Below are 226622 nucleotides of genomic sequence, written 5' to 3'. Positions count from 1 at the left end.
GAGCTCCACCATCACCTACTCGCTGGCCGTCCCGCAGTCCCTGGTCTCCGGGCTCTCCTTCGCCGACAGCTACGCCTATCTGGACGACTGGGTCCTCGAAGCCCTCGCGGACATGGGCATCAAGGCCTGGTACCAGCCGCTCAACGACATCGCCACCGAGGTCGGCAAGATCGCCGGGGCGGCGCAGAAGCGGGTGGTCGGGCCGGACGGCGGGCCGGGAGCCGTACTGCACCACGTGACCATGGCGTACGACATCGACGCCGACAAGATGCTGGAGGTGCTCCGCATCGGCAAGGAGAAGATGTCGGACAAGGGCACCCGGTCGGCGAAGAAGCGCGTGGACCCGCTGCGGCGGCAGACCGGACTGCCGCGCCAGGTGGTGATCGAGCGGATGATCGACTCGTTCCGCAGGCGTCACGGCCTGACCGCCGGACGCGTGACCGACGCCGAGCTCGCCCGCGCCGAGGAGCTCGTCCGGACCAAGTTCGCCACGCCGGAGTGGACGGCACGGGTGCCGTAAGGCTCCCCGGGCGGGCGGGCGCCGCCGCATACTGGGTCGTATGGACAGGACGGCGCCAGGCTCCGGGGTACGGGAACGGCTCGGCAGGAGCCTGTTCTCGCGGGTCGCGGGCCCCTCCGGGCCGCAGAACCGGGCCCGGATCCACGGCACCCCGGGCCCCCGCTGGTTCGGTGAGGACCGGCCGGTGCGGCGGGTGCACGGGGACGCGTCCATGTTCATCGGCGGGCTGCGGGCCCTGCTCCTCCAGTCGCTGCACCCCCTCGCCATGGCGGCCGTCGCGGGGCACTCGGGGTTCCGGGGCGACCCGTGGGGGCGGCTCCAGCGGACCAGCACGTTCCTGGCGGTGACCACGTTCGGTACGGCGGAGCACGCCCAGGAGGCGGTCGACCGCGTACGGTCCGTGCACGAGGGGGTGCGCGGCATCGCGTCCTCCGGTGAGCCGTACCACGCCGCCGACCCGCACCTGCTGTGCTGGGTGCACATCGCCGAGGTGGACAGCTTCCTGCGCGCCCACCAGCGGTACGGGGCACGGCCGTTGGACGGCGCAGGATGCGACGGGTACATCGACGACATGGCGACGGTGGCCCGGGCCCTCGGTGTCCCCGACCCGCCGCGCGACCGGGCGGAGCTGGCGGCCCGCATCGCCGCCTACCGCCCCGAACTGCGCGCCACCCCGGAGGCGCTGGACGCGGCCCGCTTCGTTCTTCTGCGCCCGCCGCTGCCCTGGCCGGCCCGTCCCCTGTACGCCGTGCTCGCCGCGAACGCCGTGGCCGCCCTGCCACCGTGGGCCGCGAAGGAGCTGCGGCTGCCCCGGGCGCCGGGGGTCGAGAAGGCCTGCGTGCGGCCCGCGGGGAGGGCCCTGACCAGGACGATCCGGTGGGCGATGGCCCCGCCCGCGGGAGGCTGAGCGCCGCCCGGGTGCCGATGGCCGCCGGGGGCAGGACGATGGAGGGGACCGTACGCGGGGGGCCCACGACGGGAGACCCCGGTGGCACGCAGCGAATCGACCGACGTCCTCGTGGTGGGCGCGGGCCCGGTCGGCCTGACGCTCGCCGCCGAGCTGCGGCGGGCAGGGGTGGCCTGCCGGATCGTGGACCGGCTCCCCGCCCGGCTGCCGTACGCCAAGGCGGTCGGCGTCCAGCCGCGCACCCTGGAGATCTTCGACCGGATGGGCCTGGTGCGGGAGGTGCTGGACGCGGCGGTCCCGATGCGCGGGCAGCTGACGTACGAGAACGGGGCCGAGCGGGGCCGGGTCGAGCTGGTCCTGCCGCCCGAGGTGCCGTACGGCTTCGCCGCGCTGCCGCAGTGCGACACCGAGCGCCTGCTGGAGGAGTTCCTCGGGCGCTTCGGCACCGGGGTCGAGCGGTCGACCGCGCTGGTGGGGTTCGCCCAGGATCCCGCCGGGGTGACCAGCCGGCTGACGACCGCGTCCGGGGAAGAGGTGGAGGTCCGCTCCCGGTTCCTGGTGGGGTGCGACGGGGCGCACTCGGCGGTGCGCAAGGGACTCGGGCTCACCTTCGAGGGCGGCGCGTTCCCCGAGGAGTACATGCTCGCCGATGTGGAGGTGGGGTGGGATCTGCCGGCCGGGTACGGGGTGCGCTCGACGCACCGCGGCGAGGACGGGGCGATCGACGATCTGCTGGTCTGCATCCCGCTGCCGGGAAACGGCCGCTACCGGATGTCGATGCTCGTGCCGCCGGAACTGTCCGCCGCGCGGCAGGCGGAGGCGGCCGGGACGGCGGGCGGCGGTGACGGGGTGGCGCACGGCCTGGAAGGCGGTACGGCCCCCGCGCTCCCCGACATCCAGAAGGTCCTGGACCGGCTGGCGCCGGAGCCGGTCACCGCGTCCGCGCTGCGCTGGTCGTCGGTGTTCCGCATCAGCCACCGGCTGGTGGACCGGTACGGGGAGGGCCGGGTGTTCGTCGCCGGGGACGCGGCGCACATCCATCCGCCGACCGGCGCCCAGGGCATGAACACCGGGATCCAGGACGCCTGCAACCTGGCGTGGAAACTGGCGCTCGCCGTCGGGGGCGCGGCGGGGCCGCGGGTGCTGGCCGGTTACGACGCGGAGCGGCACCCGGTCGGCGAGGAGGTGGTGGGCCGGACCGTCCGGCACGCCGCCGAGGGGGTGCAGGCGGACCCGACGGACCGGGAGACATTGCTGCTGCGCGAGGCCCAGCTCCTGGTCGGCTACCGGGAGAGCCCGCTGGTGACGCCCCTCGCCCCGGACGACCCGGCCCCGCTGCGGCCGGGCGACCGGGCCCCGGACTGCGGCGGCCTCACCGGGGACATCGCCGCCCACCCGGTGCGCCTCTTCGACGTCCTGCGCGGCCGCGGGCACATGCTGCTGGTGTACGGGGACCACCCGGCCGGCGACGCTCCCCTCGATCTCGCCTCCGCCGCACGGGAGTTGACCGGCGGCCGGATGGACACACACCGGCTCCTGGCCGCCGGCGCCCGGGAACGATGGACGGGCGTCCCGCATCACCACGACAGCCGGGGCGAGTTCGCCTTCCAGTACGGGGCGGGCGAGGGCGCGGCGTATGTCGTACGCCCGGACGGATATCTGACGGCCTGTCTCCGTCGTCCGACGGTGGGCGGGTTGAGGGAGGCTCTGGGGAGGACCTTCCTCCCGTGAGGTCCGTCGCGGTCAGTCGACGCTGACGACCACCGAGTGCCATCCGCTCGCCCCATCCGGGACGGTCTTCGTGCGCTTCTCGGTCTGCGTCTCGCCCGTCCCGTCGGTGGCGCGGACGGTGAGGGTGTGGCTGCCGGGGGTCGCCTTCCAGGGGTAGGTCCACTGGCGCCAGGTGTCGACGGTGGCCTGGTCGGCGAGTTGGGCGGGCCGCCAGGGGCCGTCGTCGACCCGGATCTCGACCTTCTCGATGCCCCGGTGCTGGGCCCAGGCCACCCCGGCGACCATGACGGTGCCCGCCTCGGGGCGCCCGAAGGGCTTGGGGGTGTCGATGCGGGACTGGGTCTTGATCGGGGCCTCCCGGGCCCAGTCGCGCTTCACCCAGTACGCGTCGTAGGAGTCGAAGGTGGTGAGCTCGATGTCCTCGATCCACTTGCAGGCCGAGACGTACCCGTACAGTCCGGGGACGAGCATCCGGACGGGGAAGCCGTGGACGAACGGCAGCGGTTCGCCGTTCATGCCGACGGCGAGCATCGCGTCCCGGCCGTCCATGACGTCCTCGACGGGGGTGCCGAGCGTCATGCCGTCGACCGAGCGGGCGATGATCTGGTCCGCCTCGCCGCCCCGGGACGGGGGCTTCACCCCGGCCTCCTTGAGCAGGTCGGCCAGGCGGACGCCGATCCACCGGGCGTGGCCGATGTAGGGGCCGCCGACCTCGTTGGAGACGCAGCACAGGGTGATCTCGCGTTGGATCAGCGGCCGGTTCAGCAGGTCCTGGTAGCCGAACTCCAGGTCCCGGCGTACACCCTTGCCGTGGATGCGCAGCCGCCAGGTGTTCGCGTCGACCTTGGGGATCACGAGGGCGGTGTCGACCCGGTAGAAGTCGTCGTTGGGCGTGGTGAACGGGCTGATGCCGCGCACCCTCGGCTGGGCTCCCGCCGGGACCGGCTTCGCGGGCGAGGCCGGGGCGGGCAGCCGGACGGCGTCCCGGGAGGCGACCGCGTCCTGGGCGCTGCGGCCGTTGAGGGCCCGGCCGACGGCTCCGGCGGCGGTGGAGGCGGCAGCGGCGGCGGTGGCGGCGATCAGGAAGCCCCGCCGGTCCCAGCCGCTCTCCTCCTCCTGCCCGGCGGCGGTGCGCGCCCGGGTGAGCCTGCCGACGAGGACGTACAGCAGGATCGCCCCGGCCACCGCGCCGACCAGGGACGGCAGTCCGTCGGTGAACCCGGTGGAGTCCGGCCTGCTGACGGCGGCGGCCGTGCCGACCGCGCCGAAGACCAGGACGGCGGCGGAGCCCGTACGCCGGTGGCGCAGCGCCAGCAGGCCGACGGCGACGGCGAGGAGGGCGAGCGTGGCGACGATGCCGAGCTGGAGGACGATCTTGTCGTTCTCGCCGAAGGTCCGGATCGCCCAGTCCTTCACCCCGGTGGGCGTCCGGTCGATGGCGGCTCCACCGACCGCCGTGACGGGGCTCGCCTGGGGTCTGACCGCGGCCGAGACGAGTTCGGCGACGGTCAGCGCGGCGAAGCCGGCGAGCAGTCCGCTCAGGGCGGCGAGGGTGTTGCGGGTCAGGGCGGTGCGGTTGATCCTCACGGTCCTCATTCGGAACCGGGAGGCGGCCGGATTGCTCCGAACCTCCGTGCGGCTCCGCGATCCCACCCTTTCGGGGGGTACGCACACGCGGACCGCCCCGGCCGGCGCCAGGGCCGACCGGGGCGGTCACGGCCGGGGGCGGCTCGGCCGCCCCCGGCTCACATCACCTCAGGCGAGGGACGCGATCGCGTTGTTGAACGTGGCGGACGGGCGCATGACCGCCGCGGCCTTGGCCGGGTCGGGCTGGAAGTAGCCGCCGATCTCGGCCGGGGAGCCCTGCACCGCGATGAGCTCGGCGACGATGGTCTCCTCCTGCTCGGACAGGGTCTTGGCGAGCGGTGCGAACGCCTCGGCGAGCTTGGCGTCGTCGGTCTGCCGCGCCAGCTCCTGCGCCCAGTAGAGGGCCAGGTAGAAGTGGCTGCCGCGGTTGTCGATGCCGCCGAGGCGGCGGCTCGGGGACTTGTCCTCGTTGAGGAAGGTGCCCGTGGCCCGGTCCAGGGTGTCGGCGAGGACCTGGGCCCGCGCGTTGTCCGTGGTGGTGGCCAGGTGCTCGAAGCTGACCGCGAGGGCCAGGAACTCGCCCAGGCTGTCCCAGCGGAGGTAGTTCTCCTTGACGAGCTGCTGGACGTGCTTGGGGGCCGAGCCGCCCGCGCCGGTCTCGAAGAGGCCGCCGCCGTTCATCAGCGGGACGACGGAGAGCATCTTGGCGCTGGTGCCCAGCTCCAGGATCGGGAAGAGGTCGGTGAGGTAGTCACGGAGCACGTTGCCGGTGACGGAGATGGTGTCCTCGCCGCGGCGGATGCGCTCCAGGGAGAAGGCGGTGGCCTCGACCGGGGACTTGATCGAGATGTCCAGGCCGTCCGTGTCGTGGTCGGCGAGGTACGTCTTCACCTTGGCGATCAGGTTGGCGTCGTGCGCCCGGGTCTCGTCCAGCCAGAACACGGCCGGGTTGCCGGTGGCGCGGGCGCGGGTGACGGCGAGCTTGACCCAGTCCTGGATCGGCAGGTCCTTGGTCTGGCACATGCGGAAGATGTCGCCGGCGCCGACGGCCTGCTCCAGCACGACCGCGCCGCTCGCGTCGACGACGCGCACGGTGCCGGTGGCGGGGATCTCGAAGGTCTTGTCGTGGCTGCCGTACTCCTCGGCCTTCTGCGCCATCAGACCGACGTTGGGCACCGAGCCCATGGTCGCCGGGTCGAAGGCGCCGTTGGCGCGGCAGTCGTCGATGACGACCTGGTAGACACCGGCGTAGCTGCTGTCCGGGAGGACGGCGATGGTGTCGGCCTCGTCGCCGTCCGGGCCCCACATGTGACCCGAGGTGCGGATCATGGCGGGCATGGAGGCGTCGACGATGACGTCGCTGGGGACGTGCAGGTTGGTGATGCCCTTGTCGGAGTCGACCATCGCGAGGGCCGGGCCCTCGGCGAGCTCGGCCTCGAAGGACGCCTGGATCTCGGCGCCGACGTCCGGCAGCGAGCCGAGGCCCTTGAGGATGCCGCCCAGACCGTCGTTGGGGGTGAGGCCGGCGGCGGCGAGCTGGTCGCCGTACTTGGCGAAGGTGTTCGGGAAGAAGGCGCGGACCGCGTGGCCGAAGATGATCGGGTCGGAGACCTTCATCATGGTGGCCTTGAGGTGCAGGGAGAACAGCACGTCCTCGGCCTTGGCGCGGGCGACCTGCGCGGTGAAGAACTCGCGCAGCGCGGCGACGCGCATGACGGCCGCGTCGACGACCTCGCCCTTCAGGACGGGTACGGACTCGCGGAGCACCGTGGTGGTGCCGTCGTCGGCGCCCAGTTCGATGCGGAGCGTGCCGTCCTCGGCGACGACCGCGGACTTCTCGGTGGAGCGGAAGTCGTCGACGCCCATCGTGGCGACGTTCGTCTTCGAGTCGGCCGTCCAGGCGCCCATGCGGTGCGGGTGGGCCTTGGCGTAGTTCTTGACGGAGGCGGGGGCGCGGCGGTCGGAGTTGCCCTCGCGCAGCACCGGGTTCACGGCGCTGCCCTTGACCTTGTCGTAGCGGGCGCGGACGTCCTTGTCCGCGTCGGTCCGCGGGTCGTCCGGGTAGTCCGGAAGGGCGTAGCCCTGCTCCTGGAGCTCGGCGATGGCGGCCTTGAGCTGCGGGATCGACGCCGAGATGTTCGGCAGCTTGATGATGTTCGCGCCGGGCGTCCTGGCCAGCTCGCCCAGCTCGGCGAGTGCGTCATCGATACGCTGCTCGGCCTTGAGGTGCTCCGGGAAACTGGCGATGATCCGGCCCGCGAGCGAGATGTCACGGCGCTCGACCGTGACACCCGCGGTCGAGGCGTAGGCCTCGACGACGGGCAGGAACGAGTAGGTCGCCAGGGCAGGGGCCTCGTCGGTGTGCGTATAGATGATGGTCGAGTCAGTCACCGGGTGCTCCGCTCCACGTCTGCAACATTGCTTGACATCAAGATATCTCTTCGGCGTGCCGGGCTCCACAAGGCCCCCGCACGGCTTCGTGACCGGGACGCCGGGCGGGCGGGCGGGGCCGTGACCGCGCGCTCACGGCGCGTGAGAACCTCCCGGCGGGCCGGGCGGCAGCTCGATGCGGTGGCGCGGGTCCCGGGGCGCTACCAGCTCCAAAGCCCTCCGCAGGGAGAAGGCTGTGTTTGAGAGCACCGATCGGGGACAGACGCGGAAGCAGCGTGCTTAGGCAGATAGGCACACACTCATGGGAGCGGCATCGGCCGCCGTGAGGTGTTCCCTGTCGGTGCACTCCCGTGTTGTCCACACACATCAGTCACCGGGAGACCTTCGTGCCGACCAGAACGCAGCACCCTCAGCTCTCCACCACCCCGCGACACGACACGTCCGCCGCCCCCACCGCGCTTCCGCGCATCGATGCCCCCGGGGAGATCGCGCCGAAGGACGCACGGAAGCTGGCGGTTCTGTTCTTCGACCAGTTGCAGGTACTGGAAGAGGGCACACACGCGTACCAGTACGCGCGGAACACCCTGATCGAGATGAACCTCTCGCTGGTGCATTTCGCGGCGAAGCGCTTCCGCAACCGCGGCAGCGGCGAGATGGAGGACATCATCCAGGTCGGCACGATCGGGCTGATCAAGGCGATCGACCGGTTCGAGCTGAGCCGGGAGGTCGAGTTCACCTCGTTCGCCATCCCGTACATCGTCGGCGAGATCAAGCGGTTCTTCCGCGACTCGACGTGGGCCGTCCATGTACCCCGCCGTCTGCAGGAACTGCGCGTGACCCTCGCCAAGACGCGCGAGGCGCTCTCCACCCGTCTCGACCGCGAGCCCACGGTCGCCGAACTCGCCCACCATCTGGAACTCACCGAAGAAGAGGTCATCGAGGGGCTCATAGCCGCCAACGGTTACACGGCGGGCTCCCTCGACCTGCCCATCGGCGCCGACCAGAACAGCGCCGAGACGGTCACCTACGGCGACATCAAGGGGGACGTCGACCCGGCCATGGAACTGGTCGAGGACCTGCACACGTTGGCTCCCCTGCTGGAGCGGCTGGACGAACGGGAGCGCGAGATCGTCGCGATGCGCTTCGGCCGGGAGATGACACAGGCCCAGATCGGCGAGCACCTCGGCATCTCCCAGATGCATGTCTCCCGGCTGCTGTCCCGGCTGCTCACCAAGCTCCGCAAGGACATGCTCACCGAGAAGTGACGAGCCGGAGGGAGAGGTGACACCGGACCGCCGGGCCGGCGGTCCGGGCGTGAGCATCGCCCGTCAGACCGGTGGCCGGTGCTCGAACCAGCGCCGGTCGTCCTCCAGTTGGGCGGCGAGCGCGATCAGCCGCTCCTCGCTGCGGGAGGGGCCGAGCAGTTGGGCCCCGACCGGCAGGCCGGAGCGCGTGAAGCCGGCCGGGACGTTCACCCCGGGCCAGCCGAGGACGTTCCACGGCCAGGCGTAGGGGCAGGCGGCGGCCATCGCGACGTCGGTGCGCCAGGCGCTCAGGTCGTCGAATCTGCCGATCCGGGGCGGCGGCGCTGCCGTGGTCGGGGTGAGGAGCACGTCGAACCCGGAGGTGTCGAAGAGGGCGCCGATCCTGCGGTGCTGGCGCACCTCGCGGGCGCGGGCGGCCCGCACCACCCGCCCGCCCAGCCGCGTCCCGGTGCGCAGGGCGCTGCGGGTGCGCGGGTCGAGCAGGGCCGGTTCGGGGTGCCGGGCGGCGAACTCGGCGATGCCCACGGTGGCCCGGGGCACGAAGGAGAGGCCGATCAGTCCGTACCGGGGACGGGCCTCCTCGACGCGGTGGCCGAGCCGGGCGAGGGCCTCGGCGAGCGCGGTGACGGCCCGGCGCACCTCCGGGTCCGGTCCGGCGCCGGTGAGCGTGAGCGGGGGGCGCCAGGCGAGGGCGATACGCAGGCGGCCCGGGTCGCGGCGGGCGGCGTCGGCGGCGCGCACGGCGGGCGGGCGGTGGAGGTCCTCGGGGTGGGATCCGGCGACGGCGTCCAGGAGCAGCGCGGCGTCGGCGACCGTCCGGGCGAGGGGGCCGTTCACGGTGAGCCCCTGGAAGGAGTCGCTGTGCGGGTGGACGGAGACGCGCCCGCGCTGCGGTTTGATGCCGACGAGATGCGTCCACGCGGCGGGGATGCGCACGGACCCGGCGCCGTCCGAGCCGAGGGCGGCGGGGACGAGCCCGGCGGCGACAGCGGCGGCCGAGCCGCCGGACGAGCCGCCCGGGGTGTGCGCGGTGTTCCACGGGTTGCGGGTGGCGCCGAAGGCGGTTCCCTCGGTGAAGGGCCACTGGCCCAGTTCGCAGGAGTTGGTCTTGCCGACGACGACGGCTCCGGCGGCGCGCAGCCGGCGGACCACCTCGCTGTCGGAGACGGCCGGGGGCCGCTCACCGTCGCAGCCGAAGTGCGTGGGCAGGCCCGCCACATCGGTGTCGTCCTTGACGGCGACCGGAACGCCCAGGAGCGGCAGCCGCTCCCCCGCCGCGAGCCGGCGGTCGGCCTCGGCGGCCTCGGCGAGAGCCGCCTCGGCGCGCAGGTGGCGGAAGGCGTTGAGGGTCGGCTGCGTGGCCTCGACGCGGGCCAGGGCGTCGGCCACGAGTGCGGTGGAGGTGGTGGTGGCGTCGGCGAGCCGGCGGGCGCTCTCCGCGAGTCCGGGGAGCGGCGACGGGCCGGGGACCGCCGGACGGGGGGAGCGACCGGGCTCGCGTACGGCCGGGCCGGTCTGCTCGGTGCGTCCCGCTTCCGTCGGTTCCGCTGCGGTGGGCTCCGCTGAGGACATGGGCGTGCCGCCTCCCTCGTGTCGCGGGGCCGGCCGGTCGTCCCGGCTGCGCCCACACGTACTTACTGGAGGGTAACGAGAGGAGGCGGCACGCTCAACCGTTCGGGCCGCTCCTGCCGTTGCGGATACGGCCCGTGCGGCAGGTGGTGGTGCCGGTTCTCACCGCTCCGGCATCACGGGCGGATGTGGATCTCGCCGATACCGGTGCCGATCTTCCCGCAGTGGGCGGTGGACTGGCCGGACTCGCCGGGCCTCAGCGTGACGTGGTTGCCGTCGACGTCCGGGGCCCAGCCGCAGACCAGATGGACCCAGAAGGTCTGCGTCTGGCCGCCGTTGTTGCGACAGAGCGCGAAGCCCGTGTACGCGTCGACGGCGTGCTTGCCGGTGTCGCAGGACAGGCCGGGCGGGATCGCGGCCGGGGCCGCGGTCGCCGACGTGACCGAGACCGCCAGCGCGGACACCGTCGCCGTGGCGGCGAGCGCCCGCAGGAGGGACCGGGAGCACTTCCCCATGGCCTTGGCGCCCTTGCTCCTCGTCCCCGTGAACAGATTCATCGATGGTCTCCTCCGTGCTGCGTGCGGACGTGATCCCGGGCGGGATCACCGCAGCCTTGCCCACGCTCCGTGGCCGAAAACACCGAGGTGCTTCACCCTCCGTAGGCGCGCCGGGCGGTGCCCCCTCTCCCGGCGTACGCTCGAATGTGCCGGTCATCCTGGTTCGTACGCCCTGACCGGGGCCTTTTCGAGGAGGCGACGTGAGCGGACACCGATGGGCCGCCCGGGCGGCCGCGGGTGCGGCGGCCGTCGCTCTCACCGTGACGGGTGGCGCCCTCGCGCGGGCTGACGACGACATCGACACGCTCCCCGCCGAGGAGATCGCCGAACGCGCCCGCGACGCCCTGGTCGACGTCCGGTCCCTGCATCTGAGCGCGCGCGGCAGCATCGACGGGACCGGGGAGGACATGAGCATCGACCTCACGCTGGACCGCGAGGGGAACTGCGCGGGCGGGGTGGACATGGGCGACGACGGTTCGGTGGAGATCGTGAAACGCGGCGACGACGTCTGGCTGAAGCCGGACGCCGCCTTCTGGAACACCCATGTGCCGATCGGCGGTTCCACCTTCGACACGATCCTCGACGGCCGCTACATGAAGGCCTCGGCCGACGACCCCCGGCTGCTGGAGGTGACCGAGGTCTGCGACCTCGACACGTTCCGCGAGCTGGTCACCGACAACGTCGGCACCGACGACCTCGACACGCTGACGAAGGGCGCGAAGACCGACGTGAACGGCGCGCCGACCGTCCCGGTGACCCGGGCCGAGGGCGGTGAGCGCCTGACGGCCTTTGTGGCCGCCGAGGGCACGCCGTACCCGGTGCGGATCACCCTGCGGAACGGGGACGGGGAAGGGACCGTGGACTTCTCCGGCTTCGACCGGCCGGTGCCCGCGGCCACTCCCTCGGCGGACGAGACGGTGGACGTCACGGCGCTGCTGGGCCGCAGCGTCAAACCGGTGTGACCGGCCGGGTCGTCGACCGCCGCGTCAGCGCCACGTACAGCAGCAGCGAGGAGGCGAGCCCGACCGCCCAGCCGTAGTCGGCCAGCGGCTTCAGGAACGGGATCAGGCCGTCGGCGGGGAACGGGCCCTTCCCGGGGGCCGAGTGGGAACCGCCCACCGCGAGGACGCCGCCGGCCGCGAAGGCCACCACCGCCCGCCAGTTCCAGCCGCTCCGGTACCAGTACCGGCCGCCGGGCCGGTAGAGGTCGGCCAGGTCGAGAACCGTGCGGCGGATGATCCAGTAGTCGGCGATCAGGATGCCCGCCACCGTGCCCAGCAGTCCGCCGACCAGCCCCAGCCAGGTGAAGATGTAGAGCTCGGGCGTCTCGGTGAGCTTCCACGGCATGATCACGACCCCGAGCACGCCCGTGATCAGCGCCCCGGTGCGGAAGCTGATGAACCTCGGCGCGAGGTTCGCCAGGTCGTACGCGGGTGAGACCACGTTCGCCGCGATGTTCACCGAGACCGTCGCGATCAGCACGGTGACCAGACCGAAGACCAGGCCGAAGACGTTGTCGGTCCGGGCGACGAGCTGGACCGGGTCCCAGAGAGCCACCCCGTACACCGCCTGCGACCCGGAGGTGACGAAGACCGAGAGCAGGGCGAAGAAGGTCATCGTGGTCGGAAGCCCGAGCGACTGGCCCCGGATCTGGGCGCGTTGGCCCGCGCCGAAGCGGGTGAAGTCGGGGATGTTGAGGGAGAGCGTCGACCAGAAGGCGATCATGCCCATCAGCGAGGGGAAGAAGACCGGCCAGAAGTCGGCGCCCCAGCCGAGTGCGGAGGGCTGGTCCAGCAGCGGACCGAATCCGCCCGCCTTGGCCGCGACCCAGACGAGCAGCACGACCGCGCCGACCAGGACGAAGGGCGCCGCCCAGTTCTCGAAGCGGCGCAGGGTGTCCATCCCCCGGTGGATGATGGCCAGTTCGAGGGCCCAGAAGAGGACGAAGCAGAGCCAGAGCGTCCAGGGCTGCCCGCCGATCTCCGCCGCGCCGGCCCAGCCGCCGAAGATCTTGCCGAGCAGCGTGAAGATGCCGACGCCGCCGATCCAGGTCTGGATGCCGAACCAGGCGCAGGCGACGGCGGCCCGGATCAGCGCGGGCAGATTGGCGCCGCGCAGCCCGAAGGAGGCGCGGGCCAGCACGGGGAAGGGGATGCCGTACTTGGGTCCGGCGTGGCCGGTCAGCAGCATCGGGGCCAGCACGATCACATTGGCGAGCGCGATGGTGAACACGGCCTGTTTCCAGTCCATGCCGAGCGCCACCAGACCGGAGGCGAGCAGCCAGGACGGGATGTTGTGGGCCATCCCGATCCACAGGGCCGCGAAGTTGTACGTCGTCCAGGTGCGCCGCTCCACGGGGACGGGCAGCAGGTCGTCGTTGGCGAAGCGGGGGTCGTCGGGGACGTGTCCGTGGGCGAGTTCGACCCGGCCGGAGGCGGCCGGGCCGGATATCGCGTCACCCGGGGAGACCGGTGGGGTGGGTGGGGTGGGTGGGACGGTGGCGGTCATGGCGGACGGGCCCTTCGCTCGGGAGCGGTGCCGTGCGGGGCGGTGCGGGTGGTGCGGGCCGAGCGGGTGGTGCGGGCCGTGCGGGGTGTGCGGGCCGTGCGGGGTGTGCGGGGGTGTGCGTGCGAAGCGCGAGGGGGACGGAGCGTCAGGCGGTCACGCGGTCAGGGCCGGGATGATCTCGGCCCCGTAGGCGTCGATGGTCGCCTCGCGGGCGTCGTGCATGTTGTACAGCGCGAACTGGTCGACGCCCATGTCCCTGAGCGCCCGGAGCTTCTCGATGTGCGCCTCGGCGGGACCGAGCAGACAGAACCGGTCGACGATCTCGTCCGGGACGAAGGCGGTGTCCGGGTTGCCGGCGCGCCCGTGGTGGCTGTAGTCGTAGCCGGAGCGTCCGGCGATGTACGCGGTCAAGGCCTCCGGCACCAGGCCGGAGTGCTCGCCGTAGCGGGCGACCAGGTCCGCCACGTGGTTGCCGACCATCCCGCCGAACCAGCGGCACTGCTCGCGGGCGTGGTCGAGGTCGTCGCCGACGTAGGCGGGGGCGGCGACGCAGATGGTGACGGAGTCCGGGTCCCGTCCGGCGTCGGACGCCGCGTCCCGTACCGCCTTGATCATCCACTCGGTGAGGAAGGGGTCGGCGAGCTGGAGGATGAACCCGTCGGCCTTCTGCCCGGCCAGCGCCAGGGCCTTGGGCCCGTAGGCCGCCATCCACACCGGGAGCTTCCCGTCCTTCACCCAGGGGAGCTGCACGGGCTGCCCGTCGACGGTCGCCTCCCGGCCCTCCGCGAGGTCCCGGATGACGTCGATGGCCTCGCCGAGCCGGGCCAGGGTGTTGGGCCTGCGGCCCGCGACGCGCATCGCGGAGTCGCCGCGACCGATGCCGCAGACGGTGCGGTTGCCGTACATGTCGTTGAGGGTGGCGAAGGTCGAGGCGGTGACCTCCCAGGTTCGGGTGCCCGGGTTGGTGACCATGGGACCCACGGTCAGCTTCTCCGTGTGCTCCAGGATGCGGCTGTAGATGACGAACGGCTCCTGCCAGAGCACCGCCGAGTCGAAGGTCCAGCCGTAGCGGAAGCCGTTGCGTTCGGCGCGCCGCATCAGGCCGACGACGGCGGAGGCGGGCGGGTCCGTCTGGAGGACGAGGCCGAAGTCCATGGCGGGATCTCCTAGTCGAGGTACTGACTGGTGGCACGGGGGGTGTACCTGCCGTGTCCGGCGCGGCCGGTGAACTCCCCCTCTTCGATGACGAGTTCGCCGCGCGAGAGCACGGTCTCGACCCGGCCGGTGATGCGTTTGCCCTCGTATGCCGAGTAGTCGACGTTCATGTGGTGGGTCTCGGCGGAGAGGGTCTGCTCGGCGGCCGGGTCGTAGATGACGATGTCGGCGTCGGCCCCCGGGGCGATGGTGCCCTTCTTCGGGTAGAGGCCGAACATCCGGGCCGGGGAGGCGCAGGCGATCTCGATCCAGCGGCGGCGGGTGATGTGCCCGTCCACGACGGCCTGGTGGAGCAGGTCCATGCGGTGTTCGACACCGGGCATACCGTTGGGGATCTTGGAGAAGTCGCCGCGGCCCATCTCCTTCTGGCCCGAGAAGCAGAAGGGGCAGTGGTCGGTGGAGACGACCTGGAGTTCGTTGTTCCGCAGGCCCCGCCAGAGGGCTTCCTGGTGCTCCTTGGGGCGCAGCGGGGTGGAGCAGACGTACTTGGCGCCCTCGAAGTCGGGCTCGGCGAGGTTGTCGGTGGAGAGGAACAGGTACTGCGGGCAGGTCTCGCCGAAGACCGGGAGGCCCTGGTGGCGGGCGGCGGCGATCTCCGCCACGGCCTCGTCGGCGGAGACGTGGACGACGTAGAGGGGGGATCCGGCGACCCGGGCGAGCTGGACGGCCCGGTGGGTGGCCTCGGCCTCCAGGGCGACCTTGCGCACGTCCCCGTGGTAGCGGGGGTCGGTGCGGCCCTCGGCGAGCGCCTGCTCGACCAGGACGTCGATGGCGATGCCGTTCTCCGCGTGCATCATGATCAGTCCCCCGTTGCCGGAGGCCCTTTGCATGGCGCGCAGGATCTGGCCGTCGTCGCTGTAGAAGACCCCGGGGTAGGCCATGAACAGCTTGAAGGAGGTGACGCCCTCGGAGACGAGGAGGTCCATCTCCTTGAGCGAGGAGGGGTTCACGTCGGCGAGGATCATGTGGAAGGCGTAGTCGATGGCGCAGTTGCCGTCGGCCTTGGCGTACCAGGCGTCGAGCCCTTCGCGCAGGGAGCGGCCCACGCTCTGGATCGCGAAGTCGACGATGGTGGTGGTGCCGCCCCAGGCGGCGGCCCGGGTGCCGGTCTCGAAGGTGTCGGCGGCGTACGTTCCGCCGAACGGCATCTCCATGTGGGTGTGCCCGTCGACGCCGCCCGGGATGACGTACTTGCCCGTCGCGTCGATCCGCCGGTCGGCGCTCCAGCTCTCGGCGGCGTCGGTCCCGTGGGCGGCGAGCGCGACGATACGGCCGCCCTCGACGAGCACGTCGGCGTGGATCTCGTCGGACGCGGTGATGACCAGGCCACCGTGGATGACGGTGCGGCTCATGGGTGCTCCTCACTGCGGGGCGCCCCGGCCGGTCCGTGGGCGTACGGCCGGGGGCGGCCCCGCGCGGTTCGTATACGTACGGGCCCCGCCGGACGGGGGTCAGCCCGCCGCGTGCAGGGCGTCCGCGAGGATCGCCGCGCCTTCCTCGGCCTCGGCGACGGTCAGGGTCAGCGGTGGGGCGATGCGGAGCACGCTGGTGCTGTGGCCGCCGCCCTTGCCGATGAGGAGCCCGCCCGCGCGGGCCGCTTCGAGGACGGCCGCGGCGGCTTCGGGGTCGGCCTCGTCGGTGCCGGGCCTCACCAGCTCGATGCCGATCATCAGGCCCCGGCCGCGCACCTCGCGGACGGCGGGCGAGGCCGCGGCGACGGACCGCAGGCGTTCGATGAGGAGCCCGCCGACGCGCCGCGCGTTGCCCTGGAGGTCGCGCTCCAGGAGGTACGAGAGGTTGGCGAGCGAGGCCGCCATGGTGATCGGCGAACCGCCGAAGGTGGAGATGGAGTTGGCGTCGAGGCAGTTCATCACCTCGGCCCGGGCCACCACTCCCCCGACCGACATGCCGTTGCCGATGCCCTTGGCGAAGGTGAGGATGTCCGGCGGTCCGTTCTCGGCGTGCGCCTGCCAGCCCCAGAAGTGGTCGCCGGTCCGGCCCCAGCCGGTCTGCACCTCGTCCGAGATCCACAGCACCCCGTGCCGGTCCAGGACCTCCCGGAAGGCGGCGAACAGGCCGTCGGGCGGGGAGGTGAAACCGCCGACGCCCTGGACGGGTTCGGCGATCAGGGCCGCGGGCCGGCGGGTGTGCCCGAGGAGGTCCTCCAGGTCGGCGACGCACGCCCGGACGAACGCCTCGTCGCTCAGCTCGGCGTACGGGCCCCGGGTGCGGACGCCGCCGTGGACGTACAGGGTCTGGAGCGGGGAGAGACTCGTGGGCGACCAGGCCTGGTTGCCGGTGATGGAGACCGTGGAGAACGACCGGCCGTGGTAGCTGTTGCGCATCGCGAGGATCTGGTTGGACCTGCGGTACGCGGTGGCGAGCAGCAGGGCCGTGTCGTTGGCCTCGGTGCCGGAGGTGGTGAAGAAGACCCGGGCGTCGGGGATGCCGGAGAGGGCGGCGATCCGCTCGGCCATCTCCACCATGGGGCGGTTGAGGTAGAGGGTGGAGGAGTGGATGATCCGCCCGGCCTGTTCGGCGACCGCCTTGGTCACCTCCGGCAGGGCGTGGGCGGTCATCGTGGTGAGGATGCCGCCGAAGAAGTCCAGATAGCGGTTGCCGTCCGCGTCCCAGACGTGGCGGCCCTCGCCGTGGGTGAGTTCGAGGGGGTGGCGGTAGTAGAGGGCCAGCCACTCGGGGCTGACGGCGAGGTGGCGCTCGTACAGACCGGTCACGGCTCCACCAGCCCGTCATAGGCGTCGGGGCGTCGGTCCCGGTAGAACGCCCACTGCTGCCGGACCTCCTCGATCAGGTCGAAGTCCAGGTCGCGGACGACGAGTTCCTCCTCCTTGTCGCTGGCGACCTCCCCGACGAACTGGCCGCGCGGGTCGACGAAGTAGCTGGTGCCGTAGAAGTCGTTGTCGCCGTACTCCTCCCGGCCGACCCGGTTGATCGCCGCGACGAAGTACTCGTTGGCGACGGCGGAGGCCGGCTGCTCCAACTGCCAGAGGTGGCTGGATAGTCCACGTGAGGTGGCCGAGGGGTTGTACACCAACTGCGCTCCACCGAGTCCGAGTTGCCGCCAGCCCTCGGGGAAGTGCCGGTCGTAGCAGATGTAGACGCCGACCTTGCCGACGGCGGTGTCGAAGACCGGCCAGCCGGCGTTGCCGGGCTTGAAGTAGTACTTCTCCCAGAACCCCTTGACCTGCGGGATGTGGTGCTTGCGGTACTTGCCGAGGTAGGAGCCGTCGGCGTCGATCACGGCCGCGGTGTTGTAGTAGAAGCCGGACTGCTCGATCTCGAAGACCGGGACGACGATCACCATGCCGGTCTCCCGGGCCAGGTCCTGCATGCGCCTGACGGTCGGGCCGTCCGGGACCGGCTCGGCCCAGCGGTAGTGCTCGGGCTCCTGGACCTGGCAGAAGTAGGGGGCGTTGAACACCTCCTGGAAGCCGATGATCCCCGCCCCCTGCCGGGCGGCCTCGCGCGCGTGTTCCTCGTGCTTGGCAATCATCGATTCGGTGTCGCCGGTCCAGGTCGCCTGGACGAGTGCGGCGCGTACGACGTGGGACATGAGCTGCTCCTTCGACGCGGCGTCAGAGAGCCTGCACGCTTTCTCTACGCACGTAGATCGGTGCATGGATGGAGAACGTAAGCCCCTCCGTCCGGCGGGGCAAGACCATCGCCGTGAACCGGCGGAGTCGATCATGTTTCGCACCCGACCGGTCCACAACGGGCACGACCCCGATCCGCGGTGGTGCTCAAGCCGGTCCCGAGGGCGTCAGAACGCGCCGGAGGACCGTGCCGGGGCTCCGTACTCCCGGGCAGCACACCGTGGTCTCAGACGCCCGGTACGCCCGCCACCCGCAGCGCGTGCACCAGGTCCCATCCGCGTTCCGACGACACCTCGCGGGCCGCCGCCCGGAGGAGTGGCAGCAGCCGGGGTCCGCCGGTCCCGGCCAGTTCGGCGGCCTCCCGCGGAGTCCGTACGCGGACGAAGGCTTCGAGCAGGTCCCGCGCCTCCCGCTCCCGGTCGGCGCCGTCCAGGGCGAGCACCGCCTCGGCCACCTCGGCGGCGGGCCGGGCGACGCCCTGACGCAGCAGGAGCCCGCAGTCCGCCGCGCGCCCGGCGTCGGCCAGCGCGCCCGCGGCGGCGGCGAACCCGGCGGGCGGCAGCGAGGACACCTCCCAGAGCAGGGTGGCCCAGTCGGCGGCGAGCCCGGCCCGGCGCAGGGCCACCGCGAGCACCGGCAGCCGGGGCGCGGGCCAGGCCGCGACCTCGCAGAGGACCGCGTGCGCCTCACCGCCGAGCCCTTCGGCGCGCAGCCGGACCAGTCGGGCGACGGCCCCGGCGACGGCCCGCCCGGCGATCGGATCCGCCAGGGCGTCCTGATCCGGCGGGACGTCCGGCGCGCCGCCCGGCCCGACCGCGCCCGGGCCCTCGCGCCGCTCCTCCCCCGCGCTCGCGCCCCCGCCGAAGCGGGCACCGCGCGGGGCGGGCGGGCCCGAGCCGGCGGGCGCGGGCGGACCGGGCAGCGGCGAGTCCGCGCCGCCGGCCTCCTCCTCGACGTCCAGACCGGCGAACCGGGCTCCTCGCGGCTTCCGGCGACGGGGCGCGGGGGACTGCGCCGGGGCGGGGGCGTGTGCGGGGGTGTGCCCCGGGGCGGGGGCGTGTTGCGGGGCCGGGTCATGTGCGGGCGCACGTGCCGGGGCGGGGGCGTGTGCGGGCGCGGCGGCCCGGGGCCCGTGGCCGCTCCCGGCCGCGCCGGGGCTCGGATGCCCGGCCGCCGCGTCCGGAGTCCCGGCACGCGGCCGTGGGGCCCTGAGCGACCAGGCAGGCCCGGCGGGCGCGGCGGAGGACACGGCGGTCGCGGCGGGCGGCCCGCCGCCCACGACGGGCTGCCCGGCGGCCCCGTCCGGCTCGAAAGCCCCGTCGGCCCCCGTCCCCCGCCCGTCGGGGACCTCCGTCCGGAACCAGCCCTCGGGGACCGTCACGGCCGCCAGCCGGCCCCGCAGCTCGGCGCAGCGGGCGGTGGCGCGTTCGTGGTCGTCGCGGGCCCAGGCCCGCGCTTCCGGTTCCGCCGGGTCCGGGCCGCCGGGTCCGGCGCCGCGCAGGCGTCGGGCCGCCTGTTGCTGCTCTCGGACCATCAGCTCCAGACGGTGGACCAGCTCCTGGCGTCCACCGGGCCGCCGGTCATGGCTGGCAGCGGACGCGGAGTAGAGCGCGGCGGCCCGGACCGAGACCTGTTCGGCGTGCCGGGAGCCGTAGAGGGAGGCGAGGTCCGCGAGCAACGACTCCACCACGTCCCAGGGCGGGATCTCCACCCCGTCCAGGCAGGACCGCATACCGGCCGGGTCGCGTCGGGCGAAGACCCCGTACCAGCCGCTTCCGGGGTCCAGTCGCGCCACCAGCTCCCGCAGATATTGCGCGAACTCACCTACTTCGTCCGCCTTCTGATGCACCGTCATAGCCGCCCTCGCCGATCGCCGACCGGAGCCCCGCCCGTCCGGAGGCATTGGACCTCAGACGTGTTACGGGACGGCTACGCGCGGCTTTCGGGCACGCTGCGGCGTGAGCACACCGCTCGGCGGCGGGCCCTCCCCCTTCTCCGGGGAGGGCGCGCGGGCCTCAGAAGGTGATGGCGATCCCGGTGTGCGGGCGCTTGCCGAGCCGGGCGACGGTGGCGGGCCAGTCGACGAGCCAGAACTTCCAGGTGTACTTGCGCGCCAGCAGTTTGCGCGCCGCGCGGGTGCCGTCCTCGTCGAGGAGGGTCGCGGTGCCCTCCGCACTGGGGGCTCCCTCGGCGATTCTGCCGCGTACGTCGCAGACGGTGACGGCCACCTTGCCGTTGTTGCGCAGCCGCTTGACCTTCCATGAGTCGGAGCGGGTCCAGACGTACAGCACATCGCCCTCGGCGGCGGCCCAGACGGGCGTGGCGACGGGCGTGCCGTTCTTCCGGTACGTGGTCAGGCTGACGTACTCGCTGCGTGCGAAGTCCTGGAGAGTCACGGCGCGACCCTACGCGCCCCGGGGGCCGGCCCGCCGGTCAGGGCTCACCCGAAAGGCGCTACGCGATCAGCGGAGTGGCGGCCGGTTCGGGCGCGCAGTGGCCGAGGATCTCGTCCAGGGAGAGGCCCAGCGCACCGGCGAGGGCGGCCACGGTGAAGAAGGCGGGGGTCGGTGCGCGACCGGTCTCGATCTTCCGCAGGGTCTCCGCGGAGATTCCGGCGCTCGCGGCGACGGCGGCCATGCTGCGTTCGCCGCGCGCCGCACGGAGCAGCGCACCGAGCCGTTCGCCGCGCAGACGTTCTTCGGGTGTCAGAGGGGTACGGACCATGGGCCCATCGTACTACGGAATACCATTTCTATACCGTCATTACTATACCGCTTCTACCGGTATAGTAATGGGCATGGTGCACATCAAGACGGACACACACATCGCGGCGATGCGGGAGGCCGGCCGGGTGGTCGCGCAGATCCTGACCCGGGCGCGGGAGGTGGCGGCGGTCGGCGTGACCCCCCGCCAACTGGACGAGGCGGCCCGCGAGGTGCTCAGCGCGGCCGGGGCCTCCTCGCCGTTCCTGAACTACAGGCCGCACTTCGCGCCCACCCCGTTCCCGGCCGTCATCTGCGTCTCGGTCAACGACGCGATCGTCCACGGCATCCCGTCGGCCGATCCGCTGCGCGACGGGGACCTGGTCAGCGTGGACGCGGGAGCCCTCCTGGGCGGCTGGGCCGGAGACTCGGCGATCAGCTTCACCGTGGGCGAGGCCCGCCCCGCGGACACCCGGCTCATCGACACGGCGAACGAGGCCCTGGCGGCCGGGATCGGCGCGGCCGTGCCCGGCAACCGCATCGGCGACATCGCCCACGCGATCGGCACGGTCTGCCGGAAGGCCGGCTACGGCATCCTGGAGGGGTACGGCGGCCACGGGATCGGCAGGTCCATGCACGAGGACCCGTCCGTGCCGAACGAGGGCCGGCCGGGGCGCGGCATGCCGCTGCGGCACGGCATGGTCCTGGCGATCGAGCCCATGCTGATCGCCGGGGGCGGCGACGAGTTCCGCCACGACGAGGACGGCTGGACGCTGCGGACCACCGACGGCACCCGCGCCTCGCACGCCGAGCACACGGTGGCGATCACGAACGACGGCCCGCGCGTCCTGACCGCGCTGTAGGCGGTGCGCCCGGGACGGCTCCCGGGCGCCGCCCAGGAGGTTTCCCGTCGGAGGGGTGCGGCGCGCCGGGCGCTCGGTTCGACAACGGACGGGTTCGAGCGGCCGGCCGGGCCGGCCGCCGCCACCCGGCGTTGCCCCGGCCCGAGGTCGTTGTGGCGGGCGGTGTCCCGCGCGGGCCCCGCCCGCGTGTCAGCGCCCGACGAACTCCCGGGCCCGTTCGGCTCCCCGGCTCCGCGCCCGCGCGCGGCTCTCGATCGGGGAGACGCGGGAGTCCTTGAACGCGATGTAGGTGACCCCGGACTCGGCGCCCCCGGTCGACGGGTCGGGGTCGATGCCCAGGGTCTTCGCCATGGCGTACGACGCTTCCCCGATGATCCCCGTGGGACCGGTGTCGCCGATCACGCCGTAGCGCACCCGGTCCCGGTACACGACCGCCACGACGCTGCCGCCGGTGAGTCCCGACCTGCGGTAGTCCCACACCTTGCTCGCCCCCGGTACGACCACATGGGGGAGGACGGCGGAGTCCAGGGGTTCGCCGCGGGAGCTCGGGAACGCGGTCTCCGGGAGGAAGTACGGATCGGTCTTCCGGCTGCAGGCCTTCGTCTCGCGCCCGTCGCAGTCGATGTCCATGTCCGCCTTCCAGAAGACGGCGTCCCCGGTGCCGCAGACGGGCACCGTGGCCCTGGAGGCTCCGCTGTCCGTGCGGTAGGCGCCTTTCGAGATCCGGGAGCAGGCGCGGACCTCGGCCAGCAGTTCGGCGGCGGTCGCGGGCGCGCCCGCTTCGGCCGCCAATGGCTCCTGGCCGGCCCCGGGGCCGGTGGCGGACGCGGGCAGGGCCGCCGCTCCGAGGAGTGCGGCGCAGCAGGCGGCGGATGTGAGGGCGAGCACGCGGGTGCGCATGGTGCGGAGGACCCCTTTCCGTTCCGTGGGCCGGCGAGGGAATCCCGTACGGATCCCCTCGCCGGCACGCCAAGGCCGCGGGGCCGGCACCGCGCGCTGTCACGCGTGGTGCCGGCCCCGGGGCCCGTGCTTCGTCCGGGCGGCTCAGCGACCGCCGCCCGGATGCACCACCATGGCCGAACCGCCGCCGCGGCGCACCTTTTCCGCCGCCGCCAGCCAGCGGCCGTCGGGCAGCCGCTGCACCCCGGTGGCGGCCCCGATCTCCGGATTCTGCTTGAAGGCGTGGCCGAGCTTCTCCAACTCCGCGCGGACCGGGCTGTTCCACAGCTCCGGCTCGATCTCCGTCGTCGGCGTGTTGCGCTGGCTGGCGCGCGGCGCGGCGATCGCGTCGACCAGCGGGAGCCCCCGGTCCAGGTGACCGGTGAGCGACTGGAGCACGGTCGTGATGATCGTGGCCCCGCCCGGCGAGCCGAGCGCGAGCACCGGCTTGCCGTGCTCCAGCACGATGGTGGGCGACATCGAAGAACGCGGCCGCTTGCCCGGTCCCGGCAGGTTCGGGTCGTGGACCGCCGGGTTGGCGGGCGCGAAGGAGAAGTCGGTCAGTTCGTTGTTGAGCAGGAACCCCCGACCGGGCACGGTGATGGCGCTGCCTCCGGTGGACTCGATGGTTAGGGTGTAGGCGACGACGTTGCCCCACTTGTCGGCCGTCGTGAGGTGGGTGGTGTTCTCGCCCTCGAAGGTGGTGGGCGCGGCCGTGCCGCCGCTGCCGCACCGCTCCGGGTGCCGAGGGTCGCCCGGCGCCAGCGGGCTGGTCAGCGCCCTGTCGTCGCGGATCAGGCACTCCCGCGCGTCGGCGAACCGCTGGCTCAGCAGCCCCTTCGTGGGCACGTCCTCGAACGCGGGGTCGCCGACCCAGCGTCCCCGGTCGGCGAACGCGATCCGGCTCGCCTCGATCAGGCGGTGGAGGTAGCGCACCCGGTCCGCGCGGGAGAGGTCGGTGGACTCCAGGATGTTGAGGGCCTCGCCGACGCCGGTGCCGCCGGACGAGGAGGGGGCCATACCGTAGACGTCCAGGCCCCGGTAGTTCACCCTGGTGGGGTCCTGGCGCAGGGTCCGGTAGGCGGCGAGGTCGGCGCGGGTCAGATCGCCGGGCCGCACCACCCGGGTGGCGTCGGGATCGACGGGCGGATTGCGCACCGTACGGACGATGTCGTCGGCCAACTCACCCCGGTACAGGGCCCCGACGCCCTCGCGGCCGAGCTTCTCGTACGTACGGGCCAGGTCGGGGTTCTTGAACACGGAGCCGACCACGGGGAGTTCACCGCCCGGCAGGAACAGCTCGGCGGAGGCCGGGAAGTCGGCGAACCGGGCCTGGTTGGAGGCCGTCTGCGAGCGGAAGGTGCCGTCCACGACGAAGCCGTCCCTGGCCAGGCGCTCGGCCGGTTTCAGCAGCGTACGGAGGGACTTGCTGCCCCACGCGTCCAGGGCCCGCTCCCAGGTGGCCGGGGTGCCGGGCGTGCCGACGCCGAGACCGCTGGTCACGCCCTCCTCGAAGGGGATCGGCTTGCCGTTCTCCAGGAAGAGGGAGGCGTCCGCGCTGCGGGGCGCGGTCTCGCGGCCGTCGATGGTCCGCACCTGGCGCTTCTTCGCGTCGTAGTGGACGAAGTAGCCACCGCCGCCGACGCCCGCCGAGTACGGCTCGGTCACCCCGAGCGCGGCGGCCGTCGCCACGGCCGCGTCCACCGCGTTGCCGCCCTTGCGGAGCACCTCGATCCCGGCGGCCGACGCGTCCGGGTCGACGCTCGCCACCGCTCCCCCGTAGCCCACCGCCACCGGGGACTTGGGCGGCGCGGGACGCGGGGCGGCGGACGGCGCCGAGCCCGCCGGGGCGGCGGCTCCCACCGACGCGACCACGGCGAGTACGGCCAACAGCGACGTGTTCCGGCCGACGGAACGGCGCATACGTACCTCCAGTCAACGGATCTCCCGCCGCAGGGTAGCCCCGGGCATGCCGGATCGTCAGGACCGCCTCGGACTCGCCCGCGCCCACGAGACGAATTCCTCAGCGGGCAAGGGAGTCGAGGGAGCAGATCCTCCGCGGCCGGCCCGCCGGCGCTCTCCGTCTCGCGACGTCGCATCCGACGGAGCCGTCCGTGACCCGCTGACCGCTGGGCTACGGGGCCGCAGGCTGAGCGGCCCCCTGCCCTCACACGGGCGGAGTCACCCGGATGCGGGGAGCGCACCCGCACCGGGCAGGCAACACCGGCACCGGCACCGGCACCCATGCTCGCCGGCGCTCGGGCCCTCTTCGCGACCTCGCTTCCCGGCCCTTGGTCCGAGTGCCGCAGACCCGGTTGCGGGGGCCGGCCGGTGGCTCGACGGTGGTGCGGAGGGCCGGCCGTGCGGTGGCGCGGTCAGCGAGCGAGGAGAACCGATGCACCACAGCCCCGACGGGTCCCACGGCCGCCGTGTTCCCGGCGGCCCCCTGCACGGGCGGGTCGCGGTCGTCACCGGTGCCGCTCGCGGCGTCGGCGAAGCGCTCGCCCGCAGCCTCTCCGACGCCGGAATGCACGTCGCCCTGCTCGGCCGGGAAAGGGCGACCCTGCGGGAGACCGCCGCGTCCCTCTCCGGCCCCAGCATCTGCGTCGAGTGCGACATCACCGACCGCACGGCGCTCGCGGACGCGGCCCGCCGCGTGGAAACGGGGCTCGGGCCGGCGAGCGTGGTCGTGGCCAACGCCGGGATCGCGGTGAGCGGCCCGTTCGACCGCACCGACGCCGAGCTCTGGCAGCGCGTCATCGACGTCAATCTCACCGGCTCCGCCGACACCGCCCGCGCCTTCCTCCCCCAGCTCACCGCCACCCGCGGGTACTTCCTCCAGATCGCCTCCACCGCGGCGTTCGGAGCCGCTCCCATGATGAGCGCCTACTGCGCCTCCAAGGCGGGGGCCGAGTCGTTCGCCCTGGCGCTGCGCGGTGAGGTGGAGCCGGACGGCGTCCGGGTCGGCATCGCCTATCTGCACTGGACCGGCACCGACATGCTCACCGGCATCGACGACGATCCCGTCCTCGAAGCGCTGCGCCGCAATCAGCCCCGCCCCGCCCGCCGCGTCCACAGCTCCGCCCAGGTCGCCCAGTGGCTGACCCGGGGCATCGCCCGCCGCAGCCGCAACATCTACGCCCCGCCCTGGCTCCGCTGGTGCCAGCCCCTTCGGCCGTTGTTCCCGGTCCTCGTCGCCCGGGCGGCCCGCCGCGAACTGCGCGCCCGCCCCAGCCGGGAACTGTCCGCGCCCGTCGAGGTCCTGGGGGCCGGAGGGCGAGCCGACTGGAGCTCCTACCGGGCCTCCCGCTCCGGCCCTCCGGCAGACGGGTAGGGCGGCCCGCCCCCTCTGCCGGGTGTCCGGCGCCCCCCGCGGCGGCGGTCCCGCACGGCGTACGTGACACGACCGCTCCCAGCCGTACGGGGTCGTTCCGGGCGGCGCGTCCCCGGTCCGCGTGACCCGGGCGTCCTGGAGGGGCGGTGGTGGCGCGTACGAGCTTGGCCGAAATGTGCGCCTTGTGGCAGCGGCCACCCGTTCCCGACAATCGCAGCATCTTGACGGGTGCATGACCATGCCGTCGCGCCCCGTCGGGGTTCCCACAGCGACCCCCCACGAAAGAAGGCAATCCGTGAAGCACTTCCTGCGTGCGCTGAAGAGATGCTCCGTCGCCGTCGCCACCGTCGCCATCGCGGTCGTCGGCCTCCAGCCCGTCACCGCCTCGGCCGCCCCCAACCCCGTCGTCGGCGGAACCCGCGCCGCCCAGGGCGAGTTCCCCTTCATGGTCCGGCTCTCCATGGGCTGCGGCGGCGCCCTCTACGCCCAGGACATCGTCCTCACCGCCGCCCACTGCGTGAGCGGATCGGGCAACAACACCTCGATCACCGCCACCGGCGGCGTCGTCGACCTCCAGTCGTCCAGCGCCGTCAAGGTCCGCTCCACCAAGGTCCTCCAGGCCCCCGGCTACAACGGCACCGGCAAGGACTGGGCGCTCATCAAGCTCGCCCAGCCCATCAACCAGCCCACGCTGAAGATCGCCACCACCACCGCCTACAACCAGGGCACGTTCACCGTCGCCGGCTGGGGCGCCAACCGCGAGGGCGGCAGCCAGCAGCGCTACCTGCTCAAGGCCAACGTCCCGTTCGTCTCCGACGCCGCCTGCCGCTCCGCCTACGGCAACGAGCTCGTGGCCAACGAGGAGATCTGCGCCGGATACCCCGACACCGGTGGCGTCGACACCTGCCAGGGTGACTCCGGCGGCCCGATGTTCCGCAAGGACAACGCCGACGAGTGGATCCAGGTCGGCATCGTCAGCTGGGGCTACGGCTGCGCCCGGCCCGGCTACCCGGGTGTCTACACCGAGGTCTCGACCTTCGCTTCCGCCATCGCCTCGGCCGCCCGCACGCTCTGACGGCACGTACCGGCACCCGGCCGCTCCCGGGTGATCACCCCTGATCAGCGCCGGGGGGCGTCCGTCTTCTCGGGCGCCCCCCGGCCCTCGTGCCCGCCGCCCCCTCGGGCTCAGCCGAACAGGTCGAGGTAGTGCTGCGCGTGGACCGGGTGGTAGTCACCGAAGTCGACGGATGCCGGGTCACCACCGGTCTCGGCGACGACGAGCCGGTCGAGGTAGTAGTCCCAGCCGGGGCCGACCCCGCCCGCCATGGCCGGGTCGTCGCCGACGGACTGGCTGAACGTGAGCGTGGTGACGCCCTCGTGCTCGACGAGCGTGAGGGTCATGTGCCAGGCGAACTCCTGCCCGGGCACCCGTGACGTGAGGACGAGACGACGAGGGGCCCGGCACTCCTCGATGGTGAAAAGCTCGGCCTGGTGCTCGTCGCCCTCGTAGAGCATCCGGAAGCGCACCGATCCGGTCGACGGGTCGCCCGTCCATGCGCCGATCCACCGGGCCAGCCGCTCCGGCTCGGTGACCGCCGCCCAGACGTCCTCGATGCCGGCCCGGAAGGTGCGGTCGAAGGCGATGCTGTCCAGGCCGTCGACGGTCACGCGACGCCCGGTGGGGGTGCTGGTCATGCGGATTCCTCCTGAGGTCTTACGGCGTCGGGTGCGGCGTCGGCGCCGGCCCGGCGGTCGTGAACGGTTCTGCGGACCTCCAGGTCGAGGGCGTCGAAGGCGCTCTCGGGGATCGGGGGGCGCCGCGCGGCGAGCTCGTCGAGCAGGGCGCGGACCGGCGCGAGGCCCGCACGGGCGAGCGCGTAGTGGCGCTCGCGACCGCGATCCTCGACGGTGACCAGCCCCGCCTCGGTGAGCACACGCAGATGCTTGCTCACCGCGGGCCGGCTGATCGGATGCCGCGCCGCGAGGTCGACCACCCGGGCCGGGCCGGAGGCGAGGGCGCGCAGCAGGTCCCGACGTACGGGGTCGGCCAGGGCGTCGAACGGGTCCACCCCATATTGGTAACTCATTGGTTACCAATATGCAAGTGCTCGGCTCCACGGCCCGGCACCCGGGGGGGGCCGGGACATGGCCGTGCGGCACCCCCGCCCACCGGCCGTGGTGGGCGGGGGTGCCGTCGGAGGCCTCCCGGCCGGTGCCGTCCCGCGGGTCCTGGCGGGACGGCCCTCAGGCGCCGGTGGAGCAGGGGTCGCAGCAGGAGGGGGCCGGTTGCACGCAGATCGTGACGGTGTCGGTGTTATTCGTGATGTCGGGGTCCTTCTCCTGGCCGGTGACCGAGGCGGTGTTCGCGACCCGTCCTGGCCTGGTCGCCTTGGCCCGGACGACGAGCGTGGCGGTGGCGCCGTCGGCCAGGTCGCCCACGGCCCAGCGACCGGTCGCCGGGTCGTGGCCGCCCTGGGTTCCGTCGGCCGAAAGGAAGGCGAGGCCTTCGGGGAGCCGGTCGGTGACGGAGACCCCGGTGGCGGGGTTCGGGCCGGTGTTGCGGACCGTGACGCGGTAGGTGACCGTCTGGCCGACGGTGACCGTGGTGGCGTCGGCGGCCTTCGTCACGGTCAGGTCGGCGGCGGGCTTGACCTGGGTGATCTGCTCGTTGGACGTGGACGTCAGGGGCTGCGGTGTGTCGCCGAGACGGTTCTCGTAGGTGGCGGTCGCCGTATTGCTGATCCGTTCCCCGCCGCTCTCCCGGGAGATGACGACCCGGTACTCCACGGTGGTCCCCGCCGGCAGGGTCTCGGTGTTGGGCAGGCTTCCGCCCGCGTCCCCCGAGGCGCCGTTGCCGAGGTGGAAGACGACCTTGTCCTCCTCCGCGTCGTAGTACGCTTGGTCGTCGCCCTGCGCGTCGCTCTTGGTCCCGGCGTTCGGCCCGTCCACGACGCGCAGGGATCCGGGCAGGTAGGTCGTCCCGCGCGGGATGACGTCGGTGAGGACGAGGTCCTCGGCCGCGCCCCCGCCCTCGTTCTTGGCCGTGACCCGGTAGGTGACGGTGTCCCCGACCTCCAGCGGCCCGGCGGGAACGGCGGCCTTGGCGAGTTCCACGTAGGGGGCGGTGCCGAAGAAGATGCCGTCCAGGAAGTTCCCGATGCCCTGGTTGCCGCCGGCGGCCGAGATGGAGCGGAACGCGAACCGCGTCAGGACCTGGCCGGCCGGCACCGTGTACGTGCCCGTGTAGTAGCCCCAGGCGGTCGTGCCGTCGGTGAACCGGCGCTGCTCCACCGTGGAGCCGGGCGCCCCGATGTCCAGCGCCATGGTGTCGTCCCCCTGCCGGCCCCGGTGGTAGAGCCGCCAGTACAGCGTCGTGCCGGGGGTACTCGGCAGATCCTGGTAGAGCGTGGAGACCTGGTTCGCGTTGAGTTCGGCGAACTGGGCGCCATGGGCCGCGGGCACCCCGTTGAAGCCCGACCGCCACAGTTCGATCCGGTGGTCGGTGGCGGTGGTCAGCCAGCCCGGGACACGCTTGGCCGCCTGCGTCTGCGAGGAGTCCGGCAGGATCTCCACTCCGGTCACCGAGGGCTCTTCGAAACTGCCGTTGGCCAGGGCGACGCGCAGTGGGGCTGAAGGTGTGGACATCGGTCTTCCCCTCAAGTCGATGCTCGTGGAGCGCCCCGCCGCGCGCACGTGCCTCACGGGTCGCGGCGGGGCGGAACAGCCAGTAGCTCAACTCATGCGACGTGTCCCGTGAAGCGACCACGAGTGACCGTCGGCCAACCCCGCGCGACGCGTTTGGACGTCGGATCACGGTCCGTTCCCGGGTTCCTCCGCCGCACCGGGGACGCTCCCGCCCCACACGCCCCACGCCGCGCTCCTCTCCACTCCCGTCCTGGCCTGAAGATCGCGCGCGCTCCTCGCCCTCACCGCCGCGGAGGGTGAACCGGCCGCCGAAGGGGTTGACGCTCCGGACGGCCGCCCAGCGGTCCACCGGTGGGGCGGCGTGCCCGCAGTCGGAGCAATTCGCGGTCGGTCGCGGGCGAGGGAGCAGGGTGGCCCGGGTGAGTAACGGCAGCCCTTCACCAGCACGCCCCGACCGTTTGATCACCTTGACCGACGGCATCTTCGCGATCGCCATGACGCTCCTGGCGCTCGAGGTCCGCGTCGCACCGGACCTGGACTCCGGGCAGTTCCACGCCGCGCTGCGCGAGACCGTTCCCCAGCTCGCCGCCTACGCGCTGAGCTTCCTCATCCTGTACATCTTCTGGCGCGACCAGCGGCAGATCCTGCTGATGTCCGCGAAGACGGGCGGGCTCCCCCAGCATCTGGCCCTCGCGGTGCTCGGCGTGATCGCGCTGGTTCCGTTCCCCACGTCGCTCCTGGCCGAGTACGGGGACCGCGAGCCGTTGGCGGTGGCGATGTACGCCGCGACCATCTGCCTCATCGACCTGTTGCAGCTCGCCATGTTCGCGACGCTGAGAGGGAGGCACGGGGTGCGCGGCGTGGGCGAGTGGCGGGACACCGCCGCCGATCTGGGCGCGACGATCGTCGTGTTCGGGGCGTCCGTGCCCATCGCCTTCTTCGCACCCCAGGCGGCCATGTGGTGGTGGCTCGCCCTCTTCCCCGCGAAGGCCGTCCTCGGCAGGCGGGAGAGGCTCCGCGGCGCCCGCCGGGACGGCTGACCCCGCGGTTGCCGCGGGACGGCAATGATTCCCCCCGGGAAGAACCGGAGTTGACGTGCGTGGCCGTACGCGGTGAAGCGGCACCCTGTTCGACGGCGTGCTGTCCGCCGGCGGTGGAGAGCCTTTGCCGGGTCGCGCGGTGGAGCGTGCGCCGGACCGGGCGGCGCGGTCCCTCCCGGGCGGCGCGGTCCCTCCCGGGCGGCGGGGTCTCTCCAAGGCGGTGAGGTTTCTCCGGAGCAAGGAAGGAACCCGACATGAGGGAAATGCCTCTCCCCTGGTAGCACCCCTGCCCTGGAGGTTTTTCCGTTGAGTTCCGCACGTCCGCGCGTCCGCCGTTCCGCCGCCCCCTCCGGCCGGAGGACCCGGCTCGCCCTGACCGGGCCCGCGGCCCTGCTCGCCGCCGCGCTCACCGCGTGCTCGGGCGACCCCTCGGTCTCCGCCGAGGTGGGCGGGGAGGCCGAGGCGCCCGACACCAGCGTCTCGGTCAACCTCCGGGGGACGGCGGCGGCCCCGGGCGGGCCGGTGAAGGTGACACTGGCTCACGGCAAACTGAAGACGGTGGCGGTGACGGCAGGCGAGGACGGCACGCTGACGGGGAAGATATCCGCCGACGGCCGGACCTGGACCTCCGACCGGGTCGCCGCCCCCGGTACCGCGTACACGGTCGAGGCACGGGACACGCAGGGCGGCGGCGACCGGGCCTCCTTCACCACCGCAGAGGCGGAAAAGGTCAACAAGCTTCTCCTCGCGCCGGGAAAGAACACGACCGTGGGCATCGCCCAGCCGCTGTCCGTCGTCTTCGACCACCCCGTGAAGAACAAGGCCGCCGTCGAGCGGGCTCTGGAGGTCTCCACGTCCAACGGCACCGAGGGCTCCTGGGGCTGGCTCCGGGACCACTCGGGCAAGGACCGCGTCGACTGGCGGCCCAGGGAGTACTGGAAGCCCGGCACGAAGGTCACCCTGGACGCCCGGCTGAACGGCGTCGACACGGGCGCGGACGGCGGCTGGTTCGTCCGCGACTACACGACGACGTTCACGATCGGCGCGGCCCAGGTGGTCAAGGTCGACCTCGACCGGTCCCGGCTCGCCCTGCACCGGGACGGGAAGCCGGTCCTGGACATCCCGATGTCGGCGGGCACGCCGGGCGGCGAGAAGGCGTCCTGGCGGGGCACGGCGGTCCTGATGTCGAAGGAGGGCACGATCAACATGCGCTCCGAGACGGTGGGCCTGGGCGACGCCTACGACAAGATGGTCGACTACTCCATGCGGCTGACCTGGTCCGGGATGTACGCGCACGCGGCCCCGTGGAACGCGGGCGTCTTCGGTCGGGCCAACCGGAGTTCGGGGTGCGTCGGGATGAGCGACGCGGACGCCGCGGCCCTGTACGGACAGGTGCGGGTGGGCGACCCGTTCGAGATGACCGGCACACAGGCCAAGGGCACGGTCGCCGAGGGCAACGGGTACGGCGCGTGGAACCTGTCGTGGGAGGACTGGGCGGCGAAGAGTGCCCTGACGTGACCCGGTAGCGCCCATGGCGGACCCGGAGCACCGCGTCAGTGGCGCTCCGGGCCGACAACGCTACTGACGCCGCGTCCAACAATCGTTACCCTCACGCAACGCACCCGGTAGTTACCAGCGGTAAACAACTGGGGTTACCGTCGGGTCACTTTGCACTGACACGCGTGAGGAGTGACCCCGTGGCACGTCCGAAACCGGCACTGCGCACCACCGCCTCGATCACCACCGCAGCCGCCCTGCTCGCCGGGGCCGCGCTCGCCGCCGCCCCGGCCGCGACGGCGGCCCCCGGCACGGCGCCCGCGGGCGCGACGGCCCAGCGCCTGACGTTCCATGACATCCCCGGCTCCGGGGGCATCACCCTGAAGGGCAACGTCTTCACGCCCGCCGGTGCGGCGGCCGGGGCGAAGCATCCGCTGATCGTCCTTCCGACGAGCTGGGCCATGCCGCAGATCGAGTATCTGGCCCAGGCCCAGCAGCTCGCCGACTCCGGTTACGTCGTGGTGACTTACACCTCGCGCGGCTTCTGGCTCTCGGGCGGGAGGATCGAGGTCGCGGGCCCGCCGGACATCGCCGACGCCTCCGCCGTCATCGACTGGGCGCTGGAGCACACCTCCGCCGACCCGGACCGCGTCGGCATGGGCGGCGTCTCCTACGGGGCGGGCATCAGCCTGCTGGCCGCCGGTCACGATCCGCGCGTCAAGGCGGTCGCCGCGCTGAGCGGCTGGGCCGACCTGATCGACTCGATCTACAGCGGGCGCACCCAGCACCTCCAGGCCGCCGCCCTGCTCGGCGGCGCGGGCGTCCTCACCGGCCGCCCCGGCGACGAACTGACGCGTACCCTCAAGGACTTCCTCGGCTCCAACCTGGAGAAGGAGCCGGAGATGATCGCCTGGGGGAAGAAGCGCTCCCCCGCGACGTATCTGGACGCGATCAACGCCAACGGCGCTGCGATCATGATGGGCAACGCCTGGGGCGACACCATCTTCCCGCCCAACCAGTACGCCTCGTTCTACGACAAGCTCACCGGACCCAAGCGGCTGGAGTTCCGCCCCGGCGACCACGCCACCGCCGAGGCCACCGGACTGCTCGGGCTGCCCAACGACACCTGGACGAGCACCCGCCGCTGGTTCGACCGCTATCTCAAGGGCGAGCGCAACGGCATCGACACCGAGCAGCCGGTCCAGCTCATGTCCCGCGGCGACAAGGGCTACGAGGGCTACCCGGACTGGAAGTCGGTCGGCGCTCACAAGAAGCGGATACCGCTGGACGGCACCAAGAAGGTGTGGACCGGCGTCGACTCCGGTGCGAACGGCGGGGTCGCGATCCTGTCCAACGCTGTGGACCAGTTCCTGAAGCTGCCGCCGACGGTCTCCGTGCCCCTGCTGCCGCGCACCTTCGCGGGCGTGTGGCAGTCGGAGCGGTACGCCACCGAGCAGCGGATCCGGGGGACGTCCGCGCTGCACACGACGGTCACCAGCACGAAGCCGAGCGGCACCCTCGTCGCCTATCTCTACGACGTGGGGCCGCTCGGCATCGGCAGACTGGTCAGCAACGCCCCGTACACCTTCCACGGGCAGACGCCGGGCCGGCCGTTCCCCGTCGACCTGGAGCTGTACTCCACGGCCTACGACGTCCCGGCCGGTCACCGGCTCGCCCTGGTGATCGACACCGTCGATCCGTTGTACATCGAGCACAACCCGACCGGCGCGCAGCTGACCTTCTCCTCGCCCGGCACGGACCCGAGTCATCTCTCGGTCCCGCTGCGCGAGAAGTGATCACCGACTGCTGCCGGGCGGGCATGGCCCGGCTACTGGCCTCCCGGCAGCAGCGTCCCCGGTTCGGCCGGGGCAACCCCCACCGCCTCCGTCCTCGGATTGCGCCGCTGACGACGGGCCACCCAGGTGGCGAACCACGAGAGCAGCATGCACATCCCGATGTAGATCGGAGAGATCACCATCACGACGGGGATGAAGGGAAGATCGTAGTCGAGATTCGACGCGATCAGCTTTCCGGCGTGGAGGAATTCCTCGTAGGTGATCAGATAGCCCAGTGAGGTGTCCTTGAGCGCGACCACCAGCTGACTGATGATGGTCGGCAGCATCGCGCGCACGGCCTGGGGAGCCAGGACGAACGTGGTGACCTGTGTCTTGCGCATGCCGAGCGCGTAGGCCGCCTCGCGCTGGCCCCGGTCCACGGAGTTGATCCCGGTGCGGAACACCTCCGCGAGGACGGAGCCGTTGTAGAGCGTGAGCCCGGCGACCAGGGCGGGCAGCGGCTGGACCTTCAGCGCCACGAAGATGAAGAAGATCATCACCAGTACCGGCATGGCCCGGAAGAACTCGACCAGCAGCGTGGAGAGCCAGCGCAGCACCCGGTGTTCGGAGAGCCGGCCGACCGCGAGGACCGCGCCCAGGAGCAGCGAGAGGACCGCGGCGTACGCGAACGCCTTGAGGGTGTTGCCGAGCCCCCGCAGCAGCAGTTCCTGGATGCCCTTGTACTCGAAGGGGGTCCACTTCTCGGCGGTGAACTGGTCGGTGTCGAAGAGCAGGTAGACGATCCAGCCGAACAGCGCCACGATCACCGCCGTCGAGGCGATGCCGTACATGAGGTGCCGCCTGCGGGCCACCGGGCCGGGGATGTCGTAGAGCGCGGTGGCGGTCGGCCGGGCGGACCCGCGCTTGAGGGTCTTGGTCATCGTGCCACTCCCCAGCGCTTCTCCATCACGTTGAACACCGCGCTGATGGTCAGGGTGATGATCAGGTAGCCGACGGCGATCCAGATGAAGGACCAGATGATGCTGTAGCCCAGTTCGTTGAGCGTCTTGTAGGTGCCGAGGAGTTCGGTGACGCTGAACGCCCCGGCGATCGCGGAGTTCTTCGCCAGCGCGATGAGGGTGGAGCCGACCGGCGGGATCACCGACCGGAACGCCTGCGGCAGCACCACCGTGCTCAGGGTCTGGCCGAAGTTCATGCCGAGGCTGCGGGCGGCCTCGCCCTGGCCCCTGGGCACGGTGTTGATGCCGGAGCGCAGCACCTCGCAGATGAAGGCCGAGGTGTAGCAGCCGAGCGCCAGCACCGCGAAGACCTGGAACGGCAGGACGAGCCCGAAGCGGGGCAGGCCGAGCAGGACCGCGAAGAACAGCAGCGTCAGCGGGGTGTTGCGGAGCACGGTGACCCAGACCGTGCCCAGCACCCGGAAGGAGCCGACGGGCGCGACCCGGAAGGACGCCATCAGGAAGCCGAGGACGAGCGCCAGCGCGGAGGCGTAGACGGTCAGTTCGACGGTGCCGAGGAAGCCTTTGCCGTAGAGGGAGAAGTTCTCTGTCAGTACGTCCATGGGTGGGGCCGTCCCCTCAGTTCGCCGGGTAGCGGTCGATGGGCGGCGGGGTCGGCGCGGGCGCTCCGGAGAGCCCCAGCGTCGCTTCGTACGCCTTCTTCCAGTTGCCGTTCTTCTCGTTGGCCTCCAGCGCGTCGTTGAGCGCGTCGCGCAGGGCGTTGTCGTCGCGCGGTACGCCGATGCCGTACGGCTCCTGGGAGAAGGGTTTGCCGACGACCTTCATCTCGTCGGGCGCCTTGGCCGCGAAGCCCAGCAGGATCGCGTCGTCGGTGGTGACGGCGTCGACCTGGTAGGTGAGGAGGTTGTCGACGCAGATCGAGTACGTGTCGTACGCGACGAGGGTCGCCTTCGGGTAGTCGGCGGCGATGCGCTGGTAGGGCGTGGAGCCGGCCGCCGAGCAGACGGTCTTGCCCGCCAGGTCCTGCGGCCCGTGGATGTCGTTCTCGTCGGTGCGCACCAGCAGGCCCTGGCCCGCCATGTAGTAGGGGCCGGCGAAGCCGACGAGCTTCTTGCGCATGTCGTTGATGGTGTAGGTGCCGACGTAGTAGTCGATCTGGCCATTCTGCAGGGCCGTCTCCCGGTTGGCGGAGGCGATCGTGCGGAAGCGGATCGTCTTCGGTTCGAAGCCGAGCGAGGCGGCCATCATCCGGGCGATCTCGATGTCGAAACCGGAGTAGATCCCGCTCGCCGGGTCCTTCTCCCCCAGATAGGGCTGGTCCTCCTTGGCGCCGACCACCAGGTAGCCGCGCTTCTTCGCCTTGGTCCAGGTGCGGGATTCGGGCAGTTCGAAGCCGGTGTCGACCTGGTACACCGGGAGGGCCTCGGCCTTCGGCCCCTTGACCGGCGGGCTGCCGTCCTTGCCGCAGCCGGCGGCGAGTGCGGCGAGCAGGAGACCGGCGACGAGGGCGGCGGCCCTGCCGGTACGCGTGTTCCTCGTGCGCAACATGGAAGCCTCCCCTCAGTGCTTGAGGATCTTGGACAGGAAGTCCTTGGCGCGGTCGCTCGTGGGGTTCGTGAAGAAGTCCTCCGGGGTGCGGTCCTCGACGACGCAGCCGTCGGACATGAACACGACGCGGTTGGCGGCGGAGCGGGCGAAGCCCATCTCGTGGGTGACGACGACCATGGTCATGCCGTCCCGGGCCAGCTGCTGCATGACCTCCAGCACCTCGTTGATCATCTCCGGGTCGAGCGCCGAGGTGGGCTCGTCGAAGAGGAGCGCCTTGGGATCCATGGCCAGGGCGCGGGCGATGGCCACGCGCTGCTGCTGACCACCGGAGAGCTGGGCGGGGAACTTGTCCGCGTGGGCGGCCAGTCCGACCCGCTCCAGGAGTTCACGGGAGCGCCGGTCGGCCTCGTCCTTCTTGCGCTTGCGGACCTTGAGCTGGGCCAGCGAGACGTTGTCCAGCACGGTCTTGTGGGCGAAGAGGTTGAACGACTGGAAGACCATGCCGACTTCGGCGCGGAGACGGGCCAGGCCCTTGCCCTCCTCGGGAAGGGGTCTGCCGTCGATCGTGATGCTCCCGGACTCGATCGTCTCCAGCCGGTTGATCGCCCGGCACAGGGTGGATTTCCCGGAGCCGGAGGGGCCGATGACCACCACCACCTCCCCGCGGCCGACGGTGAGATTGATGTCCTGAAGTACGTGCAACTCCCCGAAGTGTTTGTTGACGTCCCTCAGTTCGATCAACGGATCGACGGCCATGCGCTGCCCTACCCACTTGTCGCTGTGTCGAGGTCAGCGCAAACTATCCATCGCGAAAAGGGACTTCGCACCCGACACGCGTGAATGGCGCAAAAGGCTTTTTAACTGGATTAGCTGAGGGGAGCGGGCTCCCGGCTCAGTTCTCGGCGGACTCCGCGTACACCTGGGAGAGCTCGGGGCTGCCCGCCATCGCCCAGTCGAGCCCGGCCGCGACGACGTCGATCTCCCGCCCGGACTCCAGCCGCACCACGGGCTGACCGCTCGGCCAGACGTCCCACGCCGCACCCGGGACGGTGCGCACGATCACGGTGCCGAGGTAGAGACCGGCGTCGTTGCCGAGCCAGGGAAGCTCCTCGGGGTCGTCGCGCCAGCGGGGCGGCAGCTGGTCGAGCGCGTCCAACGAAGCGGGGGTGTCGTCGAGTTCGAGTCCGTGCTGCCCCGCCCTGACGCGCAGCAGTTCGCATTCGGCGAGCAGTTCGGCCACGCCGTCGGGGTCTGCCTCGACGGCGGCGGCGAGTGCGCCTGAACGCGTACCACCCTGACGCTTACGCCAGTTGTCCAAGAAAGGGATGTTCATACCACTAGGGTCCCATCCCGGCCAGGTTCCACACCACAGGGCGCGCGGCGTTCACCGATCCCCCACCCCGCCCCGGCCGGGGATCCGAGCAGATATCTAAAGTACGCACATGAGTGCACACGCTTACGTTTCGGAACTGTTCTCGCTGGAAGGCCGGGTGGCGGTGGTCACCGGTGGCAGTTCCGGCATCGGCCGGGCGATCACCGGCGCCCTGGCCCGGGCCGGCGCGCGTGTCGTCGTGGTGGCACGCCGGGAGGCCGAGCTGAGCGCGACCGCGGCCGAGCTGACCGCCGAGGGCTGCCGGGCCGCCTGGGTGAGCGCGGACCTGAGCACCGCCGAGGGGGTGCGCGCGGGGGCGGAGGGGGCCGCGGCGGCGTTCGGGGAGCCGGACATCCTGGTGAACTGTGCCGGGATCAATCTCCGCCCGCCGATGACCGGGCTCGGCGAGGACGTCTGGGACACCACGATGGCGGTGAACCTGAAGGCGCCGTTCCTGCTGGGGCAGCGCTTCGGGCCCGGCATGGCCGAGCGCGGGTACGGGCGGATCATCCATGTGACCTCGCAGCAGGCGCACCGGGCCTTCGTGAACAGCGGCGCGTACGGGGTGTCCAAGGGCGGCCTGGAGTCTCTGGCCCGGTCGCAGGCCGAGGCGTGGTCGGCGCACGGCGTCACCGTGAACACCCTGGTGCCCGGGTTCGTGCTGACTCCGCTGAACGAGCGCCTCGCCTCGGACCCGGAGAAGGTGGCGTCGCTCGCCGCGCGGACCCTGGTCGGCCGCAACGGCCTCGCGGAGGACTTCGCGGGGGCCGCGGTGTTCCTGGCGGGGCGCTCCTCGGCGTACGTCACCGGGCAGTCGGTGTTCGTGGACGGCGGGTTCTCGGTGCACTGAGGGCCGGTGCGCCCGGGCGGCGGGCCCCCGGCGACCGGCCTTCGGTGCGCCGGGCGCCCGCCGCCCGCCGTGAGGACCCCGGGGGCCGCTACCGCCCCGGGGCCTGCGCCGCCTCCCCCACCGCCTGCTCCACCGCGGCGGACACGGCCTCCTTGCCCAGACCGAGACCGGTCAGCACACCGGAGCCGTCCTCGAACTCCAGCAAAGCCAGCAGGATGTGCTCGGTGCCCACGTAGTTGTGGCCGAGCCGGAGCGCCTCGCGGAAGGTCAGCTCCAGGACCTTCTTGGAGTCCGCGTCGTACGGGATCAGCTCGGGGGCCTCGTCCACGGCGGCGGGCAGCGCGGCGGTCGCCGCGGCCCGCAGCGCGTCCGCCGGCACGCCCTGCCCGGTGAGGACGCGGGCCGCGATGGCCTCGGGCTCGGCGAGCAGGCCGAGGATCAGGTGGGCGGGGACGATCTCGGCGTGCCGGGCGGCCTGGGCCTCGTTGTGGGAGGCGACCACCACGTTGCGGGCGCGCGGGGTGAAGCGGTTGAAGCCCTCGTTGGGCTCCGGCTCCGGAGAGCCGCCGCCCTTCTTCGGCACGAAGCGCTTCTGGGCGGCCTGGCGGGTGACCCCCATGCTCCGGCCGATGTCGGTCCAGGAGGCGCCGGAGCGCCGGGCCTGGTCCACGAAGTGGCCGATGAGGTGGTCGGCCACGTCTCCGAGGTGGTCGGCGGCGAGCACCGCGCCGGAGAGCTGCTCCAGGGCGTCGTCGTTGGTCTTCTTGATGGCCTCGATCAGATCGTCGAGGCGCACGGAAGGGGTGACGGGAAGAGGCTGCGTCATGTGACAACCGTAGGTTGACACCCCTTGAGTGTCAACCTTGAGTTGTCAGCGTGACGCGGGCCTCCGCCCCCGCGGTCCCGGGATCAGAGATCGAGGTCGACGACCACCGGGGCGTGGTCGGAGGCCCCCTTGCCCTTGCGCTCCTCACGGTCGACGTAGCTGTCCTTGACGGCGGCGGTGAAGGGGGCGTTGCCGAAGGTCAGGTCGATCCGCATGCCCTTGTTCTTGGGGAACCGCAGCTCGCGGTAGTCCCAGAAGGTGTAGGCGCGGTCGTACTTGAGGGGGCGGGGGTGGACCTCGCTCAGGCCCTCCGCCTCCAGGGCCGCGAGGGCGGCGCGCTCGGCCGGCGTCACATGCGTGGCGCCCTCGAACAGCGCCGGGTCCCAGACGTCCTCGTCGGTCGGGGCCACATTGAAGTCGCCGAGGACCGCGAAGGGCAGCGCCTTCGCGGCGTCCGCCGCCACGGCCTTCCGCAGCGCCTCCAGCCAGCGCAGCTTGTAGGCGTAGTGCGCGTGCTCGACCTCGCGGCCGTTGGGCACGTACACCGACCAGAGGCGCAGCGGACCGCAGGTCGCCGAGATCGCGCGGGGCTCCTGCACGCCCTCGTACTCCGGGCCGTCCGGCAGCCCGGTGACGACGTCCGAGAGACCGACACGGGAGAGCAGCGCGACCCCGTTCCACCGGCCGGTGGCGTTGACCGCGGATGCGTAACCCGCCTCGCGCAGGGCTTCGGCGGGGAACTGCTCCGCCGTGCACTTGGTCTCCTGGACGCACAGCACATCGGTGCCGCTGCTCTCCAGCCAGGCCAGAAGCCTCGGCAGCCGGGCGGTGATCGAATTGACGTTATAGGTGGCGATGCGCATGGCAGCCAACCTAGCGGCTCCCACTGACAGTGGCCGGTGGGCTCACAGCTCGGTGGTGCCGCCCGGGGCCAGCCGGCCGTGGTCCGCGCCGCCCAGGGCTCCGATCTGGTGGTCGTAGATCGGCCGTGCCAGATCGGTCAGCAGGGCGTCGTGGACGTCGATGGCCCGCCGCGGTTCGACCTCGCGCACGTAGTCGATGACCTCGGAGATCTTGCTCCAGGGGGCCATGACCGGCAGCAGGAGGGTGTCGACGGGGCGGTCGGGAACGGTGAGCGCGTCGCCGGGGTGGAAGACCGAACCGTCGACGAGGAAGCCGACGTTGGTGATCCTCGGGATGTCCGGGTGGATCACCGCGTGCAGCTCGCCGTGCACGGTGACGTCGAATCCGGCGGCGGAGAACGCGTCCCCGTCGCCCACGGTGTGCACCCGGCCCGGGAAGGCGGCCGAGAGCTGCTCGGCGACGCTGCGCAGCGTCCAGATCTCGGCCGCGGGGTTCGCCTCCAGACCCGCGCGGAGCCTCGCCTCGTTGAAGTGGTCCGGGTGCTCGTGCGTCACCAGGACGATGTCCGCGCCGAGCGCCGCGTCGTCCTCCGAGAAGCCCCCGGGGTCGATGACCAGGACGCGCCCCTCCTTCTCGATCCGGACGCAGGAGTGGGTCTTCTTGGTGAGGGTGAGTGCCCCGGGCGATGCGTTCATGGCCCCATCCTGCTACGCGGGCGGCGTGGTTTCCTCCTGGATCACCTTCTGCGCCACGGCGAAGGCCGCTCCGGCGGCCGGAACGCCGCAGTAGACGGCGGTCTGGAGGAGGACTTCCTTGATCTCCGCGGGCGTCAGGCCGTTGCGCAGGGCGGCCCGGGTGTGCGCGGCCAGGCCCTCCAGGTGGCCGGAGGTGACGAGCGCGGTGAGGGTGATGACGCTGCGGGTGCGGCGGTCGAGGCCGTCGCGGCTCCAGACCTCGCCCCAGGCGTACCGGGTGACCAGCTCCTGGAAGTCCTCGGTGAAGCCGTCGGCCGCAGCGTTCACCGCGTCGACATGGGCGTCACCCAGCACTTCCCGGCGCACCTTCATGCCCTGCTCGCGCCGGTCGTCCGGCGTCGGCGCGGAGGCTTCGGCCGGCGGGGCGGTCGGGGCGATCTCGGCCACCGGGACGAACGGGACGGCGGGCGCCGCCGGCCCGGGGACGAGCGGCAGTACGGGGATCGACGCCGAGGTGTCCTGCTGCCAGGCGGTGGAGAAGTGCATCAGGAGCAGGTCGCTGACGGCGGCCGGCTGCTCGACCGGTGCGAGGTGCGAGGCCCCGGGGACCAGCGCCAGACGGGCGTCCGGTATCCCGGCGACCAGTGTGCGGGCCTCGGCGGGACCGGTGACCTGGTCCTCCGCCCCGACCAGCACCAGAGTGGGGACGCCGATCCGGCCGAGGGCGCCGCGGATGTCGAACGCCGCGAGCGCCTCGCAGGCGGCGATGTAGCAGCCGGGGTCGGTGGTGCGGACCATCTGCACGGCCCATTCGACGATGGCGGGCTGCGCGGCGGCGAAACCGGGCGTGAACCAGCGCTCGGGCGAAGTACGGGCGATCGGCTCCAGACCGTTGGTCCGCACGATCACTCCGCGCTGGCGGAACTCGTCGGCCGTGCCGAAGCGGGGCGAGGAGGCGACGAGCGCCAGTGAGGCCACCCGCTGCGGATGCCTCAGCGCCAGGTCCGCGCCGATCGCCCCGCCGATCGAGCAGCCCGCGTAGCCGAAGCGCTGGACGCCGAGCCCGTCCAGCGTCGCGAGCAGCCGGTCGGCCAGATCGGCGACGGAGGCGGCGGCGTGCGCGGGCGCGCCGCCGTGGCCGGGAAGGTCGTAGCGGAAGACCCTCCAGTGCTTCGACAGCTCGGGTATCTGGCGATCCCACATGTGCCATGTAGTACCGAGACTGGGGCCGAGCACCAGCCAAGGGGCGTCCTCCGGCCCGTCCACCTGGTACTTCATCACGGGGAGCTGCGTCTCACTCATGGGTCTTAACCTCTCATCTCTCACCATCGCCCACGACTCTGCGGTATGTCCTCCGTCAGACCCGTGCAGCCCCCTCCACACTGTGGCGACTTCGCGAAGATCCTCCACCCCCGGCCCGACGCGCCGCTTCTTGGTGGTAAGGAGCGCGGTGCCGATGGGGCGGCGCTGCCGGAACAGCGGGGCTCCCGCCTCCCCTTCGTCCGTCTCGGGAGAGTCGGCTCAGCTGTTCTAGGAGAGCCGGCAGCCGTGGGAGTGCCGCAACGTTATCCAGTCGAGTGCGCAGTCGCACGACCGGTCCGCGGCCTCGGGCGGAAACGAAGGTGCGTCGGTGCTCTCCCCTGATGAGTCGTCCAGCCAGTCCCCGTGGCGGCGGGGCGTCCCCCGAGCCCGGCCGGGTCCGCGGAGCCTGGCCAGGAAGAGGTCAGGGAGCATGGGTCTTCCGTCTCCCCTGGCGCTTCGCGTGGGCGTTCCCGCGATGCCCTTGCCGACCGGGATCCTCCCGGCCCGGCAGGGGCGCGCCCCCCAGGAAGGCGCGATAGGCGTCGGCGGCGTCCGGCTCGATGTCGGGGTCCGAGGGGGCGTAGCGGGTGTCGGCGCGGTTCCGCTTGGGGCCGGAGACCCAGAACTCCTCGCCGCTCTCGATGTCGTAGAAGTTGGCGTCGGACATCCCCCTCGCACGGCGCAGGGTCCGCCCGTGGACGTAGACGGTCCCCCAGGTCTTCGAGAAGTCCACCCACCCGATCCACGAGGGCCCGCGGTCGGTGTCGTAACCCGTCTTCAACTGCACAAACATGATCCTTCGTGGCATGCGCCCAGGGTCGCAGGCTTCCCCCGGGATCTCACCGGCGTTTTCGCCGGAACGGGGCGCGGGCGGACCGTGACTCGGCGACGGGTGTGCGGCACCGGGCACGCCACCCGGCCCACCCGCGTGCGGACGCGTCGACCGGGCCGGCCCCCGACCACTCGAACGTGTGAGTTCAAAAACCTCCAGGCAGGCGGCTCTTGACCCATAGCCGGATCCGCATTGACGTTCGAGACATTCGCCCGCTCGGGGCCGTGACGGCCCCGGATTCAGCGCGTTCTTAGAGCACCAGTACCCACCAGCCGCACAGACGGAGGACACCATGAACGCGGAACCCGTGCGCCCTCATCGCCCTGGATTCGAACAGCCGCGGCGGTCCCCGAGCGCTCCCCCGGCCCGGGGGCCTCAGCCGTCCGACGCCCCCGCGCGCCGTTCGGCCCGACCGGACAGGTGGTGGGCATGAGCACCGGCGGGGAAACGGACGGCCTCCGTCGGGGAGCGGTGCCCGGCCCGCGCGGAGCGGAACTTCCGCTGCCGCCCGCAGCGGTGGCGGGCGGGCCGCACGAGGGGGACGTCACCGACGACCTGAAGGAGGCGTACTGGTCCGTCTACGACGGCGCCGCGGCCAAGGCCACGGTGGGTCAGGTCCTCGCCCGGCTGCCGCGGATCGTGCGCCAGATCGGCCGGTTGGCCTGGACCGCGGACCGGGCCGCGACCAGCGCGGTCGTGGTCCTGCAACTGGCGTCGGCCGCGATGACGGCGTTCGGGCTCATCGCCTCGGTGGCGGTGCTGCGGGAGCTGTTCGCCGAGGGTCCGACCCCGGACCGGGTGCGGGCGGCCGTCCCCCAACTGCTCGTCGTCGTCGGCTTCCTGTCGGCCCGGGCGCTCCTGGAGGCCGGGGTCGCCGTCGCGCAGGCCAGAGTGACGCCGAAGGTCCGCACCGCCCTGGAGACGGAGTTCCTCACCCTGACCGCCCATGTGCGGCTGGAGATCGTCGACAACGCGGACTGGCACGACGACGCCTACCGGGCCAACGACCGCGGACTGTTCTACGCCCGGCAGATCGTCGGCCAGGTCGTCTCCCTGGCCGCGGCGCTGCTGGGGCTCGTGGGCACGGCCGGCGTTCTGGGCGTCCTCCACCCGGCGTTGCTGCCGTTGCTCCTGCTGTCGGTGCTGCCGGTCGGCGCGGCCGCCGTGCGCAGCGCCCGGGCGCGCTTCCACTCCTTCAAGCGCTGGAACGCCCTGCAACGCAGAGTGCGGGTCTTCTCCTGGCTGCTGCTGGAGAGGGACGCCGCCGCCGAGCTCCGCTCGGACACCGCCCAGGGCGCGCTGCTGGAGGAGCACCGGGGGCTGACGGCGAGGATCGCCGAGGAGGACACCCGCCTGGGGGTGAGCTCGGCGAGGCTGGCCCTGGCGGGCCGGGCCGTCGGCGGGATCGGCACCGGCATCACCTACACCGCGCTCGGCGCCATGCTGATCGCGGGCTGGCTGCCCCTGGCCGCCGGGGCGGGCGCGGTCCTCGCCATCCAGGCCGCCCAGACCGCGCTCACCCGCCTCGTCGACGTCTCCCACCTGGTCTACGAGCACGCGATGTGGGTGGACGACCTGCTGGCCTTCGAGGAGCGCTGTCGCGGTCTCCAGCCGCGCCGCAGCGGGGTTCCCGCCCCCGAGACGGTGAAGACCATCACGCTGGACAACGTGTCCTTCACCTATCCGGGCAAGGACGTCCCGGCGCTCGACGGCGTCTCCATGACGTTGCACGCGGGTCAGACGGTGGCGTTCGTCGGCGTCAACGGCTCCGGGAAGTCCACCTGTGCGCGGCTCCTCGCCGGGCTGTTCGAGCCGCAGGGCGGTGGCACGGTCCGCTGGGACGGCGCGAACGTGCTGGAGATGGATGCCGAGTCGCTCCAGGCCCGGGTGGCCTGCGTGCTCCAGGAACCGGTCCGGTTCCCGTTCAGCGCGCTGGCCAACCTCACGGTCTCCCGGGGCACTCTCACCGAGGCCGACCCGCAGCGGGCCCTCGACGCCGCACGGGCCTCCGGGGCCGAGCAGGTGATCGCCGGGCTGCCCGGCCGGTGGGAGGCGCTGCTGTCCAAGCGGTTCCGCGGCGGTCAGGAGCTGTCCGCCGGCCAGTGGGCGAAGGTCGCCGTCGCCCGCGGTCTGTACAAGAACGCCCCCGTTCTGCTGCTGGACGAGCCGACGGCGAGCATGGACCCCCGTGCCGAGCACGCCGTGTACGAGGCGGTCCTGCGGGACAGTCCGCGCCCGGACCGGATCACGGTGCTGATCTCCCACCGGCTGGCGAGCGTCGTCGGCTGCGACCGCGTCTTCGTCTTCGACGGCGGCCGTGTCGTCGAGTCCGGCACCCATCAGGAGCTGATGGAGCTCGGCGCCGACTACGCCGCCATGTTCACCCTCCAGGCCGCCGGCTACCGCGCCGAGGCCGGCGGGGCGGCGTGATGCCCCGTCGCGCGCAGCCGCCCCCGCCCCGTCCCGCTACCTCTGGAGCTGCCTCATGACCCACGACACGACTGTGCCGGTCACCGGCGAGCCGCCTTCGGCAGAGCGCTCGTGGCCGGTCCGCGCGGCCGGCCCCTCCGACGCCGGACACATCGTCCGGCTGCGCTCCGAGCTCATCCTCTCCGAGCCCCTGGCGGAGGAGTGGACGACCTGGGGCCGTGACGGTCTCGCCCGGCGGCTGGCCCCGGGCGGTGACGCCCGGGCCGTCGTCGTGGACGGGCCGGACGGTACGCCGGTCTGCTGCGCACTCGCCTTCGTCCACCCCCTCCTGTCCGGACCCGCCCAGCCCGGGGGGACCGCCGGGAGGGTGCGGGCGGTCGCGACGCGGCCGGAGTTCCGGCGCCGCGGCCACGCCCGCCGGGCGCTCTCCGCCCTGCTGGAGCGGATGGAGGCCGAGGGGGTCACCCTGTTCGAGCTGCACGCGCGTGAGGAGGCCTCGTCGCTGTTCCGGGCGTCGGGGTTCACGACGGCCTCGTCGATGACGCGGATGACCCGGCCGGGCGGGGCCGCCGGGCCGCAGCCGGGGGCGCCATCGGCCGCGGCGTACGCCGAGACGGTCCCGAAGACGACGGGGTACGCCTGCGTCTTCTTCACCGATGTGGAGGACCGGCCCGTTCAGCTGCGCGCCACGTACTCCTCGTCCCACCCGTGGCAGTTTCCCGGCGGCACGATGGACCACGGTGAGCAGCCGCTCCAGACCGCGCTTCGGGAGTGCCGCGAGGAGACGGGGCTGGTGGTGCGGGGGCCTCTGCGGCTGCTCGCCTCCGTCTTCAGCCCGCCCGGCGGCCCGTGGCCGTACAGCACGGCGGGCTGGATCTTCGACGGCGGGCGCCTCACCCGGCAGGAGATCCGGTCGATCGCCCTCGACGCCCGTGAGCACGACGACGTGCGGGCGCTGGCCTTGGCGGACTGGAAGGAGCTGATGCCCGCCCAGGACTACGACCGGCTGGACGCGGTCATGACCGCCCGGGCCTCCGGCACCGCCGCGTACCTCACCTGGGGCTGGGGGGAGCCCTGAGCGTGATCCCGATGTCCGGCCCGCGTAGCAGCGCCCGCGGGAGCGGTGAGCCGGTCGTGGACGTGCGGACGGGCCGCCCGAGGGAGTGAGGGCGGCCGTGGCGCCGGCGGGCGTGGGGCCCCGGGGGCCGTGACCGGTTCCCCGGCGTCCGCCGCGGGCCGGAATCAGGCCAGGGAGAGGAAGAGTTTCTCCAGCCGGGCGCGCATCTCGTCCTGGGACTCGGCGGACCGCCGGCCCTCCTCCACCTCGGTCAGGCACTGCTGAAGGCCGGTGGCGATGATCGCGAACCCGGCCCGGTCCAGCGCCCGCGACGCCGCCGCCAGCTGGGTGACGACGTCCTCGCAGTCCCGCCCCTCCTCGATCATCCGGATCACCCCGGAGATCTGCCCCTGCGCCCGGCGCAGCCGGTTCAGCACCGCCTTCAGCTCCGCACCCGCCAGATCAAGCTCCATCACCACTCCTCACGAAATACCCCCAGGGGTAATGTACTCCCTGTCGGGGCACCTATGACAGCGATCAGCGGCACGCGGTGCGGGGCCGAGGGCCCCCGCACCTCTGCCGGACCCGGGTGTCCTACAGTGACGCCAAGACCTGGCGGCAACGGGAGCGGTGATGAGGCGAGCACGAGCGAGCGGACCGGTGCACACCGGTTTCCGTGCCGCTCTGTCCCTCATCATCGCCGTCGTGGCCCTGCTGTGCGTCGTCGGCCATGGGCAGCGAGACAGCCCTGCGCCCCGCTCGTCCGCGGCCGAGCTCACGCGTCTCTCCGAGTCCGTCGAGGCGCCGTCCGGGGCGGCCGCGCCCTGCGGCAAGAAGGCCGTCGCCGACCAGAGCGCGCAGCGCGCGGAGAACACCCCGGTGCTCCCCGGCTGTCCGGACTGCTCGACGGCCGACACCACGACGGCGGCGATCGCCGAACGGCGTTGCGGGTCGTATGCCGGAGGCCCGGCCCCGCCTCCCCCTCCCCTCCTCTCCTCCGTCCTGCGGATCTAGGCCGACCTTCCGGTCGTGTCCCTGAATCCTCTGGAACGGAGCCTTCTTCCATGCCGTCTTCCCCGAGCTCCTGGAGCCGGGCGGGTGCAGCACTGCGTACGTGGCGAACCAGGCAGTGGACGGTGGCGGGCCTCGGCGCCCTGGCCACGGCGGTCCTGGTCGGCGTGCCCACCGATGTCGTGCCCAGTCCGCTGTTCGACCGCGCGGTTCCCGTGCAGTGGTGGAACTACCCTGCTCTGCTCGTCACCGCCGTGCCGGCGGGCATCATCCTGAGCACCTACCTGAAGGACCCCTCCCGGCCCGAGCCCGCCACACCCCGCGGCAGCCGCCTGGGCGTGGCCGGCAGCGTTCTCTCCTTCTTCGCCGTCGGCTGCCCGGTGTGCAACAAACTCGTCCTGGTCCTCCTCGGAACCTCGGGCGCGATGAGCTACTGGGCCCCTCTGCAGCCCCTGCTGGCCGTTCTCTCCGCCGGTCTCCTGGCGGTAGCCGCGCTGCGCCGCCTGTCCTCCCTGACCGAGTGCCCGGTCACGGCTTCCGCCTGACCCGAGGCCCGGATCAGCCCCCCCTTTCTCCCTCACGACCGAGGTAGGTCATGACCGTTTCCTCCCGTTCTTCCACCCGCCGTGCCCGCAGGCGTACCATCGCCGCGAGCGGTGCGATCGCCGCCGCCGTGGCGATCACCGTCCTGGCCCTCACGCTGGACGACCCCGCCCCTCGCGACAAGCAGGGCGGCGACTCCCCGGCCACCGTCCAGTCCGTCGCCCCCGCACCCGTGGACGAGAGCCTGCTCGCCCTGGCCCGCCGCGACTCCGGTGACGCCCTCGCCGTCGGGCGGGCGGACGCCCCGGTGGTGATGATCGAGTACTCCGACTTCCAGTGCCCCTTCTGCGGGCGCTTCGCCCGTGAGACCGAGCCCGAACTGATCCGCTCCTACGTGGACAAGGGCGTACTGCGCATCGAGTGGCGCAACTTCCCCGTCTTCGGGGAGGAGTCCGAGCAGGCGGCCCGGGCCGCCTGGGCCGCCGGGCAGCAGAAGAAGTTCTGGGACTTCCACGAGGTCGCCTTCGGCGAACCGCGGGAACGCAACCAGGGGGACTTCTCCACGGACAAGCTCGTGGGGATGGCCCGCGAGGCCGGTGTCGGCGACATCGGCCGCTTCCGGTCGGACATGGCCTCCGGCGCGGCACACGACGCCGTGCGCAAGGACCGGGAAGAGGGCTACGGGCTCGGCGTGACCAGCACCCCGGCGTTCCTGATCAACGGCACGCCGGTTCTCGGAGCCCAGCCCACGGCCACGTTCGAGGAAGCCGTCGAAGCAGCGGCCGAGGCGGCGGAGAAATGAGCGAGGTCGGGCTGGCGGTGGCCTTCCTGGGCGGGCTGCTCGCCCTGCTCAGCCCGTGCAGCGCCCTGCTGCTCCCGGCGTTCTTCGCGTACTCCTTCACCAGCCGGACGCGGCTCGTGGCGCGCACGGGGCTGTTCTACGCCGGCCTGTGCACGACGCTCGTGCCGCTGGGCGTGGCGGGTTCCTTCGCGAGCCGGCTGTTCTACGGCCACCGGGACGCGCTGGTGGCCGTCGGCGGCTGGACGGTCATCGCCCTGGGCGTGGCTCAGATCGCCGGGCTGGGTTTCGGGTCGCGGCGCATCGCGCGGGCCGCCGGTGCGCGTCGTTCCGGATCGGCCGTGTCCGTGTTCGCCCTGGGCTCCGTCTACGGACTGGCGGGTTTCTGCGCGGGGCCGATCCTGGGCGGCGTCCTCACCGTCGCCGCCATGGGCGGGGATCCCCTCCACGGCGGTGCGCTGCTGGCGGTGTACGCCCTGGGCATGGCCGTGCCGATGTTCGTACTGGCCCTCCTGTGGGACCGGTTCGACCTGGGTCGCAGGCGCTGGCTCCGCGGGCGGGCCCTGCGGGTGGGGCGGCTGCGCCTGCACAGCACCTCGGTCATCGGTGGGCTGGTGTTCATCACGCTCGGCGTGGTGTTCCTGGTCTTCGACGGCACGTCCGCGCTGCCGTCGCTGATCAGCACCGATGCGGAGTTCGCCCTGGAGGAGAAGGTCTCGGGAATCGGCGCGGTGGTCTCCGACCGGTTCGTCCTGCTCGCCCTGGCCGCCGCGGTGGCGTCGGCCGCGTCGCTCGTCCTGTTCAGGTCCGCCCGGCGGCGAACGGAGACCGCCTCCGACCGGGAGGAGGAGCCGACGCTCCGGTGACGCGGCCGGGCACCGCCGGATGGGCGGGCGGCGCGGCCCGTACGGGCCCGCGTCGTCCGCCTTCCCCGGCCGTACGCCCGAAGCCCGCTCCACCCGGGTGGCCCCGGTTCACGTCCGGTGGCGCCGGCCGTGGCGGGTCACACCACGGTGAGGACGTCGGCGACCGGTCTGCGCGGGGTGGCCGCCGCCGCCGGGCCGTAGCCGAGGCGGAAGACCATGTGGACGAAGCCCAGCCCGGACGCGGGATCACGGGCCATCGACCTCAGCTCCGGCCACTCCAGCGGCTGCGACATCATCGACGTCGCCAGCCCGTCCCGCGTCGCCTCGAGGAGGATCCGTTCCATGGCCTGCCCGGCGCGGAGCCAGTCGGCCGGGGTGTCCGCCTCGGTGCCGAGCACCGCCAACTGGGGGCGCTCCTCGAAGGTGGCCGTGGCACGGCGCTCCGTGTTCCGGGGCAGCCCGAAATCCCGCACGGGCACCTTCACGTCGTGCTGGCGCGGACCGAACGCGTAGGCGGGCACCCCCTCGGTCTCCGGCCCCTCCCCCGCCCTCCCCGTGCGCGTCCAGGCGATGATCTCCGCCTGCATGAGGTCGCTGGCGGCCTCGTGGAGCTCCGCGTCGTGCACCAGGTCGACGAGGTCATCGGCGTGCCAGCCGCTCGGTACGGCGAGCCGGGCCCCCTCCAGGAGCGCGGCCGCGCACAGCTCGTCGAAGATCTCCGGCGGGATCTGCTCGTCGGTGAACGGGGCGCGGCTGGTGTGCCGGTTCTCCACGGCGGGAAAGAGGTCCGCCAGCGCCCGGTCCGAGGGGCCGGTACCGGACTCCTCCAGCATGACATCGGCCAGCCGCCACGGATCCCGGCGGTCCGGGAACGTCTCGGCCACCGCGTCCCAGCCCCGGTGCGCGGCGGCCACCCGCAGGTTGAACAGCCCGGCCCCGCACCCCAGATGCAGTCCCCGGTGCTCGGGGTCGCCGACCGGCAGCGTACGGTCCGGGTCGCCGTACAGCGAGAGGACGCCGCTCTCCGTGTGGTGGACGAATCTCCACGGCTGGGCGTTGTGCATGGACGGCGCTGCGACCGCCGCCGCGACCAGCTCCGGGACCGCTTCGGTGACTCGGTCTCTCATCACTGTTCCTTCTCGCTCCACAGGACCGTCGCGCCGCCCCGGTGAACCGCGATGCGTCCGGCCGCTTCCACCCGATCGGACCGCCTCCCTCCAAACTAACCCCGCGGCCGCGTCCCCTCATGCCGAACGCCGAGATGGCCGTGCGGCGCCGGGAGGTCCCGGCGCCGCACGGCCGTGGGCGGACTCCGTCAGACGCGGTCGGCCGCGATGAGGAGGTACTGGAAGGACCCGTCCCGGTAGGAGTTGATGAAGGCGTCCTCGATCCCCGTGACCAGTGAGGACGTGGCCCGCAGCTCCCAGTAGGGCAGGGTGTCGGGGGTGAGGTCGATGACGGCCTGCGGGACGAGGCGGTTGTCGGCCATGGCGCGCAGGTACTCCCGGCGCGAGTGGATGTTGCACTCGAAGTGCGCGTTGATCTGCGAGACCCACTTCGAGGGCTGGCCGTAGCGCGGGTTCCAGCAGCCGGTGATGGTCACGTAACGACCGCCGACCTTCAGCACCCGGGAGTGCTCGGCGAAGAGGTCGTCCAGGTCCACGTACATGCTCGACTCGTTGTTCCACGAGGCCGCGGCGGAACCGGTCGCGAAGGGCGTGGAGAGCATGTTGCAGACGCGGGCCCGGACGTGGTCCCCGATTCCCAGCTCCGCGGCGCGCCCGTTGGCGAAGTCGGCCTGCTTGGCCGACAGGGTCACGCCCTCCACCGAGCAGCCGAAGCGCTGGTGCGCCATCACCATCGACCCGCCCCGGCCGCATCCCGCGTCCACCAGGGTGTCGTCGCGCCCGATGTCCCCGAGGTGCCCCAGCAGGAAGTCGGCCTGCGCCGACTCCAGCCGGTGGAGCTCGGTGATGAGCTTCTTCTCGCTCTCGCTGTCCTCGGGGTTGCCGAGCGAGGCGGTGTCGACCTCACCGATGCCGTAGTGGTGGTGGTAGAGGCCGTCGACGTCGCCGAGGCGGAGGTTCACGGGCCGGGCCTCCCCGTCCCAGTAGCGGGCGATGTCCCCCTGGTAGGGCGTCGCGGGGCCGGGGATGCGCAGCGTCGGAGCGGTGGTGAGTTCAGCGTTGGTCACAGATGATTCCCATCTCTAGCCGGATGTCGGGGCCTACCAGAAGTCGGGCAGGCTGTAGCGGTAGGTGTTCGATCGGTGCCAGTGGTGGTTGCCGTCGACCCAGGCGGCGACGCCCCGCAGGAAGCGCTGCACGCTCGGGACGGGGCAGGCGGCGGCCAGTGCCGCGGCCTCGGACTCGAAGGCGTGCATGAGCTCGTTGTGGATCTCGACCGATTTGAGGTAGGCGTCCTGGTCGGACAGTCCCTCGCGTTCGGCGATCACGACGGGCAGGTTCAGGTGCCGGCCCGGGGCGGCCAGCTCCTTGGTGTACGAGTAGAGGTCGTTCACGATCGTCGTGGCGTTGGAGGCCAGGGCGATGACCTTCTGCATGGCGGCCTGGGCGTGCAGGTCCGCCGGGAGTTCGTAGCCGCCCACGGTGTCGGTGATGGTGGGGCAGGGCCGGAAGTTGTTGAACTGGCGCATCGCCAGGTACTCCCAGACCTCCGGGACCTGGTCCTGCTGGGCCCAGGCCGCTTCGGCCAGATATCCCAGGTGCAGTCGGGCCATGTCGTGGCGGAGCCGGTCCGCCTGGGACGGCCCGGCCGCGCGGACGAAGTAGTCCATGGCGGAGCGGTAGGCGCGCCGGGGGGCGTCCGCGTGGAGCGAGGCCGCCCACCCCGGCTGGTACTCCCGCGCGGTGTACAGCGGGTCGAGCGCGGTGTGCGCGAGCAGCAGCCGCTCGCCCAGGCCGACGGGAGAGCCGCCGTGGTCCTCGCAGTAGCAGTCGTCCACCGCGTTCTCGGCGACCATCAGACGGGTGGCGAGCATCAGGTGGTCGACGGTGGGCGCGTCCGGATGGCATCCGACCATGTAGCGGCCCACGGAGAAGCCGTCGAACTGCTCCTCCCACTCCTCGGGGTACAGGGAGACCTCGTCCAGCGCCCAGGCCTTGATCCTCCGGCTGACCTCTTCGACGCGGGCCTCGTCGGGCTCGGGGACCGGGTGGTGGTACAGCCCCGGGATCGGCCGGCCCTCCCGGGCGGTGGCCGGTACGGGGCGCTCCTTCCCGGGCGTCAGCCGCAGCCCGGCCGTGCCCAGGCCGTGAGGCCCGCACAGCAGCCGCTCCAGATCCGCTCCCCGCCCGGGCGCCTCGGGCGCCGGCACGTCGGCCGACGGAGCCGCGGGCGACGGCGGGCCGAAGGAGAGCCCGGCGGGCGGGGACGGCAGCGGACGCCCGCCGGACGGTCCGCCGACGGTCGCTTCGCTGTCGTGGGCGCGAGCCGCGACCGCGCCGAGCACGGACGCCCCGAAGCGGGTGACGGCCTCCGGCAGGCTCGACCGCGGAGGTGGCAGCTCGGGCACGGGCATGCTGGACTCCTTGATGAGGTGTGCGGGTGTTCGACGGCGTCCGGGCGCGCGGCCCGTCGCACGGGGCCGGGCCGCGCGGCCCGCGGCCCCTACCTGGGCCAGTTGGCGATCTGCACGTTCTCCAGCACGCCGACCGCGTCGGGCACGAGGATGGCGGCGGAGTAGTAGGTGCTGACGAGGTAGGAGATGATCGCCTTCTCGTCGATGTTCATGAAGCGGACCGAGAGGCCCGGTTCGTACTCGTCCGGCAGGCCGGTCTGCCGCAGACCGATGACGCCCTGGTCCTCCTCACCGGTCCGCAGGGCGAGGATCGAGCTGGTCCGCTCCGGGGTGATGGGGATCTTGCCGCAGGGCAGGATCGGCACACCGCGCCAGGCGGGAACCTGCTGGCCGCCGAGGTCGGTGTGGTCCGGGTAGAGGCCGCGTGCGTTGAACTCGCGCCCCATCGCCGCGATCGTCCGGGGGTGCGCGAGGAAGAACTTGGTGCCGCGGCGGCGGCAGAGCAGCTCGTCCAGGTCGTCCGGGGTCGGCGGGCCGGAGTGCGTCTGGATGCGCTGCTTGAAGTCGGCGTTGTGGAGCAGACCGAACTCCCGGTTGTTGATCAGCTCGTGCTCCTGGCGCTCCCGCAGCGCCTCGATGGTGAGCCTGAGCTGTTCCTCGGTCTGGTTCATCGGACCGTTGTAGAGGTCGGCGACCCTGGTGTGGACCCGCAGGATGGTCTGGGCGACCGAGAGTTCGTACTCGCGCGGCTTCAGTTCGTAGTCGGCGAACGCTCCGGGCAGTTCGTGTTCGCCGACGTGGCCGGCCGACATCGCGATCTCCGCCTCACCGCGGTGGTTCTGCCGCTGCTCGGAGCGCGCGGTGAACGCGGCGAGGTGGGACCGCAGGGCGGGCGAGTTCGCCACGACGGCGGCGAAGTCGGCGCGGGAGAGGGTGAGCAGCGTGCCCGAGGTCTCGGCGGTGGCGGTCTGCGACCACCGGGCGTCTTCGTCCAGCAGGGCGTGCTCGCCGAAGCGGTCGCCGTCCGCCAGAACGTCCAGGGTGACCTCGTCGCCGTAGCTGCCGGCGGAGGCCTGGCCGATCCGGCCGTGCGCGATCAGGTGGAGCTCGTCGGCCGCCGTGCCCCGCTCGACCAGCGTCTCGCCCGCCCGGAAGTCACGCTGGACGCACCGGTCGGCGATGGCCGACAGCACCTCGGCGTCGTCGAAGTCGCGCAGCAGGGCCAGTTCGCCCAGTTCCTGGGGGATGACCCGGACCGTGGACCCGTCCTGGACGAACTCCACCCGGCCGTCGCCCACCGTGAAGGTCAGGCGCCGGTTGACCCGGTAGGCGCCACCCTTGGTCTCGACCCAGGGAAGCATCCGCAGCAGCCAGCGGGAGGTGATCTCCTGCATCTGCGGGGCGGACTTGGTCGTGCTGGCGAGGTTGCGGGCGGCGGCCGTACCCAGGCTGGACTGCCGGGGCACTTCCAGCCGCGCTTCCGAGGTCGAGTCAACAGTCATCGGGCAGGCTCTCCTTGGTCGGGGCGAGGCATGCATAGCGGACATGACCGTCCGAAAGCATGAAATAAAGCAGCGAAAGGGTGGATATGAAGGGGAAACCCCTCCAGATCCAGGGGAACACTAAGGGCCCCTTCGCCCTGCGGACCAAGGAAATCTGCTGACATTAGCTCGATACGATGATCGCGCCCGCGGGATGTTTGCCCCCGGGCCGACGCGTTTCAGCCGTGATCGAGGAGGGCTTTCCGCGGTTCTCGGCGCTCACACGGCTGAGAGCGGCGAATGCCCGGCGAAATCCGGCCGGTCGGAGCGGGTGGGCGGGCCCGTCGACGCGCGGAACAGGGTAGAGCACCCGCGTACGGCACGGGACGTGGAGACACCTCGGCCCCGGCGGTGGCTCACCGCCGGGGCCGGCACGCGCCCGGTGCCACCGGGTTTCCGCACGCGACCGTGCGGCGCACCCGGTTGCCGGGCCGACGGGCTCAGGGCCTCCCGGTCAGGGGGTCGCCGCCGAGACGACATACACGACCGGGCTGGCCGGGTCGGTCATGTTGACCGTGATGTTCTGGGTCGGGCGCGGCTTCTTGTTCTTGTGGGTGGTGCTGGCCCAGCGCTCGCCCGGACCGAAGGACCATCCGGTGATCTTGATGTCCCGGGCGCTGATGTCGATCGTGTCGGGCTCCAGCGCCGCACGCCCGGTGCCGACCCCGGTCAGGAAGCGGTCGAGACCGGCGGAGGTGGTCCGGAACTTCGCGTACATCCGGCTGGCTTTCCAGTTGTTCGTCTCGTAGTACTGGACGCCCTGCCCGTTGCCGGGGATCGGGATCTCGAAGATCCGGCGCTGCATCTTGGAGGGCCAGCCCTCGCGCAGGCCCACGGCTGCCGCCTCGGCCTCCTTGTCCTGGCCCGAGCGGCGACTCTGCCCGGCCGAGATCAGCAGGTAGCCGGCCGGGATGCCGATCAGCAGCACGATGATCGTCGCGGTGATGAAACGCCGCTTGAACACATGCCGCCGGTCCTCGGGCGGCTTGCCCTCGCCGTCGCCCGGAGACTCCGACTGGTGCGGCACCGCGGGGTGCTCGGCTGCGATCATGATCAGGTGGTCCTCAAGGTGCTGCGGGGACGGGCGTACCGAAAGGGAGGACGCCGGAACGGGCGACGGCGGTTCAGTCAGCGGTTCGGGTGGACCGCGTGTTGCGGATGGTGCTCGCCGCCTGGTCGTAGATCTGGGCGTACCGCTCGTACCGCTCGACGCGCCGCCGGTTGGCCCGGCGGAATCGGCGGGCGACCAGCCGGGCCAGGTCCGCGGCGCCGACCATACCCGCCTCGGGGCCGAGCTGCGCCTTCGCGATCCGGGCCTCGGGGCGGTAGCCGCGTCCGGTGAGGTGGCGCTTGAAGGCGTCCCTGGCGGGGTTGATCAGCAGGTCGTCGGCGGCGCTGACGCCGCCTCCGATGACGAAGCAGGAGGGGTCGAGCGCGGCGGCCAGATTGGCGATGCCGATGCCGAGCCACTGGCCGATGTCCTGGAGCAACTCGATGCACATCGCGTCGCCCTCGCGGGCCAGTTCGGTGATGAGGGGCCCGGTGATGTCGGCGACGTTCCCCTTCACCCGGTCCAGCAGGTAGTGGGCGACCGGCGAGTCGGCCGCGGCGAGTTCCCTGGCCTCGCGGACCAGGGCGTTGCCGGAGCTGTACTGCTCCCAGCAGCCCCGGTTGCCACAGGGGCAGCGGTGGCCCGAGGGCACGACCTGCATGTGGCCGAACTCACCGGCCACGCCGTACTTGCCGCGCTTGACCTGGCCGTCCTCCAGGATCGCGCCGCCGATGCCCGTACCGAGGGTGATCATGACGAGGTGGTCCTCGCCCCGGCCCGCCCCGAAGCGCCATTCCGCCCAGGCGGCGGTGTTGGCGTCGTTGTCGACCATGACGGGGACGACGAGGCGGGAGGCGATGGCGTCGCGCAGGGGCTCGTCGCGCCAGGCGAGGTGCGGGGCGAACAGGACCTTGGAGCGGTCGGCGTCCACCCAGCCCGCCGCGCCGATGCCCACCGCGTGGACGTCGTGGCGGTCGGAGAGGTCCAGGACCAGCTCGACGATGGTGTCCTCGACGACCTTGGGGCTCTTGGACTTGTCGGGCGTCTCGGTGCGGAGCTGTTCCAGGATGTTGCCGTCCGCGTCGACGACTCCCGCCATCACCTTGGTGCCGCCGATGTCGATCCCGACCGTGGGAACCCGCGGGGCGGTGAGGTGCGAGCGGCGTTCCTTGGTGCCGACGGTCTTGAGGACGGTGGCGCGGGCTGAGCCGCGGTGTGCGAAGTCGCGGTACGTGCTCATCGTCCCTGCGGGGTCTGGGGGGCCGGGCCGCTGTCGCGGCCGGCGGCGGACGGCGCCCGCCGGGCTCGATTCTGCCACTGCCCGGCCCCGGGGGGCCGGTGGGCGGGGTCGGCCGCGCCGGGGCGGTCGCCGCTCAGGGAGTCCCGTCCTTCATGCCGTGGGCGCCCGGGAGGGTGGGGGTCGGGGTGCGTTCCAGCTCGTGGCTGAGCTCCTCCAGCTCGCTGCCGCCCGCCATCTGCCGGGTCAGCTCGTCCAGCGTGACGTCGTCCTTGGTGTGGCTGCCGGACATCGCGCCGCGCTTGAGGAGGACGAAGCGGTCGCCGACGAGGTGGGCGTGGTGCGGGTTGTGCGTGATGAGGACCACGCCGAGGCCGGCGTCGCGGGCGGCCGCCACGTACTTGAGGACCACGCCGGACTGCTTGACGCCGAGGGCGGCGGTCGGCTCGTCCAGGACCAGGACCTTCGCGCCGAAGTAGACGGCGCGGGCGATGGCCACGCACTGCCGCTCGCCGCCGGACAGGGTGCCGATGGGCTGGTCGACGTCGCGGAGGTCGATGCCCATGCGCAGCAGTTCGGTCCGGGTCGTCTCGCGCATCCCGCGGACGTCGAGACGCTTGAAGGGGCCGAAGCCGACCGTGGGCTCGGAGCCGAGGAAGAAGTTCCGCCAGACCGGCATCAGCGGGACGACGGCGAGGTCCTGGTAGACCGTGGCGATGCCCCGGTCCAGGGCGTCGCGCGGGTTGGCGAGGGTGGTCTCCTCCCCCTCGATCAGGAAGCGTCCGGCGTCGTGCCGGTGCAGCCCCGCGATGATCTTGATGAGGGTGGACTTGCCGGCGCCGTTGTCGCCGAGGACGCAGGTGATCTCGCCCGCGTGGACCTCCAGCGAGACGTGTTCCAGGGCTTTGATGTTCCCGTAGAACTTGCTGACGTCGTCCAGCTCGACCAGTGGTCCGGCGGTCGCTCCCTCGGGCGTTCCCGCGGTCTCTTCAGGGGTGGCCGTCATGACGTCGCCTCCGCGCGCTTGCGCACCCACGCGTTGAGCAGGGTGGCCAGGAGCAGCATCGCTCCCAGGAAGAATTTGAACCAGTCCGGGTTCCACTCGGCGTACACGATGCCCTTGCTGGTCATGCCGAAGATGAAGGCGCCGACGGCCGAGCCGATCGCGGAGCCGTAGCCGCCGGTGATCAGGCAGCCGCCGATGACGGCGGCGATGATGTACGTCAGCTCGTTGCCGACGCCCTCGCCGGACTGGACGACGTCGTAGCTGAACAGCAGGTGCTGTCCGGAGACCCAGGCGGCGAAGGCGACGCCCAGGTAGAGCCCGATCTTGGTGCGGACGACCGGGACACCGACCGCGCGGGCCGCGTCGGCCTCACCGCCGACGGCGAAGATCCAGTTGCCGAAGCGGGTACGCAGGAGGATCCAGGTGGCGATGCCGACGAGCGCCGCCCACCACAGGATCGTCACCTTGAACTCCACGCCGCCGAGGGTCAGCGTCGAGGCGAACAGCGCGCGGGCCGAGTCGAAGCCCTCCATGTCGCCGATGGCCTTGGTGGAGACGGTTCCGCTGATGAGCTTGGTGAAGCCGAGGTTCAGACCGGTCAGCATCAGGAACGTGCCGAGCGTGATGATGAAGCTCGGCAGTTTGGTGCGGGTCAGCATGAAGCCGTTGAACGCGCCGATGGCGAGCGTGACCAGCAGCGACACGAGGACGCCGACCCAGACGTTGGCCGTCATCTGGTAGCTGAACATCGAGGAGATCAGCGCGGAGCTGGTCACCATGACCCCGGCGGACAGGTCGAACTCGCCGCCGATCATCAGCAGCGCGACCGGTGCGGCCATGATGCCGAGGACGGAGGCCGCGTACAGCACGGTGCCGAGGCTGGAGGCCTGGAGGAAGCTGTCGGCGACGATCGCGAAGAACAGGAAGACCGCCGCCGCGCCGACGACCGAGCCGAGCTCGGGGCGGCCGAGGAGCCTGCGCAGCGGTGAGGTGCGGACGAGGCGCTCGTCCGGCCGGTCGGGGGCGGCGGTGGCGCCGCTCATCGGGTTCCCCGCTTGGTGTAGTCGGCCAGGGCGTCGGCGTCGTCCTTGGTGATGATCTGGGGTCCGGTGAGGACGGGCAGACCGCCGCCGAGGACGTTGCGGTTGTAGCGGTAGAGCCAGAGCAGGTCGACGGCCTCGTAGCCCTGGAGGTAGGGCTGCTGGTCGACGGCGAAGCCGAGCTTGTCGCTCTGGAGGCCGGTGGCGACCTTCGCGTTGAGGTCGAAGGTGTCGATCTCGGCCTTGCTGCCGGCCGTCTGCTTGGCCTGGACGGCCGCGTCGGCGAAGGGGGCCCCGAGGGTGACGACCGCGTCGATGCTCTTGTCGGACTGGAGCTTGGCCTCGATGGACGCCGTGACGTCGGGCATGTTGGTGCCGTCGACGTAGAGGTTCTGCATCGTGCCGTCGAAGGTCTTCTTCGCCCCGGCGCAGCGCTGCTCGTGGCCCACGTTGCCCTGCTCGTGCAGGACGCACAGGGCCTTCTTGCGGTCCCGGCTGTTCAGCTCGTCGCCGACGGCCTCACCGGCGATCGACTCGTCCTGCCCGATGTGGGTCAGGGCGCCGAACTCCTTCGACTCCGCGGAGCCCGAGTTCACGGTGACGACCGGGATGCCCGCCTCGACGGCCTTGGCGACGACGGCCTTCATCGCGTCCGGCTTGGCCAGCGAGACGATCAGCCCGTCGACCTTCTTGTCGATCGCGGTCTGGACGAGCTGGGCCTGCTGGTTGGCCTCGTCGTTGTGCGAGTAGAGGAAGTTGATGTTGTCCTTGAGGGCCGCCTGCTCGGCGCCCTTCTGGACGATGTCCCAGAAGGTGTCGCCGTCGCCCGAGTGGGTGACCATGGCAAAGGTCCAGCGCGGTGTGTTCACCGCGGCCCGTCCCTCGGCCGCGGCGGCCGCACGCTCCTCGGCGCGCTTGCCGCCGGTGCTGCTGCATCCCGTGAGGGAGGCGCCCAGCACCACTGCCAGCACGGCGCCCATCGCGCGTACCCCTGTCCGAACCCTTGCCACGACGCCGTGCCCTTCTACCGCTGCTCGCTGTGCTGCTTGACGGGGCCGGGGAGTGTACGGCCCCGGCCCGGCTGCCCAAGTATCCCCGAGCCCCGCCCGCTCCCGCCCGGCAGGGCCGGTGGGGCGCGTCCTTCGGTGCAGGGAGTTCTAGTCGCACAGCATGTCCACGTCAACCAGGTGTCCGGACCTACCGCCGCGGCGGTCCCCTCCGACCGCCTCCTCCGGACGCGGGCCGGGCAGGTCTCCGGACTCCCGGGGACGGGCTCAGGCGCGGACCAGCAGCTGGAACTCGAACGCGTACCGCTCCGCCCGGTAGACGTGCGAGCCGAACTCGACCGCCCGACCGGAGTCGTCGTACGTCGTGCGCTCCATCGTCAGCAGCGGCGCGCCCACGGGCTCCGCCAGCGCCCGCGCCTGCCGGTCGTCCGCGGCGCGCGCTCCGACGCTCTGGCGGGCACTGTGCAGCGTGACGCCGGAAGCCCGCATCAGCCGGTAGAGGCCGGTCGCCTCCAGCTCCTCGGTGACCAGGGGCAGCAGCCCCGGGGGCAGGTGGTTGCGCAGGAGCGCCATCGGTTCGCCGTGGGCGCTGCGCAGCCGTTCGACGAGGTGGACCTCGCTGCCCTCGGCGACGCCGAGTGCGGCGGCGACCTCCGCGGTGGCCGGTTCCGTCGTGTTGCGCAGGACGCTGGTGGCGGGGCGCTGGCCGGCCGCCTCCAGGTCGTCGTAGAGCGAGCTGAGCTCCAGCGGACGGCGGACCTTGCTGTGGACGACCTGGGTGCCGACTCCCCTGCGGCGGACCATGAGGCCCTTGTCGACGAGCGACTGGATGGCCTGGCGGACGGTCGGCCGGGACAGGCCGAGGCGGGCGGCGAGGTCGATCTCGTTCCCGAGCAGGGCGCCGGGGGCCAGCCGGCCCTGCTCCACGGCGGCCTCCAGCTGCTGTGCCAGCTGGAAGTAGAGCGGCACCGGGCTGGTGCGGTCCACGCTCAGCGGCAGCGGCCGGTCGGTTCCATGTGCGGTCACGGGGCGAGCGTAGTTCGCTTGTCCGGACAAAGCCATGGCGCACCGGGGCGGGGAGAGGCCGATCGACGCGGGGGCCATTTGTCAGGACAAACGCTTGACATGACGACCGGGCGAACGTCACCTTGGGGCCCATGCGCATCGGACTGATCGGTACGGGACGGATCGGCGCCTTCCATGCGGAGGTGCTGAGCCGTCACCCCGCCGTGGACGCCCTGTCGCTGGCGGACGCGGACCCGGAGCGAGCGGCCGCGGTCGCGGCGCGGACGGGGGCGACGGCCGTCCCGGTGGACGGCCTGTTCGCCGGGGAGGGCGCGGCCGGGGGCCCGCCCGACGCCGTGGTGATCTGCTCGGCGACCTCGGCCCATGCCGGGCTCATCGCCCGGGCCGCCCGGGCCGGGCTGCCCGTCTTCTGCGAGAAGCCGATCGCCCTGGACCTGCCGGGCACCCTCGCCGCGCTCGCGGAGGTCGAGGCGGCGGGCAGCGTGCTCCAGCTCGGCTTCATGCGGCGCTTCGACGCCGGGTACGCCGAGGCGAGGACCGCCGTACGGGAGGGGAGGCTCGGCCGGCTGCACACCGTGCGCGCGGTCACCTCCGACCCGGCCCCGCCGCCCGCCGCCTACCTCCCGCTCTCGGGCGGGCTGTACCGCGACTGCCTGGTCCACGACTTCGACATCCTGCGCTGGGTGACGGGCCGCGAGGTGGGCGAGGTGTACGCCACCGGCTCGGACGCCGGACCCGCGATGTTCCGGGAGGCCGGGGACGTGGACACGGCCGCGGCCCTGCTCACCCTCGACGACGGGACGCTCGCCACCGCCACCGCGACCCGGTGCAACGGCGCCGGCTACGACGTACGGATAGAGCTGGCCGGCGAGCTGGACCAGATCGCCGTCGGCCTGACCGACCGTACGCCGCTGACCTCGGCCGAGCCCGGTGGTCCCGGCGCACCGGCGAAGCCCTGGCCGGGGTTCCTGGAACGGTTCGCCCCGGCGTACGAGGCGGAGCTGGACGCGTTCCTGCGGGTGGCCCGGGGCGAGCTGCCCAATCCGTGCGACGGGCGGGAGGCCCTGCACGCCCTGCGCATCGCCGAGGCGTGCGAGGTCTCCCGCCGCGAACGACGGCCGGTGGCGATGGAGGAGGTCCCCGGCGGCTGAGCCCGGCCCCGGGCCTGCCGCTACCAGCCGACCGGGAGGCTCAGCGGCCCCCGCATGAGGATCCCGGTGCGCCAGGGCAGCGTCGCCGGGTCGGCGGCCGACCGCAGCTCCGGGCAGCGCTCCAGCAACGACCGGATGGCGATCCTGGCCTCGATGCGCGCCAGCGGAGCGCCCAGGCAGTAGTGGATGCCGTGCCCGAAGGCGATGTGGCCCCGGGCGTCGCGGGTGATGTCGAAGCGGGATCCGTCGGGATAGCGCGCGGGGTCCCGGTTGGCGTCCGACATGGCGACGAGAACGAGCTCGCCGCCGCCAGGGATCACCGTTCCGCCCACCTCGATCGGGTCGGTCGTGAAGCGGTAGGTGGGGGTCTCCACCGGCCCCTCGAAGCGCAGGATCTCCTCGACCGCGTTGTCGATCAGTGTGAAGTCGGCTCTCAGGGCCGCCAGTTGGTCGGGGTGGGCGAGGAGGTTGTGCACGCCGTTGGTGATGAGGTTGACGGTGGTCTCATGACCGGCGACCAGCAACAGCCATGCCATGCCGATGAGTTCGTCGCCGGAGAGGCGGTCGCCGTCCTCGTCGGAGGTGTGGATCAGCGCGCTCAGCAGGTCCTCGCCCGGCCTCTCCCGCTTGTCGGCGAGCAGTCCCGCGATGTACGCGGTCATCGCCTGCGTGGAGGAGGCGCGCAGGGACGGATCGACGGAGGAGACCGCCTGGCCGGACCACGTGCGGAACGCCTCGCGGTCCAGGGAGGGGACGCCGAGCAGCTCGCAGATGACCGCCATGGGCAGCGGGAAGGACAGCGCCTCGACCAGGTCCGCCGTACGGTCCGGGGCCGCGAGCATCGCGTCCAGCAGCCCGTCGGTCATCTCCTGCACCCGCGGGGCCAGTTGCTCCATACGGCGCGGGGTGAACTCCCGGGCCACCAGCTTGCGCATCCGGGTGTGGTCGGGGGCGTCGGAGCCGAGCATCGAGGAGCCCGCGGACACCTTGCTGACGCCGAGCGACGGCGAGGCCCGGCTCCAGTGCTTGGAGAGCCTCTGGTCGGCGAGGAGGGCGCGGCCCTGCTCGTAGCCGACGACGAGCCAGGCTTCCGCGCCCTCGGGGATCCGCACCCGGTGGACCGGGCCCTTCGCCCGCAGGGCCGCGTAGGCGGGGTAGGGGTCACGGGTGAACTGCTCGCCGAGCGCGGCGAGATCGACCAGGGGTTCGGTGGTCAACACGGTTCCCTTCGAGGAGATGCGCGGTGCGCGAGGAGCGGCGGGACGTGGAGCGGGGCGGGACCGGGCCTCACCAGCGCACCGGCAGGCCCCGCGCTCCGCGCATCAGCAGACCGGGCAGCCAGTCCAGCTCGCCGCCGGACGGGTCGCGGGCGAGGCCGGGGAAGCGTTCCAGCAGGGCGCCGATCGCGATGCGGGCCTCCATCCGGGCGAGCGGCGCGCCCAGGCAGTAGTGCACGCCGTGGCCGAAGCCCAGGTGGCCCTGGGGCTCGCGCCGGATGTCGAAGGTGTCCGGATCCCGGAAGCGGAGGGGATCGCGGTCGGCGGAGGCCAGGGCGACGAGGACCGGCTCGTCGACGTGTATCTCGGTGTCGCCGATCGTCAGCGTCTCCCGGGCGAAGCGGAAGGTCGCGGTCTCCACGGGTCCGTCGTAGCGCAGCATCTCCTCGACCGCGTTGTCGAGCAGCCCGGGGTCGGCGCGCAGCAGGGCGAGCTGGTCGGGGTGGTCGAGCAGGGCGCGGACGCCGTTGGCGATCAGATTGACCGTGGTCTCATGACCGGCGACCAGTAACAGGAAGGCCATGCCCACCAGTTCGGCGGAGGAGAGTCCCTCGCCGTCCGCCTCCCCGGTCCGGATCAGCCCGCTCAGCAGGTCGTCGCCGGGCGAACGGCGTTTGTTCTCGATGAGTCCGTCGAGGTAGGCGCCCATCGCCCCGGCCGGGTCGGCGCCCCGCTGCTCCGGGGTGGGGGTGACGATGCCGTTGGAGAGTGCCCGGAAGGCGTCCCGGTCGATGTCCGGGACGCCGAGGAGTTCGCAGATCACGGTCATCGGCAGCGGGAAGGCGAGCGCGTCCACCAGGTCCGCGGAGCCCCTGGGCGCCATGGCGTCGAGCAGTTCGCCGGTGATCTCGGTGACGCGCGGGCGCAGCGCCTCGATCCGGCGGGCGGTGAACTCGCGGCTGACGAGCCGTCGCAGCCGGGTGTGGTGCGGGGCGTCCAGCTCCAGCATGTTGGCGCTGAGCGCGGCCTCGGATTCGGTCCAGAGTCCGGTGTGGCGCCAGTCCTTGCCGAGCCGTTGGTCGGCGAGAGCGGCGCGGGCCTCCGCGTGACCGACGACCAGCCAGACCCGCTGCTCCATCTCCTCGGTGCGCACGGCGTGCACCGGCCCCTCGGCCCGCAGCTTGGCGTAGTACGGATAGGGGTTCGTGGTGAAGTCCGGCAGGTCGCGCAGGTCGAGCACAGCCATGGTGGTCAGCCCCTCTTCCGGTCCGGTCCGCTCCGCTCAGGGTAGGCCGCCCCCGTCCTCCCCGTCCGTGTCGAGGAGTCCCGCGTCGTGGACCAACAGCGCGATCTGGACACGGTTGTTCAGTTCGAGTTTGGCGAGGATCCGGGAGACGTGGGCCTTGACCGTCGCGACGCTGAGGTAGAGGGAGCCCGCGATCTCCGCGTTGGAGGCGCCGCGCCCGACGGCGACGGCGACGTCCCGCTCCCGCTCGGCGAGCCCGCCGAAGCGCCTGCGTGCGCGGTCGGCGCGGCCCGCGCGGTCGTCGTGTCCGGCGCCCGCGGCGCGCGCCATCAACTGGCGGGTGACGGCGGGCGAGAGCACCGGGTCGCCGGCGGCGACGCGGCGGACCGAGTCGACGATCAGGGCCGGCGGGGTGTCTTTCAGGACGAATCCGGCCGCCCCGGCCCGGATGGCCCGCAGGACCTGTTCGTCCGCGTGGAACGTGGTGAGGACGATGACCTCGGGGGCCCCGGGCCGGCGGCGGAGTCGCTCGGTCGCGGTCAGTCCGTCCATGACGGGCATGCGGATGTCCATCAGGACGACGTCCGGGCGCAGTCGTGCGACCAGTCCCTCGACCTCGTCTCCGTCCGTGCCCTCTCCCACGATGTCGATGCTCGCGTCGCCGCCGAGCATCAGGGTCAGTCCGGCCCGGACCAGCGGGTCGTCGTCGACGATCAGCAGCCGGACGGGCGGGGGCGTGGGTGACGCCGGGGGTGTCGGGGACGCCGGGGTGTTCATGACGGCCACCGTAGCCAGCCGGTGCGCGGGCCCCGTACGGCGGGCGACGCGGTGCCGGTCCGTCCCGCGGGCGTCACGGGGGCGCTCCTTCCCACGGGCGTCACGGGGCCGGTCCCGGTCCTCCGGCCGGGGCCCGCGCCGCCTCCGGGCTTCACGCGGCGGGCCACGGCAGACGGGCCCGGACCAGGAAGCCGCCGGCCTCCGTCGGGCCGTGCTCCAGCCCGCCGCCGGCGAGCGTGGCCCGTTCGGTGAGGCCGATGAGCCCCTGGCCCGACCCGGGGACCCGCTCGAAGGGTTCGGTGGGGGCGGGGTTCTCCACCTCGATGGTGAGTCCCTCGCCGGGGCCGCCCGTCACGGTGAGGGAGATCTCGGTGCCGGGCGCGTGCTTGCGGGCGTTGGTCAGGCACTCCTGGGCGATCCGGTAGACCGTGCGGCCGGTGGCGGCGGGGGCGTCCCGTGGTTCGGCGACCCGGTTGTGGACGACGACCTTCATACCCGCGAGCCGGGACTCGGCGATGAGGGCGTCCAGGGTGGCGAGGGTGGGCTGCGGCCGCTCGCCCTCGTCGGTGTCGCCGGGCCCGCGCAGGACGCCGATGATCTCGCGCAGGTCCTGGAGGGCCTCGTGGGCGCTGTCCCGGATGACGCCCGCGGCGCGGCCGACCTCGGCGGCGGGGGCGTCCGGCCGGAATTCGAGGGCCCCGGCGTGCACGCTGAGCAGGGTCAGCCGGTGGGCCAGGACGTCGTGCATCTCGCGGGCGATGGCCTCCCGGGCCAGGCGCTGGGCCTGTTCGGCGCGCAGCGCCGCCTCGGCCTCGGCGCGGCGGGCCCGTTCGCGGAGGGAGAGGACGAGCTGGCGCCGGGAGCGCACCACCATGCCCCAGCTGAGGACCAGCAGAATGATCAGGACCCCGAAGACGACCGAGGCGAGGAAGCTCGTCGCGGGGTCGGGGCGCAGGAGGGGTTGCAGGGGAGCCGCGAGGAGCGCGCCCGCGCCGACGATCGCCACGGGCTTGAAGGGGCGGTGCACGGCCAGACTGAACAGGGCCACCATCAACGCCCCGGCCGCCACGGGTTCGACGATGCAGACGACGGTCAGCGTGGCGGCGAGCCCCACGGGCCAGCGCCTTCGGAGCCAGAGCGCGCAGCAGGCCGCCGCACCGATCACCGAGTCGACCAGGACGAACACGTCCGCCGTGGTGTCGTCGGCGTCGATCGCGGCGAGCGCCAGCAGGCCGATGCCCGCGGCACAGAGGAAGGCCGTGATGTCGACCGCCCAGTCCCGCACGGTGCGCCGCGTCCGGTGCCGGTCGCCGGGCAGCTCGGGATCGGCCATGGCCGAGGGGAGCAGCCAGCGGTACTCGGTGCGCGTCATATCGACAAAGTTACGCAGCCGGGCGGCCGGGAGAGGCCCAGCGCGGCGAGGGAGCGACCAAAGTAGCGGGACCGGCTACTTTCGGCGCGGCGGACAGGACCGGTGGCCGACGCGGCGGGTGCGGGGCGGGCGGGAGGCTCGGCCCATGAAGAGAAGCGTCGAGACGGTCGGGTTCCTCGTTTTCGCCCAGGGCGCCGGCGGGCTGCTGTACGAGTGGACGGGATGGTTCCGGCTGTGGACGGTGGTGCGGCGGATCGACTTCCTCGCCGACCGGGGGCTGTTCGTCAACATCGTGCTGATCGTGGCGGGGGCGGCCGTGATGATCGCCGCAGACTCGATCAAGGCCTGACGCCGGTGCCGGTGCCGGGTCGCGCGCCGATCGAGCCCCGCCGACGCCGACCACGTCCCGACGCGGGCGGTCACTCCCTGACGGCGCCGCGCCGGCCCCACGCGGTGCCCGCCAGGACGAGGACCGCCCCGGCCGCGCCGAGCAGTCCGAGCCGTTCCCCGCCGAGGCTGATCCCGACGGCGGCGGCCCACAGCGGTTCCGTACCGAGCAGCAGGCTGACCCGGGACGGCGAGGTGCGGCGTACGGACCACATCTGCACGAAGAACGCGAACAGGGTGCAGAACACCGAGAGGAAGACCAGGCCCGCCCACGCGCGGACGCCGAAGTCGGCCGCCGCGCTCCACGGCGACGCGCCGGTGCCGGGGGCGGCGGCGAGCACGGCGAAGACGGCGACCGCCGCCCCGAGCTGGACGGTGGTGAGGGAGAGCGAGTCGGCGTCCCGGACGGCCTTGATCCGGGCCATGGCCAGCACGTGGACGGTCCGGGCGAGGGCGGCGAGGAGCATCAGGAGGTCGCCGCCCGAGGGGCTCGTGAACCCGCCGCCCTGGGTCAGCAGGACCACGCCGGCCACGGAGAGCCCCGCCGCCGCGACGAATCCGGCGGACGGGCGCACGCGGGTCACGGCGGCCTCGGCCAGCGGCGTGAAGATCATGGTGAGGCTGATGATCAGCCCGGCGTTGGTGGCGGAGGTGTGCACCACCCCGTACGTCTCCAGCAGGAAGATCCCGCTCAGCACCAGGCCCAGCAGCCCGGCGCCCCGCCACTGCGCGCCGGTCAGCGCCCGCAGCCTGCGCCATCCGATCGCCACGAGCACCGGCAGCACGATCGCGAAGCGCAGGACCAGGACGGCGACGACCGTGTGGGCGGTGGTGATGCCCTTGGCCGCGAGGTAGCTGGCGCCCCAGACGACGGCGACCGCCAGCACGGGCAGATCGGTGGCCCAGGCGCGGCGCGGGGGTGCGAGGGCGGGCACGGCGGCAGCGGACACCTGGGGCTCCTGGATCTCCACGGAACGTGTTGTGGAGACCTCACCGGCTCGCACGCGGAGCGATCACGCTATCCGTCGCGCCCCTGGAAAAGGAACACCTGTCTCAGCGCTCGGATCATTCCGGGGTGTCACCCGTGGTCAGCGGCGGTCGAGCCGTCCGGCCGGACGACGGAGGGTCCCCCGGCTGCGCCGCCGCTCCCTAGACTGACGCCTCGATAACTCTGAGGCACGGAGTGGTCACATGACGTCGTTGAGAGCGGACGGGCGGGTCGAGCGGGGGAACCAGACCCGGCAGTTGATCCTGGGACGGGCGGTGCAGATCGCCTCGGTCGAAGGGCTGGAGGGCCTGTCGCTGGGGCGGCTGGCCACCGAGCTCGGGCTGAGCAAGAGCGGGGTGTTCGCCCTCTTCGGCTCGAAGGAGGGACTCCAGCTGGCCACCGTGCGGGGGGCCGTGGCCATATACGTCGACCACGTCCTGCGCCCCACCCGGTCGGTGCCTCCGGGACTCGGACGGGTCTGGCGGCTGTGCGAGGCGTGGATCGCGTACTCCCGCGAACGGGTGTTCCGGGGCGGTTGCTTCTTCTACGCCGCCACGGCCGAGTTCGACGCCCGCGGCGGCAGGGTGCACGACGCCCTGGCGTCCGCGCAGACCGGCTGGGTCACCTTCGTGGAGCAGACGATCGACGATGCCAGGTCCGCCGGGGAGCTGGCCGGGGACACCGACGTGTGCCAGCTGGCCTTCGAGGTGATCGCCCTGCTGGAGCTGGCCAACGCCGAGTCGGTGCTCCAGAACAACAACCTCGGCTACGAGAAGGCGGCGCGGGCCATCCTCGTCCGGCTGCGGGCCGCGGCGACGGATCCCGCGCTGCTGCCCGCACGGTAGGCGGCCGGGGCTGCCGGACCCCGCCGCCGTGGGCGTCCGATACCCGCCGGTGCCCGGGCTCCGGTGCGCGTTTGCTGGGGGATGCCGTCGGAGCGACGGCGTCCCCCAGCGAAGGAACCGGCCATGTCCAGCACCCTGTCCGCCACCGCCCCCGCCCCCGTCACCACCGGCCGAACGACCCGGGCCGCCCTGGTCACCGGGGGCAGCAGGGGCATCGGCGCCGCGATCGCGCTGCGCCTGGCCCAGGACGGCGCGGACGTCGCCGTCACCTATGTACGGGACGAGGCGGCGGCCCGTGCGGTCGTCGCGAGGATCGAGGGCTTCGGCCGCCGGGGGGTCGCCCTGCGCGCCGACGCGGCGGACGCCGACGCGGGCGCCGACGCGGTGCACCGGGCGGCTGAAGCACTCGGCCGGCTCGACATCCTGGTCAACAACGCGGGCATCGGCGTGCTCGGACCGATCTCCGGGCTCGCCGGGCCGGACGTGGACCGGACGCTGGCCGTGAACGTGCGGGCGGTCTTCCTCGCCTGCCGGGCGGCGGCGGAGCGGCTGGCCGACGGTGGCCGGATCGTCTCCGTGGGCTCCGCCCTGACCCGGTACACGGGCGGGCCCGGCTCCACCCTCTACGGGCTCAGCAAGTCCGCCCTGGTCGGGCTGACCAAGCCGCTCGCCCGGGAGCTGGGGCCGCGCGGCATCACGGTGAACGTGATCCAGCCGGGGGCGGTGGACACCGATCTCAACCCGGCGGACGGGCCGTTGGCCGAGGGCCAGCGCGCGGCGAACGCGCTGGGCCGTTTCGGCACGTCGGAGGAGATCGCCTCGCTCGTCGCGTATCTCGTGAGTGCCGAGGCGGGGTTCATCACGGGCACGGAGCTCGTCGCGGACGGGGGCCACGCGGCCTGAGCGGTCACCCGGCCGCTCCCCCGACCAGCCGCCGGCCGGCCCGTCCCGCTCCCCCGTCGGCCCCGTCCGGCTGCCCCCGCCCCGGTCACGCCCCTACGCTGGCCGGGACGGGGGCAGCGACGGGAAGGACGGGACCAGCACATGTCCGGCACACCGGTTCAGGCGCTCAACGACGGCACGCGGCTCCCCGCGGTGGGGCTCGGCACCTACCCGCTGGACGACGCGGCGGCCGAGGAGGCCGTCGCCGGGGCCCTGGGGCTCGGCTACCGGCTGGTCGACACGGCCCTCAACTACGGCAACGAGACCGGCACGGGCCGGGGCATCGCCCGCAGCGGGGTCCCGCGCGAGGACGTCCGCCTCACCACGAAGGTGCCCGGACGGCACCACGGGTACGAGCAGACCCTCGCCTCGTTCGAGGAGTCGCGGGCCCGCCTGGGCGTCGAGTACGTCGACCTCTACCTGATCCACTGGCCCCTCCCCCGCCTCGACCTGTACGTGGACACCTGGAAGGCCATGATCCGGCTCCGCGAGGACGGTCTCGTCCGCTCCATCGGCGTCTCCAACTTCACCGCAGCGCAGTTGGAGCGGCTGGAGCGGGAGACGGGCGTGCTGCCCTCGGTGAACCAGATCGAGATGCACCCGCTCCTTCCGCAGGAGGAGTTGCGTGCGGTGCACGCGGCCAAGGGCATCGTCACGGAGAGCTGGAGTCCGCTGGCCCGGGGCCGCGAGGTGCTGGAGGATCCCTCGACCGTGGCGATCGCCGAGGACCACGGGGTGAGCCCCGGGCAGGTGGTGCTGCGCTGGCACACCCAGCTGGGCGCGGTCCCGATCCCGAAGTCGGCGGACCCGGGCCGGCAGCGCGAGAACCTCGATCTGTTCGGGTTCGAGCTGACGGCGCGGGAGCTGACGACGATCGCGTCCGGGCGGCAGCGGCGGTTCGGCGGCGACCCGGAGTCCCACGAGGAGTTCTAGGGAGTGTCCGGCGGATCCGGCCGGTCAGCGGTCGCGCGGGGTGACCTCCGCCATCCGGGACCAGCCGGTGCCCTCCACCTCGACGTTGATGATCTCCGGGACCTCGGCCACCAGCTCCGACATCGTCTCGATCGCCGCCTTGAAGTGGGCGGAGTTCACGTGCGCCTCCCCCGCCGCCGCGTCGGCGAAGGCCTCCAGCAGGACGAACTCGTTGGGGTTCTCCACGCTGTGGGACCAGTCGAAGAAGACGTTGCCGGGTTCACCGCGGGTGGCGAGGGTGAAGTCCTCCAGCCGGGGGAGCCAGTTGTCCCGCTCGGCGGCGAGGGCGGTGAACTTGACGGCGATGAAGATCATGGGGGCTCCTGGTCGAGGGGTCGGACCGTGCGGCTCGCCGGCCGTCCGGCCCCGCTCACCGCACCCCGACCAGGGTGACACACCCGCACGTAACGGGACCGGCCGGGCGCACCGCGATCCCCCTGCGACCGCGGTGCGCCCGGTGCCGGGCGTGTGCGGGGGGTCAGCCGCCCAGCTCCCGGTGACGGGCCGCCAGGGCCCGGGCGCCGTCGTCGGTGAGCGATCCGAACAGCCGGAGCCGGGAGATGCCGCCGTCCGGGTAGATGTCGATCCGTACCCGGGTGGCCAGGACGGTCCCGTCGAGCACGAAGCGGTGGTTGGTGTCGGGCTGGAGCCGGGTCCGGGGCAGGGCTTCGGTCCACTCGCCGTCCTCGCCGTCGCGTACGGAGAGGCTCGCCCAGCCGGCCGCGTTTCCCTTGAGGTAGGCGGTGTCGATCTCGACGGCCCGGATCCCGGACCGGGCGGCGAGACGGTAGCTGATCCAGTCGTTGCCCCGGTCGCGCCGGCGGCGGGTCTCCCAGCCGTCGTCCATCTTCCGCGAGCGGCCGGGCTGGATGGTGTTGGTGGCCGGGGAGTAGAAGCGGTCGGAGGCGTCCTCGACCCGGCCGCCGTTCTCCAGGGCCGCGAGGTCGAACGTACCGAGCGCGCCGAGCCAGGCGGGGTCGGGGGCGACCTCTCCGTACACGCGCAGCCGGGCGATCCCGCCGTCCGGGTGCTGGTTGACCCGCAGGTGGGTGAAGCGCTGCTCGGCGTCGACGGCGAACCCGTTGGCCGCGTGGCCGCCGACCGCCGTACGGGGGACGAGCGTCGTCCACTTCACGTCGGGGGCGAGGAGCTCCTCGGGGGACGGGGAGCCGGGCAGCGCGACCGCATCGACGGAGACCGCCTGCGGGTAGTTGCCGCGGAAGTGGGCGGTGTCCAGGACGATGCCCCGGACGACGCCGGGCGCGCCGAGCCGGACGAGGGCCCAGTCGTGGTCGTCTGCGGTGGGGTGCGGTTCGGCGGCGCTGACGCCCCGTCGGCGGCGGGTCTCCCAGCCGTCCATGACCTTGCCCTTGTGCCCGAAGTGCTCCGGGTCGAAGACGGCGGGCCCGGGCTTGAGGAGGTTCTCGCGCTCGGCGAAGAACTCGTCGTTGGCGGCGATGACCCCCGCCCCGAGACGGCGGTCGGCCAGATCGACGAGGTGGGTGAAGGGGAAGTCGGCGGTGCGGTGGTCGGCGTACGGGTCGCCGCCCGCGTAGGGGCTTGCGTCGCCGGTGAAGCGCGGTATCGCGGCGTCCGTCATGGTCGGGGCGTTCCTTTCGGGGGCGTTCGGGGAGCGTTCGGGGAGCGGACCGGTGGGCTCGTCGGTGGTCGCGTACGGGAGGAGCGGCCGGTGGGCCGGGTCAGCGGTCGCGTTCGAGGAGGCGGCCGGTGGGCTCGGCGAGTTCACCGTCGGCGGCGATGCGGACGCCGCGCAGCCAGCTGGAGCGCACCACGCCGTGCAGGGTCTTCCCGGCGTAGGCGGTGACCTGGTTGCGGTGGAACAGCTCGGCGGGGTCGACGGTGAAGGTCGCTTCGGGGGCGAGGACCGCGAAGTCGGCGTCGCGTCCCGCCTCGATGGCGCCCTTGCGGGTCAGTCCGGCCAGCGCGGCGGGGGCGGCGGACATCCAGCGGGCGACGTCGTCGAGGGAGTGGCCGCGCCTGCGGGCCTCGGTCCAGATGGCGGGCAGGCCCAGCTGGAGGGAGGAGATGCCGCCCCAGGCGGAGGCGAAGTCCGGGGTCTTCAGGTCGGTGGTGCACGGGGAGTGGTCGCTGACGATGCAGTCGATGGTGCCGTCGGCGAGTCCGGCCCAGAGCGCGTCCTGGTTGGCGGCCTCGCGGATCGGCGGGCAGCACTTGAACTCCGTCGCCCCGTCCGGCACCTCCTCGGCGGTGAGGGTGAGGAAGTGCGGGCAGGACTCGACGGTGACACGGACGCCCTCGCGCTTCGCGGCGGCGATCAGCGGCAGGGCGTCGCTGGACGAGAGGTGCAGGACGTGGACGCGGGCGTTCAGCCGCTTGGCGTGGGCGATGAGCCCCTCGATCGCGGTGTTCTCGGCGTCGCGCGGCCGGGAGGCGAGGAAGTCCGCGTAGGCGGGCCCGGGGCGCTGCGGGGCCTCCGCCAGGTGGTGCGGGTCCTCGGCGTGCACGATGAGCAGCCCGCCGAAACCGGCGATCTCCGCCATGGAGCGGGCCAGCTGCTCTTGGTCCAGCTCGGGGAACTCCTCGACGCCGGAGGGCGACAGGAAGCACTTGAAGCCGAAGACCCCGGCCTCGTACAGCGGGCGCAGGTCCTTGACGTTGGACGGGATCGCCCCGCCCCAGAAGCCGGTGTCGACGTGCGCCTTGGGGGCCGCGACCCCCTGCTTGACCCGCAGGTGCTCGACGGTGGTGGTCGGCGGGAGGGAGTTGAGGGGCATGTCCAGGAGTGTGGTGATCCCGCCCGCCGCCGCCGCGCGGGTGGCGGTCCAGAAGCCTTCCCAAGCGGTGCGGCCGGGGTCGTTCACGTGGACGTGGGTGTCGACCAGTCCGGGCAGCAGGACGTCGTCGCCGAAGCCCTCCAGGCGGGCGCCCGCGGGCACCCGGGTGTCGTACGGCAGGACCGCGTCGATCGTCCCGCCCGCGACGGCGACCGCCGCCGGGCGGGTCCCCTCGGGGGTGACGACGCGCGTCGAGCGCAGTATCAGGTTCACGTCCGGACCGGACACCTGTGCTCCTTCACTCCAGCAATGACCACAACGGGAATTCAACGAACTGTTGAAACTTCCGATGGAGTCTTCACTCGGGAATCGCCCCCGTCAAGACCCCACACTCCGCCACGGGGACCCGCCGGGCCACCCTTGAGACCCGACTGGAGGTTTCCACAAAGTAAAAGTCAAATTTCGAAGTGTGGAACGTAGCATGGGCCAGGAAGGGCGGCGCCGAGCCGTCCGCACCGACCGTCGGCACCCGGACAAAACAGCCCCTGACCGGCACGGACGCCGACCGGGGAGCAGTGGGCCGATCGGGAACCGCCCGGTAGGCTGCTGCCTTGCCTTCCGCTTCGAAAGGACCGTTGACGTGCCGCCGTCCCACGCCAGCACAGCCGACTCCAAGCCCTCCGGTTCCAGCGGTGGGGTGCAGTCCCTTGAGCGCGCCTTCGATCTGCTGGAGCGAATGGCCGACGCCGGGGGCGAGGTCGGGCTGAGCGAGCTCTCCGCGAGCAGCGGGCTGCCCCTGCCGACCATCCACCGGCTGATGCGCACGCTGGTCGGCTGCGGATACGTGCGCCAGCAGCCCAACCGCCGCTACGCGCTGGGACCCCGGCTGATCCGGCTCGGCGAGTCCGCCTCCCGGCTGCTGGGCACCTGGGCGCGCCCCTACCTCAGCCGGCTGGTGGAGGAGACCGGCGAGACGGCGAACATGGCGCTGCTGGACGGGGACGAGATCGTGTACGTCGCCCAGGTGCCGTCCAAGCACTCCATGCGGATGTTCACCGAGGTCGGCCGGCGGGTCCTGCCGCACTCCACCGGCGTGGGCAAGGCGCTCCTCGCGCACACCCCCGCCGACGAGGTCCGCGCGCTCCTGGCCCGTACCGGCATGCCGGCCGCCACGGAGAAGACCATCACCACCCCGGAGGGCTTCCTGGACGCCCTGGAGACGGTGCGCCGCGCCGGGTACGCGGTGGACGACAACGAGCAGGAGATCGGGGTGCGCTGCCTCGCGGTCTCCGTGCCGAACTCCCCCACCTCGGCCGCGATCTCCATCTCCGGCCCGGCGGGGCGGGTGACGGAGGCGGCGACGGAGCGGATCGTGCCGATCCTCCAGCAGGTCGCGGGCGAGCTGTCCGACGCGCTGGCGAGCAACGGCACGACCAGCGGCTGAGACGAGCGGCGGCGGGGCCCGTTCCCGGGACCCCGCTCACTCCCCCGCCGCTTCCCCGGCCCCGCCGCCCGGCGTCCTCAGACGCCGGCCGGGACGGTCAGCCGCCCGTCGTCCATGGTCGCCGTGCGGTCCATCCGCTCCAGGTGCGCCAGGTCGTGGGTGACCAGCACCGTGGCCGTGGCCCGCTCCCGGGTCAGGGTGACCAGCAGGTCGAGCACGGCGGCGCCGCGCTCGTGGTCGAGCGCGCTGGTCGGCTCGTCGACGAGCAGGACCGCCGGATCGTTCATCAGAGCGCGCGCGATGTTGATCCGCTGGCGCTGCCCGCCGGAGAGCTGGTGCGGCCGCCGGTCGGCGCGGTCGGCCAGACCGACCGCCTCCAGCAGCTCCAGCGCCCGGCGGCGGGCGCCGCGGGCGGTCCCCCCGGACAGGTGGCGCATCACCTGGAGCTGTTCGGCGGCGGTCAGCGAGGGCAGCAGGTTGGGCTGCTGGAAGACGATCCCGATGTGCTCCCGGCGCAGCACCGCCCGCCCGGCCCGGCCGAGGCCGGCCGTCGGCGTCCCGGCCACCACCACCTCGCCGGAGTCCGGGGTGACCAGCGTGGCGGCGGCCGCGAGGAGGCTCGACTTGCCCGAGCCGGAGGGCCCGACGACCGCGGTGAGCGTGCCCGGGGGGACGTCCAGCGAGACCCGGTCCAGGGCGGTGAGGCGCCCCTCGCCGTCCGGGTAGGTGAGGGTGACGTCGGTCAGGGTGAGTGTCATCGGGCACTCCCGAGTGCGGTGAGCGGGTCGACGGCGGTGATCCGCCGGATGGACAGGGCGGCGCCGAGCGCGCCGAGGGCGATCAGCACGGCGGCCGGGACGAGAACGGTCGACGCGTCCAGGACGAACGGCACGGCTCCCCCGCCGATCAGGGCTCCGGCCCCGGCGGCGAGGGCGGTGCCCGCTCCCGTACCGAGGGCGAGCATCACCACGGCCTGCCCCAGCGCGTCGCGCAGGAGGTAGGGGGTCGAGGCGCCGAGCGCCTTCAGCACGGCGACGTCGCCGCTGCGCTGGATCGTCCAGACGGTGAAGAACGCGCCGATGACGAGGGCGGAGATGGCGAAGAGGAAGCCGCGCATCAGTTGCAGCGAACCGTTCTCCGCCTGGTAGGAGCCGATGGCCGTGAGGGAGTCGTCCAGCGTGAGCGTGCTGGTGCCCGCCGCCGCGTCTCCCGCCGCGAGGTCGACGCCTCCGGTGGTGGTCAGGGCGATCACGGTCGCCTGTTCGACGGGGCCGGCTCCGTCGTGGCCGATCCGCTGCCAGTCGTCGAGCGAGGTCCAGACGACGGGGGTGTGACTGTACGACGCGTCCGTCGCGACGGCCGCGATCTCGTGCTCGGTCCCGCCGAGCGCGATGCCGTCGCCCGCCGAGGCACCGAGCTCCTCGGCCGCCTTCTCGGAGAGCACGACCCGCCCGGGGCCGATCCCCTCCGGTCCGAGGGTGCCGTCCGGTTCGACGCCGAAGGCCGAGATGGCGGCACTCCGTTCACCCGCGGCGGTGGCGTTCAGGGTCCGGATGCCGAGCGGCTGCGCGGCCTCGACCCCCGCCCGTCGGGCCCAGGCCCGCCAGTCGTCCTCCCGGACGGTCGAGTCGGTGAACGACTCCGCCTGCCCTTCGGGGGGCGCGGCGAAGGCCAGGTGGTCGGCGTCCAGACCGGTGACGGCCGAGATGTTCTCCCGGGCCAGTCCGGCGGTCAGACCGGACAGCAGGCCCACGAGCAGCGTGATCAGCACCACGACCGAGCCCATGAGCGCGAACCGGCCCCTGGCGAAGCGAAGGTCTCTCCATGCGACGAACATGGCTCCAGCGTCGTGCGGCCCGGGCGGGAAAACATCGCGCGGCGGACGGGCCCGGGATCAACCTTTCGATTGACCGGGTCCGGGGCGGCCGCGGCTACGCTGGACGCACCATGGATTCGCGTTCGCACACCCACGTCACGGCAGCTCTGCGGCTCTGTCTGCACGCCCTGCTGACGGGGCTGCTGGCCCTGGTGGTCGTCCGCACGGCGAGCCAGGACGCGTCGCACACCGCCGCCGTCGTGGGGGTGGCGGTGCTGATGGCGGCCGTGTACGCGGCGGGGCCGCTCGCCTCCTCCGTACAGCCGGGAAACCGGGCGGGGGCCGTGTGGCTGGCGGGGCTCGGCGCCCTGTGGGCCCCGCTGCTGGTCCTGTCGCCGGACGCCCTGTGGGTGGCCTTCCCGCTCTACTTCCTCCAGCTCCACATCCTGCCGATGCGGTGGGCGCTGCCCGCCGTCGTGGTCACCGCGGCCGCCGCGATCACCAGCTTCGTCGTGCACCGGCAGGCGATCGAGCCCGGCGCGTTCATCGGACCGCTGATCGGCGCGGCGGTCGCGGTCGCCACCGTCCTCGGGTACGACGCGCTCTTCCGGGAGAGCGAACGGCGGCGCGAACTGATCGTGGAGCTGGTCGCCACCCGTGCCGACCTGGCCGAGGCGGAACGTACGGCCGGAACCCTCGCCGAGCGCGAGCGCCTCGCCCGGGAGATCCACGACACGCTGGCCCAGGGCCTGTCCAGCATCCAGCTGCTGTTGCGTGCCGCCGAGCGGTCGCTGCCCGAGGAGGCCCCCGCCGCCGCGCATGTGCGGGCCGCCCGCGAGGCCGCGCAGGCGAATCTCGCCGAGGCCCGTTCGTTCGTCCGGGCGCTGACACCGCCGGACCTGGAGCACGGTTCGCCGGCCGCCGCGCTGGAGCGGCTCTGCGCCCGCACGACCGGACCGGAGCTGACCGTGCGGTTCACAGTGAGCGGGACCCCGGTGGAGCTGCCGACGCCGTACGGGGTGGCGCTGCTGCGGACCGCGCAGTCGGCGCTGGCCAACACGGTGCGCCATGCACGGGCCGGACGGGCGGAGATCACCCTGAGCTTCATGGACACCTCGGTGGCCCTGGACGTCGTGGACGACGGGCAGGGTTTTGACCCGTCGGGGACCCCGGTCCACGAGCGCGGCGACGGCGGCTTCGGGCTGCCGGCCATGCGGGCGCGCGCCGGGTCGCTCGGCGGTGCGCTGAGCGTGGAGTCGGCGCCCGGACAGGGCACGGCGGTGGCGCTCACGCTGCCGCTGCCCGTGCCGGAAGCGGGGCGTGCGGCGTGAACGGGAGCGGGGACGTGATCCGGCTGCTGCTGGCGGACGACCATCCGGTCGTCCGGGCGGGGCTGCGCGCGGTCCTGGACACCGAGCCGGACTTCCGGGTCGCCGGTGAGGCGGCCACCGCGGAGGAGGCCGTCGCCCTGGCGGCGGCGGGCGGCTTCGACGTGGTTCTGATGGACCTCCAGTTCGGCGCGGGTCTGCACGGCTCGGAGGCCACGGCGACGATCACCGCCGCACCGGACGGCCCCCGGGTCCTCATCCTCACCACCTACGACTCCGACGCGGACATCCTGGCCGCGGTCGAGGCGGGGGCGAGCGGCTATCTGCTCAAGGACGCGCCGCCGCAGGAGCTGGCGGCGGCGGTGCGCACGGCGGCGGCGGGCCGCTCCGCGCTGGCACCGTCGGTGGCGCACCGGCTGATGGACCGGATGCGGACGCCGGCCGAGGCGCTGACCCGGCGGGAGCTGGAGGTGCTCCAGCTGGTCGGGGAGGGCCTGTCGAACCTGCGGATCAGCAAGCGGCTGTTCCTCAGCCAGGCGACGGTGAAGTCCCATCTGGTGCACATCTACGCCAAGCTGGGCGTCGACTCCCGTACGTCGGCGGTGGCGGCGGCCACGGCCCGCAGGCTCATCCGCCGCTGAGTCCGGGCTCGCGGGCGCTCGGTCAGCGGCGCGGGGGCTCCCCGAAGAGGTCGACCGCGTTGCGCACCTCGCGCAGGGCGGCGGCGACCGCGCTCACCGAGCCGATGGCTCCCGCGATCAGCAGCAGGGAGCGGCGCATGCGGGGGATCTCCGGCACGCCGCTGACGGCCATCGCGTCCAGGGCGGCCAGCTCGTCCTCGGCGATCGGCCGGTCGGGGAATTCCGCCCGGAGCCCGGCCAGTTCGCGGCGGAGCCGGGAGACGGCCATCCGCAGCTCGGCCACCCTCGGGTCCTCGTCGCTGCCGGTCAGCCGCTTCTGCCCCACGCTTCGCAACACAGCACTCCCCCTCGCACGTCCGTGTGCCGGTGTGACCCCCGAACCCGGGCTGTGGCCAAGTCCCCGGGTGTGAGCGCAAGTTAACGCCATGACAGGCAGTGCGCGCCAGCCCACGGAAAGAAATCAGGGTTACCCCTGAGGGTGACATGCGTGTCGCGTGTGCGAAGGGCTCGGTGGTATCCAGGCCCCATGGTTACGGACACGCCTTCGGGCACGGTTACGGAGAGGACCGCGGACATGGCTTCCGCCGCGAAGAACCCCGAGGTCGCGGGGGTACTGCTGGCCGCCGGAGGAGGCCGTCGGCTCGGCGGCCGTCCGAAGGCCCTGCTGGAACACCGGGGCCGCCCGCTCGTCGAGCACGCGGTGCGCTCGCTGCGCGACGGCGGCTGCGGGCCGCTGCACGTGGTGCTGGGCGCCGCGGCGGACGAGGTGCGGGCCCGCGCGGATCTCACGGGCTGCACCGTGGCGGTGAACCCGGACTGGGAGGAGGGCATGGGTTCCTCGCTCCGGCTGGGCCTGGCCGCCCTGGGCGCGGGGGACACGGACGCGGCGCTCGTCCTGCTGGTCGATCAGCCCGGGATCGGGGCGGAGGCCGTGGCGCGGGTGCGTCTCGCGTACCGCTCGCGGGCGAGTCTGGCGGCGGCCTCGTACGGCGGGGAGCGGGGCCATCCGGTGCTGTTCGGGGCGGACCGGTGGGCGGACATCGCGGCGGGGGCGGTGGGCGACCGGGGCGCGCGGGCGTATCTGCGGGAGCACCGCGACGCGATCACGCTCGTGGAGTGTTCGGATGTGGCCGAGGCGTACGACATCGACACCTCGCGGGACCTGAGGCACCTGGAGTGATCCGGGCGGCCGGCCTCGCGGTCGCGCACCGTCCGTGGCCGCACTGGCACGCAGCGCCGTCAGCGGGCCGTTTCTGTCGACCCGGAGAATCTCGACATCAACAAACCATTGAACTTCCACCATGAGGAAACTACTATCCACTGGTCAGAAGCCCTCTGAACCTCAGACGGCACCCACGGCCGTATCTCGGAGCCATGGCACGCCGTGCCGTCTCAGGCGACCCGGCGGCCATGAGACGCCGCCGCCCGCTGAAGGAGTGACAGCTCATGTCCGCACCAGCGCCGTCCACGCTGGCCATCGTCGATGCCGAGCCCCTGCCCCGGCAGGAAGAGGTCCTGACCGACGCGGCCCTCGCGTTCGTGGCCGAACTGCACCGGCAGTTCACTCCGCGCCGCAATGAGCTGCTCGCCCGGCGCGGTGAGCGCCGCGCCGAGATCGCCCGCACCTCCACGCTGGACTTCCTGCCCGAGACGGCGGCGGTCCGCGCGGACACCTCCTGGAAGGTCGCGCCCGCCCCGGCGGCGCTGAACGACCGCCGGGTGGAGATCACCGGTCCGACCGACCGCAAGATGACCATCAACGCCCTGAACTCGGGCGCGAAGGTCTGGCTCGCCGACTTCGAGGACGCGTCCGCCCCCACCTGGGAGAACGTCGTCCTCGGCCAGCTCAACCTGACCGACGCCTACGAGCGCCGCATCGACTTCACCGACCCGAAGTCCGGCAAGTCGTACGCGCTGAAGTCCGCCGACGAACTCGCCACCGTCGTCATGCGCCCGCGCGGCTGGCACCTGGAGGAGCGCCACCTCCAGCTGGACGGCGTCTCCGTGCCCGGCGCGCTCGTCGACTTCGGCCTCTACTTCTTCCACAACGCCCAGCGCCTGATCGACCTCGGCAAGGGCCCGTACTTCTACCTGCCGAAGACGGAGTCGCACCTGGAGGCCCGCCTCTGGAACGACGTGTTCGTCTTCGCCCAGGACTACGTCGGCATCCCGCAGGGCACGGTCCGCGCGACCGTCCTGATCGAGACGATCACCGCCGCGTACGAGATGGAGGAGATCCTCTACGAGCTGCGCGACCACGCGGCCGGGCTGAACGCGGGCCGCTGGGACTACCTCTTCTCCATCGTCAAGAACTTCCGTGACGGCGGGTCGAAGTTCGTCCTGCCGGACCGCAACGCGGTGACGATGACCGCCCCGTTCATGCGGGCGTACACCGAACTCCTGGTCCGCACCTGCCACAAGCGCGGCGCGCACGCGATCGGCGGCATGGCGGCCTTCATCCCCTCGCGCCGCGACGCCGAGGTCAACAAGGTGGCCTTCGAGAAGGTCAAGGCCGACAAGGACCGCGAGGCCAACGACGGCTTCGACGGTTCCTGGGTCGCCCACCCCGACCTGGTCCCGATCGCCCTGGCCTCCTTCGACGCGGTCCTCGGCGAGAAGCCCAACCAGAAGGACCGCCTCCGCGAGGACGTCTCGGTGGCGCCGGGCGACCTCATCGCCATCGACACCCTCGACGCGAGCCCGACCTACGACGGCCTGCGCAACGCCGTCGCGGTCGGCATCCGCTACATCGAGGCCTGGCTGCGCGGCCTGGGCGCGGTCGCCATCTTCAACCTGATGGAGGACGCCGCCACCGCGGAGATCTCCCGCTCGCAGATCTGGCAGTGGATCAACGCGGGCGTGGTCTTCGAGAACGGCGAGCACGCCACGGCCGACCTGGCCCGCAAGGTCGCCGCCGAGGAGCTGGCCGCGATCCGCGAGGAGATCGGCGAGGAGACCTTCACCGCCGGCAAGTGGCAGCAGGCCCACGACCTCCTGCTCCAGGTCTCCCTGGACCAGGACTACGCGGACTTCCTGACGCTGCCGGCGTACGAGCAGCTGCGCTGACCCGTCCCGCCACGACCGACGCGAACCGCCCCCGGCACCGCACGGCGCCGGGGGCGGTCTTCACGTCCACACCGCCCCCAGTGCCACGAACCCGCAGATGAGGACGGCCAGGATCGCCAGCAGCGGCCAGACGAACCGCAGGTACGCGTCGTAGCCGATCTTCGCCAGGGCCACCCCGCCGATGGTGACCGCCGTCGTCGGGACCCAGAGGTTCATCCAGCCGCTCGCCGCCTGCCACGCCGTGACGACCACGGCCCGGGAGACGCCCGCGAAGTCGGCGAGCGGGGCCAGGATCGGCATCGCCAGCGTGGCGTGGCCGGAGGTGGAGGGGATGAGGAAGGCGAGCGGCAGGTTGACGATGAAGACGAAGACCGCGAACAGCGCCGACGAGGTGCCCGACACCACGCCCTCGATGGAGTGCAGCACGGTGTCGGTGATCCGCGAGTTGTTCATGATGACCGTGACACCGCGCGCGAGGACGATGACCAGCGCCGGGGAGATGAAGTCGGCCGCGCCCCGGACGATCGTCGCGCTGAGCCTCTGCTCGCCGAACCCCGCGACCGCGCCCACCAGGACCGCGGCGACCAGGAAGAGGGCGGCCAGCTGGGGGAAGGACCAGCCGAGTTCGAAGCCGTACGGGGTGGCGTCGGCGTCGCCCGTGAGGGCGCCGGCCCACGGGACGACCGAGAAGATCATGAAGCCGAAGACCAGGGCCACCAGGACCAGAACGGTCCGGTGCAGCCCGGTCAGCTCCGGCGGCTCCTGGGCGTCCGCCGCGTCGTGCTCGCGGTCGCCGGGCAGGAAACCCGAGAGCGAGCGGTCGGGGTCCTCGCGGACGCGGCCCGCGTAGCGGATGACGTAGCCGATCGTCACGGCCGTCAGGACCACCCACATGATCGCGCGCAGCACGATGCCGTCCCCGAGCGAGATCCCGGCGGCGGAGGACGCGACTCCGGTGGCGAAGGGGTTCACCGTGGAGCAGAGCACGCCGACGCCCGCGCCGAGGATGATCGTGCCGGTGGCCACCATGCGGTCGTAGCCGAGGGCCAGCATCAGCGGGATGATCAGGCCGTAGAAGCCGAGCGTCTCCTCCGCGAACCCCTCGACGGTGCCGAGGAGGGAGAAGACCAGCATCACCCCGGCGATGAGCAGCGCCCCCGGTCCCGCAGCCGGTGCGCGAGGCGGCCGATGCCCCGGTCCAGGGCCCCGGTGGCGAACACCACGGTGATGAACGCGCCGATGGCGAGCACGAAGAGGAACACGCCCGCGCTGCCGTACAGTTCGCCGGCCAGCTCCGGGCCCACCTCGCCGGTCCTCGCGTCCTGGACGCCGTAGAGGCCGTTGACCGGGGAGAGGAAGAGGTCGTCGAGGCGGTCCGTCAGACTCCGGTCGGCGTCCACCCGGTGGTACGTGCCCTGGACCGGGGCCCCTTCCGCGTCGCGGTCGTACGCCCCGGGCGGGATCAGGAAGGCCAGCGCCCAGACGGCCAGCGTGACGACCGCGAGGATCGTGAGGGCGCTGGGGAAGGTGAACCCCTTCCTCGCCGGGGGCTCGCCCTCCGGGGCCGGTCGTGTGCCGGCCGCGCCGCTCATCCGGTGTCCCCGCCGAGCGGGCGCGGGGACTCCGGACGGGTGACGAGGAGGTCCATGGCCTCCCCCGGGTCCCGCTCGGGCCGGAGGCTCGGGTCCGGTCCGGTGCGGGCCGACGGGACGACGGCCGGGGCCGCGTCGTCGACGCTCAAGGCGTCGACCCGTGCGCTCGGGGTGGGGCCCCGCGCGGTGAGGTCGTCTCCCAGGTCCATGGTTCAGCCCCTTCGGTCCACCGGCCTTCCGGGACCAATGGACCATGGGGCGCGGCGCGCCGCACGCCTGGGAGACGCCGGCCGGTCGGGCCTCAGTCCGTCAGGACGACCGTCCGCTGGGCCGAGAAGTCACCCCACTTGCCGTCCGGAAGCTTGGCCCTGAGCTTCACGGAGTAGCGGGTGCCCACCGGGTCGGAGAGGTCCAGCCGGTAGGTGGCACGCCCCTGGGGAGGCGTACCGCCCCAGACGATGGTGGTGGTCAGCTTGCCGTTCATGTGGAGTTCGTAGGCGGGGATCGTTCCGCCCGTCTCCGGCTGGTCCCAGGACAGGTCGAGCGTGAAGTCGCCGCCCTCCTTGCCGATCTCCGCGCGCAGACCGGTGGGGGCGGTGCTCGCGGGGGCTCCGGGGGCCGACTCGGTGGTGAGGTCGAACGTGTTGCTGTCGGCCGAGGACTTGTCGGAGGCGTCCCGGGCACGGACGGTGAAGGTGTAGACGGTCCCCGGGCGCAGGCCCGTGAGCTTCGCCGTGGTCTCGGAGGCCGGGACGCTGTGGATCCGGGAGTCCTCCTGGTAGATGTCGTACGAGGTGACGCCGACGTCGTCCTTGGACGCGCCCCAGGTGAGGGTGGCGGCGCGTTTCCCGTCGGCGCTGCCGGTCAGCTTCCCCGGGACGGTGGGGGGCGTGTCGTCCTTGGGCGGGGTGGCCTGGGTGGTGACCGGGATGTCCTTGCTGGGTGCGGAGAGATTCCCCGCCGTGTCCTTGGTCCGGACGCTGAAGGTGTAGTCCGTCGAGGCCGTCAGCCCGTTCACGTCGATCATGGTCTTGGTCGCCGGGACGCTCTTGACCTTGGTCTTTCCCCGGTAGACCTCGTAGCCGGCGACCTTCTCGTTGTCGGAGGCGCCTTCCCACATGACGTGCACCGAGGTGGAGCTGCTGGCCTGGGCGGTCACGCCCTTGGGGGTGGCGGGAGGCTGCGTGTCGGCTTCGGCGGTGCCACCGCAGGCGGAGAGGAGGGGGGCGAGAAGCAGGGCGGAACAGGTCAACGCGGCAGTGACGTGGGGGCGTTGCACGGTGGTGCCTTCCATCCGGACAGCAATGGTCCAGACCTGTATGCCATGGCGCGGGGGTCGGCGACAAGAGGACGGCGAGGAACCTTCCGCTATGTGACGGTGTGCACCGCCCGACCGCGGCCCGGACGGCGCGCGGAGCAGCCCCCGGGACTCGGGGCGCGCGACACCGGGCGATGAGTTTTCGGCGGCCCGGGGGTCTTCCCTGTATGGACGCACAGGAGAACCCCGTTTTTTCGCGGGCCGCCGCCCCTCCCGACCTGGAGCCGGCCGCCCGGCGGATCGTCGCGCTGCTCGGCCGGGTCGACGACGGCGGGCTGGACGGCCCCACCCCCTGCCCCGACTACGCCGTGCGGGAGCTGCTCGGCCACCTCGCCGGGCTCGCCACCGCCTTCCGCGACGCCGCCCGCAAGGATCTCGGGGCGAGCACCGCCGTCTCCCCCGACGCCGCCCTCCCCGTCCTCGACGACGACTGGCGTGAGGCGCTGCCCCGACGGCTGGACGAGATGGCGGCGGCCTGGCGCTCGCCCGACGCCTGGACGGGCATGACCCGGGCGGGCGGGGTGGAGCTGCCCGGCGAGGCGGCGGGGGCGGTCGCGCTCAACGAACTCGTCGTCCACGGCTGGGACCTGGCCCGGTCGACGGGGCAGCCGTACACGGCGGGCGAGGCCGAACTGCGGTCCTGCGAAGCCCTGCTCGCCCCGGCGGCGGCGGGCGGCCCGGACGGCGGCGCCGATGCCGATGGGGCCGATGCCGCTGATGGCTCCGACGGCGGTCTGTTCGGGGTGCCGGTCCCGGTGCCGGACGGCGCCCCGCTGCTGGACCGGGTGATCGCCCTCAGCGGCCGTCGGCCGGACTGGCGGCCGGGCCGCTGAGCACGGGCGGGCTCCGGCCCTCGCCCGGGCCGGGCGAAGCCCGAGCCCGCCCGGTTTCCGCCGGGTTCCCCTGTCACCGAAAAGTGCGTTCTTCCGGTTCGCCACCGTGCTCGCTACGGTTCTCCGCAGACCTGACGGGCCGGAACGGCCGGGAGCGAGCACCCCATGACCCTTCTCAAGACGTACGCACGCCTGTGGACCGACGACCTGGACCGGACGCTGCCCCTGTTGGAGGAGCTGACCGGGGAGCAGCCCCATCTGCGTTTGGCGTTCGAGGAGATCGCCCTCGCCGCCATCGGCGATTTCCTGGTGATCGCGGGCCCGGCCGAGGAGCGCGCTCGGTACGGCCACGCCTCGGCGACCGTCGTCGTGGACGATCTGGCGGCACTGCAGGCCACACTGAGATCCGCGGGGGCCACGATCACCACTCCCGAGACCGGCGGTCCGACGGGGCGCTACCTCTACGCGCGCCACGTGGGCGGAGCGGAGATCGAGTACGTCGAGTGGACGCCGGATCTGGTCCGCAGAATCATCCGCCCCTGACCGTCCGCCCCTGATCACGCGCCACCGGTCATGCGCCCCTGAGCGCGGCGCGCACCCGGGCGCGCAGCCGTTCGTCGGTGATCTCCACCGTGCCGTCCAGCCCGGTCCGGACCACTCGCCCGTCCCGCTCCGCCAGCTCCGTGAGCCGCGCCCGGTGCTCGGCTGACAGGCCGTCCGTGCCGAACACCATCAGCGCGTCGACGGCGGCGAAGGGGGCCTCGCCCGCTTCCGCCGCGTCGAGGAGCAGCCCGGCCACGTGCCCGGTGTCCAGTTCCTCGGGCGCCACGGCGTGCAGGGCCAGGGCCGCCGCCGGCGTCAGGCGGGGATCGGTGAGGAGCGTCCTGAGTACGGGGGCGAGCGGCCGGGCCCCGGGCCCGAGGCCCGCCGCCGCCTCCGCCGCGCGGACCAGCGTCCAGCGCCGCCAGAGCCCATCGCGGTCGCCGAGGACTCCGGCCAGCACCGGCACCGACTCCGCCACGCCGCCGGTGATCCGGTGCAGGGCGACGGCGACCGCGATGTCGTCGTCCATCTGCGGGTTGTTCCGCTCGCCGCCGGGGCTGTTGAGCGCGGCGCGCAGCGCGGGGACGAGCGACGCGGCGGCGGGCCCGATCGCGGCGGCGGCCTCCGCGGCCTCGCGTATCAGCTGGTCGGACCCCCCGCCTCCCCCGGCGCTCCCGGCGAGCCGCTCGGCCAGCAGGGGCAGCAGCGGCCCGTGGTCACCGGTCAGTTCGTGCAGGGCGCGGGCCGCTGCGAAACGCTCGTCGGCCGGGCCCGTCGCGGTCCGCTCCCGCAGCGCGTCCGCCACTTCGGTGCGGCGGCCGGGCGGGCAGACGGCGACCAGCGCCTTCGTCAGCGGCAGGGGGTGCGACGGCAGCGCGGCGAGCAGTTCGGGCACGGCTTCGGACGCCTCCCGCCCCCAGGAGGTGAGCAGCGCCGTCACCCGGAACGGAATGGTGCCGCCCGGTCGCATCGTGGCGAGCCTCCGCCGGACGGCGCCCAGCAGCTCCGGGGCGTACGGGATGACGGGGAGCGCGTCCCCGGGGCCGCCGGACGCGGCCTGGAACGCCCGGGGCCGCCGCTCCAGGTCCCGGGCGAGCAGGGACGCCGCCCGCACCGGGTCGACGGTGACCAGGGCTTCGAGCGCGCGGTCCGCCGGGTCGCCGTCGCCTGCCGCGCGGGCCGCCAGCAGGTCGGCGGCGAGAGCTCCGCGGGCTCCGAGCCTGCCGAGTGCCGACAGCGCGCCGGACCCGTCGTCGGGTCCGTCCGCCTCGGCCGCCGCCAGCAGCGCGGGAGCCAGCCGCGCGGGAGCGGACCGGGAGAGCTCGCACGCCGTCATGGCCACCCAGACCGCCTCCGTGCGGGCTTCGGGGTCGTCGCTGCGCAGCGCGGCGTCGAGCAGGGCGAACACCGCCTCCCGGTCCGCCTCGGTGTCCCGTTCCAGCAGGGTCACGGAGATGTCGTGCAGGGGTTCACCCCGGGAGTGGTCGTACCGGTCGGCGGCGAGGGGGTCGAGGGGAAGCAGCTCCAGCACGGCTTCGTGAAGGCCCCGGGTCCAGGGGAGTCCGGCGTCCGCGCAGGCCGTCACGGCGGCCAGCCGCAGCTCCGGCGGGCTGTCCGGCCCGATCGCCCCGGCCGCCGCCGGGGCGCTCCCCTCGGGGTCCAGCTCCACCAGCGACGTGAGCAGTTCGGCACGGACGAGGGGATCCGCCTCGACCGCCGCCCGGTCGCGGAGGGCCGGCACGGCGAGGCCGGCTCCGGCCGTCCCCGTCCAGCCGGCGGCCCAGGCCGCCGCCTGGCGCACGGCCCGGTCCTCGTGCCGCACCGAGGCCAGCAGCAGGGGCAGTTGGGCGACGACGGCCCGACGGCAGGCGGCCTCGTCGGACTCCCGCACGCCCGCGGTGCCGGCGGGGTCCGATCCGGATGCGGCCCCGGGGTCCGGGTCCGCGCCGCCCTCCGCGATGCCGCCGATCAGCAGGAGCGCGTCGACCGTGCGGATGCCCGCCGCGGCGATCCGGGCCAGGAACGGGACCGCGTGCGCGGAGGCCTCGTACACCGAGCCCTGGTGCAGGATGCTGCCGTACAGCTCGCTCTGCGCCTCGTGCGCCGCGGCGTCGTCGTCCCCGGCGAGTGCGCGCAGAGCGCCGGGCACGTCCTCGGCGCTGCCGTAGGCGTGGGTGTACGACGCCCAGGGCAGAGCGTCCAGTTCGGCGTGGAACGGGGCACGGTCGAAGTCCATGCCGCCGATCATGGCAGCCGCCACCGACAACGCCGCCGGCCGGCGGCCGCGCCTCAGCTGGTGAAGAACTCCGTGATGTGCGCGGCCACCTGGTCCGCCCGGGTCTCGTGCATGCGGTGGCCGCCCGGGACCGTGATCAGCCGGCAGTCCGGGATCAGGGAGGCCGCGTCGGCCTGACGGTGCTGCTCCATCGTGCTCTCCGGGCCACCGGTGACGATCAGCGTCGGGGAGACGATGTCGCCGAGGGCCTGGACGGCGTCCGGGCCGGGGTCGGCGAGCTGGTCGCGCACGGCGGGCACCGCGTTCTCGTCGTAGTCCACCAGGCCCTCGGCCCGGCCCGCCGGGCCCGGGTCGCCGGGGAACGGGGGCGGGGCCTCCACCAGGACGAGGCGCTCCACCCGGTCGGAGTGCTCCTGGGCCACCAGCCGGGCGACGACCCCGCCCATGCCGTGGCCGACGAGGCCGACCCGGTCCAGTTCCAGTTCGTCGAGGAAGCCCACCACGTCCTCCGCCATCAGCTCCAGGTCGTAGTCGTCGGGCCAGTCGCTCTCGCCGTGGCCCCGCAGGTCCAGGGCGAAGACCCGCCACTCCTGGCCCAGCAGGGGGCCGGCCGCCTCCCAGTCCGCGGCCGAACCGCCGAGGCCGTGCAGCAGCACGACGGGCGAGCCGAACGCGTCGCCCCAGGTCCGGTACGCGAGGCGCACATCGCCGACATCCACAACAGACTGATCTTCCATGCCCCTGACGCTACAGCCGCCGGGCGCGGACGGCCGCCGGGGCCCCGCGTCGCGCGGGGCCCCGGATGCTCCGGCCGGCATCGGCAGGGGTCAGTGGACGCCGACCCCGGCCGCGGCGGGGACCACGTGCTCGCCCGGCGCCTGCTCGTCCTCGTCCGCCGTGTCGGGCTTGCGGCCCAGGTGGTTGAAGGCGAGGTTCAGCACGATCGCCACCACGCAGCCGGTGGAGATGCCCGAGTCGAGGACGACCAGCAGGCTCTCCGGGAAGGCGTGGTAGAACTGCGGCGCCGCGATCGGGATCAGGCCGATCCCGAGGGCCGCCGCGACGATCAGCGCGTTCTCGCCCTTCTCCATGGCGGCGGTGGCCAGGGTCTGGATGCCGCTGGCCGCCACCGTGCCGAAGAGGACGATGCCCGCGCCGCCGAGCACCGGCAGCGGTACGAGGGCGATGACGGAGGCCGCGACCGGGACCAGGCCGAGCACGATGAGGATGCCGCCGCCCGCGGCGACCACGTAGCGGCTGCGGATCTTCGTCATGGCGACGAGGCCGACGTTCTGGGCGAAGGCGCTGCACATGAAGCCGTTGAAGATCGGGCTGATGGCGCTGCCGAGGGTGTCGGCGCGCAGACCGCCCTCGATGATCTTCTCGTCGGCCGGGCGGCCGACGATCTTGCCGAGGGCGAGCATGTCCGCGGTGGACTCGGTCATGCACACCAGCATCACGATGCACATCGAGATGATGGCGGCGATCTCGAACTGCGGGGCGCCGAAGGCGAACGGCGTCGGGAAGCCGACCACGTCGGCCTCCTTGATGGCGCCGAAGTCGGTGATGCCGGCCGGGATGGCGATCAGGGTTCCGACGACCAGGCCGAGGAGGATCGCGATCTGCTGGAGGAAGCCGCGCAGCAGCTTGCGCAGGGCCAGCACGATCACCAGGGTGACGGCGGCCATGGTGATGTTGGTCATCGAACCGTAGTCGTCGGCCGTGGCGTTGCCGCCCTGGGACCAGTTGAAGGCGACCGGGAGGAGCGATACGCCGATCAGGGTGATGACGGTGCCGGTGACGACGGGCGGGAAGAAGCGGACCAGTTTGCAGAAGTACGGGGCGAGGAGGAAGCCGAGGACGCTCGCGACGATGATCGCCCCGAAGATGACGGCTATCCCGTCGTGTCCCCGGTCCTTGCCTATCGCGATCATCGGGGCGACCCCGGCGAACGAGACGCCGTTGACGAAAGGCAGTCGGGCGCCGACCTTCCAGAAGCCGATGGTCTGGAGGAGGGTGGCGATCCCCGCGGTGAAGAGGCTCGCCCCCATCAGGAAGGCGGTCTCCTTGGCGGTGAGGCCGACGGCGGGCCCCACGATGAGCGGCGGGGCCACCACGCCCGCGTACATGGCGGCCACGTGCTGGAGGCCGCTGGTGAACATCTTCAGTGGGGGGAGGGTCTCGTCGACCGGGTGTTTCCGGTCGTCTCCCGCTTCCGCGGCGTTGTCGGCCGTCGTGTCGGGGGCGGCTGCATCTGCGTCTTTGCGAAACCTGGGCTTGGCTGCCACGGCGGTTCCTCCGGTCGGTTACACGTCGTCGGCGACGTGGGATTCAGGGAGGTGGTGCGTAGGTGGTGATGCGGTGCGGCTCTCTCAGGTGGTGCGGGTGGGGGGTGCGGATGGGCGCGCACGGGGGTGTGTGCGGGCAGCGTTCATCACCGGTCCGGCGGGCGCGCACCATGCGCGCGTCCGCCGGACCGGCTGCCGTGGACCCCGCTCGGGTCCACGGCGGCCGGTCTCGGGCCGTCCCCCTCGACCGGCCGGTCGGGGATACCGCCGGAGTCGGGCTCCGGCGGGAGGTCCGCGCGGAGTCGGACTCCGGCGGGGTACCGCCCGGAATCAGGCTCCGGCGGCGATCTGCGCGAGGCGTCGGGCCTCGTCGCGGGTGGTGCGGGCGATGGCGTCCTCGTCCACCGTGGTGAGGTGGTTGCCCTCGACGACCGGCTTGCCGTCGACGAGGGAGAGGGTCACCGGGGCAGCCGCGCCGAAGACGAGCGCGGTCACCGGGTCGGCGATCGAGGAGTGGGCCAGCGTGTCCAGCTTCCACAGGACGAGGTCGGCGAGCTTGCCGGCCTCCAGGGAGCCGATCTGGTCGGCGCGGCCCAGCACCCGGGCCCCGCCGAAGGTCCCCAGGCGCAGGGCCTGACGGGCGTTCAGGGCGGCCTCGCGGTGGGCGCCGAGGCGGTTGATGAGCAGGGCGTTGCGCAGCTCGGTGTGGAGTTCGCCGGACTCGTTGGAGGCGGTGCCGTCCACGCCGAGGCCGACGGGGACGCCGGCGGCGAGCATGTCGGGGACCCGGGCGATGCCCGCGGCGAGGCGCGCGTTGGAGGACGGGCAGTGGGCGACGCCGGTTCCCGTACGGGCGAAGGCGGCGATGTCCGCGTCGTTCATGTGGACGCAGTGGGCCATCCACACGTCGTCGCCGAGCCAGCCGGTCGACTCGAAGTACTCGGTCGGGCCCATCCCGAACAGTTCCTTGCAGAACTGCTCCTCCTCGACGGTCTCCGAACCGTGCGTGTGCAGTCGTACGCCCTTGCGGCGGGCCAACTCGGCACCCTGGCGCATCAGTTCGGTGGAGACCGAGAAGGGCGAGCAGGGTGCGACGGCGACCTGGGTCATCGCGTCGAAGGAGGCGTCGTGGTGGGCGTCGATCGTCGCCTCGGTGGCGGCGAGCGCACCCTCCAGGGTCTCGACGGCGAAGTCCGGGGGCAGGCCGCCGTCCTTCTCGCTGCGGTCCATGGAGCCCCGGGCGAGGGTGAACCGTACGCCCGTCTCGCGGGCGGCCCCGATGATGGCGCCCGACAGGTCGCCGGAGCCCTTCGGGAAGACGTAGTGGTGGTCCATGGCGGTGGTGACGCCGCCGCGGGCCATCATGGCGAGCGAGCCCTGCGCGGCGGCGCGGGCCATCGGCTCGTCGATGCGCGCCCAGGTCGGGTAGAGGGCGACCAGCCAGTTGAAGAGGTTGTGGTCGGTGGCCAGGCCCCGGGTGATCCACTGGTAGAAGTGGTGGTGGGTGTTGACCAGGCCGGGTGTCGCGAGGTGCCCGGTGCCGTCGATCCGCCGGGCGACTCCGGTCAGGCCCTCCGGGGCCTGGCCGGCGCCGATGGACTCGATGCGGTTGCCCGCCACGACGATGTACCCGGACGCGTACTCCGTGTCGTGGGCGTCGACGGTGGCGATCGAGCAGTTCTCGATGACGATGCGCTGAGGGTCTGCCGAAGCTGCCATGGCGCTTCCTTCTTCTCTCTGTGGCGAGGTGGGCACGGCAGGACCCTAGGAGGATTTGAGTGCCACAGCGGTGCGGCTGTGGGTGCCGAGATGGTGGAAGAACAGGTTGAGCACGACCGCGACCAGGGCTCCCGCGCTGATTCCGGAGCCGAGGACGGTCTGCGCCCAGGCGGGGAATCCGGCGTAGAAGGCGGGCGCGGCGAGCGGGATGATGCCCGCGCCGAGCGCGACGGCCACCAGGATGATGTTGGAGCTGTCGTCGAGTCCGGCCTCGGAGAGCGTACGGATGCCGCTCACCGCGATGGAGCCGAAGAGGACGATGCCGGCGCCGCCGAGGACGGGCATGGGCACGAGCGAGACGACCGCGCCGAGCACCGGGAAGGCGCCGAGGACCAGCAGGGCTCCGCCCGCCGCCGCGACGACGTACCGGCTGCGGACGCGGGTCAGGGAGACGACGCCGACGTTCTGGGCGAAGGCGCTGGTGGGAAAGCCGCCGAAGACCGGGCCGAGGAGGGTGGCGATGCCGTCGGTGCGCAGACCGCGGGTGATCGTACGCCCGTCGGTGCGGCGCTCGCAGATCTCGCCGAGGGCGAGCATCCCGGCGGAGGACTCCGTCATCAGGACGAGCATGACGATGCAGAGCGAGAGGATCGCGGCGGGCTGGAACTCCGGCGCGCCGAAGGCGAAGGGGGTCGGCAGGGCGGCGAGCGGTGCGGACCTCAGCGCGGAGAAGTCGGCGAGTCCGAACGGGATCGCGGCCAGCGTACCGACGAACATTCCTACCAGCAGGGCGACTTGCTTGAGGAAGCCGCGGCCGAAGCGCTGGACGAGCAGGATGACGACGAGGGTGAAGGCGGCCAGCGCCAGGTACTTCATGGCGCCGAAGTCGTCGGCGGTGGCGTCGCCGCCCTGCGCCCAGGCGACGGGCACGGGCATGAGCGTGACGCCGATGAGGGTGATGACCACGCCGGTGACGAGCGGCGGGAAGAAGCGCAGCAGTCTGCCGAAGAACGGTCCGACGGCCAGGCAGAAGACCCCGGCGACGAGCACCGCCCCGTAGATCGCGGGGAGTTGGCGGCCCGGTGCGCTGGTCTCGGCGATGGCGAGCATCGGCGCGATCCCGGCGGAGGAGGCGGCGTTGACGAAGGGGAGCCGGTTGCCGGCGAAGGGGCCGAGACCGATGGTCTGGAGGATGGTGGCGAGTCCGGCGATCAGGAGACTCGCCGCGATGAGCCGGGTCATGCCGGCGGTGTCCAGGCCGACGGCCTGGCCGATGATCAGCGGAGGGGTGACGACGCCCGCGTACATGGCGGCGATGTGCTGGAGAGCGGCGGGGACGAGCCGCGCGGGAGGAAGCTTCTCGTCGACCGGGTGAACCGCCGTGTCGACGAGGGTTTTCGAGGGGTCTTTGCCTGGGCCTTCGGCCGGCCCCGTTGCAGGCTGTGCCATGGGTGTTCCCTCCGGGATGACCGGCCCCCGCCCGTCTGTGGGCGGCCGGGGGCCGGCTCAGTGCCGCGTCAGAGGTTGGTCATGTCGACCGGGATCTTCGGCTCGACGCCGTCCCGGAGCACGGTGGCCTCGATCAGACCGTAGGGACGGTCCGCCGCGAAGTAGACCTCATGGTCGTTCTTGAGGCCGAACGGTTCGAGGTCCACCAGGAAGTGGTGGTTGTTCGGCAGCGAGAAGCGGATCTCGTCGATCTCGCTGCGGCTGTTGATGATGCGCGAACCCATCTGGTACAGGGTCTGCTGGAGCGAGAGGGAGTACGTCTCGGCGAAGGCGTGGAGCATGTGCTTGCGCGCCTGCTCGTAGGACTTCTCCCAGTTCGGCATGGGCTGCTCGTCGCTGGTCCAGTTGTAGCGCCAGCGGGCGGAGACGTCCGTCGCGAGGATGCGGTCGTACGCCTCCTTCAGCGTCGTGTACTTGTCCTTGACGTAGCCCCAGAACTCGGAGTTGGTCGAGTTCATCACGGTCAGGTCCTTGAGTCCCGAGATGATCTCCCAGTTCTCACCGTCGTAGGTGATCTGGGAGACGCGGGTCTCCATGCCCTTGCGGGCGAAGGAGTGCTGCACCTCGTCGGCGCCGATGAACTTGGAGTTCGCGTCGGAGGTCGCGATGCGCTCCCAGGCGTACTCCTCGATCCGGATCCGGGCGCGGTGGATCGGCTCCTGCGAGGAGACGAAGTGCCGGGCGAGGTGGATGCCGAACTGCTCGGCGGACTCGATCCCGTGCTCCTTGGCGAACGCGAACACCGTGTTCTTGGTGGTGTCGGTCGGCAGGACGTTGGCGTTGGAGCCGGAGTAGTGCACGTCGTCCATGTCGCCGGAGAGGGCGACCGAGACGTTCAGGTCCTTGATGTGGTGGGTGTCGCCGTCCCGCACGATCTTGACGACGCGGTTCTCTGCTTTGCCGTACTGGTTCTGGCCGAGAATCGTGGGCATGTCGGTGCTAGCTCCCTCGGTAAACGGAGTAGCCGAACGGGTTGAGCAGCAGCGGTACGTGGTAGTGCTCGCCCGGCACGACCGCGAAGGCGATCGTCACTTCCGGGAAGAACGCGCCGCTGTCCCTTACGCGGGGGGCGTCCTGCTGCGCCTCGGCTTGCTTCTTGGAAAAGTACGTCTCGGTGTCGAATGCGAGACGGACGTGGGTCGTGCCCTCCGGCAGCGCCGGCAGGTCCTTGCAGCGCCCGTCCGCATCGGTCGCGGAGGCTCCGAGCGTCACGTACGGCGCGTCGCTTCCGCCGCGGGCGGCGAGCGAGACGGCGACGGACGCGGCGGGGCGGCCGATGCTGGTGTCCAGGATGTGGGTGGACACCGATGCGGTCGTGTCGGTACTCAAGACCGTCACTCTCCTAGATCTCAAGAGTCCTGCGCGGAAGTGCCCTCTGCGAGGGTCTCCGTCACGAGACGGGTCAGCCGGATGCGGTTGATCTTGCCCAGTTCGGTGCGCACGATCTCCTGCTCCTGCTCGGGCGAGTTCCCGATCCGGGACTTCACCGCGTCGCGCATCTGCTCACCGGTGGCGCCGGTGGCGCAGATCAGGAAGACATGTCCGAACCGCTCCTGGTAGGCCAGGTTCAGTTCGAGCATCTCGGTCTTGAGCTCCTCGGAGGCGCCGGCCATCCCCCGCTGTTCGCGGGAGGAGGTCGGGTCGCCGGGGATCGGACGCCCGATCGGCGGGTGGCCCGCCATCGCTTCGGCCAGGTCCTTTGCCGCGAGCTTCGCCATGGCGGCGTCGCTCGCGCGGAGCAGGGCTTCTTCGGTGGCGTACGGGCGCCCGGCGAGGAGGGTGTTTCCCCAGGTCGCACTGGCACACACCTCGTGCAGTGCGGGAGTGGCCTCGCCGTCCGCCAGGGTGTTGAACCGGGTGAGGCCCGGTGTGGAGCTCGAAGTCACGGGAGCCTCCGTGGCTGTTTTTCGCTGTGCGTTGTTCGGGCTGCGGATAGCTAACGCCCTCCGCAACACGACGTCAACACTTTGTTGAAATATCGCGAACGAAGAAAGCCGCCGTCCCGGCATGCGGACGGCGGCTTTTCCTGCCTCTTCGGTGCGTTGGGTCAACTACTCACCCTTGGCCGCATGTTCCCGGTTCAGGTAGTTGTACACGGTGAACCGGGAGACGCCCAGGGCGCCGGCCACCGTCTCCACTCCGTGCCGTACGGAGAAGGCACCGCGTGCCTCCAGCGTCCGGACGACGCTCTGCTTGGCCTTGCGGTCCAGGTCGGCGAGCGGCATTCCGTGCCGCCGCTCCATCGCGGCGAGGATGTGGTCGAGCGAGTCGGAGAGCTGCGGAAGGCGTACGGCTATGACGTCCCGCCCCTCCCAGGCGAGCACGACGTCGTCCTGCTCGGCCTGTTCCGGACCCAGCAGCTCCGCGCCCATCGCGTCGACGAGCGGCTTGACCGCGGAGACGAGCGGGTGGTCGAGCGTTGCCGAAGGGTTACCGGAGGCGGCGGCGGTGTCGCCGGCGGCAGGGGGGTGATCGGCGGACTCGGTCACGACGCGTCCCCCTCGATCACGTTCACCTGGAGCGAGACCCGGGTGGCGCCCGAGGCCAGGGCCCGGCGCAGCAGGGAGTCCACGGCGGTGAGCACCTCGTCCGCGCCCCCTTCCGCGGTGTTGCCGAAGGGGCCGACGTCGACGGCGTCCAGCTCGGCGCCCTGGATCACCTCCCGGGCCACCACCGCGTGGGTGGGCGCCTCGTCGAGATCGAAGGGCTCGGTGGTGAATTCCACCCTCAAGCGCACTGTGCCTCCCTGATGTCCTCGCCGCGGGTGCGGGCGCGCGGCTCGGCCACGACTGTAACCGCTGCACGGGGCCCCGCTCCGGTACGCGCGGAGCCCCGTACGGCGGTGGTCACGGGAGCGGCAGGACACAGACCGCGACCGGCGCGGGGAAGGGCGCACCCGCAGCGGACAGCGACCCGTCGGAACCGATCGCGAACACGGTGACGGTGGAGGAACGCTGGTTGGCGGCGAAGACCAGGGCGCTGTCCGGGGACAGGGCGAGCTGCCGGGGCCAGTCGCCGCCGACGGGCACCGTGTCGAGCAGTCGCAGGACCGCGCCGTCGCTCTCCACGGCGTAACGGGTGAGGCTGTTGTGGCCCCGGTTGGCGAGGTAGGCGTACGCCCCGTCCCCGGTGACCACCGGCTGGGCGGGGTAGCTGGTACCCGGTCCGGTACCGGTGGACTGCCCGGCCCCCGGGGTGAGGGAGCCGGTGGCGGGGTCGTACCCGCAGACGACCATCGTGTCGTCCAGCTCGCAGGCCAGGTACGCGAAGCGCCCGCCCGGATGGAAGGCCAGGTGGCGGGGGCCGGAACCGGGCGCCAGGGCGGCGCGGGAGACCTCGGTGAGTTTCCCGGCGGACTCGTCCAGCGCATACGTGTACACGGTGTCGGTGCCCAGGTCGACGGCGAGGACGTGACCGCCGTCGGGCGAGGTGACGATCTGGTGGGCGTGCGGTCCGCCCTGGCCGGGTCCGGGCGGCGGCGAGGTGTGGGTGACCAGGTCGGTGCGCTCCCCCAGCGAGCCGTCCTCCGCGATCGGGTGCACGGCGACGCTCCCGGAGGTGTAGTTGGCGCTCAGCAGCCAGCGTCCGGACGGATGGACGGAGAGGTGGGTGGGACCGGAGCCGCCGGTGGGGCGGCTGCCGAGCACCCGGTACGCCCCGTCCGGACCGATCGCCACGGCGGTGACCGCGCCCGCGCTCTGCTCGGCGACCGCGTAGACGGTGGAACCGGAGGGGTGGAGCGCCAGGTAGGAGGGGTTGTCGAGGCCGGCGATCACGGGGCCCGGCGTGATCGCGCCGGTGGCCGTGTCGTACGCGGCGGTGCCGATGCCGGTGCCGCCCCCCGCCTCGGAGGTGTACGTGCCGAGCAGCAGGGGGCGGGTGACGCGCGGGCCCGCGGTCGGGGCGGGGCGGGCCGCGGCGCGCGCGGGGGAGGCGACGGCGGGCCCCGCGGCGGCCAGAGCCGCCGTGGCCAGCAGGCCGCCGATGAGGCCGCGGCGGCCGGGGAGGCCGGGGAGGCCGGGGAGGCCGGGGACGGCGGCGGAACGGTCACCGCGGCCGGAACGGTCGGGGCCGGGGTACGGGTGGGGGGACGGCTTCATGCGAGGCACCTCGGGTGGGGGTCGGCTGCTTCGGATGCGTCCGCCACCCTGGCCCGCCGAGGCCCGTACGGCAAGAGGCGCAACAACAGTTGCACCCTGCGCAACGGTGACGACGCCCGACGGGTGCCGGGCGATCAGCCTCCCGCCTGGATGTCGCCCCTGGTCGAGGAGGCGAAGGCGTCGCCGTGCGCGAAGTCGCCGGGCGGAATGCCCGGGTGGTGCCCCTCCAGGTCCGGGGCGACCTCGGCCGCCGGGCCGAGCGCGAGCCGGGAGACGATCCGGTAGCGGTCGCCCCGGTAGAGCGAGTGGACGTACTCCACCGGACGGCCCGTGGTGTCGGAGGTCAGCCGCTCGAAAAGCAGCGCGGGCGACAGCTCCGGCACGTCCAGGAGCCCGGCCTCGGCACGGGTGACGACGGTGGGCTCGATGGCCTGGACCGCCTCGTGGACGTGCACCCCGTGCGTGGCGCGCAGATGCTCGTACAGGTCGCCGCTCTCCAGCTCCCGGGCGCTGAGGCCCGGCACCAGCTCGGCCCGGATGTGCAGGTGCTCGATGGCCATCGGCGCCCCGTCGACCAGCCGCAGCCGAGCCACGTAGACGATCTCGGCGGCGGGCGACATCCGTAGCTTGCGGCCGACGCGGGCCCCCGCCTGGAGCGTGGTGAACTCCAGCAGCCGGCTCGACCAGGCGCCCGCCGCCTGCGGCACGCTCAGCGCCCGGTCCCCGGCGACCAGCTCCTGGGTGATCTTCGCGGGGGCGACGAACATGCCCCGGCCGTGCTCGCGCACCAGGAGCCCGGCGGCGACCAGCTCGTCGACGGCCGCACGCACGGTGGGCCGCGACACGCCGAGCAGGGCGCACAGGGCGCGCTCCGAGGGGATGGCGTCCCCGGGGCTGCGCGTCTCGATCAGCTCCAGTACGGCATCGCGGGTGCGTTCCCGTTTGAGCACCGTCCCCGGTACGTCCGCGTCCACGCGTTCCCCTCCCGGTGGGTCCTTTTTCCTTACCAGTTGGCGGGAGATCCGACCGAACTGGCTTGCTGGTCAGGTGAAGTGTAGCGCTTCCCGCGCTCCGCTCAGCCGGTCTCCCACCGCACAGATCATCAACTCCCCTTTGGGAAAGAGGGGTTGACGACCGCATGGGTCCATGCCACCTTCAACCCCCATCGAGGCGAGCTGTCCAGTGGACCTCACTGGTCAGGTGGTCAGGTCAGTTCAGTCCGTCACATCCGTCTGCTTCCGAGGTGAACCGTGAAGTACCGCTTGCTCGCCGGTGGGTCCGCGCTCGTCCTGACCGCCGCCCTCAGTGCCTGCGATGTGTCGTCCGGACCGGACTCCGGCGACGGGGGCGGCCGGACGGCGGTGGACGTCTGGCTGATGCGCGACAGCGTCTCGGCGCAGTTCCAGAGGGAGTTCACCGCGGACTTCGAGAAGCGCCACCCGGAGATCGACGTGAGGATCCAGATCCAGGAGTGGGACGGGATCGGCCAGAAGATCACCGCCGCCCTGGCCAGCAACGACGCCCCGGACGTCATCGAGGCGGGCAACACCCAGGTGGCGCAGTACGCGGAGAGCGGCGGACTGCTCGACCTCAGCGACCGCAAGGGCGAACTGAACGGCGAGGACTGGCTGAGCGGTCTGGCCGAGCCCGGCTCGTACGAGGGCAGGCAGTACGGCATCCCGTACTACGCGGCGAACCGGGTGGTCGTCCACCGCACCGACCTCTTCGAGAAGGCGGGCGTCGACGCGGCGGGGATCAAGACGCGCGAGCAGTGGATCGACGCGACCACCCGGCTCAACAAGGGCGGCACGCAGGGCATCTACCTGCCCGGGCAGATGTGGTACGCGCTGGCGGGATTCATCTGGGACGAGGGCGGGGACCTCGCGTCCGAGTCCGGCGGGAAGTGGTCCGGCGCGCTGGACACCCCCGAGGCGCTGCGCGGCATGGCGTTCTACGAGGAGCTCCAGGCGCTCGGCGAGGGCCCCAAGGACTCCGACGAGGACGACCCGCCGCAGGCCGAGGTGATGGCCCAGGGGCAGGTGGCCCAGATCATCTCCACCCCGGGCGGAGCCGGCGTCATCGCGGAGAACAACCCCGGGCTCAAGGGCAGGCTCGGCTTCTTCCCGATCCCGGGCAGGACGGCGGACACGCCGGGCGCGGTCTTCACCGGGGGCTCCGACCTGGTCGTGCCGGCCGCCGCGGCCCACCCCGAGGAGGCGGTCGCCTTCATCAGGGAACTGACCGGGGACACCTGGCAGAAGAAGCTCGCCCTCGCCATGAGCTATGTGCCCAACCGGACCACACTGGCCTCCGCCGTGGCCGACGACCCGGGGGCCGCCGCGATGGCGGTCGGCGCGGCCAACGGACACGCCACGCCCAACACCCCGGGCTGGGCGGCGGTCGAGGCGGAGAACCCAATCAAGGACTACATGACGGCCGTGCTCACCGGGGGCGATGCGGCGAAGGAGGCGGCGAAGGCCTCGCAGGACATCACCCGGGCCATGAACGCCGGTTCCTGACCCGGCCCGTTCCTCTCCTCCCCGACCACGAAAGGAGGCGTGCCGTGCCGGTCGTCGACCAACGGACCGCACCCCGCGCACCCCGGCGACGCCCGGCTCCGCGCCTCGCCGTACGCAAGACCCCGCCCCGGCGGCAGGGAGCGGACCGGGGCCACCGCCTGTGGCCGTACATCCTGGTCGCCCCGGCCGTCGGCGGCATGCTCTATCTGCTGGCCTATCCGCTGGTGCGGGCCGTGCTGATCTCGTTCCAGGACTTCCGGCTGCGCCAACTGATCTCCGGCGACGCGGAGTTCGTCGGGCTGCGGAACTACCGGACGCTGCTGGCGGACCCCCGCTTCTGGGAGGTGGTCCGCCGCACCTTCCTCTTCATGGCGATCAACGTGGCCCTGATCATGGTGATCGCCACGCTGGTGGCCCTCATGGTGGAGCGGCTGGGCCGGATCGGGCGAACCGCGGTGCTGTGCTCGCTCGTGCTGGCCTGGGCGATGCCGGTGGTGGCGGCCACCACGGTCTTCCAGTGGCTGTTCCACTCGGAGTTCGGCATCGTCAACCGGTCGCTGACCGGACTCGGCCTCGGCTCCTTCGACCGCTATCCGTGGTTCGCCCACGGCACCGCGGCGTTCGCGATCCTGGTGACGCTGATCGTCTGGCAGTCGGTGCCGTTCGCCGCGGTCACCCTGTACTCGGCGCTGACCACCGTCTCCCCGGAGCTGTACGAGTCGGCGCGGCTGGACGGGGCGGGTGCGGGGCGGATCTTTCGCTCGGTCACCTTTCCGATCCTGCGGCCGATCTTCCTGCTGGTGGTGTCACTGGAGGTGATCTGGACGTTCAAGGCGTTCGTCCAGATCTGGGTGATGACCCGGGGCGGACCGGGCGACGCCACGACGATCCTGCCGGTCTACGCCGTGCAGAGCGCGCTCTCCGGCCAGCGGTACGACCTCGGCTCGGCCGCCTCGATGGTCACCGTGATCCTGATGTCCGGGGTGCTCGTCCTCTCCTTCCGCCAGCTGCTCCGCCAGGAGGACGAGTCCCGATGAACTCACCTGCCGTGCGCCGCCGGCTCCGGCGTCTTCCGCTGGACATCGCCGCCGCCGTGACCGTCGTCGTCTGCCTCTTCCCCGTCTACTGGATGGTCTCCACGGCCTTCAAGCCGTCGAAGGACATCCGGTCCGCCGACCCGCACCTCTTCCCGCACACGTGGACGCTCGACCACTTCCGGCGGGCGGTGGAGGCCGACGGGTTCGCCCTGTTCTGGCGCAACAGCGTCCTCGTCACCCTGGGGGCGGTCCTGCTGGCGCTGCTGGTGGCGCTGGGCGCGGCGTACGCGGTGGCGCGGATGCGGTGGAAGGGCCGTCGGCAGTTCATGCTGATGATCTTCATCGCGCAGATGGCGCCCTGGGAGTCCCTGATCATCCCGGTCTACATCATCTCCCGGGACACCGGCATGCTCGACCGGCTGCCGACGCTGACGCTGATCTACTTCATGATCACGCTGCCGTTCACGGTGGTGGTGCTGCGCGGCTTCATCGGGACGATCCCGCCGGAGCTGGAGGAGGCCGCGCAGGTCGACGGCTGCACCCGGACGGGGGCGTTCTGGCGCGTGGCGATGCCGTTGCTGGCCCCGGGGCTGATGGCGACCTCGCTGTTCGGCTTCATCACCGCCTGGAACGAGTTCGCCTACGCCAACTTCCTGATCATCAAACAGCAGGACAACCGGACGCTGCCGGTCTGGCTGTCGTCCTTCCAGAACACCTTCGGCACCGACTGGGGCGCCACGATGGCCGCCTCCACCCTCTTCGCCCTGCCCGCCCTGGTGATCTTCCTGCTGCTCCAGCGCCATGTCACGTCCGGCTTCGCCGCCGGTGCCGTCAAGGGCTGAGCGGCCGGCGACGCTCCTCCGCCGCCCGCCCCGCCCGCGAACCGAATCCGGAGGCCCCCGTGCCCGTATCGCGCCCCGACCTCTTCCTCCTCCCCCGGCCCACCAGGATCTCCTCGCTGGGCGGCCGGCTCACCCTCGACCGGGACACCACCGTCCGGGCGCTGCCGGGCGCCGAGCCGGCGGCCGGGCTGCTGCGCTCCCTGGTCGGCCGCCCCGCCGGACTCCCCCTCGCCCCGTCGCCGGACGGCCGGATCGTCCTCGCGCTGGACGACCGGCTCGGCGGCCTCGGCGAGGAGGGGTACGGGCTCACGGTCGGCCCCGAGGCACTCCAGCTGCGGGCCGCGCACCCGACCGGGCTGCTCCGGGGCGTCCAGACGATCCGCCAACTGCTGCCCGCCGAGGCGCTGTCGGGCGGGGCGCGGGGCGTGGGGTCCTGGGAGGCGCCGTGTGTGGAGATCACCGACGTACCGGACCGGCCGTGGCGCGGCGCGATGCTGGACGTGGCCCGGCGCTTCCAGCCGATCGGCTTCGTACGCCGGTACGTGGACCTGATGGCCCTGCACAAACTGAACGTCCTGCACCTCCACCTCACCGACGACCAGGGCTGGCGGATGCCGGTCGACGCCTACCCCCGGCTGATCTCGGTCGGCTCCCGGAGGGCCGGGTCGCAGCAGGGACCGACCGGTCCGGACGGGGCGCGCTTCGACACGGAGCCGCACGAAGGTTCGTACACCAAGGCGGAGTTGCGGGGCCTGGTGCGGTACGCGGCGGAGCGCGGGATCACCGTCGTGCCGGAGATCGAGATGCCCGGCCATGTGCGGGCCGCGCTCGCCGCCTATCCGGAGCTGGGCAACCACCCGGGGCGGGAGCTGGACGTGTGGACCCGCTGGGGGGTGTGCGACACGATCCTCGGCGTGCACGAGGGGGTCTTCGACTTCTGCCGGGCCGTGCTGGACGAGGTGATGGACGTCTTCCCGTCGCCGTACATCCACATCGGGGGTGAGGAGTGCCCGACCACCGAGTGGGAGGACAGCCCGGCGGCCCGGGAACGCGCGGCGGCGCTGGGACTGGCCGGCCCCGCGGAGTTGCACGGCTGGTTCCTGGGCCGGATCGGGGCGTTCCTCGTGGAGCGCGGCCGGACTCCGCTCGGCTGGGTCGAGAACGGGACCGATCTCCCACCGGAGTTCACGGTGATGACCTGGCGGGACCCCTCGCACGCGCGGGCCGCCGCCCGCCGGGGGCACCAGGTGGTCGCCGCGCACCACCGGGCGACCTACCTCGACTACGCCCAGTCCGGGGACCCGGCCGAGCCCGTCGCCCAGCCCGGCGCGCCGGTCTCGCTGCACACGGTCCACGGCTACGAACCCGCCCCGGAGGACTGGCCAAGGGCGGAGCGGGCCCGGGTGCTCGGGACCCAGGCCCAGGTGTGGACCGAGTACGCCCGCACCCCCGAGGAGATCGACTACCTCGCCTTTCCCCGGCTCTGCGCGCTGGCCGACCGTTCCTGGTCCGGCGGGCGCGGCGACTGGCCGGGGTTCGTCGAGCGGCTGCGTCACCACACCGCCCGGCTGGACGCCCTGGGCGTCCGCTACCGCCCGCTGGACGCGCTCTCGCTCGCGACCGGCACGCACGTTTCCCCGTCCACCGCCCCGTCCTCAGGAACAGCGCGACCCCGCTCGTAGGCCCTGTCGTCGAACCGCCGCCTGCCCCGCGGGTGACGACGGCAGGTTCGACGACAGGACCTAGCCGCTTCCCCACCACCGTTCCGGAGAGGAACAGGCTCATGAACCCAGCACGCAGGAATCCGCGAAGCTCCGGGCTGCGCACCGCCGCCGCCTCGGCCGCCGCCGTCGCCCTGGCCGCCACCGGTCTGGCCGCACTGCCCTCCTCGGCGTCCGCCGCTGCGGACGGCATCGTCGTCCAGTACCGGACGAGCGCGTCCGGTGCGAGCGCCGATCAGAGCGAGCCGTGGCTGAAGGTCCGCAACGCCGGCTCGGCGTCCGTACCGCTGAGCGGTGTGAAGGTGCGCTACTACTTCAAGGCCGACTCGCCGTCCGCCGCCTACCGGTTCGCCTGTTCCTGGGCGGTGAAGGGGTGCGCGAACATCACCGGTACGTTCGGGACGCTCGCGAACCCGACCGCCACCGCCGACCGCTACCTGGAGATCGGCTTCACCGCCGGGGCGGGCTCGCTCGCACCGGGCGCGGACACCGGGGACATGCAACTCCGCTTCCACCAGAGCTCCTGGGCCTCGCTCGTCCAGTCCGACGACTACTCCTTCGGCCCGGACCGGACGGCGTACGGCGACTGGTCCAAGGTGACGGCCCACGTCTCGGGCGCGACGGTGTGGGGCGAGGCGCCCGGCGGCAACGGCCCGACCGACCCGCCGGACCCGACGGACCCGCCGGGGGACGCGCCGACGCTGTTCGACGACTTCGACTACAGCTCGCACACCGACCCGAGGATCGGCGCCAACGGCTGGAGCGTACGGTCCAACTCGGGCGGCCCGGGCGTGCCGGGCGCGACCTGGGACCCGGCGAACGTCACCTTCGCCTCGCAGAGCGGGAACTCGGTGATGAACCTGGAGACGTCGACGGCGGGCACGGGCGCTTCGACGGAGCACACCGAGATCCTGACCAAGTCGATGAAGTTCAAGAACGGGACGTACGCGTCGCGGGTGAAGTTCAGCGACGCCCCGCGCTCGGGCCCGGACGGCGACCGGATCGTGCAGACGTTCTTCACGATCAACGACCTGAAGGCGCCGATGGCGGACGACTACGCGGAGTACGACTTCGAGTATCTGCCGAACGGCGGCTGGGGCGAGCCGGCCAACATCCTCTACACGACCTCGTGGGAGACCTACCGGCCCGACCCGTGGGAGGCGGTCAACGCGCACAGCGAGGTCCGGGCGTCCTACGCCGGCTGGCACGACCTGGTGGTGACGATCGACGACCACCGGATCACCTACTACGTCGACGGTCAGCACTTCGGCACGCACGGGGCGGCGTATCTGCCCGAGCGGCCGATGTCGATCAACTTCAACCAGTGGCTGATCGACCTGCAGGGGCAGCCGAGCACGACGCCCCGCGCCTACGACCAGCAGGTGGACTACGTCCTGCACGTGAAGGACCAGGTGCTCACCCCGGCACAGGTCAACGCGATGGTCGGGGCGTACCGGGGCGCGGGGACCAGTTTCGAGGACACGGTTCCCGCCGGATAGCGGGGATCCGTACGGCGTGAGAGCCGGGCGGGGCGGGGGCCGAGGGCGGCCCCCGCCCCGCTTTCGCGTGCCCGAAGGCGCCCGCGCCACCGATTCCGCACGCCATCCGCCGGGGCGAATTTTCGGGCACCCCCTTGACAGCCCCACCACCCTCCGGGCAATCTTCCGTTAAGCAGAAACTAACTTCCGCAATACGGAAGGAGCGCCGAACCCCTCATGGGATACCCGGACCAGCGCTTCGATGTGAACCTCTCGATCCTCTTCACGGAACTCCCGCTCCTGGAGCGTCCCGCGGCAGCCGCCGCGGCGGGCTTCACGGCGGTCGAGCTGTGGTGGCCCTGGATCGAGACCCCCACCCCGCCGCAGGCGGAGCTCGACGCCCTCAAGAAGGCCCTCGACGACGCCGGCACCCAGCTGGTGGGGCTGAACTTCTACGCCGGACAGCTGCCCGGCCCCGACCGCGGCGCGCTCTCCGTGCCCGGCACGGAGTCGGACCGCTTCCGGGCCAACGTCGAGGTGGCGGCCGACTTCGCCGCCTCGGTCGGCTGCACGGCGCTCAACGCGCTGTACGGCAACCGTGTCGAGGGCGTGGACCCGCAGGTGCAGGACGCGCTCGCCCTGGAGAACCTGGCACTGGCCGCCCGCGCGGCGGACCGCATCGGGGCGACCCTCCTCGTCGAGACCCTCAACAAGCCGGAGTCGCCGCTCTATCCGCTGGTGAGCGCGCCGGCCGCGATCGAGGTCGTCGACAAGGTCAACGCGGCGACGGGCCTCGGGAACGCCACGTTCCTGCTGGACCTGTACCACCTGTCGATGAACGGCGAGGACCTGAGCCAGGTCATCAAGGCGTACGCCGCGAAGACCGGCCACGTCCAGATCGCCGACAACCCGGGACGCGGGGCGCCGGGCACCGGCGACCTCCCGCTGGAGCGGCTGCTCGACGAGCTGAAGGACGCCGGTTACACGGGCCGGGTCGGCCTGGAGTACAAGCCGGGCGACCGGCCGAGCGCGGAGTCCTTCGACTGGCTCCCGGCGTCGGCCCGAGCGGCCGGCTGACCGGCCGCCCCTCTTACGTACGCACGTTTTTCAGGAAGGCACCCTCATGAGCAACAACCTCCCCAAGGTCGCCTGGATCGGTCTCGGCATCATGGGCTCCCCCATGTCGGAGAACCTGATCAAGGCCGGTTACGACGTCACCGGATACACCCTGGAGCAGGACAAGATCGACCGGCTGGTCGCGGCCGGCGGCAACGGCGCCTCCTCGATCGCGGACGCGGTCGGGGACGCGGACGTCGTCATCACGATGGTGCCCGCGTCGCCGCAGGTCGAGGCCATCGCGTACGGCCCGGACGGCATCCTGGAGAACGCGAAGCGCGGCGCGCTGCTGGTGGACATGTCCTCCATCACCCCGCAGACCTCGGTCGACCTCGCCGAGAACGCGGCCGAGAAGGGCATCCGGGTCCTGGACGCGCCGGTCTCCGGCGGCGAGGCCGGCGCCATCGAGGCGGTCCTGTCCATCATGGTCGGCGGCGAGCAGGCGGACTTCGACACCGCGAAGCCGCTCCTGGAGGCGCTGGGCAAGACCATCGTGCTCTGCGGCCCGCACGGCTCCGGCCAGACGGTGAAGGCCGCCAACCAGCTGATCGTCGCGGTCAACATCCAGGCCTGCGCCGAGGCCGTGGTCTTCCTGGAGAAGTCCGGGGTCGACCTCGCCGCCGCGCTCGACGTCCTCAACGGGGGCCTCGCCGGCTCGACCGTGCTGACCCGCAAGAAGGACAACTTCCTGAAGCGGGACTTCGCCCCCGGCTTCCGGATCGACCTGCACCACAAGGACATGGGCATCGTCACGGACGCCGCCCGCAACGTCGGCGCGGCCCTGCCCGTCGGCGGCGTGGTCGCCCAGCTGGTCGCCTCGCTGCGCGCCCAGGGCGACGGCGGCCTCGACCACTCGGCGCTGCTGCGCTCGGTCGAGCGGCTCTCCGGCTCCCGGGTCTGACCCTCCCCCGGGCGCCGCGAGGCGCCCCGGCCCGCCCGGCGGGCCCCCTGATCTCCGGGCCGCGGTGGCGCTGACACCTGTCCTGTCGCGCCCAGGCGCCGCCGCGGCCCGGAACCACACACTTCGTTTTCAACAAACTGTTGACGTTCTCTCCGCGGCGAATCTACGCTCCTCAAGCCGTCAGCAGCTCGTACGAAAGGTCATCCCGCCACATGGCTAAGCGTGTGCTCACGACCGAGTCAGGCGCCCCGGTCGCCGACAACCAGAACTCCGCCACCGCCGGTGTCGGTGGACCGATCCTTCTCCAGGACCAGCACCTCCTGGAGAAGCTCGCCCGCTTCAACCGTGAGCGCATCCCGGAGCGCGTGGTGCACGCCCGCGGCTCCGGCGCGTACGGCTACTTCGAGGTGACCGACGACGTCACGGGCTTCACCCGCGCCGACTTCCTCTCCGAGGTGGGCAAGCGCACCGAGACGTTCATCCGCTTCTCGACCGTCGCCGACTCGCTCGGTGGCGCGGACGCGGTCCGCGACCCCCGCGGCTTCGCCCTCAAGTTCTACACGGACGAGGGCAATTACGACCTGGTCGGGAACAACACCCCGGTGTTCTTCATCAAGGACCCGATCAAGTTCCCCGACTTCATCCACTCGCAGAAGCGCGACCCGTTCACGGGCAAGCAGGAGCCGGACAACGTCTGGGACTTCTGGGCGCACGCCCCCGAGGCGACGCACCAGGTCACCTGGCTGATGGGCGACCGCGGCATCCCCGCCTCGTACCGCCACATGAACGGCTACGGCTCGCACACCTACCAGTGGACGAACGCCGAGGGCGAGGCCTTCTTCGTCAAGTACCACTTCAAGACCAACCAGGGCGTGCGGTCCCTCTCCGCCGACCAGGCCGCCGAGCTCGTCGGCAAGGACGCCAACTCGCACCAGACGGACCTGCTCCAGGCCATCGAACGCGGCGTCAACCCCTCCTGGACGCTGCACGTCCAGGTGATGCCGGCCGCCGACGCCGCCGACTACCGGTTCAACCCGTTCGACCTCACCAAGGTGTGGCCGCACAGCGACTACCCGCTCCAGCGGGTCGGCCGCCTGGTCCTGGACCGCAACCCGGACAACGTCTTCGCCGAGGTCGAGCAGGCGGCGTTCTCCCCGAACAACTTTGTGCCCGGCATCGGCCCCTCCCCGGACAAGATGCTCCAGGGCCGGCTGTTCGCCTACGCGGACGCGCACCGCTACCGCCTGGGCGTCAACCACACCCACCTGCCGGTGAACGCGCCGCGCACCGCCGTCGTCGACAACTACGGCCGCGACGGCCTCCACGCGACCCGCAACGGCTCGCGCCACGACAAGAACTACGAGCCCAACTCGTACGCCGGCCCGGCGCAGACCGACGCCGCGCTCGCCGCCCCGCTGGCGATCCACGGCTGGACGGGCACGCACGAGGCGCCCGCCCACGCCAAGGACGACGACTTCTTCCAGGCGGGCGAACTCTTCCGGCTCATGTCGGAGGACGAGAAGGGCCGCCTGGTCGCGAACATCGCCGGAGGCCTCTCACAGGTCACCCGCGACGACGTGATCGAGAAGAACCTGGCCCACTTCCACGCCGCCGACGCCGACTACGGCAAGCGCGTCGAGAAGGCCGTCCGCGCCCTGCGCGAGGACTGAGCCCTTCCCCCTGGACCCTGCCCGTACCGCGCACCCGGATGAGGGGTGCCGCGCGGCACGGGCAGGACGACGAGGCCGCGGCGGTCGAGCGATGCCAGTGCGGTGGTGAAGGACCCGGGGACCGTCTCCTGACCTGAAGGAGACGCCCTCCCCCGGGCCGATCGCCGCCGCCGCGGTCCCTGTCACCCGGCGACACCTCTGTCGCTCCCCGAACGAGGGCGCGGAGTACGGATACGGTCCCGTACTCCGCGCCCTTGCCCGTATCCGCGCCCGCGCCGACGGGCGGGCGCCCGCGTCCGGTCACCGAGGCGGGTCGTGGCGCGGGGCGTCGACGAGCGGGAGTCCCGGGTACGCGTCCGGAGAGTCGTCGAGCACGGCGAGGGCACCAGCCCGGCCCTTGCTCAATCCGTGCCGCCCCAGGGTGGTCAGTCCCTCGCGCAGTTCCCGGGCGTCGCGCTCCGCCGGCCGGTCCCACGCGCGCTCCCCGGTCGCCCCCGCCACGCGCCGCAGTGCGTAGAGCCGGCCCGCGACCCCGCAGCACAGGTCGTAACCCCGTGGCTCACCGGTCACGGCCACGTGCAGGGCGCGCTCGGCGTCCTCCACGTACGCGGGTGTCCCCAGGGCGTCCGCCGCGGTCAGGAGCAACAGGGCGATTCCCGTGGCCCCGTTGCACCAACTCGACTCCCATCCGGGCCGCCACCCGAGCGCCCCGGCCGGGTCACGGCCGCGGAGAGCTCCGACGAGCGGACCCAGCCGTTCGGCCAGGGGCGCCGTGCCCTGCGGCGGCTCACCGCAGGCCGCTCGCCAGGCCAGAACCGCCAGCAGATGGCCGTACGTCCCGTGGGCCAGTCCCGGCCGGTCGCCGGACGAGCCGATCGCGTCCGACAGCAACCGCGCCGCCGAGGCTCCGGCCGCGCGCAGATCGGCCGCTTCGGTCCGCACCACGGGCAGCAGGTGCGCGTCCATCAGCAGGCAGGAGGCCAGACCGTGGGTCAGGTCCAGGGGCGCGGTGGGTGTGCAGTACCGGCGGTGCTCCCGGAGGTACCGCTCCACCGACTCCCGCATCGTCAGCCGGTCGTCGAGCGCGTGCGCCACGGCGACCCTCGCGCCGAGCACCCCGAGGGCGCCGTGCCAGCCACCGCCGGCAGCGGCGGTCTCCGCACCGGAGGCCGCACCGGGGTGCCGGGCGAGGCCGTCGGGCCGGTCCGCCAGGCCCGCGAGGGCCCGGTGCGACCAGAGGTCGGCCCACGCGAGCAGCGCGGGATCATCGTGCCGACCGCTCGCCCGCAGCAGTGCCGTCGCCGTGCCGCTGGTTCCGAACGCCATGCCCGCGGGAGGGGAGGCGGGGACGACCGCGGACGGCGAGAGGTACTCCGCGAAGGACGCCCGGCCGTCGGCGGGACCCGTGTCCGTGTCACCGGCCGGTGCGCCCGGGCCCTTCGCGGCCGCCGCGCGGAAGGCGTCGGAGAACTCGGCCACTCCGGGCCAGCGATCCGACGGTTCCGGCCGCAACGCGCGTTCCAGCACCGGGAGCAGGCCACTGGGGACCGACGCCGGGGGCCGGTGGAAGTCGGGGCCCAACCGCCCCTGTGCCAAGGTCGCCAGGAGATCCGCCTCGGTGGTCACCGGCGCGTAGTGGTGTTCACCGGTGAGCAGAAAGTACAGGAGCGCCGCGAGGCTGTACTGCTCCGCTTCCGGCGAGCCCAGCGTCCCGGGTCCGCCCGTCAGTTTCGCCCGCGCCCACTGCGGGTCCATCAGCCGCGGTACGCCGTGCCGCGGCGAGGGCCTCTTGATCAGTGACGCGTACGGGAAGTCGATCGCGACCACGGTGTCGTCCTCCGTCAGCAGGTAGTTGCCGCCGTGGACGTCACCGTGGAGTGCTCCGGTCGCGTGGATCCGCCGCAGCGCGTCGAGCGTCCGGCAGCAGCCCTCCACCAGCCTGGGTACGGCGGTCCGTCGCAGCACCTGGGCGCGCTGGTCGATCCGGCGGCCCGGTACGCGGCTCATCGCCAGCAGGGGCCGGCCGTCGCCGTCGTGGGTCACCGCCACGGGTTCCGGGACCGGCGCGCCGCGCGCCCGCAGGTACCGGAGGGCGGCGGCCTCATGACGGACGGCCCGCCGGAGCCTGTCGCTGTCGGCCTGCCGGGCGACCTTGCACACCACGGTCCCGCCCGTCTCTCCGCCGGCGAGGTAGACGTCGCAGTCCTCGTCCTCGTACGACTGCAGGCACTGGATGACGCGCCAGGGGCCCAGCGGGTCGCCGACGCGGTGGACGGGCCCGGTCGCCGCGGTCTCCCGAGGAGCGGCGAGGAGCCCGAGGCCGCGCAGTCGCGCGAGGGCGCGGTAGCTCTCCTCCAGGACGCGGTCCGCGTCCTGGCCGGTGCGACGGGCGTAGTTGATGACCGCCGTGACCACCGTCGTCGGTTCGCGGAACTCGCCGAGCAGGTCGAGCACGTCCTTGTCCACGAACGTGGCGTTCGAGCGGCTGGCCCGGCGGCCCAGGGCGGCGCCCTCGACGTCGTAGAGCGTGCCGAGGGTGTCCCGGACCGTCTCGGGGAGTTCCCGGGCCGGGACGACCGACACGTCCGCCGCCAGGGTGAGCGGTCCTTCCGCGAGTCTCACGCCGTCGCCTCCGTCCAGGTCCACGTCCCGGTGTCGACACCGGCGAGGGTCAGGCGCTCCAGGGCAGCGGCCACACGGTCGCGCGCGGGCAGGTCCCGGGAGGCCCAGAGGGCCTCCCCGGCCAGCCGGCAGATGTTCAGACGCCAGCTCGCCCGTTCGTGCCAGGCGGGGCGGCCCTCCCAGTCCTCGGGATCCACCGCACGGGCGACGAGGGGGCCGGCCGGCGAGGTGGCGGTGAAGGGCAACGGCTGGGCCTCGACCGCTCCCAGGCCGGCGACGATCTCCGCGGCCACGGCGTCGGCCTGCCCCGGGTCCGTGAGGTAGACGACGAACTTGTCGGGTCGCAGAACCGTCGGGAGGTCGAACCCGACCTTGAAGCCCGCGACGGCACGATCGCGCAGGACGCGCTCGCACGCCCGGAGCGCGTAGGGCAGGTCCCGCGGCAGGCAGCAGACGTACAGCTTGCTCGACGAGGGCGTGCGGGCCCGTGCCCAGCGGCGCCACACCCAGGTGTCGGGGGTACGGGGCAGCGGGCGGAACCCCGCGGTCTCCAGGCTCAGGAAGCCGAGTCCCAGCCACCGGCTCACCGACGATGCGTCGGGGAGTTCCCGGAGTCGGCGCGGGGTCACGGGCAGCCGCCCGTAGAAGTACAGGCGGCGGGCGAGCTGATCAGGTGTCAGCCGGTCGAGGAGGGCCGCCCAGCCGAGGGCCGAGACGCTCGTCGACGTGTCAGAGGCCGCTTGCTCCCGCCACGGTCGCGCCGGCCGCCCGCGAGGCGACACGCGCAGGGTGCCGTCGAGTTCGAGCGCCCGGACCAGGGGCGGGGGCAGGTCCGCCTCGTCCGCTCCCGTCTCCCCCCTGCGGGCCAGTTCGCCGAGCGGCGCGGCGAGCGCTGCGGGCAGGATCCGGACGCTCCCCTCGTCACCGCTGCCGGATACGAGTACCAGGGAGCCCGGCGGGACCGGCGTGCCCGGCAGGGCGGGCGTGCGCCCGTCGTCGGAGACGGGCGCCACGCTCCAGCGCTCGTGCAGCCGTATCCGCCGTCCGTCGTGCGTCATCGGGGCCCCCGGCCCGGGGAGGCGGCCCCGCGCACCCCGTCCCCGTGCTCGATCTCCTCGACCGCGGCGAGGGCGGCGCCCAACGACTCCCGCAGGAGGGTCAGTTCGATGTCACGCACCTGAAGATCCTCCGGCGTCGCGTGCCCGGAGGACGAGGTACAACTGCAGGTACAGCTGCAACTGCAACTGCACGTACAGCCGCATCCCGGTCCGCCCGAGCTGTCGTCGCTCCCGAGGACCTCCGGATGGCCCGCGAGCGCGCGGCCCTTCAGGGCGACTCCTGCGGGGAGCGCTGCCTGTTCGACCCTGACCGTGAGGTTGCTGATCCTGTAGTCGGGCATGCCGCCTCATCTCCGCTCCGCGAGAAACATCCGCGGCGGACCACCGCGCTGCACCGAAGCCGGTACTGCGCATCACCGCGCTGCACCGAAGCCGGTTCTACCGCTTCCGTCGGTCGCTCATCTCCTCCACATCGCTCAGCGCCGACCGCAGGGACTCCCGCAGAACGGTCAGCTCGACCTCCTCCAGCCGCACCAGCTGTTCGTCGAGGTGGGAGCCGCCGCCGGTCGCCGTGCAGGTGCAGGTACACGTACAACTACAGGTGCAGCCGCATCCTCCGCCGGGCCCGCCCGAACTGTCGTCGCTTCCGAGCACTTCCTGATCGCCCGCGAATCTCCGCCCTTCCAGCAGCACGCCCCGGGGGAGCGCCTCCGGTTCGATCCGGATCGTGAGGTTGCCCATCCTGAAATCCGCCATGAGTGATTCATCTCCGAGGCGTCCCCGGTGGGGTCCGCCCTCGTCTCCGTACTCCGCCGACCCGGTCCGCCGCGGTACGCGCCGGGGCGCCCCGGACGGCCCCGAGGCCGTCGCGGATGACCCCGACGCCGTCCGCGGGGATCGGGCCGGGCCGCCGTCACCGGCTGCCACGGCTCTGCTGTATCTCGTCCAGGTCACTGAGAGCCGCCTTCAACGACTCCTTGAGTACCGTCAGTTCGACGTCCTGGAGCTGTACCAGTTGCTCGTCCGAGTGGGATCCGCCGCCGGTCGATGTGCAGGTGCACGAACAGGTGCAGGAGCAGGTGCATCCGCAGTCGGCCATGGGCAGCGGGCCGTTCTTCCCGAGGTTCAGGTCGCCGACGTACTTGCCCTGGCCTTGGATCACCCCTTTGGGCAGTGTCTGATCCTCGACTCGGATCGTGAGATTGCTGATCCTGTAGTCCGCCATGATGTGCTCCGCGGAAAGGGAGGGTTCTCCGGGGCGGGGGCCGATCGGCGACCGCCGGAACGCGGATCGCGAGCGGGGCCCGCCGGTGGGCGCTCATGCTGCCGCCGGCCGTCTGCTCACCGGTGTGCGGTCGGTGGGACGAGTGCTTCGACGAGCACCGTCGCCTTCCATGATATGGGACGGCTTTCGCGCTGTCCTGTCGTGGAGCACGGCACTGATGACCCGTCAGGACTGCGTGCCACGCCAGGTTCTTCATGGCCGCGGGCAGCACGGCGCCCCCGCCCGGAGGGTCGCTCCGGGCGGGGGCCTCGTCGGTGACGGGTCCGTCAGGAGGCCGCCAGGGGGCGGATCGCGGTGGGCGCGTGGGACGCGTCCGTGGCGATGTCCTCGAACTCGTTGACCGACGCGATGTCGCTTCCGCTCATCGCGATGTTCGTGACCCGCTCCAGGATCGCCTCGACGACCACCGGCACCCGGAACTCCGCGGCGAGCTTCTTCGCCTCCTCGAAGGCCGGCAGCAGCTGGTCCGGCTCGGTGACCCGGATCGCCTTGCAGCCGAGACCCTCGACGACCTTGACGTGGTCGACGCCGTAGACGCCCAGCTCCGGGGAGTTGAGGTTCTCGAACTCCAGGTTGACCTGGAAGTCGATGTCGAAGTTGCGCTGGGCCTGGCGGATGAGCCCCAGGTAGGAGTTGTTCACCAGGACGTGGACGTACGGGATGCGGTGCTGCGCGCCGACGGCCAGCTCCTCCAGCATGAACTGGAAGTCGTAGTCGCCGGAGAGGGCCACGACCGTGCCCTCCGGGTCCGCGGTGGCGACGCCCAGCGCGGCCGGGATGGTCCAGCCGAGGGGGCCCGCCTGGCCGCAGTTGATCCAGTGGCGGGGCTTGTAGACGTGGAGCATCTGCGCGCCGGCGATCTGGGAGAGCCCGATCGTCGTGACGTAACGGGTCTCGGGGCCGAACGCCCGGTTCATCTCCTCGTACACGCGCTGCGGCTTGAGCGGCACGTTGTCGAAGTGGGTCTTCCGCTGGAGGGTCGCCCGGCGCTCCTGCGTGGAGGCGGCCCAGGCCGAACGGTCCTTCAGCCGGCCCGCGGCCTTCAGCTCGCGCGCCACCTCGACGAAGAGCGTCAACGCGGCCTTGGCGTCGGAGGCGATGCCGAGGTCCGGGGCGAAGATCTTGCCGAGCTGGGTGGGCTCGATGTCGACGTGGACGAAGGTGCGGCCCCGGGTGTAGACGTCCAGCTTGCCGGTGTGGCGGTTGGCCCAGCGGTTGCCGATGCCGAGGACGAAGTCGGACTCCAGGAAGTTCGCGTTGCCGTAGCGGTGCGAGGTCTGGAGGCCCACCATGCCGGCGTTCAGCTCGTGGTCGTCGGGGAGGATGCCCCAGCCCATCAGGGTCGGGACGACCGGGACGCCGGTCAGCTCGGCGAACTCCACCAGCAGCTCGGAGGCGTCGGCGTTGATGATGCCGCCGCCCGCGACGAGCAGGGGCCGCTCGGAGGCGTTCAGCAGCTCCAGCGCCCGCTCGATCTGCTTGCGGGAGGCCGCGGGCTTGTGCACCGGGAGGGGCTCGTACAGCTCGGGGTCGAACTCGATCTCGGTGAGCTGGACATCGATCGGCAGGTCGATGAGGACCGGGCCGGGCCGACCCGTGCGCATCAGGTGGAAGGCCTGCTGGAAGACGCCGGGGACCTGCGCGGCCTCCAGGACGGTCGTGGCCGCCTTGGTGACCGGCTTGGCGATCGACGCGATGTCGACGGCCTGGAAGTCCTCCTTGTGCAGCACGGCGGTCGGGGCCTGGCCGGTGATGCACAGGATCGGGATGGAGTCGGCGATGGCGGAGTACAGACCGGTGATCATGTCGGTGCCCGCCGGGCCCGACGTGCCGATGCAGACGCCGATGTTGCCGGCCTTGGCCCGGGTGTAGCCCTCGGCCATGTGGGAGGCGCCCTCGACGTGCCGGGCCAGTGTGTGCTGCACCCCGCCGGACGCCTTCAGGGCCGCGTAGAAGGGGTTGATCGCCGCACCCGGCACACCGAACGCGTTGCTGACGCCTTCGCGCTTGAGGATCTCAACTGCCGCTCGGGCAGCGGTCATACGAGGCATTGAGTGCTCCTGCTCGGGATTGGTGGAGTCGGGCTCTGTCGCGCCACCTGAGAGCACCAATTCCGCATTACGGAAATTTAGTTCTGCTATACGGAAGCAATCTAAATCGTGGGGCGACCCCCGTCAAGGGCGCCGCCCGCCGCCCGCCCCCATGAAGTCCGCCAACCCCCTCCCCAGGACCTCGCTCCTGGTGGACGATGGTGTGACGAGGGAGGCACGGAGTGCAGTCGGCCACGCCGTCCGTGCCGGAGGGAGACGATCGTGGAGTCCGTGCCGGTACGGTGCCCTGTCTGCAACCGGGACCACGCCTACAGCACACCGGCCTACCCCTGCCCGTGCGGGACGCCCACCGCGCCGCCACTGCTGCGGGACGCCCCGGCGGTCCCGGTCACCCACCGCAGTTGGAACGACGCGTGGGTCACCGTCCGGTGCGCGTCCTGCGACCGCGAGAACCAGTGGCCCCAGCCCGAGCTCTGCTGTCCGTGCGGGACCGTCCTGCGGATGCCGGTGCGACCGGTGGCCGCCGCGCCGGCTCCGCCGGTCTCCCCCGCCCACATCCCCCTCCCGCGCACCGCCGCGCACCCGCGCCCGGCCTTCCGGCCGATGACGATCCGCACGGGCCACGACGCGGTGAGCGCGGCCGGCCTCTATCTGACCTGGCTGGGCTACCGAGACGTCGGCCGGCCCGGGGCGGGCCCCGCCTCCGGCATCGACCTGCGGGCCGACGGGCTCATCGCGCGGGTCGACTCCACCACCCGGCCGACGACGCTGCGCGCGGTCGAGACCCTCTGGCTCAACGCGCTGGGCGCGTCGGCTACCGGTGTGTTCTTCTCCCTCGCGGGGTACACGGCCGACGCCGAGAACCGCGCGGACGGTGTCGGCCTCCCGCTCTTCGTGCTGGACCTCACCGGGACCCCGCAGCCGGTCAACAGCCCCGCGGACGAGTTGGTGAGCACCGGCGCCTGACCCGCGTCGAACACGGGCCCGCGGGCGCTCCGGGCTCCGGGCTCCGGGCTCCGGGCTCCGGGCTCCGGGAAGCGTGTGCCCGGGGGGCGTCGGCCCGAGGTCCAGATCCGGCCACCGCGTACCGGTCGGCTGTCCGGCGCGGCACACTGAGTACATGCGTATCCGTTCCGCCAGACGCTCGGATCTTCCGCTGCTCCAGGACATCGAGCGCGCCGCAGGGGAACCGTTCCGGACCCTGGGCATGGCCTTCGTGGCCGACGACGATCCGCCCCCGCTCGACCTGCTGGAGAGCTACCGGCTGGCAGGCCGCTGCTGGGTGGCCTCCGACCCCCTCTCCGCCACCGGCGACCGGCCGCTCGGCTATGTGCTCGCCGACCCCGTCGACGACGCCCTGCACATCGAGCAGGTCTCGGTGGACCCCGCCGCCGCCCGCCGGGGTATCGGACGGGAGCTGATCGCCCATCTCGCCGATTCGGCCACGGCCCGGGGCATGACGGCGCTCACCCTGACCACCTTCACCGACGTGCCGTGGAACGCCCCGTACTACGCCCGTATCGGCTTCCGCGTGCTGGCCGAGCACGAACTCACCGACGGACTGCGCGCGATCCGCGCCGAGGAGGCCCAGCACGGCCTGGACCGCTGGCCGCGGGTCTGCATGCGGCGCGATCTGACCTCCGCCGCCGCCCGCCCGCCGGGGACCGCCGGGGCCGTGACGATTCCGCGCATGCCGGACGCCCCGGGTGCCCCGGACACCGCGGGGGCCGTGGCTGTCAGTGGTGGCACGTAAGCTGTGCGCATGGCTTTACTCCCGGACGATTCCTTCCCCGCAGACCGCCCCGTGCCCGCCGCCGAGCACGCCAATGAGGCCATCCGCGCCCTCGTCGACGCCTCCGGGCAGGACTGGTCCGAGGTGGAGTCGGCGACGTACGAAGTGCTGCTCATCGAGTGGGCGGCGGCGACCCGGGGCGGTCCGGACATCATCGAAGCCGCCTGACCACCCCGGCGCGCCGCACTCCGCCCCGGTGCCTCCCCCTTCCGCTCAGTCCGCGTACGCCTCGCGCAGTTCGACCTTGCGGACCTTTCCGCTCACCGTCATCGGGAAGGTCTCCAGGATCCGCAGCCTGCGCGGGATCTTGTAGTGAGCGAGCCGCTCCCGGCAGTACGCGGAGATCTCGTCCAGGGTGGGCGGGTCGGCGGGGTCCCGGGGGATGACGCAGGCCAGGATCTCCTCGCCGTAGCGCTCGTCCGGCACCCCGACCACCTGGACGTCGGCGACCTTCGGGTGGCCGTACAGGAACTCCTCGATCTCCCGCGGGTACACGTTCTCGCCGCCCCGGATGATCATGTCCTTGATCCGGCCGACCACCTGGACGTATCCGTCCTCGCGCATCACCGCGAGGTCGCCCGTGTGCATCCACCGCCCTGGGTCGACGACGTCCGCCGTGCGGTCGGGCTGGTCCCAGTAGCCGAGCATCACGCTGTAGCCCCGGGTGCGCAGTTCGCCCGAACTGCCGCGCGGCAGCGTGACACCGGTGACCGGGTCGACGACCTTGACCTCGATGTGCGGCAGCGCGCGGCCCACGGTGCCGGTGCGGCGCTCCAGGTCGTCGTCCCGACGGGTCTGGGTGGAGACCGGGGACGTCTCCGTCATCCCATAGCAGATGGAGACCTCGGCCATGTGCATCTCGGCGACGACCCGCTTCATCACCTCGGCCGGGCACGGGGAACCGGCCATGATCCCGGTGCGCAGCGAGGAGAGGTCGTACCCGGCGAAGTCCGGCAGGTTCAGCTCGGCGATGAACATGGTGGGCACCCCGTACAGCGAGGTGCAGCGCTCCTGCTGGACGGCGGTCAGCACGGCCCCGGGCTCGAAGGACGGTCCCGGGATCACGATGCAGGCGCCGTGCGAGGTGCAGGCGAGATTCCCCATCACCATGCCGAAGCAGTGGTAGAAGGGGACCGGGAGGCAGACCCGGTCGGCCTCCGTGTACGCGATGGTCTCCCCGACGAAGTACCCGTTGTTGAGGATGTTGTGGTGGGAGAGCGTCGCGCCCTTGGGGAAGCCGGTGGTGCCCGAGGTGTACTGGATGTTGATCGGGTCGTCGCAGGACAGCTCCGCCTCGCGGGCGGCCAGTTGCTCCTGGCCGACGGCGGGTGCGCCGGCGGTCAGCTCGTCCCAGGACGGATCGCCGATGTAGTGGACGGCGCGCAGGTCGGGGCAGTCGGAGCGGACTTGTTCGACGAGGGCGCGGTAGTCGCTGGTGCGGTGGGAGAGGGAGGCGACGAGCAGGGAGACGCCGGCCTGCCGGAGGACGAACTCCACCTCGTGCGCGCGGTAGGCGGGGTTGATCGTGACCATGACGGCCCCGATCCGGGCCGTGGCGTACTGGACGAGGACCCACTCCGGGCAGTTGACCGCCCAGATGCCGACCCGGTCGCCCTTCGCCACCCCCGCCGCCATCAGTGCGCGGGCCAGGACGTCGACGTCCGCGACGAATTCGGCGTACGTCCAGCGTCGGCCCGAGGCGACGTCGACCAGCGCCTCGCGGTCGCCGTGTTCAGCGGCGGTCCGGTCGAGGTTGCGGCCGATGGTGTCGCCGAGCAGCGCGGTGTCGCCGACACCGTGCGCGTAGGACAGGCTGCTCATGAGAGGTCCCCCTCGTCGAACTCGGCGCCGGAGCCCAGGGCGGTGCGTTCCCGCAGCTCGATGCGGCGGATCTTGCCGGACACGGTCTTGGGCAGCTCCGCGAACTCCAGCCTGCGGATGCGCTTGTACGGGGCGAGGACCGCCCGGGAGTGCTCGAAGAGGACCTTCGCGGTGTCCGGTCCCGGCTCCCAGCCCTCCGCGAGCACGACGTACGCCTTCGGGACGGCGAGGCGGAGCGGGTCGGGGGCGGGCACGACGGCGGCCTCGGCGACCGCCTCGTGCTCCAGCAGGGCGCTCTCCAGCTCGAACGGCGAGATCTTGTAGTCGGACGCCTTGAACACGTCGTCGGCGCGGCCCACATAGGTGATGTAGCCGTCCGCGTCCCGTGCGCCGATGTCCCCGGTGCGGTAGTAACCGCCCGCCATCGCCTCGGCGGTGCGGTCCGGGTCGCCGTGGTAGCCCGTCATCAGGCCGACGGGGCGGTCGGCCAGGTCGAGGGAGATCTCCCCCTCGGCGGCGCCGGGCCGCCCGCTGACCGGGTCGAGCAGTTCGACGGTGAAACCGGGGCTCGGCCGGCCCATGGAGCCGGTCTTGAGGAGCTGTCCGGGGGTGTTGGCGACCTGGACGGCGGTCTCCGTCTGGCCGAACCCGTCCCGGATGGTGACGCCCCACTCGCGCCGGACCGTCTCGATGACCTCCGGGTTCAGCGGCTCCCCGGCCGCGACGACCTCGCGCGGCGGCGTCGTCAACTGACTCAGGTCGGCCTGGATGAGCATCCGCCAGACGGTCGGCGGGGCGCAGAAGCTCGTGATGCCCGAGCGGTCCATCTCCGCCATCAGGCGGCCCGCGTCGAAGCGGGTGTAGTTGAAGATGAAGACGGTGGCCTCGGCGGTCCACGGGGCGAAGAGGTTCGACCAGGCGTGCTTGGCCCAGCCGGGCGAGGAGATGTTCAGATGGACGTCCCCCGGCTTGAGGCCGATCCAGTACATCGTCGACAAGTGGCCCACGGGGTAGGACACATGGGTGTGCTCGACCAGCTTGGGGCTGGCGGTGGTGCCGGAGGTGAAGTACAGCATCAGCGGCTCGTCCGCGTCCGTCTCCCGGTCCGGGGTGAACGCGGCGGACGCCTCGGCCGCCCCCGCGTACGGCAGCCAGCCCGCCACCTCCTCGCCCACCGCGATCCGGGTGTAGTCCCCGGGCACCTCGTCGAACTTGGGGGTGTCCGCGTCCCGCACCAGCACATGGCGCACCCGGCCGCGCTCCACCCGGTCCCGCAGGTCGCCGGGGCCGAGGAGCGGGGTGGCGGGGATGACGACGGCGCGCAGCTTCATCGCGGCGAGGGCGGTCTCCCACAGCTCGACCTGGTTGCCGAGCATCACGAGGACGCGGTCGCCCGCCCGTACGCCCCGGGCCTTCAGCCAGTTGGCGGCCCGGGCGGAGCGCTCCGACATCTCCGCGAAGGACACTTCGGTGCGCCGGCCGTCCTCCTCCACGATGTGCAGGGCGGTGCGGTCGTTGTTCTCGGCGATGACGTCGAACCAGTCCAGGGCCCAGTTGAAGTGGTCCGCCCGGGGCCAGCGGAAGCCCGCGTAGGCCCGCTCGTAGTCCTCGCGGTGCTCCAGCAGGAAGTCCCGGGCGGCCCGGAACGTCTCGGTAGCGCTGGTTGCCGACATGTGCCCTCCTCATTACGGACCGGTCGCCTAACATCATGTAAACAGTGACCCAGGTCTCACCACCCCCGGACGGGGGTGGTCCGCTCCCCCGTGCGGGGGAGAGCGGCACGGGCCGGGTGGGAGGACAGGTAGTGCCGGAACCGGTCGACACGGTCGAGATGCAGACCGCGCTGTTGCGGCTCCGCCGCACGAGCGGGCTTCCCGTGGTGTTCGGCGGTCTGCTGTCGGACGCGCGCCACGCGCGGATCGCCGAGCTGAACGGGGCGCAGACCAGTGCGTTGCGGGGTCTGGTCATCTCCGCCGGGAGCGGCCTGGGCGGCAAGGCCATCGCGCTGTCCCGGCCCTGTGCGGTGACGGACTACGCCTCTTCGCGCCACATCAGCCACGAGTACGACGCGGCGGTGGCGGCGGAGGGGCTGCGTTCGGTCGTCGCGGTCCCCGTCGTCGTACGGCGTGCGGTGCGGGGCGTACTGTACGGGGCGCTGCGCACACCGGTCACGCTGGGTGACCGGACGTTCGACGCGATGGTGGCGTCGGCCCGTGACGTGGAGCAGTCGCTCGCGGTCCGGGACGAGGTTCGGCAGTTGCTGGCGGCGGGCCGGGAGCAGGTGACCGATCCGGACACGGCGCCCGGCGCCTGGGAAGGCGTGCGCGAGGCCCACCGCGAACTGCGCGCGCTGGTCCCGCGGGTCCTGGACCCGGCCCTGCGCGACGAGCTCCTGGACGTCTGCGGGCGGCTGGCCTCGGCGGCGGGGGCGAAGGTGCCCGCCGCCCGGGAGGTCCGCCTCGCGCCGCGCGAGGTGGACGTGGTGGCCTGTGTGGCGGCGGGCGCGACGAACGCGGCGGCGGCGGAGCGACTGGGGCTGCGGCCGGAGACGGTGAAGGGGTATCTGCGGTCCGCGATGCGGAAGTTGGGGGCGCACACGCGGCTGGAGGCCGTGGTGGCGGCCCGCCGGGCGGGGCTGCTGCCCTGATCCGCGGTCCGCGCTGGGCCGCCGGTCGGGGCGGGCGGGCCTGCGGGGGCTTCAGTCCCCGAAGTCCAGGAACGTGCCGAACCGCACGTCGTGGTCCGTGGCGTCCGTCATCACGGCCAGCATCCGGGCCGCCTCCTCGGTGATCTCCGTACGCTGTGCGCGGGTCGGTCTCCGCAGCGGCTGGACCGTCAGGACCGCCGTTCCGCCTTCCCGGTCGACGCGCCACAGGGCGTCGAGGAAACCGTCGACGAGGACGCTGCCGTACGTCTGGTTGCCCTTGCCGTTGCGGCCCTTGTTGACGTCGGGGATAACGCGGGTGCGGTCGGCGTGGCCGAGGAGGAGGTTGTCGAACTCGGGCAGGAAGCGCGGTGGGGCCGGGGTGCCGGGGTCGGGACGCGGTCCGTCCGGGAGGTCGAAAAGCTCGGTGCCCCGCTCGTCCCGGAAGGTCAGCAGGCGTGGCCTGAGCCGTTCGAAGACCTCCTTCGTACGGGTGAGTCCCGCCCATGACTGGAAGTCCATCACCGAGGCGGGGCCGAACGCGCCCAGGTAGCGCAGCACGGTGGCGTCGAGCGCGGGGGCCGGTTCGGCGGACCGGCCGAGCCAGTGCTCGACGGTGGTCAGGGCCACCTGTCCGCCGCGGCCCCACAGGCCGCGCGGGGTGGCCTGGACCAGGGGCAGCAGGCAGCGGGCGGCGACGGTGAGCGCGAGGGGGTCGGCGTCCGGCCAGTGCGTGAGGAGTTCCGCGCGCAGTTCGCCCAGCGGGCGCGGGCGCTCCTGGACGAACGCCTCGGCCACCGCCGCGAGCCGGTCGAGGTCCACGCCTTCCAGCCCGCGCCCGAAGCCCCTCAGCTCCCGGTCGCGCGGCGCCCGTACCAGGGGGACCAGGGTGAGCGCGTCGTCGGCCGTGTGGGTGTGGAGGGTGGAGCGGAGGGAGACGATCCGGACGGCCTGCCGGGACTCCATCAGGGCGGACAGTTCCCCGGGGTCGAAGTCCGCGAGGCGGGCGTACAGCTGGAAGTAGGGCGGCTTGGTGTTCTGGGCCTGGAGCCCGACGAGATGCGTGACCGCTTCCCCGGCCGACATCGTGGACCGGCGCAGCAGGAGCTGACGTTCCAGGGTCGCCCGGTTCAGCGCCCGGGCGGAGAGGACGGCGGGCGGTGGGGCGGTGCGGTGCGTCTTCGCGGCCATGGTCCGCACGCTACCGGCGCTCGCGGTCGGATACGGTCCGCATGTCGCGGCGTACGGCGTTACGCCCACCGGACCTGTGCGCCGCGCGCCCCGGGCGGGCCGCCGCGATGATGAGCCGGTGATCAGTGTCCTGTTCGCCGTCCTGACCGCCCTCAGCAACGGTTCCGCCTCGGTGCTCCAGCGCCGGGCGGCGATGGAGGTGCCCGACAGCGAGGCGATGCGGCTGTCGCTGATGACCCGTCTGGTGCGGCAGAAGGTGTGGCTGGCGGGGATCGGGCTGGTGATCGTGGCGGCGGTCTGCCAGGCGGTCGCGCTGGCCACCGGGCCGATCGCGGTGGTCCAGCCGATCTTCGTGATCGAGCTGCCGCTGACGCTGCTGGTCGCCGGTCTGGTGATGCGGGTGCGGGCGGACGCGGCCGTCTGGTCCGGCGTCTCGGCGGTCACGGCGGGCCTGGCGCTCGGTATGGCGTCGGCCGCGCCGGTCGGGGGCAGCGACATGGTGCGGGGCGCGGCGTGGATTCCGGCGCTGGTGCTGACGGGGCTGTTCGAGGCGGGACTGATCGGCGCGGCGCTGCGGACCCGCGGCAATCCCCGGGCCGCCCTGCTGGGGCTGGCCGCCGCCTGCGGGTACGCGCTGACGGCGGCTCTGATGAAGGACGCGATGGCGAACCTGGACGACGGCGGGGTGGTCGCGCTGCTGGCTTCCTGGCAGCTGTACGCCACGGCGGCGGCCGGGGTGGGCGCGCTGTTCCTGCTCCAGAACGCCCTTCAGGCGGGCAGTCTGGTGGCCGTGCAGCCGATGCTGACCCTGGGGGACGCGCTGATCAGCATCCTGTACGGGGTGACGCTGTTCGGCGAGGAGTTGCGGACCGGCTGGTGGCTGCTGCCCGAGCTGGCGGCGCTGGTCCTGATCGCCGCGGGGTGCGTGCGGCTGGCCCGTACCCCGTTGGCGGCGGGCACGCTCGCCCCGCCGCCGGCGCCGTCCGCGCCTCGGTGAACGCCGGGGTCAGGCGGCGGTCACGGGGGTGACCCGCTCGTCCGGGGGGACGGGGCCCGGGGGTGTGCCGTCGCCGAACGGTCGCCCGCCGAGCTGTTCGCGGTGGTGCGGGGCGGTCCAGCCGGAGAGGTCGGGTCCGGCGGGGACGATGGCGGTCGGGTTGATGCCCGTGTGCACCTGGTAGTAGTGCCGCTTGATGTGGTCGAAGTCGACCGTGTCACCGAATCCGGGCGTCTGGTAGAGGTCGCGGGCGTACGCCCACAGGACGGGGTCCTCGGTCAGCTTGTTCCGGTTGCACTTGAAGTGGCCGTGGTAGACGGGGTCGAAGCGGACCAGGGTGGTGAAGAGGCGGATGTCGGCCTCGGTGATGGTGTCGCCGACCAGGTAGCGGCGGTCGGCGAGGCGGGCGGAGACCAGGTCGAGGCGGCGGAACAGCGCCGCGTAGGCCTCCTCGTACTCCTGCTGGGAGCTGGCGAACCCCGCCTTGTAGACGCCGTTGTTGATGTCCCGGTAGATGCCGTCCATGACCTCGTCGATCTCCGCGCGCAGCGGTTCGGGGTAGAGGTCGGGGGCGCCGGGGCGGTGCAGGGCGGTCCACTCGGTGGCGAGGTCGAGGGTGATCCGCTGGTAGTCGTTGGTGACGAGCTGCCCGCTCGGTACGTCCACGATCGCGGGCACGCTGACGCCGCCGGGGTAGTCGCGCTCCCGGGCGTCGTAGGCCTCGCTGAGGTAGCGGATGCCGAGGACCGGGTCCCTGCCGTCCGGGTCGAGGGTGAAGCGCCAGCTGCGGTCGTCCTGGATCGGGTCGGCGACGGCGAGGGAGAGGGCGTCCTCCAGGCCGAGCAGCCGCCGGGAGACCAGCGCGCGGCTCGCCCAGGGGCAGGCCCTGCTGACGACGAGCCGGTAGCGGCCGGCCTCCACGGGCCTGCCGTCGCGTCCGTCGGCGGTGATCCGGTCGGCGAAGTGGCTACGGGAGCGCTTGAACGGCTTGTGGCCGTAGGAGGTGTTGCCGTCGCTGCCGGCGCTGTCCGTGGATCCGTCGTTTCCGGCGTCGTCCGCTGTCGTGTCGTTCATGCCGCGCTCCTCGATGCGTCGTTCGGTTCGCTTGCTGTGCGTCGCCTTCCCCGTCGGTCGGCTCCGACGTCGGCCGCGGCCACGATCAGGGCGGCCAGGACGAAGGCGACGGAGACGACGAGCCCGTGGTCGTAGGCGTCGGCCCAGCCTTCCGGGCCCACCTGGGCGAAGAACACCGAGCCGACGGCGGCGATCCCGATCGCGGAGCCGACCCGCTGGCCGGTCTGCAGGGTGCCCCCGGCGCTGCCGGCCCGGTTCACCGGCACCTCCGCGAGGGTGAGGGTCTGGTTCGGGGCGATGACCAGGCCGCTGCCGAGACCGGCGAGGAGCAGCGGAGCGGCCATCGCCCAGCCCGCGCCGGTGCCCGGGACCAGGTGGACGGCGAGGGCGGTGCCGGCGAGGCCGAGCGCGACCATCGCCAGGCCCGCCACCACGAGGGGGCGGCCGAAGCGCCCGACGAGCCGGCCGCCGATGGACGCGGCGACGCCGGAGCCGAGGGCGAAGGGGGTGATGGCGAGCCCGGCCACGAGTGCGGAGTAGCCGAGCCCGGACTGGAGGTAGAGGGTCGTGACGAAGAAGATCGAGGTGAATCCGGCGAAGTAGAGCAGGATCAGCAGGCAGCCCAGCCAGTAGGAGCGCAGCCGGAACAGCGACAGGTCCAGGACCGGGTGGGTGCCTCCGCCCGTGCACCGCGCCTCCCAGGCCACGAACGCGGTCAGCAGGGCCGCCGCCAGGACGAGCAGCAGCCACTTGCCGTTGCCGGGCCACTGCTGGGCCTGGACGAACGGCAGCAGCAGCGCGAGCACCCCGGCCCCGAGCAGGGCGACGCCCACGGGGTCCAGGTCGCGGGGCCGCACCCGGCCGGCCGACGGCGTGTCCGGGAGCAGCCGGTGGGCGAGCAGGAGGCAGACCGCCCCGAGCGGGAGGTTGACGTAGAAGACCCAGCGCCAGCCGTGGTCCGGTCCGGCGGCCTGGATGAGCAGGCCGCCGAGCAGCGGGCCGACGGCCGTGGAGATGCCGACGACGGTGCCGAACATGCCGAAGGCCCGGCCGCGCTCGCGCCCGGAGAACATCTGCTGGATCAGCGCGGAGATCTGCGGGGAGATCAGGCCGCCGGCGATGCCCTGCACCAGGCGGGCGACCACCAGCCACAGGCTGGACTGGGCCGCCCCGCAGGCGGCGGAGGCCAGGGTGAAGAGGGCGAGCCCGGCCATGAAGACCGCCCGGCGGCCCCGCGCGTCGCCCAGCCGTCCCGCGGGGATGAGAAAGAGCCCGAAGGCGAGGGCGTAACCGGAGAGCACCCATTGGAGGTCGGACTCGGGGGTGTTCAGGCCCTCCCGGATCGAGGGCAGGGCCACGTTGACGATGGAGACGTCCAGCAGGGTCATGAAGCCCGCCACCAGGCAGACGGCCAGGGCCCGCCAACGCCGGGGGTCGGGTCCGTCCGGGGCGGCGTCGCCCCCGGCCGGCCCGGGGTTCGCCGCGCTCTGAGCCATGGTTCGCACCTTAGGTCGCGTCCGGTGTTTCCTCATCCGGGACGCGGCCGCGCCGGTGGCCCGGATTCCGGATTCCCGGTGGGGCCCGGTGCGGCGTGGCGACGCCCGGCGAGGGTATGGGTTCCCGCATGACTGTGGAGAAAACGAGCGTTCTCGTCCTTGACTGCGCCGAACCGATGGAGCTGGCCGAGTTCTACGCCGGTCTGCTCGACGCGGAGATACGGATAGGCTCCGACCCCGATTTCGTCGAGATCGTCGGCAACGACGGCGTCCGGCTGGCGATCCGTCGCGATCACGGCTACGCCCCGCCGAGCTGGCCCCGCCCGGAGGACTCGCAGCAGGCGCATCTGCGGATCCTGGTCGGCCGGGAGGACATCGACGAGGCCGAGCGGGAGGCGATCGGGCTGGGCGCCCGGCCCGTCGACACCGGTGACAGCAACAGCGGCCCCCGGGACGTGCGGGTGTACGGGGACCCGGCGGGCCACTCGTTCTCGTTGGCGGTCTACCCGCTGCCACAGGGCTGAGCGACCCGGGAGCGCCGGGCGGCACACCGGCGTACGGGCGCACGAGGACGGGCGCGTGGCGGAAGGGTCCCAACGGGCCCTTCCGCCACGCGTGTTAATAGACAGGAAAGTTTCCCAACACTGTTGACGGCAATTGAAAGGAAGCTTTACTTTCAGTTCTGCCGACATGGCGCCTCCCACCCCCTCCGAAGGGAGCACCACCATGCACCAGCGCACCACGCCCCCCACCGGCACCGCCCCTACGACCGGTCGCCGCAGAATGGCCCGCAAGGCCCTGCTCGCCGCCTCCGCGCTCGGTGTCGTCACCGCACTGATGGCCCCCGTCCGGGCGGGAGCCGCCCCGGCCCCCGCCGCGCCCACCGCCGCCACCCCGCTCGCCGCCAACGGACAGCTCTCCGTCTGCGGCCGGCAGCTCTGCAACGCCTCCGGCCAGGCGGTCGCCCTCAACGGGATGAGCACCCACGGCACCCAGTGGTACGCCCAGTGCGTCACGGACGGGTCGCTCAACGCCCTGGCCCAGGACTGGCGCGCCGACGTGCTGCGCGTCTCCACCTACGTACAGGAGGGCGGGTACGAGACCGACCCGGCCGGTTTCACCGCCCGCGCGCAGAAGTTCATCGACGCGGCGCACGCCCGCGGCATGTACGCGGTCATCGACTGGCACATGCTCTCCCCCGGCGACCCGAACGCGAACCTGGCGCGGGCGAAGACCTTCTTCACGGCGATGGCGAAGAAGTACAAGAACCACCCGGGTGTGCTCTACGAGATCGCCAACGAGCCCTCGGGGGTGAGCTGGTCGGCCATCAAGTCGTACGCCGAGCAGATCATCCCGGTGATCCGGGCCCAGGACCCCGACGCGGTGGTCCTGGTCGGGACGCGCGCCTGGTCCTCCTTCGGCGTCTCCGAGGGCTCCAACGAGTCGGAGGTCGTGAACAACCCCGTCCGCGCCTCGAACATCATGTACACCTTCCACTTCTACGCGGCCTCGCACCGCGAGGAGTATCTGAGCGCGCTCGACCGGGCCTCCGACAAACTGCCGGTGTTCGTCACCGAGTTCGGCACCCAGAACTATGCGGGCGAGGGCGCCAACGACTTCACCATGTCGCAGCGCTACCTCGACCTGATGAAGCGCAAGAAGATCTCCTGGACCAACTGGAACTACTCCGACGACCACCGCTCGGGCGCGGTCTTCAAGACCGGGACCTGCAACGGGACCAACTGGACGGGCACCGGGGTCCTGAAGGAGGCCGGGATCTGGATCCGCGACCGCATCCGCCAGTGACGCGGACCGCCCCCGCCGCCGACCGGACGGGACGCACACCCTCGTGACCCGCCCGGTGCGGTCCCTTCCCGGACCGCACCGGGCGCACGGGGACGGCGCTCACCGGGGATACGCCCGGAATTAACCTCCAACGCCTTGTCACACCCTGTTCTACGCGCATAGTTTTTGCCCCTACTACTCAGTTCAGTTGGGGGCACCTCCCGTGCAGATACACAGATCCGGTTCCGTTCTGCTGACCGGCGCCGTCGCCGTCGCTCTCGCGGTGACCGCCCTGCCCGCCGCCCAGGCGGCCCCGTCGGCCACCGCCGTCATCTCCGAGGTGTACGGCGGCGGGGGCAACTCCGGCGCGACGCTGACCCGGGACTTCGTCGAGCTGGCCAACGCCGGCTCCGCGCCCTTCGAGGTCGGCGGTCTGAGCGTCCAGTACCTGCCGGGCAGCCCGTCGGCGGGCTCGCAGTGGCAGGTCTCCGAGCTGTCCGGGTCGATCGCGCCCCGCGGCCGCTACCTGGTCGCCCAGGCCGCGGGCACCGGCGGAACCGTCGCGCTGCCGACCGCCGACGCCACCGGCGCCATCGCCATGGCGGCGGGGAGCGGCACCGTCGCCCTGGTCTCCGGCACGGCCCCGCTCACCTGCAAGTCGGCGGCGGACTGTGCGGCGGACACCCGGATCGTCGACCTGGTCGGCTACGGCTCCGCGGTCGTCCGGGAGGGCGCGCCGGTCACCGGCGCGTCCGCCACCGCCTCCGTCGCGCGGGCCGCCTCGCTCGCCGACACCGACGACAACGCGGCCGACCTCGCCGCGGGCGCACCGACCCCGGTCAACACCAAGGGCGAGACGTCCGGCGGCGGACAGGAACCGGAGGAGCCCGGCCCCACCGAGCCCGGCGACGTACGGATCCACGACATCCAGGGCACCACGCGGGTCTCCCCCCTCGACGGGAAGGCGGTCACCGGCGTCCCGGGCGTCGTCACCGGAGTGCGGGCCGGCGGCTCGCGGGGCTTCTGGATCCAGGACACCGCTCCCGACGACGACCCGCGCACCGGCGAGGGCCTGTTCGTCTACACCGGCTCCTCCGCGCCCGCGGTGAAGGTCGGCGACGCGGTCCTGGTCAGCGGCAAGGTGGCCGAGTACTACCCGGGAACCGGCACCCAGTCCCTCACCCAGATCACCGCGCCCCGCACCACGGTCCTGTCCGCGGGCAACGCGCTGCCCGCCCCGGTCGTCCTCGACGCCCGTTCGGTGCCCGGCCGTTACGTGCCCTCGGCGGACGGCGGGTCGATCGACGCGCTGACCCTGGACCCGTCGCGGTACGCCCTGGACCTGTACGAATCGTTGGAGGGCTCCCGGGTCCGGTTCGCCGACACCCGGGTGACCGGGGCGACGACCGCGTACGACGAGATCTGGGTGACCGTGAAGCCGCGGGAGAACCCGACCCGGCGCGGCGGCACGCTCTACGCCTCGTACGAGGACCAGAACACCGGCCGCCTCAAGGTGATGTCGCTGGACCCGGCCCGCCCGGTGCCGACGGCGAACGTCGGGGACGTGCTGAAGGGCGGCACCACCGGCGTACTCGACTACGCGAGCTACGGCGGCTACAACGTGCAGGCCACCGAGCTGGGCACGCTCGTCGACAAGAAGCTGCGGCGCGAGGTGACCCGCAAGCAGAAGAAGGACGAGCTGGCGGTCGCCACGTACAACGTGGAGAACCTCGACGCGGGCGACGACCAGGCCAAGTTCGACACCCTGGCCGAGGGCGTGGCGGTCAACCTCTCCTCCCCCGACATCGTCTCGCTGGAGGAGATCCAGGACGACAACGGCGCGGTCAACGACGGCACGACGGGCTCCGAGGCGACGCTGAAGCGGTTCACGGACGCGATCGTCGCCCAGGGCGGGCCGCGCTACGCCTGGCGCTACATCGCCCCCGAGAACAACAAGGACGGCGGCGAGCCCGGCGGCAACATCCGCAACGTCTTCCTCTTCAACCCGCAGCGGGTCTCCTTCACCGACCGCGCGGGCGGCGACGCCACCACGCCGGTCGAGGCCGTGAAGACGTGGAAGGGCGTCAGGCTCTCCGCCTCTCCCGGCCGGATCAACCCGGCGAGCCCGGCGTGGGCGGACAGCCGCAAGCCGCTGGTGGGCGAGTTCGTCTTCCGCGGCGAGCCGGTCTTCGTCATCGGCAACCACTTCGCGTCCAAGGGCGGCGACCAGCCGCTGCACGGCCGCTACCAGGAGCCGACCCGCTCCTCGGAGACCAAGCGGATCCAGCAGGCCGCCGAGGTCAACACCTTCGTCACCGCGGTGCTGAAGGCGGACAGGTCCGCCAAGGTCGTCGCGCTCGGGGACTTCAACGACTTCGAGTTCTCCCCGACGATGAAGACGCTGACCCGGGGCAGGGCGCTCAAGCCCCTGATCACGACGCTCCCCCCGTCGGAGCGGTACAGCTACGTCTTCGACGGCAACTCGCAGACGCTGGACCACATTCTGACGAGCCCCGGGGTCCGGCGTCCCGACTACGACGTGGTGCACATCAACGCCGAGTTCGCCGACCAGGCGAGCGACCACGACCCGCAGGTGGTGCGGATCAGGGTCGGCGGCTTCTGGCACTGAGGCGCCCGAGCAGCACCCCCGTGGGGCGGGCCGGATCCCCGGTCCGCCCCACGGGGGTCCGGCCGGACCGGATCCCGGATCCGGCCGGCTCAGGTCCGACGGGCTCAGGTCCGCCCGGCCGGGGCGCCGGCCTGGCGCGGCAGGGTGACGGCGGTGGCCTCACCGCCCACCGGCTCCCGCCCGGTGAAGAAGCGGGAGACCAGGGCGGCCACGTCGTCGGCCCGCTCCAGGACCACCCAGTGGTCCGACTCCCCGACGGTCAGGAACCGGCTTCCCTCGATCGTCGCGGCGAACTCCCGCTGCCGCGCGGGCGAGGTCACGGTGTCGTGCTCCCCCGCGAAGACCAGCGCCGGTACGCCGGTGAGCCCGCCGGAGAAGTCGGGCCGGTCGGCCAGCGCCCGGTACAGCGAGTCCGTCGCGTGCGGTGAGTGGGCGAGCGCGTGCAGGAAGGAGCGCCGGACATAGCGGCGGGCCAACTCCCTGCGGTGCACGTGCCGTCCGGGGTCCAGGCACATCAGCGCGTCGGCCGCCGTCGCGGCGAATCCCTCGCGGTCCCCGGCCGCCAGCTGCCGCCGGGCCCGCTCCCAGGAGGCGACCTGGGCCGCGTCGATGTGGACCGGGACGCCGCCGAGGGCCAGCCGCGCCACCCGCTCCCGGTGGCGGCGGGCGAATCCGAAGGCGATGGCGGTGCCGTAGGAGAAGCCGAAGACGTTCAGCTCGGGTGCGCCGAGGTCGTCGGCGATGCCGAGCACGGCCCGGCGCAGCAGTTCGGCGCTGGGGCCGGGCGGGAGCGGGTCGGCGCTGCCCATGCCGGGCAGGTCGGCGGTGACCACGTCGGTCGCCGGCCCCAGGTGGTCGTCCATCTGGGGCCAGCCGAACATGCCCTGGAGCGCGCCGCCGAGGATGAGCGTCGGTTCGGTGGCCGGGGGTTCGCCGGGACGGGCGCGCGGCAGGACGCGGTAGCTGTAGCGCACTCCGTCGACCGACAGGGTCCGGATGATCTCCTCGGGCATGTGCTCCTGCGTTCCCTTCCGCTCAGGCCCTGGTGAGGACGAGTGCCGCGTTGTGGCCGCCGAAGCCGAGCGAGGTCTTGACGGCGCAGTCGAAGGAGGCGGCGCGGGCCTCCTTGGCCACCACCTCGATCGGGATCCGCGGGTCGGGTGCGTCCAGGTTGACGGTGGGCGGCACCAGTTGCCGCTGGAGGGCGAGCACCGCGAAGGCTGCCTCGATGCCGCCCGCCGCGCCGAGGGTGTGGCCGGTCATCGCCTTGGTCGAGGTCACGAGGGGGCTCTCGCCGAGGACCCGGTGGAGCATCGTCGTCTCGATCAGGTCGTTGGAGAGCGTCGAGGTGCCGTGCGCGTTGACGTGCCCGACGTCGGCCGGGGAGAGGCCCGCGTCGGCGAGGGCGGTGCGCAGGGCGCGTTCGATGCCGAGGCCCTCGGGGTCGGGGGCGACGGCGGAGTGGGCGTCGCTGGAGGCCCCGTAGCCGCTCACGTGGGCGCGGACGGCGGCGCCCCGGGCGCGGGCGTGGTCCGGGTGTTCCAGGACGATCAGCCCGGCGCCCTCGCCGACGACGAAGCCGTCGCGGTGGGTGTCGAAGGGGCGGCAGGCGCTCGTGGGGTCCTCACGGCGGGTGGAGACGGCCTTGAGGCTGCAGGCGCTGGCGATGAGGAGGCGGGTGCAGGTGGACTCCGCGCCGCCCGCGATGACGATGTCGCAGGCCCCGGAGCGGAGCATCTGGTGGGCGGTGCCGATGGCGACGGTGCCGGAGGAACAGGCGGTGGAGACGGCCAGGCTGGGCCCGTGGACGCCGAGGTCGAGGCTGACGCTGCTGGCCGCGCCGTTGACGACGCTGAGCGGGGCGAGCTTCGGGGAGACCCGGCGGGGTCCGCGGTCGGCGAGCACGGCGTGCTGCTCGTCGTAGAAGGGCAGCCCGCCGTGGGCGGAGCCGATGACGATGCCGACGCGGCCGCTGTCCCAGACGGCCGGGTCGAGTCCGGCGTCGGCGACGGCTTCACGGGCGGCGACGACGGCGAGCTGGGCGAACCGGTCCATCAGCCGCTGTGCGGCCACCCCGAGGATCGCCCCCGGGTCGCAGTCGGTGACGGAGTAGAAGAAGTCGCAGGGCAGGCCGTCCAGTTCGGGCCGGGGGCCGACGGACGGGGCGAGGCCCTCGGTGACGCCGTGCCAGGCGGCGTCCGCGCCCGTACCGGCGGCGGTGACCAGACCGACGCCGGTGACGGCGGCGGCGAACGGGGCGAGCGGCGCCCGCCGGTAGGGCCGGCCGGGGGCCGCGCTCACGCGGAGACCTTCCCGTGGACGGCCTCGACGAGGCGGCCGACGGTGTCGCGCGAGGTCAGCGCCACGTCCTCCAGGTCCACGTCCAGCCGGTCCTCGATGAGCAGCCGGAGCTCCTCCAGCGCGAGGGAGTCCAGCCGCAGCCGGTGCAGCGGAACATCGGGGCGGATGGCGCCGGGGTCGGTTCCGAACTTCGTCACCAGCAGCGTGCTGATCTCTTCCGACGTGCTCATTCGGCTCTCCTGGGCTCGGTGACGCGGTGACGTCGGCCGCGTTGTGAGGGGAGGTGGGGGGAGGGGCCATCGGGGGACGCCGGCTGCTCCGGAAGGACCCTTTATACGCCTTCCCGGGCGGGTTCCCGTTCCGCGTTCCCCCGTGCGGTGGGAGGGCTGTCCAGGTGTACGAATCCCGGGTGCGGCTCGGGTGGGTGCCAGGATGGGGGCGCAGCCCGTACGGGACGGTACGAGAGAAGGAGAAGCCCATGACGGCCGAGCAGGACGGCAACGCGGAGGTCGCGCTGAGCCCCGCCGACTGGGTCGCCCGGCAGGCCGAGCTCTACGAGTCCTCCGGCGGCACGAAGGGCACCACCCAGCTGGGCGTGCCGTGCCTGCTGATGGACTACGTCGGCCGGCGCAGCGGGACGGTGCGGCGCACGGTGCTGATGTACGGGCGGGACGGCGAGGACTATCTGATCGTGGCGTCCAACGGCGGCTCGGACCGCCCGCCGCTGTGGTACCTGAACCTCCAGGCCACCCCGGAGGTCGAACTCCGCGTGGAGACCGAGCGGTTCGGGGCCGTCGCCTCGACGCTCCCGGCGGAGGAGAAGGCGCGGGTCTGGCCGGGGCTCGTGGAGCTGTTCCCTCGCTACGGGGAGTACCAGGCGGGCACCGAGCGGGACATCCCGGTCGTCCGGCTGACGCGTCGCTGAGCCGTCGTGGCGGCTTCCCCGCCGGTCCGGCCCGGCGCCGGGCCGGCTCTCGCGGCCGTGCCGGGCCCCCGGTTCGCCGGGAGACCGGGCCGGGGCGCGTCTTGGCACGCGGGGTGGGGAGACACCGGCGGAGGCGCCTGCCTAGACTCCGCGATCATGACCATGGAAACGGTTCAGGCCGACTCGTCCGCCCTCGGCGGCCCCCCTCTCTTCGACACCATGTCCACCATGCGCGCCATGCGCCGCCTCAAGCCGGACGCGGTGCCGGACGAGACGGTCGAGCAGCTGATACAGGCCGCCGTCTGGGGTCCCAGCGGCGGCAACATGCAGTGTTACGAGTACGTGGTGGTGACCGATCGCCAGGTGATGGCGCGGCTCGCTCCGCTGTGGAAGCGGTGCGTCGACGCGTATCTGGCGACGACCGGGAAGTACGCCCCCGCGGGCATGGACGAGGCGGCGTACGGCCGGATGGTCGCGGCGATCGAGCACCAGCGCGACCACTTCGCCGACACCCCGGTGCTGATCGTGCCCTGCTACCGGTTCCCGGAGCCGCGCCTGGACGAGGAGGGGCTGGCCGCGTCGGCGCGGGCGCTCGGCCCGGAGGGCACGCAGCACATGATGGAGACGCAGACGCGTTTCCAGGCCCTGGCCGAGGGTTCCTGCGTCTACCCGGGGGTGCAGAACCTGCTGCTCGCGGCCCGGGGGCTGGGGCTCGCGGCGAACATCACCATCTGGCACCTGATGCTGGAGCGGGAGTGGAAGCGGGAGCTGGGCATCCCGGAGGACATGGCGACGTTCGCCGCCGTGCCGGTGGGGTGGCCCGCGGGCAACTTCGGCCCGGTCAGACGACGTCCGGTGGCGGACGTCATCCACCGCGACCGCTGGTAGCGTCCGGCCCCGCGTCAACCCTCGCGAACACCCCTGTCGGGTGATGCTCGACGTCACCCGACAGGGCTAGCGGTTCGGTCAACTCCGTTGATTTTGCAGGATGTTGCCAGCAGAATCCCGTCTTCAACGCTTTGTCATGCCCACTCCATATCGATAGCCTGACCGTGCTCGGCATCCCTCCGACCCACACCGGGTCCGAGGGCTTTTCTCTTCCCCCCACACGCCCACCCCCACAGAGCAGGAGCCCCCATGCCCCTCCGCACCGCCGCCCGAACCCGGGCCCGTGCCTGTGCCTGCGCCGTGGCGGCCCTCACGGCCACGGCCCTCCTCGCAACCGGGCACCCGGCGACCGCCGCCCCGCGGGCGGACACGCCCGACCCGATGAACCGCGCGTTCGCCGAGGCGGCGGACGCGTACGGCGTACCGCGCGATCTGCTGGCCGCCGTCGGCTACGGCGAGAGCCGTCTCGACGGCCACGCGGGCAGGCCCAGCCAGGCGAACGGCTACGGCGTGATGCACCTGGCGAGCAATCCGGCCAACCGCTCCCTGGAGAAGGCCTCCGAGCTGACCGGCGAGAGCGCGGCCCGGCTGCGCCGGGACACGACCGCCAACATCCTCGGCGGCGCGGCCGTCCTGCGCGACCACGCCGACGCGCTGGGCCTGGACGCCGCCGAGCGCCGGGACGTCAACTCCTGGTATCCGGCGGTGGCCCGCTACAGCGCCGCCGAGGGGCCGGCCGCCGCGCTCTACGCGGACGCCGTCTACACCTTCCTGGCCGAGGGCGTGTCCGCCACCGCGCCGGGCGGCGAGGAGGTGCTCGTGCCCTCCCGGCCGGTCGCCCCCGACAAGGACGCCGTGTCGGCGTCCGACGTCTACGCCGCGAGCCCCGACTACCCGTCGGCGCGGTGGGTGGCCGCCTACTCCGGGAACTTCGTCGTCGGCCGCAAGGCAGCCGTCGACAAGGTGGTCATCCACACCACCCAGGGGTCGTACGCCGGTTCCATCAGCTGGTACCAGAACCCGGCGTCGAAGGTCAGCGCGCACTACACGATCCGCTCCTCGGACGGTGAGGTCACCCAGTCGGTCCTGGAGAAGGACACCGCCTGGCACGCCGGCAGCACCAACTCCTCGTCCGTCGGCATCGAGCACGAGGGCTACGTCGACAACCCGGCCTGGTACACGGAGGCGATGTACCGGTCCTCCGCCGAGCTCACCAAGCACCTCGCGGCGCGGTACGGCATCCCGAAGAACCGGTCGCACATCATCGGCCACAGCGAGGCGCCCGGCGCCGACCACACCGACCCCGGGCCCAACTGGGACTGGAACCACTACATGGAGCTGATCGACGGCGAACCGGGCAGCGGCGGCGACGGTCTGACCTTCCCCACGTACACCACCCAGCAGTCCGGCTCCACCGGCCCGCAGGTGAAGGCCGTGCAGACGCTGCTCAACGCCCAGGGCTACCAGGCGGGCGCGGCGGACGGCAGCTTCGGGCCCACCACCAAGGGCGCGGTGCAGGCGTTCCAGCGGGCCCGCGCGCTGGAGGCCGACGGGACGGTCGGCCCGAAGACCTGGACGGCCCTGCTGTCGGCCGGCACGACCCCGGCGCTGGCGAAGGGGGCGTCGGGCGACGCGGTGAAGCGGCTCCAGCGGGCCCTGACGGCGGCGCTCGGCACCACCGTCGGCGCGGACGGCAGCTTCGGCCCGGCCACCGAGACGGCGGTACGCACCTACCAGACGGGCCGGAAGCTCTCGGTCGACGGCAAGGTGGGCCCGGCCACGTGGGGGGCCCTGCAGAGCGGGAAGTGAGCCGCGGCCCGTGCGGGCCCCTCCCCCGCTCCGGAGGGACCCGCGCGGGCCTGCGCCGCGTCCGGGCCCGGCGCCCGGAGGCGGACCGATGACCGCGGCGCCACCGGCACGCGGGCGCGCGGCGCCCGGGGCGCAGGGTGCCCGGGGCGCAGGGTGCCTCTACTCCCCCGGGCCGACCGGATACCCGATCTCCGCGATGTCCGCGGCCAGTTCGGCGGGGACCCGCTCGGGGGCGAGGGCGGCGATCACCTCGTCGGTCAGCGGGCGCAGCGCGAGGACGTGCCGTACGGCTTCGAGGTCGACGGAGACCTCGAAGTGGTCCTCGGCCCACTCCTGGTAGGACTCCGGGGCGTCCGTGACGAGGAGCTGGAACAGCCAGTCGGCCCCGTCGGAGTCCTCGCCGTCCTCCGGGAAGTCGATGGCGCCCGCCCGCCAGCGGTCGTCGTCGCCCGTGCGCCAGAGGCAGGCGGTGACGACGGGCATGCCGGACTCGTCGGTGAACAACGGATCGTCCACGTAGCGGCGGAACACGGCGGGCACCTCGTCGAGCACCCCGGGCCAGGGGCCGTCGTCGACGTACGGGCTCATCGGCGACTCGTGGTCGAAGCCCCGCGCGTACGCGCCCGCCTCGGCGAAGACGACGGAGTACTCCCCGCCCGAACCGTCCCGCATCGAGGCCATGGCCTCCGTCGGCGACCACCGCGCGTCGTAGCCGTGCCAGCGGTGGTCCCACTCGGGACACAGGATCGCGTCGAGCATCGCCAGGGCACGGCATCGATCGATGAGGGTGGGTATGTCCGGCAGCCTGCGGGCCACGTCGTGAACGCTCATGGGCACATCCAACCGCACCCGCCGGAGGCCACCGCACGTGGTCCCGCACCCCCGAGGGACGCGGGACCACATGCGTCGGCTCACTTCAGGCCGAAGGCCCGGATGATCTCCTGGTCGACGACGAGCCCGCCGGGGCCCTCCGCGTGCGCCTTGAGCGAGACCGAGGTCGCGCCCTTGGACGGGGTGCGGAACTCGGCGGTCCACTCACCGGTCCGCTTCTTGCGCAGCGCCACCTCGGTCCAGCTCCCGCCGTCGTCGTAACTGACGGACAGGGCGGCCTTGTTCGCCTTCACCGCGCCCGGCAGCCACTCCTGGGTGGTTGCGGAGAGGCCGATCTCGGTCGAGCGGCCCGCGCGGACGTCGCCCGCCAGGTCGGTGTCGACGGCGTAGTCCAGCTGGAGCAGCGGGATGTCCGCCTGCTGCGGTCCGCCCGTCTCCAGCGCGCCGGAGACGAAGCCCCACTCGGTGTGGGTGCGGGTCGACGTCTTCCAGGTCTCCGCGTCCCGCTCCGCGTCGATGACCAGCCGGTACGGGAGCTTCCCGGCGGGGAGGTCCCAGACGTATCCGGCCCTGCCCGGACCCTTCTTCAGCACCTTGTCGCCCTGGTGGAAGGCGTAGGAGGTGGTGTCGTACTCGTTCTCGGGCATCGAGCCGGCGTGGCCCGCGCCCGCGTCCGTCCACGGCGTGATGTTGAACTGGACGTCGTTGTTCACCGTGCGGAACGGGCCCCAGTAGCCGGTGCCCAGGCGCGGTCGGGTCACCGGGGCGAACCACTCGGCCCGGTAGTCCTGGCCGGCCCGGTAGTCCAGCTCGGCGCTGCGCATCTCGTGCGCCCGGTCCGCCCCGTCCGCGTTGAGGACCGCGTGGTTCTCGTACCAGAAGGAGTCGCCCGGCAGCGGGTTGACCCATTCGGTGCGGACGTCCGGGAACCGCTCGTACTCCTCGAAGCCGACGCCGGGACCGTAGTCGGGGATGTCGTAGCGGTAGCCGCCGCCGAGCGTCTTCCCGTGGCCGTAGAAGGTGTTCTCCACCTTCGCGAGCTGACGGGCCGAGGGGGCGAAGGCCAGCGAGCGGTCCGGGATCGTGCCGTCGTGGCGGTCCACCAGGTCGTAGAGGTAGTCCGCGAACCTCTTCTGGTCGATCCGGACCTTCTTGCCGCGCTGCGCCGCCCTGATCAGGCCCTCGCCCGCGGAGGCCTGGACGGAGGCGACCGGGATGGTGGTCTCCTCGCCGTACGGGGTGTAGCTCTCCATCGCCACGCCGCGCTCGTCGTTGACGACGAAGAGGGCCTCGGCCCCCGCCGCCAGCGCGGCCGCGAGGCGTTCGGCGGGGGCGACCCCGGCGCTGCGGGTGATGACGACCGCCCTGCCGCGCGCGTTCACCCCCCGGTACTCCGCCGGCGTGCCCTTGCCCGCGTACACCGCGGTCAGCTTCCGGCTGCTGTCCTCGGCGACCGCCGCGCCGCCCTGGACGAAGACCGGCACGTCACGGCCGTCGGCCTCGACGTCGATGAGCTCCTCGCCCTGGCGCCAGCGGGTCAGGAAGCTGAAGTCGCCCTGGGTGACCTTCTCGGTGGGGCTCGCCCACAGCTGGTCGTACGTCAGCGGTATCTGGTACGCGTCGCGCTGGACGGTGCCGTCCGGGGCGGTGCGCGCCATGTCGTAGCGGAGCTGGCGGGTCTCGGTCTCCTTCGGCGTGCGCACGTCGATCCTGCGGGCCTTGGAGGCGTCGAGGGTGACGGCGGTGGAGCCGGTGAGGAGGATCTCGGGGGCCGCGAGGAACGCGAGGGCCCGGGAGTCCGGGCGGTCGCCGTCGATGTCGACGGAGGCCCAGGCGGTGTAGTTGCCGGGCGGCAGGCGCAGCGTGGTCTCGCCGCCGCTGACCTGGACGAGGCCGAGCTGCGGGTCGCCCAGTTCGGCGAGGACGACGAGGCCGTCCATCGGCTTGCCCGACCGGTCGCGGAGCTTCACCGTCAGGTCGTGCAGCTCCTTCTCCTTGGTGAGCGCGAAGCCGGTGTGCGCGACGGTCGTGCCCGCCGCGTCGGTGGCGACGACCTGTCCGGAGAAGGTGGTGTCGTTGGCGACCTTCGCCGGGTCGAGGGAGAGGACCGCCTCGGCGGTGCCCCCGGCCGGGACGGTCAGCGTGTCGGTGGAGAGGGTGTAGGCCGCCTCGTCCGTGTCGGTGGCCAGGTTCAGCGTGACGTCCGTGTCACCGGAGTTGCGGTAGGTGACGGTGCGTTCGGCGACCGGGTCGGACGGGCTGTGCGGCCAGTCGTAGGAGGCGACGGGGACCGAGCCGGTGGCCTCGACCGTCGTGTCGATCGCCGCCTTCACGTCGAGCCGGCCGGTGCCCTGCTCGTACGGGGTGTACGCGTCGAGCTTCGCGGACGAGCTCATCAGCGCGTCCTTGATGCGCTGACCGGACCAGTCGGGGTGGCGCTGTTTCAGGATCGCCGCGGCGCCGGCGACATGGGGCGTGGCCATCGAGGTGCCCGACATCGACTGGTACATGCCCTCGATGCCGGGGACCGACTGCGAGGCGGCGGCGTTGATGTCCACACCGGGGGCCGAGAGGTCGGGTTTCAGTCCGTGCGAGCGGACCAGCGGGCCCATCGAGGAGAAGTCCGCGCGGCCGTCACGCTTGTCGACGGCGGCGATCGTGAGCGCCTGCTCCGCCGAGCCGGGCGAGCCGATGGTGCCCGCTCCGTACGCGTTGCCCGCCGCGATGACGAACAGCGGACCGCCGTCCGCCGAGAGGGAGTTCACCGCCTGGGACATCGGGTCGGTGCCGTCGTCGGGAACCGGCGAGCCGAGGCTCATGGAGACGACGTCGGCCCCTTCGGCCTTCGCCCACTCCATGGCCGCGATGATCCCGGAGTCCGCGCCGGAGCCCTCGTCGCTGAGGACCTTGCCGACGAGCAGGTCGGCGGCCGGGGCGACGCCCTTCGCGGCACCGTCGGAGGCGGCGCCGGAGCCGGCGATGGTGGAGGCGACGTGCGTGCCGTGTCCGTTCCTGTCGTCGACCTCCTCGCCCGGGACGAAGCTGCGGGCGCCGACGACGCGGTCCTTGACGTCCGGGTGGTCGGCGTCGATGCCGGTGTCCAGGACGGCCACCTTGGCGCCCTTGCCGTCGAAGCCCGCGGCCCAGGCCTGCGGGGCGTTCACCTGCGGCACCGAATCGGCCAGCAGTGCCTCGGAGCGGCCGTCCAGCCAGAGCTTCGCGATCCCGCCGTCGAGTGAACGGGCGCTCGGCGCGGAGGTGACGGCGTCCCAGAAGGTGCGCGCCCCGTCCTTGTCGGCGCTGAGCGCGGCGCCGTGGACGGAGGCGAGCGTGCGGACCTTCTTCGCGCCGCGCGGGGCGGCGGGCAGGGCCTTGGCGCGTGCGGGCGGGTAGGTGGCGATGAGCGGGACGGAGCCGGCGTTCTCGTCGTCGTACCCCATCCGGACCAGGGCCGAGACGTTGAACAGCCGCCGGTCCAGGGCGCCCGCCGCGATCAGCGCGGCGGCCTCGTCGGGCAGGACGTACACGTCCTCGCCGGCCTGCTGGACGCGGACGCCGCCCTCCGCGCCGTCGGGGCGGTCCACGCTGACGGTGTCCCGGTCGCCGGGGCCGTCCACGTAGCGCACGACGTCACCGGTGATCAGGGTGACGGTGTGGCTCTCGGCGCGGGTTTCGGGACGCGGGGTCCCGTCGCGGGGTGCGGGGGCGGCGCCGGCGGCGCCGGCGAAGGGGACCAGCATGCCGCCCAGCAGGGCCGCCGAGGTCGCCAGGAGCAGGGCTCTGCGTCCCGGGCGGGCGGATCTCGCCCGGCCGGGGACGGAGGAGGGGGAAGAAGTCATGCAGCTGATCTACCGGTAAATCCGGGAGGTCCGCTGCGTATCCGCCGGGCGGGAAACCGCCGTGGCGGTAACCCGCCCTGGCTGGACGGGGTGTTGACGGGCGTTTCCGGCGTTTCAGGCCACCGTGGCGAGCGGCTGTCCACTGCTGTCGTGGTGGATCGGGGTGTGGGCCCCGGTGAGCGGTACGCCGCTGCCGCCGCGCCGGACCGCGACGATCTCGGCGGCGATGGACAGGGCCGTCTCCTCCGGTGTGCGGGCGCCCAGGTCGAGGCCGATCGGCGAGTGCAGCCGGGCCCGTTCGCGGTCGGTGAGGCCGACCTCGCGCAGTCGTTCGTCGCGGTCCAGGTGGGTGCGGCGGGAGCCCATCGCGCCGACGTAGGCGACCGGGAGGCGCAGGGCGGTCTCCAGGAGGGGAATGTCGAACTTGGCGTCGTGGGTGAGGACGCAGAGCACCGTACGCGCGTCGGTCGCGGTTCCGGCGAGGTAGCGGTGGGGCCAGTCGACGACGATCTCGTCGGCCTCGGGGAAGCGGGCCGCTGTGGCGAAGACCGGGCGGGCGTCGCAGACGGTGACCCGGTAGCCGAGGAACTTCCCGGCGCGGACCAGTGCGGCGGCGAAGTCGATGGCGCCGAACACGATCATGCGCGGCGGCGGGACGCTGGACTCGACCAGCAGCTCGATGGGCCGACCGCAGCGGGAGCCCTCCGCGCCGATGGCGAGCGGCCCGGTGCGGCCCGCGTCCAGCAGGGCCCGGGCCTCGGCGGCGGCGGTCCGGTCGAGCGCCGGGTGGCCGCCGAGCCCGCCCCGGCGACTCCCGTCGGGGTGGACCAGGAGCGGCAGGCCGAGCAGTTCACCGGGTCCGTCCGTGACCCGGGCCAGGGCGGCCGCCGCCCCCTCCGCGGCGGCCGCGAGCGCGGCGGCGAACACCGGGCGGGCGGGATCGTCCGTCCGTACCGGTGTCACCAGGATGTCGATGACGCCTCCGCAGGTCAGACCGACCGCGAAGGCGTCCTCGTCGCTGTAGCCGAAGCGCTCGCGGACGGATTTCCCGTCGTCCAGGGCCTGTTGGCACAGTTCGTAGACGGCCCCCTCCACGCAGCCGCCGGACACCGAACCGATGGCCGTGCCGTCGCGGTCGACGGCGAGGGCGGCTCCGGGCTGCCGGGGCGCGCTGCCGCCGACCGCCACGACGGTGGCGACGGCGAACTCGCGTCCCTGCGAGACCCACCGGTGCAGCTCCTCGGCGATGTCCAGCATGGCGTGTCTCCTTAGGCGGGAAGGGGGCCCGGGCGTCAGTGGACGCCCAGCCAGCTCTCGATCGGGTTGAGGGCGAAGAAGACGATGAAGATCACCGTCAGCCCCCACATGAAGGCCCCGACCTCGCGGGCCCGGCCCTGGGCGAGCTTGATGGCGCTGTACGCGATGACACCCGCGGCGACACCGGTGGTGATGGTGTACGTGAAGGGCATCAGGACCACGGTCAGGAAGACCGGGATGGCGACCGAGCGGTCGCTCCAGTCGACGTGCCGGGCGTTCTGCATCATCATCGCGCCGATGACGACGAGGGCGGCGGAGGCCACCTCGGTCGGCACGATCGCGGTGAGCGGGGTGAAGAAGAGGCAGGCAGCGAAGAAGAGACCCGTCACGGCGGAGGCGAGCCCGGTCCGGGCCCCTTCGCCGACGCCGGTGGCCGACTCGACGAAGACCGTCTGGCCGGAGCCGGAGGCGACACCGCCGATCACGCCGCCCGCGCCGTCGATGAACAGCGCCTTGGACAGGCCCGGCATGCGGCCCTTGTCGTCGGCGAGCTTGGCCTCGGTGCCGACGCCGATGATGGTGGCCATCGCGTCGAAGAAGCCGGCCAGCACCAGGGTGAAGACGATCATGCCGACCGTCATCACGCCGACGTCGCCCCAGCCGCCGAACTCCACGTTGCCGAAGAGCGAGAAGTCGGGGGTGGAGACCGCGCTGCCCTCCAGCTCCGGCGGGCCGCTGCTCCACGACTTCGGGTCGATGTCGACGATCGCGTTGATGACGATCGCGACCACGGTGCCGACGGCGATGCCGATGAGGATCGCGCCGGGGATGTTGCGCGCCTGGAGCATGAAGATGAGCAGCAGGGTCACGCAGAAGATGAGGACGGGCCAGCCGGCGAGTTCACCGGCGGGGCCGAGGGATACGGGGGTCGCCTTGCCCTGGTGGACGAATCCGGCCTTGTAGAGGCCGATGAGGGCGATGAAGAGCCCGATGCCCATGGTGATGCCGTGCTTGAGGGCGAGGGGGATCGCGTTCATGATCATCTCACGGAGGCCGGTGACCACCAGGAGACAGATCACCACACCGTAGATCACGCACATGCCCATGGCCTGCGGCCAGGTCATGTTGGGCGCGACCTGCGAGGCGAGCACACCGGAGACGCTGAGCCCGGCGGCGAGCGCCAGGGGCACCTTGCCGACGAAGCCCATGAGCAGGGTCGTCGCCGCCGCCGCGAAGGCGGTCGCGGTGATCAGGCCGGGCTGGCTGAGGAGGTCGCCGTTGACGTCCTCCCCGCCCAGGATGATCGGGTTGAGCAGGAGGATGTACGCCATGGCCATGAAGGTCGTGACGCCGCCGCGCAGCTCGCGCGCGACCGTGGATCCTCGTTCGGATATGTGGAAGTACCGGTCGAGCCATGATCTTCCGGCGGGGACGCGCGAGCCGGGGCCCGCGCCTTCCGGACTGGTCTTCGGTTCCACTGACTGCTGGGTCATGATGCCTGACTCCCAAGGTTCACAGGGGCACCCGCTTGGAGATTCCTGAATGCGGGATTTGGGATGACTGCGTCGGCTGCACGACCCGGGGACGGCCGGGACGGACTGTTGAAGCAGAACGGATGTGCCGGCGGCACGGATGATCCGTGAGGCGCTGCCGTGCTCTCGGGCACGGCTGTGAAGAACCGCGAGCGGTGCGGTGCTTGATGCCTCCGGGCGGTGCGGGGTGCGGAAAAGTGTGACGTTCTCGGCGCTGCGCACCGCCCGGAGAGTTCGGGGGGGGACCGCTCGGAGCCGCCGGGCGGCGACCGGTGGGAGGCCGCCCGGCGGGTCGCTCAGGTGCTGGTGAGGTGTTCGGGCCGCACCGGTGTCCTGTTGAGCTCCAGACCCGTCGCGTTCCGGATCGCCGCGAGGACGGCCGGGGTGGACGACAGGGTGGGGGCCTCGCCGATGCCGCGCAGCCCGTACGGGGCGTGCTCGTCGGCGAGTTCGAGCACGTCGACGGGGATGGTCGGCGTGTCGAGGATGGTGGGGAGCAGGTAGTCCGTGAAGGAGGGGTTGCGCACCTTCGCGGTCTTCGGGTCGACGATGATCTCCTCCATCACCGCGACGCCCATGCCCTGGAGGGTGCCGCCCTGGATCTGGCCCAGGACGGAGAGCGGGTTGAGCGCCTTGCCGACGTCCTGGGCGCAGGCCAGTTCGATGACCTTGACCAGGCCGAGCTCGGTGTCGACCTCGACGACCGCGCGGTGGGCGGCGAAGGAGTACTGGACGTGGCCGTTGCCCTGTCCGGTGCGGAGGTCGAAGGCTTCGGTGGGCCGGTGGCGCCACTCCAGCTCGATGTCGATCGCCTCGTCCTCCAGGACGTCGGCCAGGTCCGCGAGGACCTCGCCGCCGTCGGTGACGACCTTGCCGCCCTCCAGGAGGAGTTCGGCGGTGGCCCAGGCCGGGTGGTAGGTGCCGAACTTGGTGCGGCCCAGCTCCAGGACCTTCTCCCGGACGGCTTCGCAGGAGTTCTTGACCGCGCCGCCGGTGACGTATGTCTGGCGGGAGGCGGAGGTGGATCCGGCGGAGCCGACGCGGGTGTCGGCGGGGTGGATGGTGACCTGGTTGACGCCGAGTTCGGTGCGGGCGATCTGGGCGTGCACGGTGACGCCGCCCTGGCCGACCTCGGCCATCGCGGTGTGCACGGTGGCGACCGGCTCGCCGTTGATGACCTCCATCCGCACCCGGGCGGTGGAGTAGTCGTCGAAGCCCTCGGAGAAGCCGACGTTCTTCAGGCCGACCGCGTAGCCGACGCCGCGCACGACGCCTTCGCCGTGGGTGGTGTTGGAGAGTCCGCCGGGCAGGGCGCGTACGTCGACGGAGGTGCCGGCGGCGCCGGCGGTCAGCCACTCCTGCTCGGGCGGCAGCGGCCGGGCCTTGACCCGGCGCAGCAGTTCGGCGACCGGGGCCGGCGAGTCGCAGACCTGGCCGGTGGGCAGCAGCGTGCCCTGCTCCATGGCGTTGAGCTGCCGGAACTCCACCGGGTCCATGTCGAGCTTCGCGGCGAGCTTGTCCATCTGCGCCTCGTAGGCGAAGCAGGCCTGGACCGCGCCGAAGCCGCGCATCGCGCCGCAGGGCGGGTTGTTGGTGTAGAGGGCGACCGCCTCGATGTCGACGTCCTCGATCTTGTACGGGCCGACCGAGAGCGAGGAGGCGTTGCCGACGACCGCCGGGGAGGCGGAGGCGTAGGCCCCGCCGTCCAGGACGATGCGGCACTTCATGTGGGTGAGCTTGCCGTCCTTGGTGGCGCCGTGCTCGTAGTGCAGCTTCGCCGGGTGCCGGTGGACGTGTCCGAAGAAGGACTCGAACCGGTTGTAGACGATCTTGACGGGCTTGCCGGTGCGGAGCGCCAGCAGGCAGGCGTGGATCTGCATCGAGATGTCCTCGCGACCGCCGAAGGCGCCGCCGACGCCGGAGAGCGTCATACGGACCTTGTCCTCGGGCAGGCCGAGGACGGGGGCGATCTGGCCGAGGTCCGAGTGGAGCCACTGGGTGGCGACGTACAGCTCGACGCCGCCGTCCTCGGAGGGCACGGCGAGGCCGGACTCGGGGCCGAGGAAGGCCTGGTCCTGCATGCCGAAGGTGTACTCGCCGGTGACGATGACGTCGGCGCGCTTCGCCGCCTCGTCGGCGTCGCCGCGGATGATGGGCTGGCGGTGGACGATGTTGGGGTGCGGGACGTGGCCGATGTGGTGGTCGTCGCGGCCCTCGTGGACGAGCACGGCGTCGGGGGCGGTCGCCGAGGCCTCGTCGGTGATGAGCGGCAGCTCGCGGTACTCGATCCTGATCTTGGCGGCGGCGCGGCGCGCGGTCTCCGGGTGGTCGGCGGCGACGATGGCGACCGGCTCGCCGTGGTGGCGGACCTTGCCGTGGGCGAGCACCGGCGTGTCCTGGATCTCCAGGCCGTAGTTCTTCATCGCGGCGGGCAGGTCGTCGTACGTCATCACCGCGTAGACGCCGGAGGTGGCCAGCGCCTCGGAGGTGTCGATGGAGACGATCTCCGCGTGGGCGACGGTGGAGCGCAGGGTCTGGCCCCACAGCATGTCCTCGTGCCACATGTCGGAGGAGTAGGCGAACTCTCCGGTGACCTTGAGGGTGCCGTCGGGGCGGAGCGTGGACTCGCCGATGCCGCCCTTGGTGGGCGAACCCTGGGTGATCTTCGTCGGCGTGCCGGACGGTGTGTTCTGGGCCTTCGGCGTCGTGGCGGCGGGGCGCGTCGTGGCTTCGGGGCGCGTGGTGGCTTCGGGGCGCGTCGTCATGACTGGGCCGCCTCTCCCTGGCGGGCGGCCGCGAGGCGGACCGCGTCGAGGATCTTCTCGTAGCCGGTGCAGCGGCACAGGTTGCCGGAGAGGGCCTCGCGGATGTCCTGGTCGGACGGCGAGGGGGTGTTCTCCAGCAGTTCGTCGGCGGCGACCAGCAGGCCGGGGGTGCAGAAGCCGCACTGGACGGCTCCGGCGTCGATGAACGCCTGCTGGATCGGGGCCAGTTCGACGGCCTCGCCGGTCTGGCCGTCGGTGGGCCTGGACTGCCAGCGCTTGGCCGCGTCCAGGGTGGTGCCGCACGCGCCGGAGGCGCAGCCGCCGCCGGGGTGGGCGTCCTCGCGGTGCTTGGCGTAGTCGGCGAGGCCCTCGACGGTGACGACCTCGCGGCCCTCGACCTGGCCGGCGGCCACCAGGCACGCGCAGACCGGGACGCCGTCCAGGCGGACGGTGCAGGATCCGCACTCGCCCTGCTCGCAGGCGTTCTTGGAGCCGGGCAGGCCCATGCGCTCGCGCAGGACGTAGAGGAGGGACTCGCCCTCCCAGACGTCGTCGGCTTCCTGCTGACGGCCGTTGACCGTGAAATTGACTCGCATGGTTACGCGGCTCCTTCCAGCGTGCGGCCGACGCCGCGGTACTGCTCCCAGGTCCAGCCGAGCGTGCGGCGGGCCATGATGCCGACCGCGTGCCTGCGGTACCTCGCGGTGCCGCGCACATCGTCGATCGGGTTGCAGGCGCCGGACGCGAGGGCGGCGAACTGCTGGGCGATGGCGGGGGTGATGATCTTGCCGTTCTCCCAGAACCCGCCCTCTTCGAGCGCGGCGTTCAGGAACTCCTCGGCCTCCTTGGCCCGGATGGGCGTCGGGGCCGCGGAGCCGATGCCGGTGCGCACGGTGCGGGTCTCGGGGTGCAGGGCGATGCCGAACGCGCAGACGGCGATGACCATGGCGTTGCGGGTGCCGACCTTGGAGTACTGCTGGGGTCCGTCGGCCTTCCTGATGTGCACGGCGCGGATCAGCTCGTCCGGCTCCAGGGCGTTGCGCTTGACCCCTGTGTAGAAAGCGTCGATGGGAATCAGCCGCGTACCGCGTACGGATTCGGCCTCGACCTCGCAGTCGGCCGCGAGGAGGGCCGGGTGTGCGTCACCGGCCGGCGAGGCGGTGCCGAGGTTGCCGCCGACGCCGCCGCGGTTGCGGATCTGCGGGGAGGCGACGGTGTGCGAGGCGAGCGCCAGACCGGGCAGTTCGGCGCGCAGGTGTTCCATGATGCTGCTGTACGGCACGGAGGCGCCGAGCCGCACGCTCTCCTGGCCCACCTCCCACTCGGACAGCTCACCGATGCGGTTCAGGTCCAGGAGGTACTCGGGCCGCCGGTGGTCGAAGTTGATCTCGACCATCACATCGGTGCCGCCCGCGATGGGCACAGCGGTGGGGTGCTCGGCCTTGGCGGCGAGCGCCTCCTCCCAGCTGGCGGGGCGAAGGAAGTCCATGAGTGGCTCTCTTCTTCTCAATCGGGTCGTTCGCCGGGGCCGGGGACGGCCTGCCTCGACTGGCTCGTTCATCGAGTGTTCACGTGGTGTGTGGCCCAGTACACAAGCCCTGCTCCTACCGGTGCAGTCACCGAAACACTGAAGGAGTTGGCTGGTGTCCGTCCTCGTCTTGTAGATTCGAACGAATGGCGGGAATCAGCGACCTCGCCGCAATCGACAGTTACCCGGATCGCTCCCGGCTCCCCCACCCCACGACCTCCTTCACCCCCTCCCACCCCCACCTGCTCCTTCACCCACTTCACCTGCTCCCCTACGGAAAGATCGGCGGCGACGAGATGCGGCTGCGCGCACTGCTGGAGACCGACGCGCTGGGCCTGCGGCTGCTCGGCGGCGAGGACGAGCTGGACCGCTCGGTCCGCGGCGTCATGACGACCGACCTGCGCGATCCCAGCCGCTACCTCTCCGGCGGGGAGCTGGTGCTCACCGGCCTCGCCTGGCGCCGGGACACCGAGGACTCCGAGCCGTTCGTCCGGATCCTCGCGGGCGCCGGGGTGGCCGGTCTCGCGGCCGGCGAGGCGGAGCTCGGCGACATCCCCGGCGATCTGGTCGAGGCCTGCCGGCAGCACCGCCTCCCCCTCTTCGCCGTGAACGAGACCGTTGCTTTCGCAACGATCACCGAGTACGTCGTCCGGCAGGTGTCCGGTGAGCGGGCGGGTGATCTGGCGGCCGTGGTGGACCGGCACCGACGGCTGATGACCTCGGGCCCGGCGGGCGGCGGCCCCGAGGTGGTCCTGGACCTCCTCACCTCCGACCTGGACCTGCGTGCCTGGGTCCTCTCCCCCACCGGCCGCCAGATCGCCGGGGCGGGGGCCCCGCTGCCCGGACCGCTGGGCGCGGCGCTGGCCGGGCACCACCTGGCCGCGACCCGTACCGGCCGCCGGGGTCCGCACCGGGCGGCCGTCGCCGGCACGACGTACTCCCTCTTCCCGATCCGGAACACCGGCCGGGGCGCGGTGCCGGCCGCCCGCGACGTGCGCGAGTCGGTGCTCTCCGACTGGCTGCTGGCGGTCGAGGCCGACGCCTCGGACTGGCCCGCCGCCCGGCTCGACCTGCTCCAGGGCGTCACCCAGCTGATCGCGGTCGAGCGCGACCGCCGCGACGCGGCCCGTACGGTACGCCGCAGGCTCGCCCAGGAGGTGCTGGAGCTGGTCCAGGCGGGTGCCGCCCCCGCCGAGATCGCGGCGAGGCTGCGGGTCGCCGCACCGGTCCTGCTGCCCGGCCTCGGGGTGGCCCCGCAGTGGCAGGTCGTGGTGGCCCGGGTCGACTGGAGCTCCGGGGACCAGGTGGGCGCCGGGGACGACATCGCGAGCGGCCCGGTGGCACAGGCGCTGCTGGAGGAGATCCTCGTCGACCCGGCGGTCAGCGGCCCCGACTCGGCCGACCGGATCGCCGTCGCCCACACGGGCGAGGAGGCCATCGCCCTGGTGCCGCTCCCCACGCCCACCACCGTGGCGGCGGATCCCGGGGAGGGTGCCGCGGGCGACGGGGACGCCGACGCCCTCGACGCGGATCCCGGGCTGCACGCCGACGCGCTGCTCGCCTTCGTACGCGAACCGCTCTCCGCGGGGCTCGCCGACGACGGCCGGCTGACACTGGGTGTCAGCGCGGCCGTGCATTCCGCCGAAGGGCTGCGCGGCGCGCTGGAGGAGGCCCGGCACGCCCGCCGGGTGGCCGCGGCCCGCCCGGGTCGGGTCTGCGCGGCCGGCCACCACGAACTGGCCTCGCACGTGCTGCTGCTGCCGTTCGTCCCCGACGACGTCCGGCGCGCCTTCACCGCCCGGCTGCTGGACCCGCTGCGGGACTACGACCGGCGCCACCGGGCGGAGCTGATCGAGACGCTGGAGGCCTTCCTGGACTGCGACGGGTCCTGGACCCGCTGCGCGGCCCGGCTGCACCTGCACGTCAACACGCTGCGCTATCGCGTCGGCCGCATCGAGCAGTTGACGGGGCGTGACCTTTCGCGCCTGGAGGACAAGCTCGACTTCTTCCTCGCCCTGCGCATGAGCTGATCTTCCGGCGGCGCACGGGGCCCGGCGGGGCCCCGTCGCGCTCCGGCCGATTGTGAAATCTTTCACCTGACATTGTCCGGACCCCTTGGCCCGGAGTGCCGATCCATGCTGAGATGCGCCGTACCCAACAGCACAATGGCGCGCTCGGGGAGGGCAATGTGGCGCATACCGCCATGTCTGGTTCCGGAACGACAGCAGATGACGATCCTCCGCTCCAGACCGCGGTATGGCGGCTGCGCTCACGCGCCTGCTGGACGGACGCGGCAGCACTGCTGGAGCACGACGCGCGCACCGGTCCGGCCGCCGCTCTCCAGCGCACCGCGCTGCTGACCGAGCGGTGCCTCTACACCGGACAGGGCTGGACCGACGCCGAGGACGCCCTGCGCACCGCGGAGGCCATCGCCCGCAGCGACGACGAGCGCGGGTCCGCCGCCTCCGAGCGGGGCCATCTGGCGTACGCCTCGACCCTCCTCGCGGTACGGGACCGGGCCGACGAGGCGAGCGTCGCGCTGAGCCGGTCGGCGGCGCTGCTGGCCCCGGCGTCCCCGGCCCGGCCGCTGCTGGACTTCCGGCGCGGACTGATCGCCCAGAACATCGCGGATTCGCCGCAGTCGGCGCGCGCCGCCTTCCGCCGGGCGCACGCCGGTGCGGCGAACCTGGGCGACGCGTTGCTCCTCTCGTCCACCTGGCGACACCTGGCGGCGCTGGCCCTGCGCGAGGGGGAGGCGGCCGAGGCCCGGCACGGCTTCGCGGAGTCGCTGCGGATCCGGGAGGAGCTGGGGTTCCTGGTCGGCACGGCCCCGGCGCTGATCTCGCTCGCGGAGACGGAGGAGGAGCCGGAGGCGGCGCGGCTGCGGGCCGAGGCCGGCCGGCTGTTCCGGCTGCTGGGCGGCGTGCCCACCTGGCTGGCTCCCCACCTGGGTCCCCCGGCCCCGCGCCCCGCCGCCGAGGCGGGCTGAGCCGGACCGTCCGGGCCCCCGGGGCCGCGGGCACCGGACCGGTCAGCCGTCGGCGCCGGCGAAGTGCTCGCGGACCAGGGCCTGGACGACGGTGAGGTCCTGGGAGACGAGGGCGTCGAGCAGGGCGGTGTGCTCGGAGGCGTCGGCCAGCAGGTCGGCCCGGCGGGTGGCGGGGCCCGACACCAGGGGCCACTGGGAGCGCCGGTGCAGTTCGTCGGCGACGGTCACGAGCTGCTCGTTGCCCGACAGCGTGAGGACCGCGCGGTGGAAGGCCCGGTCCGACTCGGCGTAGGCGGCCCGGTCGCCGACGGCCGCCGCCGTGACCGTGGCCTCGGCCAGCGGGCGCAGGGCGCTCCAGCGGTGGGCCGGGACCGTACGGGCGAGGCCCAGCATCACCGGGACCTCGATCAGCGCCCGCACCTCGGCCAGTTCGGCCAGCTCGCGGGGGCCGCGTTCGCTGACCCGGAAGCCGCGGTTGGGCACGACCTCGACGGCTCCCTCGACGGCCAGCCGCTGCATGGCCTCGCGCACCGGTGTGGCGGAGACCCCGAAGCGGGCGCCGAGCGCGGGGGCGGAGTACACCCGGCCGGGCACCAGCTCCCCGTCGACGAGCGCGGCGCGCAGGGCGTCCAGGATCTGACCGCGGACCGAGTGGCGCCGGACGGCGGCACGGGGGGCGGCGGGCTCGCCGTGAATGTGCTCGCCCCGGGCGGCCTGTTCCTCCCCGGCCGGTCGCCCGCCGGCCCGCCCGGACCCGGTCGGCTCGCACCCGGGCCGCTCGCCCCGGCTCTGTTCCGGCACCCGGCACTCCGGCATCCGGCCGTCGGCCGCGGTGCGCGGGAACGCTCCCAGGGCGTACGCCGCACGTGCGCTCTCGCGCGCGCTGCCCTGCTCCACCCGGACCTCCTCCGCCTGCCGCGGTCCGACTCGCGTGCGCCGGGCCTCCTGTGCACGATAGAGGGAGGAGGCTGCGGTTCAAACATCGATGGCATCGGGTAAGGTAAGCCTTACCTGCAAACGATCCCGATTCGGTGGTCCCCTGCATGACCCTCTCTCCGCCGTTCACCGGCACCGCGACGTCCCCCGTGACCGCCGCGTACACCCGCCTGACCGAGGTGTTCCCCGGTCTGCGGGCCGACGTGCTCGACGGCGACGCCGTGGCCCCGTCCGGAGCGGGCTGGGTCGGCGCGGCGGAGCTGGCCGCCGGCGGTCCCGCCGTGGACGCCTTCCTCGCCTGGGACAACGCCCAGGTGCTGCGGGACTACGGGCAGCAGGCCCGTCCGGACGTGGTGGCGAGCTTCGGTCTCCACCGGTACGCCTGGCCCGCCTGCCTGCTGGTGACGGTGCCCTGGTTCCTCCAGCGCCGGGTGCCGCGGATCCCGGTGGAGGACGTGGCCTTCCAGCGGGCGCTGGGACACCTGACCGTGCGGGTGGGGGAGTTCGCCTGCCTGCCGGACGATCCGGCCGCCACCCTGCCCGGGGCCCGGGTCGTCCCGGACGAGGCGGCGCTGCGGGCCGAGGTCCTGGCCGCCCTGACCGAGCACCTGGGTCCGGTGCTGGAGGGCTTCGGGCCGCGCATGCGGCGCGGGAAGCGGGCCCTGTGGGGGATGGCGACCGACGAGATCGTCGAGGGCCTCTGGTACATCGCGCATCTGCTGGGCGAGGAGCGGCGCGCGATGGCGGAGCTGGAGCTGCTGCTCCCCGGCACGACGAAGCCGTACGTCGGCACCGCGGGCTTCCGTGAACTGACCGGGCCCGACGGGCAGTCGCTGCCGACCCGGGACCGGGCGAGCTGCTGCCTCTTCTACACCCTGCGCCCCGAGGACACCTGTGTGACCTGCCCGCGTACCTGTGACGCGGACCGGGTGCGCAGGCTCGCGGCCGCTTCCTGATCCACTCCGCCCGTCCGGATGACGCGGAATCGAACGCGAACCGGCTCGACCGGGCGGTCGTTCGAGAAGATTCCACCCATCGATGGCCTCTCCCACCCCCATGGCGTGCTCTTGTCCCGAAACCACCGGAGCGGGACGGGAATTCCGTCACGATGGCGCACGAAACGCCCTACGTGACGCAAGGGACCGCGCATGAGACTGACCGACATATCGCTTGACTGGCTGCTTCCGGGCGCCGTACTGCTCGTGGGGGTCATGGCGGCGGTGACGGTGGTCGCACGCGGCAAGCGTGCCGCCGGCAAGGCCGCGGCCGACGACTCCTGGGAACGCAGCGAGGAGCGCCGCAGACGCAAGGAAGCGCTGTACGCCACCGCGAGTTACGTCCTGCTGTTCTGCTGCGCGGCGGTCGCCGCCGCGCTCTCCTTCCACGGGCTCGTCGGCTTCGGCCGGCAGAACCTGAACCTCACCGGAGGCTGGGAGTACCTGGTCCCGTTCGGACTGGACGGGGCCGCGATGTTCTGTTCCGTGCTGGCCGTGCGGGAGGCGAGCCACGGAGACGCGGCGCTCGGCTCCCGGCTGCTGGTGTGGACCTTCGCCGGGGCCGCCGCCTGGTTCAACTGGGTGCACGCCCCCCGGGGCATGGACCACGCGGGCGCACCGCACTTCTTCGCGGGGATGTCCCTCTCGGCCGCGGTGCTGTTCGACCGCGCGCTGAAGCAGACACGCCGCGCCGCGCTGCGCGAACAGGGCCTGGTGCCCCGCCCGTTGCCGCAGATCCGGATCGTCCGCTGGCTGCGTGCGCCCCGGGAGACCTTCGGCGCCTGGTCGCTGATGCTCCTGGAGGGCGTCCGCACCCTGGACGAGGCGGTGGACGAGGTGCGGGAGGACCGCAGGGAGCGTGAGCAGGACCGGCTGCGCCGACGCGACCAGGAGAAGCTGGACCGGGCCCGCATCAAGGCCCTGAACCGGCAGAACCGGGTCTGGGGACGCGGCGGACGGGCCGGGCAGCAGGTGGACGTGCCCGCGCTCGCTGCGGCCTCGGCCGGTGCGCCGGCCGTAGCGGAGCCCGCCATAGCGGAGCCGGGTCAGCTGCCCCTGCGACCCCGGCCATCCCTGCAAGCCGTCGGCCCGAAACAGGCGGACGGTTCGAGCTCGAAGATCCTGGACGCGCCGAACCAGGGAGGTGACCCGAGGACCGTCGACCTCACGGCCGAGGACGACACCCAGACACTCCCCCGGCTCGACTCGCTGGAACAGAAACTGAAGGATCTGGAGCAGCAGTTCGGCTGAGAGCACCGCACGGCGGATGAGCCCTCAGGGCCTTCCGCCGTGCAGCTCGAACCAGACGACCTTGCCCAGGGCCTGTGCCTCCACGCCCCAGGCGTCGGCCAGGCTCCGGACCAGGATCAGGCCCCTGCCGTGCGTACCGTCGTCGGCGTTCGGTACGTACGGCGCGGGCAGATCCTCCGACGCGAAGTCCTGGACCTCCACCCTCAGTCGGGCCGGTGTCGCCGTGGCGGTGACCACGGCTCCGTGCCGGGTGTGGATGAGAGCGTTGGTCACCAGCTCGCTCACCAGCAGTTCCGCCGCCTCGGTCCGCTCCTCGTCGGAGCTGCCCCGGAGGAACTCCCGCAGTTCCCTGCGGACTTCGCCCACCGCCGACCGTTCGGTGTGACCCACCCTGCGGCGCATCCGGGTCGGCGGCGGCCCCTCGCCCGGTCTCCGGCCCCGGGGGCCACGCCCCTCGACGACCGCGGTCCTTCTCTGACGCTTCGCCATTTCCCCCGCCCGCACAGTGAACCGACCTCCTCTGATCCGGCCGCCCGTCGAACAGCCTCACGGGATGCATGCCCCTGTACGTACACGGTCACGCTTGTCGAGCCATCAATAGGTGAACGGTCAGGAGCGGCGAGGGGCGCACGGAACATCCCACCCGCGCACGCCATCACCACATAGGCGCAGCTCCGGTCAACATCCCGCGAATTCGTCCGAGTTGACGTTGACGAGCCGACTTCTACGCGCGTCATCATGATGGCATGCGCCTCCCCCCACGCATCTCTCGGCTCGGCGGCTCGGCCGCCCTCCTGTCCGTCGTCCTCCTCACCTCAGGTCCGGTCGCCGCCCAGGCGGCCACCCCGGCCGCCGCCCCCACCGCCCACTCCGCGACCGCCTTCCGGGCGGCCGCGGTCGGCAGCATCTGCTACTCCGCCCTGCCGTCCCAGGCGCACGACACCCTGGATCTCATCGAGCGGGGCGGTCCGTTCCCCTTCGAGCAGGACGGCACTGTCTTCCAGAACCGCGAAGGCCTGCTGCCCGGCCAGTCCACCGGCTACTACCACGAGTACACGGTCATCACGCCCGGCTCCGACACCCGCGGCGCCCGCCGGATCGTCACCGGTGAGCAGGTGGAGGAGGACTACTACACCGCCGACCACTACGCCTCGTTCGATCGGGTCGACCACGACTGCTGACCCCCTCCGGGGAGCGTCGCGCGCGTGCCGCGCGCTCCCCGGCCCGGCGGCCCGGGTACCTTCCCGTGGAGCCGTCACGCACGACGACGACCCTCCGGTGAGGGGCCCGGCCCGATCCGGCCCCGAGCCTTCAGTTCCTGCCCCCGACCCCCCTCGCGGGGGTTCGCGCGCCACCGAGGAAAGCCGCGAGACCGGTGTCGAAGTCCGAGCCGGACGGCACGAACAGAACGGTCCGGTCCGGTGCGACGTACACCTTGCCGCCGCCGCGCCCGGTCTGTACGACGCACACGCCCGTGCCGTCCGCCAGCTCGACGACCCTCACCCCCGCACCGGATGGAAGGCCGAGGAACGCCAAGCCGTCCTCGGTCAGTTGTTCCTTGGTGGCCATGTGTCTCCTCCTCGCCCCCGGTCGCTCCCACGACCTGCCGAGCAGGACGCCGCCGGGCCTCGGTGCGGTTGCGGTGCAGCTGCTTCGACCCGACACGATCCGGACGAGGCTCCGGGACACGCCTCAGGGCCGGGGCACGTTACGGAGGTTGGAGCGGGCCATCTGGAGCATGCGGCCCACTCCCCCGTCGAGCACGATCTTGCTGGCGGAGAGTGCGAAGCCGGTGACCATGTCGGCACTGATCTTCGGCGGGATGGAGAGCGCGTTCGGGTCGGTGACCACGTCGACGAGTGCGGGGCCCTTGTGCTTGAAGGCGTCCTTGAGCGCCCCCTGCAACTGCTTGGGCTTCTCCACGCGTACGCCGTAGGCGCCGGCCGCCCGGGCGATGGCGGCGAAGTCGGGGTTCTTGTTGGTCGTCCCGTACGAGGGGAGGCCCGCGACGAGCATCTCCAACTCGACCATCCCGAGGGAGGAGTTGTTGAACAGGACGACCTTCACCGGCAGGTCGTACTGGACCAGGGTGAGGAAGTCGCCCATCAGCATGGAGAATCCGCCGTCGCCGGACATCGCGACGACCTGCCGGTCCAGGTCGGTGAACTGGGCGCCGATCGCCTGCGGCAGGGCGTTGGCCATCGAGCCGTGGCTGAACGAGCCGATCACCCTGCGCCTGCCGTTGGGCGTGAGATAGCGGGCGGCCCACACGTTGTTCATGCCGGTGTCGACGGTGAACACGGCGTCCTCGTCGGCCATCTCGTCCAGCACGGAGGCGACGTACTCCGGGTGGATCGGAACGTGCTTCTCGACCTTGCGGGTGTAGGCCTTGACCACGCCCTCCAGGGCGTTCGCGTGCTTCTTCAGCATCCGGTCGAGGAACTTGCGGTCGGACTTGGGCTTCACCCGGGGCGTCAGGCAGCGCAGGGTCTCGCGCACATCGCCCCAGACCGCGAGGTCGAGCTTGGAGCGGCGGCCGAGGTGCTCGGGGCGCACATCGACCTGGACGATCTTCACGTCGTCCGGGAGGAAGGCGTTGTACGGGAAGTCCGTGCCGAGCAGGATGAGCAGGTCGCACTCGTTGGTCGCCTCGTACGCGGCGCCGTAACCGAGCAGCCCGCTCATCCCGACGTCGTACGGGTTGTCGTACTGGATCCACTCCTTGCCGCGCAGCGCGTGCCCGACCGGGGACTTGATCTTCTCGGCGAACTCCATGACCTCGGCGTGCGCCCCCGCCGTGCCGCTGCCGCAGAACAGGGTCACCCGTTTGGCCTCGTCCACCATGCGGCAGAGCTTGTCGATCTCGTCGTCGCCGGGCCGTACGGTCGGCCGCGTGGTGACGAGGGCGTGCTCCACGCTCTTCTCGGGAGCGGTCCTGGAGGCGATGTCGCCGGGCATCGAGACGACGCTGACCCCGCCGCGCCCGATGGCGTGCTGGATCGCCGTCTGGAGCAGCCTCGGCATCTGCTCCGGGTTGGAGATCATCTCGTTGTAGTGGCTGCACTCCTGGAACAGCAGCTCCGGATGGGTCTCCTGGAAGTAGCCGAGACCGATCTCGCTGGAGGGGATGTGCGAGGCGAGGGCCAGCACCGGGGCCATGGAGCGGTGCGCGTCGTACAGGCCGTTGATGAGGTGCAGGTTGCCCGGCCCGCAGGAGCCGGCGCAGGCCGCGAGGTCACCGGTGATCTGCGCCTCCGCGCCGGCCGCGAACGCGGCGGTCTCCTCGTGGCGGACGTGGATCCAGTCGACGGCCGGGTTACGCCGGATGGCGTCCACGACGGGGTTCAGGCTGTCGCCGACGACGCCGTAGAGGCGTTTGACGCCCGCCCTGGCGAGGATGTCGACGAACTGCTCCGCCACGTTCTGCTTGGCCATGGGTGCGCACCCTTTCCTTGCCCGTGCTCCGTGCACTTCGGCTGTCCGGACTCCGGAGCCCGAAACACCGCTGCGCCGGGCTCCGGGATCCATCAACCCACGGCGTGCGCGGTTACGCCTCCCAGACCGCGGCGCAGGTGCGGTCGTCGGCGTACCCCTTGATCCGGAGCTGGGTGTCGGCGAGGAAGGCGGGCAGTCCGGGCGGTCCGGCGCTCCCCCAGCGCCCGGCGAGCTCCCCGGGGAGCGCCGGCTCGCCCCGCATCGGCTCGGCAAGTCCGTTGCTGCACAGCAGCAGCGTGTCGCCGGGACGCGCCACGGAGGCCCGGAAGCGGAAGGGCTCGGCGGGCTGCCGGGCGGGGCCTTCGGCGTTCGGCGACGGCGGTGCGGCGATCTGGAGGTCCATGGTCAGCCGGTCGCCGTCCGGGCTCTCCTCGTGGGTGTCGCCCGCCCGCGGACCGCCGCCCCCCGGAGTGACGGGCTCCAGGTCCTGCCAGACTCCGTCGCGGAGGCGGAAGAGGCCGCCGCTGCCGACGCCGAAGACGACCCGGGTGCGGCAGTCGGGGTCGGCGGACAGCAGCAGGCACCGGAGACTCGCGGTGTACGCGTCCGGTGCGACGCCGAGTTCGGCGGCGCGGGCGCGCAGCTTGCCGTACGTACGGTCGGTGAGCCGGTGCAGCCCGGCCTTCAGGTCGCTCCGGCGGCCCGCTCTTATGTCCTCGGAGAGCCGGAGGTGGCTGCGGGCGACGGCCCCGCCGATCCAGCGGCAGGCGTCGGCCGCGGCGAGGTGGGCCGCTTCCCCGGCCCGGTCGCCGCCCGCCACCGCGACGAGGACGAGGGCGCTCTCGGCCGTCCCGAAGCGGGCGGTGAGCAGCCCGTCGCGCCGGGGTTCGCCGCGGAAGCGGGCGGAGTCACCGCGTACGGAGGCGGTGCGCAGGGTGTACGTCCCGTACCGCGCGCCGTCCAGGACGGTGTCGGGGACGAGGCCGTCCAGATTCTCCGAGGTGGCGGAGGGCAGGGCGGCGGGCTCGGCGTCGTAGGTGGGCGGCCGGTCCCCGAGGTGGCTGACGGACGGGCGGACGTCGGCCGCTGCGTCGTCGGCGGGATCCGGCGGGGGTACGCGCCGGGCGCTCGGGTCGGGCCCGGACGGCTCCGGCGGGCGCGGGGCGGCGAACGTCCGGGGCCCCGGCTGCCCGGCGGGCGCCTCCCAGGGGGCGGGAAAGACGGTGGTGCGAGGGGCCACCGGCTGCGGCCCGGCGGTTGCCGCCGGCACCGGCACCGGACGGTCCGGCACCGGCTCCGGCACGGGATCCGGCACGGGAGCCGGCCCGGGAGCCGCCTCCGGCACCGGATTCCGCTCCGTTACGGCCGCGGTGGAAGGACGCCGGTGGCGCGGCGCGTCCGGGTCCCGGGCCGACCGGGGGTCGGGCGGGTCGGGCACGGGGCCGGAAGCCGCTGCGGGATCCGGGACAGGGTCCGGGACCGCGTCCGGCCACGGCTCCCGCTGCGCCACCACGGACCGGCTCCGCCCGTGCGGCGGCCGGTACGCCTCCGGGCGGACGTCCTCGAGGAGGTCGGCCTCCGGCTCCTCGTACCGGTCGGCGTAGGGGTCCTCGTACGCGTCGCCGTACGTGTCCCGGGCGGTCTCGGGACCGGTGTCCCGGTGGTCTCCGGCCGGGCCGCCCTCCTGACCGGTCGCCGGACCGCTCACCGTGTCCGACACGGAGTCGAAGCGGTCGTCGAGGCTGTCGGCAGCACGGCCGGGACCGGTGTCGTGCGCGGTCTCGTCGTACAGCTTGCGCCACCAGTCGTCCTCATGGGCGGCGGGCTTCTCCCCCTGCTGACTCATGCCCATATTGTCCACCGCACAGGTGCCCCGAGAACGGGACATCGGGAAAATGCGGCGCGTCCAGGACTCCGCCGGGCGACCCCGTGGAAGGGCGCCCGGCGGCGTTCGCGTCGCTCGGCCCCGTCCGCGGCGGGACGCGCTCCCGGTCGCCTCCACGCGGCCGACGGTCCGGTCGGGCGGCCGGCACCGACCGCGCGGAGGCGACCGCGCAGCGGGCCTCGACGGGCGTATCGCCCTCCCCCGGGCAATCCGGAGCGAAGCGAACCAACGGGCGGTATTCCGGGGGATGTCGGTGCTGCGGTGGCGCCACGGTGGCGGAGGGGTCGGAGGTACGGGGGATGATGTGAGCGGCGGGTTTGCGCCGTGGCCTCTTCCCGCCACCGGGGACCCGTCGCAGGGGCGCCTCGATGCGCGATCACCACACCCGGGGAGGTCGGAGAATGCTGGGGGCCATAGGTCTCGACGAGAGACAGGAGACCGCGTACCGCGCGCTCGTCGCGGCGGGAGCCGCGGAGCTCGCCGATCTCGCGCACCGGCTGGCGCTGCCCGAGGCGGACGCCGAACGGGTGCTGCGGCGGCTGGAGCAGCAGGGCCTGGCGGCACAGTCCTCGGCCCGGCCGGGCCGCTGGGTGGCGGCGCCGCCCGGGGTGGCGCTCGGCGCGCTGCTGATCCAGCAGCGGCACGAGCTGGAGCAGGCCGAGCTGGCGTCCGCGCTGCTCGCCGAGGAGTACCGGGCGGAGGCGAGCGAACCCGCGGTGCACGACCTGGTGGAGGTGGTGACGGGGGCGGGCGCCGTCGCCCAGCGCTTCCACCAGCTCCAGCTGGGGGCGGTGTCGGAGGTGTGCGCCCTGGTGACGGGCAAACCGATCGCCGTGACCGGGATGGAGAACGAGTCCGAGGAACGGGCGACCTCGCGCGGGGTGAGCTACCGGGTGGTGGTCGAACGTGAGGTGCTGTCGACGCCGTTCGGGATCCTGGAGCTGTCGGCGGCGCTGAGCAGGGACGAGCAGTGCCGGGTGGTCGACCGGGTGCCGACGAAGCTGGTGGTGGCCGACGGGAGCCTCGCGATGGTCCCGCTGACCGCCCGGGGCGCGGAGCCCGCCGCTCTGGTCGTGCACGCCAGCGGTCTCCTGGAGTCGCTGATGGGCCTCTTCGAGGCCGTGTGGCGGGAGGCGATGCCGTTGCGGCTGGGCGAGGGCGGCGGCGGAGTGCGCGAGGACGGGGCCGGGCCGGACCCGACGGATCTGGAGATCCTCTCGTTGCTGTTGGCGGGGCTGACGGACGCCAGCGTGGCCAAGCAGCTGGACCTGGGGCTGCGGACCGTGCAGCGCCGCGTCAAGGGCCTGATGGAGCTCACGGGGGTCTCGACCCGGCTCCAGCTGGGCTGGCATGCGTACGAGCGTGGCTGGGTGGCCCGGACCGATCCGGCCTGACCTCGCATCGGCGCAGGTCGCCGCAGGTGGCCGGGGTCCGCTGACGGGCGGAGCGGGGCACTCTCCGGCAGGCTGGTCAGATGAGTGTGTGGCAGCTCGTCGCCGTGGGCCTGGTCATGCTGCTGGGCCTGGTCGGGGTGCTGGTGCCGGGCGTGCCGGGTCAGGCGATCGTCTGGGCGGCGGTGCTGTGGTGGGCCCTGACGGACATGGCGCCGGCCGCCTGGGGCGTCCTGATCGGCGCGACGGCCCTGATGCTGCTGAACCAGGCGCTCAAACCGGTGCTGCCACCCCGCCGCCCGGGCGAGTCCGGGGCGCCCCGCCGGACCTTGATGATCGGCGGGGTCGCCGGGATCGTGGGGTTCTTCGTCGTGCCCGTGGTCGGCGGGATCCTCGGGTACGTGGGGGCCATCTTCGGCGCGGAGCGGCTGCGGCTGGGGAGCCGCGGCGCCGGCTGGGCGTCCGTGCGCTCGGTCATGCGGGCGACGGGCTACGCGGTGCTGGTGGAGCTGTTCTGCTGCCTGCTGGTGGCGGGCGCCTGGCTGGGCGCGGTGCTCTGGGGCTGACGGGAGCGCCCCGGGCCCGGTCGGCCGACGACGGCCGCCCCCGCCTCCTCCTCCCGCGCCGCCGCCCGGGCTTCCGCCTCCAGATGACGTACGGCGTAGGAGCGCCAGGGCCGCCACCGCTCCGCCCCCGGCGTTCCGTACGGGTCCACGTCGGGGTCCCCGAGCGCCCGCATCCGGATCAGGGCGGCGGTGCGGCGGTCGATCCCGGGCAGCGCCAGCAGCGCCCGTTCCGCCTCCTCGCGGTCGGCCCCGGCGTCCAGCCGCACCCCTCCGTCGGCGAGCGCGGCGGCGAGGGCCGCGAGGGCCGGGTCCTCGGCGCCGCCGGCGAGCACGCCCGGCTCCGGGAACACATGGGTGAGCCCGCCGCACGGCACGTCCAGCGCCTTCCCGTACCGCTCGACCAGCTCCCCGGCGGCCACGCGCCCCACGAGGGTCCGCACCGCGGCCTCCTCCGGGTCGGCCGCGCCCGGGGACCGCAGCCCGGGGCGGGCGGCGACCACCGGGGCGAGCCGGGGGTCGGCGGCCAGCGCCTCGTCCACCGCGTACGGGTCGGCGTCCAGGTCGAGCAGGCGGCGCGTGCGCTGGACGGCGGTGGTCAGGTCGCGGAGGTCGGTGAGCTGGATCCGGGCCTCCAGCCAGGGGCCGCCGGCCGGGGTCTCGTCGACCGCGACGAGCCCGGCCCCGTACGGCAGACGCAGAGTGCGCCGGTAGGTGCGGCGGCCTGGCGGGCCGGTCACCTCCTCGATCCGGGCGACGGCTTCCGCGGCCAGCAGGTCGAACAGGGCGACGGTGGCGTACGGGCCCCGGTGGGCCAGCCGCAGCGGGATCCCGGCCCTGACCCCGTCGCGGCGTCCGCCGCCGAGCCCCGTACCGGCCTCGGCCCGCAGGGCGCTGGGCGTGCGGGCGTAGATCTGCCGGATGGTGTCGTTGAACTGCCGGACGCTGGCGAACCCCGCGGCGAAGGCGATCTCGGTGACCGGCAGCCCGGTGGTCTGGAGGAGTACCCGGGCGGTGTGGGAGCGCTGGGCCCGGGCGAGCGCGACCGGCCCCGCGCCCAGCTCGGCGTTGAGCTGGCGCTGGACCTGCCGGGCGCTGTAGCCGAGGCGCCCGGCGAGTCCGGGGACGCCCTCGCGGTCCACCACTCCGTCGCCGATGAGGCGCATGGCCCGGCCGACGACGTCCGCGCGGACGTTCCACTCGGCGGAGCCGGGTACGGCGTCCGGCCGGCAGCGGCGGCAGGCCCGGAAGCCGCCCGCCTGGGCCGCCGCCGCGGTGGGGTAGAAGCGCACGTTGGCGCGTTTGGGTGTGACGGCGGGGCAGCTCGGCCGGCAGTAGATGCCGGTGGTGGATACGGCGAAGAAGAACGCTCCGTCGAACCGCGCGTCGCGGCTGCTGACCGCCTCGTACCTGGTCCGTTCGTCCATCACACCGTCCAGTGTGCGGCAGCCGGTGCTGCCGCACTCGCGGAATTCGGACGTCGAGCCGGGCCGTGCTACCGCACCCGGCCGCGCTTGGCCTGCATCGCCGCGCGCCCCTCGGCTCCCTTGCGCTTCCAGTCCCGCAGGATCTCGGAGCGCACCCGGGCGTCGGTCTTGGCGACGATCCGCTGGTTCTCGCGGACCAGCTTGCGGTAGCTGTCGAGCCGCCGCTCGGGCAGGATCCCGTCCTCCAGGGCGGCGAGGACGGCGCACCCCGGCTCGGCCCGGTGGGCGCAGTCGTGGAACCGGCATCGGGCGGCCAGCTCCTCGATCTCGGAGAACACCTCGCCGACACCGGTCCCGGCGTCGTACAGGCCCACTCCGCGGAGTCCGGGGGTGTCGATGAGGACGCCCCCGTGCGGCAGGACGAGCAGATTGCGGGTGGTCGTGGTGTGCCGGCCCTTGCCGTCGACCTCCCGGGCCGCCCGCACGTCCATGACGTCCTGGCCGAGCAGGGTGTTGGCCAGGGTCGACTTTCCCGCGCCGGAGATCCCGAGGAGCACGCTCGTGCCACCGGAGACGACGGCGCCGAAGACGTCGAGCCCCTCGCCCGTGGTGGAGCTGACGGGCAGCACCTGGACGCCGGGGGCGATCGCCTCGACGTCCTGGACGAGGTGGGCCAGGGTGGCCGGGTCCGGCACCAGGTCCGCCTTGGTGAGCAGCACGACCGGTTCGGGGCTGTGGCCCGCGTCCCGCCCGTCGCCGAGCAGGGCGGCGCCGCTGGAGCTGGACAGAGCGAGCGCCAGGAAGCGCTCCAGGCGGCCGAGGTCCAGCTCGACGGCGAGCGAGACGCAGATGGCGATGTGGTCGATGTTGGTGGCGAGGACCTGGCCCTCGGACCGCTGGGAGGAGGTGGAGCGGACGAACGCGGTGCGGCGGGGCAGCAGCGTACGGACGAAGCGCGGATCGCCGTCGGCGTCGAGGGCCACCCAGTCGCCGGTGCAGACGATCCGCATCGGGTCACGGGGCACGACGAACGCGGTGTCGGCGCGGACGGGGCCGTCGGCGGTGATCACGTCGCACTGACCGCGGTCCACGCGCACGACGCGTCCCGGCACGAGCCCCTGTTCGGCGTGAGGGGAGAAGGCAGCCGCCCAGTCCTCGTCCCAGCCGTACGGCGTCAGCGGGTGCGAGGAGGCGGAGGAGGAAGGAGCGGTGAGAGACGAGAAAGACAAGGGAAACCCTTCACAGGGTGGCCCCGGCACGCGCGCTCGGCGCGGGAATGAGGAAGTCGGTCAGCCGGTGGCCACGGGGATGAGGATGATGTTCTTCCGGTTGTGGGCAGCGCCCATCGCAACGACAGTCATCAATGTCCTCACCTCCTGGTTCTTTCCGTCTGAGTGCAGCGGGCGTCATGGCGGCGCCCGGAGCAGTGGACAGATTAGCCGGGTCGCCGGGGGCGGCGTCAACGGCTTTTCCGCGCACCTCCGATGGAGGTGGCCGGACCGGGGCGTTCGCCGGAGTTGGGGGCAGATCTCCCTCGATCGGGTGATACGCATGCATAGAGCCTGGTCCGGGGCCGTTAGGGTGCCGAGCATGACCACACCCCAGGCCCCCACCGGCACGTTCACCCAGGCCCAGTTGGGCACGCAGATCCTGATCGGCTGGAGCGGCCGGCAGCCCGACGCGGACCAGGACACCGCCTTCCTCCTCGCCTACTCGCTGGGCGACGGGCCGGACGGTCCGGAGGTCGGCCGCGAGGCCATGCGCGCCATGCTGGAGCGCGCGGGCCTCCGCGTCGGCGGCCCGATCCAGGACGCGGGCGAGACCCCGTCCATCCAGGCGAAGCTGCTCGTCCAGGCGGGGCGGGCCGTCCTGACGCTGCCTCACCTCTCGGCGCAGTACCCGGCCCCCGAGGAGTGGCTGGCCGCCGCGCAGGCCCAGGGCCAGGTGTACGGCATGTTCGCCACCAGCCCGTGGCCGGACGCCGTGCCCGGACAGCCGGTCGGCGAGGAGCGGCTGCGGGCCTTCGCGACCGACGTGGAAGTCGTCCGCACCGCCGCCCACTGCCTGCTCCCGGTCCGTTCGCTGGGCTGAGGCGCCGCTCCGCCGCCGCCCAGGACCTGCGACGAGGCCCACCACCCCCGTGGGGTGGTGGGCCTCACACGTGCGGCACCGCCCGCGGCGCGGCGGTCGGCGCACAACGCGGACGGGCGGCCCGGAGTGTGGACTCCGGACCGCCCGCGCTCAACGCTTCAGGCTGTGGTGCGTCAGTTGTTGCCGACGCCGTTGCCCGAGAGGACCGGGATGTCGTCCAGGATGTGCGACAGCGGCTCGTCGCCCTTGGCCTGGGTAGAGTTGTCGGCGCACTGCTGGTTCTGCGGGTTGGACAGGACGTTGACGTCCTGGACCGCGATCGGCACGACGCCGATGAGCGAACCGACGTTGGCCTTGAGGGGCAGGCCGACGCAGAGCTTGTTCAGGGTGCCCTGGACGAGCTGGTTCTGCGGGCTCCAGTTGCCCTCCGTCTCGGCGTTGCCGATCTCCGACTCGGCACCGTTGCCGTTGAGCGTGGTGGTGCCACCGTCGTTGCCGATCGCCATGGCCGTGGGAGCCGCGACTGCGGACAGACCGAGCAGGGACACGGCCACTGCAGCGCCGGCCATCATCTTCTTCATCAACTTCACCTTTCGGAGCGTCCCGTTGTGGAACGTACTGATCAACTGCCACCACCCCTGATCGGTTGCGCAGCACCACTCAAATGGGTTCGTTCCGGCGCAAGGTCGACGCCGCTCCTCGGCCCCGGGGCTCACCCTCCCGGGGAGTCGGGCCCGGAACCCTCGTCCGATGTGCGCGCCGCCGGCACGAAACCGCCGCACCGGGGCGCCTGTTCCCGCGGCGGCTCCGAGAGGGGGTTTCGGCCTCCGGCCGCCTGCCACTCGGCGACGAGCCGGTCGTAGATCGGCGTGCCGCCCGACGTGGGCCACCGCGCTCCGCCCTGTGAGGTCTGACTGTCGTACGGATCCATGGGGAGGCCTTACCCGGCCCGGCCCGGATCGTCAGCCGGCGCTACGGCATCCGGCCCAACCGGACAACCCGCGCGGACCCACGGCCACATGACGAAGGGCCAGTCCGTCCGCGGCGGCGAAGAACGGTCGCCGTGCGGATGGACTGGCCCCACGCGGGCCCGCCGGAGCGGACCCGGACTGCCCGGTCTCAGCTGTTGCCGGCGCCGTTGCCGGAGAGGATCGGGATGTCGTTCAGCAGGTGCGACAGAGCCTCGTCGCCCTTGGCCTGGGTGGAGTTCTCGGTGCACTGCTGGTTCTGCGGGGAGGACAGGACGTTGATGTCCTGGACCGAGATCGGCACCAGGCCGATGAGGGAGCCCAGGTTCGCCTTGGCCGGAAGGGCGATGCAGGGCTTGTTCAGCGAGCCCTGGATGAGCGCGAACTGCGGGCTCCAGTCACCGTGGGTCTCGGAGTTGCCGTACGCCTGCGAAGCCCCGTTGCCGTTGACCGTGGTGGTGCCGCCGTCGTTGGCGATGGCCATGGCGGACGGGGCGGCGGCCGCGGAGACACCGACGACCGAGGCGGCGACGGCAGCCGAGGCCATGATCTTCTTGAACATGAGAGTGCCCTTCTGGGGAGTGATGCGGATCAGCGGGAGAAGCAGGTGGAACGGGAGTGGCTACGGCGGTCAGCCGCCGAGGGGAACTCCGCCCAGCAGCGGAGCGGCGCTCTCGGCCACTCCGGTCGCCTGGCCCGCCAGCTTGCCGACCGTGCCGTCCTTCGAGACCGTCTCGGCGGTCTCGGCGACCGTGCCCACCACCGGGTCCACGACCTGCGGGGCGCTGGCCATCACCTGGTTGAGGCCGCTGTCGAGGCTGAAGTTGGGGGCCGTGGGCGTAGTAGCGGCGAAGGCGGGAGCGGCCGCTCCGAGGGCAGCCACGGAACCGGCAACAAGGGCGGCGGTCTTCGCGTACTTCACTTTTCTGGTTCCCTTCTGCGCGGCATCTGTTTCGGTCACGTTCCCGTGCCGCACACAAGCCTTCTTTACCTGTGACTTCTGCCGCTTTCTCCCTGATCAACGATCCGGCCGCATTCGGGAAACTGCGGGGCGATGACTTTCTCCGGCGCCTTCCGCGATTCCGGCGCCCGGAGCCGGGCCGCGAAAAGGCCCCGGGCGGCGTCGGCCGCCCGGGGCCCACCGGTCACGGGCGCGGGCCCGGCCGGTCAGAGGATCACTTGTTGACGCAGGTGTTGCCGAACGCCGGGTTGAGCGCGCCGATCACGTTGACGGTGTTGCCGCAGACATTGACCGGAATGTGGATCGGGACCTGGAGGATGTTGCCGGACAGCACGCCCGGGGAGTGCGCGGCGATGGCCTCGGCACCCGAGTCGGCCATGGCCGGCGCGGCGACGCCCATCGCCATGAGCGTACCGGCGACGACTGCGGCAACCTTGGTGAACTTCACTGTGTGTCCCTTCCTGGGCGGAGTCCGGTGCGGTCACGCCTTTCGTGCCCGCCCGAGCCGTTTCCTGACCGCTCGTGGCTCCGGCACTGTCCTACGTAACGTCGAACGCCGGGAACCGGAGCCGTTCGACGGGCGGATTCCCGGATTTCCGCCCGAATGCCGCAACGCCCGGGGGACCGGCTCGGGGAACGGGCGCGGGAACCGCGTCCCGGAACGGCGACGGGCCCGAGCCGCTCGGTGGAGGAACTCCGAGGACCCGGGCCCGAGTAGGGCGGCGGCCGATCAGTTGTTGCCGGCGCCGTTGCCGGAGAGGATCGGGATGTCCTCCAGGATGTGCGACAGAGCCTCGTCGCCCTTGGCCTGGGTGGAGTTCTCGGTGCACTGCTGGTTCTGCGGGGAGGACAGGACGTTGATGTCCTGGACCGAGATCGGCACCAGGCCGATGAGGGAGCCCAGGTTCGCCTTGGCCGGAAGGGCGATGCAGGGCTTGTTCAGCGAGCCCTGGATGAGCGCGAACTGCGGGCTCCAGTCACCGTGCGTCTCGGAGTTGCCGTACGCCTGCGAAGCCCCGTTGCCGTTGAGCGTGGTGGTGCCGCCGTCGTTGGCGATGGCCATGGCCTGCGTCGAGCCGAGACCGAGGATGGAGGCGGCGACAGCGCCCGTAGCCAGAACCTTCTTGATCACGATTAACCCTTCTCGTACCGATCGCCCCGCGGCGGAGCCCCCTGGTCAACTCACCGCCCGGCATTAGGTTCCGCCCATTCACCCGAATGCCGGACACGGGGACCGGTTCTCAACTCTGTTCGTACGACAGCCTGTTCGTGAAGAAAATGCGCACACCCCTGCCACTCCACCCCGCTGAACGGGTGAACGAGGTCGGGCGCTTCAGGGTCGTTGCCACGACCGGGGAGCCGACTCCGTTTCCGTCAACGCCATTGCCTCTCGGTGCAGTTGACGGCGAATCGTTTCTCTCCTTGCACGCGCCGGAATGCTTGGGATTCAACGACACCACCCGTTCGGGTGATTACACAATTTCCACCCGCCTCCGAGTTTCCCGCCTGAACCTGAGTCGTTATGGCAGTCGTCCAGCGCGCATGTTTTCACCACGCTCACCATGGCTTCGCCGCGGGATCCGGCTGCGCCCCGGCTCCCCCGACGGCCACCGCGATCCCCCGCGCGCGAAGCACCCACGCGAAGTCCTCGCGAATGTCCTAAGGAAGGGCAAGTAATGCGACAGGTCTTGAACAAAAGCATGATCGTCATGGCGGCCGCATCGGGCCTCCTGGCGGCGGTCGGCGGCACCGCGCACGCCGACGCGTCGGCCGAGGGGGCGGCCGTCGGTTCACCGGGCGTCGGTTCGGGCAACGCGGTGCAGGTGCCGGTCCACGTCCCGGTCAACGTGTGCGGCAACACCGTCAATGTGATCGCCCTGCTGAACCCGGCCTTCGGCAACAAGTGCGCGAACACCGACGGCCCGAAGCACGACCACCCGCCGATCGACCACCCGCCGATCGACCACCCGCCGGTGGACGAGCCGCCCGTGGACGAGCCCCCGGTGGACGAACCGCCGGTCGACGAGCCCCCCGTCGACGAGCCCCCGGTCGACGAACCGCCCGTCGACGAGCCCCCGGTGGACGAACCGCCCGTCGACGAGCCCCCGGTGGACGAGCCGCCCGTGGACCAGCCGCCGGTCGACGAACCGCCGGTCGACCAGCCGCCGGTGGACGAGCCGCCCGTGGACCAGCCGCCGACCGACACTCCCGGTACCGACACCCCCGGGTCGGGTACGCCCGGTTCCAACACCCCGGACGCGCACCTGGCCGACACCGGTGCCGCCGATCTGGGTCTGGCCGCCGGCGCGAGCGCCGCGCTGCTGCTCGGCGGGGCGGTGCTGATGCGCCGTACCCGCAACGCGCGGGACTGACAGGCCACCTGCGGGAGAACGAGGTCCGGCCGGACAGCGGGGACTGTCCGGCCGGACCTTCCGTGTGCGCGGCAGGCTGTCGCCGCGCGGCGACGGCGACGGGGACGACGGGAAGGACCGGGGACGTGGCCGCGGCGTTGCGCATCGGGGTGATCGGCGGGAGCATCGCGGGGTGCGCGGCGGCCGTCGCGGGCCGACGGGCCGGGGCGGACGTCACCGTGTACGAACGCAGCCGCGCCGACCTCCAGGAGCGGGGGTTCGGCATCGTGATCCCGCCGCCGCTGCACGCGGAGCTGGTCGGGTCGGGATATCTGGACGCGGCGATGCCGACGGCTCCGGTGGGGACACGGGTCTGGCTGACGCGTCGGCCGGGCGGCCGGTCCGCACGGGAGCTGGCCCGGCAGTCGTCCCCCGTGACCCCGTGCAACTGGGGTCTGCTGTGGCGGTCGTTGCGCGTGAGTGCCGGTCCGGTGCGGTATCTCCGGGGCCGGCCGGTGACCTCGGTCGGCCGGGAAGGTTCCGGGCGGGGCGTGATCACCACCGCCCGGAGCGGAGAAGCGTACGACGTGGTCGTCGGCGCCGACGGGCACGCGTCGGCCACCCGGCGGCTGGTCGCCCCGGGGCTGCGCCCGAAGCCCGCGCCGTACGCGGTCTGGCGCGGCGCGATCCCGCTCGGCGCGCTGACCGGGCACCCCCGGGAGCTGGAACTCCTGCGCGGCGCGTGGGTGACCCTGGGCTTCCCCGGCGGGCACGGCATCTTCTATCTGATCCCGGGCGGCCCGCAGGACGGCGACGGCGGCACCGGCCCGGGCAACCGGCTGCTGGCCTACGCCGTTTACGGCCGGCCGCCCGAGGGGGCCGACCCCGGGCCGTATGTGCACGAGCTGGCAAAGGAGCACTTCCCGGCGGCCTGGGCGGACATCGTCGCCCGGGGCGGGCGCCGGGCAGCGGCCTGTCACCCGGTCGCCGACGCGCAGGCCCCGCGGGTTGCCCGCCCGCCCCTGCTGCTGGCCGGGGACGCGGCCGGGGTGACCAGGCCGCACACCGCCACCGGCGCGGTCAAGGCGCTCCAGGACGCCCTGTGTCTGGAGCGGGTCCTCCGCACGACGGCGGACGTCCGCACCGCGCTGGAGCGGTACGGGGCCGAACGCGCCGCGGCCGGCGTCCACCTGGTGGAGCTGGGCCGCCGGATGGGGCACGCCATGGTCGAGGAGACCCCCGACTGGCCGACGATGGGACAGCGCGAGGTGGACGTCTGGTTCCGCGGGGTGCTGGCGGGAACGCGGCACTACCTCTACGAGGAGCCACCGGAAACCGCGGCCGGATCCGGGGGCCGGGGCCGGGCGCCCGCGGGGCCGATGTGATGATCCGTTTCCGAACGGGCGCTGTCGCGGCACTCGGGAGTATGGTGCAGTCCTGCCAGACGGATGCGGTACGGGAGGCTCGTTCGTGCGAAGAGGTGATCGCAGGCGGAGCCCGCTGCGGGTACGGAGTGGCGCCGCCCCAGCCCTCTCCCGACACCGTCGACGCGCGGCACCGCCCGACCGGTTCGTGGTGCACGACCACCTGGCATGGCTCAACGAGGCGAGTTCGAGGATCGGGACCACACTCGACCTGGAACGCACCGCTCAGGAACTGGTCGAGTTCACCGTGCCCCGGCTGGCGGACGGCGCGGCCATCGATCTGCTGGAGTCGGTGCTGCGCGGCGAGGAGGGGGCTCCGGCCGACACCACCCAGCCGACCGTCACCCGGGCCATCGCCGTGGCCGTCATCGACGCGCTGGCGAATCTGGAGCCGGACCCGGTCGGGGAGATCTCCACGTACGAGGAGAGGGCGGTGGACCGCTGCCTGACCCAGCGGGAGCCCGTGCTGATGGCCCGGATGGGAGCCGAGGACTACATCCGGGTGGCCGCCACCCCCAGAGCCGCGGCCCTGCTGCGCGAAGCGGGGGTGCACAGCTACCTGGCCGTGCCGTTGGTCTCCCGGGGGGTCCTGCTGGGGGCGGCCGATTTCATTCGCTCGGGCACCACACCCCCCTTCACCGACACCGACCTCGCGCTCGCGATGCAGCTCGCCTCACGGGCCGCGGTCTTCCTGGACAACGCGCGCCTCTACGGGCAGGAGCGGGAGCGCCTCGTCGCCCTCCAGCGCAGCATGCTCCCGCGCGCCATGCCGAGCACACCGGGCCTGGACGTCACCGCCCACTACGCCCCGCCGACGGAGACGAGCGGTGTCGGCGGGGACTGGTACGACGTGGTGGCCCTGCCGGGCGGCCGGAGCGCCCTGATCGTCGGTGACGTCATGAACCACGGTCTGTCGGCCGCGGCGACCATGGGGCGGCTGCGTACCGTGGCGCGCACGCTCATGGCCCTGGACATCGCCCCCGAGCACACCCTGGCCCGGATGGACCTGGCCGCCCGCGACCTGGACGACGACCAGGTCGCCACCTGTCTGTGCGCGGTCTACGACCCCGCGACCAGGGAGTACACCCTCGCCAGTGCGGGGCATCCGCCGCCCCTGCTGGTCGACGCGGCGGGGCGGGCCGCGTACGTCGACGTGCCGCCGGGCGCGCCGCTCGGCAGCGGCGTCATCCCGTACACCTCCGTCCGGCTGGCGGCCCCCGCCGGAAGCCGCCTCGTGCTCTGCACCGACGGACTGTTCAAGAACCGCAACGATGACGTGGACACGCAATTGGAGAAGCTGCGCGACACGGTGTCACGGATGGACTGCGCGGAGCTGGGCACCCTGGTGGCGTCCGGGACGGGGCCCGGCACCCGCTTCGACGAGGCCGTCCTGCTGATGGCCACCAGTCGTCCGGTGTCCGGCGCCGCCGACATCGTCGTCTGGGAGCTGCCGCCCGACGCCGGCGCCGCGTCCGTCGCCCGCCGGCTGGTCAGGGAGCAACTCGACCGGTGGAACCTGGGCGGGCTCGTGGACACCACCGAACTGGTCGTCAGTGAGCTGGTCGGCAACGCGCTGCGGTACGGGGGCGGCCCCGGTCAGCTGCGCCTGCTGCGCCATGACCGGGTGACGGTCGAGGTCACCGATACCGGAGCGGACCTTCCGCACATTCAGCCCCCGACGCTCAGCGACGAGGGCGGCCGAGGGCTCCAGCTCATCAACATGCTCTGCCGGCGCTGGGGTTCCTGCCGGACGCCCACCGGGAAACTGGTCTGGGCCGAGCAGGACATCACCGTCTCGGCCACCGACTGATCGGGGCGGGTGTCCGGCCCCCGTCGGCCTTCAGACGCGTTCGAAGACGGCGGCGAGGCCCTGGCCGCCGCCGATGCACATCGTCTCCAGGCCGTACCGGGCCTCGCGGCGGTGGAGTTCGCGGGTGAGGGTGGCGAGGATGCGGGCTCCGGTGGCGCCGACCGGGTGGCCCAGCGAGATGCCCGAGCCGTTGACGTTGATCCGCTGTTCGTGGTCCCGCTCGCCGAGGCCCAACTCCCTGGTGCAGGCCAGCACCTGGGCGGCGAACGCCTCGTTCAGCTCGATCAGGTCGAGGTCGGCGAGGGTGAGGCCGGCCCGGTCGAGCGCGGTGCGGGTGGCGGCGACCGGAGCGATGCCCATCGTCGCTGCGGGGACCCCGGCGCGGGCGAAGGAGACGAGGCGGACGAGCGGGGTGAGGCCGAGGCGTTCGGCGGTCGCGGCGCTGGTGACCAGGCAGGCGGCGGCCGCGTCGTTCTGGCCGCTGGCGTTGCCCGCGGTGACGGTGGCGTCCGGGTCGGACTTCGCCATCACGGGCCGGAGGGAGGCGAGTTGCTCCGCCGTCGTGTCGGGGCGGGGGTGCTCGTCGGCGGTGACCGTCGTCTCGCCCTTGCGGGTGCGTACGGTGACGGGGACGGTCTCCGCGTCGTAGCGGCCCTCGGCCGCGGCGCGGGCGGCGCGCTGCTGGGAGCGCAGGGCCAGGGCGTCCTGGTCGGCGCGGCTGATCCCGTACTCCCGGCGGAGGTTCTCCGCCGTCTCGATCATGCCGCCGGGGACCGGGTGGTTGGCGCCGCCGGCGGTGACGCGGCCCCGGGCGAGTGCGTCGTGGAGCTGGAGGCCGGGACCCTTGATGCCCCAGCGTCCGTCGTGGGTGTAGTAGGGGGCGGCGCTCATCACGTCGACGCCGCCCGCGATCACGACATCGCTGAACCCGGCCCTGATCTGCATCGCCGCGTCCAGCACCGCCTGGAGTCCGGAGCCGCAGCGGCGGTCGGTCTGGGAGCCGGTGACCGTGGTGGGCAGTCCGGCGTCCAGGGCGGCGACCCGGCCGATGGCGGGGGCCTCGCTGGTGGGGTAGGCGTGGCCGAGGATCACCTCGTCGACCCGGGCGGGGTCGATGCCGGTGCGGGCGACGATCTCCGCGATGACGCGTGCGGCCAGCGCCGCCGGGGTCTGCTGGGCGAAGGCCCCGCCGAACCGGCCGATGGGGGTGCGCAGGGGTTCGCAGATGACGACGTCGAGCGGCACGGCGGGGCCTTTCCTTCGGGGCGACCGGGGCGGCGGGCGGGGCGCGGGTGGTGGGGTGACCTTCGCATCCGGTGACTGAGCGGGTCCAATACCGGATGTGCCCCCTTTTCAGAGGTCCGGCGTCTCAATGGGTCTTCCGCCCGGTCCGCGTACGGGGGTCGGCAGGGCGTCCCGGGCGACGGCGAGCACGGCGCGCAGGGCCGCGGAGGGGTTGTCGGCGCGCCAGGCGAGGGCGGCCTGGCGGCGGATGGGCGGGCCGGTGAGGGGCCGGTAGACCAGGCCGCTCTGCTGGATGTGGCGTACGGAGGTAACCGTGAGGGTGACGCCGACCCCGGCGGCGACGAGCGCCATGATCGTGTACGAGTCGGGGGCCTCCTGGACGACGCGCGGGGTGAATCCGGCGCTCTCGCAGGCCTCGGTCAGGGCGTCGCGCACGGTGGAGCCGGTGTTGGCGGGGAAGGAGACGAACGGTTCGTCCGCGAGGTCGGCCAGCGACACCGCCTCGTGCCGGGCGAGCGGGTGGTCGGACGGCAGGGCGCACAGCAGCTCCTCCTCGTCGATCACCCGGTGTTCCACTCCGGGCCGGGACACCGGCAGCCGGACGAAGCCCAGGTCGAGGGAGCCGTCGGCGACCCGGGACAGGGCGACGTTGGCGTACGTCTGGCCGGTCATGACCAGTTCGAGGCCGGGGTGTGCGGCGCGCACGGCGCGGGTGAGGCGGGGCAGCGTCTCGTGGCTGGAGGCCCCGGCGAAGCCGATGGTCACCCGGCCGTACTCTCCCCGGCCCGCCGAACGGGCGGCCCGTACGGCGGTGTCGAGGTCGTCGAGGACGGTCCGTACGGGATCGAGGAAGGTCTCCCCCGCCCCGGTGAGCCGGACGGAGCGCGTGTTGCGGTGGAACAGCTGGACGCCGAGCTCCTTCTCCAACTGCCGGATCCGCTGGCTCAGGGGCGGCTGCGCCATCTGGAGGCGTCTGGCGGCCCGGCCGAAGTGCAGCTCCTCGGCCACGGCGAGGAAGGCCCTCAGGTGGCGCAGTTCCACGGCGGCGCCCCCTCACGTCATTGATATGCCCCGGGTCCTGGTCCGACCCTAATTCGGTATTGGACAGCCATCAATGGGTGCTGACACCGTGGGGTCCGCGGATGCGGACGATGAGGAGAACCGTGGACCGGACGGCCGGCAAGGTCATGTCGATGAGGGAGGCCGTCGCCGCCTTCGTCCACGACGGGGACACCGTGAGCCTCGAAGGGTTCACCCATCTCGTCCCGACCGCCGCCGGTCACGAGATCATCCGGCAGGGCCGCCGGGATCTCACGGTCGTCCGGATGACGGCCGACATCGTGGTGGACCAGATGCTGGCGGCCGGGTGCGTGACGCGGCTGGTCTCCTCCTTCGTGGGGAACTCCTCCGCCGGTTCGCTCGGGGAGCTGCGGCGGCGGATCGAGCACGCGGACCCGGAGCCGCTGGCGTTCGAGGAGTACAGCCACTACGGGATGGTGTGCCGCTATCTCGCGGGGGCGCAGCGGCTGCCGTTCTACCCGCTGCGCTCGTACGCCGGCAGCGACCTGCCGGCCGTCAACCCCGGTATCCGCCAGGTCGTCTCCCCCTACCCGGCCGCCGACGGAGGGACCGAGCGGATCCACGTCGTGCCGCCCGTCAACCCCGACGTGACGATCGTCCACGCGCAGCGCGCCGACCGCCGGGGGAACACCCAGATCTGGGGGCTGACCGGCGTCCAGGCCGAGGCGGTGTACGCGGCGGGGAAGGCGGTCGTGGTGGTGGAGGAGCTGGTGGCGGACGAGGTGGTCCGCTCGGACCCCAATCGCACGCTGATTCCGGCGCACGCGGTCGACGCCGTGGTGGTCTGTCCGCGGGGGGCGCACCCCTCCTTCGCGCAGGGTTACTACGACCGGGACAACGCCTTCTACCGCTCCTGGTCCGCGATCAGCAAGGACCCGGCGCGGCTGCGGGCCTGGCTGGCGGAGTGGGTGTACGGGACCGCCGACCACGCGGAGTACGTGGCGAGGCTGGGCGAGGGGTTCTGGGCGGGGCTGGCGGTCGGCGAGGCGCTGAGCCGGCCGGTGAACTACGGGAGGCGGCTGTGAACGAGCGGGACCCGGGAACCGCGCGGCCCGTCACCTCCTCGGAGCTGCTGTCGGTCGTCGCCTCGCGTGAACTGGCCGGACGCCGTGCGGTGTTCGCGGGGATCGGGCTGCCGACGCTGGCGGTCGAGCTGGCCCGGCTGACCGTCGCGCCGGGCATCGAGGTGGTGTACGAGTCCGGGGTCTGCGGGGCGCACCCCTCCCGTCTGCCGGAGACCATCGCGGACGCCGTTCTGGTCACCGGGGCCGAGGCGGTGGTGCCGATGCCCGCCCTGTTCGGCTCGGTGCTCCAGGGCGGGCGCATCGACGTGGGTTTCCTGGGGGCGGCGCAGATCGACCGCTGGGGCAGCCTCAACACCTCGGTCATCGGGGACTGGGACCGCCCCTCGGTGCGGCTGCCGGGTTCCGGGGGCGCGGTCGAGGTGATGGCGAACGCCCGGGAGGTGTTCGTGGTGATGCGCCGGCACACGCCGCGCTCCTTCGCCGGCGCCCTCGACTTCTGCACCACGCCGGGACCGGACCGGGCGCTCGCGGAGGGGATCCGCCCGCTGGGCGCCGGGGTGACCCGGGTCGTCACGGAGCTGGGCGTCCTCGCCAGGGAGGGGGTCGGCGACGAACTGCGGCTGGTCGCCGTCCACCCCGGGGTCACCGTCGAGGAGGTGCGGGCCGCGACCGGCTGGGAGCTGAGGACGGCCGGTCCGGTGGCGACGACGGCCCCGCCGACCGACGCCGAGCTGCGGCTCCTGCGGGACGAGGTCGACCCCGACCGGGTCTACCTCCGCTGACGCCCGCGCCCGCCCCGTCCCCGCTCCCCCTTGCCGCTCACGTTCCCGTCGGGGAATCGTCTCCACCCCGTGGACAGTCCGTCCGCCCCTCCGTCGAAAGGGCCATCACCGCCATGCGTATCAGGATCGTCGGAGCCGGGGCCATGGGCCGCGGCATCGCCCAGTGGGCGGCGAGCGCCGGCCACACCGTCGAGCTCGCCGACGTGCGGCCCGAGGCGGTGACGGAGGCCCTGGACTTCGTCGCCTCGATGCTGGACCGGGCCGTCGCCAAGGGGCGGCTGTCGTCGGCCGACCGGGACGGGGCCGCGGCCCGGCTGGTGCCGCTCGCCGAGCCGTGGGCGGCGGGGCCCGAGGTGGAGCTGGTGATCGAGGCCGTACGGGAGGACCTGGCGACCAAGGCCGAGGTGTTCGGGAGGCTGGAGCGGGCGCTGCCCTCCTCCGCGGTCTTCGCGACCAACACCTCCTCCCTGTCCGTGACCCGGATCGCCGCGACGCTCCAGGACCCCTCGCGCCTGGCCGGACTGCACTTCTTCAACCCGGTGCCGCTGATGCGGATCGTCGAGGTGGTGCCGGGCGCGGCCACCCGCCCGGACATCCCGGCTCTGCTGACCGAGCTGGTGGAGGGGTGCGGGCACCGGGCGGTGACCGTCGCCGACACCCCCGGGTTCCTGGTCAACCACGCCGGCCGGGGGCTGGTGACCGAGGCGCTCGCGCTGCTGGAGGAGTCGGTGGCGGACCCGGCGGAGATCGACCGGATCGCCCGGGACGTGCTGGGGCTGCGGATGGGCCCCTTCGAGCTGATGGACCTGACCGGCCTCGATGTGACGGCCGCGGTGATCGACTCGATCTGGGCGGGCTTCCGGTACGAGGACCGGCTGCGCCCTTCCTTCCTCACCCCGAACCGGGTGGTGGCGGGGCTGCACGGCCGTAAGACGGGCCGGGGCTGGTACGCGTACGGCGACGGGGCGGCGGGTCCCGCGCCGGAGAGCGCGGTCGGCGGGGACGCCGAGCGCCCGGTGTTCCTGGTTCCGGGCGGCCGGCCGGAGACCGTCGCCTACGAGGAGGCCCTGGCCGGGTCCCTGGAGGCGGCGGGGGCGCGGGTCGAGCGGGGCGCGGGGCCGTCGGCGCGGGCCGTGGTGCTGGTGCCCGTCTGGGGGACGCCGGTGTCGGCGGCGGTCGCGGAGAGCGGGTTGCCCCGGGAGCGTACGTTCGGCGTGGAGGTGCTGCCCGCAGCGGGACGGCGGCGGGTCCTGGCGGTCACGGCGGCCGGCGACCCGGTGGCCGCCCGGGACGCGCGGGCGGTGCTGGCGCGGGCCGCCGGGGGCGGCGAACCGTATGCGGTGTCGGTGGTGCGGGACACCGCGGGCACGGTCGCGCAGCGGCTGCTGTCCTCCGTCGTCGCGGTCGGCTGCTCGATCGCGGAGCGCTCGCTCGCCGCGCCCGCCGACATCGACCTGGCCGTGACCACGGGGCTCGGCTATCCGTACGGGCCGTTGGCCTGGGGCGAGCGGGTCGGGGCGGCGAGGCTGCTGGGGCTCCAGCGGTCGCTGCACACCACGACGGGCGACCCGCGCCACCGGCCGACGCGGTGGATCACGGAGCGGGCCGCCCTGGGCCTGGCCGTGACCGACCCGGGGACCGCGCCGGCCGACTGCCTGGGCTGAGGCCCGCGCGGGCGACCGATTCGTACAAGACCGTCGGGGCTCCCGCTGCGTACGGTCGGGGCATGACTCCACGATTCGACGCGATCAGCATCATCACGGCGGACCTGGCGGCCTCGCTCGCCTTCTACCGCAGGCTCGGCCTCGACATCCCCGAGGGGGCGGAGTCCGCACCGCATGTCGAGGTGACCCTGCCGGGCGGACAGCGGCTGCTGTGGGACACGGAGGCGGTCATCGCCTCGTTCGATCCGGACTGGCAGCGGCCCTCGGGCGGCGAGCGGCTCGGTCTGGCGTTCGTCTGCGACAGCCCGGCGGAGGTGGACGCGGTCTACGCGGACCTGGTCGGGGCCGGGTACACGGGCCACGCCGAGCCCTGGGACGCGGTGTGGGGGCAGCGCTACGCGGTCGTCCTGGACCCGGACGGCTGCGGGGTGTCGCTGTTCGCTTCCGCGTCGCCCGTCGAGAAGTAGGCCCCGAGCGTCGTGCCGGCGAGGGCGCGCATCTCGCGGGCCAGGTGCGCCTGGTCGACGCAGCCCGCCGCGCAGGCCGCCTCGGCGTACGGGAGGCCGGTGCGGATGAGGGCCAGGGCCCGCTGGAGCCGGAGGATCCGGGCCAGGGTCTTGGGGCCGTAGCCGAAGGCGGCCAGGGAGCGGCGGTGCAGCTGGCGGGCGCCGAGACCGACCTCGGCGGCCGTCGCCGCGACGGATCCGCCGCGCCGCAGCCGGTCGGCGACGGCGGCGGTGAGCGGGTCCGGGGGGCCGGCCGCGGCGGCCAGGCCCAGGGCGTGGTCCTCCAGGGCGGTCGCGGGGTCGGCGGCCCGGTCGATCCGGTCGACGAGCCCCCTGACGGCGGTTCGGGACCAGAGGTCGGCGAGCTCGACCCGGTGGTCGCGGAGTTCGTCGGCCGGTACGCCGAGGAGCACGGGGGCGGTTCCGGGCGGGAAGCGGATCGCGGCGCAGGAGGCGCGGTTGCCGGGGTCGACCCGGAAGGCACGGGTGTCGGGTCCGGCGACGACCAGGCGGCCGGCGGACCAGATCAGGTCCATGCAGCCGTCGGGGAGGACGGACCGGGCGGGGCCGGGCGGTCCGGGCGGGACGTCCAGGGTCCAGACGACGGCCCCGGTCAGCCGGGACGGCCGTTCCTGGTACCGCTGGTGTTCCCGGGGCATGCCTCCACGCTAGCGCGCGGGACGCTACCCGGCGTCCCTGGGTTCCTTGGAGTCCCTGGAGTCCCTGGGGTCCCGGGAGTCCTTCGGGTCCCTGGGGTCCTTCTCCCGGGTCGCGTGCAGTCGGGACTTCACGTCGTCGGGCGGCAGGAAGCGGGACCAGCGCTCGGGGAACTCGGAGGGCATGTACGCGGGGCCGTCGTCCTCGTCATCGTCGTCGTCCGTTCCGGCGTAGGCGGCCGAGCGGGCGCGGGCGACGAACTCGGCGGCCTGCGCGGCCCGGACGCGTTCGGTGGCCTCGCGGGCGGCGGCGGTGGCGAGCGAGGGCCACACCCGGTCGATGGCCGCGTTGACCGCGGCGCCGACCAGGACCGCGAAGGCGGAGATGCCGATCCACAGGAGCACCGCGATCGGCGCCGCCAAGGAGCCGTAGATGGTGGGGCCCTCGACCGTGTTGGTCAGGTAGATCCGGAGCAGGAAGCTGCCGAGGACCCACATGCCGAGCGCCACCAGGGCCCCGGGGACGTCCTCGATCCAGGGCGAACGCACCGGCACGGAAACGTGGTAGAGCGTCGTGAGGAACGCGACGCTCAGCAGCATCACGAGCGGCCAGTACAGGACGGCTATGACCTCGGTGCCCCACGGCACCAGCTCGACGACCCGGTCCGGGCCGACCACCAGCAGCGGCAGCACCACCGCGCCGAGCAGCAGGGCGACGACGTACAGCAGGAAGGCGAGCAGCCGGGTCTTGACGATGCCGCGGTGGCCGTCGAGTCCGTACATGACGGTGATGGTGTCGATGAAGACGTTCACCGCGCGGGAGCCGGACCACAGGGCGATGGCGAAGCCGATGGAGATGATGTCGGGGCGGGCCCCGGTCGTGACGTCGGCGAGCAGCGGTTTGGCGAAGTCGTTGACCCCGCGCTCGGACAGCACCGTCTGGGCGGCGGAGAGGATGTTGCGCTCGATGGACGCGACGGTGGTGGTCGCCGTCCACTCGTCGACGTAACCGAGCAGTCCGATCATGCCGAGGAGCAGCGGGGGCAGCGAGAGGAGGGTGAAGAACGCCGCCTCGGCCGCGAGTCCGAGGATGCGGTACTCGATGCACGAGTTGACGGTGTCCTTGAGCAAGTGCCACGCCATCCGCCGTTTGGAGACGTTGCGGTAGAGCACTCGCGCCCGGTGGAGTCGGCCCGGTGACCGCTCGGGTGTTTCCTTTGCTGCCTGCACCTCCTTACCGTATCGGCATGGCAGCCACCACCCACACCGTGACCAATCAGGTTCCGCCGCTGGTCGGCCATGACGTCTTCGCCGCCGACCGGGCCCTGTCCGAGGCCGTCGAGCGGCATGTCGCGCCCGGGGTCCTGCCCGTGGCGCTGGAGGAGCTCGGGGAGCTGGGCCGGGCCGCGGGCTCCGCCCAGGTCCAGGAGTGGGGTGCGCGGGCGAACGCGCATCCGCCCGTCCTGCGCACCCATGACCGTTTCGGGCACCGCGTCGACGAGGTGGATTTCCATCCGTCCTGGCACCGGTTGCTGGGCCACGCGGTGTCGGCCGGGCTGACGGACGCCTGGGGGCGTCCGGCCGGTCATGTCCGGCGCGCGGCCGGGTTCCTGGTCTGGACGCAGGCCGAGGCGGGGCACGGCTGTCCGCTGTCGATGACGCACGCGGCGGTGCCCACGCTGCGGACCGATCCGGCGCTGGCCGCCGAGTGGGAGCCGCTGCTGACCTCGCACACGTACGTGGAGGGGCTGCGGAACCCGATGGAGAAGGCCGGGGCGCTCCTCGGGATGGGCATGACCGAGAAGCAGGGCGGCACCGACGTGCGGTCCAACACGACGCGGGCCGAAGCGCTCTCCGGTGCCGACGGCTATCTGCTCACCGGGCACAAGTGGTTCTGTTCGGCGCCGATGTCGGACGGCTTCCTGGTGCTGGCGCAGGCGGCGGGCGGACTGAGCTGCTTCCTGGTGCCGCGGGTGCTCCCGGACGGCACGCGCAACGTGTTCGCGATCCAGCGGCTGAAGGACAAGCTGGGCAACCGGTCCAACGCCTCCGCCGAGGTCGAGTTCGACGGGACCTGGGCCCACCGGGTCGGTGAGGAGGGGCGCGGGGTGCGCACCATCATCGAGATGGTGGCGGCCACCCGGCTGGACTGCGTGGTGGGTTCGGCGGCGCTGATGCGGCAGGCGGTGTCCCAGGCGGTCCACCACAGCGCCTACCGCCGTGCGTTCGGCGGGCTCCTGATCGACAAGCCCCTGATGCGCAACGTGCTGGCGGACCTGGCGCTGGAGTCGGAGGCGGCGACGGTGCTGGCGATGCGGCTGGCCGCCGCGTACGACGAGGACACGGACGAGGAGCGGGCCTTTCTGCGGCTCGCGGTGCCCGCCGCGAAGTACTGGGTCACCAAACGGTGCTCCGCCGTGGTGGGCGAGGCGTTGGAGTGCCTGGGCGGCAACGGGTACGTGGAGGAGTCGGGGATGCCCCGGCTGCTGCGCGAGGCGCCGCTCAACTCCCTCTGGGAGGGCTCGGGCAACGTGCAGGCGCTGGACGTGCTGCGGGCGCTCCAGCGGGAGCCGCGGGCCCTGGACGCGTTCCTGCGCGAGGTCGGCCGCGCGCGCGGGGCGGATCACCGGCTGGACGCGGCGATCAAGGGCCTGCTGACGGAGCTGGCCGACCTGGAGGGCGTCGAGGCGCGGGCGCGGCGCGTGGTGGAGCGGATCGCCCTGGTGCTCCAGGGGTCGCTGCTGGTGCGCTGGGCCCCGCCCGAGGTGTCCGACGCGTTCTGCGCCTCGCGGCTCGGAGGGGACTGGGGGTCGGCGTTCGGGACGCTGCCGCACAGCCTCGACCTGGCGTCGGTGGTGGCAAGGGCCCGGCCGGACGCCGACCAGCGGCGGGGGCGGGGAAGCGACGGAGGGTGATGCTGCGCCGACACGGCACCACCCTCCACGCTTGTGCGACACCGGGCGACCGGGACAGGCCCGGCGCACGGTGTTCTGTCACTCTTGTACGGAGCCGGGGGACCTCGCCAGAGTTGCAGAGGGTTGCAACCATGGTACGGACCGATCGGCGGTCCGGCCGGGTGACCGGCGGGACGGGCCGGGCGGGGAAGCGTTCGGGGGGAACGGGGACCATGACGGACACGGGTACGGCGAGGGTGGTGCGGGTGACGGGCCAGGGGGCGGGGGGCCAGGCTTCCCGGTCCCTCCACCGGGCGCGGGAGGCACGGCTGGCGGGGGCCCGGTCCGAGGTCGCGCCCCGGGCGGAGATCGACGCCTCCTGGGACCGGGTGGCGCGCAGCGGCATCGACCCCGACCAGTCGCCGGAGAGCGCGTTGCTGCGGGCGGACGAGATCGAGCACCGCCGCCACAGCACGGCGCTCGGCGAGCTGATGCCGTTGCTGCGGGCGGGGCTGGCCTCGATAGCCGATGCCGCGCAGCAGATCCTGGTGGTGACCGACACCGAGGGCCGGGTGCTGTGGCGGCAGGGGCACACGGGGGTGCTGCGCCGGGCCCACGCCATCTGCCTGGAGGAAGGGGCGGACTGGGCCGAGGGGGCGACCGGGACGAACGCGATCGGGACGGCGCTGGCCGCCCGGGTCCCCGTCCAGGTCCACTCGGCCGAGCACTTCATCCGGGCGCTGCACGGCTGGACCTGTGCGGCGGCCCCGGTGCGGGATCCGCGCGACGGCCGGCTGATCGGGATCGTGGACATCAGCGGTCCGGCGTCCACGTTCCACCCCGCGACGCTGGCCCTGGTCGACTCGGTGGCCCGGCTCGCCGAGGGGGAGATCCGCGGCCGGCATCTGGCGGAGATCGAGCGGCTGCGCGCGGTGGCCGCGCCGATACTGTGCCGGATCGGCGGACGGGCGCTGGCGGTGGACGTGCACGGGCGGCTGGCGGCGGTGACCGGCATGCCTCCGGTGGACCGGCTGCCGCTGCCGAAGTCGCTGGGGCCGGGTCCGGTGTGGCTGCCCTCGCTCGGCATGTGCCGGGTCGAGCCGCTGCCGGGCGGCTGGCTGGTGCAGGTGGACGACGGCGGCACGGAGGGGGCGCGGCGGCGGGTGGTGCTGGACCTGAGCCGTCCCCGGGCGCTCGCCGTGCATCTGACCGGGCCGTTGGGGAACCGCACCCAGCGGCTCTCGCCGCGTCACGCGGAGCTGTTGTACGCCCTGGCCGTGCACCCGCAGGGGCGGACGGCCTCGGAGCTGGCCCGGGACATCTTCGGCGACGGGACCCGGACGGTGACGGTCCGGGCCGAGGTCTCCCGGCTGCGGCGACAGCTGGCGGAGGTGCTGGCCCACCGCCCGTACCGCTTCGGGGACGGGGTGGAGGTGGAGGTGATCCACCCGGAGGACCGCGCGGATCTGCTGCCGCACTCCCGTGCGCCCGTGGTGGCGGAGGCCCGCGGGGCGGCGACGACCGCCTGACCGGGGCCGCCGTGCGGGGGCCCGCCGTGCGGGGGCGGCCGGCGGCATGGTTCTCTGGCCGACATGAGCGATACCCCGCAGCCCGCAGCCCCGACCGCCGAGGTGACCGTCTGGTCGCTGGAGCAGACCTCGCCCGACGATCTGCGGCCCGCCGCCGTACCGGAGGGGGATCTGCGCATCGTCCGTTCCGAGGTGGTGCTGCCGGAGTTCAGCCGGTTCCTCTACTCCGCCGTGGGCGGCGACATCCACTGGACCGACCGGCTGGGTCTGACGTACGCCCAGTGGCAGGAGGCCCTGGAGCGGCCCGGGGCGGAGACCTGGGTGGCGTACGAGAAGGGGACGCCGGCCGGGTACGTCGAGTTGAAGCCGCACGACGACGGCGTGGTCGAGATCATGTACTTCGGGCTGATCCCGGCGTTCCGGGGGCGGCGGATCGGCGGCCACCTCCTCAGCTACGGGGTGGCGCGCGCCTGGGACCTGGCGGAGCGCTGGCCGGAGCGGCCGGCGACGAAGCGGGTGTGGCTGCACACCTGCTCGAAGGACGGCCCGCACGCGATGGACAACTATCTCCGGCGCGGCTTCCGGCTTTTCGAGACGAAGACCGAGGTGGAGCCGGACGTGGCGACGCCCGGTCCGTGGCCCGGGGCGTACGCCTCCTGATCACCCGTGACTTCGAGGGCGGTGGAGCGGTCGCTCCACCGCCCTCACCGCTGCCGGGTGGGCGTTTTGTCGGCAATGCCGGTGGCACACTCCGTGATCAGCGCCACATCGTCCCACTGTTCGAGACCCAGCCGTCCACATAGCGGATAGTGGTGGACTGCCCCGAGATGCGCGTGACACGCTTCCGTCATGTCTGGAACTGGAATTGCCTTGGTGAGTCGACGCCACGTCGACCTCTGCCGCATGTCCAGCGCCATCTGTCCGGCGAGCTGAGAGTCCCAGCACCGCCGCACTCCTCTTCCCTCTGAATTGCCCTGCGCACCGCCGCGCCTCAGCGCGAGTGTGCCGCTCAGAGCCGCCCTCCCGCAGTCCCGAAGGACGTATTGTCATGGCCGCTACCCCGGAACAGCCTGCGACCACCACGCCCCGCCGCAAGGCCGGACGCCACCGTGGCGAGGGTCAGTGGGCCGTGGGCCACCACACCCCTCTGAACGGGAACGAGCAGTTCAAGAAGGACGACGACGGTCTCAACGTACGGACACGCATTGAGACGATCTACTCCAAGCGCGGCTTCGACTCCATCGACCCGAACGACCTGCGTGGACGCATGCGCTGGTGGGGGCTGTACACCCAGCGCAAGCCCGGCATCGACGGCGGCAAGACCGCCGTGCTGGAGCCGGAGGAGCTGGACGACAAGTTCTTCATGCTGCGGGTCCGGATCGACGGGGGCCGGCTGACCACGCGGCAGCTGCGGGTGATCGGGGAGATCTCGCAGGAGTTCGCGCGCGGCACCGCGGACCTCACCGACCGGCAGAACGTGCAGTACCACTGGATCCGCATCGAGGACGTGCCGGAGATCTGGCGGCGGCTCGAAGAGGTGGGCCTGTCCACCACCGAGGCCTGCGGTGACACGCCCCGCGTGATCCTCGGCTCCCCCGTCGCGGGCATCGCCGAGAACGAGATCATCGACGGCACGCCCGCGATCGACGAGATCCAGCGCCGGTTCATCGGCAACCCCGACTTCTCCAACCTGCCCCGCAAGTTCAAGTCCGCCGTCTCCGGCTCCCCGCACCTGGACGTGGCACACGAGATCAACGACATCGCCTTCGTCGGTGTGAACCACCCGGAGCACGGCCCCGGCTTCGACCTCTGGGTCGGCGGCGGCCTCTCCACCAACCCCAAGCTCGGGGTGCGCCTCGGCGCCTGGGTGCCGTTGGACGAGGTGCCCGACGTGTACGGCGGGGTCATCGGGATCTTCCGCGACTACGGCTACCGGCGGCTGCGCACCCGCGCCCGGCTGAAGTTCCTGGTCGCGGACTGGGGGCCGGAGAAGTTCCGCCAGGTCCTCGAGGACGAGTACCTGAAGCGGAAACTGGTCGACGGGCCCGCGCCCGAGCAGCCCGCCCAGACCTGGCGCGACCACCTCGGGGTGCACCGGCAGAAGGACGGCCGCTTCTACGTCGGCTTCGCCGCGCGGGTGGGCCGGGTCGACGGCTCCACGCTCACCAAGATCGCCGAGGTCGCCGAGGCGCACGGCTCCGGCCGGGTGCGGACCACCGCCGAGCAGAAGATGATCGTGCTGGACGTGGCCGAGGAGCAGGTCGATTCCCTGGTCGCCGGTCTGGAGGCGCTGGACCTGAAGGTCACCCCGTCCCCGTTCCGGCGCGGCACGATGGCCTGCACCGGTATCGAGTTCTGCAAGCTGGCGATCGTCGAGACGAAGGCGCGCGGCGCCTCCCTGATCGACGAACTGGAGCGCCGCATCCCGGAGTTCGACCACCCCATCACCATCAACATCAACGGCTGCCCGAACGCCTGCGCCCGTATCCAGGTCGCGGACATCGGTCTCAAGGGCCAGCTGATGCTGGACGAGAACGGCGAGCAGGTGGAGGGCTACCAGGTGCACCTCGGCGGGGCGCTCGGCCTGGAGGCCGGGTTCGGCCGCAAGGTCCGCGGCCTGAAGGTCACCTCGGCCGAACTGCCGGACTACGTCGAGCGGGTGCTCGGCCGCTTCCAGGAGGAGCGCGCGGACGGCGAGCGCTTCGCGACCTGGGCGGCGCGCGCCAGTGCGGAGTCGCTGTCATGAGCGAGCGAGCCGCCCCGTTCCACTGCCCGTACTGCGGCGACGAGGACCTGCGTCCCAACGAGACCGGTCACGGCGCCTGGGAATGTGCCTCCTGCAACCGTGCGTTCCAGCTGAAGTTCCTGGGTCTGCTGACCCGGGGCGTGCGGCGCAACGACGGTGAGGGGAACGCGATATGACGGACACTCTGCTGAGCGGGGAGCTGACCGACGAGGAGCTCCGCGAGCTGGCCGAGCGGGCCGGACGGGAGCTGGAGGACGCCTCCGCCACCGAGATCCTGGCCTGGGCTGCCGACACCTTCGGGCCGCGTTTCTGCGTCACCTCCTCGATGGAGGACGCCGTGGTCGCGCACCTGGCGTCGCGGGTGATGCCGGGCGTGGACGTGGTCTTCCTGGACACCGGCTACCACTTCCCGGAGACCATCGGGACCCGGGACGCGGTGGACGCGGTGATGGACGTCAACGTCATCACGATCACCCCCCGGCAGACGGTCGCCGAGCAGGACGCCGAGCACGGCGAGAAGCTGCACGACCGGAACCCCGACCTGTGCTGCGCGCTGCGCAAGGTCAAGCCGTTGGAGGACGGCCTGACCGCGTACGCCGCGTGGGCGACGGGGCTGCGCCGTGACGAGTCGCCGACCCGGGCGAACACCCCGGTCGTCGGCTGGGACGCCAAGCGCCGCAAGGTGAAGGTCTCCCCCATCGCCCGCTGGACCCAGGACGACGTGGACGCCTACGTCGCCGAGCACGGCGTGCTCACCAACCCGCTGCTGATGGACGGCTACGCCTCCGTCGGCTGCGCGCCCTGCACCCGCCGGGTGCTGGAGGGCGAGGACGCACGGGCCGGCCGCTGGGCCGGCCGGGGCAAGACCGAATGCGGGCTGCACGGCTGATGACGACTGATCAGGAGAGTTCGATGAGCGTGACGGAGACGGGAGCCACGATCTGGCTGACCGGTCTGCCGAGCGCGGGCAAGACCACCATCGCGTACGAGCTGGCGGGCCGGCTGCGGACCGAGGGCCACAGGGTGGAGGTGCTCGACGGCGACGAGATCCGCGAGTTCCTCTCGGCGGGCCTCGGCTTCTCCCGCGAGGACCGGCACACCAACGTGGCCCGGATCGGCTTCGTCGCCGAACTCCTCGCCGCCAACGGCGTGAAAGTGCTGGTCCCCGTCATCGCCCCGTTCGCCGACAGCCGCGAGGCCGTCCGCAAGCGGCACGCCGCCGAGTCCACCACCTATCTGGAGGTGCACGTCGCGACCCCCGTCGAGGTGTGCTCCGTACGTGATGTGAAGGGCCTTTACGCCAAGCAGGCGGCGGGCGAGATCAGCGGGCTGACCGGGGTCGACGACCCCTACGAGGCCCCCGAATCGCCGGACCTGCGGATCGAGTCGCACCAGCAGACCGTGCAGGAGTCAGCGGCGGCGCTCCACGCGCTGCTCACCGAGAGGGGCCTGGCGTGAGTGCCGTCACCACCACCGTGTCCGAGGGCACGGCGAACCCGTACGCGCTCAGCCACCTGGACTCCCTGGAGTCCGAGGCGGTCCACATCTTCCGCGAGGTGGCGGGTGAGTTCGAGCGGCCGGTGATCCTGTTCTCCGGCGGCAAGGACTCCATCGTGATGCTGCACCTGGCGCTCAAGGCGTTCGCGCCCGCGCCGGTGCCGTTCACGCTGCTGCACGTGGACACCGGGCACAACTTCCCCGAGGTCCTCGACTACCGCGACCGTACGGTCAAGAAGCACGGACTGCGGCTGCACGTCGCCTCCGTGCAGGAGTACATCGACGCCGGGAAGCTCCGCGAGCGCCCCGACGGCACCCGCAACCCGCTCCAGACCGTGCCCCTGACCGAGGCGATCCAGCAGCACCGCTTCGACGCGGTGTTCGGCGGCGGGCGGCGCGACGAGGAGAAGGCGCGCGCCAAGGAACGGGTCTTCTCGCTGCGCGACGAGTTCTCCCAGTGGGACCCGCGCCGCCAGCGGCCCGAGCTGTGGAACCTCTACAACGGCCGGCACGCCCCCGGCGAGCACGTCCGGGTCTTCCCGATCTCCAACTGGACCGAGCTGGACGTCTGGCAGTACATCGAGCGCGAGTCCATCGAACTGCCGGAGATCTACTTCGCCCATGAGCGCGAGGTGTTCAACCGCAACGGCATGTGGCTGACGGCGGGGCACTGGGGCGGGCCGAAGGAGCACGAGGCCACCGAGACCCGGCTGGTGCGCTACCGCACGGTCGGCGACATGTCCTGCACCGGGGCCGTCGACTCCGACGCCACCACGCTGGACGCCGTGATCACCGAGATCGCCGCCTCCCGGCTCACCGAGCGGGGCGCGACCCGCGCCGACGACAAGATGTCCGAGGCCGCGATGGAAGACCGCAAGCGCGAGGGGTACTTCTGAGGGCCTCTCGTGTGGACCAGGGCGGGCACGCGTGCCCCGGTGCCGCACCTCGCCGCGTTGTCGTCACTCACCACGGCTCCGCCATGACTCCCTCCTCCGCCCTGCGACGCACGGCGCCAGACCCCGCTCCCTGATCCGGCCTGATCCACACGAGAGGCCCCCATGACCACCACAGCCGAGCAGTTGTCGGCCACCACCCTGCTGCGCTTCGCCACCGCCGGGTCCGTCGACGACGGCAAGTCCACCCTCGTGGGACGTCTGCTGCACGACTCCAAGTCGGTCCTCACCGACCAGCTGGAGGCCGTCGAGCAGGCCTCGCTCAACCGCGGGCAGGAGGCGCCGGACCTGGCGCTGCTCACCGACGGGCTGCGCGCCGAGCGCGAGCAGGGCATCACCATCGACGTCGCCTACCGCTACTTCGCCACCGCCCGCCGCCGGTTCATCCTCGCCGACACCCCGGGCCATGTGCAGTACACCCGCAACATGGTCACCGGCGCCTCGACGGCCGAGCTGGCCGTGGTCCTGGTCGACGCCCGCAACGGGGTCGTCGAGCAGACCCGCCGGCACGCCGCCGTCGCCGCGCTGCTGCGCGTCCCGCACGTGGTGCTGGCGGTCAACAAGATGGACCTGGTCGACTACGCGGAGCCCGTCTTCGCCGCGATAGCCGAGGAGTTCACCGCGTACGCCGCCTCCCTCGGCGTCCCGGAGATCACCGCGATCCCGATCTCGGCGCTGGCCGGGGACAACGTGGTGGAACCCTCCGCCCACATGGACTGGTACGGCGGACCGACCGTCCTGGAGCACCTGGAGACGGTCCCGGTCAGCCACGACCTCACCGCCTGCCACGCGCGCTTCCCCGTGCAGTACGTGATCCGCCCGCAGTCCGCCGAGCACCCCGACTACCGGGGGTACGCCGGTCAGATCGCCGCCGGGGTGTTCCGGGTCGGCGAGGCCGTCGCTGTCCTCCCCTCGGGGCGCACGACGACGATCACCGGCATCGACGCGCTCGGCGAGAGCGTGGACATCGCCTGGGCCCCGCAGTCGGTGACGCTCCGGCTGGCCGACGACATCGACATCTCGCGGGGCGACCTGATCGCCCCCGCCGACGACTCCCCCGCCGTCACGCAGGACGTCGAGGCGACCGTCTGCCATGTGGCCGACCAGCCGCTCTCCGTGGGGCAGCGGGTGCTGCTCAAGCACACCACCCGCACGGTCAAGGCGATCGTCAAGGACATCCCCTCCCGGCTCACCCTGGACGACCTCTCCCAGCACCCGGCCCCCGGGCAGCTGGTCGCCAATGACATCGGCCGGGTCGTCGTGCGGACCGCCGAGCCGCTCGCGCTCGACTCCTACGAGGACTCCCGGCGCACCGGATCGTTCCTGCTGATCGACCCGGCGGACGGGACGACGCTGAGCGCCGGCATGGCGGGCGCCGCGTTCGCCGCCGCCGCCGAGGCCGTCGCGGCGGTCGACGACGCCGAGTGGGACTTCTGATGGCCACCGACTTCTTCTCCTCCTTCGCGAAGGAGGGCGGCCGGGTGGGCAGCGGCGCCCTCGGCAGCGGCCAGGGCGGGGTCGGGCGATGTGCGTGATGACGTACGCGCACCGCTCGCGCGCCCTGAACCCCCCGCACCCGTACCGCCGTAGACCTGCCGCCCTCCCGGCCGCGCCCCCCTGACCAGACAGCGGGGCGTGGGACCGGGCCGACGAGAGGAAAGCCTCCCGTGCCTGCCCCCCGTTCCACCGTTCGCCGCGGCCTCGCCGCCGTCGCCGCCCTGCCGCTGCTCGCCCTGGCCGCCACCGCCTGCGGCTACGGCTCCGAGGCCAAGGACGACGACGCCAAGACGAACGTCTCCGCCGGAGGGAAGAAGCTCTCCTCCGACACCGTGAAGATCGGGTACTTCCCGAACCTCACGCACGCCACCGCCCTGGTCGGTATCCAGGAAGGCACCATCCAGAAGGAACTGGGCGGCACCAAGGTCGAGTCGACGACCTTCAACGCGGGCCCGTCCGAGATCGAGGCGCTGAACGCCGGGTCGATCGACATCGGCTTCATCGGCCCCTCCCCCTCCATCAACGGGTACAGCAAGTCCCAGGGCAAGGGACTGCGGATCATCTCCGGTTCGGCCTCCGGCGGGGTGAAGCTGGTCGTCAACCCGGACAGGATCAAGACCCTGGACGACCTCAAGGGCAAGAAGATCGCCACCCCGCAGCTCGGCAACACCCAGGACGTGGCCTTCCTCAACTGGATCTCCGAGAAGGGCTGGAAGGTCGACGCCCAGAGCGGCAAGGGCGACGTCTCGGTGGTCCGCTCGGACAACAAGGTGACCCCGGACGCCTACAAGTCCGGTGACCTGGACGGGGCGTGGGTGCCCGAGCCGACGGCGTCCAAGCTGGTCTCCGAGGGGGCGAAGGTGCTCCTCGACGAGAAGGACCTGTGGCCGGACAAGAAGTTCGTGATCACGAACATCATCGTGTCGCAGACGTTCCTCGACGAGCACCCGGACGTGGTCGAGGCGGTGCTGAAGGGGTCGGTGTCCACCAACAAGTGGATCAACGCCAACCCGGAAGAGGCCAAGGCGTCCGCGAACAAGGCGCTGGAGAAGCTGAGCGGCAAGCCGCTGCCCCAGGAGATCCTCGACCCGGCGTGGGAGTCCATCGAGATCACGGACGACCCGCTGGCCGAGACGCTGAAGACGCAGGCCGGGTACTCGGTCAAGTCGGGTCTGCTCAAGGAGCCCGACCTCCAGGGCATCTACGACCTGGGCCCGCTGAACAAGATCCTCAAGGCCGAGGGCCTGCCCGAGGTCGCCGACGCCGGTCTCGGCGTCAAGTAGCCCGCCCCATCCGCAGCAGGACGTAAGGATTCCCAGGAGGTGACGACCATGGCGACCCCTACCCTCACCAAGGCCGAGGACCGTACGACGGTCGAGCACGCAGCCCGTCTCGCGCACGTCTCGAAGTCCTTCGCCGGGCCCACGGGGGCCCAGCTCGTGCTGGACGACATCACGCTCGATGTCGCTCCGGGTGAGTTCGTCACCCTCCTGGGAGCGTCCGGGTGCGGGAAGTCGACGCTGCTCAACCTGGTGGCCGGACTCGACCGCCCGTCGAAGGGGTCCATCGAGACCCCCGGCGGGCGGCCGGCCCTGATGTTCCAGGAGCACGCCCTCTTCCCGTGGCTGACCGCGGGCAAGAACATCGAACTGGCCCTGCGGCTGCGCGGGGTGCCCAAGTCCGAGCGCCGCACCGAGGCCGAGCGGCTGCTCGAACTCGTCCGGCTCGGCGGGGCGTACGGCAAGCGGGTGCACGAGCTGTCCGGCGGTATGCGCCAGCGCGTCGCGATGGCCCGTGCCCTCGCCCAGGACAGTCAACTGCTGCTGATGGACGAGCCGTTCGCGGCGCTGGACGCCATCACCCGCGATGTGCTGCACGACGAGCTGACCCGGATCTGGGCGGAGACGAACGCCTCGGTCCTCTTCGTCACGCACAACGTGCGCGAGGCCGTACGGCTCGCGCAGCGCGTCGTGCTGCTCTCGTCCCGGCCGGGCCGGATCGCCCGGGAGTGGACGGTCGACATCGAGCAGCCGCGCCGCATCGAGGACACCGCCGTGGCGGAGCTGTCCGTCGAGATCACCGAAGAACTGCGTGGGGAGATCCGCCGACATGGCCAGCACTGACATCACGTCCGACCGCAAGGGGCCGGACACGGCGGCCACCGGACCGGTCGACAGGGAACCGGACGACCTGGCCGGTCTGGAAGCCGGCCTCGACGCGCTCGACGCCGTGCAGATCAACCGCACCCCGGTGCGCGAGGTCCTCCTGCGCAAGGTGCTGCCGCCGGTCGTGGCGGTGGCGCTGGTCCTGGTGGTCTGGGAGCTGCTCGTCCGCGCCCAGGTCACGGAGACCTACAAGCTGCCGCCGCCGTCCGCCGTGTGGGACAGCGCCCGGGAGATGTGGCTCGCGGGCACGCTGCTGGAGGTCGTCTGGACCAGCGTGTCGCGCGGTCTGTTCGGCTTCCTGCTCGCGGTCGCGATCGGTACGCCGCTGGGGCTGCTGGTCGCCCGGGTGAAGCTGGTCCGGGCCGCGATCGGTCCGATCCTGTCCGGGCTCCAGTCGCTGCCCTCGGTGGCGTGGGTGGCCCCGGCGGTGATCTGGCTCGGCCTGAACGACCAGATGATGTTCGCGGTGATCCTGCTGGGCGCGGTGCCCTCGATCGCCAACGGTCTGGTCTCCGGCGTCGACCAGGTGCCGCCGCTGTTCCTCCGGGCCGGCCGCACACTCGGCGCGACCGGGCTGCGCGGGACCTGGCACATCGTGCTCCCGGCGGCGCTGCCCGGCTATCTGGCGGGCCTCAAGCAGGGCTGGGCGTTCTCCTGGCGCTCGCTGATGGCCGCCGAGATCATCGCCTCGTCACCCGAACTCGGCCTCGGGCTCGGACAGTTGCTGGAGAACGGCCGCAGCAACTTCGACATGCCCGGCATCTTCCTGTCGATTCTGCTCATCCTGTTCGTCGGCATCGCCATCGACCTGCTCATCTTCAGTCCGCTGGAGCGGTGGGTGCTGCGCAGCCGCGGTCTCCTCGTCAAGAACTGAGCCCTCCCATGACGCACCCCACGCTCCTCGTCATCGCCCACGGCAGCCGCGACCCGCGGCACGCCGCGACCGTGCACGCGCTCACCGAGCGGGTCCGCGCCGAGCGGCCGGGACTGCGGGTGGAGACGGCGTTCCTGGAGTTCAACGCCCCGTCGGTGCCCCGGGTGCTGGAGCGCCTGGCCGCGGAGGGGGCGGACGAGGTCGTCGCCCTCCCGCTGCTGCTCACCCGGGCGTTCCACGCCAAGACCGACATCCCCTCGGTCCTGCGCGAGGCCCGGGCCCGGCTGCCGCGCCTGCGCGTCCGGCAGGCCGACGTCCTCGGCCCGTCCCCGCTGCTCAACGCCGCCCTGGGGCGGCGGCTGCGGGAGGCCGGGGTCCGTCCCGGCGACCTCCCCCGGACCGGGCTCGTCCTGGCCTCGGCGGGATCATCGGACCCGGAGGCGATCGCAGTGATCGCTGAAATCGCGCGGGAGCTGCGGCACACCGGTTGGTGCGCCGTGCGGCCTGCGTTCGCCTCCGCACTCCTTCCCCGTACCGAGGACGCGGTACGGGCCCTGCGCGCCGAGGGCGTGGACCGGGTGGCGGTGGCCCCGTACGTGATCGCGCCCGGCCGGCTCCCCGACCGCATCGTGGCCGGCGCCGAGGCGGCCGGGGCCGACGTGCTCGCCGACGTGCTGGGACCCGCGCCCGAGATGGCGCGGCTGCTGCTGGACCGGTACGACGAGACGCGGGTGACGGTGGGGGCGTCGCTGTCGGCGTGAGGGGCCGGGCGGGTCGCCGGACACGCACCGGGTGAGGGCCCGGCCGCGGAGTGCCGCGGAAAGCGGAGGCGCCGCCGCCCGTACGTCTCGTACGATCGGCCCGCATCGACCCGCCGCGTACGCCAAGGACTCCGTGAACCGCTCCGATCTCCCCGCCAAGGCCCCCTCCCTCGCGGCCGGCATGGCCGCCGCCGAGCACAGCCCGGCCGGCCAGCTCGTCCAGACCCGCCACCGCGCCGCGCTCGTGGCCGGCTGGGACATCGCGCCCGGCTCCAGGGTCCTGGAACTGGGCTGCGGTCAGGGCGACATGACCGCCGTCCTGGCCGAGGCGGTCGGGCCGGAGGGGCGTGTGGTGGCCATCGATGTGGCCGACCCCTCCTACGGCTCCCCGGTCACGCTGGGGGAATCGGCGGACCGGCTCGCGGCGGGCCCTCTCGGCCCCCGCGTCGACTTCCGTTTCGGCACCGACGTGCTCGATCCGTCCGTCGACTTCCCCGGCCTCGCCTTCGACCATGTGGTGCTCGCGCACTGTTCCTGGTACTTCGCCTCGCTCGGGCAGCTGCGGGACACCCTGGCCCGGGTACGGCGGTGGGCGCGGCAGCTGTGGTTCACCGAGTGGGACCTGACGCCCGCGTCCGGCGACCAGTTGGCGCACCTCCTCGCCGTGTTGATCCAGGGGCAGGTCGAGGCCGCCGGATCGCGCGGTCAGGGCAATGTGCGCACGCCCTTCTCCCGTGAGGAGCTGCTGCGGCTCCTGCCCGGGGCCGGCTGGACGGCCGAAGGCGGCGGGCCGGTCGATACCGAAGGTCTTCAGGACGGCGACTGGGAGGTCGCCGCCTGTCTCGACCTGGTCGGAGCGGAGGCGCGTCTGGCGTCGCTGCCCGAACCGGTGCGCCGGCTCGTCCGCAGCCAGGCCGACGTCCTGCGGGCCGTCGCCGTGGAGCGCGGCAACCGTCCGCTCGCCGCGTACGCGGTCACCGCGCGCTGACGTACGTCCCGGCGGAGGCTCGGTCGTGGGACAGCCCGCCGGACCGCGCCCGCTCGTGCCGGAAGCAGCCCCGGGGGGCGCGAGGGCTCCGTCGCCATGGGCGGCAGCCGCGACCGCCACCCGGACCGGGCCGACGGACGTGTCGACGAGCTCCCGGTACCGGTCGGTTGCCCGCGTTACTCAGGCGCGGAGCGGCCGAACAGGCGCCGTTGACGGGCAGGGGGCCGCATGTCAGCGTCGGTGCGCGCGGAGTGACCGTGCGCAGTCCCGTCGACACAGCGGGCCACCGGAAGGGAATCATGATGACAAGACACAGATCCGCGGCGGTAGCGGCCGTGGCGCTCGTGCTGTCCGGAGCGCTCCTCACCGCCGGCGCCGCCGCACCGGCCCTGGCCGTCGGCAACGCCCCCGCCGAGGCGCCGGCCGCCGCGGCCCCGCTCCGGATCCCGGCCGACCCGACGCCCGCGGAGCAGGAGCACCTGAGGGAGATCGCGGGCGCCATCTGGACGCCCCAGCTGGCCGCAGGCTGGAACATGAACGCCGAGGTCGCCGACGTGCTCTCGCAGGCCACCGAGCGCATCCTGCAGTGCTCCGAGGCGTTCGCGCTCGTGCCCCGGCCGCCGGGCTTCGTTCCCGGTCTCGGCTATCTCGTCCAGTACTGGAAGAACCTGCGGGACTACTTCCTCGTGGTGAAGGACAACCGCACCTACCGCGCCTGTGTGGTCTCGACCGCCGCCTACTACCGCTCCATCATCGAGATGGCTTCCGCGGGCATCTGAGTCCGGGCGAGGGCGGGCCGCCGCGGGGCCGGTACGTGCGGCGGCCCGTCAGCCGAGGCTCCCGGCGGGCTTGTCGGGCTCGGGCCCCGGCGTGTGGTGACGGCCGACCGGGATGACCAGCGGGGTGCGGCTGACCGGGTCCGTGGTCACCTGGCAGCGCAGGCCGAAGACGTCCTCGACCGTCTCGGCGGTGATCACGTCGGCGGGGGCGCCCTCGGCGACGATGCCGCCCTTCTTCATCGCGATGACGTGATCCGCGTAGCGGCAGGCCTGGTTGAGGTCGTGCAGGACCATGACGATCGTGCGGCCCTCGCGCCGGTTGAGGTCGACGACGAGGTCCAGCACGTCGATCTGGTGGGCGAGGTCGAGGTACGTCGTCGGCTCGTCGAGGAGGAGGACCGGGGTGCCCTGGGCGACGGCCATGGCGATCCAGGCGCGCTGGCGCTGGCCGCCGGAGAGCTCGTCGACCGCGCGGTCGGCGAGGTCGGTGGTGCCGGTGGCGGCGAGCGCGTCGTGGACCGCCTGCTCGTCGGCCTTGGTCCACTGCCGCCACCACGTCTGGTGCGGGGAGCGGCCCCGGTTGACCAGGTCGATGACGGTGAGGCCCTCGGGGGCGACCGGCGCCTGCGGGAGGATGCCGAGCCGCTGGGCCAACTCCCTGGTGGGGATGGTGTGCAGGGCGCGGCCGTCCAGGCTGACCGCACCCTCGCGCGGGGCCAGCAGCCGGGCCAGCGCGCGCAGCAGGGTCGACTTGCCGCAGGCGTTGGCGCCGACGATGGCGGTGATCCGGCCCGGCGGCACGGCCAGGTCGAGGCCGCTGACGACGGCCCGGTCGTCGTAGCCCAGGTGCAGGCCCTCGGCCCGCAGGTCGGGTTCGGCGGTGGACATCGGTCAGCCTCCTGAGCCCGCGCGGTTGACGCGGATGAGCAGCCAGAGCAGCACCGGGGCGCCGAGCACCCCGGTGACGATCCCGACGGGCAGTTCGGTGCCGGGGACCAGTTCGCGTGCGAGGACGTCGGACGCGAGGACGACGAGGGCGCCGGTGAGTCCGGCGGCGAGCGGCGGGGGCCAGGCGGTGCGGCAGAGCCGCTGGGCGATCTGCGGGGCGGCGAGCGCCACGAAGGCCACGGGCCCGGCCGCCGCGGTCGCGAAGGCGACCAGGCCGACTCCGGTGAGCAGGACGGTGAGCCGCACGGCCTGGACACGGGTGCCGAGCCCCTTGGCCACGTCGTCGCCGAGTTGCAGCGTACGCATCAGCCGGCCGATCAGCAGGGCCGCGGGGACCAGGACGACGAGGGCGTAGGCGAGGGGTGCGGCCTGCTGCCAGTCGCGGCCGTTGAGGTTGCCGACGAGCCAGCCGAGGGCGGCCTGCGCCTGGAATCGGCCGCCCCGGGCGAGCAGGAAGTCGGTGGCGCTGAGGCAGACCCAGGAGACGCCGATGCCGACGAGGATGATGCGGTAGCCGGTGGTGCCCCGCCGCCAGGCGAGCCCGTAGACGAGGAGGGCGCTGGCGAGGGCCCCGAACAGGCCGAGGGCCTGGGTGCCGAGGCCGAAGTCCCAGCCGAGCACGATGCCCGCGACGACGGCGGTCCCGGCACCCTGGGTGAGGCCGATCATGTCGGGGCTGGCGAGCGGGTTGCGGGTCATCGTCTGGAACAGGGCACCGGACATGCCGAACGCGATGCCCGCGAGGAGCCCGGTCATGGCGCGGGGCAGCCGCAGCTCCTGGACGACGAGGAGGGTGCCGGGGTCGCCGGAGCCGGTCAGGGCGCGGGCGACGTCGGTGAGGGGGATGCCGTACTCGCCGATGGAGACGTTCCAGCACAGCGCCACGAACACGGCGACGGCGAGCCCCGCGCAGACGGCGAGCTGACGGGGGCGCAGGGTGCCGGAGACCGGGGGGAAGGCCAGGCGGAAGGGGCGGGCCGCGGTCTTCTCCGTACGGAGGGAGTCGGTGGTCTTCCGGGTGCGGAGGGAGTCGGTGGTCACGGTCATACCTCCGCGAGCCGGCGTCGGCGGACCAGGGCGATGAAGAACGGTCCGCCGATGAAGGCGACGATGATCCCGGCCTGCACCTCGACGGGCCGGGCGATCACCCGGCCGAGGATGTCCGCGCCGAGCAGCAGGGCGGCGGCGAGGGCGGCCGAGAGCGGCAGCAGCCAGCGGTGGTCGGGGCCGAGTCCGGCGTACTGGGCGAGGACCCGGGCGACGTGCGGGACGACCAGGCCGATGAAGACGACGGGGCCGATCACCGCGACCGCCGCGCCGGTGAGGAGGGTGACGGCGACGACGCCCTGGAGGCGGACGAGGCCGAGCCTGCGGCCGAGGGAGGCGGCCACGTCGTCGCCGAGCGCGAGGCTGTTGAGGGCGGGGGCGCTCGCCAGGGCGAGGAGGGCGCCGAGGCCGAGGAAGGGCAGGACGCGCAGCACGGTGGCGGCGTCCTGGTCGGCGAGGGACCCGGCCGACCAGAAGCGGAAGCGGTCCAGGGCGGCCGGGTCGGTGAGGACGACGGCGCTGGTCAGCGAGGACAGCACGGCGGTGACGGCGACTCCGGCGAGGGCCAGTTTCACCGGGGTCGACCCCGAACGCCCCAGTCGGCCCAGCAGGTAGACGACGACGCTCGCCGCCATCGCCCCGGCGAACGCGAACCAGATGTAGCCGAGCAGCGAGCCGATCCCGGCGACCCCGGCGGCCAGCACGATGGCGAACGCCGCCCCGGCGCTGACCCCGAGGATGCCGGGGTCGGCCAGCGGGTTGCGGGTCAGCGCCTGCATCACGCAGCCGGAGAGGCCGAGCGCCGCCCCGGCGGCCAGCCCCAGTGCCGTACGCGGAACGCGCACCGACAGGACGACGTCCTCGACGCGGGGCCCGGTCGGCTGTCCGGTGAGCGCCTTCAGCACGTCGCCGGGCGGGATGCCGAGCGCCCCGAGACCGAGCGAGAGCAGGCAGAGCAGCACCAGCAGGGCGCCGAGCGCGGCCACGAGCAGGGCGGGTCGCCATCGGGCGGGGCGGGTCACGGGGCTGGCTCCACGGTCCGGTTCCTCACGGGTGGTCGGGCGGTCGACACGAGGGGGGAGGTCCGTCCCCGTCGGCGGGGACGGACCGGGAACGGCGTCAGGACGCGGGGTGCTCGACCTTCGTGTCGGTCTTGCCGTCGACGGCCGCGGCCAGCATCGGGACCAGCCGGTCGACGGTGTACGGGAGGCTGAGGGGGCTCACGAAGGAGATGGCGCTGCCGAAGTGGCTGCTCTCCTTCACCATGACCTCGCGGCCCTCGCCGGCCACGGCGAGCTTGCCGTAGAGCGGGTCGGCGTGGAGCTTCTTCGTGTCCTTCGCCGGGTCGGTGACGATCCAGACGACGGCGTCCGTGTCGAGGAGGTCGGTGCGCTCCTTGCTGATGTTCGCGCCGAACGCGTCGCCGACGACCGTGCTCAGGTCGGTGGGGAGCTGGAAGCCGAGGCCGTTGAGCAGCCGGGAGCGGTTGTCCTGCGGGCCGTAGACGTACATGCCCTGGTACGGGGTGGCCATGACGGCGCTCCTGCCCTGGAACTCGGGGTGCGCGGCGGCGGCGTCGGTGATGTGCTTCTCGGTCTTCGCGACCAGCTCCGCGGCCTCCTCGCTCTTGCCGAGGGCCTTGCCGACCTGCTCGGTCTGGTCCTGCCAGGAGATGGACCAGTCCGGACCGTCCTCGGGCTGGGCGACGACCGGAGCGATCTTGGAGAGGGTGCGGTACTGGTCCTTGGTGAGGCCCGAGTACAGGGCGAGGATCAGGTCGGGGCGCAGGGAGGCGATCTTCTCGACCTGGGGGCCGGTGCCGTCGTCGTGCAGGACGGTGGGCCGCGGCTTGTCGCCGAGGGCCTTCTCCGCCCAGGGGCCGATGGCGCCCTCGAACTCGCCGAGCCACTCGGTCGTGCCGACGGGGACCTTGCCGAGGGCGAGCACGGCGTCCTGGTCGGAGAGGCCGACGGTGACGATGCGCTGCGGCTCGGACTTGAGGGTGGTGTCGCCGTACTTGTGGTCGAGGGTGACCGGGTAGGCGCCCTTCTGCGCGCCCTCGGCGGGCGCGGCGGCGTCGTCGCTCTCGCCGGACCCGCAGGCGGAGGCTCCGAACAGCAGCAGGGCGGACGCGGCCACGGCGGTCAGCCGGGTGCGCTGGAACATGCGGAACATGACGGATTCCTCCGGGAGGGTGGGCGTGCGCCGGGGTGGGACGGAAGTGCCGCGGGGGTGGGACGGAAGTGCCGCGGGGGTCAGGGGTGCGGTGCGGTGCGGCTGCCGGACCAGGCGCGCCACAGGGCGGCGTAGGGGCCGTCCGCGTCGCGCAGTTCTTCGTGGGGGCCGCTCTCGACGACGCGGCCGGCCTCCAGCACGACGACCCGGTCGGCGGCGACGGCCTGGGTGAGGCGGTGGGCGACGATCAGGGCGGTGCGGCCGGCGAGGGCGGCCTCGGCGGAGCGTTCCAGGACCCGGGCGCCGGCGCTGCCGGCCTCGGCGGTCGCCTCGTCGAGGACGGCGAGGGCGGGGTCGGCCAGGACGAGCCGGGCGAGGGCCAGTTGCTGGGCGCGGGCGGGGTCGAGGCGGTGGCCGCCCTCGCCGACGACGGTGTCGAGCCCGTCGGGCAGGGCCTCGGCCCAGTCCAGGGCGTGCACGGTGGACAGGGCCCGGCGCAGGTCCGCTTCGGTGGCGTCGGGGCGGGCCAGCCGGAGGTCCTCGGCGAGCGCGCCGGTGAACACGTGGACCTCCTGGGTGACCAGGACGACCGAGGGGTCCTCGGGGTCCCCCGGTGCGGTGACCGTGCCCGCGGTGGGCTGCTGGACGCCCACGACGATCCGGGCGAGGGTCGACTTCCCGGCCCCGCTGGTCCCGACGAGCGCGACGTGCTCGCCGGGCCGCAGGGTGAGGGAGACCTCGTGCAGCACGGGGCGGCCGGGTCCGTAGGCGTGGCTGACGGCGTCCACGGCCACGGCCGCCCGGGATGCCTCCCGGCGGGGTCCGGTCCTCTGGGGCGGTACGGGGGAGGGCCGCGCTCCCCCGGCCGGCCCGGCCTTCCCCGTGCCGGGCCGGGCGAGGTCGGTCACGCCGACGAGCCGGGCCAGTCCGGCCGCCGCCGACTGGGCGTCGTCGAGCAGCACCAGGGCGGCGTTGACGGGTCCGAAGAGGCTGTGGAAGTACAGGGCGGCGGCCGTCGCGGTGCCGATCGACACCGCGCCGTCGCGGACCAGCCAGAATCCGGCGATCAGCACGGCGGCCAGGCCGATGTACTCGGCGATGTGCAGCCGTCCGTAGAAGCCCAGCACCAGGTGGACGCTGCGCATGGTCAGCTCGACGGCCTTGCGCGAGCGTCCGGCGCCGCGCTCGGTGTGCTGCTCCTCCAGGCGGTGGCCGCGTACGGTCACGGCCCCGCCGATGGTCTCCAGGAGCTGTTGCTGCTGGGCTCCGTTGGCGACCCGCTGGTCGGCGTAGAGGGTGAGCGCCCGGGCCACGTACCAGCGGGCGGTGAGCAGTTGGACGGGGACGGCGAGGAGCGCGGCGAGGAGGAACCGTACGTCCAGGAGGGCCAGTGCGCCGAGGGTGAGGAGGATCGCGAGAACGGAGCGGGCCATCTCGGGCAGCGCGGAGCGGACGGCCTCGGCGACCCGGGCGACGTCGCCGGTGACCCGGGCGGTGAGGTCTCCGGCGCCGGCGCGCTCCAGCCGGTCGGCGGGGAGGTCCAGGGCCCGTTCGACGAACCGCTCGCGCAGCCGGGCCAGCACGGTCTCGCCGAGCCGGGCGATCCGGGTCAGTCCGATCGTCGTGGTGACGCCCTGGACGGCGGCGACCGCGACGAGGAGGACGACCGGGAGGGTCAGGTCCCCGGCGGGGCGGCCGTCGGCGACGATGTCGACGATCCGGCCGAGCAGCGGCTGGACGAGGAGGCCGACGGCGGTGGCCGCGACCAGCACGCCGACGCCGGTCAGGGCGAGGCCCCGGTCGGGGCGGATCAGCGCGCGCAGGGCGGCCCGGGTGCGGGCGGGGGTGGCGATGGGGAGCAGCTCGGCGGCCTCGTCGGCCGGGTGCGAGGGAGTGGTCATGTGAGCACCGCCGTGCGGTAGACGGGATGGTCGCGTACGAGGTCCTCGTGCGGGGCCTCGGCGGTGATCGTGCCGCCGTCGACGAGGACCACGCGGTCGGTCGCGGCGAGCAGGGCGGGGCTGCTGGTGACCAGGACGGTGGTGCGGCCGGTGCGGGCGCGGCGGATGCCCGCGGCGATGCGGGCCTCGGTCGCGGCGTCGACCGCGGTGGTCGGGTCGTGGACGACGAGGACGCTGCGGTCGGCGGCGAGCGCGCGGGCCAGGGCGACGCGCTGGCGCTGGCCGCCGGAGAGGGAGCTGCCGCGCTCGCCGATCCGCCCGCCGGTGCCGCCGGCCAGGGCGGAGGCCACCTCGTCGACGGCGGCGGCGTCCATCGCGGGGCCCGGGTCGGCCCCGGCGGGGGCGGCGGCGGTGACGTTCTCCAGGAGGGTGCCGTCGAAGAGCTGGGCGTCATGCTCGGCGACGAGCAGCGTCGAGCGCAGGGCGGCGGGGGCCAGTTCGGTGAGCGGTACGCCGTCGAGTTCGACGCTGCCCCTCTCCGGGTCGCGGCGGCGGGCCAGGCAGTGCAGGAGGCTCTGGGCGTCGGCCGGGTCGGTGACGACGATGCCGAGGTGCTCGCCGGGGCGGACGGTCAGGTCGAGGCCGTCGAGCCCGGCGTGGCCGAGTCCGTTCAGTCGCAGTTCGCCCGGGGCGGGGGCGGCCGGTTCGGCGGTGCCGCCGGCGGTCTCGCCCGGCGCGGCCAGCACGTCGGCGATCCGGGCGGCGGAGGCCCGGCCCTTGGCCAGCTCCGCGCCGACCCAGGCGAGCATGCCGATCGGGCCGGGGAGGAAGAGGGCGAGGCCGACGGCGGAGACGAGGGCGCCGAGTCCGATGGAGCCGCTGAGGACCAGCCGGCCGCCGACCAGGGCGACGAGCGCGATGAACGAGCCGGTGAGCGTGAGCATCAGCCCGGTCTGGAGGGCGGCGGCGCGGGCGGCGCGCACGTTGGCCTCGCGGGAGGCCTGGCTGGTGGCGCGGTACCGGTCGACGGCGGCGCGCTCGGCCCGCAGGCCCTTGAGCACCCGGACCCCGGCGACCAGGTCGGCCGCCACCCCGGAGGCGTGCGCGGCCTGTTCCTGTTCGGCTTCGCTGCGGTGCTCCAGCGGGCGGGCCAGGAAGTGGCCGAGCGCCATCAGGACGGGTGCGCCGACCAGGACGAGGAGCCCGAGGGGCAGGGAGGCGCGAAGCAGGAGCACCGCGCCCGCGACGACGCCGACCACCGCGGCGATGCCGAGGGTCAGGGCCATGTTGACGGCCCCGACGCGGCGGGCGTCCTCGGTGGCCACGTTCACCAGCGCGCCGGGGGGCCGGCCGGCCTCCGCCCCGCCGTGGGGGGCGAGGACCCGGCGCAGGACGTCGAGGCGCAGCTGGTGGGCGGCCTGTTCGGCGGCGCGTTCGCCGGCGCGGGCGCCGAAGCGGAAGCCGTAGGAGAGCAGGGTGTAGACGACGGCGAGGACCACCAGCCAGATCGCCAGCGCACCGCCGTCGGGGCGGACCACGGCGCGGTCGACGATCAGCCCGATGAGTACGGGGACGAGTGCCTCGCCCGTCTGGTGGCAGGCGCCCAGGAGCGATCCGACGGCGACGTCCCGCCGCTGCCCCGCGACGGCCCGGCGTATGACGCCGCGCCCGGCGGTATCAGCCCCCACTTCATCTGCTCCTCAGCGTGTCACGGGCCGACGTGGCGGCGACTTCCGGCCACCCACGTCCAGCCAAACGAAGGCAAGGCTAACCTGCGCCCGCCGCGACCGGGACCCCCGGCCCCCGCCCGGCGCCGACGCCCCGGCCCCGGGTCGGGGCCGTCTCCCCCACGCGGTGCCCGGCGGAGCCCGCCAAGGGGACGATGGGAAGACGCTTACCGCGCAACCGAGTTGGAAGGTCAGGGGGCTCCATGCCGGCGGAGGGACTCGTCGCCGTGGCGGCGACGGCCGGGTCCGGAGCCGGCGGCCCTCCCCGGAGGGTCAGGTCCGGTCGAGGGGGGCGGCAAAGGGGTCGCCGGGGGAATCCTCGTCGAACGGGGTCGCCTGGTGGAAGTAGAGCCGCCAGCCCCGCGGGGTCAGCCGCCACAGGGAGCTGCGGTGGGAGCGGAGCCCCTTGGACTCGGTGTCGAAGGTGAGGTGCACCAGGTCGGCGCAGAGGTGCTCCCCCCGCATCCGGGAGGCGGTGAGCGGGCCGGGGCGGGGTGCGTCGTCCGCGGTGAGCGAGGCGACGATGGCCTCCCGGGTCCGGAGCCGGCCGCTGGTGCCGATCTCCCGGAACCCGGGGTGCAGCAGCGAGGCGAGGAGCTCGGCGGAAGCCCGTACCACCGGGTCCAGCAGCCGCAGTTCGCCCTCGATGGCGGCGGCCACGGCGGGGGTCGGCTCAGCCACGGGTCAGCTCCACGAGTTTCGCCACGGTGTTCCAGTTGCGGCTGGTGGCGATGAGGCCCTTGACGTGGCGGGGGCGTCCCAGCGCGACCGCCAGCCTGGAGCGGCCGAGCCCGTCGGGGGCGTACAGGTACAGGCAGCGGTCGCCGAGCCGGAACTCCTCCGGCAGGAAGTCACCGGCCTTGAGGTCCGCGAAGCGCTCCGCGTCGACGGGCCGGTCGAAGAAGGTGACGTGGAGCTGCTTGCCCTCCAGTTCGGCCGCGGGGAAGGGGCAGGCGTCGGCTACGGCGGCGAGATAGCCGGCGTCGCGGACGAGGCAGTCCACGGCGAAGCCGAACCGCTCGCGCAGGGCCCGCTCCAGGGCGGCGGCGAGCGCGTCCTCGTCGTCGCTCCCGCTCCGGAAGACGGCGTTGCCGCTCTGGAGATGGGTGGCGATGCCGGTGTGCCCCAGTTCGGTGAGCACGGTGCGCAGTTCGGGCATGGGGACCCGCTTGCTGCCGCTCACGTTGATCCCCCGCAGTAGCGCCGCGTACGTCGTCGTCATGGCCACTCACCCTACGGGCTGCCCGTGACACGGCGCGGCCGCCGCGCCCCGTGGGGGAGAGCGCGGCGGCTGCTGTGCGTGGGGCCGGGCCGCGGCGGGTGGGGCCGCCGCCGCCCGGCGTGTCCGGTCGGAACCGGGGTGTTACTCGACGACCTTGAGGAGCTTGTTGGCCGTGCCCTCGGTGGCGTTGGTGATGGCGTCCGGGGTGGCTCCCTCGGTGAGCGCCGTGGCGACGGCCTCCGGGGTCGCGTCCGGGTTGCCCGCCAGGTAGACGGCGGCGGCACCGACGACGTGCGGGGTGGCCATCGACGTGCCGGAGATGGTGTTGGTGCCGCTGTCGCTGTCGTTCCAGGTGGACGTGATGTCCGAGCCGGGGGCGTAGATGTCCACGACCGGGCCGTAGTTGGAGAAGCTCGACTGCTCGTCGGCCTCGGTGGACGAGGCGACGGTGATCGCCTCGGGGACGCGGGAGGGCGAGCCCTCGCCGGCGTCGCTGGATTCGTTGCCGGCGGCCACGCCGAAGGTGATGCCCGCGGCGATGGCCTTCTGGACGGCCGCGTCGAGCGCCGGGTCGGCGCCGCCGCCGAGGCTCATGTTGGCGACGGACGGGCCGGAGGCGTTCTCGGTGACCCAGTCGATGCCGGCGATGACCTGCTCGGTGGTGCCCGAGCCGTTGTCGTCCAGGACGCGGACGGCCACGATGTTCGCCTTCTTGGCGACGCCGTGCGCGGCCCCGGCTATGGTGCCCGCCACGTGGGTGCCGTGCCCGTTGCCGTCGTCGGCGTCGTCGTCGTTGTCGACGGCGTCGAAGCCGGAGGTGGCGCGGCCCTCGAAGTCCTCGTGGGTGACGCGGACACCGGTGTCGATGACGTACGCAGTGACACCCTCGCCGCCGGCGTCCGGGTAGGTGTAGGCGTTGTCGCCCGCGGTCTCGGTCTGGTCGATCCGGTCCAGGCCCCACGACGGCGGGTTGTCCTGGGTGGCGTCGATGCTGAACTTCTTGTTCTGCACGACCTTGGCGACGGCCGGGTCGGCGGCGAGGCGCTTGGCCTCGGTCTCCGACAGGCCGCTGGCGGAGAAGCCGTTGATGCTGGAGGAGTAGTTGCGCTTGAGCTCGCCGCCGTACTCCTTGGCGAGTTCGGCCTTGTCGGCCTTCTTCTCGTCCAGCATCACGATGTAGCTGCCGGACACCGCGGTGGCGGCGTCGGCGCCGTAGACCGTGCCCATGGGAGCGGGCGCGGCTCCGGCGTACGAGGTGCCGAGAAGGGTGACTCCGGCGGCGGCGGCCACGGCGGTGATCGCGGCGGTCAGCTTGGTGCGACGGGTGCGCTGGTGCTTGGCCATGAAGAGGGGTCTCCTCGTCAAACTCTGTGGGGGGATTGGCCCTCGGCCGGAAGATCTCCGGGGGCTGGCTCGAAACCCTGACCGATTGACGAGCACAGATCAAGGCCTCCCCGAGGGCGTGACTTGCTCAACAAGGTTGCGTAATAAGAAATCGGCCATGGCCGGTCTTCGCCGTCACGGAGCGGCGAGCGACGTCCTCCCCGCCCGGACCGGCCGACCGGAGAACATCTCGCGAGCCCGCGCCGCCTCGCATATCCCCTGTTCAGAGCCGTACGCGCGGCGTCGGACGCCGTCCGGCCGGCCACCGCCGGAGCGCCGACGGGGCCCCCGGGGCGGGAGTCACCGGTCGTGAAGACACGTGAAGGTCCGTGAAGGTGTGGGCGAGGGGGGTGAACACCCGGTCCCCGGTGTGAAATCGCCGGGGCGTGCGTGCAGATGCGCCGACCGGACCCGGCGCGGCGGAGGGTTCACGGAGCCGAAACACGGCCGTCCCGCCCCGGAGAACCGCTGGTCGCGGCAGTCGGGGCGGGACGGAGTGCGTCCGGACAGCGCCGAGGGGGTTCCGCTCAGCGCGACAGTTCGGCCTCGATGAGGTCGGCGGCCCGCCGGGTGCCGCCCTCCCGTGCCATCCGCTCGCTCAGCAGCCCGCACCTGGCCGCCACTTCGGGGTCGTCCACCAGGGCGAGCACGGCCTCGCGCAGGCTCGCGGCGTCGGCCTCCTCCATCGGGAGGTGCCGGGCGACGCCGAGGGACTGGAGCATGTCCGCGTTGCCGAACTGGTCGACGGCCTGGGGGACGGCGACCATCGGGGTGCCGGTGGCGAGCCCCTCCTGGCTGCCGCCCGCACCGGCGTGGGTGATGAAGGCGTCGGCCTGCTTGAGCACGGCCAGCTGCGGCACCCAGGCGCTCACCTCCACGTTGTCCGGCACCTCTCCGAGTTCGGCCGGGTCGACGTGCGCCCCGATCTGGAGCACCACGTGCCAGCCGGGCAGGCCGCCGAAGGCCGCGACGCACTCCCGGTAGAAGGCGGGCTGCTTGGTGAAGGAGGAGCCCAGCGACACCAGGAGCACCTTCTCCGCCCCGGCCGGGCGGGCCCACTCCCCCTGGTCGGAGCGGTCGCCCTGGCAGGCCCCGACGAAGGTGTACATCCCTCGGTTCACCCGGTCCGCGTTCGGCTGGAGCGCCTCGGGGATCAGGACGATGCCGAAGCGCGGACGGGCCACGAAGTCGTCGCTGGAGACATGACCGAGGCCGTTCTCGGCGAGCCAGCCGTCGAAGCGCGCGTAGTACGCCCTGCCGCGCTCGGTCTGCTTCAGCTCGGCGGTCATCGGCTCGCCGACCTCCTGTTCGTACCCCTCCCAGGGGACGAGGTTGGGCCAGAGGGAGACGGCGGGGACGCCCCAGCGGTGGGCGAGCACCCGGGCGGGATAGGAGGTGATGTCGTGCAGGACGAGGTCGGGCTCGTCACCCTCGAAGGCCTCGGCGAGCTGCGGGAGCGCCTGGAGCGCGTCGTCGAGGAAGGGTTCGATGTTGTCGATCAGTTCGGTGCCCCAGGCGTCGGGGTCGTCGTCGGTCGGCAGGGTCGAGGCGTAGATCACCGGCCGGGCGCCGACGGCGGCGGCCTTCTCGGCGAAGGAGGCCGGGATGGCGTAGCTGACGCGGTGTCCACGGTCGACGAGTTCGCGGATGACGTCGAGGCTCGGGTTCACATGTCCGTGGGCGGCGATGGAGAACATGGCGATGTGGGCACGCGGGGATTCCGTCATGCCGCACACCGTAAACGAGACGAGACGTCTCGTGCAACCTCATTTTCCCGGCAGGTCAGCGCTGGTAGCGGGCCAGCACCCGGTTCCCGTCGTCCACCAGCCGCTCGCGCAGCTCGCCGGCGTCGATCGCGCCGCTGTAGAACTCCTGGAGGGCGGGGGTCGCCACCTTGTCCTTCCACTCGGGGTAGCCGCGCACCGACTGGGCGGGCGCCGGGCGCAGCCCTCGCGCCAGCGCGGTGCCGACGGCCCATCCGTGCTCGGCGCCGCTCAGCGACGGGTCGGCCAGCGCCTCCGTACCGGTGGGGAGCATCCAGTCGCCCCGGGCCAGGCGCACCATGTTCGGGGGGCGGAGCAGGAAGTCGATGAACGCGACGGCCTCCTTCTTGTGCGGGCTCTCCTCGGCGACCGACAAGGTCTGCGGGCTCACGCCCTGCACCGCGCCGCCCGCACCCGCGGGCATCGGCAGAACCGTCCAGTCGAATCCCTCCGGGGCCTGCTGGATGATCTGCTGGCGGTAGGAGAAGCCGAGCGGGAGCATGGCGTACTTGCCGCCGAAGAACCCGGGCAGCGCGTCCGACCCGCCCATCCCCAGCGCGCCGCGGGCGGCGCTGCCGTCGGTGTTGACCTGGTCGCGGATGGTGCCGGTCACCACGCCGTCGCCGGGCTCGAAGCGCAGGACCGCCTTGCCGTCGTCGTCGCGGTGGAAAAGCCGCCCGCCGCCGGAGAGGCCCAGGTTGAAGGTGACGGAGACCGGCTCCTTCAGCGGCCAGGCGACGCCGTACCGCCCCTTCCCCGTCAGCTCGTCGGTGACCTTGCGGAACTCCGCCCAGCTCCAGGGGCGTTCCGGTGTCGGAACGCGGGCGCCCGAGGCCTTCAGCAGCTTCGTGTTGGCGATCAGGACGCGGGGCTCCTGGAGGAACGGCACCCCGTGGACACCCTCGCCGAACGTGGTGGTGCGCCAGGACTGTTCGGGGATGTCGGCCTTGAGCCGTTCGGGGAGGAGGGGGCGCAGATCGGCGAGGTAGCCGCCGTAGGCGAAGTCGGCCAGGTCGTCGGAGGCGTCATGGATGACGTCGGGGGCCTCGCCGCCCTCGAAGGAGGTGAGCAGCTGGTCGTGGACGCTGTCCCAGCTGCCCTGGACGTAGTCCACCTGGACGCCGGGGTGGGCCGCGTTCCACTCCTTCACCAACTGCTTGTTGGCGTCGACGGACTCCTTCTGCCAGGCCAGTGACTGGAACCGGATGCGGATCGTGCCGTCCGCGTCCCGCCCGTCGTCGCCCCCGCCCGAGCAGCCGGCGAGCACCAGGGCGAGTGCGGCGACGGCGGCCGCCGTCCGCCGGGCCGCGGCGCGCATCAGTTCTTCACCGCCCCGGCCGTCATCCCGCCGGTGATACGCCGCTGGATGAAGGCGAACAGGACGAGGGAGGGGAGCGTGGCGAGGAAGGCTGCGGCGGCGAGCGGGCCGAGGTCGGCCACGCCCTCGGCGCCGAGGAAGTGGGTGAGGACGACCGGCAAGGTCTGTTTCTCCGGGGTCTTGAGCAGGACGAGCGCGAAGAAGAACTCGTTCCACGCGGTGATGAACGCGAACAGCGCGGTGGCGACGATCCCGGGGGCGAGCAGCGGGGCCACGACCGAGACGAGCGTCCGCACCCGGCCCGCCCCGTCGACGGCGGCGGCCTCCTCCAGCTCGGCCGGCACGGCGGTCACGTATCCGGCGAGCATCCACAGCGCGAAGGGCAGCGACCAGACGACATAGACCATGATCAGCCCCCACAGGGTGTTGATCAGATGCAGGTTCTTGAGGATCAGGAAGAGCGGGATGATCACCAGGACGAACGGGAACGCCTGGCTGACGACCACCCAGCCGGTCGCCGCGGTGGCGAGCCGGCCCCGGTGGCGGGCCATCACATAGGCCATCGGGGTGGCGATCACGACGGCGATCACGGCCGCGCCGACGGCGGCGACGAGGGAGTTGGCCGCGGCCTGGAGCAGCGGCTGCTCGTCGAAGGCCTGACGGAAGTTGTCCAGGGTGGGCTGTTCGGGGATCCAGGTGGGGTGGAGCGAGCCCAGCTCGCGGGCGGGCTTGAAGGCGGTCGAGATCAGCCACACGAACGGGAACGCGAGGAAGACCAGGTAGGCCAGGAGGGCCAGGTACTGACCGATCCGCGCGGGCCTGCCGGTGCGCAGCCCGGTCGCCTCCCGCCCCGCCGGTCCACGCCTCGCGGGCCGGGCCCCCGCCTGCTTCGGCCCCTTCGGTCCGAGCCTCATCGGTCCTCGCCTCCCCTGAGCCGGCCGACGAGGTGGACGGCGAGGAGCACGGAGATCACCGCGACCATCACGGAGCCCATCGCCGCGGCGTACCCGAACTGCCCGTACCGGAACGCCTCCTCGTAGGCGAACAGCATCGGCAGCCGGGTCCGGCCGCCCGGTCCGCCGCTGGTCAGGACGTAGACCAGGGCGAAGGAGTTGAAGTTCCAGATCAGGTTGAGCGCGGAGATCGCGAGCGCGACGGGCTTGATCGCGGGCCAGGTGACCGTACGGAACCGGCGCCAGGCGCCCGCGCCGTCCAGGGCCGCCGCCTCGTGGAGTTCGCGCGGGGTGTTCTGGAGTCCGGCGAGCAGGGCCACGGTGGTCTGGGGCATGCCCGCCCAGATGCCGACGAGGATCACGGCGGGCAGCGCGGTGGCGAGACCGGTCAGCCAGTCCCGCCCGTCACCGAGTCCGAGGTCGCGGACGGTCTCGTTGAGGATGCCGGCGTCCGGGTTGTAGACGAGCCGCCACATGATGCCGACGACGACCTCGGGCATCGCCCAGGGGATGATCGCCAGCGCCCGGGCCAGCCAGCGCATCCGCAGGTTCTGGTTGAGCAGCAGGGCGAGGCCGAGCGCCAGCAGGAACTGCGGGACGGTGACGCCGACGGCCCAGACCAGGCCGATCCGGAACGAGTCCCAGAACAGGGTGTCGTGCAGCAGGTCCTGGAAGTTCAGGGTGCCGATCCACTGGGTGGAGCGGGTACGGCCGGACTGGGCGTCGGTGAAGGCGAGAGCGATGCCGTAGAGGAGCGGTCCGACGCTGAGGACGAGGATCGGGATGAGCGCGGGCAGTACCAGGAACCAGGCGGCCCGGTCCCCGAACGCCTTGCGTTCCGGACGGCCCGACCGCCCCGGACGGCCGGAGCCCCACGCGCGTCCGCCCCGCCCGCCCTGCCCGTCCGGTCCGTCGCGCCCGCTCCGCGGGTCGTCCGGTCCGGGCCGCTTCGTCGCGGTCACCGATGTCACGAAGTAGACCCCTTTGCCCCGTATCTCCCTGATGCACCGGAGACGAATTTCGCCCCGTTCCCGCTGCCCGGGAGGCCTCCGTCATCGTGCTGACGGGTCATCGGTTCGTCAAGGTGGCCTGCGGGGATGCAAAATCGCACCCATGGACGAGATGCGAGCGCGCGAGGTGCTGACGGCCGCCGGCTTTCCCGGCGCGGCGGAGCTGCTCGCGCTGGGCGAGAACGCGGTCTTCGCCACCGGCGACCTGGTGATCAAGGTCGGCCGGGACTCCACCGGCCACCCGGAGCTGCGCGAGCGGGCGGAGCGGGAAGTGGCCCTCGCCGACTGGCTGGCCGCCTCCGGCGTGCCGGTCGTCCGTGCCGCCGAGCGCGGGCCCCGCCTGATCGAGGGCCACCCCGTGACGCTGTGGCACCGGCTTCCCGACCCCGTGCGCCCCGCCGAGCCGCGCGACCTCGCGCCGCTGCTCTCCCTGGTGCACGCGCTGCCCGCGCCCTCCGGTTTCACCCTGCCGCGCCGGGAGCTGCTGGGCGGTGTGGAGCGGTGGCTGACCCTGGCGGGAGACGCGATCGACCCGGCGGACGCCGACTACCTCCGCGAGCGCCGCGACGGTTTCGCGGCCGCGTCCGCCGCACTCGTTCCCCATCTGCCGCCGGGACCGATCCACGGCGACGCGCTCCCGCGCAACGTCCACGTCGGGCCCGCGGGCCCGGTCCTGGTCGACCTGGAGACGTTCTCCGCCGATCTGCGGGAGCACGACCTGGTCGTCCTCGCCCTCTCCCGCGACCGCTACGGCCTGGACCCCGCGGCCTACGACGCCTTCACTTCCGCGTACGGCTGGGACGTCCGGGAGTGGGAGGGGTGCGCCGTGCTGCGCGGCGCCCGGGAGACGGCCAGCTGCGCCTGGGTCTCCCAGCACGCCCCGGCCAACCCCAAGGCGCTCGCGGAGTTCCGCCGCCGGGTGGCCTCACTGCGCGAGGGCGACGCCGAGGTCCGCTGGTACCCCTTCTGAAACGCCCCCCGGGGGCGGCAGCCGGGATCTGATGATCCTTCCGTACTATGCGTCGTGGCCGTCAGGCCGAACAGGTGCGATTGCAACGGGGGTTGCCCATGGGGACCGGAGAAGGCGGCGAGCAGAAGCTCGCGACGTCGGCGAGCGACAAGAAGCGCGCGGCGAAGTACATGAAGGAAAGCATGCTGCCGGACACCCGGTCGGCCGGCGGCATGGCGGCCGGCGGCGGGTCCGTGCGGGTTCCCTTCCTCGCCCCGCCGGCGGCGTCCCCGAGCCCTCTGATCAAGCAGGACACCGGCCTGAAGGGGCTCTCTTCCTGGGCCTCGGACCAGGGCGTCTCCGATGCGCTCGGCGCTTGGCAGGCACAGGTCAATCGGTTGATGGGGCGGTTGCAGCAGGAGCTGAACGGGCTGGAAGGCGCGCAGACCATCTTCCACAACCAGGACCTCGCCACCGGCGCCCAGGTGAACTCCATACGGCCGCCCAGCAGCTTCGACGGAATGTGACGGGCGCCACCATGACACTGACCTACGAGGACGTGGTGACGGCCGATCTTTCCTCCTTCGCGGACGTGGCCGGGGCGTGGAAGAAGATGGGCGAGCGCTTCGGTGAGCTGAAGACCGATTACGCGCAGAACGTCCAGGCCGTGCTGACCAACGGGAACTGGCAGGGCGAGGCCTTCGGCGCCCAGCAGAGCGGCGCCGCGGCCACCGCCTTCGAGTTCGGCGCGGCGAAGGCCGAGGCGTTGGCCGTCGCCCGTCTCCTCACCGACGCGCAGACCGAGCTGACCCGCCTGCAGAAGGCGGTCAAGGAGCTGGTCGCGGACGCCGAGAGGAAGGACTACAAGGTCGACGGCACCGGAAAGGCGACCTACGTCGGGTACGACAAGCTCTCCCCGCAGGAGAAGTACGCCTTCCAGCACGATCCCGACCACACCCGCCTGCTGGCCGACGCCCGGGAGAAGGCGCAGGGCTGGACCGACCAGATCGCCAAAGCGGTCAAGGCCGTCGACGACACCGACCAGAGCGTGAAGCGGGCCCTGTCCCGGGCGACGATCGACGTCTCGACGGACGGCATCGGCATCGGCGGGTTCAACACCAGCGCCGAGGGCGATCTGGCGAAGGCCGGCAAGCCGGACCCCGCGCCGGGCAAGAAGGACGGCTGGGTCGCCGAGGGCGAGTCCGAGGCCTCGGGGCCCGGGGTCGGAACGGACGCCAGCGGTCCGAACATCGGGAAGGGCAAGCTGGCCGAGGCCGAGGCACACGCCGACCTCGGCCGCGCCAAGGGCGAGGGCACGCTCACCAACGGCCCGATGAAGCTGGCCGGGGAGGCGGAGGCCTATGCGGGTGCCAAGGCCTCGGCGGCCGCGGGCGTCACCCAGGAGGGCGCACAGGCCGAGGCCAAGGGCTTCGCGGGTGGCGAGGCCTCGGCGAGCGGCACCGCGGACGTCGGCCCCGTCGGCGTGTACGGCCGGGCCGAGGCCATGGCGGGCGCGGAGGCCGGGGTCAACGCGCAAGCGGGGCTGGACGGCGTGAACCTGAGCGCCGAGGCCTTCGCCGGGGCCAAGGCCGCCGCCGGCGCGGGCGCGGACATCGGCGGACTCGGCGCGGGTGTCACGGTCGAGGGCTGGGCCGGTCCCGGCGCCGAGGCGAGCCTGAACGCCAGCAAGGACGCCAACGGCGTGTGGCACTTCGGCCCGAAGGTGGGCGTTTCCCCCGGTCTCGGCGGCGCCGTGGGCTTCGAGTTCACCGTCGACCCGGGGAAGGTCGTCGATACGGTGGGCGACGCGGCCGGGGCCGTGGGGGATGCGGCGAGCTGGGTAGGAGACGGGATCGGCAGCCTGTTCTGACGTACGCCGGCGGGAACCCGCTGCCGAGAGCACACCGTAACCGTAAGGAGAGACCGGGATGACCACCACCCTGCCCGTACCGATCGCGTTCGAACTGCCGGACGGCTGGCGTGCCGCACCGCCGGACGGGGTGGGTGCGCCGGGCGCGGCGTTCGTCGCCCTGCACCCGCACCCGGACGCGGGCTTCACCGCGAACATCACGGTCGACGGCGCGTTCCGCCCGGACCCGGCGACGCTCCCCGAGATCGCCGACGAGTCGGTGGCGAACCTGCGCGGGTCCGCCGCCTCGGTCGACGTCGCCGAACGCCGCGAGGTCGGTTCCGAGGACGCTCCCGGCCTCACCCAGACCCTGGCGATCTCGGCGATCGCCGGGGGCGTGCCGCGCGATCTCATCCAGTCGCAGGTCTACCTGTCCCTGCTGGACGTCGAGGATCCGAGCAAGCGGGCGGTGATCCGGCTGATCCTGACGGTGACCGCGGCCCAGCACGGCGACGTCGTCGAGGACTTCCGGGACTTCGTGCGCACGGTCCGACCGGACACACCCTAGGCCGCCGGGACGACCGGCCCTTTCTTGCACCGCTGTTCCGACCACTCATAGGTTGACCTCATGGGATTCTTCGACAAGCTGACCGGAACCAAGCACCCCGAGGCCGGGCTGGCGCCCTGTCCGGCGGAGGAGTTGCGGGCGGCTCTGCTCGGTCTCAACCGGCCGGACGTCCCCTACGTGATCAGCGACGGCTCGGCGCAGGGCGCCGATCTGGTGGCCCAGTGGCGGATCGACGAGCCCGCCTGGCAGACCTTCTTCATCGGGTCCCAGCTGACGCACGCCATCCGGATCCGGATGCGGCTGGCCGAGGACGTCCCCGAGGTGCGTGCCGTCGAGGAGAGTTGGGAGGTCACCCGCGTCGGCAATCCGCCGCGGCTCCAGACCTCGGCGGAGTACGGGCGGGGCGGGGGCAGGACCGTCTCGCGCCGCTACACCTTCCAGCGGGGCGAGAGCGGCCGGCTGGAGGCGACCGAATCCTTCAGCTTCGACAGCGCGCAGCTGACGGACCCCTTGCGGGAGACCGCCCTCACGTCGGGCTGGACCTGGCGCGGAGTGGTCTTCGGCAAGCTCTGACCGGCGCCCCGACCCCCGACGCCCTGCGGCGGCCTGCCGGCGGCAGGCCGCCGGCGCGGTGCCACGTATGCTTCCGCCGACCGTCCCGCACCCTGTGAAACGGAGCTTTCCCATGCCCATAACCCGCTCGACCGCAGTGACATGGAGCCTCTCGGCGCTGGCCGCCGGGGCGCTGCTGGCCGGCTGCTCGGCCTCGGTCAACGTGGGGGGTTCCGAGGCGAAGCTGTCCAAGGACAAGCTGTCCGCCACCGTCGCCGAGAAGCTCGCCGAGACGACGGGCCAGCCGGAACCGGACGTCACCTGCCCCGAGGACCTCGCCGGGAAGGTCGGCACCGAGACCCGCTGCACCCTCACGGCGGGCGACGGCAGCACCCTGGGGGTGACGGCCACCGTCACCTCGGTCGACGGCGACAAGATCAACTTCGATATCGAGGCGGACCAGACGGCTTCTCCCGCCCCGAACTGACGCGCAGGGGCCCACGGCCCGCCGGCCGCGGTTCAGCGGCCGCGCGGGATCATCGGCCAGGACGCCTCGACCACGGCCGCCGGGTTCGAGCGGCGCAGATAGGCCTGGAGCGAGGCCGACTGCTCGGCGGCCGCCCGGATCTGAAGGGCGTGCAGTTCCGCGAGCGGCAGGGTGCCGACCGGGCGGTGCCGCTCCCCCATCCGGCGTACCACGCGCACGGCTGCCACCGCGTCGGCGCTCGCCTCGTGGGCTCCGTCGAGCGCGACCCCGTAGTGGTCGCACAGCGCCTGGAGGGCCCGCTTGCCCTTGCGGTACTTGTCGACGTGCTTGTCGATCACCAGCGGGTCGATGACGGGCGAGGGTTCCCCGCCGACCCGCTCGTCGACCGAGGGCAGGCCGTGCCTGCGGCATTCGCGGTCCAGCAGCGAGAGGTCGTAGCGGGCGTTCATCACCACCAGCGGCACGCCCGAGCGCAGCACCTCGGCGACCGCGTGGGCGATCTCCTCGACCGCCACGACGGCCCGCGCCCCGTGCCGGCGGGCGTGGTCGGTGCCGATGCCGTGGATCGCGGAAGCCTGTTCCGGTATCGCCACTCCCGGGTCGAGCAGCCAGGTCCGCTGCTCGGCGACCGTCCCGTCCGCGTCCAGCCGGACCAGTGCGGCGGTGACGATCCGGTCGTTCTCGACGTCGGTCCCCGTCGTCTCCAGGTCGAAGCCGACCAGTGTTCCGCGGTGCCAGCTCATCCCGATACCTCCTTCGTGGTGCTCCCCCGTGGTGCTCCCCCCGAGTGATGACCACCTTCGCACGGGCCACTGACAGAGCCACAGGAGGCCTGCGGCGCACGGCCCGCCGGGGCCGGGGCCCTCAGGAGACCGGCCGGGAGTCCGTCCAGACCGATTCGAACTCCTCCCGGTACGTCTCGAACAGGCCGTGCTCGCTGTCCTGCCCGGGCCGCACCACCGTCCGCCTGCCCCCGCCGCGCAGCACCAGGACGGGCGCCTCCATGCCCCGGGCCCGCCGCAGATAGGGCTGGACGACGCCCACCGCGTCCGGGTCGTCGCCGTCCACCAGGTAGGCGGTGAAGCGCGGGGTCTCGTCGAAGACCTGGATCTCGAACGCGCCCGGGTCGCGGAGCCTGGAGCGCACCCGGCGCATGTGCAGGATGTTCATCTCCACCGAGCGGCTCAGCTCGCCCTTCTTGAGGCCGAGTTCCCGCTCCCTGCGGCGCACCGCGCTGCTGGCCGGGTTGATGAACAGGAGCCGCACCCGGCAGCCGGATTCGGCGAGCCGGACGAGCCGGCGGCCGGAGAAGTTCTGCACGAGGAGGTTGAGCCCTATGCCGATGGCGTCGAGCCGGCGCGCCCCGCCGAAGAGGTCCTCGGCGGGCAGCTGGCGCTGGAGCCGGACCCGGTCGGGATGGACGGAGACCACGTCCGCGTACCGGTCGCCGACCAGTTCCTCGACCGCGTCCACCGGCAGCCGGTCCGCGGAGGGCACCCCCGCCCCGCTGCCGAGGATGTCCAGGAGCCGGGCGGAGGCGCGCTCCGCCTGGGCCAGGACCGCCTCGTTCAGGGCGCGGTTGCGGGAGACGACGTTGCGCGCGACCTCCAGCTCGTCGAGGGCCAGCTCGACCTCGCGCCGGTCGTCGAAGTACGGCTCGAAACAGGGCCAGTGCTGGACCATCAGCTCACGCAGCTGCGGCAGCGTCAGGAAGCTGAGGACGTTGTCGTCGGCCGGGTCCAGCAGATAGCCCTTGCGGCGCGAGACCTCGCGTACGGCGACGGCGCGCTGCACCCACTCCTGCCCGGCCGGTCCGGCCGCGGCCACCACCCATTCCTCGCCGTGCACCGGCTCGTAGATCGGCCGGAGCACGGCGGCGACGACGGCCCGCAGTCGTTGTTCGACCAGATTCAGCCAGATATAGGCGCGTCCGGCCCGCTGGGCCCGGGTGCGCACCTCGTTCCAGGCCTCCGAGCCCCAGTCCAGCTCGGCGCCGATCTCCATGGGCTGCGCGAGGGACACCGCCCCGGGCGGGGCATCGGTCGATTCCCCCTCGTGACCTGCGTCACCTGGGGGCAGCTCGAACCCTCCCGAGCTCACCCGCGTACCGCCTTCCACTCCCCCACCCAACGATCAAGGAAGGGTACTCCGGGACCGCGATCCGACGCAGCCCGATGCGCAGGCGACTTTCTCAACTCCCCTGCGCGTAAGGCTTGTTCCTTGCGGCGAGATCGGGTGGAGTGAGCGGATTCATAGTGATTAGGGCCCCTGTACCGGGGCGGGAACCGGACGCCCGCCGGGTGACGCGGTCCGGAAGCACTTCCGGGGCGGCACGGGAGTGTCCGAAGTTGACCGGTGCGAGCCCGGCTCCGGCGACGGGACCCGGCCGCACCGGGCGACGTCCTAGGTGAGCACCGTGTTTTCGGGGAGTATGCGGAAGGTATCGGGCCGAGGAAAGCCACCGCACCGGGGAAGAGTCTTCATCATGCAGGTCTGGCCGGGACACGCTTACCCCCTCGGCGCCACGTACGACGGCGCCGGCACCAACTTCGCGGTCTTCTCGGAGGCCGCCCACCGGATCGAGCTGTGCCTGTTGCACGACGACGGTTCGGAGACGGCGGTGGAGCTCCGCGAGACCGACGCCTTCGTGCGTCACGCCTATCTGCCCGGGGTGATGCCGGGTCAGCGGTACGGCTTCCGGGTGCACGGCCCCTACGAGCCCCAGCGCGGGCAGCGGTGCAACTCCGCGAAGCTGCTGCTGGACCCGTACGCCCGTGCGGTCGCCGGGAGGATCGAGTGGGGCGAGGAGGTGTACGGCTATCCCTTCGGCAGGCCGGACGCCCGCAACGACCTCGACTCGGCCCCGCACACCATGAGCTCGGTGGTGGTCAACCCGTACTTCGACTGGGGCGACGACCGTCGCCCCCGGACGGACTACCACCGGACCGTCATCTACGAGGCCCATGTGAAGGGCCTGACGATGCTGCACCCGGGGCTCCCGCCCGAGCTGCGCGGCACCTACGCGGGCCTCGCCCACCCGGAGGTGATCGCCCACCTGACCGAGCTGGGCGTCACCGCGATCGAGCTGATGCCCGTTCACCAGTTCGTGCAGGACCACCGGCTCTCGGACATGGGGCTCGCCAACTACTGGGGCTACAACACCATCGGCTTCTTCGCCCCGCACAACACCTACGCCTCCTGGGGCGACCGCGGCGAACAGGTGCTGGAGTTCAAACAGGCGGTGAAGGCCCTGCACCAGGCGGGCATCGAGGTCATCCTCGACGTGGTCTACAACCACACGGCCGAGGGCAACCACCTCGGCCCGACCCTCTCCTTCCGCGGCCTCGACAACGCCTCGTACTACCGGCTCACCGACGACCAGCGGTACTACATGGACACCACGGGCACCGGGAACTCCCTGCTCATGCGGTCCCCGCACGTCCTCCAGATGATCATGGACTCGCTGCGGTACTGGGTGACCGAGATGCATGTGGACGGCTTCCGCTTCGACCTCGCGGCCACGCTCGCCCGCCAGTTCCACGAGGTGGACCGGCTCTCCTCGTTCTTCGACCTGGTGCAGCAGGACCCGGTGGTCAGCCAGGTCAAGCTGATCGCCGAGCCGTGGGACGTCGGCGAGGGCGGCTACCAGGTGGGCAACTTCCCGCCGCTGTGGACCGAGTGGAACGGCAAGTACCGCGACACGGTCCGCGACCTGTGGCGGGGCGAGCCGCGCACCCTGGCGGAGTTCGCGGGACGGCTCACCGGCTCCTCCGACCTCTACCAGGACGACGGCCGCCGGCCGCTCGCCTCGATCAACTTCGCCACCTGCCACGACGGCTTCACCCTGCACGACCTCGTCTCGTACAACGACAAGCGCAACGACGCCAACGGGGAGGACAACCGGGACGGCGAGAGCCACAACCGGTCCTGGAACTGCGGCGCGGAGGGTGAGACCGAGGACCCGGAGGTCCTGGAGCTGCGGGCCCGCCAGATGCGGAACTTCATCGCCACGCTGATGCTCTCGCAGGGCGTGCCGATGCTGAGCCACGGCGACGAGTTCGCCCGTACGCAGAGGGGCAACAACAACGCCTACTGCCAGGACAACGAACTGGCCTGGGTGCACTGGCCCGATCCGGACGAGAAGGCCGACGCCCCCGCCTCGACCCTGCTGGAGTTCACCCGGGCCATGGTGTGGCTGCGCCGCGACCACCCCGTCTTCCGACGCCGCCGCTTCTTCCACGGGCGACCGGTGGAGGGCACCCACGACGAGCTCTCCGACATCGCCTGGTTCACCCCGGAGGGCGAGGAGATGACGCAGCAGGACTGGCAGGCGGCCCACGCCAAGGCGATGACCGTGTTCCTGAACGGGCACGCGATCTCGGAGCCGGGGCCGCGCGGCGAGCGGATCTTCGACGACTCCTTCCTGCTGATGTTCAACGCGAGCGCCGAGACGCTGGAGTTCGCCGTCCCCGTCGGCCACGGGGAGCAGTGGCAGGTCGTCGTCGACACCGCGCGGCCGGACGGGGTGGAGCCGGGGGCGGGGCCGAAGGTCGCCGAGGGCGAACGGGTCACCCTGATCGGGCGCAGCCTGACCGTTCTGAAGCGGTCCGCCTGAGGCCCGGTGGGCCGGGAGCGGGGGTGAGTCTTCGGTCCGGGGTGACACGGATCGCCCCGGGCGGGGTACGTAGGAGTCCATGACGCCCACCGCCACGTACCGGCTTCAGCTCCAGCCCGACTTCCCGTTCTCCGCCGCCGAGAAGGCCGTGCCGTACCTCGCCGCGCTCGGCGTCTCGCACCTGCACCTCTCGCCGGTCCTGGAGGCGGTCCCCGGCTCCCCGCACGGCTACGACGTGGTCGACCACAGCCGGGTCCGGGCGGAGCTGGGCGGCGAGGAGGGGCTGCGCTCGCTCGCCTCGGCCGCCCGGGAGCACGGGCTCGGCCTGGTCCTGGACATCGTGCCCAACCACATGGCGGCCGTGCCCCGGCACAACCGGCGGCTGTGGGACGTCCTGCGCGACGGCCCTGACTCCCCGTCCGCGCGCTGGTTCGACATCGACTGGGCGGCGGGCGGGGGCCGGGTGCTGCTGCCGGTGCTCGGCGGGCCGCTCGGCGGGGAACTGGAGCACCTCTTCGTGGAGGGCGAGGTGCTGCGCTACCACGACCTGGAGTTCCCGCTCCGGCCCGGGACGGCGGGCCTTCCGCTGCCGGAGCTGCTGGACGCCCAGCACTACCGGCTCGGCTGGTGGCGCCTGGCCCGCACCGAGCTGAACTACCGGCGGTTCTTCACCGTCTCGGAGCTGATCGGGGTCCGTGTCGAACACCCGGAGGTGTTCGACGCCACGCACGCCAAGGTCCTCGAACTGCTCCGCGACGGGGTGCTGGAGGGGCTGCGCGTGGACCACCCCGACGGCCTCGCCGCGCCCGCCGCCTACCTGGAGCGGCTGAGCGGGGCCACCGGCGGCGCCTGGACGGTGGTGGAGAAGATCCTCACCGGCGACGAGCGGCTCCCGGCGGACTGGGCGGTCGCGGGCACCACCGGATACGACGCGCTCCACCGGATCGACGGGCTGTTCACCGACCCGTCCGGCGCGGCGGAGCTGCTCGGCCGCTACCGGGAGTTCGCGACCCCGCCCGGCGACCGGGGCGGCGACTGGAGCGCGACGGTGCGCCGGGCCGCGTACCGGGTGGCGACGCATGAGCTGGCCGCCGAGACCGCCTGGCTGACCCGGCTGGCGGCCCGGATCTGCGACCGGGACCCCGCGCTGCGCGACCACGCCCCGTGGGCGCTGCGGACGGCGGTCCGGGAACTGCTGGTCCGGATCCCGGTCTACCGCCCGTACGCCACCGCGGGCGAGCCGCCGACCCGGATCGCCGAGGAGACGCTGACCGAGGAGGCGGTACGGGACGCCAAGGCGGTGTTCTCCGTCCCGGAGGAGGCGGCGGCCGTGGACGTCGTACGGGATCTGGCGCTCGGGCGGCTCGGCGGCGGGGAGGAACAGGCCGCTTTCTGCGCCCGGTTCGCGCAGACCGCGTCCGCGCTGCACGCCAAGTCGGTGGAGGACACGGCGTTCTACCGGCACGTCCCGCTGATCTCGGCCACCGAGGTGGGCGGTGACCCGGGGCGGCCCGCCGTGTCACCGGAGGAGTTCCACGCCTTCGCGGCGCGGATCGCGCGTGACTGGCCCGCCACCGGAACGGTCCTGACCACGCACGACACCAAGCGCAGCGCGGACGTACGGGCCCGGATCGCGGTGCTGTCCCAGTGCCCGGAGCGGTGGTCGGCGTTGGTGGCGGAGCTGACGGCGACGGCCGAAGTGGCGGCCCCCGATCCGCAACTGGCCTGGTCCGCCTGGCAGTCGGCGTACGGCTGCGCGGAGCTGCCCGCCGATGAGCTGTCCGAGCGGCTGGAGCCGGCGCTGCTGAAGGCGGTGCGGGAGGCGGGCCTGTTCACCAGTTGGACGGAGCCGGACCCGGCGTACGAGCGGGCCGTGGCGGATTTCGTCGCCGCAGGCCCGGGCAGCGGGACGGGCGCGGCCCGGGCGTCGGTCGCCGCGTTCGCCGACGCGCTCGCCCCGCACGTGCGGACCCAGGTGCTGGGGGCCGCGCTGGTGCACCTGACCATGCCGGGGGTGCCGGATCTCTACCAGGGCACGGAGAACGAGTACCTGGCGCTGGTCGACCCGGACAATCGGCGGCCGTTCCGGCGGCCGGAGTCCGGAGGGGAGAAGCAGGCGCTGACGGAGGCCGCGCTGCGGCTGCGACGGGAACGGCCGGAGGTGTTCGGCGCGTCGGGGTCGTACGCGCCGCTGACGGCCCGGGGCGAGGCCGCCCCGCATCTGTTGTCCTTCTGCCGGTCGGACGAGGTGGTCACGGCGGTGACCCGGCTGTCGCTGCGGCTGGCCGAGGCCGGGGGCTGGCGTGACACGGTCCTGGAGCTGCCGGGCTCGGGCCCCTGGACGGATCTGCTGTCGGACTCGCCGGGCCGGGAGTTCACGGGCGGCGCGGTGGGGGCGGCCGAGCTGTTCGCCGAGCGGCCGGTGGCTCTGCTGCGGCGGGTGCGGGGCTGAGGGGCGGGCCCGTGGCGGTCAGGACGGGCGTACGAGGAGGGTGCGCGGGCCGCGGGTGAGCAGGCCGCCCGCCGCCGGGCGGAAGCCGTCGGCCCAGCGGATGCCGGGCATCGCCGCCAACAGGGCGCGCAGGCCGTGTTCGGCCTCCAGGCCGCCGAGGAGCGCCGCGGGACAGCCGGCCGGGCCGATGAGCAGCGGGTCGGCGTCGGAGCGCAGCGGGTCGAAGCGGTCGGGCGCGCCGAACCGGGCCGGGTCGCGGCCCGCCGCGCCGATGAGGCAGGCGACGGGCGCGTCGGCGGGGAGCGTGCCGCCGCTGACGGCCACCTCGGTCCGGGTGCGGCGCAGCACGATCTGGACGGGCGGGTCGCGGCGCAGCGTCTCGGCCCAGGCCCGTCCGAGCAGGGTGGCGGCCCCGTCGCCGGCCGTCGCGGCGGCCAGCAGGTCGGGGTCGTCGAGCATGTTGGCGAGGAACGAGGCGAGGGCGTGCTCGCGGAGCGCGGTGGGTCCGGCGCAGTCGTCGGGTACGGCGCCCGCCCGCCGGCCCGGGGCGCCGCCCCGGGGCAGGGTGCTCAGGCCGCGCCCGGCGGCCACGGCTGCGGCGCCGGCGGGCAGCCAGCGGCAGAAGTCGGCGACCAGGTCCGCCCGGTCGCGCCGGGCGATCCGGCGGGCCAGGACGTACGCGGTCCGCTCGACCGCGGGTTCGGCGGTGCGGTACGGCACGGCCGGCGGGACGCAGACCAGGCTGCCCCGGCAGAGCCCGAGCGGGACGGGCGCCCGGCCGCGCGGCGCCCCGTCGTGCGGGTAGCCGGTGAACCGGGGGTCCGTGAGGGCCAGGGCCACGTCCGTGTACCGGCTCAGCAGCCAGGCGCCGAGGCCCGGGTCGTAGCCGAGGGGGTAGTGGGTGCGCAGCAGGCGGTAGAGACGCAGCCGGTACGGGTCCGTCGTGGCCCCCGGGGCCAGCAGGCCCGGCTGTCCGCCCGCGAGCCGGTGCCGACGGCGGGCGGCGGGCAGGGCGTCGGGGCGGTCGGCCGGCATCCGGTGCCCCCTGGAGTCGGTGCGCCGGCTGTCGGCGCGCACCTTCTCAGCGGACCACCGCCGGGGGCGTACCGCAGTCGGCGTACGTCCGTTCGGGTGAGCGCGCGGTGGGGCGGAGAGGGCGGAGCCCGGCGGGCAGGGAAGGGGGCGGTTCCGTGAAGGCCGCGGCGGCCCTCCGCGTCCGACGCTCCCGGAGGCGGTCGCCGTGGCGTTCCCGACGCCGGCCGGGCACGGGCCGCACCGGCGGGCACCGACCGGCCGGGGGTTCAGGCGGGCGGGTGGCCGGGGCGGTGCGGGGGCAGCTCGGGCGGCTGGGGCCCGGGCTGCCGGGGCACGGGCGGGGGCAGCTCGGGCGGGTGCGCGGCCGGCCGGGGCGCGGCCGGCGGCGGCTCGGGCGGGCGGGCCGGTGCGGTGAGGCGGAAGCTCATCCGGCCGAAGCTCACCTGGTCCCCGTCCCGCACCGGGATCGAGCCGACGAGCCGCTGGCCGTTGACGCAGGTTCCGTTGGTGGAGCCGAGGTCGCGCAGCACCCAACGGCCGTTGCGCGCGGAGAGTTCGGCGTGCAGCCGGGAAACGGTCTCGTGGTTGAGGCGCAGTCCGTTGGCCGGATCGCGGCCGATGAGCAGCGGGTGCGGTCCGGGGGCGGGGAGCAGCAGCTTGGGGAGCCGCTCGGTCTGCCAGGCGCGGCGCAGCCGCCCGGGGAAGGCGGATATCCCGCCCACCGCGCGGACGAGTCCCTGGGACCAGCCTCCGGCGACCTCCAAGTCGGAGGTGAGGGCCGCCAGTTCCTCCGGGCGCCGGGCCACGAGGGCCAGTTCCATGCGGCGCATGAACGTGTCGTGCGACAGCTTGCCCTGTGCCGCACCGTCTCTGAGCACGCCGAGGACACGGTCGCGCTGGGCGTCCGACAGCCGCGCGGGACTCGTGTGGAACTCGAAGGAGGACGTCACGTTGACGATTGTCGCGGCGAGGGGCCC

204 protein-coding genes and 3 pseudogenes (1 of these 207 running past the window's edge) are annotated in these 226622 nt (G+C 72.8%); 88 read left to right on the top strand and 119 right to left on the bottom strand.

Annotation, left to right across the window (positions count from 1 at the left end):
* The 3 genes from lplAB to DTB53_RS11510 all read left to right on the top strand — a co-directional run.
* Positions 1-520 carry the end of a lipoate-protein ligase LplAB gene (lplAB, locus tag DTB53_RS11520; RefSeq protein WP_012378389.1) on the top strand. It extends 545 nt beyond the left edge of the window, so the window shows 520 of its 1065 coding nt (coding positions 546-1065); its start codon lies off the left edge, out of view; the stop codon is at positions 518-520.
* A gap of 40 nt (positions 521-560) precedes the next feature.
* Entirely contained in the window at positions 561-1427 is an 867-nt protein-coding gene (locus tag DTB53_RS11515; RefSeq protein ID WP_012378390.1) for an oxygenase MpaB family protein, read from the top strand.
* A gap of 81 nt (positions 1428-1508) precedes the next feature.
* Positions 1509-3158, top strand: a complete 1650-nt coding sequence (locus DTB53_RS11510) for an FAD-dependent monooxygenase (protein WP_012378391.1) — start codon at positions 1509-1511, stop codon at positions 3156-3158.
* A 12-nt stretch (positions 3159-3170) separates the two neighbouring features.
* Here the strand turns inward: DTB53_RS11510 and DTB53_RS11505 are convergent, their stop codons facing one another.
* Both DTB53_RS11505 and DTB53_RS11500 read right to left on the bottom strand, forming a co-directional pair.
* Complete coding sequence (locus DTB53_RS11505; protein WP_042495739.1) at positions 3171-4754, bottom strand: molybdopterin-dependent oxidoreductase; 1584 nt, start codon at positions 4752-4754, stop codon at positions 3171-3173.
* Between the two features lie 159 nt (positions 4755-4913).
* Positions 4914-7136, bottom strand: coding sequence for an NADP-dependent isocitrate dehydrogenase (locus DTB53_RS11500; protein ID WP_012378393.1), 2223 nt, complete (start codon positions 7134-7136; stop codon positions 4914-4916).
* A 386-nt stretch (positions 7137-7522) separates the two neighbouring features.
* Here DTB53_RS11500 and DTB53_RS11495 point away from each other — a divergent pair, with 386 nt between their 5' ends.
* Positions 7523-8401, top strand: a complete 879-nt coding sequence (locus tag DTB53_RS11495; RefSeq protein ID WP_012378394.1) for an RNA polymerase sigma factor SigF — start codon at positions 7523-7525, stop codon at positions 8399-8401.
* Positions 8402-8464: 63 nt separating this feature from the next.
* Here DTB53_RS11495 and DTB53_RS11490 read toward each other — a convergent pair whose 3' ends face one another.
* Positions 8465-9973: an amidase gene (locus tag DTB53_RS11490; RefSeq protein ID WP_012378395.1), complete on the bottom strand. Its 1509-nt coding sequence runs from the start codon at positions 9971-9973 to the stop codon at positions 8465-8467.
* A 173-nt stretch (positions 9974-10146) separates the two neighbouring features.
* Positions 10147-10527: a hypothetical protein gene (locus DTB53_RS11485; RefSeq protein WP_012378396.1), complete on the bottom strand. Its 381-nt coding sequence runs from the start codon at positions 10525-10527 to the stop codon at positions 10147-10149.
* Between the two features lie 200 nt (positions 10528-10727).
* Between DTB53_RS11485 and DTB53_RS11480 the strand changes: the two genes are divergently transcribed.
* On the top strand, positions 10728-11489 hold the full coding sequence (locus DTB53_RS11480; RefSeq protein ID WP_012378397.1) for a LolA-like protein: 762 nt from the start codon (positions 10728-10730) through the stop codon (positions 11487-11489).
* Here DTB53_RS11480 and DTB53_RS11475 read toward each other — a convergent pair.
* From DTB53_RS11475 to DTB53_RS11440, 8 genes are all read right to left on the bottom strand, one after another.
* Positions 11476-13035 carry an NCS1 family nucleobase:cation symporter-1 gene (locus tag DTB53_RS11475; RefSeq protein ID WP_012378398.1) on the bottom strand — a complete coding sequence of 520 codons (1560 nt, stop codon included), beginning with the start codon at positions 13033-13035 and terminating at the stop codon, positions 11476-11478. The genes DTB53_RS11480 and DTB53_RS11475 overlap by 14 nt on opposite strands.
* Positions 13036-13188: 153 nt before the next feature.
* Positions 13189-14190: a TIGR03842 family LLM class F420-dependent oxidoreductase gene (locus DTB53_RS11470; protein WP_012378399.1), complete on the bottom strand. Its 1002-nt coding sequence runs from the start codon at positions 14188-14190 to the stop codon at positions 13189-13191.
* An 11-nt stretch (positions 14191-14201) separates the two neighbouring features.
* Positions 14202-15602: a dihydropyrimidinase gene (gene hydA / locus DTB53_RS11465; RefSeq protein WP_012378400.1), complete on the bottom strand. Its 1401-nt coding sequence runs from the start codon at positions 15600-15602 to the stop codon at positions 14202-14204.
* Positions 15603-15701: 99 nt separating this feature from the next.
* Positions 15702-16985, bottom strand: coding sequence for an aspartate aminotransferase family protein (locus DTB53_RS11460; RefSeq protein WP_003965141.1), 1284 nt, complete (start codon positions 16983-16985; stop codon positions 15702-15704).
* On the bottom strand, positions 16982-17824 hold the full coding sequence (locus DTB53_RS11455) for a nitrilase-related carbon-nitrogen hydrolase (protein ID WP_012378401.1): 843 nt from the start codon (positions 17822-17824) through the stop codon (positions 16982-16984). Before DTB53_RS11455 ends, DTB53_RS11460 begins: the two co-directional genes overlap by 4 nt.
* 266 nt (positions 17825-18090) lie before the next feature.
* Positions 18091-19719 carry a hypothetical protein gene (locus DTB53_RS11450; RefSeq protein ID WP_042495742.1) on the bottom strand — a complete coding sequence of 543 codons (1629 nt, stop codon included), beginning with the start codon at positions 19717-19719 and terminating at the stop codon, positions 18091-18093.
* A gap of 160 nt (positions 19720-19879) precedes the next feature.
* Positions 19880-20260 carry a PPOX class F420-dependent oxidoreductase gene (locus DTB53_RS11445; RefSeq protein ID WP_012378403.1) on the bottom strand — a complete coding sequence of 127 codons (381 nt, stop codon included), beginning with the start codon at positions 20258-20260 and terminating at the stop codon, positions 19880-19882.
* A 58-nt stretch (positions 20261-20318) separates the two neighbouring features.
* The gene (locus DTB53_RS11440; RefSeq protein ID WP_003965145.1) at positions 20319-20588 is read right to left on the bottom strand and encodes a helix-turn-helix domain-containing protein; all 270 of its coding nucleotides are present in this window, start codon (positions 20586-20588) and stop codon (positions 20319-20321) included.
* Between the two features lie 73 nt (positions 20589-20661).
* On the opposite strand from DTB53_RS11440, the gene map reads away from it, so the two are divergent.
* Complete coding sequence (gene map / locus DTB53_RS11435) at positions 20662-21429, top strand: type I methionyl aminopeptidase (RefSeq protein WP_012378404.1); 768 nt, start codon at positions 20662-20664, stop codon at positions 21427-21429.
* A gap of 189 nt (positions 21430-21618) precedes the next feature.
* Here map and DTB53_RS11430 read toward each other — a convergent pair whose 3' ends face one another.
* Together DTB53_RS11430 and ggt are read right to left on the bottom strand one after the other, a co-directional pair.
* Positions 21619-22329: a glycoside hydrolase family 75 protein gene (locus DTB53_RS11430; protein WP_012378405.1), complete on the bottom strand. Its 711-nt coding sequence runs from the start codon at positions 22327-22329 to the stop codon at positions 21619-21621.
* Positions 22330-22473: 144 nt separating this feature from the next.
* Positions 22474-24291: a gamma-glutamyltransferase gene (gene ggt / locus DTB53_RS11425; protein WP_012378406.1), complete on the bottom strand. Its 1818-nt coding sequence runs from the start codon at positions 24289-24291 to the stop codon at positions 22474-22476.
* A 472-nt stretch (positions 24292-24763) separates the two neighbouring features.
* Here ggt and DTB53_RS11420 point away from each other — a divergent pair, with 472 nt between their 5' ends.
* A complete protein-coding gene (locus DTB53_RS11420) occupies positions 24764-25702 on the top strand; it encodes an SDR family oxidoreductase (RefSeq protein ID WP_012378407.1) in 939 nt (312 codons plus the stop codon).
* 295 nt (positions 25703-25997) lie between these two features.
* Positions 25998-26777: a S1 family peptidase gene (locus DTB53_RS11415; RefSeq protein WP_003965150.1), complete on the top strand. Its 780-nt coding sequence runs from the start codon at positions 25998-26000 to the stop codon at positions 26775-26777.
* 110 nt (positions 26778-26887) lie between these two features.
* Here DTB53_RS11415 and DTB53_RS11410 read toward each other — a convergent pair whose 3' ends face one another.
* The 3 genes from DTB53_RS11410 to DTB53_RS11395 form a co-directional block, all read right to left on the bottom strand.
* The gene (locus DTB53_RS11410; RefSeq protein WP_003965151.1) at positions 26888-27397 is read right to left on the bottom strand and encodes an SRPBCC family protein; all 510 of its coding nucleotides are present in this window, start codon (positions 27395-27397) and stop codon (positions 26888-26890) included.
* Positions 27394-27789, bottom strand: a complete 396-nt coding sequence (locus DTB53_RS11405) for an ArsR/SmtB family transcription factor (protein WP_003965152.1) — start codon at positions 27787-27789, stop codon at positions 27394-27396. The genes DTB53_RS11410 and DTB53_RS11405 overlap by 4 nt, the downstream gene beginning before the upstream one ends.
* Positions 27790-27946: 157 nt before the next feature.
* Positions 27947-29347, bottom strand: a complete 1401-nt coding sequence (locus DTB53_RS11395; RefSeq protein ID WP_172595254.1) for a CLIPPER-2 domain-containing protein — start codon at positions 29345-29347, stop codon at positions 27947-27949.
* A 410-nt stretch (positions 29348-29757) separates the two neighbouring features.
* Here DTB53_RS11395 and DTB53_RS11390 point away from each other — a divergent pair, with 410 nt between their 5' ends.
* The 3 genes from DTB53_RS11390 to DTB53_RS11380 all read left to right on the top strand — a co-directional run bounded on the left by DTB53_RS11390 (position 29758) and on the right by DTB53_RS11380 (position 33680).
* Entirely contained in the window at positions 29758-30387 is a 630-nt protein-coding gene (locus tag DTB53_RS11390) for a TMEM175 family protein (protein ID WP_003965154.1), read from the top strand.
* Between the two features lie 306 nt (positions 30388-30693).
* Positions 30694-31905: a L,D-transpeptidase gene (locus DTB53_RS11385; protein WP_012378409.1), complete on the top strand. Its 1212-nt coding sequence runs from the start codon at positions 30694-30696 to the stop codon at positions 31903-31905.
* A gap of 179 nt (positions 31906-32084) precedes the next feature.
* Entirely contained in the window at positions 32085-33680 is a 1596-nt protein-coding gene (locus DTB53_RS11380; protein WP_042495754.1) for a CocE/NonD family hydrolase, read from the top strand.
* A 32-nt stretch (positions 33681-33712) separates the two neighbouring features.
* Here the strand turns inward: DTB53_RS11380 and DTB53_RS11375 are convergent, their stop codons facing one another.
* The 5 genes from DTB53_RS11375 to DTB53_RS11355 all read right to left on the bottom strand — a co-directional run bounded on the left by DTB53_RS11375 (position 33713) and on the right by DTB53_RS11355 (position 37520).
* Entirely contained in the window at positions 33713-34600 is an 888-nt protein-coding gene (locus DTB53_RS11375) for an amino acid ABC transporter permease (protein ID WP_012378411.1), read from the bottom strand.
* Positions 34597-35241 carry an amino acid ABC transporter permease gene (locus tag DTB53_RS11370; RefSeq protein ID WP_003965158.1) on the bottom strand — a complete coding sequence of 215 codons (645 nt, stop codon included), beginning with the start codon at positions 35239-35241 and terminating at the stop codon, positions 34597-34599. The genes DTB53_RS11375 and DTB53_RS11370 overlap by 4 nt, the downstream gene beginning before the upstream one ends.
* A 16-nt stretch (positions 35242-35257) precedes the next feature.
* A complete protein-coding gene (locus DTB53_RS11365; RefSeq protein ID WP_003965159.1) occupies positions 35258-36187 on the bottom strand; it encodes a glutamate ABC transporter substrate-binding protein in 930 nt (309 codons plus the stop codon).
* A 12-nt stretch (positions 36188-36199) separates the two neighbouring features.
* On the bottom strand, positions 36200-36943 hold the full coding sequence (locus tag DTB53_RS11360) for an amino acid ABC transporter ATP-binding protein (protein WP_003965160.1): 744 nt from the start codon (positions 36941-36943) through the stop codon (positions 36200-36202).
* A 136-nt stretch (positions 36944-37079) separates the two neighbouring features.
* Positions 37080-37520 (bottom strand): DUF6278 family protein, encoded by a 441-nt coding sequence (locus DTB53_RS11355; RefSeq protein ID WP_003965161.1) that lies wholly within the window; start codon positions 37518-37520, stop codon positions 37080-37082.
* A gap of 109 nt (positions 37521-37629) precedes the next feature.
* On the opposite strand from DTB53_RS11355, the gene DTB53_RS11350 reads away from it, so the two are divergent.
* Positions 37630-38409, top strand: a complete 780-nt coding sequence (locus DTB53_RS11350; RefSeq protein ID WP_012378412.1) for an SDR family NAD(P)-dependent oxidoreductase — start codon at positions 37630-37632, stop codon at positions 38407-38409.
* Positions 38410-38497: 88 nt separating this feature from the next.
* On the opposite strand, the gene DTB53_RS11345 is transcribed toward DTB53_RS11350, so the two are convergent.
* The 5 genes from DTB53_RS11345 to DTB53_RS11320 all read right to left on the bottom strand — a co-directional run bounded on the left by DTB53_RS11345 (position 38498) and on the right by DTB53_RS11320 (position 42889).
* Positions 38498-39235, bottom strand: coding sequence for a Clp protease N-terminal domain-containing protein (locus DTB53_RS11345; RefSeq protein WP_003965290.1), 738 nt, complete (start codon positions 39233-39235; stop codon positions 38498-38500).
* Between the two features lie 83 nt (positions 39236-39318).
* The gene (locus tag DTB53_RS11340) at positions 39319-40098 is read right to left on the bottom strand and encodes an exodeoxyribonuclease III (RefSeq protein ID WP_012378413.1); all 780 of its coding nucleotides are present in this window, start codon (positions 40096-40098) and stop codon (positions 39319-39321) included.
* 42 nt (positions 40099-40140) lie between these two features.
* Positions 40141-40794, bottom strand: a complete 654-nt coding sequence (locus DTB53_RS11335) for an MBL fold metallo-hydrolase (RefSeq protein WP_003965292.1) — start codon at positions 40792-40794, stop codon at positions 40141-40143.
* Positions 40795-40806: 12 nt separating this feature from the next.
* The gene (pcaDC, locus tag DTB53_RS11330) at positions 40807-42096 is read right to left on the bottom strand and encodes a bifunctional 3-oxoadipate enol-lactonase/4-carboxymuconolactone decarboxylase PcaDC (protein ID WP_003965293.1); all 1290 of its coding nucleotides are present in this window, start codon (positions 42094-42096) and stop codon (positions 40807-40809) included.
* A 421-nt stretch (positions 42097-42517) separates the two neighbouring features.
* The gene (locus DTB53_RS11320) at positions 42518-42889 is read right to left on the bottom strand and encodes a hypothetical protein (protein ID WP_236586370.1); all 372 of its coding nucleotides are present in this window, start codon (positions 42887-42889) and stop codon (positions 42518-42520) included.
* Positions 42890-43357: 468 nt separating this feature from the next.
* Between DTB53_RS11320 and DTB53_RS11315 the strand changes: the two genes are divergently transcribed.
* Together DTB53_RS11315 and DTB53_RS11310 are read left to right on the top strand one after the other, a co-directional pair.
* Positions 43358-45358 (top strand): ATP-binding cassette domain-containing protein, encoded by a 2001-nt coding sequence (locus tag DTB53_RS11315; RefSeq protein WP_003965296.1) that lies wholly within the window; start codon positions 43358-43360, stop codon positions 45356-45358.
* Between the two features lie 55 nt (positions 45359-45413).
* Positions 45414-46436, top strand: a complete 1023-nt coding sequence (locus DTB53_RS11310; protein WP_012378416.1) for a bifunctional GNAT family N-acetyltransferase/NUDIX hydrolase — start codon at positions 45414-45416, stop codon at positions 46434-46436.
* 164 nt (positions 46437-46600) lie between these two features.
* On the opposite strand, the gene DTB53_RS11305 is transcribed toward DTB53_RS11310, so the two are convergent.
* A complete protein-coding gene (locus DTB53_RS11305) occupies positions 46601-46888 on the bottom strand; it encodes a metal-sensitive transcriptional regulator (protein WP_003965298.1) in 288 nt (95 codons plus the stop codon).
* A 160-nt stretch (positions 46889-47048) separates the two neighbouring features.
* Between DTB53_RS11305 and DTB53_RS11300 the strand changes: the two genes are divergently transcribed.
* Genes DTB53_RS11300 through DTB53_RS11285 form a run of 4 tightly spaced genes read left to right on the top strand, consistent with a single transcriptional unit; the run spans position 47049 to position 49634 of the window.
* On the top strand, positions 47049-47429 hold the full coding sequence (locus DTB53_RS11300) for a hypothetical protein (protein ID WP_012378417.1): 381 nt from the start codon (positions 47049-47051) through the stop codon (positions 47427-47429).
* 50 nt (positions 47430-47479) lie between these two features.
* The gene (locus DTB53_RS11295) at positions 47480-47971 is read left to right on the top strand and encodes a hypothetical protein (protein WP_003965300.1); all 492 of its coding nucleotides are present in this window, start codon (positions 47480-47482) and stop codon (positions 47969-47971) included.
* A gap of 50 nt (positions 47972-48021) precedes the next feature.
* Positions 48022-48771, top strand: a complete 750-nt coding sequence (locus DTB53_RS11290) for a DsbA family protein (protein WP_012378418.1) — start codon at positions 48022-48024, stop codon at positions 48769-48771.
* Positions 48768-49634 carry a cytochrome c biogenesis CcdA family protein gene (locus DTB53_RS11285; protein WP_003965302.1) on the top strand — a complete coding sequence of 289 codons (867 nt, stop codon included), beginning with the start codon at positions 48768-48770 and terminating at the stop codon, positions 49632-49634. Before DTB53_RS11290 ends, DTB53_RS11285 begins: the two co-directional genes overlap by 4 nt.
* Positions 49635-49771: 137 nt before the next feature.
* Here DTB53_RS11285 and DTB53_RS11280 read toward each other — a convergent pair whose 3' ends face one another.
* From DTB53_RS11280 to DTB53_RS11235, 10 genes are all read right to left on the bottom strand, one after another.
* Positions 49772-50761, bottom strand: coding sequence for an Acg family FMN-binding oxidoreductase (locus DTB53_RS11280; protein ID WP_012378419.1), 990 nt, complete (start codon positions 50759-50761; stop codon positions 49772-49774).
* Between the two features lie 188 nt (positions 50762-50949).
* The gene (locus DTB53_RS11275; RefSeq protein ID WP_003965304.1) at positions 50950-51828 is read right to left on the bottom strand and encodes a geranyl diphosphate 2-C-methyltransferase; all 879 of its coding nucleotides are present in this window, start codon (positions 51826-51828) and stop codon (positions 50950-50952) included.
* 33 nt (positions 51829-51861) lie between these two features.
* The gene (locus tag DTB53_RS11270; RefSeq protein WP_012378420.1) at positions 51862-53175 is read right to left on the bottom strand and encodes a family 2 encapsulin nanocompartment cargo protein terpene cyclase; all 1314 of its coding nucleotides are present in this window, start codon (positions 53173-53175) and stop codon (positions 51862-51864) included.
* 89 nt (positions 53176-53264) lie between these two features.
* Positions 53265-54677, bottom strand: a complete 1413-nt coding sequence (locus tag DTB53_RS11265) for a family 2B encapsulin nanocompartment shell protein (RefSeq protein WP_003965306.1) — start codon at positions 54675-54677, stop codon at positions 53265-53267.
* Between the two features lie 493 nt (positions 54678-55170).
* Positions 55171-55767: a hypothetical protein gene (locus tag DTB53_RS11260; RefSeq protein ID WP_012378421.1), complete on the bottom strand. Its 597-nt coding sequence runs from the start codon at positions 55765-55767 to the stop codon at positions 55171-55173.
* Between the two features lie 73 nt (positions 55768-55840).
* Complete coding sequence (locus tag DTB53_RS11255; RefSeq protein WP_003965308.1) at positions 55841-57007, bottom strand: ROK family glucokinase; 1167 nt, start codon at positions 57005-57007, stop codon at positions 55841-55843.
* Between the two features lie 133 nt (positions 57008-57140).
* Positions 57141-58010, bottom strand: coding sequence for an ATP-binding cassette domain-containing protein (locus DTB53_RS11250; RefSeq protein WP_012378422.1), 870 nt, complete (start codon positions 58008-58010; stop codon positions 57141-57143).
* Positions 58007-59053 carry an ABC transporter permease gene (locus DTB53_RS11245; protein ID WP_003965310.1) on the bottom strand — a complete coding sequence of 349 codons (1047 nt, stop codon included), beginning with the start codon at positions 59051-59053 and terminating at the stop codon, positions 58007-58009. Before DTB53_RS11245 ends, DTB53_RS11250 begins: the two co-directional genes overlap by 4 nt.
* Complete coding sequence (locus DTB53_RS11240; protein ID WP_012378423.1) at positions 59050-60060, bottom strand: sugar ABC transporter substrate-binding protein; 1011 nt, start codon at positions 60058-60060, stop codon at positions 59050-59052. The genes DTB53_RS11245 and DTB53_RS11240 overlap by 4 nt, the downstream gene beginning before the upstream one ends.
* A gap of 264 nt (positions 60061-60324) precedes the next feature.
* Complete coding sequence (locus DTB53_RS11235; protein WP_012378424.1) at positions 60325-61083, bottom strand: GntR family transcriptional regulator; 759 nt, start codon at positions 61081-61083, stop codon at positions 60325-60327.
* 131 nt (positions 61084-61214) lie between these two features.
* On the opposite strand from DTB53_RS11235, the gene DTB53_RS11230 reads away from it, so the two are divergent.
* Entirely contained in the window at positions 61215-62234 is a 1020-nt protein-coding gene (locus DTB53_RS11230) for a Gfo/Idh/MocA family protein (protein WP_012378425.1), read from the top strand.
* A gap of 20 nt (positions 62235-62254) precedes the next feature.
* On the opposite strand, the gene DTB53_RS11225 is transcribed toward DTB53_RS11230, so the two are convergent.
* From DTB53_RS11225 to DTB53_RS11210, 4 genes are all read right to left on the bottom strand, one after another.
* Positions 62255-63451 (bottom strand): cytochrome P450 family protein, encoded by a 1197-nt coding sequence (locus tag DTB53_RS11225; protein ID WP_012378426.1) that lies wholly within the window; start codon positions 63449-63451, stop codon positions 62255-62257.
* Positions 63452-63521: 70 nt separating this feature from the next.
* Positions 63522-64697, bottom strand: coding sequence for a cytochrome P450 family protein (locus DTB53_RS11220; RefSeq protein WP_012378427.1), 1176 nt, complete (start codon positions 64695-64697; stop codon positions 63522-63524).
* A 36-nt stretch (positions 64698-64733) separates the two neighbouring features.
* Positions 64734-65474 carry a response regulator transcription factor gene (locus tag DTB53_RS11215; RefSeq protein ID WP_012378428.1) on the bottom strand — a complete coding sequence of 247 codons (741 nt, stop codon included), beginning with the start codon at positions 65472-65474 and terminating at the stop codon, positions 64734-64736.
* Positions 65475-65625: 151 nt separating this feature from the next.
* A complete protein-coding gene (locus DTB53_RS11210) occupies positions 65626-66846 on the bottom strand; it encodes a sensor histidine kinase (protein ID WP_012378429.1) in 1221 nt (406 codons plus the stop codon).
* Positions 66847-66991: 145 nt separating this feature from the next.
* On the opposite strand from DTB53_RS11210, the gene DTB53_RS11205 reads away from it, so the two are divergent.
* On the top strand, positions 66992-67195 hold the full coding sequence (locus tag DTB53_RS11205) for a hypothetical protein (protein ID WP_012378430.1): 204 nt from the start codon (positions 66992-66994) through the stop codon (positions 67193-67195).
* Between the two features lie 70 nt (positions 67196-67265).
* Here the strand turns inward: DTB53_RS11205 and DTB53_RS11200 are convergent, their stop codons facing one another.
* Complete coding sequence (locus DTB53_RS11200; protein WP_012378431.1) at positions 67266-68183, bottom strand: DMT family transporter; 918 nt, start codon at positions 68181-68183, stop codon at positions 67266-67268.
* 241 nt (positions 68184-68424) lie between these two features.
* Between DTB53_RS11200 and DTB53_RS11195 the strand changes: the two genes are divergently transcribed.
* The 3 genes from DTB53_RS11195 to DTB53_RS11185 all read left to right on the top strand — a co-directional run bounded on the left by DTB53_RS11195 (position 68425) and on the right by DTB53_RS11185 (position 70941).
* Positions 68425-69066: a TetR/AcrR family transcriptional regulator gene (locus DTB53_RS11195; RefSeq protein ID WP_003965320.1), complete on the top strand. Its 642-nt coding sequence runs from the start codon at positions 68425-68427 to the stop codon at positions 69064-69066.
* A gap of 123 nt (positions 69067-69189) precedes the next feature.
* On the top strand, positions 69190-69969 hold the full coding sequence (locus tag DTB53_RS11190) for an SDR family NAD(P)-dependent oxidoreductase (protein ID WP_012378432.1): 780 nt from the start codon (positions 69190-69192) through the stop codon (positions 69967-69969).
* A 141-nt stretch (positions 69970-70110) separates the two neighbouring features.
* Positions 70111-70941 (top strand): aldo/keto reductase, encoded by an 831-nt coding sequence (locus DTB53_RS11185; protein ID WP_012378433.1) that lies wholly within the window; start codon positions 70111-70113, stop codon positions 70939-70941.
* Between the two features lie 24 nt (positions 70942-70965).
* On the opposite strand, the gene DTB53_RS11180 is transcribed toward DTB53_RS11185, so the two are convergent.
* From DTB53_RS11180 to allB, 3 genes are all read right to left on the bottom strand, one after another.
* The gene (locus DTB53_RS11180) at positions 70966-71295 is read right to left on the bottom strand and encodes a putative quinol monooxygenase (protein WP_003965323.1); all 330 of its coding nucleotides are present in this window, start codon (positions 71293-71295) and stop codon (positions 70966-70968) included.
* Positions 71296-71458: 163 nt separating this feature from the next.
* Positions 71459-72580 carry an allantoicase gene (gene alc / locus DTB53_RS11175; protein WP_003965324.1) on the bottom strand — a complete coding sequence of 374 codons (1122 nt, stop codon included), beginning with the start codon at positions 72578-72580 and terminating at the stop codon, positions 71459-71461.
* Positions 72581-72680: 100 nt separating this feature from the next.
* Positions 72681-74024: an allantoinase AllB gene (gene allB, locus DTB53_RS11170; RefSeq protein ID WP_012378434.1), complete on the bottom strand. Its 1344-nt coding sequence runs from the start codon at positions 74022-74024 to the stop codon at positions 72681-72683.
* Between the two features lie 352 nt (positions 74025-74376).
* Between allB and DTB53_RS11165 the strand changes: the two genes are divergently transcribed.
* Entirely contained in the window at positions 74377-75180 is an 804-nt protein-coding gene (locus DTB53_RS11165; protein ID WP_003965326.1) for an IclR family transcriptional regulator, read from the top strand.
* Between the two features lie 77 nt (positions 75181-75257).
* Here DTB53_RS11165 and DTB53_RS11160 read toward each other — a convergent pair whose 3' ends face one another.
* Both DTB53_RS11160 and DTB53_RS11155 read right to left on the bottom strand, forming a co-directional pair.
* The gene (locus tag DTB53_RS11160; RefSeq protein ID WP_012378435.1) at positions 75258-75938 is read right to left on the bottom strand and encodes an ABC transporter ATP-binding protein; all 681 of its coding nucleotides are present in this window, start codon (positions 75936-75938) and stop codon (positions 75258-75260) included.
* Complete coding sequence (locus DTB53_RS11155) at positions 75935-77017, bottom strand: ABC transporter permease (protein ID WP_012378436.1); 1083 nt, start codon at positions 77015-77017, stop codon at positions 75935-75937. Before DTB53_RS11155 ends, DTB53_RS11160 begins: the two co-directional genes overlap by 4 nt.
* 110 nt (positions 77018-77127) lie before the next feature.
* Here DTB53_RS11155 and DTB53_RS11150 point away from each other — a divergent pair, with 110 nt between their 5' ends.
* Positions 77128-78327, top strand: a complete 1200-nt coding sequence (locus DTB53_RS11150; protein WP_003965329.1) for a sensor histidine kinase — start codon at positions 77128-77130, stop codon at positions 78325-78327.
* Positions 78324-78965, top strand: a complete 642-nt coding sequence (locus DTB53_RS11145) for a response regulator (RefSeq protein WP_012378437.1) — start codon at positions 78324-78326, stop codon at positions 78963-78965. Before DTB53_RS11150 ends, DTB53_RS11145 begins: the two co-directional genes overlap by 4 nt.
* 22 nt (positions 78966-78987) lie before the next feature.
* Here the strand turns inward: DTB53_RS11145 and DTB53_RS11140 are convergent, their stop codons facing one another.
* Entirely contained in the window at positions 78988-79290 is a 303-nt protein-coding gene (locus DTB53_RS11140) for a DUF5955 family protein (RefSeq protein ID WP_063607185.1), read from the bottom strand.
* A 249-nt stretch (positions 79291-79539) separates the two neighbouring features.
* Between DTB53_RS11140 and DTB53_RS11135 the strand changes: the two genes are divergently transcribed.
* Positions 79540-80145 carry a nucleotidyltransferase family protein gene (locus tag DTB53_RS11135; RefSeq protein WP_012378438.1) on the top strand — a complete coding sequence of 202 codons (606 nt, stop codon included), beginning with the start codon at positions 79540-79542 and terminating at the stop codon, positions 80143-80145.
* Between the two features lie 266 nt (positions 80146-80411).
* Positions 80412-82031, top strand: a complete 1620-nt coding sequence (gene aceB, locus DTB53_RS11130; protein ID WP_012378439.1) for a malate synthase A — start codon at positions 80412-80414, stop codon at positions 82029-82031.
* 60 nt (positions 82032-82091) lie between these two features.
* Here the strand turns inward: aceB and DTB53_RS11125 are convergent.
* The 3 genes and pseudogenes from DTB53_RS11125 to DTB53_RS11115 form a co-directional block, all read right to left on the bottom strand.
* Positions 82092-83623, bottom strand: a pseudogene (locus DTB53_RS11125) (YfcC family protein).
* Positions 83620-83832 (bottom strand): hypothetical protein, encoded by a 213-nt coding sequence (locus DTB53_RS11120; RefSeq protein WP_012378442.1) that lies wholly within the window; start codon positions 83830-83832, stop codon positions 83620-83622. The pseudogene DTB53_RS11125 and the gene DTB53_RS11120 overlap by 4 nt, the downstream one beginning before the upstream one ends.
* A 92-nt stretch (positions 83833-83924) precedes the next feature.
* A complete protein-coding gene (locus tag DTB53_RS11115; RefSeq protein ID WP_003965336.1) occupies positions 83925-84917 on the bottom strand; it encodes a fibronectin type III domain-containing protein in 993 nt (330 codons plus the stop codon).
* A 191-nt stretch (positions 84918-85108) separates the two neighbouring features.
* On the opposite strand from DTB53_RS11115, the gene DTB53_RS11110 reads away from it, so the two are divergent.
* Both DTB53_RS11110 and DTB53_RS11105 read left to right on the top strand, forming a co-directional pair.
* Complete coding sequence (locus tag DTB53_RS11110; protein WP_012378443.1) at positions 85109-85774, top strand: TIGR03086 family metal-binding protein; 666 nt, start codon at positions 85109-85111, stop codon at positions 85772-85774.
* Between the two features lie 165 nt (positions 85775-85939).
* Positions 85940-86317, top strand: coding sequence for a VOC family protein (locus DTB53_RS11105; RefSeq protein WP_003965339.1), 378 nt, complete (start codon positions 85940-85942; stop codon positions 86315-86317).
* Positions 86318-86345: 28 nt separating this feature from the next.
* Here the strand turns inward: DTB53_RS11105 and DTB53_RS11100 are convergent, their stop codons facing one another.
* The 12 genes from DTB53_RS11100 to DTB53_RS11040 form a co-directional block, all read right to left on the bottom strand.
* Positions 86346-88565, bottom strand: a complete 2220-nt coding sequence (locus DTB53_RS11100; RefSeq protein WP_012378444.1) for a HEAT repeat domain-containing protein — start codon at positions 88563-88565, stop codon at positions 86346-86348.
* A 41-nt stretch (positions 88566-88606) separates the two neighbouring features.
* Positions 88607-89290, bottom strand: a complete 684-nt coding sequence (locus DTB53_RS11095; RefSeq protein ID WP_012378445.1) for an alpha/beta fold hydrolase — start codon at positions 89288-89290, stop codon at positions 88607-88609.
* A gap of 90 nt (positions 89291-89380) precedes the next feature.
* Positions 89381-90841 carry a nucleobase:cation symporter-2 family protein gene (locus DTB53_RS11090; protein ID WP_003965343.1) on the bottom strand — a complete coding sequence of 487 codons (1461 nt, stop codon included), beginning with the start codon at positions 90839-90841 and terminating at the stop codon, positions 89381-89383.
* A 330-nt stretch (positions 90842-91171) separates the two neighbouring features.
* Complete coding sequence (locus tag DTB53_RS11085; protein WP_003965344.1) at positions 91172-92560, bottom strand: 8-oxoguanine deaminase; 1389 nt, start codon at positions 92558-92560, stop codon at positions 91172-91174.
* 45 nt (positions 92561-92605) lie between these two features.
* Positions 92606-94009 (bottom strand): nucleobase:cation symporter-2 family protein, encoded by a 1404-nt coding sequence (locus DTB53_RS11080; protein ID WP_003965345.1) that lies wholly within the window; start codon positions 94007-94009, stop codon positions 92606-92608.
* A 68-nt stretch (positions 94010-94077) separates the two neighbouring features.
* Positions 94078-95001 (bottom strand): factor-independent urate hydroxylase, encoded by a 924-nt coding sequence (pucL, locus tag DTB53_RS11075; RefSeq protein WP_003965347.1) that lies wholly within the window; start codon positions 94999-95001, stop codon positions 94078-94080.
* A 7-nt stretch (positions 95002-95008) separates the two neighbouring features.
* Positions 95009-95398, bottom strand: coding sequence for a hydroxyisourate hydrolase (gene uraH / locus DTB53_RS11070; RefSeq protein WP_003965348.1), 390 nt, complete (start codon positions 95396-95398; stop codon positions 95009-95011).
* A 20-nt stretch (positions 95399-95418) separates the two neighbouring features.
* A complete protein-coding gene (gene uraD, locus DTB53_RS11065) occupies positions 95419-95955 on the bottom strand; it encodes a 2-oxo-4-hydroxy-4-carboxy-5-ureidoimidazoline decarboxylase (RefSeq protein ID WP_012378447.1) in 537 nt (178 codons plus the stop codon).
* Positions 95956-96120: 165 nt separating this feature from the next.
* Complete coding sequence (locus tag DTB53_RS11060; RefSeq protein ID WP_003965350.1) at positions 96121-96558, bottom strand: helix-turn-helix domain-containing protein; 438 nt, start codon at positions 96556-96558, stop codon at positions 96121-96123.
* Positions 96555-96806: a YkoF family thiamine-binding protein gene (locus DTB53_RS11055; RefSeq protein WP_012378448.1), complete on the bottom strand. Its 252-nt coding sequence runs from the start codon at positions 96804-96806 to the stop codon at positions 96555-96557. Before DTB53_RS11055 ends, DTB53_RS11060 begins: the two co-directional genes overlap by 4 nt.
* Before the next feature lie 109 nt (positions 96807-96915).
* Positions 96916-98169, bottom strand: coding sequence for a lactonase family protein (locus DTB53_RS11050; RefSeq protein ID WP_012378449.1), 1254 nt, complete (start codon positions 98167-98169; stop codon positions 96916-96918).
* A gap of 134 nt (positions 98170-98303) precedes the next feature.
* The gene (locus tag DTB53_RS11040; RefSeq protein ID WP_003965354.1) at positions 98304-99143 is read right to left on the bottom strand and encodes a GntR family transcriptional regulator; all 840 of its coding nucleotides are present in this window, start codon (positions 99141-99143) and stop codon (positions 98304-98306) included.
* A 276-nt stretch (positions 99144-99419) separates the two neighbouring features.
* On the opposite strand from DTB53_RS11040, the gene DTB53_RS11035 reads away from it, so the two are divergent.
* The 8 genes from DTB53_RS11035 to DTB53_RS11000 all read left to right on the top strand — a co-directional run bounded on the left by DTB53_RS11035 (position 99420) and on the right by DTB53_RS11000 (position 109453).
* Entirely contained in the window at positions 99420-100688 is a 1269-nt protein-coding gene (locus DTB53_RS11035) for an extracellular solute-binding protein (RefSeq protein ID WP_012378450.1), read from the top strand.
* A 44-nt stretch (positions 100689-100732) separates the two neighbouring features.
* A complete protein-coding gene (locus DTB53_RS11030) occupies positions 100733-101725 on the top strand; it encodes a carbohydrate ABC transporter permease (protein WP_012378451.1) in 993 nt (330 codons plus the stop codon).
* On the top strand, positions 101722-102567 hold the full coding sequence (locus tag DTB53_RS11025; RefSeq protein WP_003965358.1) for a carbohydrate ABC transporter permease: 846 nt from the start codon (positions 101722-101724) through the stop codon (positions 102565-102567). Before DTB53_RS11030 ends, DTB53_RS11025 begins: the two co-directional genes overlap by 4 nt.
* 59 nt (positions 102568-102626) lie before the next feature.
* Positions 102627-104249 carry a beta-N-acetylhexosaminidase gene (locus DTB53_RS11020; RefSeq protein ID WP_012378452.1) on the top strand — a complete coding sequence of 541 codons (1623 nt, stop codon included), beginning with the start codon at positions 102627-102629 and terminating at the stop codon, positions 104247-104249.
* Positions 104250-104350: 101 nt separating this feature from the next.
* Positions 104351-105787 (top strand): cellulose binding domain-containing protein, encoded by a 1437-nt coding sequence (locus DTB53_RS11015; protein ID WP_012378453.1) that lies wholly within the window; start codon positions 104351-104353, stop codon positions 105785-105787.
* A gap of 216 nt (positions 105788-106003) precedes the next feature.
* Positions 106004-106843: a TIM barrel protein gene (locus DTB53_RS11010; protein ID WP_003965361.1), complete on the top strand. Its 840-nt coding sequence runs from the start codon at positions 106004-106006 to the stop codon at positions 106841-106843.
* Positions 106844-106889: 46 nt separating this feature from the next.
* Complete coding sequence (locus tag DTB53_RS11005; RefSeq protein WP_003965362.1) at positions 106890-107783, top strand: 2-hydroxy-3-oxopropionate reductase; 894 nt, start codon at positions 106890-106892, stop codon at positions 107781-107783.
* Positions 107784-107995: 212 nt separating this feature from the next.
* Complete coding sequence (locus DTB53_RS11000; RefSeq protein ID WP_003965363.1) at positions 107996-109453, top strand: catalase; 1458 nt, start codon at positions 107996-107998, stop codon at positions 109451-109453.
* A gap of 300 nt (positions 109454-109753) precedes the next feature.
* Here DTB53_RS11000 and DTB53_RS10995 read toward each other — a convergent pair whose 3' ends face one another.
* The 6 genes from DTB53_RS10995 to gcl form a co-directional block, all read right to left on the bottom strand.
* Positions 109754-112075, bottom strand: a complete 2322-nt coding sequence (locus tag DTB53_RS10995; protein ID WP_012378454.1) for a lanthionine synthetase LanC family protein — start codon at positions 112073-112075, stop codon at positions 109754-109756.
* Complete coding sequence (locus DTB53_RS10990) at positions 112072-113133, bottom strand: hypothetical protein (RefSeq protein ID WP_012378455.1); 1062 nt, start codon at positions 113131-113133, stop codon at positions 112072-112074. Before DTB53_RS10990 ends, DTB53_RS10995 begins: the two co-directional genes overlap by 4 nt.
* The gene (locus DTB53_RS10985) at positions 113130-113474 is read right to left on the bottom strand and encodes a hypothetical protein (RefSeq protein ID WP_012378456.1); all 345 of its coding nucleotides are present in this window, start codon (positions 113472-113474) and stop codon (positions 113130-113132) included. Before DTB53_RS10985 ends, DTB53_RS10990 begins: the two co-directional genes overlap by 4 nt.
* Before the next feature lie 97 nt (positions 113475-113571).
* Positions 113572-113889, bottom strand: a complete 318-nt coding sequence (locus DTB53_RS10980) for a hypothetical protein (protein ID WP_042495767.1) — start codon at positions 113887-113889, stop codon at positions 113572-113574.
* Positions 113890-114046: 157 nt separating this feature from the next.
* The gene (locus DTB53_RS10975; RefSeq protein ID WP_003965368.1) at positions 114047-114358 is read right to left on the bottom strand and encodes a hypothetical protein; all 312 of its coding nucleotides are present in this window, start codon (positions 114356-114358) and stop codon (positions 114047-114049) included.
* A gap of 326 nt (positions 114359-114684) precedes the next feature.
* Positions 114685-116469, bottom strand: coding sequence for a glyoxylate carboligase (gene gcl / locus DTB53_RS10970; RefSeq protein WP_003965369.1), 1785 nt, complete (start codon positions 116467-116469; stop codon positions 114685-114687).
* A gap of 261 nt (positions 116470-116730) precedes the next feature.
* Here gcl and DTB53_RS10965 point away from each other — a divergent pair, with 261 nt between their 5' ends.
* The 3 genes from DTB53_RS10965 to DTB53_RS10955 all read left to right on the top strand — a co-directional run bounded on the left by DTB53_RS10965 (position 116731) and on the right by DTB53_RS10955 (position 118429).
* Positions 116731-117435 carry a hypothetical protein gene (locus DTB53_RS10965; RefSeq protein WP_012378458.1) on the top strand — a complete coding sequence of 235 codons (705 nt, stop codon included), beginning with the start codon at positions 116731-116733 and terminating at the stop codon, positions 117433-117435.
* A gap of 154 nt (positions 117436-117589) precedes the next feature.
* Positions 117590-118222, top strand: coding sequence for a GNAT family N-acetyltransferase (locus DTB53_RS10960; protein ID WP_012378459.1), 633 nt, complete (start codon positions 117590-117592; stop codon positions 118220-118222).
* Between the two features lie 9 nt (positions 118223-118231).
* Positions 118232-118429 (top strand): hypothetical protein, encoded by a 198-nt coding sequence (locus DTB53_RS10955; RefSeq protein ID WP_003965372.1) that lies wholly within the window; start codon positions 118232-118234, stop codon positions 118427-118429.
* A gap of 45 nt (positions 118430-118474) precedes the next feature.
* On the opposite strand, the gene DTB53_RS10950 is transcribed toward DTB53_RS10955, so the two are convergent.
* A complete protein-coding gene (locus tag DTB53_RS10950) occupies positions 118475-120082 on the bottom strand; it encodes an AMP-binding protein (protein WP_012378461.1) in 1608 nt (535 codons plus the stop codon).
* The gene (locus tag DTB53_RS10945) at positions 120079-121755 is read right to left on the bottom strand and encodes an AMP-binding protein (RefSeq protein WP_003965374.1); all 1677 of its coding nucleotides are present in this window, start codon (positions 121753-121755) and stop codon (positions 120079-120081) included. Before DTB53_RS10945 ends, DTB53_RS10950 begins: the two co-directional genes overlap by 4 nt.
* 131 nt (positions 121756-121886) lie before the next feature.
* Between DTB53_RS10945 and DTB53_RS10940 the strand changes: the two genes are divergently transcribed.
* Positions 121887-122729 (top strand): response regulator transcription factor, encoded by an 843-nt coding sequence (locus DTB53_RS10940; RefSeq protein ID WP_012378462.1) that lies wholly within the window; start codon positions 121887-121889, stop codon positions 122727-122729.
* Positions 122730-122780: 51 nt separating this feature from the next.
* Here DTB53_RS10940 and DTB53_RS10935 read toward each other — a convergent pair whose 3' ends face one another.
* Positions 122781-123917, bottom strand: a complete 1137-nt coding sequence (locus tag DTB53_RS10935; protein ID WP_042495772.1) for a winged helix DNA-binding domain-containing protein — start codon at positions 123915-123917, stop codon at positions 122781-122783.
* Positions 123918-124035: 118 nt separating this feature from the next.
* Between DTB53_RS10935 and DTB53_RS10930 the strand changes: the two genes are divergently transcribed.
* Entirely contained in the window at positions 124036-124914 is an 879-nt protein-coding gene (locus DTB53_RS10930; protein ID WP_003965377.1) for a DMT family transporter, read from the top strand.
* A 9-nt stretch (positions 124915-124923) separates the two neighbouring features.
* On the opposite strand, the gene DTB53_RS10925 is transcribed toward DTB53_RS10930, so the two are convergent.
* Positions 124924-125988 (bottom strand): glutathione S-transferase family protein, encoded by a 1065-nt coding sequence (locus tag DTB53_RS10925; protein ID WP_012378464.1) that lies wholly within the window; start codon positions 125986-125988, stop codon positions 124924-124926.
* Positions 125985-127484 carry an MFS transporter gene (locus DTB53_RS10920; RefSeq protein WP_012378465.1) on the bottom strand — a complete coding sequence of 500 codons (1500 nt, stop codon included), beginning with the start codon at positions 127482-127484 and terminating at the stop codon, positions 125985-125987. The genes DTB53_RS10925 and DTB53_RS10920 overlap by 4 nt, the downstream gene beginning before the upstream one ends.
* 128 nt (positions 127485-127612) lie before the next feature.
* Between DTB53_RS10920 and DTB53_RS10915 the strand changes: the two genes are divergently transcribed.
* The 3 genes from DTB53_RS10915 (at position 127613) to DTB53_RS10905 (ending at position 131898) form a co-directional block, all read left to right on the top strand.
* On the top strand, positions 127613-128008 hold the full coding sequence (locus DTB53_RS10915; protein WP_003965380.1) for a VOC family protein: 396 nt from the start codon (positions 127613-127615) through the stop codon (positions 128006-128008).
* Between the two features lie 202 nt (positions 128009-128210).
* On the top strand, positions 128211-129290 hold the full coding sequence (locus DTB53_RS10910; RefSeq protein ID WP_003965381.1) for a glycoside hydrolase family 5 protein: 1080 nt from the start codon (positions 128211-128213) through the stop codon (positions 129288-129290).
* Between the two features lie 202 nt (positions 129291-129492).
* Complete coding sequence (locus DTB53_RS10905) at positions 129493-131898, top strand: DUF8508 domain-containing protein (RefSeq protein ID WP_042495775.1); 2406 nt, start codon at positions 129493-129495, stop codon at positions 131896-131898.
* A 104-nt stretch (positions 131899-132002) separates the two neighbouring features.
* On the opposite strand, the gene DTB53_RS10900 is transcribed toward DTB53_RS10905, so the two are convergent.
* From DTB53_RS10900 to DTB53_RS10890, 3 genes are read right to left on the bottom strand one after another with little or no spacing between them, the layout of a single operon-like run.
* Positions 132003-132911 (bottom strand): alpha/beta fold hydrolase, encoded by a 909-nt coding sequence (locus tag DTB53_RS10900; RefSeq protein ID WP_012378467.1) that lies wholly within the window; start codon positions 132909-132911, stop codon positions 132003-132005.
* 22 nt (positions 132912-132933) lie between these two features.
* Positions 132934-134199 carry a beta-ketoacyl-[acyl-carrier-protein] synthase family protein gene (locus DTB53_RS10895; protein WP_003965384.1) on the bottom strand — a complete coding sequence of 422 codons (1266 nt, stop codon included), beginning with the start codon at positions 134197-134199 and terminating at the stop codon, positions 132934-132936.
* Entirely contained in the window at positions 134196-134429 is a 234-nt protein-coding gene (locus tag DTB53_RS10890) for an acyl carrier protein (protein ID WP_003965385.1), read from the bottom strand. Before DTB53_RS10890 ends, DTB53_RS10895 begins: the two co-directional genes overlap by 4 nt.
* 248 nt (positions 134430-134677) lie before the next feature.
* On the opposite strand from DTB53_RS10890, the gene DTB53_RS10885 reads away from it, so the two are divergent.
* The 3 genes from DTB53_RS10885 to DTB53_RS10875 all read left to right on the top strand — a co-directional run bounded on the left by DTB53_RS10885 (position 134678) and on the right by DTB53_RS10875 (position 137821).
* Positions 134678-135124, top strand: coding sequence for a nitroreductase family deazaflavin-dependent oxidoreductase (locus tag DTB53_RS10885; protein ID WP_042495778.1), 447 nt, complete (start codon positions 134678-134680; stop codon positions 135122-135124).
* Positions 135125-135280: 156 nt separating this feature from the next.
* Positions 135281-136012, top strand: coding sequence for a nitroreductase family protein (locus DTB53_RS10880; RefSeq protein ID WP_003965387.1), 732 nt, complete (start codon positions 135281-135283; stop codon positions 136010-136012).
* Positions 136013-136261: 249 nt separating this feature from the next.
* Complete coding sequence (locus DTB53_RS10875; protein ID WP_012378469.1) at positions 136262-137821, top strand: peptidoglycan-binding protein; 1560 nt, start codon at positions 136262-136264, stop codon at positions 137819-137821.
* 159 nt (positions 137822-137980) lie between these two features.
* Here the strand turns inward: DTB53_RS10875 and DTB53_RS10870 are convergent, their stop codons facing one another.
* The 7 genes from DTB53_RS10870 to DTB53_RS10840 all read right to left on the bottom strand — a co-directional run bounded on the left by DTB53_RS10870 (position 137981) and on the right by DTB53_RS10840 (position 149534).
* Positions 137981-138652, bottom strand: coding sequence for a hypothetical protein (locus DTB53_RS10870; RefSeq protein WP_003965389.1), 672 nt, complete (start codon positions 138650-138652; stop codon positions 137981-137983).
* 80 nt (positions 138653-138732) lie between these two features.
* On the bottom strand, positions 138733-142392 hold the full coding sequence (locus tag DTB53_RS10865; protein ID WP_172595255.1) for a S8 family serine peptidase: 3660 nt from the start codon (positions 142390-142392) through the stop codon (positions 138733-138735).
* Between the two features lie 213 nt (positions 142393-142605).
* Positions 142606-143748: an XdhC family protein gene (locus DTB53_RS10860; protein WP_003965391.1), complete on the bottom strand. Its 1143-nt coding sequence runs from the start codon at positions 143746-143748 to the stop codon at positions 142606-142608.
* Between the two features lie 35 nt (positions 143749-143783).
* Complete coding sequence (locus DTB53_RS10855) at positions 143784-145241, bottom strand: NCS2 family permease (protein WP_003965392.1); 1458 nt, start codon at positions 145239-145241, stop codon at positions 143784-143786.
* A gap of 335 nt (positions 145242-145576) precedes the next feature.
* The gene (locus DTB53_RS10850; protein ID WP_012378472.1) at positions 145577-148045 is read right to left on the bottom strand and encodes a xanthine dehydrogenase family protein molybdopterin-binding subunit; all 2469 of its coding nucleotides are present in this window, start codon (positions 148043-148045) and stop codon (positions 145577-145579) included.
* Entirely contained in the window at positions 148042-148641 is a 600-nt protein-coding gene (locus DTB53_RS10845) for a (2Fe-2S)-binding protein (protein ID WP_003965394.1), read from the bottom strand. Before DTB53_RS10845 ends, DTB53_RS10850 begins: the two co-directional genes overlap by 4 nt.
* Positions 148642-148643: 2 nt before the next feature.
* On the bottom strand, positions 148644-149534 hold the full coding sequence (locus DTB53_RS10840) for an FAD binding domain-containing protein (protein WP_003965395.1): 891 nt from the start codon (positions 149532-149534) through the stop codon (positions 148644-148646).
* Between the two features lie 335 nt (positions 149535-149869).
* Between DTB53_RS10840 and DTB53_RS10835 the strand changes: the two genes are divergently transcribed.
* Positions 149870-151603 (top strand): PucR family transcriptional regulator ligand-binding domain-containing protein, encoded by a 1734-nt coding sequence (locus DTB53_RS10835; RefSeq protein ID WP_012378473.1) that lies wholly within the window; start codon positions 149870-149872, stop codon positions 151601-151603.
* 173 nt (positions 151604-151776) lie between these two features.
* Positions 151777-152562 carry a hypothetical protein gene (locus DTB53_RS10830; RefSeq protein ID WP_030703816.1) on the top strand — a complete coding sequence of 262 codons (786 nt, stop codon included), beginning with the start codon at positions 151777-151779 and terminating at the stop codon, positions 152560-152562.
* A 42-nt stretch (positions 152563-152604) separates the two neighbouring features.
* Here the strand turns inward: DTB53_RS10830 and DTB53_RS10825 are convergent, their stop codons facing one another.
* Complete coding sequence (locus DTB53_RS10825) at positions 152605-153459, bottom strand: GntR family transcriptional regulator (RefSeq protein ID WP_012378475.1); 855 nt, start codon at positions 153457-153459, stop codon at positions 152605-152607.
* 146 nt (positions 153460-153605) lie between these two features.
* On the opposite strand from DTB53_RS10825, the gene DTB53_RS10820 reads away from it, so the two are divergent.
* Both DTB53_RS10820 and DTB53_RS10815 read left to right on the top strand, forming a co-directional pair.
* Entirely contained in the window at positions 153606-154454 is an 849-nt protein-coding gene (locus tag DTB53_RS10820; protein WP_003965399.1) for a (2Fe-2S)-binding protein, read from the top strand.
* 192 nt (positions 154455-154646) lie between these two features.
* A complete protein-coding gene (locus tag DTB53_RS10815; RefSeq protein ID WP_003965400.1) occupies positions 154647-155744 on the top strand; it encodes a DUF2637 domain-containing protein in 1098 nt (365 codons plus the stop codon).
* A gap of 24 nt (positions 155745-155768) precedes the next feature.
* Here DTB53_RS10815 and DTB53_RS10810 read toward each other — a convergent pair whose 3' ends face one another.
* Complete coding sequence (locus DTB53_RS10810; RefSeq protein WP_030703811.1) at positions 155769-156134, bottom strand: ATP-binding protein; 366 nt, start codon at positions 156132-156134, stop codon at positions 155769-155771.
* A 356-nt stretch (positions 156135-156490) separates the two neighbouring features.
* Between DTB53_RS10810 and DTB53_RS10805 the strand changes: the two genes are divergently transcribed.
* A complete protein-coding gene (locus DTB53_RS10805) occupies positions 156491-156925 on the top strand; it encodes a guanyl-specific ribonuclease (protein ID WP_012378477.1) in 435 nt (144 codons plus the stop codon).
* A 130-nt stretch (positions 156926-157055) separates the two neighbouring features.
* Here the strand turns inward: DTB53_RS10805 and DTB53_RS10800 are convergent, their stop codons facing one another.
* The 3 genes from DTB53_RS10800 to DTB53_RS10790 form a co-directional block, all read right to left on the bottom strand.
* A complete protein-coding gene (locus DTB53_RS10800) occupies positions 157056-157313 on the bottom strand; it encodes a hypothetical protein (protein ID WP_042495784.1) in 258 nt (85 codons plus the stop codon).
* A 123-nt stretch (positions 157314-157436) separates the two neighbouring features.
* A complete protein-coding gene (locus DTB53_RS10795) occupies positions 157437-159179 on the bottom strand; it encodes a pyruvate dehydrogenase (protein ID WP_003965404.1) in 1743 nt (580 codons plus the stop codon).
* A 112-nt stretch (positions 159180-159291) separates the two neighbouring features.
* Complete coding sequence (locus DTB53_RS10790) at positions 159292-161025, bottom strand: protein phosphatase 2C domain-containing protein (protein WP_042498231.1); 1734 nt, start codon at positions 161023-161025, stop codon at positions 159292-159294.
* Between the two features lie 440 nt (positions 161026-161465).
* On the opposite strand from DTB53_RS10790, the gene DTB53_RS10785 reads away from it, so the two are divergent.
* Together DTB53_RS10785 and DTB53_RS10780 are read left to right on the top strand one after the other, a co-directional pair.
* Positions 161466-162458 (top strand): helix-turn-helix transcriptional regulator, encoded by a 993-nt coding sequence (locus DTB53_RS10785; protein WP_003965406.1) that lies wholly within the window; start codon positions 161466-161468, stop codon positions 162456-162458.
* An 80-nt stretch (positions 162459-162538) separates the two neighbouring features.
* Positions 162539-163021: a DUF456 domain-containing protein gene (locus tag DTB53_RS10780; RefSeq protein WP_003965407.1), complete on the top strand. Its 483-nt coding sequence runs from the start codon at positions 162539-162541 to the stop codon at positions 163019-163021.
* Here the strand turns inward: DTB53_RS10780 and DTB53_RS10775 are convergent.
* Together DTB53_RS10775 and rsgA are read right to left on the bottom strand one after the other, a co-directional pair.
* On the bottom strand, positions 162946-164445 hold the full coding sequence (locus tag DTB53_RS10775; RefSeq protein WP_042495787.1) for a DNA-3-methyladenine glycosylase 2 family protein: 1500 nt from the start codon (positions 164443-164445) through the stop codon (positions 162946-162948). The two genes, DTB53_RS10780 and DTB53_RS10775, sit on opposite strands and share 76 nt — an antisense overlap.
* Before the next feature lie 68 nt (positions 164446-164513).
* Positions 164514-165674 (bottom strand): ribosome small subunit-dependent GTPase A, encoded by a 1161-nt coding sequence (rsgA, locus tag DTB53_RS10770; RefSeq protein ID WP_042495790.1) that lies wholly within the window; start codon positions 165672-165674, stop codon positions 164514-164516.
* Positions 165675-166035: 361 nt separating this feature from the next.
* On the opposite strand from rsgA, the gene DTB53_RS10765 reads away from it, so the two are divergent.
* Complete coding sequence (locus DTB53_RS10765) at positions 166036-166536, top strand: DUF5949 family protein (protein ID WP_003965410.1); 501 nt, start codon at positions 166036-166038, stop codon at positions 166534-166536.
* 173 nt (positions 166537-166709) lie between these two features.
* Here DTB53_RS10765 and DTB53_RS10760 read toward each other — a convergent pair whose 3' ends face one another.
* The 6 genes from DTB53_RS10760 to DTB53_RS10735 all read right to left on the bottom strand — a co-directional run bounded on the left by DTB53_RS10760 (position 166710) and on the right by DTB53_RS10735 (position 169597).
* Positions 166710-167117, bottom strand: coding sequence for a rodlin (locus tag DTB53_RS10760; protein ID WP_003965411.1), 408 nt, complete (start codon positions 167115-167117; stop codon positions 166710-166712).
* 131 nt (positions 167118-167248) lie between these two features.
* Positions 167249-167467 (bottom strand): hypothetical protein, encoded by a 219-nt coding sequence (locus DTB53_RS37380; protein WP_012378482.1) that lies wholly within the window; start codon positions 167465-167467, stop codon positions 167249-167251.
* A 188-nt stretch (positions 167468-167655) separates the two neighbouring features.
* Positions 167656-168066, bottom strand: coding sequence for a rodlin (locus DTB53_RS10750; RefSeq protein ID WP_003965413.1), 411 nt, complete (start codon positions 168064-168066; stop codon positions 167656-167658).
* A gap of 69 nt (positions 168067-168135) precedes the next feature.
* Positions 168136-168426, bottom strand: coding sequence for a hypothetical protein (locus tag DTB53_RS10745; RefSeq protein WP_030703806.1), 291 nt, complete (start codon positions 168424-168426; stop codon positions 168136-168138).
* 253 nt (positions 168427-168679) lie between these two features.
* Positions 168680-168913: a chaplin gene (locus tag DTB53_RS10740; protein ID WP_003965415.1), complete on the bottom strand. Its 234-nt coding sequence runs from the start codon at positions 168911-168913 to the stop codon at positions 168680-168682.
* Positions 168914-169195: 282 nt separating this feature from the next.
* Positions 169196-169597 carry a rodlin gene (locus tag DTB53_RS10735; protein WP_003965416.1) on the bottom strand — a complete coding sequence of 134 codons (402 nt, stop codon included), beginning with the start codon at positions 169595-169597 and terminating at the stop codon, positions 169196-169198.
* A gap of 544 nt (positions 169598-170141) precedes the next feature.
* Between DTB53_RS10735 and DTB53_RS37880 the strand changes: the two genes are divergently transcribed.
* From DTB53_RS37880 to DTB53_RS10720, 3 genes are all read left to right on the top strand, one after another.
* Entirely contained in the window at positions 170142-170837 is a 696-nt protein-coding gene (locus DTB53_RS37880) for a chaplin (RefSeq protein WP_012378483.1), read from the top strand.
* A gap of 125 nt (positions 170838-170962) precedes the next feature.
* The gene (locus tag DTB53_RS10725) at positions 170963-172201 is read left to right on the top strand and encodes an FAD-dependent monooxygenase (protein ID WP_042495795.1); all 1239 of its coding nucleotides are present in this window, start codon (positions 170963-170965) and stop codon (positions 172199-172201) included.
* Positions 172202-172388: 187 nt separating this feature from the next.
* Positions 172389-174050, top strand: coding sequence for an ATP-binding SpoIIE family protein phosphatase (locus DTB53_RS10720; protein ID WP_012378485.1), 1662 nt, complete (start codon positions 172389-172391; stop codon positions 174048-174050).
* 30 nt (positions 174051-174080) lie between these two features.
* On the opposite strand, the gene DTB53_RS10715 is transcribed toward DTB53_RS10720, so the two are convergent.
* Both DTB53_RS10715 and DTB53_RS10710 read right to left on the bottom strand, forming a co-directional pair.
* Positions 174081-175295, bottom strand: a complete 1215-nt coding sequence (locus DTB53_RS10715; RefSeq protein ID WP_012378486.1) for an acetyl-CoA C-acetyltransferase — start codon at positions 175293-175295, stop codon at positions 174081-174083.
* A gap of 108 nt (positions 175296-175403) precedes the next feature.
* A complete protein-coding gene (locus DTB53_RS10710) occupies positions 175404-176336 on the bottom strand; it encodes a LysR family transcriptional regulator (RefSeq protein ID WP_003965422.1) in 933 nt (310 codons plus the stop codon).
* Between the two features lie 110 nt (positions 176337-176446).
* Here DTB53_RS10710 and DTB53_RS10705 point away from each other — a divergent pair, with 110 nt between their 5' ends.
* The 4 genes from DTB53_RS10705 (at position 176447) to DTB53_RS10690 (ending at position 180313) form a co-directional block, all read left to right on the top strand.
* Entirely contained in the window at positions 176447-177400 is a 954-nt protein-coding gene (locus DTB53_RS10705; protein WP_042495799.1) for a CoA transferase subunit A, read from the top strand.
* Positions 177397-178182, top strand: coding sequence for a CoA-transferase subunit beta (locus DTB53_RS10700; RefSeq protein WP_012378488.1), 786 nt, complete (start codon positions 177397-177399; stop codon positions 178180-178182). The genes DTB53_RS10705 and DTB53_RS10700 overlap by 4 nt, the downstream gene beginning before the upstream one ends.
* 113 nt (positions 178183-178295) lie before the next feature.
* Positions 178296-179846: a 3-hydroxyacyl-CoA dehydrogenase gene (locus tag DTB53_RS10695; protein WP_012378489.1), complete on the top strand. Its 1551-nt coding sequence runs from the start codon at positions 178296-178298 to the stop codon at positions 179844-179846.
* Positions 179847-179908: 62 nt separating this feature from the next.
* A complete protein-coding gene (locus DTB53_RS10690; RefSeq protein ID WP_003965426.1) occupies positions 179909-180313 on the top strand; it encodes a VOC family protein in 405 nt (134 codons plus the stop codon).
* Here the strand turns inward: DTB53_RS10690 and DTB53_RS10685 are convergent.
* Both DTB53_RS10685 and DTB53_RS10680 read right to left on the bottom strand, forming a co-directional pair.
* Positions 180241-181011, bottom strand: coding sequence for a DUF6597 domain-containing transcriptional factor (locus DTB53_RS10685; RefSeq protein ID WP_012378490.1), 771 nt, complete (start codon positions 181009-181011; stop codon positions 180241-180243). The two genes, DTB53_RS10690 and DTB53_RS10685, sit on opposite strands and share 73 nt — an antisense overlap.
* 24 nt (positions 181012-181035) lie before the next feature.
* Positions 181036-182181 (bottom strand): YihY/virulence factor BrkB family protein, encoded by a 1146-nt coding sequence (locus DTB53_RS10680; RefSeq protein ID WP_042495802.1) that lies wholly within the window; start codon positions 182179-182181, stop codon positions 181036-181038.
* A gap of 74 nt (positions 182182-182255) precedes the next feature.
* Here DTB53_RS10680 and DTB53_RS10675 point away from each other — a divergent pair, with 74 nt between their 5' ends.
* From DTB53_RS10675 to DTB53_RS10605, 16 genes are all read left to right on the top strand, one after another.
* On the top strand, positions 182256-183923 hold the full coding sequence (locus tag DTB53_RS10675; RefSeq protein ID WP_012378492.1) for an acyl-CoA dehydrogenase family protein: 1668 nt from the start codon (positions 182256-182258) through the stop codon (positions 183921-183923).
* 212 nt (positions 183924-184135) lie between these two features.
* Positions 184136-185431 carry a GAF domain-containing protein gene (locus tag DTB53_RS10670; protein ID WP_012378493.1) on the top strand — a complete coding sequence of 432 codons (1296 nt, stop codon included), beginning with the start codon at positions 184136-184138 and terminating at the stop codon, positions 185429-185431.
* Positions 185432-185494: 63 nt separating this feature from the next.
* On the top strand, positions 185495-186091 hold the full coding sequence (locus DTB53_RS10665) for a GNAT family N-acetyltransferase (protein ID WP_003965431.1): 597 nt from the start codon (positions 185495-185497) through the stop codon (positions 186089-186091).
* A 189-nt stretch (positions 186092-186280) separates the two neighbouring features.
* Entirely contained in the window at positions 186281-186364 is an 84-nt protein-coding gene (locus DTB53_RS37985) for a putative leader peptide (protein WP_316944184.1), read from the top strand.
* 115 nt (positions 186365-186479) lie between these two features.
* Positions 186480-188177, top strand: a complete 1698-nt coding sequence (locus DTB53_RS10660; RefSeq protein WP_012378494.1) for a nitrite/sulfite reductase — start codon at positions 186480-186482, stop codon at positions 188175-188177.
* On the top strand, positions 188174-188353 hold the full coding sequence (locus DTB53_RS10655; RefSeq protein ID WP_003965433.1) for a hypothetical protein: 180 nt from the start codon (positions 188174-188176) through the stop codon (positions 188351-188353). The genes DTB53_RS10660 and DTB53_RS10655 overlap by 4 nt, the downstream gene beginning before the upstream one ends.
* Positions 188350-189066 (top strand): phosphoadenylyl-sulfate reductase, encoded by a 717-nt coding sequence (locus DTB53_RS10650; protein ID WP_003965434.1) that lies wholly within the window; start codon positions 188350-188352, stop codon positions 189064-189066. Before DTB53_RS10655 ends, DTB53_RS10650 begins: the two co-directional genes overlap by 4 nt.
* Before the next feature lie 23 nt (positions 189067-189089).
* Positions 189090-189635 (top strand): adenylyl-sulfate kinase, encoded by a 546-nt coding sequence (gene cysC, locus DTB53_RS10645; protein WP_003965435.1) that lies wholly within the window; start codon positions 189090-189092, stop codon positions 189633-189635.
* Positions 189632-190570 carry a sulfate adenylyltransferase subunit CysD gene (cysD, locus tag DTB53_RS10640; protein WP_003965436.1) on the top strand — a complete coding sequence of 313 codons (939 nt, stop codon included), beginning with the start codon at positions 189632-189634 and terminating at the stop codon, positions 190568-190570. The genes cysC and cysD overlap by 4 nt, the downstream gene beginning before the upstream one ends.
* Before the next feature lie 162 nt (positions 190571-190732).
* The gene (locus tag DTB53_RS10635; protein ID WP_012378496.1) at positions 190733-192064 is read left to right on the top strand and encodes a sulfate adenylyltransferase subunit 1; all 1332 of its coding nucleotides are present in this window, start codon (positions 190733-190735) and stop codon (positions 192062-192064) included.
* A 230-nt stretch (positions 192065-192294) separates the two neighbouring features.
* Entirely contained in the window at positions 192295-193407 is a 1113-nt protein-coding gene (locus DTB53_RS10630; protein WP_012378497.1) for an aliphatic sulfonate ABC transporter substrate-binding protein, read from the top strand.
* 48 nt (positions 193408-193455) lie between these two features.
* Positions 193456-194247: an ABC transporter ATP-binding protein gene (locus DTB53_RS10625; protein WP_003965440.1), complete on the top strand. Its 792-nt coding sequence runs from the start codon at positions 193456-193458 to the stop codon at positions 194245-194247.
* On the top strand, positions 194234-195163 hold the full coding sequence (locus tag DTB53_RS10620) for an ABC transporter permease (RefSeq protein ID WP_012378498.1): 930 nt from the start codon (positions 194234-194236) through the stop codon (positions 195161-195163). Before DTB53_RS10625 ends, DTB53_RS10620 begins: the two co-directional genes overlap by 14 nt.
* A gap of 8 nt (positions 195164-195171) precedes the next feature.
* The gene (locus DTB53_RS10615; RefSeq protein WP_012378499.1) at positions 195172-195924 is read left to right on the top strand and encodes a sirohydrochlorin chelatase; all 753 of its coding nucleotides are present in this window, start codon (positions 195172-195174) and stop codon (positions 195922-195924) included.
* A gap of 133 nt (positions 195925-196057) precedes the next feature.
* Complete coding sequence (locus DTB53_RS10610) at positions 196058-196912, top strand: class I SAM-dependent methyltransferase (RefSeq protein WP_012378500.1); 855 nt, start codon at positions 196058-196060, stop codon at positions 196910-196912.
* Positions 196913-197211: 299 nt separating this feature from the next.
* Positions 197212-197691, top strand: a complete 480-nt coding sequence (locus tag DTB53_RS10605) for a hypothetical protein (protein WP_042495806.1) — start codon at positions 197212-197214, stop codon at positions 197689-197691.
* Positions 197692-197739: 48 nt separating this feature from the next.
* Here the strand turns inward: DTB53_RS10605 and DTB53_RS10600 are convergent, their stop codons facing one another.
* The 13 genes and pseudogenes from DTB53_RS10600 to DTB53_RS10540 all read right to left on the bottom strand — a co-directional run bounded on the left by DTB53_RS10600 (position 197740) and on the right by DTB53_RS10540 (position 213099).
* Positions 197740-198579 (bottom strand): ABC transporter ATP-binding protein, encoded by an 840-nt coding sequence (locus DTB53_RS10600; RefSeq protein WP_012378502.1) that lies wholly within the window; start codon positions 198577-198579, stop codon positions 197740-197742.
* Between the two features lie 3 nt (positions 198580-198582).
* Entirely contained in the window at positions 198583-199686 is a 1104-nt protein-coding gene (locus DTB53_RS10595; protein ID WP_012378503.1) for a FecCD family ABC transporter permease, read from the bottom strand.
* Positions 199683-200708: a FecCD family ABC transporter permease gene (locus tag DTB53_RS10590; protein ID WP_012378504.1), complete on the bottom strand. Its 1026-nt coding sequence runs from the start codon at positions 200706-200708 to the stop codon at positions 199683-199685. The genes DTB53_RS10595 and DTB53_RS10590 overlap by 4 nt, the downstream gene beginning before the upstream one ends.
* Positions 200709-200805: 97 nt before the next feature.
* The gene (locus tag DTB53_RS10585) at positions 200806-201861 is read right to left on the bottom strand and encodes an iron-siderophore ABC transporter substrate-binding protein (RefSeq protein WP_012378505.1); all 1056 of its coding nucleotides are present in this window, start codon (positions 201859-201861) and stop codon (positions 200806-200808) included.
* 80 nt (positions 201862-201941) lie between these two features.
* Positions 201942-203762: an ABC transporter ATP-binding protein gene (locus DTB53_RS10580; protein WP_012378506.1), complete on the bottom strand. Its 1821-nt coding sequence runs from the start codon at positions 203760-203762 to the stop codon at positions 201942-201944.
* The gene (locus tag DTB53_RS10575; protein WP_003965450.1) at positions 203759-205450 is read right to left on the bottom strand and encodes an ABC transporter ATP-binding protein; all 1692 of its coding nucleotides are present in this window, start codon (positions 205448-205450) and stop codon (positions 203759-203761) included. The genes DTB53_RS10580 and DTB53_RS10575 overlap by 4 nt, the downstream gene beginning before the upstream one ends.
* A 312-nt stretch (positions 205451-205762) precedes the next feature.
* A complete protein-coding gene (locus DTB53_RS10570) occupies positions 205763-206170 on the bottom strand; it encodes a nuclear transport factor 2 family protein (protein WP_042495809.1) in 408 nt (135 codons plus the stop codon).
* Positions 206163-206711 carry a DUF1697 domain-containing protein gene (locus DTB53_RS10565; RefSeq protein ID WP_003965452.1) on the bottom strand — a complete coding sequence of 183 codons (549 nt, stop codon included), beginning with the start codon at positions 206709-206711 and terminating at the stop codon, positions 206163-206165. Before DTB53_RS10565 ends, DTB53_RS10570 begins: the two co-directional genes overlap by 8 nt.
* Before the next feature lie 141 nt (positions 206712-206852).
* Positions 206853-208055, bottom strand: coding sequence for a S8 family peptidase (locus DTB53_RS10560; RefSeq protein WP_003965453.1), 1203 nt, complete (start codon positions 208053-208055; stop codon positions 206853-206855).
* A gap of 566 nt (positions 208056-208621) precedes the next feature.
* Positions 208622-209864, bottom strand: a pseudogene (gene mgt / locus DTB53_RS10555) (macrolide-inactivating glycosyltransferase).
* Between the two features lie 12 nt (positions 209865-209876).
* The gene (locus DTB53_RS10550; RefSeq protein WP_012378509.1) at positions 209877-211175 is read right to left on the bottom strand and encodes an ABC transporter substrate-binding protein; all 1299 of its coding nucleotides are present in this window, start codon (positions 211173-211175) and stop codon (positions 209877-209879) included.
* Positions 211175-212089, bottom strand: coding sequence for a carbohydrate ABC transporter permease (locus DTB53_RS10545; RefSeq protein WP_012378510.1), 915 nt, complete (start codon positions 212087-212089; stop codon positions 211175-211177). The genes DTB53_RS10550 and DTB53_RS10545 overlap by 1 nt, the downstream gene beginning before the upstream one ends.
* The gene (locus tag DTB53_RS10540; protein ID WP_012378511.1) at positions 212086-213099 is read right to left on the bottom strand and encodes a carbohydrate ABC transporter permease; all 1014 of its coding nucleotides are present in this window, start codon (positions 213097-213099) and stop codon (positions 212086-212088) included. Before DTB53_RS10540 ends, DTB53_RS10545 begins: the two co-directional genes overlap by 4 nt.
* Before the next feature lie 142 nt (positions 213100-213241).
* Between DTB53_RS10540 and DTB53_RS10535 the strand changes: the two genes are divergently transcribed.
* From DTB53_RS10535 to DTB53_RS10510, 6 genes are all read left to right on the top strand, one after another.
* Complete coding sequence (locus tag DTB53_RS10535) at positions 213242-214108, top strand: phosphotransferase enzyme family protein (RefSeq protein WP_012378512.1); 867 nt, start codon at positions 213242-213244, stop codon at positions 214106-214108.
* Between the two features lie 98 nt (positions 214109-214206).
* Positions 214207-214614: a hypothetical protein gene (locus DTB53_RS10530; protein WP_106431681.1), complete on the top strand. Its 408-nt coding sequence runs from the start codon at positions 214207-214209 to the stop codon at positions 214612-214614.
* A gap of 11 nt (positions 214615-214625) precedes the next feature.
* Positions 214626-215957, top strand: coding sequence for a hypothetical protein (locus DTB53_RS10525; RefSeq protein WP_012378514.1), 1332 nt, complete (start codon positions 214626-214628; stop codon positions 215955-215957).
* A 58-nt stretch (positions 215958-216015) separates the two neighbouring features.
* Positions 216016-216504 (top strand): hypothetical protein, encoded by a 489-nt coding sequence (locus DTB53_RS10520; RefSeq protein ID WP_012378515.1) that lies wholly within the window; start codon positions 216016-216018, stop codon positions 216502-216504.
* Between the two features lie 60 nt (positions 216505-216564).
* A complete protein-coding gene (locus DTB53_RS10515) occupies positions 216565-217077 on the top strand; it encodes a hypothetical protein (RefSeq protein WP_012378516.1) in 513 nt (170 codons plus the stop codon).
* A gap of 112 nt (positions 217078-217189) precedes the next feature.
* Positions 217190-217543: a DUF4333 domain-containing protein gene (locus DTB53_RS10510; RefSeq protein ID WP_003965463.1), complete on the top strand. Its 354-nt coding sequence runs from the start codon at positions 217190-217192 to the stop codon at positions 217541-217543.
* 32 nt (positions 217544-217575) lie between these two features.
* Here the strand turns inward: DTB53_RS10510 and DTB53_RS10505 are convergent, their stop codons facing one another.
* Both DTB53_RS10505 and DTB53_RS10500 read right to left on the bottom strand, forming a co-directional pair.
* The gene (locus DTB53_RS10505) at positions 217576-218286 is read right to left on the bottom strand and encodes a 3'-5' exonuclease (protein ID WP_003965464.1); all 711 of its coding nucleotides are present in this window, start codon (positions 218284-218286) and stop codon (positions 217576-217578) included.
* A gap of 121 nt (positions 218287-218407) precedes the next feature.
* Positions 218408-219643: a DUF5919 domain-containing protein gene (locus DTB53_RS10500; protein WP_042495814.1), complete on the bottom strand. Its 1236-nt coding sequence runs from the start codon at positions 219641-219643 to the stop codon at positions 218408-218410.
* A 385-nt stretch (positions 219644-220028) separates the two neighbouring features.
* Between DTB53_RS10500 and glgX the strand changes: the two genes are divergently transcribed.
* Positions 220029-222158, top strand: a complete 2130-nt coding sequence (gene glgX / locus DTB53_RS10495; protein WP_012378519.1) for a glycogen debranching protein GlgX — start codon at positions 220029-220031, stop codon at positions 222156-222158.
* Positions 222159-222237: 79 nt separating this feature from the next.
* Entirely contained in the window at positions 222238-224610 is a 2373-nt protein-coding gene (gene treY, locus DTB53_RS10490) for a malto-oligosyltrehalose synthase (RefSeq protein ID WP_012378520.1), read from the top strand.
* Between the two features lie 18 nt (positions 224611-224628).
* On the opposite strand, the gene DTB53_RS10485 is transcribed toward treY, so the two are convergent.
* On the bottom strand, positions 224629-225645 hold the full coding sequence (locus DTB53_RS10485; RefSeq protein WP_003965468.1) for a cytochrome P450: 1017 nt from the start codon (positions 225643-225645) through the stop codon (positions 224629-224631).
* Between the two features lie 392 nt (positions 225646-226037).
* Positions 226038-226595: pseudogene (locus DTB53_RS10480) on the bottom strand (DUF1707 and FHA domain-containing protein); the annotation flags it as partial.
* Positions 226596-226622 lie beyond the last annotated feature (27 nt).

Source organism: Streptomyces griseus, from assembly GCF_900460065.1.
In the GTDB taxonomy this organism is placed as follows: Bacteria; Actinomycetota; Actinomycetes; order Streptomycetales; family Streptomycetaceae; genus Streptomyces; species Streptomyces griseus.
This window is presented reverse-complemented; position numbering and strand designations above follow the sequence as displayed.

Excerpts from the sequence above, each read along its gene's own strand:
- DTB53_RS11015 (WP_012378453.1), top strand. The coding sequence starts at position 104,351 with ATGAACCCAGCACGCAGGAATCCGCGAAGCTCCGGGCTGCGCACCGCC.
- DTB53_RS11505 (WP_042495739.1), bottom strand. The coding sequence starts at position 4,754 with ATGAGGACCGTGAGGATCAACCGCACCGCCCTGACCCGCAACACCCTC.
- DTB53_RS10775 (WP_042495787.1), bottom strand. The coding sequence starts at position 164,445 with ATGGACGAACGGACCAGGTACGAGGCGGTCAGCAGCCGCGACGCGCGG.
- DTB53_RS11455 (WP_012378401.1), bottom strand. The coding sequence starts at position 17,824 with ATGTCCCACGTCGTACGCGCCGCACTCGTCCAGGCGACCTGGACCGGC.
- DTB53_RS11300 (WP_012378417.1), top strand. The coding sequence starts at position 47,049 with ATGAGGCGAGCACGAGCGAGCGGACCGGTGCACACCGGTTTCCGTGCC.
- DTB53_RS10505 (WP_003965464.1), bottom strand. The coding sequence starts at position 218,286 with ATGAGCTGGCACCGCGGAACACTGGTCGGCTTCGACCTGGAGACGACG.
- DTB53_RS11115 (WP_003965336.1), bottom strand. The coding sequence starts at position 84,917 with ATGGAAGGCACCACCGTGCAACGCCCCCACGTCACTGCCGCGTTGACC.
- DTB53_RS10990 (WP_012378455.1), bottom strand. The coding sequence starts at position 113,133 with ATGACGCACGACGGACGGCGGATACGGCTGCACGAGCGCTGGAGCGTG.
- cysC (WP_003965435.1), top strand. The coding sequence starts at position 189,090 with ATGAGCGTGACGGAGACGGGAGCCACGATCTGGCTGACCGGTCTGCCG.
- DTB53_RS11190 (WP_012378432.1), top strand. The coding sequence starts at position 69,190 with ATGTCCAGCACCCTGTCCGCCACCGCCCCCGCCCCCGTCACCACCGGC.
- DTB53_RS10920 (WP_012378465.1), bottom strand. The coding sequence starts at position 127,484 with ATGGCTCAGAGCGCGGCGAACCCCGGGCCGGCCGGGGGCGACGCCGCC.
- DTB53_RS10980 (WP_042495767.1), bottom strand. The coding sequence starts at position 113,889 with ATGGCGGATTTCAGGATGGGCAACCTCACGATCCGGATCGAACCGGAG.
- DTB53_RS11120 (WP_012378442.1), bottom strand. The coding sequence starts at position 83,832 with ATGGACCTGGGAGACGACCTCACCGCGCGGGGCCCCACCCCGAGCGCA.
- DTB53_RS11340 (WP_012378413.1), bottom strand. The coding sequence starts at position 40,098 with ATGCGCATCGCCACCTATAACGTCAATTCGATCACCGCCCGGCTGCCG.
- DTB53_RS10830 (WP_030703816.1), top strand. The coding sequence starts at position 151,777 with ATGTCTGGTTCCGGAACGACAGCAGATGACGATCCTCCGCTCCAGACC.
- DTB53_RS11320 (WP_236586370.1), bottom strand. The coding sequence starts at position 42,889 with ATGTTTGTGCAGTTGAAGACGGGTTACGACACCGACCGCGGGCCCTCG.
- DTB53_RS37985 (WP_316944184.1), top strand. The coding sequence starts at position 186,281 with ATGTCTGGAACTGGAATTGCCTTGGTGAGTCGACGCCACGTCGACCTC.
- DTB53_RS10560 (WP_003965453.1), bottom strand. The coding sequence starts at position 208,055 with ATGGCCAAGCACCAGCGCACCCGTCGCACCAAGCTGACCGCCGCGATC.
- aceB (WP_012378439.1), top strand. The coding sequence starts at position 80,412 with ATGTCCGCACCAGCGCCGTCCACGCTGGCCATCGTCGATGCCGAGCCC.
- DTB53_RS11005 (WP_003965362.1), top strand. The coding sequence starts at position 106,890 with ATGAGCAACAACCTCCCCAAGGTCGCCTGGATCGGTCTCGGCATCATG.
- DTB53_RS10795 (WP_003965404.1), bottom strand. The coding sequence starts at position 159,179 with ATGGCCAAGCAGAACGTGGCGGAGCAGTTCGTCGACATCCTCGCCAGG.
- DTB53_RS11205 (WP_012378430.1), top strand. The coding sequence starts at position 66,992 with ATGAAGAGAAGCGTCGAGACGGTCGGGTTCCTCGTTTTCGCCCAGGGC.
- DTB53_RS11255 (WP_003965308.1), bottom strand. The coding sequence starts at position 57,007 with ATGAGCACGTACCGCGACTTCGCACACCGCGGCTCAGCCCGCGCCACC.
- DTB53_RS11350 (WP_012378412.1), top strand. The coding sequence starts at position 37,630 with ATGAGTGCACACGCTTACGTTTCGGAACTGTTCTCGCTGGAAGGCCGG.
- DTB53_RS10660 (WP_012378494.1), top strand. The coding sequence starts at position 186,480 with ATGGCCGCTACCCCGGAACAGCCTGCGACCACCACGCCCCGCCGCAAG.
- DTB53_RS11335 (WP_003965292.1), bottom strand. The coding sequence starts at position 40,794 with ATGAACGCATCGCCCGGGGCACTCACCCTCACCAAGAAGACCCACTCC.
- DTB53_RS10760 (WP_003965411.1), bottom strand. The coding sequence starts at position 167,117 with ATGAAGAAGATGATGGCCGGCGCTGCAGTGGCCGTGTCCCTGCTCGGT.
- DTB53_RS10955 (WP_003965372.1), top strand. The coding sequence starts at position 118,232 with ATGGCTTTACTCCCGGACGATTCCTTCCCCGCAGACCGCCCCGTGCCC.
- DTB53_RS11085 (WP_003965344.1), bottom strand. The coding sequence starts at position 92,560 with ATGGCAGCTTCGGCAGACCCTCAGCGCATCGTCATCGAGAACTGCTCG.
- DTB53_RS11430 (WP_012378405.1), bottom strand. The coding sequence starts at position 22,329 with ATGCGCACCCGCGTGCTCGCCCTCACATCCGCCGCCTGCTGCGCCGCA.
- DTB53_RS11220 (WP_012378427.1), bottom strand. The coding sequence starts at position 64,697 with ATGGCTGTGCTCGACCTGCGCGACCTGCCGGACTTCACCACGAACCCC.
- alc (WP_003965324.1), bottom strand. The coding sequence starts at position 72,580 with ATGACGGACGCCGCGATACCGCGCTTCACCGGCGACGCAAGCCCCTAC.
- DTB53_RS11470 (WP_012378399.1), bottom strand. The coding sequence starts at position 14,190 with ATGGACTTCGGCCTCGTCCTCCAGACGGACCCGCCCGCCTCCGCCGTC.
- DTB53_RS11365 (WP_003965159.1), bottom strand. The coding sequence starts at position 36,187 with ATGTTGCGCACGAGGAACACGCGTACCGGCAGGGCCGCCGCCCTCGTC.
- DTB53_RS11135 (WP_012378438.1), top strand. The coding sequence starts at position 79,540 with ATGGCTTCCGCCGCGAAGAACCCCGAGGTCGCGGGGGTACTGCTGGCC.
- DTB53_RS10515 (WP_012378516.1), top strand. The coding sequence starts at position 216,565 with ATGGGATTCTTCGACAAGCTGACCGGAACCAAGCACCCCGAGGCCGGG.
- DTB53_RS10595 (WP_012378503.1), bottom strand. The coding sequence starts at position 199,686 with ATGACCGTGACCACCGACTCCCTCCGCACCCGGAAGACCACCGACTCC.
- DTB53_RS10520 (WP_012378515.1), top strand. The coding sequence starts at position 216,016 with ATGACCACCACCCTGCCCGTACCGATCGCGTTCGAACTGCCGGACGGC.
- DTB53_RS37880 (WP_012378483.1), top strand. The coding sequence starts at position 170,142 with ATGCGACAGGTCTTGAACAAAAGCATGATCGTCATGGCGGCCGCATCG.
- DTB53_RS10655 (WP_003965433.1), top strand. The coding sequence starts at position 188,174 with ATGAGCGAGCGAGCCGCCCCGTTCCACTGCCCGTACTGCGGCGACGAG.
- DTB53_RS11345 (WP_003965290.1), bottom strand. The coding sequence starts at position 39,235 with ATGACGCAGCCTCTTCCCGTCACCCCTTCCGTGCGCCTCGACGATCTG.
- DTB53_RS10875 (WP_012378469.1), top strand. The coding sequence starts at position 136,262 with ATGCCCCTCCGCACCGCCGCCCGAACCCGGGCCCGTGCCTGTGCCTGC.
- DTB53_RS10785 (WP_003965406.1), top strand. The coding sequence starts at position 161,466 with ATGCTGGGGGCCATAGGTCTCGACGAGAGACAGGAGACCGCGTACCGC.
- DTB53_RS11375 (WP_012378411.1), bottom strand. The coding sequence starts at position 34,600 with ATGACCAAGACCCTCAAGCGCGGGTCCGCCCGGCCGACCGCCACCGCG.
- DTB53_RS11095 (WP_012378445.1), bottom strand. The coding sequence starts at position 89,290 with ATGGAAGATCAGTCTGTTGTGGATGTCGGCGATGTGCGCCTCGCGTAC.
- DTB53_RS10690 (WP_003965426.1), top strand. The coding sequence starts at position 179,909 with ATGACTCCACGATTCGACGCGATCAGCATCATCACGGCGGACCTGGCG.
- DTB53_RS10915 (WP_003965380.1), top strand. The coding sequence starts at position 127,613 with ATGACTGTGGAGAAAACGAGCGTTCTCGTCCTTGACTGCGCCGAACCG.
- DTB53_RS10985 (WP_012378456.1), bottom strand. The coding sequence starts at position 113,474 with ATGCCCGACTACAGGATCAGCAACCTCACGGTCAGGGTCGAACAGGCA.
- DTB53_RS10885 (WP_042495778.1), top strand. The coding sequence starts at position 134,678 with ATGACGGCCGAGCAGGACGGCAACGCGGAGGTCGCGCTGAGCCCCGCC.
- DTB53_RS10665 (WP_003965431.1), top strand. The coding sequence starts at position 185,495 with ATGAGCGATACCCCGCAGCCCGCAGCCCCGACCGCCGAGGTGACCGTC.
- DTB53_RS10635 (WP_012378496.1), top strand. The coding sequence starts at position 190,733 with ATGACCACCACAGCCGAGCAGTTGTCGGCCACCACCCTGCTGCGCTTC.
- DTB53_RS11295 (WP_003965300.1), top strand. The coding sequence starts at position 47,480 with ATGCCGTCTTCCCCGAGCTCCTGGAGCCGGGCGGGTGCAGCACTGCGT.
- DTB53_RS10960 (WP_012378459.1), top strand. The coding sequence starts at position 117,590 with ATGCGTATCCGTTCCGCCAGACGCTCGGATCTTCCGCTGCTCCAGGAC.
- DTB53_RS11280 (WP_012378419.1), bottom strand. The coding sequence starts at position 50,761 with ATGAGAGACCGAGTCACCGAAGCGGTCCCGGAGCTGGTCGCGGCGGCG.
- DTB53_RS10545 (WP_012378510.1), bottom strand. The coding sequence starts at position 212,089 with ATGAGGCTCGGACCGAAGGGGCCGAAGCAGGCGGGGGCCCGGCCCGCG.
- DTB53_RS10510 (WP_003965463.1), top strand. The coding sequence starts at position 217,190 with ATGCCCATAACCCGCTCGACCGCAGTGACATGGAGCCTCTCGGCGCTG.
- DTB53_RS11485 (WP_012378396.1), bottom strand. The coding sequence starts at position 10,527 with ATGAATCTGTTCACGGGGACGAGGAGCAAGGGCGCCAAGGCCATGGGG.
- DTB53_RS10750 (WP_003965413.1), bottom strand. The coding sequence starts at position 168,066 with ATGTTCAAGAAGATCATGGCCTCGGCTGCCGTCGCCGCCTCGGTCGTC.
- DTB53_RS10705 (WP_042495799.1), top strand. The coding sequence starts at position 176,447 with ATGAGGAGAACCGTGGACCGGACGGCCGGCAAGGTCATGTCGATGAGG.
- DTB53_RS10835 (WP_012378473.1), top strand. The coding sequence starts at position 149,870 with ATGCGGCTGCGCGCACTGCTGGAGACCGACGCGCTGGGCCTGCGGCTG.
- DTB53_RS10670 (WP_012378493.1), top strand. The coding sequence starts at position 184,136 with ATGACGGACACGGGTACGGCGAGGGTGGTGCGGGTGACGGGCCAGGGG.
- DTB53_RS10530 (WP_106431681.1), top strand. The coding sequence starts at position 214,207 with ATGGGGACCGGAGAAGGCGGCGAGCAGAAGCTCGCGACGTCGGCGAGC.
- DTB53_RS11185 (WP_012378433.1), top strand. The coding sequence starts at position 70,111 with ATGTCCGGCACACCGGTTCAGGCGCTCAACGACGGCACGCGGCTCCCC.
- DTB53_RS11420 (WP_012378407.1), top strand. The coding sequence starts at position 24,764 with ATGCACCACAGCCCCGACGGGTCCCACGGCCGCCGTGTTCCCGGCGGC.
- DTB53_RS11265 (WP_003965306.1), bottom strand. The coding sequence starts at position 54,677 with ATGACTGTTGACTCGACCTCGGAAGCGCGGCTGGAAGTGCCCCGGCAG.
- DTB53_RS11305 (WP_003965298.1), bottom strand. The coding sequence starts at position 46,888 with ATGGAGCTTGATCTGGCGGGTGCGGAGCTGAAGGCGGTGCTGAACCGG.
- DTB53_RS10565 (WP_003965452.1), bottom strand. The coding sequence starts at position 206,711 with ATGACGACGACGTACGCGGCGCTACTGCGGGGGATCAACGTGAGCGGC.
- DTB53_RS10605 (WP_042495806.1), top strand. The coding sequence starts at position 197,212 with ATGATGACAAGACACAGATCCGCGGCGGTAGCGGCCGTGGCGCTCGTG.
- DTB53_RS11000 (WP_003965363.1), top strand. The coding sequence starts at position 107,996 with ATGGCTAAGCGTGTGCTCACGACCGAGTCAGGCGCCCCGGTCGCCGAC.
- DTB53_RS10685 (WP_012378490.1), bottom strand. The coding sequence starts at position 181,011 with ATGCCCCGGGAACACCAGCGGTACCAGGAACGGCCGTCCCGGCTGACC.
- DTB53_RS10850 (WP_012378472.1), bottom strand. The coding sequence starts at position 148,045 with ATGACGACGCGCCCCGAAGCCACCACGCGCCCCGAAGCCACGACGCGC.
- DTB53_RS11195 (WP_003965320.1), top strand. The coding sequence starts at position 68,425 with ATGACGTCGTTGAGAGCGGACGGGCGGGTCGAGCGGGGGAACCAGACC.
- DTB53_RS11210 (WP_012378429.1), bottom strand. The coding sequence starts at position 66,846 with ATGACGCGCACCGAGTACCGCTGGCTGCTCCCCTCGGCCATGGCCGAT.
- DTB53_RS10945 (WP_003965374.1), bottom strand. The coding sequence starts at position 121,755 with ATGTCGGCAACCAGCGCTACCGAGACGTTCCGGGCCGCCCGGGACTTC.
- DTB53_RS11250 (WP_012378422.1), bottom strand. The coding sequence starts at position 58,010 with ATGACGGCCACCCCTGAAGAGACCGCGGGAACGCCCGAGGGAGCGACC.
- DTB53_RS10890 (WP_003965385.1), bottom strand. The coding sequence starts at position 134,429 with ATGAGCACGTCGGAAGAGATCAGCACGCTGCTGGTGACGAAGTTCGGA.
- pucL (WP_003965347.1), bottom strand. The coding sequence starts at position 95,001 with ATGCCCACGATTCTCGGCCAGAACCAGTACGGCAAAGCAGAGAACCGC.
- DTB53_RS10800 (WP_042495784.1), bottom strand. The coding sequence starts at position 157,313 with ATGGCCACCAAGGAACAACTGACCGAGGACGGCTTGGCGTTCCTCGGC.
- DTB53_RS10765 (WP_003965410.1), top strand. The coding sequence starts at position 166,036 with ATGACCACACCCCAGGCCCCCACCGGCACGTTCACCCAGGCCCAGTTG.
- DTB53_RS11315 (WP_003965296.1), top strand. The coding sequence starts at position 43,358 with ATGAGCACCGGCGGGGAAACGGACGGCCTCCGTCGGGGAGCGGTGCCC.
- DTB53_RS10695 (WP_012378489.1), top strand. The coding sequence starts at position 178,296 with ATGCGTATCAGGATCGTCGGAGCCGGGGCCATGGGCCGCGGCATCGCC.
- DTB53_RS10805 (WP_012378477.1), top strand. The coding sequence starts at position 156,491 with ATGCGCCTCCCCCCACGCATCTCTCGGCTCGGCGGCTCGGCCGCCCTC.
- DTB53_RS11440 (WP_003965145.1), bottom strand. The coding sequence starts at position 20,588 with ATGGTCCGTACCCCTCTGACACCCGAAGAACGTCTGCGCGGCGAACGG.
- gcl (WP_003965369.1), bottom strand. The coding sequence starts at position 116,469 with ATGCCTCGTATGACCGCTGCCCGAGCGGCAGTTGAGATCCTCAAGCGC.
- DTB53_RS11285 (WP_003965302.1), top strand. The coding sequence starts at position 48,768 with ATGAGCGAGGTCGGGCTGGCGGTGGCCTTCCTGGGCGGGCTGCTCGCC.
- treY (WP_012378520.1), top strand. The coding sequence starts at position 222,238 with ATGACGCCCACCGCCACGTACCGGCTTCAGCTCCAGCCCGACTTCCCG.
- hydA (WP_012378400.1), bottom strand. The coding sequence starts at position 15,602 with ATGAGCCGCACCGTCATCCACGGTGGCCTGGTCATCACCGCGTCCGAC.
- DTB53_RS11010 (WP_003965361.1), top strand. The coding sequence starts at position 106,004 with ATGGGATACCCGGACCAGCGCTTCGATGTGAACCTCTCGATCCTCTTC.
- DTB53_RS10620 (WP_012378498.1), top strand. The coding sequence starts at position 194,234 with ATGGCCAGCACTGACATCACGTCCGACCGCAAGGGGCCGGACACGGCG.
- DTB53_RS10675 (WP_012378492.1), top strand. The coding sequence starts at position 182,256 with ATGGCAGCCACCACCCACACCGTGACCAATCAGGTTCCGCCGCTGGTC.
- DTB53_RS11450 (WP_042495742.1), bottom strand. The coding sequence starts at position 19,719 with ATGACGGTGCATCAGAAGGCGGACGAAGTAGGTGAGTTCGCGCAATAT.
- DTB53_RS11215 (WP_012378428.1), bottom strand. The coding sequence starts at position 65,474 with ATGAACACCCCGGCGTCCCCGACACCCCCGGCGTCACCCACGCCCCCG.
- DTB53_RS10950 (WP_012378461.1), bottom strand. The coding sequence starts at position 120,082 with ATGAGCAGCCTGTCCTACGCGCACGGTGTCGGCGACACCGCGCTGCTC.
- DTB53_RS11355 (WP_003965161.1), bottom strand. The coding sequence starts at position 37,520 with ATGAACATCCCTTTCTTGGACAACTGGCGTAAGCGTCAGGGTGGTACG.
- DTB53_RS10865 (WP_172595255.1), bottom strand. The coding sequence starts at position 142,392 with ATGCTGGTCCCCTTCGCCGGCGCCGCCGGCGCCGCCCCCGCACCCCGC.
- DTB53_RS11475 (WP_012378398.1), bottom strand. The coding sequence starts at position 13,035 with ATGACCGCCACCGTCCCACCCACCCCACCCACCCCACCGGTCTCCCCG.
- DTB53_RS11150 (WP_003965329.1), top strand. The coding sequence starts at position 77,128 with ATGGATTCGCGTTCGCACACCCACGTCACGGCAGCTCTGCGGCTCTGT.
- DTB53_RS10910 (WP_003965381.1), top strand. The coding sequence starts at position 128,211 with ATGCACCAGCGCACCACGCCCCCCACCGGCACCGCCCCTACGACCGGT.
- DTB53_RS10925 (WP_012378464.1), bottom strand. The coding sequence starts at position 125,988 with ATGAACGACACGACAGCGGACGACGCCGGAAACGACGGATCCACGGAC.
- DTB53_RS11025 (WP_003965358.1), top strand. The coding sequence starts at position 101,722 with ATGAACTCACCTGCCGTGCGCCGCCGGCTCCGGCGTCTTCCGCTGGAC.
- DTB53_RS11490 (WP_012378395.1), bottom strand. The coding sequence starts at position 9,973 with ATGTCCTCAGCGGAGCCCACCGCAGCGGAACCGACGGAAGCGGGACGC.
- DTB53_RS10535 (WP_012378512.1), top strand. The coding sequence starts at position 213,242 with ATGGACGAGATGCGAGCGCGCGAGGTGCTGACGGCCGCCGGCTTTCCC.
- DTB53_RS10840 (WP_003965395.1), bottom strand. The coding sequence starts at position 149,534 with ATGGACTTCCTTCGCCCCGCCAGCTGGGAGGAGGCGCTCGCCGCCAAG.
- DTB53_RS10600 (WP_012378502.1), bottom strand. The coding sequence starts at position 198,579 with ATGTCCACCGCCGAACCCGACCTGCGGGCCGAGGGCCTGCACCTGGGC.
- DTB53_RS10780 (WP_003965407.1), top strand. The coding sequence starts at position 162,539 with ATGAGTGTGTGGCAGCTCGTCGCCGTGGGCCTGGTCATGCTGCTGGGC.
- DTB53_RS10815 (WP_003965400.1), top strand. The coding sequence starts at position 154,647 with ATGAGACTGACCGACATATCGCTTGACTGGCTGCTTCCGGGCGCCGTA.
- DTB53_RS10790 (WP_042498231.1), bottom strand. The coding sequence starts at position 161,025 with ATGAGTCAGCAGGGGGAGAAGCCCGCCGCCCATGAGGACGACTGGTGG.
- DTB53_RS37380 (WP_012378482.1), bottom strand. The coding sequence starts at position 167,467 with ATGGATCCGTACGACAGTCAGACCTCACAGGGCGGAGCGCGGTGGCCC.
- DTB53_RS11245 (WP_003965310.1), bottom strand. The coding sequence starts at position 59,053 with ATGAGCGGCGCCACCGCCGCCCCCGACCGGCCGGACGAGCGCCTCGTC.
- DTB53_RS10855 (WP_003965392.1), bottom strand. The coding sequence starts at position 145,241 with ATGACCCAGCAGTCAGTGGAACCGAAGACCAGTCCGGAAGGCGCGGGC.
- DTB53_RS10615 (WP_012378499.1), top strand. The coding sequence starts at position 195,172 with ATGACGCACCCCACGCTCCTCGTCATCGCCCACGGCAGCCGCGACCCG.
- DTB53_RS11100 (WP_012378444.1), bottom strand. The coding sequence starts at position 88,565 with ATGATCGGCGGCATGGACTTCGACCGTGCCCCGTTCCACGCCGAACTG.
- DTB53_RS10625 (WP_003965440.1), top strand. The coding sequence starts at position 193,456 with ATGGCGACCCCTACCCTCACCAAGGCCGAGGACCGTACGACGGTCGAG.
- DTB53_RS11260 (WP_012378421.1), bottom strand. The coding sequence starts at position 55,767 with ATGATCGCAGCCGAGCACCCCGCGGTGCCGCACCAGTCGGAGTCTCCG.
- DTB53_RS11180 (WP_003965323.1), bottom strand. The coding sequence starts at position 71,295 with ATGATCTTCATCGCCGTCAAGTTCACCGCCCTCGCCGCCGAGCGGGAC.
- DTB53_RS10525 (WP_012378514.1), top strand. The coding sequence starts at position 214,626 with ATGACACTGACCTACGAGGACGTGGTGACGGCCGATCTTTCCTCCTTC.
- DTB53_RS11290 (WP_012378418.1), top strand. The coding sequence starts at position 48,022 with ATGACCGTTTCCTCCCGTTCTTCCACCCGCCGTGCCCGCAGGCGTACC.
- DTB53_RS11160 (WP_012378435.1), bottom strand. The coding sequence starts at position 75,938 with ATGACACTCACCCTGACCGACGTCACCCTCACCTACCCGGACGGCGAG.
- DTB53_RS11105 (WP_003965339.1), top strand. The coding sequence starts at position 85,940 with ATGACCCTTCTCAAGACGTACGCACGCCTGTGGACCGACGACCTGGAC.
- DTB53_RS10585 (WP_012378505.1), bottom strand. The coding sequence starts at position 201,861 with ATGTTCCGCATGTTCCAGCGCACCCGGCTGACCGCCGTGGCCGCGTCC.
- ggt (WP_012378406.1), bottom strand. The coding sequence starts at position 24,291 with ATGCGCCGTTCCGTCGGCCGGAACACGTCGCTGTTGGCCGTACTCGCC.
- glgX (WP_012378519.1), top strand. The coding sequence starts at position 220,029 with ATGCAGGTCTGGCCGGGACACGCTTACCCCCTCGGCGCCACGTACGAC.
- map (WP_012378404.1), top strand. The coding sequence starts at position 20,662 with ATGGTGCACATCAAGACGGACACACACATCGCGGCGATGCGGGAGGCC.
- DTB53_RS11050 (WP_012378449.1), bottom strand. The coding sequence starts at position 98,169 with ATGAAGCCGTCCCCCCACCCGTACCCCGGCCCCGACCGTTCCGGCCGC.
- DTB53_RS11360 (WP_003965160.1), bottom strand. The coding sequence starts at position 36,943 with ATGGCCGTCGATCCGTTGATCGAACTGAGGGACGTCAACAAACACTTC.
- DTB53_RS11410 (WP_003965151.1), bottom strand. The coding sequence starts at position 27,397 with ATGACCAGCACCCCCACCGGGCGTCGCGTGACCGTCGACGGCCTGGAC.
- DTB53_RS11310 (WP_012378416.1), top strand. The coding sequence starts at position 45,414 with ATGACCCACGACACGACTGTGCCGGTCACCGGCGAGCCGCCTTCGGCA.
- DTB53_RS10900 (WP_012378467.1), bottom strand. The coding sequence starts at position 132,911 with ATGCCCGAGGAGATCATCCGGACCCTGTCGGTCGACGGAGTGCGCTAC.
- DTB53_RS10860 (WP_003965391.1), bottom strand. The coding sequence starts at position 143,748 with ATGCTGGACATCGCCGAGGAGCTGCACCGGTGGGTCTCGCAGGGACGC.
- DTB53_RS10880 (WP_003965387.1), top strand. The coding sequence starts at position 135,281 with ATGACCATGGAAACGGTTCAGGCCGACTCGTCCGCCCTCGGCGGCCCC.
- DTB53_RS11110 (WP_012378443.1), top strand. The coding sequence starts at position 85,109 with ATGGACGCACAGGAGAACCCCGTTTTTTCGCGGGCCGCCGCCCCTCCC.
- DTB53_RS11080 (WP_003965345.1), bottom strand. The coding sequence starts at position 94,009 with ATGGCACAGCCTGCAACGGGGCCGGCCGAAGGCCCAGGCAAAGACCCC.
- DTB53_RS10870 (WP_003965389.1), bottom strand. The coding sequence starts at position 138,652 with ATGAGCGTTCACGACGTGGCCCGCAGGCTGCCGGACATACCCACCCTC.
- DTB53_RS10580 (WP_012378506.1), bottom strand. The coding sequence starts at position 203,762 with ATGACCACTCCCTCGCACCCGGCCGACGAGGCCGCCGAGCTGCTCCCC.
- DTB53_RS11155 (WP_012378436.1), bottom strand. The coding sequence starts at position 77,017 with ATGTTCGTCGCATGGAGAGACCTTCGCTTCGCCAGGGGCCGGTTCGCG.
- DTB53_RS11405 (WP_003965152.1), bottom strand. The coding sequence starts at position 27,789 with ATGAGTTACCAATATGGGGTGGACCCGTTCGACGCCCTGGCCGACCCC.
- DTB53_RS11230 (WP_012378425.1), top strand. The coding sequence starts at position 61,215 with ATGCGCATCGGACTGATCGGTACGGGACGGATCGGCGCCTTCCATGCG.
- pcaDC (WP_003965293.1), bottom strand. The coding sequence starts at position 42,096 with ATGAGTGAGACGCAGCTCCCCGTGATGAAGTACCAGGTGGACGGGCCG.
- DTB53_RS11395 (WP_172595254.1), bottom strand. The coding sequence starts at position 29,347 with ATGTCCACACCTTCAGCCCCACTGCGCGTCGCCCTGGCCAACGGCAGT.
- DTB53_RS10935 (WP_042495772.1), bottom strand. The coding sequence starts at position 123,917 with ATGGCCGCGAAGACGCACCGCACCGCCCCACCGCCCGCCGTCCTCTCC.
- DTB53_RS10550 (WP_012378509.1), bottom strand. The coding sequence starts at position 211,175 with ATGCGCGCCGCGGCCCGGCGGACGGCGGCCGCCGTCGCCGCACTCGCC.
- DTB53_RS10820 (WP_003965399.1), top strand. The coding sequence starts at position 153,606 with ATGACCCTCTCTCCGCCGTTCACCGGCACCGCGACGTCCCCCGTGACC.
- DTB53_RS10975 (WP_003965368.1), bottom strand. The coding sequence starts at position 114,358 with ATGGCGGACTACAGGATCAGCAATCTCACGATCCGAGTCGAGGATCAG.
- DTB53_RS11370 (WP_003965158.1), bottom strand. The coding sequence starts at position 35,241 with ATGGACGTACTGACAGAGAACTTCTCCCTCTACGGCAAAGGCTTCCTC.
- DTB53_RS11270 (WP_012378420.1), bottom strand. The coding sequence starts at position 53,175 with ATGCCCGTGCCCGAGCTGCCACCTCCGCGGTCGAGCCTGCCGGAGGCC.
- DTB53_RS11515 (WP_012378390.1), top strand. The coding sequence starts at position 561 with ATGGACAGGACGGCGCCAGGCTCCGGGGTACGGGAACGGCTCGGCAGG.
- DTB53_RS10845 (WP_003965394.1), bottom strand. The coding sequence starts at position 148,641 with ATGCGAGTCAATTTCACGGTCAACGGCCGTCAGCAGGAAGCCGACGAC.
- DTB53_RS10650 (WP_003965434.1), top strand. The coding sequence starts at position 188,350 with ATGACGGACACTCTGCTGAGCGGGGAGCTGACCGACGAGGAGCTCCGC.
- DTB53_RS10485 (WP_003965468.1), bottom strand. The coding sequence starts at position 225,645 with ATGCCGGCCGACCGCCCCGACGCCCTGCCCGCCGCCCGCCGTCGGCAC.